Source organism: Pantoea brenneri, assembly GCF_038594305.1.
Classification (GTDB): domain Bacteria; phylum Pseudomonadota; class Gammaproteobacteria; order Enterobacterales; family Enterobacteriaceae; genus Pantoea; species Pantoea brenneri.
The window spans coordinates 1,042,846-1,270,907 of the sequence record NZ_JBCGBG010000001.1 but is presented as its reverse complement, the minus strand read 5'-3'; the positions used below and the strand labels follow the sequence as shown (position 1 = coordinate 1,270,907).

The window sequence follows — 228,062 nt, the reverse complement described above, 5'->3', positions numbered from 1 at the left end:
CAGGGTCAGGAACTCTACAAAGAGATGCAGAAACGCGGCTGGGATGCGAAAACCACCGGCGTAATGGCCATTACAGCGAATGAGCTGGACACCGCGCGTCGTCGCACCGGCGGCTCGATGGACGCGATCAAAGCAGCCGGCTTCCCGGCCGCGCAGATTTATCAGGTGCCGACCAAATCAAATGATATTCCGGGCGCGTTTGATGCCGGTAACTCACTGCTGGTCCAGCACCCTGAAATTAAACACTGGCTGATTGTCGGCATGAACGACAACACCGTGCTGGGCGGCGTGCGTGCCACAGAAGGACAGGGCTTTAAAGCGGCTGACGTCATCGGTATCGGCATCAACGGCGTCGATGCGATCAGCGAATTGTCGAAAGATAAAGCCACCGGCTTCTACGGTTCTCTGCTGCCGAGCCCGGATGTTCACGGCTATAAAAGCAGCCAGATGCTCTACAACTGGGTCAGCAAAGGCGAAGAGCCACCAAAATTCACCGAAGTCACCGACGTGGTGTTAATCACCCGCGACAACTTCAAAACCGAACTGGCGAAGAAAGGGCTGATGTAAAGCCTGCCCCTGCCGGTGTCTGAACACAACGGCGTCACGATATAGTCAGCCCGTGTATTTCGCGCCGCCACACTGCCGCCGGGCATTAACACCCGGTGCGGGTAAGCGGCGCGAAATAGTGAGGATAATCATGAACACTGATTCAGCATTTCTGTCGTTTCATGGCATCAGTAAAACCTTTCCTGGCGTGAAAGCGCTGCAGGATATCTCTTTCGACTGCCGCAGCGGTGAAGTCCACGCCTTAATGGGCGAGAACGGCGCAGGCAAATCGACGCTGCTGAAAATTCTCAGCGGCAGCTACCAGCCGAGCGGCGGCGAGATTCGGATCAAAGGCCAGCCGGTAAACTTCCAGCACACCACCGATGCGCTGGATGCCGGGGTGGCGATTATTTACCAGGAACTGCACCTGGTGCCGGAAATGAGCGTGGCGGAGAACATCTATCTCGGCCAGATTCCGCACAAGCATGGCCTGGTCAATCGTAAGCTGATGCGCTACGAGGCCGGTCTGCAACTGAAAAATCTCGGCATGGATATCGACCCGGATATGCCGCTGAAGTACCTGTCGCTCGGTCAGTGGCAGATGGTGGAGATTGCCAAAGCGCTGGCGCGTAACGCGCGCATTATCGCCTTTGATGAACCGACCAGTTCGCTGTCGGCGCGTGAAATCGACAACCTGTTCCGCGTCATCCGTCAGCTCCGTGAGGAGGGCCGGGTGGTGCTGTACGTGTCACACCGGATGGAAGAGATTTTTGCCCTCAGCGACGCCATCACGGTGTTCAAAGATGGCCGCTATGTCCGCACCTTTACCGACATGGCTAACACCCATCATGACGATCTGGTGCAGGCGATGGTGGGCCGCAACCTCGGTGATATCTACGGTTATTCGCCGCGTGAAAAAGGCGCGGTGCGCCTTGAGCTGGACCAGGTGGAAGCGAAGGGGGTGCGAACGCCGATTTCGCTCAAGGTCCACGCTGGCGAGATCGTTGGGTTGTTTGGCCTGGTCGGCGCCGGACGCAGCGAACTGCTGAAAGGGCTGTTCGGCGGCACGCGCCTGCGCGGCGGCCGGGTGTTGCTGGATGGCGAACCGCTGACGCTGCGCGAACCGATCGACGCTATCCGCGCCGGCATTATGCTGTGTCCGGAAGATCGTAAAGCTGAAGGCATCATTCCGGTGCACTCGGTGCGCGATAACATCAACATCAGCGCCCGGCGTCACAACCTTACCGCGGGTTGCCTGATCAAAAACGACTGGGAAAGCCGCAACGCCGACAGCCATATCCGCTCGCTTAACATCAAAACGCCTGGGGCAGAACAGCTGATCATGAACCTCTCCGGCGGTAACCAGCAGAAGGCGATTCTCGGCCGCTGGTTATCCGAAGAGATGAAGGTGATCCTGCTGGATGAGCCGACGCGCGGCATTGATGTCGGGGCGAAACACGAAATCTATAACCTGATTTACCAGCTGGCCAACGACGGTATCGCGGTACTGTTCGCCTCCAGCGACCTGCCGGAAGTGATGGGCCTTGCCGATCGCATCGTGGTGATGCGTGAAGGGGCGATTGCCGGTGAAGTGCTGCACGACGACGCCACGGAGCAGCAAACGCTGAGCCTGGCAATGCCAAAAACCACACAAGCGGCCGCCGTGGCCTGACAGGAGATCAACATGGCTTCATCCACGACCTCAAATACGCCGCCGCCAGCGTCACGCAGCGGCCTGCAGTTTGGTCGCATCTGGGACAATTTCGGCATGCTGGTGGTGTTTGCGCTGCTGTTTATTGCCTGTGCGGTATTTGTGCCGAACTTCGGCTCATTTATCAATATGAAAGGCCTCGGGCTGGCGATGTCGATGTCCGGCATGGTCGCCTGCGGCATGCTGTTCTGCCTGGCGTCCGGTGATTTTGACCTGTCGGTCGCCTCGGTCATCGCCTGTGCCGGCGTGGTCACGGCGGTAGTGATCAACATGACCGAAAGCCTGTGGATTGGCGTGGCAGCCGGTCTGGTGCTCGGTATGCTCACCGGCTTTATCAACGGCTTTGTCATCGCCCGGCTGAAGATCAATGCGTTGATCACCACCCTGGCGACCATGCAGATCGTGCGCGGTCTGGCCTACATCTTCTCCGACGGTAAAGCCGTTGGTATCGAAGATGAACGCTTCTTCGCGCTCGGGTTTGCCAACTGGCTGGGCGTCCCTGCGCCCATCTGGCTGACCATCGCCACCATGCTGATCTTCGGCTTTCTGCTGAACAAAACCACCTTTGGCCGTAATACGCTGGCGATTGGCGGTAATGAAGAAGCGGCACGACTGGCCGGGGTGCCGGTGGTGCGGACCCGGATCATTATCTTTATTCTGTCCGGCCTGGTCTCGGCCGCTGCGGGCATCATTCTGGCTTCACGCATGACCAGTGGTCAGCCGATGACCTCGCTGGGTTATGAGCTGGTGGTGATCTCCGCCTGCGTGCTGGGCGGCGTCTCACTGAAGGGCGGTATCGGTAAAATCTCCTATGTAGTTGCCGGGGTGCTGATTCTGGGAACCGTTGAGAATGCGATGAATTTATTGAATATCTCGCCATTCTCACAGTATGTGGTGCGCGGTCTGATACTGTTAGCAGCGGTGATATTTGACCGCTACAAACAAAAGCATAAAGCCTGATTTGGCGAGCAGTTAACCCGCGGACGCATCAGGCGTCCGCGGGTGATCCGATCAATGACAGACTGAGTGAGGACGCTATGTATCACCGTGAATTACCGGCCGAGCAGCAAAATCCCTTACTGCCGGGCTATTCGTTCAATGCCTGGCTGGTGGCGGGGCTGACGCCGATTACCGCCGACGGTCCGCTGGACTTTTTTATCGATCGTCCGCACGGCATGAAGGGTTACATTCTCAATCTCACCATTAAAGGCAAAGGGCGGGTATTCGATGGCGAGCGGGCCTTTGACTGCGAGCCGGGCGAAATGCTGCTGTTTCAGCCTAAAACCGCCCACTACTATGGCCGCGCGCCTGACAGCCCACAGTGGTTTCATCGCTGGGTCTATTTCCGGCCGCGCGCCTACTGGCACGACTGGCTGCGCTGGCAGGATGAGCAGGAGGGCGTCGGCCGTCTGCTGTTGCCGGAATCGCTGCGCGGCGAATTTGATCGGCTGTTTGCCAGTATCGAACAGACCCATAACTCCGGCCGCCGCTTTGCGGAAGAGCTGGCGATGAACCTGCTGGAGCGCTTGCTGCTGCGGGCAGTGGAAGAGGATCCGCGCAGTCATCAGCTGATCCGCGATCCGCGGGTGATTGAAGCCTGTCAGTACGTCACCAATCATCTGGCCAGCGAAGTGAAAATTGAAGAGGTGGCGCGTCATGTCTGCCTGTCACCGTCGCGGCTGGCACACCTGTTCCGCGAACAGATGGGCGTTAACCTGCTGCGCTGGCGCGAAGATCAGCGGGTGATTCGCGCTAAACTGCTGCTGCAAACCACTCAGGAACCGATTGCTACCGTCGGGCGCGAAGTCGGCTACGACGACCAGCTCTACTTTTCCCGGGTGTTCCGTAAGCGGGTCGGCGTCAGCCCGAGTGACTTCCGTCGCCGCAATCAGGACGCGCACGACAACCTGGCGGCACAAACCGCCTGGCCGATGACACAGAGTGCTATCTCTTAGTTTTTTCGGGAAATTCCTCCTTGTCCTGGCCTGGTTAATAGTCTTAAATCAATCAGGTTAGCAACTAAGAGCCTATCCCGGTAGGCTATTTTATTTGTCAGTCTGTACCTGAACAGGGCTCACAATCCTGACGAACCCGCTGTACGCTCCGGTTACTCCGCGCTGTCCGGGTCCAGACTGTCTGCAATAATTACGCCTAGCGGGATAGGCTCTAAGAGGGATTAAAATGAGCGATAAACTGCGTGTTGGCCTGATCGGTTACGGTTTTGCCAGCAAAACGTTTCACGCCCCGCTGATTGCGGGCACCCCGGACGTTGAACTGGCCGCTATTTCCAGTAGCGATGCCAGCAAAGTCCACGCCGACTGGCCTGCGGTTCAGGTAGTGGCTGATCCTCAGGCACTGCTGGACGACCCGTCTCTGCAATTGATTGTTATTCCTACCCCCAACGATACCCACTTTCCGCTGGCGAAAGCGGCGCTGAACGCCGGTAAACATGTGGTAGTCGATAAGCCGTTTACCGTGACGTTGTCACAGGCGCGCGAGCTGGATGCCTTAGCCAAAGCGAAAGGGCTGCTGTTATCGGTGTTCCATAACCGTCGCTGGGACAGTGATTTCCTGACGCTGAAATCGCTGATCGACGCCGGTACGCTGGGAGAAGTCCGCTACTTCGAGTCGCATTTCGACCGCTTCCGGCTGGAAGTGCGTCAGCGCTGGCGTGAAATGAAAGGCGCCGGCAGCGGTATCTGGTATGACCTGGGACCGCATCTGCTGGATCAGGCCCTGCAGCTGTTTGGCCCGCCGGTGGCGATTAACGTCGATCTGGCCGAGATGCGGCCTGGCGCGCAAACCACCGACTACTTCCACGCGACCCTGACCTATCCACAGCGCCGCGTGGTGCTGCACGCCAGCATGCTGGTGGCCGCCGAGTCGCCGCGTTACACCGTGCACGGCACCCGCGGCAGCTACGTTAAATATGGTCTCGATCCGCAGGAAGATCGCCTGAAGTCCGGTGATTTCCCGCCGCAGGAAGACTGGGGTTACGACATGCGTGACGGCACCCTGACGCTGGTCGACGGCGATTCACTGACCGAAACCAGCCAGCTGACGCAGCCAGGTAACTATCCGGCTTACTATGCGGGCATTCGTGATGCGATTGCCGGTCGCGGCAGTAACCCGGTGACGGCAGAAGAGGCGATTCAGGTGATGGAGCTGATTGAGCTCGGACTGCAATCGGCTGAGAAACGGCAGACGCTGTCGCTGAAGCGCGTCTGATCGGTGAGAGCAATATTGGCTGCTTAATATTGCTGTAAGAGAGCTGACAAGTTCAAGAACGGGTAAGTCCGGCAGCAATAAATTTGCTCAACGCTCAGGGAACAGGGGTCAGAAGAGGAAAGCGTCCCAGCCATGGACAACAACACCGGGAGCGTTTTTGAACAACGCAAAGCGTTGGCCTGCTACGGGCGCACCTCAGGGTTGAGGTGCGTAATGGCGTGAGCCGAGCGTGCCAGGGATGGCGGCTTTTGCGTCTTTCCGATCTGACCCTGTTCCCTGCGCAGGCTCGGTCTTAAAGCCACTTGTCCTTTCGCGCGTCACCATAAAAACGGGCCGGATAACCGGCCCGTTTTTTTGCTTTAAAGCTACCGTCTTACTGCACGCGGGCGCGGACCGCGGCTTTCTCGGCGTCGCTAAGAAACGCGATGGTCAGACCATTTTGCTGCGCCTGACGAATTTGCGCCGGGCTCAGGCCGGCTGCCGGTGCGGCATGGTGATACTCATGCGCCAGTTCAATGCCCTGAACCGCCGGGTCATCAGTATTCAGTGTTGCCAGAATGCCGTGCTCAAGGAAGGCCTTCAGCGGATGCTGCGCGAGTGACGCCACGGTGCTGGTCTGAATGTTGGAGGTCAGGCAGGATTCAATCCCGATGTGGTGCTCTGCGAGGAAATCCATCAGCGCCCGATCTTCAATCGCCTTGACGCCGTGGCCGATACGCTCGGCACCCAGCTCACGAATCGCCTGCCAGATGCTCTCCGGCCCGGCGGCTTCACCGGCATGCACCGTCACCCGGAAACCGGCATCGCGTGCCTGGGTAAAGTGGCTGAGGAACTCGCTGCCGGGGAAGCCCAGCTCATCGCCGGCCAGATCGACGGCGGTGATGTGATCGCGATGCGCCAGCAGGCCATCCAGCTCGGCCAGGCAGGCCTCTTCACCGAAGGTCCGGCTCATGATGCCAATCAGGCGCACGTCGATATTGTGCTGCTGGCAACCGGCTCTGACGCCATCAATCACCGCTTCGACCACGCCGGCAATCGGCAGATGATGGGTCATCGCCATATAGCCAGGTGAGAAGCGCAGTTCCGCATAGTGAATGCCAGCGCGGGCCGCATCTTCAACGTTTTCCAGCGCAATACGGCGGCAGGCATCGAGGTCGCCCAGCACCTTCACGCCCCAGTCGAGTTTTTGCAGGAAGCTCACCAGGTCAGGCTCATTGTCGCCGACCTGCACATGCGGACGCAGGGCCTCCAGCGTGGTGGCGGGCAGGGCAAGATTAAACTGGCGACCTAAATCAAGAATGGTTTGTGCACGGATGTTGCCGTCGAGATGGCGATGAATATCGGTAAGAGGAATGGTGGTATCGATCATGGTGCACTCGCTCAGTGGTGACTAAAGTGCATAACATTATAAAAATATCTTGCGCAACAGCGCCAGCTATTTGCGCAACAACCGGCCCGGATGCTGTTTAATTACCCATAACCGGCCGGTGATCGCCGACAAATGGCCTGGCTTCAGGCGGACGAGGCGTGAATCGCGGCAATCAGCCGGCTGACGCCATCTTCGACCTTACTGCGCGGACAGCCTACGTTGAGGCGCAGGAAACCCTGGCCAGCACTGCCGTAGGTTGAGCCGGGCATGATCGCCACGCGTTGCTGGATCAGCGCCTGCTGCAGCGTCTGTTCGGCGATGCCGAGCGGATTAAGATCGATCCAGGCGAGATAGGTCGCCTGAGGCGGCTGCCAGTTAAGCGACGGAAAGGCGGCGTTAAGGCGGTCGGCCACCAGGATCAGGTTACCTCTCAGATAGTCACGCAGCGCGTCAAGCCACGGCGCACCGTGCCGGTAAGCGGCAATGTGTGCGGCAACCGCGAGCACCGCCGGTGAGGAGAGTCCGTCGGCGTTTTTAAGCGCCTGAAACCAGGCCGCCCGATCGTCTGGCTGCGGAATAATGCCCCAGGCGCCGGTCAGCCCCGGCAGGTTGAAGCTTTTCGATGCTGAGGTAAACAGCGCCCAGTCGCCACGCGCCACGCGGGCCCACGGCGTATGTGGCCGATCGCCGACCATCATATCCATATGGATCTCATCACTGATCACCCTAACGTGGTGACGCTCGCAGAGTTCAGCCATCTGCTGCAGTTCGGCTGCCGTCCAGACTTTACCAGTGGGATTGTGCGGGCTGCACAGCAGCAGGATTTTGCAGCGCGGACGCGCCAGCTTCGCCGCCAGCGCCGTCATATCACAGTGCCACTCCGGGCCCACCCGCTGCAACGGCATTTCCAGCACCTGCCGCTGGTTGCCGTACACGGTTTTGTAAAACGCATCGTAGGCCGGCGTGTGGATCAGCACTTCATCGCCCACCTCGCTCCAGTGCCGGATCATCTGCGCCACCATGTAGATCACCGACGGCCCATATACCAGCGTATCGGGCGACGGCTGATAGCCGAACCGGCTGTCCATCCAGTGGCAGCAGGCCGACAGAAACGCATCATGCTGCCAGCGGCTGTAGCCGAATACGCCGTGATCGAGGCGCTGACGCAGCGCTTCAAGCACTACCGGCGCGGTTTTGAAATCCATATCGGAGATAGTGAACGGCAGCAGATCGGGCACGCCAAAGCGATCGGCCACAAAATCCCACTGGGTAGACCAGCTGCCACGGCGATCGATAACCTCATCAAAATTAAACATTGCGGCTCCCGGTTCGTTAAGCGGTGACGTTCATCAGCGTCGACAGTTCGTCTTTCACCGACTGCACCTGTGGCCCGATCACCACCTGCAGGCTGCTCTTATTAAGGTGCACCACGCCAATCGCGCCGTTGGCTTTCAGCGCCGCATCGTTGACCTTGCTCATATCGGCGATGGTCAGACGCAGACGCGTCAGGCAGTTATCCAGTGAGGTGATATTTTCCACCCCGCCCAGCGCCGCCAGAATGGCCGGTGAGTTGTAGCCCGACTTGCCTTTACCGGCATTGCTGACCTGCTGTGCCAGCGCGCTGGCACTTTCGACTTCACGGCCCGGCGTTTTGATATTGAAGTGCAGGATGGCAAAACGAAAGATCAGGTAGTAACCGGCAAACCAGATCGCAGCCACCACCGGTACCCAATACCATTTGGTCGACAGGCCGTGCAGCACGCCAAACACCACGAAGTCGATAACGTTACCGTCGGTGTTGCCGATGGTCACGCCCAGTATCGCCATCAGGCTAAAGCCGACGCCGGTTAACAGCGCATGGATCAGATAGAGGAACGGCGCGACGAATAAAAACAGGAACTCAATCGGTTCGGTGGTGCCGCCAACCACACAGGCCACCACACCGGAAATCAGTAATCCTTTAATTTTATGGCGGTTTTCCGGGCGGGCGCAGTGATAGATAGCCAGCGCAGCGCCAGGCAGGCCACCCAGGAAGGCCGGCATTTTGCCCTGCGACAGGAAGCGGGTGGCGCTTTCGGCAAAACCATGAGTCTCCGGACAGGCCAGCTGTGCCTGGAAGATGGTCAGGGCGCCGCTGACGCTTTTGCCGCACACCTCAAGCGTGCCGCCGGCATCGGTAAAGCGCATGATCGCCACCAGAATATGCTGCAGGCCAAACGGCAGCAGTAAACGCTCACCGGTGCCAAAGATCATCGGACCGAAATCGCCCGCGCTGTTGATCATCCAGCCGAGTCCGGTAATGCCGCGAGCAAAGAAAGGCCAGATCAACGGGACCACCAGTCCCAGCACGCCGATCACCAGCGTGGTAATGATCGGCACAAAGCGGGTACCACCAAAGAAAGCCAGCGCATCGGGCAGCCGGATGTTATGAAAGCGCTCATGCAGCCAGAACACCACAATGCCGACAATCACCGCACCCAGAATGCCGGTATCAATCGACGGGATACCGAGTATCGACTGGACGTTGTTGGCTTTCAGCACTGCGGCATCGGTGGTAGGCAGAATGCCATTGATATTGAGCCAGAAGTTGATGCTGAGGTTGAGCACTGCATAGCCAACAAAGCCGGCAAATGCCGCCACGCCTTTGTTTTCACGCGCCATGCCGAGCGGGATCGCCACGGCAAACATCACCGGTAAATAACTAAAGGCGAAGGAGCCGAGTTTCGCCATCCACAAAAACAGATACTGCAGCCACGGCTGATCCAGCATCGGTAACAGCGTCAGGACATCATGGCTGCTCAGCGAACTGCCGATACCCAGCATGATGCCGCAGAATGAGAGCAGGGCAACCGGCAGCATAAAGGTTTTCCCCAGGCTCTGGAAAAACTCCCAGACAGACATTTTTTGTTGAGGTGCGGGCATGATGGCTCCGGCGGCAGTTAGTCACAGTGATAAAGTGAGCAGATGATAAAACGTTTTATCAGATTGATGTGCGCGCTGAATCACACTCTTCCGGCCAGGGCTGATATTATTTTTCGGCTTTAAGGTGTAACGTTTTATCCTCTTCCGGCGTTTTTATTCGGGCAAGTAACGGCATGAGCAGAATTACCATCCATGATGTGGCCGCCGCTGCAGGCGTTTCGGTCACCACCGTCTCTCTGGTGCTCTCCGGCAAAGGGCGGATTTCTGCTGAAACCATGGCGCGGGTTAACCAGACCATTGAGCAACTGGGCTTTGTGCGCAACCGCTCGGCGACCATGCTGCGCGGCGGTGAAAGCGGAGTGATAGGACTGATCGTCCGCGATCTCAGCCAGCCGTTTTACGCGGAAATGACCGCCGGACTCAGTGACGCGCTGGAAAAGCAGGGCAAATTGTTGTTTCTCACCCAGAGCGGCCGCCAGGGCCAGCAGCTGGAGCGCTGCTTCGAGTCGCTGGTGGCGCAGGGGGTTGATGGCGTGGTGCTGGGCGGCGGGGCGGATAAGGCCGACAAAATAGTGGCCCGCGCCCGTGAGCTGAACATTGCGCTGGTCTGCGCCGCACGTGCCAGCAGCCTGGAAGAGGTGGATGCGATCCGACCGGATAACGCCCAGGCCGCGCGTCTAGCCACCGAATATCTGATCCGCCAGGGTCATCAGCGCATCGCCTGGCTGGGCGGCCATAGCGCATCGTTAACCCGGGCAGAACGTCTTGGCGGCTATTGCGCCACGCTGCTGCAATATGGTTTGCCGTTCCGGCCCGAGTGGATTATTGAGTGCGGCAATACGCAAAAAGAAGCAGCCGAGGCGGCGGTCCAGCTGCTGCAACAGCATCCCCGGCTGACGGCGATACTGGCCTACAATGCCAGCACGGCGCTGGGCTGCTATTTTGGTCTGCTGCGCACCGGCCGGACGTTCGCCCGCGGCGCGGTCGACAGCTACTATGGACAACAGCTGGCGCTGATGGGGTTTGGCGATGAACCGCAGGCTGAGCTGACCGATCCGCCGCTGACGGTTGTCACCAGTTCGGCGCGCGAGATTGGCCGCGTGGCGGCAGAACGCATCCTGCAACGTCTGGCGCAACCGGATGCCGCACGGCAGAATGTGATTATGCCGCCGCAGCTGATTATTCGCGGCTCAGCATAAAAAAAGGCGACGCCAGCATTAACCCTGGCGTCGCCTTGTTATCACCGCTCAGCCGTTACTGCGGCATGCCTTCGCTGGTCGGCATACCCAGCATGTAGCGTGACATAAACTGCTCCAGCGTCATCTTGTCGCCGTTCATATTCACCTGGCCGTTAGCGTACTGCAGGCTGGTGACGATGTTGTTATCCTGCTGCTGGGTCAGACGGAACATCTGTCCCATCGCCGCCAGACCTTTAACCTGCTGATCGGCCAGCTTCTGTGCATCATCTGCCTGATAACCTTCCGCCAGACCCACTTTGTGCATGGTTTCGGTCGCCATCGGCATGTTGATGATCAGTTTCGCATCCAGCGTTTTCAGCACCCGGTCAACCATGGCGTTCAGCGTTTGCGGTTCGCCGGTCACGGTAGCGGGATCGTTAAAATTCGCCGTCAGATTAAAGGTGCTTTCACCTTTATCATTCTTCCAGCTCAGCGGGGCGATGCTGATCGACGGCGATCCTTTCAGCAGAACCGGCAGGTTGCTCATCAGGATAGCGTTGACGCCCGCCTGGTAGCGAATCGGATCGTCCGCCAGGCCTTTCTGGCTGGTGAGATCCTGCATCTGGGCGTTGTAGCGATCGGAGAAGGCTTTTACCGCCTGCGCATCGAACTGCGACAGCTTCATCTTCAGTGCCGCCTGACCAAAGTCCTGTTTCTGCAGCTGAACGCTGTCGACTTTGTAATCAATGTTGCCGCCGATCTTACCGGCACTGTTATCGAACGAAGAGGAGCCCTTCATCTTGTGCAGCGTCAGGGCATCCTGACCGTTAATGCTGGCGTTGACCTTCTCAACATCGATCGACTGATCGCCGACCCGCACGCCTTCCGGACTCAGATGGGTATTGCCGTTGAGCTTCAGGCCATTGACGGTGAACAGCACCGGCTGACCCATCTCATTTTTGCTGGTTAGCGCCAGGCTATCAACGTCACTTTCCAGCGAGACTTTATCGCCTTTATTGTCGGCGCTGACGTTAAGCGTGCCGCCATTGGTCGCCAGACGCTCGCCGGTTTGTGCATTCTGATAGTCGATCGGCAGAATACGCAGCGCGGTATCGGTTGCGCCGCTGTAGCCAATGCGGGTATCGGCATTGATCAGCGATTTATTTTGCGTCAGTTCAAACAGCTTCTTCACCGCATCGGTGTTGGCCAGTTCGCTGTGCACCGAGGCCATGCTCGGGATCAGATTGAAGTGCTTCAGCTGCGCAAACGGGAACGGGCCGTGATCGATGGTTTCGTTCAGGATCACGCTCTGACCCGGCTTCAGCAGGGCGTTATCTTCCGTCTGCGAGCTGGCCTGAATCACCAGGTTGGCTTTGCTGCTGAAGACGCCGCGCTGATAGTCCTGGTAGCTGATCTTCAGTCGGCTGTTCGGGGCGTAAGCATTCAGCTGGGTATTGGCGTTCTGCACCAGCTGGTCCATGTGTTTTTCGAGCTGCTTGCCGGTGAACCATGCCGCGCCGGTCCAGATTACGCCCAGCGCGATAATCACGCCCACGGCAACGTTGGTCTTTTTCATTGCTGATTCGTCCTTATCCTTGAGTCCGCTTACGCCGCAGGTTTGACCCGACGACTGAAGAAAAAACGCCCGCAGGCGTTTTAAAAGCTAATAGGTTGAAATAATAGCAGTTAACCGCAGGTCCGTCAGCCGCATCACCCTAACTCGTTAAATACCCGCGCCAGCCGGCCGGTTCCGGCCACCGTAACCGGGGCTTCGCTGGCGGCAACAAAACAGGATTCGCCCGGTTGCAGCGTCAGCTGCTGCTGGTCTTTTGCCACCACCGCCTGTCCTTCGATGCAGAACAACAGCGCCGCGCTCTGCTGATCCAGCGCCTGCGGTTGCGCACTCAGGGTATGGATCGCAAAGGCGAAATCGTCGACCGGAATCGGAAAACGCAGGGTGCTGCCATGCTGCTCCGGCTGCGTCAGCAGCGCGCTGGCGGGCTTCTCGTCAAATTTGAGGTTGGCCATCAGTTCCGGGATATCGATATATTTCGGCGTTAAGCCGGCCCGCAGCACGTTATCGGAGTTCGCCATCACTTCCAGCGCCACGCCTTTCAGGTAGGCGTGCGGCGTTTCAGCATAGAGGAACATCGCTTCGCCCGGCTGCAGGGTAATCACGTTGAGCAGCAGCGGTGAAAACAGGCCGCTGTCGTCCGGGTAGTCGGCAGCGATTACGCTAATGGTCTGCCAGGGTTCGCCCTGCTGGTGACCGAGCACCGATTTCAGTACCCCAAGCGCCAGCGATTTGGCCTCGCCGTCGAGCGACAGCAGGGTAGAAAACAGGGTCGCCAGATTATCCCGATCGGGATGCTGCAGGAAATGGGCAATCTGCGGATGCGCACCGGCAACCGGCTCAAGCAGCGAAACCATTTCGGTCAGGGGGCGGAAACCGTTCATCGCCTGGAAGGGCGTCAGGGCATAGACCAGCTCGGGTTTATGGTTGGCATCTTTATAGTTGCGTTCGGCGGCGCCCAGCGGAATGCCGGCGGCATTCTCACGCGCAAAACCGGCTTCAGCGGCGCTTTTGCTGGGATGAACCTGAATCGACAGCGGCTGATCGGCGCACAGCACTTTGAACAGGAAAGGCAGTTCACCGAAGCGTTGTGCCACCGCATCGCCCAGGGTGGCGGTCGGGTTGGCGTCAATCACCTCGCGCAGCGAGCGCGAACTCCCCTGGTCGTCAACGGTAGACGGACTCTTCGGGTGCGCCCCCATCCACAGCTCGGCCATCGGTAACCCTTGCGGATTCGCAATGCCATACAGTTCGGTTAAGGCTGTTTTGCTACCCCACGCGTAATTCTGCAGCGAATTGTTCATTTTTTGCATTATATAACCCTTCATCACGGGATGTTATTGGCGCTATTAAAGCAGAAAGTGCCAGGGAAAATACATATCAAGTGCAAAAGGACGCTAAGCTCTCATAATGTTAAATTATTGTATGTCATTATCTTGCCCGCCCGAATGTCGCCCACAGGACGATGCGTTGGGCGGGCATTCACTTCAAACAGAGCGAAGGAGACGTATTCATGGCAGCCAACCGCATTGAGAAAGATTCAATGGGCCCCATTGATGTACCGGCTGATAAACTGTGGGGCGCGCAAACGCAGCGCTCGCTGGAACACTTCCGCATCTCAACCGAAAAAATGCCGACCGCGCTGGTTCACGCGCTGGCGCTGACCAAACGCGCCGCTGCCGCCGTTAACCGCGACCTGGGGCTGCTGCCGGCCGAGCGCGCCGAAGCGATCATTAACGCGGCGGACGAGGTGCTGGCCGATAAGCACAGCGACGAGTTCCCGTTAGCCATCTGGCAGACCGGGTCCGGCACCCAGACCAACATGAACATGAATGAAGTGCTGGCCAACCGCGCCAGCGAGATTCTGGGCGGAGAGCGTGGCATGTCGCGCCTGGTCCATCCGAATGATGATGTTAACAAGAGTCAGAGTTCGAATGACGTCTTCCCGACCGCGATGCACGTGGCCGCGGTCATCGCCCTGCGTGAGCAGCTGATCCCGCAGATTCAGGTATTAAAAAAGACCCTGAGCGAGAAGTCAGAGGCGTTCAAAGATATCGTCAAAATTGGCCGTACTCACCTGCAGGACGCCACGCCGCTGACGCTCGGCCAGGAGATTTCCGGCTGGGTGGCGATGCTCGAACATAACCTGAAGCACATCGAGCAGAGCATTCCGCACGTGGCGGAACTGGCGCTGGGCGGCACTGCCGTCGGCACCGGCCTGAACACCCATCCGGAGTATGCTGTCCGGGTGGCGAAAGCGCTGGCCGATCTGACTCAGCAACCGTTTGTCACCGCGCCGAATAAGTTTGAAGCGCTGGCAACCTGTGATGCGCTGGTTCATGCCCACGGTGCGCTGAAAGGGCTGGCGGCCTCGCTGATGAAAATCGCTAATGACGTGCGCTGGCTCTCCTCCGGTCCGCGCTGCGGCATTGGTGAAATCGCCATTCCGGAAAACGAACCAGGCAGCTCGATCATGCCAGGTAAAGTCAACCCGACCCAGTGCGAAGCGATGACCATGCTCTGCTGTCAGGTGATGGGCAATGACGTGGCAATCAATATGGGCGGCGCGTCCGGCAACTTTGAGCTGAACGTGTTCCGTCCGATGGTGATCCATAACTTCCTGCAGTCGATTCGTCTGCTGGCGGACGGTATGGATAGCTTCAATCATCACTGCGCGATTGGCATTGAGCCGGTTCGCGAGCGTATCGAACAGCTGCTGAATGAGTCACTGATGCTGGTGACGGCGCTGAATACCCATATCGGTTATGACAAAGCGGCCGAAATCGCCAAGAAAGCCCATAAAGAGGGGCTGACGCTGAAAGGCGCGGCGCTGAAGCTGGGCTATCTGACCGAAGAGCAGTTTGATGCCTGGGTGCGTCCGGAAGAGATGGTTGGCAGCATGAAGTCGTAAGCCGTCTGCTGTACATCTGCTGTAAAAAGGCCAGCGCGTGCTGGCCTTTTTTATGGCTTAAATCGGGCAGTCGACCCACAGATGCAGCCGCGGGATCAGCAGGTTAAGCGGCTCGGCGGCTGGCTTATGGCGATAGGTAATGTTATCGGCATCGTAATTCAGCAGTTCACCCAGCACCGGCACCTGGCTGCGATCGCGGCAGATCACCAGAATCGGCGATGGACAGGCCAGCTGCGTCTGCTTTTTCTGTTCGGCACGCCAGACCCGCGCCACCGGCTGGACTTTCACCGGTCGCTTAATTTTCAGCCGGGCCGAGGCGGGCAGGGCGCGCACGCTGGCTAACTCCTCCTGCACTTTTTCTGCCCACTGTTCGCGTGACCACGGCGCCTGCGCCCGTCCGGCCTTCAGGCTTTTTTCCAGCTGAGCGATCACCTCTTCACGCTGCATATTTTTGATGATGTGCTTATTCGCCCAGCCAAAACGCAGGCTGTCCGGTGCGCTGAGCAGGGTGATAGTGCGATAGGCATTCAGGGTGATCAGCCCGCGCAGATGCTGGTGGACAAATTCGAAGCGTGCCTCGCTTGGCAAGCCGGACTCAACCGTAATCAGCTGCTCCAGTCGCGCTTTAAGCTGATTGATGCTGTCGACCAGCGCGCTGATTTCCGCCTCACGCTGCTCATCGCATTCAATGCACAGCGCACCCGGCAGACGGACCGCCGCCTTGGTGCTGAGCTGCTCCGACTGATGCTGCATGAACAGACGGCAGTAGTGGTTCAGCGCCAGCGTTAAGGCATGCTGCCCCAGATGCTGCTCCACCGCGATTTGAGTAATCGCCTCATGCTCACGGCCTTTCACTATCGGCGGCAGGCTGAATACCCGGGCAATCAGCAACGGCTGGGCCTCAATCTGCTGGCGCAGCTCGCCCAGCGCCTGTTCTAAATCGTTTACGCATTGATGCATATCTGACACTAAGTCGTAGCGCGCCATGTTGAGCCTCCATAGTTACAACGTACATAATGTGGCAGAAGCGGTGACTGGGCGCAATAGCGACACTAGTTACAACATACTGTTAGTAATACCGTTAACAACCGTGCCGCCATCCGGGCGTAAGCAGGCGCAAAAGGCGGCATGCATTTTTCCTTATCTCAGAACATGTTATAAAAATGGTTTGCCCGCTAACGGATAGCTGATGTGAACCAGACCAACAAACCCGGCGTCGCCGCCATTATTACGCTCGGCGCGATACAGATACTGTCGTGGGGTGGATCGTTCTATCTGATGGCGGTGATGGCGAACCCGATCGCCATGGAAACCGGCTGGTCGCAGCAGTGGATTTATGGCGCACTGTCGACCGGCATTCTGGTGTCAGGACTGCTGGCGCCGCTCAGCGGCCGGATTATTGCCCGCACCGGTGGCCGCCTGCTGCTGGCGATGAGTGGGGCGGTGATGGCGCTGGGGCTGGTGATCATGGCTTTCAGCTATCATCTGCCGCTGTTGCTGTTCGCCTGGGTGATTATCGGCGTCGGGATGGCGATGGGGCTGTATGATGCGCTGTTTGCTACCCTCGGCACCTGTTATGGCGCTCAGGCGCGTGCAGCGATTACCGGCATTACCCTGATTTCCGGCTTCTGTACCACCCTGGTATGGCCGGGCACGGCGCTGTTGATTCACGTCCTCGGCTGGCGGGGCGCTTGTCTGGCGATTGCCGGGCTGTTAACGCTCTGCGTGCTGCCAGCGTATCTGTATGCTTTACCGGCAACGCGGGCGGTAAGGCCGGTTAACACCCGTAGCCCGCAATCGTCCTCCGCTGACATTGCCCCGGGCTTGTTCTGGCTGCTGTGCGCCATCTTCACCCTGGCATCGGTAATCATGACCGCCATTTCCGTGCAGCTGATTACCCTGTTGCAGGCCAGTGGCCACACGCTGACCTCGGCGCTGGCGATCAGCGCGGTGCTGGGTCCGTGTCAGGTGGGGGCGCGGATTGTCGATGTCGCCTTTAAGCGCAGCCATCCGATTCGCACCACTTTTTTCTCGGTCGGCCTGGTGGCGCTTGGCTTGCTGTTGCTGGCACTGGCACCGCAGATGGCGCTGCTGAGCATGGTGCTTTACGGCGCAGGGAATGGTTTACGTGCCATTGTGCGCGGAACTTTACCGCTGGCGATGGTCAAACCAGAGTCTTATGCGATTGTGGTGGGCCGGATGGCCCGCCCGGCGTTGATGGGACAGGCGCTGACGCCGTTGATCGGCGGCTATGTATTTGAAAGGATGGGGGGTTCAGCAACACTGTGGTTGCTTTGCGCGTTAGCAATCTTTAACGTGGTGTTGGTGATGATACTGAAACACCGGTTACCCGCCGCGCCAGCCGACATCGCGTAGCATGCTGACTGCGCGGAACGCCGATGACGCGGGCTGTTAGCAGGCTAAGCACCTTGTGCTATCAGGCTGCCGGCTTTGGTGAATACGTGCCTTGTCACCGCTGGCTTGCTTCTAAAAAGCAACAGTGTTTGTTATATTTATTGCTCATTGATTGTTCACTTATGCGGCAATAAAACAATAAGATGCACCGCAACTCAGGATAAAGAAATGCTTGATTACCGCTTCCCGACAGCTTTGCAAATGGTTCTGAGCGTAGCGATGGCGGAGCAAATGGGAAAACGCTCTACCAGCGCGATTCTGGCCTACGGGTTGGAAGCGAATCCCAGTTTCATTCGAAAATTAATGGTCCCGCTGACCCGTGACGGCATTATCGTCTCGACGCTGGGCCGTACCGGTTCGATCCATCTGGGTCGCCCCGCAGCAGAGATTACCCTGCGGGACATCTACGTCTCGGTCATTGAAGACAAAAAAATCTGGGCGGCGCGGCCCGATGTCGCGCCACGTTGCCTGGTCAGCGCCAATCTCTGCTGGTACTTCAAATCGATTGCCGATGAAGCCGAGCAGGCGTCGCTGGACGTGCTGGCGAAACGCACCGTCGCAGATGCGCTTAATGAGCTGAAGAAACGCGACACCAGCAACTGTACGGCGGTTCCGGAACCGGAGCCCGATGAGATTGATGATCTGTGTAAAAAAGGCCGCTGATGCGGCTTTTTTTATGCCTGCAAAATCATTTATTCCGGTCAGTTATGATTGAAAAACAGGCAAAATAAACATAAGTGTTGTGTAAGGCATCACTGTTGTTATGATGAGTGACGGCTGAACTGAAGCGAGGGATCGCGATGAAATACAGTGAATTTCGGCGCTGGCTGTTACAACAGGGCGCCATTTTAATAAAGCACCGCAGCGGAAGCAGCCATTTCAAAGTGTTTTTGGGCGCGAGGCAGTCTGTTTTTCCCGATCACGGTGCAAAGGAAATGCCCGAGGGAACCCGCAAAAAAATTTTAAAGGATCTGGGGCTGTAATCCTGAGATTGATGAGGTAAGGGTATGTTTAATTACGCAGTCAGATTAAACCATGATGCACAAAGTGGCTGTTATGAAGTGTCATGCCGGGATTTACCGTTAATGCATTCGGTAGGCGACACGATTGATGGCGCGCTGTTAGAAGCGGAAGATGGAATTGTCACCGCAATCTCGCTTGAAATGGATATGCGCCGTCCCATCCCGTCAGCCAGCGAACCGCAGCCGGGCGAATATGTGGTTTATCTGCCGGTGTTGGTGGCGATGAAAGCCGCCTTATATAACGCCATGATCGAAACAGGAACCCGAAAAGCCGATCTGGCACGTCGACTGGGCGTGAATGGCCCTCAGGTTGATCGCCTGCTGGATGTTGAACACTCGTCAAAAGTCGAAAAAGTGGAACTGGCGCTGGCCCAACTGGGACGCAAAGCGCAAATCGAAATCCATACTTAACGCCGTTGTTGCCCGCAAAGCGCATGGCAGTGAACCGGTGTCTGAAGCCCGCCCTGGCGGGCTTTTTAGTGTCAATCTCCGGCTCAACGCGGCGATGAATAACGGCGAATTATCTTGCCTGCCATCTTCAGCAGCCGCGAGAGCAGATTCAGTGGCTCGCAACGACAGCCAAAAAAAGGGCGACCCCGCGGTCGCCCTTTTGCAGTTTATACCGTCTGTAACGCGGTTTTGCTCGCTTTCCGCGTCACCAGCTTACGTAAGGTGACGTAGAACACCGGCGTCAGGAACAGCCCGAACAGCGTAACGCCGAGCATGCCGGAGAACACCGTAATACCGGTCACGCCGCGGACTTCCGCACCTGCACCTTCGCCAAGAATCAGCGGAATTGTTCCGGCGATAAAGGCAATGGAGGTCATCACGATCGGACGCAGACGCAGGCGACAGGCTTCCAGCGCCGCCTCGACAATCCCTTTGCCCTGCATTTCCAGCTCGCGGGCGAACTCAACGATCAGAATCGCGTTCTTACAGGCCAGCCCCATCAGCACCACCAGTCCGACCTGCACAAACACATTGTTATCGCCGCCGGTCAGCCAGACGCCTACCAGCGCAGAGAGCATGGTCATTGGCACAATCAGGATCACCGCCAGCGGCAGGGTCCAGCTCTCATACAGCGCGGCCAGCACCAGGAAAGCCAGCAACACCGCCATCGGGAACACAATCAGCGCTGTATTGCCCTGGGTCGATTGCTGATAACTCAGATCGGTCCATTCGATGTTCATGCCGTTGGGTAACAGCTGACCGGACATCGTTTCCAGCTGAGCCATCGCCTGGGCTGATGAGAGCACCCGGGGATCGGCATCGCCAATCAGGTCGGCGGCCGGATAGCCATTGTAGCGAATCACCGGGTCGGGACCGTAGGTGGTCGAAATGGTCACCATGCTGCCAATCGGCACCATCTCGCCGCGATCGTTACGGGTCCGCAGGTTGGCGATATCTTCCACGCTGTCGCGGAAATCACCGTCAGCCTGGGCCATTACGCGCCAGGTGCGGCCAAAACGGTTGAAGTCATTGACGTAAGACGAACCGAGATAGGTCTGCAAAGTGCTGAACAGATCGGTCAGCGACACGCCCTGGGCTTTGGCTTTATCCCGGTCAACCTGCACATCCAGCTGCGGAACGTTCGCCTGATACGAGGAGATAGGGAAGTGCATACCCGGCGTCTGCATAATGGCACCCGACATGGTGTTGATGGCGGTCTGCAGCGCACCATAACCGAGGCCCGCGCGGTCCTGCACATAGAGCGAATAGCCCGAACCCTGGCCCAGCCCCAGAATCGGCGGCGGCATAATCGAGAAGCCGAAGCCCTGCTGAATCCGGGCGATTTTGGCGTTAATCTCGGCGTTGATCTCCGCCGCGGTGTGGGTGCGTTGATTGAACGGTTTCAGGCCGAAGAACACCGTGCCGCTATTCGGGGTATTGGTAAACTGCAACGCATTCAGGCCAGGAAACGCCACCGCATACGCCACGCCTTCGGTCTGCATGCCGATTTCGCTCATCTTACGAATCACTTCATCGGTGCGCGCCAGTGACGAGCCTTCCGGCATCTTAACGCCGCCGATCAGGTAGAGCTTATCCTGGGTCGGAATAAAGCCGCCCGGCACGCTGTGGAACATGAAACCGGCACCCGCCAGCAGCAGCACATAGACGCCAAATACCGCACCACGCCGACGCAGAGTTTTACCAACCATGGTTTCATAGCCGTGGGCGCTGCGCTGGAAGAAGCGGTTAAACGGCCGGAACAGCCAGCCAAACAGCCGGTCGATAATCCGGGTCGGCATATCTTTGGCCGCATGATGATCTTTCAGCAGCATCGCCGCCAGCGCCGGAGAGAGCGTCAGCGAGTTAATCGCTGAGATCACCGTTGAAATGGCGATGGTCGTGGCGAACTGCTTGTAGAACTGACCGGTCACGCCTGACAAAAACGCCATCGGCACAAACACCGCACACAGCACCAGCGCGATGGCGATGATCGGTCCGGAGACCTCTCGCATCGCCTGATGCGCCGCCGCCCGCGGCGTCAGCCCCATCTCAATGTTACGCTCGACGTTTTCCACCACCACGATGGCGTCATCCACCACAATCCCGATGGCCAGCACCAGGCCAAACAGGCTCAGGGTATTCAGCGAGAAGCCGAGCAGATAGAGCACGCTAAAGGTGCCAACCACCGAAACCGGCACTGCCAGCAACGGGATAATCGAGGCGCGCCAGGTTTGCAGGAACAGGATCACCACCAGTACGACCAGCACCACCGCTTCCAGCAGGGTCTGCACCACCGCTTTAATCGAATCACGCACGAAGACGGTCGGATCGTAAGGCGCGGCCCATTTCACGTCATTGGGGAAGCGGGTCGCCAGCTCATCCATTTTGGCGCGCACCGCATTGGAGAGGTCAATGGCGTTAGCGCCGGGCGCCTGGAAGATGCCGATACCGACCGCATCTTTGTTATTCAGCTGCGAGCGCAGGGCATAGCTGCCGGAGCCCATTTCGATACGTGCCACGTCGCGCAGCCGCACCAGCGAACCATCTTCAGAAGTCTTTAAGATGATGTCGCCAAACTGCTGTTCGCTCTCCAGCCGCCCCTGCGTATTGATCGACAGCAGAAAATCGCTCTGCTTTTTCAGCGGCTCGGCACCCAGCTGACCGGCAGAAACCTGCACGTTCTGCTCCTGCATCGCGGTGACGACATCAGAGGCGGTCAGGCCACGCGCCGCCACTTTATTCGGATCGAGCCAGACGCGCATCGCATACTCACCGGCACCGAAAATCTGAATCTGGCCGACACCCGGCAGACGCGCCAGCTCATCTTTCACCTTCAACGTGGCGTAGTTACGCAGATAGAGCGAATCGTAAGTGTTGTTGGGCGAGAACATGTGCACCACCAGCGTCAGGGTCGGTGACATCTTCTGGGTAGTGATACCCAGCCGACGCACATCTTCCGGCAGCCGCGCTTCCGCCTGCGCCACGCGGTTCTGCACCTGAACCTGAGCCTGGTCGGGATCGGTGCCAGGACGGAAGGTGACGGTGGTCACCAGCACGCCGTCAGAACCGGCCACCGATTTCATGTACATCATGTTTTCGACCCCGTTGATCGCCTCTTCCAGTGGCGTCGCCACCGAATCAGCAATCACTTTCGGGTTCGCGCCCGGATATTCGGCACGCACCTGCACGCTGGGCGGCACCACATCGGGATATTCACTGATCGGCAGCAGCGGAATAGAGATTAGCCCGGTGACAAAGATCAGTATCGATAACACCGCCGCAAAGATCGGCCGGTCGATAAAAAAGCGGGAAAAGTCCATAACGGCCTCAGATTATTGAGCGGTTGCCGCACGCATGGCGACCTGCTGAGCAGTGACCGGCATGCCGGGCATAAACACTTTTTGCAGACCGGCGATGATCACCCGATCGCCCGATTTCAGGCCCGACTTGACGATGCGCAGACCGTCCACCATCGCGCCAGGATCGATATCACGGCGCTGAGCTTTGCCTGCGCTGTCTACCACGTAGACATACTTACGGTCCTGGTCGGTTAACACCGCTTTGTCATCAATCAGCACCGCCTCAAACTGCGCGCTGCCGGGCAGACGGACCCGGGCGAACAGGCCTGGCGTAAACTGACGCTGCTGATTGTCGAGCAGGGCGCGCATACGAATGGTGCCGGTGCTGGCGGTCAGCTGGTTATCCAGGAAGTCCACTTTGCCCTGATGCGGATAGCCCTGTTCGCCGACCAGCGCGATTTCAACCGGCAACGCATGGCGCTGCTGGCCCTGACGCGCCATCGCCTGATAGTGCAGGAAGGTGTTTTCATCGATGTCGAAATAGACATACATGCTCTGCTGCGAGACCAGCGTGGTCAGTACGCTGGCGCTATCGCCGGCGGTCACCAGATTGCCGGCGGTGATCATCGCCCGGCTGGCGCGGCCATCAATCGGCGCGGTAACGCGGGTAAAATCGAGATTCAGCTGCGCCATATCGACGGCGGCTTCAGCGGCCAGTACATCCGCCTGCGCCTGGCTGGCGGCCGAACGGCGCTGCTCCCACGCTTCACGCGAAATCGCCTGGCTGCCAATCAGCTTTTCGCTGCGTCCCGACTCGCTGCGGGCCAGGCTTGCCTGGCTGCGGGCGCGGGCTAATTCCGCTTTGGCCTGCTCCAGCGCCGCGCGATAGCTGCGGTCGTCGATGGTAAACAGCACCTGACCTTTCTTCACCTCATCGCCTTCGCGATAATTAACCGACTCAATGTAGCCTGAGACGCGCGGACGCAGTTGCACGCTCTGCACCGCCTCAACCCGGCCATTGAAACTGTCCCACTGGCTGACCGGCTTGATCAGCACCGGTGCGGCACTGACCTCGGGCGGCGGCGGCGGGGCGTTTTGTGCCACACCGTCATCGCAACCGCTTAGCTGGCTGATGAGCAGTACCATCCCTAAAAGGGTAAAACCCTGACGAACCCAGTTGGTAATCATTGTTGTTATTCCGCGATAAGTGAAAACGACCCGCAGGCCAATATTTGCAACTTTTAAGATTGCAATTAATCGCGAGGAGTGTAGGCTTGCGTCGCTGGCAACTGCAAGAATAACAGATACACTTTATGTGCGGTTTGTTGTCGCCAGGTTAAAAGCTAAGCGGCTGGCAAAAGACCCTAAGAAATGTGCGGCATTTAATGTACTAATAAAACTTGCATTAAATGACATAGTCAGTCACCCTTTAAGTGTAACTGCAACTGATACTAATACTAATACTGTTCGCCACGGCGACGGGAGAGACTGGAATGATGAGTGACGCCTTTATTCACGATTTAATCGACTGGATTGATAACAACATCGAAGCACGGCTGGATCTGGACACCGTCTCAGAGCGCGCGGGCTATTCTAAATGGCACCTGCAACGGATGTTCAAAGAGCACACCGGCTATCCATTGGGTGAATATATCCGGGTGAAGAAGCTGAAAAAATCAGCCGATCGCCTGACCAGTACCGATGAACCGATCCTTAACGTGGCGATTTCATTAGGTTTCGATTCGCAGCAGTCGTTTAATCGCAGCTTCAAACGTCAGTACGGCGTCGCACCGGGTGCATGGCGTCGACACAGCGGTGACTCGCACGCTGCATAACCTCGCCAGGGCCAGCCTGTCTGGCCCGCGCTTTTTTCGGCGCGCAAAACTGGTATCATCTGCATCCTGTCGTCACGGATGCCATCATGTCAAAAAAACTCTGGATTGGACTTTTCCTGGTCCTCGCGGCCGCTTTCTACGGCCTTAAACCTTATCTGAACTCCTCTGTGGCACCTGCTCAGGCAGACATCGCCACGCTGACCGACGCCCATACGGTGGCGCGCTGGGTGCTGCAACATCAGCAGCTGCCGGACTACTACCTGACCAAAAGCGAAGCCCGCAAGCGCGGCTGGAATCCGGCCAAAGGCAATCTGTGCGAGGTGCTGCCCGGCAAAGCCATCGGCGGCGATCGCTTCGCCAACCGTGAGAAACGCCTGCCACAACGGGCGGGCCGCCAGTGGTATGAAGCGGACGTCAACTATCGCTGCGGACGCCGCGACGCCGACCGGCTGGTCTACTCTTCCGACGGGCTGGTGCTGCTCTCCACCGATCACTATCGCAGCTTCCGACAGGTACCCTGATAATGCTGATCCTGCAATTTGATCTGCGCCAGCTGACCAGCCGCGCGGCATTCTACCAGCAGTTTGCCGCACAGAGCGGCGGTACGCCTGCTTATTTTGGCAACAACCTGGATGCGCTGTGGGACTGGCTGACCGGCGGTATTGCCTTGCCGGCGGAAGTGCGGCTGCAGCATTACGCCGAACATCATGCCGATCTGGCTCCGGTGCTGGCGTTACTGGAAGAGGCGGCGCAGTCGCTGAACGGCGAACTGCGCCTGGTGAAGGATTAAACGCGCAGCGGTTTAAGCAGGGCGATCAGCGCCTCGCGCGCCGCCAGCGGTAAATCGCCGCCGCCGGTATAGCCGTTGTTTTCGATAATCACCTGATTCAGGCCCACCAGCCAGTCGTAGATGTAATAGGCGGTGTGGTTGGCCGGGGCCGCTGACAGTTTAGTCAGCCGCTGACCGGCGCTGAAGTTGACGCTCGGGGCCGGCGGACGGGTAAAGATCGCCTGACCGCGATTAACGCGGCTGGCCGGACGCTCCGCCTCCGGACGCTGCAAAAACCCGAGCCAGGCAACAAAGTCACCCAGCACCGTCATGGCCCGGGTTACCTGACGATCGGCACGCGACTCATGTGTGATGCTGTGGCTGTCAGGCTCATGCAGCGCCTGCTGCAGTTTTTGCGTCATGTCGGTGCGGAAACTGGCGGTAATCAGCTCTTCCACCAGCCACTCCATGGTCGCCTTATCAATATTCAGCAACGCCAGCAGGCTGCGATTTTCCGGCAGCTGACGCAGGTGGTCGAGCCACAACAGCAGCACCTGGCGCGGAAAATGTTGTGCGCCGTGCCCGCTCTGACGTGGCTGAACCGGCACCTCCGGCTCTGACTGGCTGAACAGATCAAATTCAAAACCAATGCCGAACTGATTTTCCGGTGCCTGCGGATGCGGCGTGCTGCTGCTCAGGCTCGACTGATTGAGCCACAGCTGGCGCAGCGCTTCACGCGGCGGCTGCAGACGTTCCAGCAGTTCGCCATGCAGGCCGGTACGGTGCTGTAAACATTTCAGCAGGATATCGGCGATATTCTGTTTGCGCGCTGCCTGCTCCGGGCTGGCACCCGCCTCGGTCCACGGCAGTAAACGCCGCTCAACCACGGTGTGCTGAATCTGTACCAGCTGGCTCAGCAACAGATCGCGACGGGCTTCCGGCTGCATCTCATCCTGTAACCAGCTCGCCATGCGATCGACGCCCGCCCGATCCAGCGCCAGCATCGATCCCCAGTGTCGTCCCGGTTGTCCCATCTGACGTTGCACCGCTTCATCGACGTTAATCTGCTGATGACGGGCGTCATGCGGCGTGATAGCCCAGATCAGCCGGGGTTTTTCCACCGCTTCCAGCGTCGGTTGCAGACGCTGCCATTCACGCAGCGACTGGCTGACGCGATCGGCATCCTGACGCTGGCTGGCGGCGGTACAGACCAGCAGCAGGTCGATGGCCTGACGCGCGGCATACAGGCCGGGCAGCAGGGCGCGTTTCTGTTCCAGCAGCGCTGCGCGCAGCGGATCGCGCTGTTGCAGGCGCAGGCGATCTTCCGCAGCGGCCTCATCATTCGGCTGGCCCGGTGCGGGCAGCTCCAGCATATCGGCCTCATCATACAGCGCGGTGCGCGGCGTCGAGCTCAGCGGGATCACCACCTCCAGCGTCAGCAACGCCAGTAACCCCAGCGCCACGCTTTGCGGCTTGCCGATGCGGTTGCCGTTGGTCGGGCAGACGTCGATTGGCTGCTGCAGATCCTGCTCGCTGGCTGGCACAATCAGCTGCTCGGCCGGCAGCAGAGCGGCGTCAGTCAGCAGGCTGAGCGGAGCCAGCACCCGGCTGCTGTTGCGCAGCTGGTGGCGTAAATGCAGCAGGCTGCGCAGGGTATCGTTGAGCGCCGGTTGATTCGGCCACAGCAGCGAAAACAGCTGTACCCGATCGTCGACGCTCAGCCACGGTGCCAGTTCAACCGCCTGCGGCCAGAAGTGACGATCGAGGCGCGCGTCATAGTGCTGACGGCGGCGGCACCATGACCACAGCGTCACCAGCGCATCGCTCTCCAGACCGGGCAGCGGGCTGGTCAGGCAGTGGCGTTGCAAACGCTGTAAGCCACTGTCTATCAGCGCCACATCCGGCGGCACGCTATCGGGTGCGCTGGCGATCACCAGCCGGATGATTTCCGCTTCCGTCAGCAGCGTCAGTTCGACCGGCCATTCGCCCGACAGCGGCTCACGCTGATGACAGAAGCGGGTCGCGGTCGCAAAATCGAGGTTGCCGGGGTTAATGTGCTGAAAATAGTTGAGCGATTTGTCGCCCAGCCGGGTTACCAGCTGGCCCTGCGCATCGGCCACCATCTCGTTCAGCAGCCAGGCTTTACCGGCCTGCGACTGACCAAACAGCGCCAGCGTCACCGGCCGCACCACCTGCTGTGCCAGCGCCTGGGTCTGCACCCGCGCCTGACGCAGTTGCAGGGACAGGGTTTCCGCTTCCAGCGCCAGTCGTGGCGACTGTTCGCGGGTGGTTTCAATCCAGGCCAGACTGTTGCTCAGGGCGTCCTGCAGCAGGTTAAGGCGTTTAGCCAGCGTCTGCGGCTGGCGGGGTTTCAGGACTTTCATCGTTTACATACGCTCCCGCTGTCAATCCAGTACTGCGCATTAGCGTTGCCGGTGGCTGACAGGGTATTCAGTTTCAGACTCAGCTGCTCCAGCGGCACGCGGGTGCCATCATCCAGCCGCGCATCGCTCAGCACCAGCGTTTCCGGACCGGGCGCATCCGGGCCATCTTTCACCGCCAGCTTGATGCGCAACACGCTTTCACCGGCCACTTTACGCGCCAGAGTCGCATCGTTCAGCGTCAGGCTGTAGAGCGGTGAGGCAGGCCAGCGATCGTTATCCAGCTGGCGGAAGCCGAGACAGACGTTGCCGCGAATACGGAAGCTGCTTTTCTTATCCAGCGCAAAGCCGGCGTCGTCGAGGTCGATCTCGCTGTAACAGATGTTTTCGTCGGTCAGGGCCTGGTTTTCATCCAGCATACCGAGGTAGCGGATGGTGGAATAGGGTTCAAAATCACCGGCGCGGAACCAGAAACTGCTGAGGCGCAGGTCCAGTGCCAGCAGGCAGAGCATCGCGCCAACGGCGGCGGTCGATTTCGGATTATCAATGCGGCCATGCTTGTTAAACGGATACCAGTCGCTGGTGTGATAGCCTTCCAGCGACAGAATACGGCTGCCCGGCAGCGGTTGTAGATGGCGGACCAGCGCCTGAATGCCGGGGAAGCGCGACGGCCGGCCGGTCAGCAGCAGCACATCGCACTGATAGAGCGACACCACTTCGCACATTGAGCGCAGCGCCGGAATAATCGCCATCCGGTGCTGCATGAACTCGCCGTGCAGCTGCGTCAGGCTGACCACCAGCGGCACCTGCAACAGGTCGAAGCGGCTGTTGACGCCCAGTTCACGCTGAATTTCACCGTTAACGAACGCCAGCACCGCCTCGCCAGGGGACTGCTCTACCAGTTCGCCAAACAGCGCGTTGATCTCGGCGTGACTCTCCAGCGGATCCCAGTTTTCGTAGCGCTCCAGCACCGCCTGCGCCAGGGGAATAAACAGCTGCAGCGTAACCTGCTGGCGTAAGGTGGCCTGACCGTCCATCCGGCTGTCGTGACCGAAAAGCTTGTTCATCAGCGGCTCAGCCAGCGTTAGTCCGGCTTTATGCAGATGCTGTTGCAGCGCTGGCAGGATCCACAGCTGGATCACATCCAGCAGGATATCGTCACCGGCCACTTTGAAGCCTTCACGGAACAGCAGACGCGGGGTGATTTTCACGTTATTGCCGAGCCCATCATCCAGCCGGTACTGGGTGATAGCCAGATCGGTGGTGCCGCCACCGATATCAATTGAGGCGATACGCAGACTTTTACCCGGCAGCTCATCCACTTCACGCGGGCGATCCGGTCGGGCCATGCTGCTGAAAAAGTCTTCGGCGCGACCGGCAAAGTTCACCTGGGTTTCATTAAACAGCCAGACCATCTGACCACAGGTTGCCTCATCCCACTCCATCTGCACATCCGGCAGCGGTTTCGGGCTGTGGCGCGGGCCTGCCGGGGCGACATCTTCGTCGTCGCTCAGCCAGCCTTCGGCTTTCCACACCAGCGCAATCGCCTCCTGCATCCGGCGGCGGAAAATTTCACGTTCCGGTTTTGGCATCGCTGAAGGCAGCGTCAGGATCACATGCCGCAGCTGACGCGGCGCGTGGCTTTGCGGCATCCGCTGACGCTGGGCAGCGCTGTTCATCTGCATCAGGGCCTGGGCCAGCAGCTCGCACAGCATAAAGGTCATCAGTGAACTGCGGCTGTAGTGCGGTGAAAACACCGGCAGACGATCGTCCAGCGGCAGCGTATAGAGCGGCTGGCCTTCATCGTTCAGCAGGGTGGTAAAGGGCGCGGCACAGGCCAGCGGTTCAGACTGCGCACCAGGATTATTAAAGCGCCAGCCTGGCTGGTAGCGCGCTTCGTCCCATAAATAGCGGCGTGGGCTGGAGAGGCCGGTACTGCCTTCCAGGCCGACGCGCTGCAGGGCCAGACGGCTCGCTTCGCGACCAACGCGGGTCAGCGACGGCCACATAAAGGCCTGTTCGCGGCCGCTTTCCAGCGAGAAGTTCTCTTTGCCGAAACGGGTTTCGGCAAACTCCAGCCGGCTGTCAAACAGTTCGTTATAGACCTGATGCGGCTGAGATAAATCACGCAGCTGCAGCTCATAGGTCTGCTTCAGTCCGTTGCTCTCTTCCGGATGATCTTCCACCAGAATGCCGCAGGTATGCGAATTTCCGACGTCCAGAATGATATCGACGTTAACCGCGGGGGTTTGCAGCGTGGCGGCCTGAATGTGGATCTCGCTGAGGTTCAGCTGTTCGCCCAGCAGCTCCAGCAGATTGAGGTAGTGTGCCTGATATTCAAACTCACGCAGCGCCTGGTTTATCGCCTGCTCACGGCGGTCAGAGACCCGATCGGTAAAGGTTTCACGCAGCCAGCCATCGACCCAGGTGTGGTCGAGAAACTCACCCAGCTCGTAGTTGTGCCAGGCCAGCGTAAAGGTCACGCCATTCTGCGCATCGGCTGCCGACAGGCCCAGCTTCTCTCCGCCATCCTGTTCCGCCACGCAGCGGGTATCAAAGGCCAGGCTGACGCGATGGGTATTGCCCGCCGCGTCAGGCGTCTCCAGCGCCACCAGACGCATCCGCGCCCAGTTTTCCGGTCCGCCAATAAACCGCCGTCCGCTGGCGCAACGCAGCATCGGCAGCGGCAGCCAGCAGGCGGAGAGCAGGGTCAGCGAATCAGCCAGCGCGATGTCCGACTCCGGACGCACCACTTCCGGTGCGCCACCATCTTCCGGGTAGAGCAGAAACTTACCGCTGTTGCCATCAACATTCAGCCGCAGCAGCGGGCCGTTGGCAGTCTGGCGCACGAACTGACGGCGCGCCTGGGTCGCAGAGAGTTGCAGACCAAAATCCAGAAATTGCACACCGCTGTTTTCAATCAGCGAGATTTTTTGTTTGTCATCGATCAGGGGAGCCAGCATGTTTATTTACTCTCACGCTTAATCGTCATCGGGAAGACCCGGTCGTCAGCATATTGCGCTTCGCACACCGCCGCACCGATGCTGGCATGGCAAATCAGCAGCGGCATGCGATAGCGGGATTTATTCTCGCATTTAGCGGTGTAGCGGCTTTCGATCACCAGATTGCCGGCGCTGGTCATCGCCGCGCTGACGTCCGCCTTACAGCGGGTATGGTCCTGGGCGATCTGTACGCTGCCTTTGCCATTTTTAAACTGAAAATGCATCACTGCCGGCTTGCCGGTTGCGGTCGGCATTGAACCGAGCGTGACGCGCCAGCGGCCATCAATCACCTCAACCTGGCCGTCGCGCACCGCATCCGGGGTAACAATCAGATCGTCTGGCCGGGCCGGCACTGCCGGGGTCACCACACTGGCAAGGGTAGCAGACGCGGCGGCAGGTGCAGCGGCGGCGGCGTTAACCGTGGCCGGTTTTTGCGGCAGTGTGGCCGCCAGTTTCTCAGCGGCGTTGACCACGGCTGGCGGTCTGACGGCCGGCACGGCAGCCAGCGTCGCCGACGGCGCGGCCGGAATGCTGACGGGTTGCGGACGGTGCAGCAGTACCGCCACTACCACGGCGGCGGCAATCGCCAGCGGCGGCACAATCATCCAGACGCGAAAACGACCAGCCGCAGCGGGCGCGGCGGGCGTAACGGCAGCCGGTGCAGCAGGCACGATAACCGGTTCGGCTTCCGGTTCCGGCTCGACCGGCAGCGGCTCGGCCGGCACCGGTTCGATGCTGACCGGCTCGGCGACCGGCGCAGGCGGTGGCTCGACCAGCAGGGGCGGCAGGCTCTCTTCCAGCGTATCGCGCAGGCAGGCCAGGGCGTCATCGCGGCTGCGTGCCTGCGCATCGACAAAGCCCCAGAAGGTAATCACCGGTTTGCCATCGACCAGGTAAACATACTGCTGATCGGGAAACTGCAGGCTTTTGCTGAGCAGCGCGCCGAACAGGCGCATGGACGGATTCTCTGCCGCGCGCGCGCGCGTACTGAGCGCCTGCATATCCTGCTGGCAGGCGGTGAGATGTTGCAGCGCGGCACGACGCTCATGATCGCTGGCCGCCAGCCAGGATTTCATCCGGCCGCTGAAGGGCGCATACCAGTCGAGGCGATCGCCCCGGTCATTGGCCTGCGGAATGGCCAGACAATCTGCCAGTGCGCCCTGACGGCGCAGACGCAGGGTCTCGCGAATTTGTAACGCTGAGGCATAGACCGGCTGGCCATTTTCACCTAACGCCAGAACCGCATCTAAATTACCGCTGCGCAGAAAAGTTTTTGCCACCTGTTGGGCCCTTATCGGTCGTTGTCTGAGGCAGAAAATCGCGTGTTATCGACGATTGGGTTGATTTTACGCGGGACAATGACAAATCAAACGGCGGAAAAGGGGGCAAATGCAGCGGTTTTTTCACCGGCTGCTGCAAAAACAACCGCACTGAGTGCTAACTGGCGCGCTTACGCACCAGCAGCAGGTGGGCGATAACGCCGCCGACCAGTCCCCAGAAGGCCGGTCCGATGCCGAGCAGCGAGACGCCGGAGGCGGTCATCAGAAAGGTGATTAACGCACTGTCGCGCTCGGCCGGCTGCTCCAGCGCACGCTGCAGGCTGCCGCCCAGCGTGGCCAGCAACGCCAGCCCGGCCAGCGCCTGGATCAGTACCGCAGGCAGCGCACTGAATAACACCGCGATCAGCGCGCCAGACGCGCCCGCCAGCAGATAAAACAGGCCGGCCAGCGCCGCCGCCCGCCAGCGTCGCTGCGGATCGGCATCCACCTCGTCACTCATGCAGATCGCTGCGGTTATCGCGGCGACACAGACCGAAAAACCGCCAAAAGGCGCCAGTAACAGCGCGATAAAACCGGTCCAGCCAATCAGCGCTGAAACCGGCGGACGATAACCGTGCGCCTGCAGCGTGGCGATGCCGGGCGCATTCTGCGACGCCATGGTGACCAGAAAATAGGGCAGCCCGATGCCGATCAGCGTGGTCAGGGTAAAGTGCGGCATCACCGGCTGCGGCAGCACCAGCATAATCGGCTGCGGCGGAAAGTGGATCGCCCGCTGTGCCAGCGCCACCGCCACGCCGATCAGCAGGGTCAGCAGGATGGCGTAACGCGCCAGCCAGCGACGGGCCAGCAGCCAGGTCAGACACATGCTGCCGCACAGAACAAAGTTGGTCTGTAAATCGGCAAAGGTCTGCAGGCCAAAGCGCAGCAAAATACCGGCCAGCATTGCCGCCGCCAGCGAGGCGGGAATGTAATTCATCAGGCGGGCAAACAGGCCGGTCACGCCAGAGAGCACAATCAGCAGGTTAGCGAAAACGAATACCCCGACCGCTTCATTGATGGAGATGCCATGAAAGCTGGTCGCCAGCAGCGCCGCGCCCGGCGTTGACCATGCGGCCAGCACCGGCATGCGATAGCGCAGCGACAGCCCCAGCGAGGCAATGCCCAGCGCAATTCCCAGTACCGCCAGCCAGCCGCCAATTTGACCGGGCGACGCGCCAGCTGCCTGAAAAGCCTGGTAAACAATTGCACCGGTGCTGCTGTATCCCACCAGCACGGCGACAAAGCCCGACACCAGCATCGGCAGGGTAAACCGGGGTTGTACGGCGACTTCAGACATCTGATTATCCACAATTGTGCGTTATAACGCACATGGTCGCATGATGCGCTATAACGCACAAGTGCTACACTGCCGCCATCAGGTCAGCGAACAGGCTGACGACAGCATCGGGAGTAGCAATGGGGAATCTTCAACACCATCTGAGCAGCGCACTCAGACAGTTACGTCAGGCCAACGGCTGGAGCCTGACGCTGACCGCCGAACGCACCGGCGTCAGTAAAGCGATGCTCGGCCAGATCGAGCGCGGCGAATCCAGCCCGACGGTGGCGACACTGTGGAAAATCGCCACCGGCTTTAACGTGCCGTTTTCGTTTTTCATTGAGGGCGGGCCCGCACCAGGCAGTCCCGCCGCCTTCAGCCAGCCCAACGCCGAGATGTCGGTCCAGCCGCTGTTACCCTACGATCCGCAGCTGCGCTTCGACCTGCTGGCGGTTGAGCTGGCCGCCGGTGCGCAGAGCATCTCTTCGCCGCATGAGGCGGGCTGCATCGAGCAGGTGGTGGTGATTGAGGGGGAGTTGCTGCTCGGGGTCGGCGATCTGTGGCGGCGTCTGCCGCGCGGCGCGGCGTTTCAGTTTCGCGCCGATGTCACGCACAGCTACCGCAACCCGCTCAGCACGCCGCTGCGCTTTCACAGCCTGATCCACTATCTGCAACGGCCGGAAATTACAAATTGATACCAGGACAAACTACACAGTTTACCTTCGTATCTCTATACTGACCGTCAAACCTGAGGAGAGGGCGATGTGCGATTTAAGCGAACCTGCTGCCAAGCTGCGTATGCTGGTGGGCAAGCTGGGCCGCAAACTGCGTGAGTCTGCGCCACCGGGTGAACTTACCTGGTCGCAGGTGGCGGTGCTGGGCTACCTGGTGCGCGACGGAGCGATGACGGTAACCGAACTGGCGGCGGCGGAAGGTGTGCGCAGCCAGTCGATGGGGGCCACCGTGGCGACCCTGCTGGAGGCTGGCATGGTGACCGGTGAACCCGATCCGCATGACGGACGCAAAACCCGTTACCGTCCCACGGACGCTTGCCTGGCGGTGATCGCCGCCAGCCGTGCCCGGCGTGACGACTGGCTGATTGAGGCATTTGAGGCGCGACTTACCCCGGCCGAGCGACAGCAGCTGATTGACGCCATCCCTTTACTTCAACGACTGACTGAACATGAACCCTGAGAGGACTAAAGATGGCTGTAACCACACTTGATGCGAAAACGGCGCTGATTGTCATCGACCTGCAGCATGGCATCGTTGCGCTGCCGCTGGTCCATCAGCCGCAGCCGGTGATTGAGCAGTGCGCGCGCCTGGCACAGGCGTTTCGTGCCAGCGATCTGCCAGTGGTACTGGTTAACGTGGCGGGCGGTGCGCCGGGACGTACTGAACAGGCACGGCATGGCGGCGAACTGCCGGCCGACTGGGCCACCCTGGTGCCGGAAATGACGCCGCAGCAGGACGACCTGACCATCACTAAAAAGACCTGGGGTGCTTTTCACGCTACGCCACTGCACCAGCAGCTGCAGCAGCGCGGCATTACTCAGGTGGTGATTTGCGGCATCGCCACCAGCATTGGGGTCGAATCGACCGCACGCCAGGCGTATGAATTAGGTTACAATGTCACGCTGGCCACTGACGCAATGACCGATTTAGACATCAATACTCACCACAACAGCGTCAACCTGATCTTCCCACGGTTAGGCGAAACCGGCAGCAGTGAGGATATTCTGGCGCAGCTGAGTTCACGCGCCTGATTAGCGTGTGATCTTAACAGTCGGGCCACCGCGATGGTGGCCCGACTTGTTTTAGCGGAAGGCATAGCCGAGGGTTAACCCGACGCTGTAATTGCGGCCGGGTGCTGATTCAAAGTAGCGACCACTGCTCTCATTGACGATCACCGATCCGACGTACTCGCGGTCAAACAGGTTGTCGACCCGCCCAAACAGATCCAGCGTCCAGTCGCTGACCTGCCACTTATAACCACTGTTCAGGCCAACCACGGTGTAGGACGGCGTTTTGACATCATTCTGATCGTCAGCGGCGATCTGACTCAGATAACGCATTTCAGCCCCGGCATAGAATCCCTGTTCCGGCACATAGCCCAGTCCGGCGTACAGCATATTGCGGGCGATGCCCGGAATGCGGTTGCCGTCACAGCTGTCGCTGCCACAGGCGTTGCTGCGATAGCGCGCATCCAGCAGGGTGTAGGCCATTTTAAGCTGCCAGTCCCAGCCAAACTGCTGATCTAACGCCAGCTCCAGTCCGCGGCGGCGGGTCTCCCCGGCATTTTTATAGGAGGCGCGTCCGTAATTGTTGGTATCAGAGACAATTTCATCCTGGGTATCGGTCTGGAACAGCGCCGCACTGACCAGCCCATTGCCAATTCGTTTTTTGCTGCCGATCTCCAGCGTGTCGCTGGTGGCCGGTTTCAGGCCGAGATTCAGGCCGAAATTTTGCTGGCCAGACGGACCATCAGAACGGTAAGAAAGCTCATTGATGGTCGGGGTTTCAAAGCCGCGACCGGCCGAAAGATAGGCGTTCCAGCTCGGATCAAACGCATATTTCAGCGACGCCGCTGGCAGCCATTTGTGATAACGGGCATTGCCGCTGTCGTCACCGTTGCCGTTGACAACGTAGAAGTCATTGGAGTCGAAGTTGACGGTGCTGAAGCGCACGCCCGCATCCAGCGACAGCTTATCGGTCAGCTGCCAGGCCGTCTGCAGATAGGGGTCGAGGTTCCACATCAGATTACGCTCATTGCGGCGCAGGTTGCCCTGATCGCCGTAATGCGGCACGCCGTTGCTGACGGTGAAGTTCTCATAGCCTTTACGCCGTTCGGTCATGGTCTCGTAGTCGAGACCGCCGGTCAGGGTCACCGGAATCGACAGCAGCGTGTCGCGGTGCGTCCAGCGGGTATCGATCCCCTGATAATGGCGGGTCAGGTCGATCACCCCGCCGGGATGGCTGGGATTGGTCTGTACGCTGGCGGGAATCGACTGAAACTGGGTGGTTTCCCGTACCCCGGCGTAGACCATCACGCTGAGATCGTCGTTGTCGCTCATCTGGCGCTGGTAGTGCAGGCCGCCCTGGGTCTGATCGACAGTTTTACGGGTATTGTAGAGCGAAACGTTGCTTACTACCTGACGCGGATTGTCGCGCCACTGGGACGGCGTCAGCCCGCCCGGGTCCTGCGCATCAATATGCACGCTGTTAAACAGCAGGGTTAAGGTACTGACATCATCAATGCGCACCCCGAGCCGCGCATTGCCGAGGTTTTTCTGCGCCGAACTGTGATCACGATAGCCGTGAGTGGTAAAGCGTGAGGCGGAAACGGTGTAGTTCACATCCCCGGCGTGGCTGCCATCACCGGTCGCGCCGCTGGCTTTGACGCTGTTGCGCCAGCTACCATAGCTGCCGTACCAGCTGCTGGCCTCCAGCGTGGGCGGCTGTTGCCCGGCCTGAGTAGTGACATTCACCACCCCGCCAGAGGAATTGCCGTACAGCGCGGAAAACGGCCCGCGCAGGACTTCAACGTGATCGATTGAACCGATATCGATATTTGAGGTTTGCGCCTGGCCGTCCGGCATGGTGGCCGGAATGCCGTCGACGTAGATGCGTAAACCGCGCACGCCATAGGTCGAGCGTGAGCCAAAGCCACGGATCGACAGCTGCAGGTCCTGAGCGTAGTTTTGCCGGTTCTGGATTTGTAAGCCCGGCACGCTGCTGAGATTTTCCGACAGATTGACGCGTGGTGCGGCCTGACGCATCTCATCACCGCTGACCACACTGACCGCGGCGGGCGTGTCGAGCACATTCAGGCCGCTCTCGGACGGGGTCGCGCTGACCACCAGGGTGTTGTCATTCTCTTCTGCCAGCAGCGACAGCGGAAACAGGGTGGGCAGGATCAACAGCGGCAGCGTCGCCTGACGCAGTAACGTTATTTTCATTTTTAGCGGCCTGAAAAAGATGAATAATGAACCAGCTGGAACAATTGGCGCGTATGGTAATGCTTTGCCGGGTTCTGGTATAGATCTTTACGTGTCGTCAGGCTTATTCCTTTCACCCGACGCCGCGCAGTCGCAGTCTCTGTTTTATCGGTTCTGCGGCCGACAGCGGTTATTTTATTTTCTGTTCGTCTGCCGTGCGCAAATAACCACCGTCAGCAGGCTGCGGAATTAATCGCCGGCTGCGGCTTTATTCGCGGCACGCTTACGCGCTTTTTTGCCGCGCCAGTACTCTTCCAGATAGGGCAGCATCTCCAGCAGGAAAATAGCCGACAGAACAAAAATGATATAACCGGTCGGCAGGGGATCGGCGCGCCACATCAGCTCAAAACGGGGCGGCTCATCGCCGAAACCAAATAACGCCTGGAACTGCGGCCAGTGCCGTGAAATAACCAGCAGCAGCGCCATCAGCGGCACCATCTCAAGAAAACTGTGAACATGCTGCTCGATCGGCTTGACCTCACGCGCCGTCACCGCGTAGCTGACATCCCACAGTGCGGTGGCTTCGTGACAGAAAAAAAGCACAATCATAAAGGCGATCACCAGCGCATTCACCTCTAAAAACAGGGCCGACAATAACGGCAGTCCCATCTCTAAAAACATCAGAATATGAATCCAGGTTTCTTTCAGGCCGGTGGTGTTTTCAATATCGGTCGCCCGATGACAGATCCAGTCAGCGAAACCAGCAATAAGCCAGACCGGTAAAACGAAATAAAGTAACAGCAGCATTTGCGGATCAAATTGATGCATTACACAGCCTCTGGGGAATGAAAGTGAATAAAGCATAGACCTGGCAGGAAGAGACGCAAAATGCGGCAGCGGCAGGCGTACTGTTTATTGTTGGATCAGGCAGAGAGGCGATTAGCGCCGCAGGATCGCTAACAGGCGCGGGCGGCCGGAATATTAGCGCGCCGACAGCGAGCGCGCCGGGACAGGACATTGCCGGCTGCCTCATCGCGTTGGGCTGGATTTTTTGGCCGTTTGCCGTCAGGCTGAAGAGAGCCTTTTTTAAGCCTTATGCGTCGGGGCCAGTCGGGTCGCGGCGCATCATTTCCACATTGATCAAAGGGAGTCAGCATGAGTCAACAACCTGAAGTGGCGGTTCTGGGATTGGGTGCAATGGGCCACGCGTTTGCCGCTAACCTGCTGAAGAAAGGCTTTAAGGTCCACGGCTGGAACCGGACCCGCGCACGCGGCGAGGATCTGCTGGATGCCGGTTTGCAACTGGCCGATTCGCCCGCCGAGGCGGTGCGTCAGGCAGATGTGGTGATTGCGATGCTGTCGGACGGCGAGACCACTGAGCAGGTGCTGCAGCAGAGTCAGGAGGCATTTAAACCGGGCGCCATTTTATGTCAGATGGGCACCATCGGCGTGGAAAAAACCGACACGCTGATCGCCCTGTTCGCCGGCGCGCGCAGCGACGTGCTGTTTATTGACGCGCCGGTCTCCGGCACCAAAGCGCCAGCAGAAAATGGCCAGATTCTGGTATTAGCCAGCGGCGATCGCAGCCGCGCCGCCGCGGCCGAAACGGTATTTGCCGCGATTGGCAAGGGCACGCAGTGGCTGGGCGAGGCGGGCAAAAGTTCACGCATGAAGCTGGTGATCAACAGCTGGCTGATTGGCATGATGCAGAGCCTGGCGGAGAGCACCCAGCTGGCGGCGCAGTTTGGTTTTTCGACCGACGATCTCTGGCAGGTGCTGGAGGGCGGCCCACTGGCGGCCCCGTACGCAAAAATGAAGCTGGGGATGATCGCCAGCGACGACTACACCCCGCAGATGAATCTGGTCTGGGCGCTGAAAGATGCCCGACTGGCCCTTGAGGCGTCTGATATTCCGCTGCCGGCGCTGGCAAATATTGCTGATTTCTGGCAGCAGGCGGTTGATGACGGCCTGGGTGAACAGGATCTGGCAGTGGTCTACCGCTATCTGAACGCGCAATGAGTTGTCCGGCCGGCTTTGACTTCAGCCAACGGCCGCTGGTGCCGCTGGCGCATGATTACGCCCACGGTGCCAGCGAGCCGTGGCATCAGCATGACTGCGCGCAGCTGATCCACACGCTGAGTGGCGTGGTGCGGGTGGAGACCGAATTTGGCAGCTGGACGGTGCCGCCGAGTCGCGGTGTCTGGTTACCGGCGTTTACCCGGCATGCGCTACAGATCACCGGCACGGTGGCGGCACGAACGCTGTTTATCCATCCGCTGGCGCGCGCCGATCTGCCAGCCAGTTGTCAGGTGGTGCAGATTACGCCGCTGCTGCGTGAGCTGATTGTCAGCGCGCTGACGTTGCCGGCCGCCTATCTGGCTGACAGCCGTGCCGAACGGATCGTGGAACTGATTCTGGATGAAATCCGCGGCATGGACGTGTTGCCGTTTGCGCTGCCCGCACCGCACAGCGCCCGGTTACAGGCGCTGTGCCAGCGTATTCAGCAGACGCCGGGCGAAAGCTGGACCCTGCTGCGTGCCAGCGCCAGCCTCAACGTCTCGGGGCGCACGCTGGCGCGTCACTTCAGCCGTGAAACCGGCTTACAATTCAGCGACTGGGTCCGTCGCGCCCGCCTCGCCATCGCCCTGACGCGACTGGCGCAGGGCGATTCGGTGCTGCGGGTAGCGCTGGATCTCGGCTATGAAAGTCCCAGCGCCTTCAGCGCGATGTTTCGTCGTCTGCTGGGCGTGGCGCCGACGGACTATTTTCCCGCGCAGGAAAGCGACTCGCCGCGTTAAACAGCGCCTGCAGCGCGGCGCGCGCCGTATCATTATCGATGCTCACGCCCCAGTAGCGGTTGCCACTGGCATCCAGACAGCTGATATAGGCGACCGAGCGACTCTCACTGCGTTTCCCCAGCGTGTGTTCATGGTAATCCTCAATGGTCAGCGCCAGGTCGAACGCGTGGCGCAGGGCATTTACCCCGGCCGACAACCAGCCGTTGCCGCTGCCCTGTAAGCTGAGGGTGCACGACTGATAGCTGACGCTGGCGTTAAGCGTGGTCTGGCCGTGGTTATCGCTCTGGCTGCTGGCCGTCAGCAACTGCAGCGTTGGCTGGTCCACGCCATACTGACGACAAAACAGCTGCCACAGCGCGTAATGGGTCATCTCGCCGCCATGATGGTCAGTGTGCTGCTGTACGCAGCGGCTGAAATCCTGCTGCAGCGCGCGCGGCAGCTGCAAGCCGTGGTTTTGCTCCAGCAGCCATGCGGCACCGCTTTTGCCTGACTGGCTGTTCACCCGAATCACCGCTTCATAGCTGCAGCCAATATCGGCCGGATCGAGCGGCAGATAGGGCATCTGCCAGAGCGTTTCCTGCTGGCTGGCGCGCCAGGCAAAACCCTTGCGAATCGCATCCTGATGCGAGCCGGAGAAGGCGGTAAACACCAGCTCACCGGCATAAGGATGGCGCGGGTGGACCGGCAGTTGATTACAACGGGTCACCACCTCAAGCACTTCGCTCATCTGGCTGAAATCCAGCTGCGGGGCGACGCCCTGAGTGTAGAGATTCAGCGCCAGGGTCACCAGGTCGACATTGCCGGTGCGCTCGCCGTTGCCAAACAGACAGCCTTCGACCCGATCCGCCCCCGCCAGCAGCGCCAGTTCAGCGCAGGCGACACCGGTGCCGCGATCGTTATGTGGATGGACGCTGATGCAGACTGCCTGCCGGCGGCTGAACTGGCGGCAGAACAGCTCAATCTGATCGGCATAGACGTTGGGCGTGTTGACCTCCACCGTGGCGGGCAGGTTGATGATCATCGGACGGCTGGCGTCAGGCTGCCAGACGTCGGCGACCGCTTCACAAATCTCCAGCACAAACGCCATTTCGGTAAAACAGAAGGTTTCCGGCGAGTACTCAAAGGTCCACGCCGTTTCGGGCTGCGCCTCACAGGCGGTGCGGATCTGCTGCGCAGCGGCCGTTGCCAGCGCCACGATCTCCGCTTTGCTCTGTTTGAAAACCCGCTCGCGGAACAGCGGGGCGGTGGCGTTATACAGATGCACAATCGCCCGCGGTGCGCCCTGCAAGGCGACGAAGGTGCGCTCAATCAGATCGTGGCGCGCCTGGGTCAGCACCTGCAGCGTCACGTCATCAGGAATGCGGTGCTGCTCTATCAGATCGCGCACAAAGTCGAAGTCGGTCTGCGAGGCGGAGGGAAAGGCGACCTCAATTTCTTTAAAGCCGCAGCGCAGCAACAGCGCCCAGAATTCCATTTTGCGATCGCGATCCATCGGTTCGGCCAGCGCCTGATTACCGTCACGCAGATCGGTTGACAGCCAGCGCGGGGCGTGGCTGATCTGGCGCGCAGGCCACTGGCGATCGGGCAGGGTAATCAGCGGGGATGGGCGGTATTTCTCAGCGGGATCGGTCAGCATCATCATTCTCTCCAGGTGGTTTTTTTCCAGTCTGGCGGCAGCGGGCCAGCGGCGCGCGCGCAATGCTGACAACCTGATGCGCAAAAGTGACAACCGGCGGGCTGACGGGCGTTGAGCCGCGCCGCGCACTGAACCCTGGGTGCGCTGCGGTTTGATGAATCCGCCGGGCAGGGGTAGCATGGTCGCCTGTTTATTCGGGTGGACGCTTATGTTGATTTTTGATGGTCACAACGATCTGCTGCTTAATCTGTGGCTGCATCATCGCGATGCGCCCGCGCAGGCGTTTTATCAGGGTATTGAACGAGGCCACCTCGATTTTCCTCGCATTCAGCAGGGCGGACTCGGCGGCGGGTTGTTTGCGATCTTTGTGCCCCCACAGGAGTACATTGCCCGCACCGTTCCGGCACGCGCCGAGGAGCCATATGAGCCACTGCAGATTATGTGGCAACAGCTCGAAATTCTGCAGCAGTTGGCCGATGCGTCAGGTGGACGGGCGCGCATCTGCCGCAGCCATGACGAGATTGCGGCCTGCCGCGCCGCAAGCGTGCTGGCGATGGTGGCACATATCGAGGGCGCCGATGCGCTGGACGGCGACGGCGAGGCATTACAGGCGTTCTGGCAGGCCGGGGTGCGCAGCATCGGGCCCTTCTGGAATCTGCCTAACCGGTTTGGTCAGGGGGTCAGCGGCAGCTTTCCCGGCTCGCCCGATACCGGTCCGGGGCTGACGGCGGCGGGCGAGGCGCTGATTAAGCAGGCTAATGCGCTGCGAATGATGATCGACGTATCGCACATGAATGAAAAAGCGTTCCGGGATACCGCGCGACTCTCTGATGCGCCGCTGGTCGCCAGCCATTCCAATGCGCATGCGCTCTGTCCCCAGCCGCGTAACCTGACCGATGCCCAACTGGTGGCGATCCGCGACAGCGGCGGACTGGTCGGGATTAATTTCGGCAACGCCTTTTTGCGCGCCGATGGTCAGCGCGACAGTAACACTCCGTTGACAGAAATTGTTAAGCATTGTGATCATCTGTTGAGGATAATGGGCAGCGACCATGTGGCGTTTGGCTCCGATTTCGACGGTATAACCCCGCCGGAGGCGCTGGGCGATGTCAGCGGATTACCGCGTCTGCTCGCCGCTTTGCGGGAAGCGGGCTATGATCAAACACTGACAGAGAAGCTGGCGTGGGGAAACTGGCAGCGGGTTTTAGCGCAAACCGGTCTGTGATAACAATTTCCTTACTTCTTTCGGGTTGATCTCGACGCGCCATTGGCGCAACATCTGTCGGCAAATTTGTGACTGGGATCGCGTTTCACACCCGGTCGCCAGATTTTCTGGCCGCTAATTTACTGTTACTCAAGAGGAAATAAATCATGTGGAAAAAGCCAACTTTCGTTGATCTGCGTCTCGGCCTGGAAGTGACTCTGTACATCTCCAACCGTTAATAATTCTGCCCGCCATCTGCGCGGGCATTTTGTTTCAACTTCTGGTTTTCCTTCATGTTTATTAAAGTCCTCGGCTCAGCCGCTGGTGGCGGATTTCCGCAGTGGAACTGTAACTGCGCTAACTGTCATGGCGTGCGTACCGGCACCATTCAGGCCAGTGCACGTACCCAATCGTCGATCATCCTCAGCGATAATGGCGAAGACTGGGTGTTATGTAACGCCTCGCCCGACATCAGTCAGCAGATTCTGCATACGCCTGAATTAACCCGTCACGGGGTGCTGCGCGGCACGGCGATCGGCGCGATTATTCTGACCGACAGCCAGATCGACCACACCACCGGGCTGCTCAGCCTGCGTGAAGGCTGCCCACATCAGGTGTGGTGTACGCCGGAAGTGCATCACGACCTCAGCAGCGGCTTCCCGATCTTTCCGATGCTGACCCACTGGAACGGCGGTTTGCAGCACCGGCCGATCGCTCCGCTGACGCCGTTCAGCGTCGATGTCTGCCGCGATCTGCAGTTCACCGCGATTCCGATTCTCAGCAACGCGCCGCCCTATTCGCCTTACCGCGATCGGCCACTGCCGGGCCACAACGTGGCGCTGTTTATCGAAAATCGCACCAGCGGCAAGACGCTGCTGTATGCGCCGGGCCTCGGCGAACCGGATGCGGTGATCCTGCCGTGGCTGCAAAAAGCCGACTGCCTGCTGATCGACGGCACGGTCTGGCAGGATGATGAACTGCTGACCACCGGCGTCGGTAAAAATACCGGCAAAGCGATGGGTCACCTGGCGCTGGCCGAAGAGCAGGGGCTGATGGCGCTGCTGGCCTCGCTGCCGGCAAAACGCAAAATTCTGATTCACATTAACAACACCAATCCGATTCTCAACGAGCAGTCCCCTCAGCGTCAGTTCCTGACGCAGCAAGGGATTGAGGTGAGCTGGGACGGAATGGCGATCCACCTTCAGGACTAAATCATGCAGATCACTGACACGCTGTCGCCGCAGGCTTTTGAACAGGCCCTGCGCGACAAAGGCGCTTACTACCATATTCATCATCCGTATCACATCGCGATGCATAACGGTCAGGCGACGCGCGAGCAGATTCAGGGATGGGTGGCGAATCGCTTTTACTACCAGACCACCATTCCGCTGAAAGATGCTGCCATTATGGCTAACTGTCCCGATCCGGCGACCCGGCGTAAATGGGTGCAGCGAATCCTCGATCACGACGGCAGCAATGGCGCAGAAGGCGGAATTGAAGCCTGGCTGCAGCTCGGCGAAGCGGTCGGGCTAACGCGTGAAGAACTGATCTCCGAGCGGCACGTGCTGCCAGGCGTGCGTTTTGCGGTTGACGCCTACGTCAACTTTGCCCGTCGCGCCAACTGGCAGGAAGCAGCCTGCAGCTCGCTGACCGAGCTGTTTGCGCCGCAGATCCATCAGTCGCGCCTCGACAGCTGGCCACAGCACTATCCGTGGATCAAAGAAGAGGGCTATTTCTACTTCCGCAGCCGCCTGAGCCAGGCGAACCGCGATGTGGAACATGGCCTGGCGCTGGCGCTGGAATTCTGCACCACCGCTGAAAAGCAGAACCGGATGCTGGAAATTTTGCAGTTTAAGCTCGATATTTTGTGGAGCATGCTCGACGCGATGACCATGGCCTATGAGCTTAAGCGTCCGCCTTACCACACCGTCACCGACAAGGCGGCGTGGCACACCACCCGACTGGTATAACAGATGAATGAAAACTTGATTGCCGCGTTCCGTCGCGGCTACCGCATGCAGTGGGAAGCCGCGCAGGATAGCCACGTGGTGCTCTATCCGGAAGGGATGGCGAAGCTCAACGAAACCGCCGCGGCCATCCTTGCGCTGGTGGACGGCAAACAGGATATCGCCGCCATTATTGCCACGCTCGACAGCCGCTTCCCGGAAGCCGGCGGCGTCGGCGACGATGTGAAAGAGTTCCTGCAATCAGCCTATGAACAGAAGTGGATACAGTTCCGTGACCCCGAGTAAACCTGGCGTAAATCCGCCGCTCTGGCTGCTGGCGGAGCTGACCTATCGCTGCCCGCTGCAGTGCCCGTACTGCTCAAATCCGCTCGATTTTGCCCAGCAGGAAAAAGAGCTGACCACTGAGCAGTGGATCGAGGTGTTTCGCCAGGCGCGCGCCATGGGCAGCGTACAGCTCGGTTTTTCCGGCGGTGAGCCGCTGGTGCGTAAGGATCTGCCGGAGCTGATCAAAGCGGCGCGTGACCTCGGCTTCTACACCAATCTGATCACCTCCGGCATTGGCCTGACCGAGAAAAAGCTGGATGCGTTCAGCGAAGCCGGGCTGGATCATATTCAGATCAGTTTTCAGGCCAGTGATGAAACCCTGAACGCCGCGCTGGCCGGATCGAAAAAAGCCTTCCAGCAGAAGCTGGAAATGGCGAAGGCGGTTAAGGCGCACGGCTATCCGATGGTGCTGAACTTCGTGCTGCACCGCCATAACATCGACCAGATCGATAAAATCATCGATCTCTGCATCGAGCTGGAAGCGGATGATGTGGAGCTGGCGACCTGCCAGTTTTATGGCTGGGCGCAGCTCAACCGTGAAGGGCTGCTGCCGACCCGCGAACAGATTGCCCGCGCCGAAGCGGTGGTCAGCCGTTACCGTGAGCGGATGAGCGCCAGCGGTAACCTGACCAACCTGCTGTTCGTCACGCCTGACTATTATGAAGAGCGTCCGAAAGGCTGCATGGGCGGCTGGGGCGCGATTTTCCTCAGCGTCACGCCGGAAGGCACCGCGCTGCCGTGCCACAGTGCGCGCCAGCTGCCGGTGGAGTTTCCATCGGTGCTGGATCAGCGGCTGGATGACATCTGGTATCACTCGTTTGGTTTTAACCGTTATCGCGGTTACGACTGGATGCCGGAGCCGTGCCGCTCCTGCGACGAGAAAGAGAAGGACTTTGGCGGCTGTCGCTGTCAGGCTTACATGCTGACCGGCAATGCCGACAACGCCGATCCGGTCTGCAGCAAATCGCCGCATCACGACACGATCCTCGCCGCACGCCGCGAAGCCGATTGCAGCGACATCAAAATTGGACAGCTGCAGTTCCGCAATCGCAGCAATTCTCAGCTGATCTACAAGACCCGGAACCTGTAACCGTGCGCCGCCTGGAGATTAACGGCTTGCGGGTGGAACTGGTGCATCAGCCTGATGCGCGCCAGGCCGCAGCGTTAATTCAGGTCGGCGCCGGCAGCCATGATGAGCCGGACCGCTGGCCGGGGCTGGCGCACCTGCTGGAGCATCTGCTGTTCACCGGCAGCGCTGGCTGGCCGGACGACGGGCGACTGATGAGCTGGATTGCCGCGCAGGGTGGTCGGGTCAACGCCACCACGCTGGCCCGGCGCAGCGCCTGGTTTTTTGAGGTTGCGCCGCCGCAGCTGGCTGACGGACTGGCGCGCCTGCAGGATATGCTGTGCCATCCGCTGCTCGACCATCAGGCAATCCGTCAGGAAATCGCGGTGATTGAGGCTGAATATCAGCTGATCCAGCAGCATCAACCCTCCCGTACCGAAGCCGCGCTACTGCATGCCGCCACCTCACCACCGGCGTTTCGGCGCTTTCAGATTGGCAGTCGCGCCAGCTTTGGCGAAGAGATGACCGCGCTGCAACAGGCGCTGCGTCAGTTCCATCAGCGCCATTTTTATGCCGCTAATATGCAGCTCTGGCTACAGGGACCGCAGTCGCTGGACCAGCTGGAGCAGCTGGCGCGCACCTTTGCCGCCGCGCTGCCGGACGGGCAGTGGCAGCAGGAGACGCCGCGGCCCACGCTGTCGGTCAGTGCCGGATTGCGGCTTGCCAACAGCACACCGGCTGCGCTGTGGCGCAGCTGGCTGCTGGACAGCAGTGACGGCGTCACGTTATGGCGCGAATTTCTGCTGGATGAAGCGCCGGGCTCGCTGCTGGCCACACTGCGCCAGCAGCGACTGGCCGATCGGCTGAGCCTGAAGTGGCTCTACCAGGCGGATAATGCGGTGTGGCTGGCGCTGAGCATCGACACCGATCAGCCTGAAGCGGTTAACGCACTGTTCGGGCGCTGGTTAGCCGCACTGAAGCAGACCCGTCAGCCGCAGCAACAGCATTATCTTCAGCTGGCGCAACAGCGTTTTGCGGCGCTGACGCCGCTCGACCAGCTGCGTGAGCGCGCCTTTGGCTTTGCCCCGCAAGCCGGGGTCGGCGCGTTTGCGTCATGGCTGGCCACGCTGGCAGATGCGCCCGGCACCACGCTGGTGTGCAGCCCGCAGGCGGCTGAGGAAAATTGCCACACCCAGGGCTTCAGTCTGGCATTGCACCCGTGGCAGCCGGTGCTGCCTGCCGCCAGCAGTGCGGCAGAATTCGCTTTCTATCCGCTGGCGGCACCGCTGACCCATCAGCCGCTGCCGTCGCAGGCGGTGCCGTTGCCGCATTATTCTGCTGCGGAACCGACCGGCCACGGCGAGGCTGACAGTCCGACCGCTGAGGCGGGCCCCGACGCCGACCCGGCCAGCAATAAAACCGCCACGCTCCTGCTGCGGCCGGAGTTTTTTTCAACCTTCAGCGCGGCCGTGGGTCACGCTTATGGTCGCCGGCTGCGTCCGTTGTTCGCCGCCTTGCGTCACTCAGGTGGCCAGGGCGAATGGCAGGAAGTGGAGGGCGTGTGGCAACTGACGCTGCAACTGCCCCACGACCTGGCGGTGGCGGACTGGGCGCTGCATCAGCTGGTGCAGGCGCTGACGCCGCCGGTCGACGACGAACCGCTACCGCCGCCCGACACAATTGCCATCCGCGCACTGTTGCAGCAGTTGCCTTATCAGCTGACATCAACCTTTTCACCAGCCTGCTGGCGGGCGCTGCTCACCGGCGGCAGCCCGGCGCTGCAGACGCTGATTGCCCGCCGACTGAGCGCGCTGCCGCTGCCGGTCAATCCGGCAGCACCGCCGATGCGGATGACCGCACCGAGCGGCATGATCGCGCTACCGCACGCCAGCCGCGATAACGCCTTGCTGCTGTTTATTCCGCTGCACCAGGCGTCACGCGCTTCGCCCCAGCAGGCGCAACAACTGGCTGCGCTGCGGGCGCTGGCGCTGCTGTATGAGCCGCGTTTCTTCCAGCGTTACCGGGTAGAACAGCAGATAGGGTATGTGGTCAGCAGCCGCTATCTGCGCTGCGCCGATCAGGATGGCGTGCTGTTCGTGCTGCAGTCGCCCGATTACAGCGCGCTGTCGCTGCTGCGCTACTGCCGTAATTTTCTGCGTTCACTGAATGAGGCGCTGGCAGGCTGCGATCTGGTGGCACTGAAGGCCAGTCTGCATCGCGAACGGCTTGATACACCGCTGGCCCGGTTACGCCAGTTAAATGGCCTGACCGACCCGGATGCGGCGGCGATAGAGGCGCTGGACGTTGTCAGCTTGCAGCAACTGCACCACGACCTGATTCAGGCGCGGCGTCGCTGGCGGGTATTATTTACCACCGGTGGTGCGACCTGAGTTGCAGCAGCAAGGTTGCTGAATTTATTTGAAAATTACCGACAAATCTCTTCACTGTTTATTCCGGTCGAATTGCACCACACTCAGTTTACATTTTTGAGTTGTACAAGGAATTTATCGTGAAGAACCTCAAGCGTATTGCGCTGCCCCTGTTAGCCGTTGCCAGCCTGTATGTTCCTGTCTCTCAGGCAGAAGCGATGCACTACCAGCTCAATCCTGAGCACACCTCGGTGGTGGTCAGCTGGAATCATTTCGGTTTCTCACACCCGACCGCCGATATCCCGGATGCCAGCGGCACGCTGGTGTTCGATAAAGATCATCCTGAGCAGTCACGTGTTGATGTAACGCTGCCGGTCAGCAAAATCGACAGCCACGTTGCGGCGCTGACCAAAGAATTTAACGGTGCAGACTATTTCGTCACCGCAAAATACCCGACCGCGACCTTCCACAGCACCAAAGTGGTGGCGAAGGGCGATAACCGTTTTGACGTTGAAGGTAACCTGACGCTAAAAGGCATCACCAAACCGGTGACGCTGCACGCCACGCTGAACAAGCAGGGTGAGCATCCGATGGTGAAGAAGCAGGCGATTGGTTTTGATGCCACCGGCACCATCAAGCGCTCCGACTTTAAGCTGGATAAATATGTTCCGGCGGTAGGTGATGAGGTTGCGCTGACCCTGTCGACTGAAGCCTACGCTAAATAACTGCGGGCCACGCAATAAGGGCCGCCGCCCTTATTGCGTATCGCTTACTGCGCCCAGAATTTCTTCTTACTGGTTTTACCGATCCCCGGATTAAAACTGTTGCTCGGGTCCAGCATCCGCCAGTGCGCTGCGTGTTCGTCTGACGCGCGATAGAGATGGCCGACATTGTGTTCCGCCGGATACTTCGCACCGCGCTGCTCCAGCACCGCAATCACCGCCTGCTTAAACGCCTTCGCATCCACGCCCGGTTTCAGCACATAATCCTGATGATTGACGTAACAGAAAAAATGGCCACAGCAGGAGTCGACCTGCACCTGTTCCGCCAGCTCGGGCGGCAGTTCAATGCGCCACGCCCGATCGTTACGCCGTAACGCCACGTCAAATGCCACCAGCCGCTGATCGGGGTCGTAGCCGAGATAATCACAGTAAGAGATGGTGCAGCCGCCAACGCCGAAGCGCACCAGAAACGCATCGCGCGCTTCCCGCTGGTTACACAGGAAAAAATCGCCCTGACCCTGACTGAAGAAGCGGGTCAGCAGGCCCTCCAGCTCTGCGGTCTGCTGTGCTTCCACTTTGATCATCAGATGATGCTCAAACCGGTCGCGGTAGGCCATAATGCGCGGCGCCACTCCGCGCGGAGTGATCTGATTAAAGAACTGCAGCAGTCGATCGACACTGTTACGCGGTAAAAACGGCAGATGGCTAACCCGCACATCCCAGCGGGCTTTCTTCGCCATCAGTCCAGGCAGCGCCTGCGGACCGAGTTTGCCAATCGCCAGCATCATATGTTTGCTGTAGCGCACCGTGAGATCAAAGGCGTTACGATGGATATATTCAGCCTGAATCGGCAGCGCCTGCATCTCTGCCAGCAGCACCCGCCGCAGCGCCACCAGCTGCTGCTCATCGTCGCTGCCAATATAGAAGGTCCGGGTCTGCGGACTGGCTTCAAAAGTCGGCAGACGCACCGCAAACACCACCACCTTACCGGCGCTGCCAGCGCTTTCATGCAGATAACGCCGATCGCCATTAAAGCGCGACGGGCTGTCCGCCGCCGTGTCCCGCAGCTGGCTGGCGTAGTCGTCAGCCCAGATCTTCCCCGCCCAGTCAGGCCGGTCGCCGGTGGTGTAGTTCTGTTGCTCCAGCCGCTGTAACATCTCTTCCGGGCTCTCTCCCAGATCGATACCCAGATGATTCACCATCTCCAGCCGCCCATCGTCATGCAAACGGGCAAACAGCGACTTTTCGGTAAAGGCCGGACCGCGCCGGATCAGCGATCCGCCGGAGTTATTACAGATACCGCCAATCACCGATGCGCCGATACAGGAGGAGCCGATCACCGAATGGGGTTCCCGGCCCAGCGGGGCGAGAATGTTCTCCAGCTCGGTCAGGGTGGCACCCGGAAAGGCGATCACCTGACGCGCCTGGTCGATCACCTGTACGCCTTTCAACCGACGGGTACTGACAATCACCACCTCGCGATCGTAATCATTGCCATCCGGCGTCGAGCCACCGGTCACTCCGGTATTGGCTGCCTGCATCAGCACAATGGCGTTGCTGGCGCAGCAGATTTGCAGGACCTGCCACAGCTGCAGCAGCGTCTGCGGCAGCACCACGGCCAGCGCTTCACCCCGACCGACCCGAAATCCTTTGGTGTACCAGGCTTTATCATCCCGTTCGGTGAGCAGATTTTTCACACCGACCCGTTCGCCAAGCTGGCGGAGCATGAGCTGCGAGGAGGTCATTTCATCTCATTATTTTGGTTAACAAGGGGCCTCATTGGACAGCTAGCGACATTCCACTGTCAATCATTGATCGCCATCGAAATAACAAAAATAGCGGCGGTTGCGGCGTTTTTAATCGGTTATTCACCCCGTAGACCCGACGGAAATAGCCGCCGAACCGTAAAAAATGAGGTGAAAATCACAGATTTGTTATGACAGATCGCCAGTCGATCGGCAGATCGATTGCCGACCACAATATTCCCCGGCTCCGTTAGCTAACCCGCTGATATATCAGGATTCACGTCGAGCCTGCCAGCGATGTTAATTGTGATAACGATCACAAATAAGCTCAGTAATAAAGCGCTGTCAATCATCACACCTGGAAAATACCGCTCGTAACTGTGATCTCCGTTGCAAATAACAACGCCTTATCCCGGAACAATGAAATCCGGCACCAATTAAGCCAGCGGGGGGAATTAATGCGAATCGGAATAGTGATCAGCGGTGGCGATGTCAGCGGCATTAATAATTTTGTTTTTCAGGTCGGCCGACTGACCCAGGCAGAGATCGTGATATTTGACGGCGGCATACCCGGTTTATTAAACCATTGCCATCGGGATATTAGTCAGCGTGATCTGCTCGACTTTTCTATCGCCCCGATCCCGGTGATGCAATCGGGACGGACGCAAAAAAAATTGCTGCGCAGTGAATATGAAATGATTGCCCGCCAGCTAAAGAGCGCACGGATTGAAGTATTAATCATGGCGGGCGGTGACGGGTCGCTGCAATTTCTGCATACCCTGTCGGAATCTGGCGTCAATTGTTTTGGCGTCGGCATGACGATTGATAACGATGTATTTGGCAGTGATTATACGCTCGGTTTTTCCACCGCCTGCGAGCAGGTATTAAAAGAGGTGGCGAAGCTGCGTAATACCGGCCGGGCATTACCCGGACGGGTCTTTATGCTGGAGTTGCTCGGTGGCTATTGCGGCGAGTTAACCCTGCAGTCGGCGTTAAAATCCAATGCCGATTTTGCGCTGATCCCGGAGTGTCAGATCCCACTGCCGCAGCTGGCACAACGCATCACTCAGCGGCTGGCGCAGCAGAACAGCGTGGTGATCCTCTGCTCAGAGGGCTACACCCGTGAATATTCACCCGGTTTTCAGGGGGCGATCGATACCTTAATTAAACAGCTTGAACCGTTAATTGGCGTCCGCATCCGCAAAACCATTCTCGGTTACGGGCTGCGTAATGGTGAACCCACCTGCGAGGAAATTTATCAGGGCACCATTATGGCCAGTGAAGTGGTGCGTTGTATTCAGTCAGGAATGCGCAATAAAGCGGTGATTATTAATGGCAGTAATAAACCGATTCCGATTGATTTAATAAGCATGCAAAAACGCCTGGTCGATACCGACGGGCATCATTACAAGCTCGCTAAACAACTGCAAATTCTGTGAGGAGAGAACCATGCTGAAAATTTTATGTGTCTGTGGCTGCGGATTAGGATCCAGTTTTGCGATTGAGATGAGCGCAAAAGCGGTATTAAAGAAACTGGAAATTGACGCGGATATTGACCACACCACCATTTCTGAAGCCAACGCGTTTAAATCAGACATGATCCTGACGCAAAAAGCGTTTGCCGATGTATTAAATGCCGATGCCAGTCCGGAACAGATTAAACGGGTCATTATTCTCAACAAGCTTACCGATAAAGCGGAAATTGAGCAAAAGATCGTGGCCTTTTTAAAAGAACGCAACATGAAGGTCGCTGCCCATGAATAGTGTGATCGACTTCCTGGTAAAAGACTTATTAGGGCAGGCGTCGATTCTGATCGCCTTTATTGCCCTGATTGGTCTGCTGCTGCAGAAAAAATCGGCCGGCAAGGTGGTGGAAGGCACCTTTAAAACCCTGCTGGGCTTTTTAATTATGATGGCCGGTATCAATATTATTGTCGGCACGCTGACCTTCCTTAACACCATATTTACCCACGGCTTCGGGATGCAGGGCTATATCACCGATGTGGCGGCGATTGCCGGGCTGGCCAATCGTGAACTGGGATCGGAGGTGGCGTTGACCCTGCTGGTGATTTTTATCGTCAACATCATCATCGCTCGCCTGACGCCGTTTAAGTACATCTTCCTCACCGGCCAGGCGCTGCTGTGGATGGCAACGATTGGTGCGGTGATTGGCTACAAGGCGGGGCTGAGCGGTCTGCCGCTGATCCTGACCGGCGGCATTTTCGGCGGGATCATGGCGGTGGTGATGCCTGCACTGGCGCAGCCGGTGGTGCGGCGGATTACCGACTCTGATGACGTCGCGCTGGGCCACTTCTGCACCATCGGGTATCTGGTGACGGCAGCGGTGGCGAAGGTGGTCGGTAAAGGGTCGCGCTCAACCGAAGACCTGAAGCTGCCGGATAACTTCAAGTTCCTGCAGGACACCTATCTGTCGATGGCGCTGGTGATGGTACCGATGTACCTGATCCCGGCGCTGGCGGCCGGCCCGGCGTTTATTGCCCAGTACAGCAACGGCATGAACTACCTGATGTACGCCTTTATGCAGGCGATTCAGTTCGTCGCCGGGGTGTTCGTGCTCTACAGCGGGGTGCGTCTGCTGCTTAACGAGCTGGTGCCGGCTTTCCGTGGGATTGCGATGCGGGTGGTACCGGACGCTAAACCGGCGCTCGACTGCCCGGTGATGTTTCCCTACGCGCCAAACGCGGTGATTGTCGGCTTCCTTGCCACCACGCTCGGCTCCATCGTCGGCATGCTGGTCTTCCCGATGTTTGGCCTGGCGATGATCCTGCCCGGGCTGCTGACCAACTTCTTCGCGGGCGGCACCGCCGGGGTGTTTGGTAACGCCATCGGCGGACGGCGCGGGGCGATGATTGGCGGCTTTGTCCACGGCCTGTTCATCACGCTGCTGCCGGCAATTCTGGTTCCGATGCTGGAGAGCTACGGCTTCACTGGCGTGACCTTCAGCGATTCCGACGTGATCAGCACCGGTCTGGTACTCGGCCACGCCTTCCAGAACAACTGGCTGTTTGTCGCCCTGTTTATCGCTTTCGTTACTGCACTCGCCTGGTTTGTTAACGGGAAATCCACTAAGCCACAAGAGGAAAAAATCCATGAAACTTTATAATTTCGCCGATCTGTTACAGCTGGCTAAGCAACGCGATTTTAAAGCGGTCGGCTCGTTTAACCTGCACTGCCTGGAGATGCTGCCGGCCTATTTTAAAGCGGCGGAAAAAACCAACAGCCCGTTAATGATTCAGATCTCCACCGGTACGGCGAAATACCTGGGTCATAAACTGCTGGTCGATGCGATTAAATCATTGTCAGAAAGCACCGGCGTCCCGACCTGTCTGCACCTTGATCACTGTTCCGACCTGGCGGCGATTCAGACCGCCATCGACGCCGGTTTTAGCTCGGTGATGTATGACGGATCGCATCTGCCGATTGAGGAGAATATCGCCAACACCCGTCGGGTCATCGACATGGCGCGGCCGCACAACGTCTCGGTAGAGGCGGAGCTTGGGGCGATTGGCGGTTCAGAAGATGGCAAATGCGTCGAAATGGAGGCAATTGCCTTCACCCCGGTAGAGGATGCCAGACGCTTCGTGGAGGAGACCGGCGTCGATATGCTGGCGATTTCGATCGGCACGGTGCATGGCCTGTATACCGGTAAAGCGCATATTCAGCATCAGCGGCTGGCGGACATTACCGCCGCCACCCACACGCCGCTGGTACTGCACGGCGGGACCGGCGTCAGTGACGAAGATATGCGTTTAGCGGTGCGCAGCGGCATTGAAAAGGTCAACGTCGGCACGGAAATGAATGTGCAGTGGGTCGCACAATGCAAAACCAGCTTTGAAAAAGGCAAGGTCAACGACAGCGTGCGTAATTTTCTGGTACCGGCCAATGATGCGGTGACCAGCGTGCTGGTTGAGAAGATGCAGTTGTTCCGTTAATCGCCCGGTCTGAGGGCGCGGCCGACCTGAATCAGCGGTCAGTCGATCTGTTGAATCTGGTTCTTTATTAAGTATTAACCTGAGGTGCCCCGGCGCCGGTCGGGGCAGGAGACGCTATGTTTGGATTCTTAAAAAAGTCGCCGCCAGCTGAACAGCCGGATGCGGAACAGCAGGACCAGCAGGCGCAAGCCAGCCGCGAGAAAATTACCGAACTGGAAAATAAACTGGCTGCCAATCCGCGTGATGGCGAGACGCAGAAGCAATTAATGCTGGAATATAACCGGGCATTAAGCTTATTTGCCAAAAGCCGTCGCTACCGAAATGAAATTGATGCGCTGTTTGTCAAAATCGATGAATTACGCAATGTGGTTCGCCAGTCGATTTAAGGAGAGTGGATGAGCATTAAGCAGCTATTGCAACAAGCTAACGCGATTCAGGTCGGAATTGATGCCACGGACTGGCGTCAGGTGATCGCGCTGGCCGCCGAACCGCTGGTCAGCGGCGGCTACCTTGAGGCGCGCTATCCGGCAGAGGTGATCGCCAATACGCTAACCCACGGCGCGTATTACGTGTTTGACGAAGGCATCGCCATGCCGCATGCCCGGCCGGAAGCCGGTGTGATCCGCGACTGCTTCAGCCTGATTGTACTGGCGCAGCCGATCTCGTTTGCCGGCAGTGAAAAAGCGGACATCGTGATTATGTTCGGCGCGCGCGACAGTAATGCGCATATCGAAGAGGGCATCCGCGCCATTGTCTCGCTGCTGGAAGATGAAGAGACGCTGGTCAGATTACGTCAGGCCCGCAGCGCCGCGGAGGTCATTGATATCTTATGACGACAACAACCCCGTTAAAACGCGTGGTGCTGGTGAACGGAATCCCGGCCTCGGGAAAAAGTACCCTGACACGTGCGCTGTCGCACCGCTTCGGCTGGCCGGTGCTGACGCTCGACAGCCTGAAGGAACCCTTTATGGCCTGCTTTGCGCCGGTCGACCGGCAGCGTAACCGGCAGCTCGGCTGCGCTGCCTATCAGGCGATCTGGAACATTGTCGGTCAGGCACCGGCCAGTCAGATCTGGCTGATTGACGCCTGGTTTGGCTTTCAGTCACGCGCGGTGCTGGAACAGGGCCTGCAGCAGGCTGGCGTCGGCGCGGTGCTGGAGCTGTGGATGCAGATCGCCCCGGAGGCGGCAGTGGCGCGTTATCAGGCACGGCTATCGCAGCGGCTGCCCGGCCATCCCGGCGCGGAATATCTGCCCGAACTGCGCCAGCTGGCGCAACAGGCAGAGCCAATGGCGCTGGGGCCGGTGCTGCGGGTCAACGCCAGCGCGCAGGATGAGCTGGCGGTGGCCCGCTGGTTACAGCAACAGCTGGAGAGAAACAGCTACACTTCACCTCAATGTCCGACGAGTGAGGAGTTGCAGCATGTCATCACCCCCTTATCTGCAAACCGGTGAGAGCGCCGTGCTGTATGACGGCGTCTGTAAGCTGTGCAATGGCTGGGTCCGGTTCCTGCTGCGCCATCGACTGGCGCGGCAGGTTCGTTTTGCGGCGGTACAGAGCGAGCAGGGCAAGGCGCTGCTGCGCTGGGCCGGATTACCGCAGGAGAACGTCAGCACCATTGTCTATATCGCCGATAATCAGCACTGGCTGCGGGCGCAGGCGGTATTCCGCGTGATGCAGCATATGCCGGCACCGTGGCGCGGCCTCAGCGTGTTGCGCCATTTTCCGGATGCCATCAGTAATTTTGCCTACGATCGTATCGCCCTGAATCGCTACAAGCTGTTTGGCCGTTACGACAGTCAGCAGGCAATTACCCCCGATTATCCAGAGCGCTTTTTGCATCCGCTGGACCCGTCGCGCTGAAGCGGCCAGGCACATTACAGGGTAAACACCGTCCGGCAGCGGCTGTCGTCTTCATCCCACGCCTGCGCAACCTCGCTTAACGGACGCGCCCGGAAGGGCACCGAAAAGTGGTGAGGCCCGGCGGCCTGCAGCATTTCGCCGATTGAGGCGATCAGCTCGCTGTCGGCGACGCTGCCAAGGCCGCTGCCCATCAGCGTCAGCCCGGAGGCGCGCAGCAATTTGCTGTGCAGCGGAATCTCCTGACCGCTCAGCGACCCAATCTGCACAAAACGCACCACCTTGTCGCCGCCGCTGACTGCGGCCGTCATGATCGCCAGCGCGCTCTCTCCCCACAGGTAATCCAGCACCACATCAATGCCTTCTGCCATCAGGGCGGGCAGGTCGGTCGCCAGCGCCGCCAGCGTCAGGGTGATATCGGCTCCTTCCTGCTGCAGCTGTTGCAGCGTTTCACTGTTGCGGCCGGTGGCAATGATTTTTCCCGCGCCCAGACTGCGGGCAATGCGGATCGCCAGCCGGCCAGAGGTGCCGGTCGCGCCGTTAATCAGCACCGTTTCACCGGGCCGCAGCGCCGCCCGACGGGTCAGTGCGGTCCAGGATGACATCCCCGGATTGGCGATAGCCGCAGCGACCACCGGATCAAGCGTTGGCGGCAGCGCAATCAGGCACTCGCTTCGCACCAGGGTGCGCTGCGCCATGCTGCCCCAGCCTGGGTCGAACGCCAGAAAATAGACCGCATCGCCGTTATCGAGGTAGCCGGTGCCATCAATACCGGGAATCAACGGATAGCCTGCCGCGCCACTGTAATGGGTGCCAGCCGCGCGTGATTTTGCCAGCTGGCTGATGGCGGCGGCTTTCACCGTCACCCGCTGCTGGCCTGCTGCTGCCTGCGGTTCGGGAAAATCACCGTAGTAGGGTGTTGCGCCTGCCCGATCGATTATTGCTGCTTTCATGGATTGCGGCCTTCTGTCTGCGGTTAAATAGGTGTAGAGTACACACATTATTCCTGCCTCTGGATGGCGTCAATGAAAAAAGTGCAAAATACACATAATTCATCGTTCGATGCGCTGCATAACAGCTTACTCACTATTGTGGCTGCCTTTAACCGGCCACAGCGCGATCTGGCGATGATCAGAGGCGCGGGTATTGAGCTTGATCGCGCCCTGTTCCCGCTGCTGGTGCAGGTTGGCCGGTTCGGACCGATCGGGGTCGGGGAGCTCGCCGATCGGGTCGGGCGTGATTACACCACCGTCAGCCGACAGGTGGCGAAGCTGGAAGAGACTGGCCTGGTGCAGCGACAAAAAAATGCCGCGGATAAGCGGATCAACGAGGCGGCAATTACCCAGGCCGGTAAAGCGATGACCGATAAAATCGATGCGCAACGGGCGCAGATCTACCAGCGGGTGTTCGACCACTGGCCGCAGAGCGACCGTGCCACACTGGAACAGTTGTTGCAGCAATTTGTGAGCGACTTTAGCGCTTTGCAGGGCGATGAGAGGGACGACGCGTGATGCAGGTGACAGGAGGACGCAACCATGCCGGTTAATATCGATCTCAACGATCTCTATGCGTTTCGCGCGCTGGTGGAGTATGGCAATTTTCGTCTCGCGGCGGACTCAATCTGCCTGTCACAGTCGGCGCTGAGCCGCAGAATAGACAAGCTGGAGACGGCGCTGGGGATCCGTTTGTTTGAGCGCACCACCCGCCGGGTCACCCTGACGCTAAAAGGCCACGCCTTTGCCGAACGGTCAGACAAGCTGCTGGTAGATTTTGAAGAGGTGATGGCCGATCTGAGTGAGGTCAGTCTGGCGCGGACCGGGCTGATCACCGTCGCCTGTGTGCCCTCCGCCGCCTATTATTTTATGCCCAACATCATCCGGCTGTTTCAGGCGCGCTATCCACGGGTGCGGGTCAAGTTAATCGACAGCAGCGCCGCCAATGTCTATGACGCGGTGATTGGCGGTCAGGCCGATTTCGGCCTTAGCTTTTCCGGCCGGGCGCAGCCCGATGTCCATTTTCTGCCGCTGATCGACGATCCCTACGTGGCGGCCTGTCGGCATGAACATCCGATCGCGGCAAAACAGAGCCTGAGCTGGCGGGAGTTTTATCAGCAGGAGTGGGTGGGGCTGGACAAGACCTCCGGCAACCGCAATCTGCTCGATCAGGCGCTGGAGCATATCGTGCCGGAGAAAGCCTGCATCTGTGAAACCCGGCATGTCACCACGATGCTCGGCATGGTTGAAGCGGGCCTCGGCATTGCTGCCGTGCCCGCTATGTCGATGCCGACCGCCGGTCACTCCGCGCTGACGGCAGTGCCGCTGACCGACCCGGCGGTGAAACGCACGGTGGGTCTGCTGCGAAAAAACGGCCGCACGCTGTCACACGTCGCCGGTGAGCTGGAAGCGCTGATTATTGAACAGTATCAGGCTGTCTGATTGGCTGTGACGCGCCAGCCGGTTGAGGCTGGCCGATCGGGTGCAGCCCGGTTTGACGTACCACCTGTTGGACCTCGGACGAGGCGAGCCAGCGCAGTAGCCGGCGCGCTTCATCGGGCTGCGCTGACTGCCGTACCACCGCGCCGGCAAAGCGGGTGGTGTATTGCAGGCTGTCAGGTAACTCGCCAACAAAGGTAACGCCGGGCACCGGCAACAGTTCACTGACCTGCTGGAACCCGATCGCATATTTGCCGGCCGCGACTTGTGAGGCGACCGGAATCCGCTCTACTTTAAACGCCTTTGCGTTGACCCGATCCGCGATGCCCAGCCGGGTGAACAACTGGCTGCTGATGTACTGACCGCTGGCACTGTCGGAGTAGGCTATCGAGCGGGCGCTGAGCAGGGTGGCGCGCAGGGCACTTTCGCTGTCGATGGCGACCGGCGTTGCGCCTTGTTTGATCACCGCTCCGATGCGTGAATCGGCCAGTTCAACCCGCGAACCCGGCAGCGTGCGGCCCTGTTGTTCCAGATTGCCCAGCGCATCGCCCACCATAATCAGCAGATCGGCGCGTTCGCCCCGCGCCAGCCGGGCCGGGATCGCCTGCGGCGTTTTGCCCATCGACGGACCGGCCACCGTATTGATGCGGATCCCTTCCCGCGCCGCATAGCGAGGAGATAACTGGTCCCACGCCGCTTTAAAGCCGCCCGAGATCATCACGGTCAGCTCCCGGGTCTGGGCGCTGGCACTGCCCGCCACGCTGATAAGCAGAGCGACCAACAGAGAATAGCGTTTCATATCAATCTCCTTAGCTCACGGCATTATTGGCGACAGGCAACGGATTGCCGATCCGGCGGTAGAGGTAGAGCGTCGCCAGCAGGGCGCAGACGGCAGCAAAACTCATCCAGTAACCGGGCGACGCTTTATCGCCGGTCAGTTCAATCAGTCCGGTCGACATCACCGGCGTGAAACCGCCGAACAGCGCGGTGGCCAGGCTGTAGGCCAGCGAGAAGCCGGCAACCCGCACTTCACCCGGCATAATTTCGGTCAGCGCCGGGATCATCGCGCCGTTATACAGGCCGTAAATCAGTGACAGCCACAGCAGGACCCCGAGCATCATCGAAAAGCTGGGGGCCGCCGCCAGCAGGCTCAGCGCCGGGTAGCTGGTGGTCAGCGCCAGCAGCGTCATGGCGATCAGCAGCGGCTTGCGGCCGAAGCGATCCGACAGTGCGCCGCCAATCGGCAGCCAGATGAAATTCGACACCGCCACCAGCAGGGTCACCAGCAGGCTGTCAGAGGCGCTGAGCATCAGCACTTTTTTGCCAAAGGTCGGGGCATAAACGGTGATCAGGTAGAAGGCGGTCGTGGTCATCGCCACCATCAGCATTCCGGCTATCACCACCTGCCAGTTAGCCAGCAAAATTTTAAATACCTGTTTCAGCGCGGGTGGGTTGCGTCGGGCGCTGAATTCCGCCGTCTCTTCCAGTTTGCGGCGCAGCACGAAGATAAACGGCACGATCATGCAGCCGAACAGGAACGGAATCCGCCAGCCCCATTCGCGGATAGCGCTCTCGGCCAGCAGCGCATTCAGGATAAAGCCCATCGCTGCGGCCACCATGATCGCCACCTGTTGGCTACCTGACTGCCAGCTGGTATAAAAACCTTTGCGGCCTGGGGTGGCGATTTCGGCCAGATAAACCGACACGCCGCCCAGTTCGGCTCCCGCCGAAAAGCCCTGCAGCAAGCGTCCGGTCAGCACCAGCAGCGGTGCCCACAGGCCAATGCTCTGATAAGAAGGGATCAGCACAATCATGAAGGTGCCTGCCGCCATGATCGACAGCGTCACAATTAAGCCTTTGCGGCGGCCCACTTTGTCAATGTAAGCGCCGAGCACCACCGCGCCGATCGGGCGCATCAGGAAACCGGCACCGAATACCGCAAAGGTCATCATCAGCGAGGCAAACTCGCTGCTGGCCGGAAAGAAGGTGTGAGCGATGTAGGTGGCATAAAATCCAAACAGGAAAAAATCAAACTGCTCGAGAAAATTGCCTGAGGTCACACGGAATATCGCGCCGATCCGGGCGCGGGTGGAAAGCGTAGTAGGTGAGGGGGTCTGCATCAGTGAGCTCCAGTCGGTGATTGACGCTTTTTGCCGCGCCTGTGACTGAAGAGTGGATCAGCGACCGGCGGTTAATAAGTGCAAAAAGGGCATGGATTGATGCGTGGCCTGCATGACTCGGCGAAGCTTGTGGGTTAAGTCGATTAATATCAGCGCGTTAGCGTAAAGGTGCGGGCGGCGGCGTTGCGGCTAACCCGCGCCACGAGTTTGCGGAAATGTGACAGAATTCATAACTGTGTAACAGCGCCGCTGCGGCGCTGGCCGGCAGGTCAGGAGCGCGTCACGCCAAACGTCTGTTGCAGCCGCTGTAAACCGGCCGCGCTGAACTGCACTTCACGGTAGCCGGGGTTGCGCGTAAGCCAGCCCTGCTGTTCGAAGGCGCTCAGCAGCGCCGCACCGGCATACCCGCCGAGGTGAAAGCGGCGCTCGCTCCAGTCCAGACAGCCGCAGCAGGCTTTGCGCCGTCCCGGCTGAGAGAGATCGATCTGTAACGCCGCAAACTGCTGCTGGCCAGAACGGGTGATGGCGCTGCCGTCCGCCGTTAACCATCCCTGCAGCTGCATTGCGGCATAGATCTGCACTGCAATTTCGCCCGCCAGATGATCGTAACAGGTGCGGGCGGTACGCAGCGCTGCCGGCGTGCGACTGTCCGGGGCAGCAACCCGCCGCCACGACACGCCCATCATGCTTTCAATCAGATCGGCGATGTCACTGCCGGTCAGCCGGTAATAACGGTGGCGGCCCTGCGCCAGGCAGACGATCAGCCCGCTGTTAATTAAACGATTGAGGTGCGCGCTGGCAGTCGAAGGCGCAACGTCGGTGACGGCGCTGAGTTCCGTGGCGGTCCAGGCGCGGCCATCCATCAGCGCTGACAGCATCCTCACGCGCGAGGTGTCGGCCATGGCGGCGGCGACCGCGACAATCGCCGCCTCAAGGGCGACGCTGTCGTCGGGGCATTCATGCGGTTGTGATTTTGCCATCTGCCGGGACTGCCCATGCGGTTGTCAGCCTCGCGGCTGAGTGATTGTCGTCGGTGATCAGGATCAGCTGGTTAGCGTGGTCGCTGTATTGCACCAGAATATTAATGCCGGCGCTGGCCAGCCGCGCCGTTATCTCAGCCAGTTCACCGGGGCGCTGCTGGGGTAATTTGCGGATCAGCGGAGCGGTCACCGCCTGTACTGCGATTCCTTCCGCCTCCAGCACGGCCCGCGCCCGCTCGCCCTCCACCACCAGAAAATGCGCGTGGCTCTGCGCGCCAGCCGAGAACAGGCCGCCGCCTTCCAGTCCAATGCCGTGCTGGCCCAGCAGGCCGGTGAGACGGGAAAGGGTGCCAGCACTATTTTGCAGGATCACATGAATATCGAACATCTTAATTTGTCTCCGGTTTCGATGCATACTCTCTGACCAGCGTCGCAATGCGCAGCGAGTAACCGGCGAAAAGGGTCTCACGGCCTTCGCGTTGGGCAGCCTGATGCTGTGGATTGTTTTTCCAGGCCAGCACTGCCGCTTCATCGCGCCACCAGGACAGCGAGAGGATCTTTTTCTCATCGGTCAGGCTTTGAAAGCGCTCAATCGCGATAAAACCGTCGACCTGCGCCAGCAGCGGTTTGAGTTCTGCGGCCAGATGCAGGTAGCGAGCCTGGTGTTCGGGTCGGGCCTGGGCTTCAAACAGTACAGCGATCATCGGTTGTCTCCTTAGGGTGTCAGCAGCACAGTAGCGGGCGGGGCGGCGTGATGCTTCGGCCTGCTACGAAATATGCCTGTACGGCTAATCAACCAGACCATCATTTCACTATCATGGAGCAGGTAATATGTTCACCGGACTGAGTGCGTTTCCCCTTACCCCGTTTACGGCTGACAAGCCGGATGAAGCGGCATTTTTACGGCTGTTGCAGCGGCTGACTGAGGCCGGAGTGGACTCGCTTGGCGTGCTGGGCTCTACCGGCAGTTACGCTTACCTGACCCGCACGCAGCGCAGGCGTATCGCCGAACTGGCGGTCGCCCATGCTGGCGCTGTCCCGATGATGATCGGTATCGGTGCGGTCAGCAGTGCTGAGGTGCTGCATCTGGCGGAAGATGCCCAGCAGGCGGGCGCATCGGCGCTGCTATTGCCGCCGCTTGGCTATCAGGCGCTGCGGGATGAAGAGGTGTTCACCCTCTACCAGACGGTTGCGCGTCACGCTTCGGTGCCGATCTGCGTCTACGACAATCCGGGCACCACCCATTTTACCTTTTCAGATGCGCTGATCGGCCGCATCGCCGCGCTGCCTGGCATCGCCTCAATAAAAATTCCCGGTGTACCGGCAGAATTGCCGGCGGCTGTTCAGCGCATCGCCCAACTGCGGGCCTTGCTGCCTGAAACTGTCTCAATCGGCGTCAGCGGCGATGCGTTTGCCGCAACCGGCCTGCTGGCGGGCTGTGATGGCTGGTACTCGGTCTGTGGCGGGCTGTTTCCGCGGGTAGCGAAGGCGATCGCTGAGGCGGCGCAGGCGGGCGATGATCGGCGCGTCACGATGCTGGATGCGCAACTGCAACCCTTGTGGGCGCTGTTCCGTCAGCATGGCGGCAGCCTGCGGGTGATGGCGGCGGCGGCCGCCATCCTGGGCCTGACAGCAGCAGACAATCTGCCGCGCCCGCTGTTATCGCTCTCCGGGGCCGATTATCAGCAGATCGCTGAGGTTGTGACCGCGCTGGAGCTAGCGTAGCCGGCGCGGGCAGGCGGGTCATAACCTGCCTGCTGCAACGCCGGTGGCCTGCTGCGGTGGCCATCGGCTCCGCCCGGCATTGACCCCCGTGCCGTGCCGGCGTTTCTCTGCCGTCAACAGCCTCAGCGGTGGTAGACCAGGTTAAAGCCTTCGCTTGCCTGCGGTGGCTCAAAGTAGCGGGTAATTAAATCGAACTGTTGTTCGGTGGCGGCGAAGAGGTGTTCACCCGACTGATTGCGGGCATGCAGGCGGGCTTTACAGCAATCATCCGGCAGGTCGAGATAATGCAGCTGATGCTGTGCCGCCGAGCGTGTGATCAACGACATCATCCAGCCGCGATTCGCCTGGGTATTGGCAGGAAAATCGAGCACCACCGAAACGCCCGCCGTGAGCAGCGCCAGCAGGTGCGGAGTGACGGCATTTTTCAGCAGCGCGGCACAGCGCACATAGTCGGCGACCGAGTGCAGCTGATCCGGATAGAGTGCCGCCAGCCACTGATCTTCACTCAGGATGATGCAGCCCGGTTCGGCGCCCAGCCGGGCAGCAAGGGTGGATTTGCCGGAGGCGATTTTACCGCACAGCAGATGCAGGGTAGCAGGGGTAACGGTGTGATGATGCATAGGCGTCCTTAACGATTTAACACCGGTAAGGCCCGCCTTACCGGCGGGAAAAGAGACAGCTTATCCCACCGCGAAACAGAAGGTGTTAATAATCATCTCTGGCTGGCAAGCTGCGTATCGGTTCATCCGGTGAGACTAGCAAAGTGGGCGGGATTATCCAGCAGAATATTGTCGTGCTATCCGCCAATCTGTGGCTGGGCTGGCGGCGAAATAAGCCCGGGTGCAGCACAATGCGGGATGTGCGGGCGCGGTGGTGTCAGTTGTCAGTAAGCTGCCAGCTCACCGGACCACCACCTCGCCGCAGGGTGTCGCCATTATGCCTGTTTCGCCATCAGTAACGTCAGCAGTTCCCGGCAGCACGCCTCTTCTTCAGCACTGTCTGCGGCCGCCAGATGACGCAGCAACGCCATGCAACTGTGCTCTTTGCCCGCTTCCATCAGCTCCTCAACCAGAAAATTCATTTTTTCCCGCTCGGTGGCGTGAAACGCCGGATTGATCAGGTGGACATTTTCCTTCACGGCCAGGGTGGCGCTCTCTGAGTGATTCATAGAATTATCCTGTGTTGGGTTAAAAAATGACCTGGTAGATGGTTTAAACTTATACAAGAAAGTGGATTTTGTACAGTTTTGGCGGGCTTCTTTTTTCGCTGAGTCGGGCGTAAGGGGATGAGTGAACAAATTAAGAATAGTTGAGCCAGGCCCGGTTGGCGCGGGTTGCAGCGCGGTGCCAGCCAGTTAACAGGTAGCCGCTATTGACTAAAAGCCTGCTAATCATTTGGTTAGCGAACTACCGGCAGGTGAAAATTTTTTGAAAAAATAGCCGGCCTGCCAGCCAGCGATAGCCAGAGTGGTGCTGAGGTCGGCTATTTCTGGCTGACGTGCGCGGCGATCGAACGGCCGCCGTGCTGATCGGCAACACGGCGGCGTCAGGATCGGGGGTTAGCGGGCAGGCAGGAAATCTTCGCGCTGCGGGGTGAAGGTATCCAGCAGCATACCGGCTTCAAGGCAGACGCAGCCGTGTACCACATCGGGCGCTTTATAGAGGGTATCGCCAGCGCCGACCTCACGCGTCTCGTCTCCGATGGTGAAGGCGAAACGGCCGCTTAGCACGTAGGTTAACTGTTCATGTGGATGGTGATGTAACGGGCCGATGGCGCCTTTTTCGAAGCTGACTTCGACCGCCATCATCGTGCCGCCGTAAGCCAGAACCCGACGGGTGACACCCTGACCTAAATCCTCCAGTGGACGCTCTTTTTTATAGATAAACATCTCATCTCCGGTGTGTGGTTGGACGCCAGGGTAGTCGTTTTGTGACGCTACTCACAGCGTAAAGGTGAATTAGTCCATGCACTTTAGTGGTTTTTCATTAAAATGAAACGGTGTTTCAATTAAATTCTAAGGGCAGATCATGAAAATCGCGTTAATGATGGAAAACAGCCAGGCGGCTAAAAACGCTATCGTATTGAAAGAACTGGAAGGCGTGGCGCAGCCGCTGGGCCATCAGGTCTTCAACGTCGGAATGAGCGACGAACAGGATCACCATCTGACCTATATTCACCTCGGTATTCAGGCCAGCCTGCTGCTGAACAGCAAGGCGGTTGATTTCGTGGTGGCCGGTTGTGGCACCGGGCAGGGCGCGCTGATGTCGCTCAACATTCATCCCGGCGTCAACTGCGGTTACTGTATCGATCCCGCCGATGCTTACCTGTTCGCCCAGATCAACAACGGTAATGCCCTGGCGCTGCCGTTTGCTAAAGGCTTCGGCTGGGGTGCTGAACTCAACCTGCGCTTTATCTTTGAAAAAGCCTTTACCGGCGAAAAAGGCATGGGCTATCCGCCAGAGCGTAAAGAGCCGCAGGTGCGTAATGCCGGCCTGCTGAATCAGGTTAAAGCCGCCGTGATTAAAGAGAACTATCTCGACACGCTGCGCGCCATCGATCCTGAGCTGGTGCAGACCGCGGTCAGCGGCCCGCGCTTCCAGCAATGTTTGTTTGAGCACGGGCAGAATCAGGAGATCGTCTCTTTTGTACGTCAGCTGACGCAGTAATCACGCAAGCGTGACGCGAGGCCGGGGAAACCTGGCCTTTATATTGCCCGTGCTACGCAGAATTACTTCCCCGAAATAACAGCCCCGAAAATAACAACCCCGAAAATAACAACCCGCTGCGCGGGTAATGCCGGACTCACGATCCTCTTTACATCGCGTAGGTGAGGAGAATTAATAACCCCGCGCAAATTATCCCCGGCTTAGCGTTAGCCTTGCCTATGTTGCCTCTGTTGCCTCTGTTGCCTCTGTTGCCTCTGTCTGGCCCTGACTGCGCCCGTTATCCCACCAATGCTTCACTGCCTGTTTCCCCGCTGATCGCGGCTTTTTACCGCAACCGATATAAAAAAATCTCAAAAGAGTGTTAACCGGTTTCGGCTAACGGTGATTGCGGCGTTATGGCTGTGATGCCCGCCAGCACCGGGCTGAGAGTTTTTAGTGAGCAGTAACTGATTGATAAATGGGAAAAGCTCTCATGTGGCATACCTCTTTAGAGGTATTAAGCGATCGCGGTTCCGACCGATTATATTATTTAATATACTAAACAAAGGGATAACCCATATGTGCTTGTTATATCGGACCTCGCTTAAACAGAAGTTGCTGCTGTTATTATTACCGCTGGTCGTCACGACAATATGGCTGAGTTACAGCAGTGTTTATGGGAAATATCAACTAAAAAAGCAGATGTGGGCGGTTGAACAACAGGTACAGCTAGCACAGGCGGTCGGCGGATTAATTAATGAATTGCAAAAAGAGCGGGGATTAACCTCGGGATTTCTGGTGAGTAAAGGAAAAGAGTTTTCCGCCGACCTGGAGGAGCAAAAAAAGCGCACGGACCTGGCCCGGCAAAAACTTGCGTTACTTGATTATAATGAGCAACGATCGCAGCAGCTGAAAACGGTGCGTGAGGATGTGCTTAATTTCCGCGTCTCCGCTGCCGCCGGCATAAAATTTTACAATGAGTCTATCAGCACGCTGCTTGACGTTATTGGTAAAAGCGACAGGCTGGTTCAGAACGGCGGAATTGCCCGCCAGCTTGGCGCTTATTACGCTCTGCTGAATTTAAAAAATCTGATGGGCAGCGAGCGGGCTTTTATGTCCGGCGTCTTTGTGCTGAACCGCTTTCAGCCCGGGGAATTAGCCGCGCTGAACGCGCTGGTAGCGGGCCAGGCGGTCTGGCAGCACTATTTTCTGATGAAAGCCACCCCGGAACAGGCAGCACTGTTTAACCAGACCTCGCTTTCCCCGAATTTCACCCAGGCGTTATCGCTGCGCAACACCGCGCTGAATCAGGCGGAGAGTGGCGATTGGCAGATTAGCCCAAGAGAGTGGTACGAGGCGCAATCACAGCGTATTGAAGCACTGCACGATATTGAAAAAAGCATTAACAGGGATATTAAATACGCGGCGCGCGACAACTATAAACAGGCCAGTCGTGAGGAGATGGTATTTTTATTTATCTGCCTGACGGCTTTTATCACGTCGGCGCTGGTGGCATGGCTGGTTATTCGGACCATCAACTCACAACTGCGCTCTGCCATTAATATTATTGAGAATATGGACGGCGATTTGACCCAGCGTCTGGCAGTCCGGGGAACCGATGAAATATCGCTATTAAATAAGTTTTATAATCATTCGATTGAAAATATCCAGTCGATGGTGCTGGAAATTAAAAACAATGCAGCGGTTGTGCGCCAGGTCAGTTCAGAAATAGCCTCAGGAAATGATGAGCTGGCCAAGCGAACCGAAGAGCAGGCGGCTTCTCTGACAGAGACGGCGGCCAGCATCGAGCAGATTTCTACCGCCATAGAGCAAAAGTCGGATAACGCCCGACGTGTAGAAACGTTAGCCAGGAATATGGTCGACCATGTTGAGTCGGCCAGTAAGAGTGTAGGCGAGGCTAACCTTTCTATGCAGGAGATTCGGACCTTCAGTGAGCAGATTGCCGGGATTGTATCGTCCATCAACAACATCTCTTCCCAGACCAACCTGCTGGCGTTAAACGCCGCCGTCGAAGCAGCCCGGGCGGGTGACTTAGGGAAGGGGTTTACCGTGGTTGCCGCCGAAGTCCGCAACTTATCGCGGCTGTGCGCAAATGAAGCCGATATGATTCAGAAACTGATCGCTCAGAATATCAATAAGATTGAAGAGGGCGCGGAAAGGGTACTTTCCTCTGAGCAGATTCTGCGTAGCGTGGTGGGAAATGCGGAGCAGATGAAGCAATTTATTGATGATATTGCGAATGCCTCGGCTGAACAGTCGTCTGGCATTGCGCAAATTCATCTGGCGCTAAACCAGATGGGCCAGGTGACCGATCAGAATGTGAGTATGGTTGCCGAGGCAGCGACCAGCAGTCATCGGCTGCATGACCAATCCGAAGCGATGAGCAGTCTGGTGGACAAGTTTATCGTTGAATAAGCGGCGGAATAGCGTCTGGCCCGGATAAATGTCCCGGCCTCTGTCCGGGCAAGGCGCGTTAAGTGGTGCAGGCATAATTACTGCCCGCGATCGTCCCGGCAACGCGCCTCAGGCGCAGGGACTGCCCGCCACATCGTCCGCTTAACGCAACGCGGCGCATCGTGTTAATTTTGCCGCGCTAGCGTTTAGGTCGTGATCGGTTGTGCGATCTGGAAACGCTGCGGCGTATCCGGCGTTAACCCCCATTTAGTGCGTCTGCACCCGCGCTGGCGCTGCGTGTCGGCTGGCCTCCACCAGCATCCGGGTATAGGCCACGCTCGCCTGATTGCCCACCAGCGTTGGCACATCCAGCGTCTCCAGCACTTTTCCCTGTTGCATCACCGCAACGCGATGGCATAGATGTGCCACCACGCCCAGGTCGTGCGTCACCATCAGATAGGTCAGGTTGTCCTGCTGCTGCAGATCGCTCAGCAGGTTGAGGATCTCCGCCTGCACCGAAACGTCGAGCGCCGAGGTCGGTTCATCCAGCAGCAGCACCGTCGGCTGCAGTATCAGCGCCCTGGCGATCGCCACCCGCTGACGCTGTCCGCCCGACAGCTGGTGGGGATAGCGGGTCAGCCAGGCACGGTTCAGGCCAACCTTTTCCAGCATGGCAATCACCCGCTGCTGGCGCTGACCGATGCCCTGAATCTGTAACGGTTCTTCCAGGATGTCGCCGATGGTGTGACGCGGATGCAGCGAACCGTAAGGGTCCTGAAAGACCATCTGCACCCGTCGGCAGCGCGCCCGGTTGATGCGATGCGCCAGCGGCTCGCCATCAATCGACAGCGTACCCTGCCAGTGATTAAACAGGCCGGCCAGGCACTTCAGCACCGTGGTTTTACCCGAACCTGACTCGCCGACCAGGCCAAAAATTTCGCCCGGGTTGACCCGCAGATTAACGTCGAACAGCACCTGATTACGGGCGTTCTCGTCGCCAAAACTGAGGTTAAGGTTGTTCACTTCAATCATCGTCACTCCTTATTCGGTTAACCAGCTTGCGTGACGTTGTAACACCGGCAGGCGACTGCGACGGTGATCGATGTCGGGCAGCGCGGCCATCAGGCCCTGGGTGTAGGGATGCTGCGCACGATCCAGTTCACTGGCGGCCAGCGACTCCACCACCCGACCGGCATACATCACCAGCACCCGGTCGCAAAAACTGCGCACCAGGTTGATATCGTGGCTGATAAAAATCAGCCCCAGCCCGCGCGCCTTCACCAGCTCATCCAGCAGCGTCAGCACCTGCAGCCGCACCGAAACATCCAGTGCCGAGGTCGGTTCATCGGCTATCACCAGTTCCGGCTCGGTAATCAGCATCATGGCAATCATCACGCGCTGCCCCTGACCACCGGAAATTTCATGCGGATAGAGCTGATAAATCCGCTCAGGATCGCGGATCTGCACCTCCTCCAGCATCGCCAGCGTCCGCTGACGGGCGGCGGCATGCTGGCCGCGATGGTGGCTGCGCCACGCCTCGGCGATCTGTTCACCGACCCGCACCACCGGATTAAGCGAATATTTCGGGTCCTGCATGATCATCGAGATCCGTTTGCCGCGGATTTCACGCATCCGGGCCGGGCTGGCGTGTAACAAATCGACAGTGCCAAACTGCATCCGGCTGGCTTCAACCCGCGCCTTCGACGGCAGTAACTGCAGCAGCGCCCGACCGACGGTAGATTTACCGGAGCCGGATTCACCGACTATCGCCAGCTTCTCCTGACCAAGCTGAAACGAGACGCCGCGTACCGCCGGGGTGCTCTGGCGTCCGTTAACAAAATTTACGTGCAAATCGCGCACGTCGAGCAACGGCGTGGCGTTACTCACTGCGGGGATCGAGCAGGTCACGTAGGCCATCTCCTAAAAAGTTGAATGCCAGACTGTTAATCAGAATCGCCAGACCAGGTACGGTAACCACCCACCAGCACTCCAGCATGTAGGTGCGGCCGCTGGCGATCATCGCGCCCCATTCCGGATCGGGCGGCTGCGCGCCCAGCCCGAGAAAGCCGAGTCCGGCGGCGGTGAGGATAATGCCCGCCATGTTCATGGTGATGCGGATAATCACCGACGGCAGGCAGAGCGGGATGATGTGCTTCCACAGCACCCGCAACGGCGAGGCACCCTGTAAACGCACCGCAGAGATAAAGTCAGCCTGACGCAGCGACAGGGTTTCTGCCCGCGCCAGACGGGCAATCGGCGGCCAGGCGGTGAGGGTAATGGCGATCACCACATGTTCCAGTCCCGGCCCCAGCGCGGCGACAAACGCCAGCGCCAGTACCAGGCTGGGAAACGAGATAAAAATGTCGGTGACCCGCATCAGCACGCTGTCGACCCAGCCGCCAAAATAGCCGGCGGTGACGCCGAGCAGCAGGCCGAGCGGTCCGACGGTCACCGACACCAGCAGCACGATATACAGAGTGATGCGAGCGCCCCACACCAGACGGCTGAAGATGTCGCGGCCAAACTCATCGGTACCGAACCAGTGGGCGGCACCCGGCGGCGAGAGCGCATTATTCAGATCCTGAATCAGCGGATGATACGGTGCGATCCACGGGGCAAACAGCGCCACAATGCAGAGCAGCAACACAATGCCGCCGCCGATGGCGGTCAGCGGATTACGGGCCATGCGCCAGATAAAGTGACCGCTGCGGGCAGCGAAACGGCGACAGCGCGCCAGTCGCTCACGGGTGGGGCTGGCAGCCGGTGCATCAAAGGAAAGGGTCATACTTTGGTCCTCGGATCGAACACCTGATAGAGCAGGTCGGAGAGCAGGTTAAGCAGCACGAAAATCAGGCCAACCACCAGTACGCAGCCCATCACCGCGTTCATATCGCCCAGCATCAGGCTGCCGGTCAGATAGGAACCAAAGCCCGGCCACGAGAAGACGGTTTCAATCAGCACCGCGCCCTCCAGCAGCGAACCGTAGGCCAGCGCCACCACGGTCAGTAGCTGCACCAGAATATTGCGGAAGGCGTGCTGCCAGATCACCTGCCACTCGGTTAAACCTTTTACCCGGGCGGTGAGGATGAACTCCTGTGACAGCTGCGCCAGCATAAAGCTGCGCGTCATGCGGCTGATGTAGGCCAGCGAATGAAAGCCCAGCAGGGAAGCGGGCAACACCAGGTGATTCAGCGCATTCCAGAACACCTGACTGTTACCGGCCAGCAGCGCGTCGATCAGCATAAAGCCGCTGCGGCGTGGCACGATGCCATCAAGGCTGAAATCCACCCGGCCCGCGCCGCCGACCCAGCCGAGATGGGCATAAAACAGCAGCAGACCCATCATCCCGACCCAGAAAATCGGCGTTGAATAACCGGCCAGGCTGATCATCCGCACCAGATAATCGATCACGCTGTTGCGGCGGGCAGCAGCCAGCACCCCGAGCGGCACGCCGAGACCGGCTCCGATCACAATTGCCAGCGTTGCCAGTTCCACCGTCGCCGGGAAGACGCGCAGGATATCGTTGACCACCGGCTGGCCGGTCAGCAGTGCATGGCCGAGATCGCCGTGCAGCAGCGCATTAAGGTAGAGGCCAAACTGCACCCACAGCGGCTTATCAAAACCGAGCTGGTGGTAAACCTGCTGATAGGTGGCCTGATCGGCATCTGGCCCGACAATCGCCAGCACCGGATCGAGCGGCATAACCCGCCCGATAAAGAAGGTCAGCATCAGCAGACCTGCGAGGGTGATCAGCACCTGCAGACCGCGTTTGCTGATGCGGCGACAGTGGCTGCGGGTAAACGTCAGGGTCATTGGGGTCCTCCTGCCAGGCTATCCGGCGTTTTCCAGACGTCGCGCAGAAAGGTGGTTGCCGAAGGGTGTGGCTGATAATCCTGCACCCGGTTGTTAACCACCACCGAATCAAGCATCTGGGAGATCGGCATCAGCGCCGGTACCAGCTGGTCGTAGCGTTGCTGAATAGCGAAGTAAGCCTGCTGTTGTCTGGCGCTGTCGCGTTCCACCAGCGCGCGATCGATCATGCTGTTGAGCTGCGCATCGTAAAAACCGGTGCGCCAGCCCTGGAAATTAGTCAGACGGGCGCTGTCGGCATTGTTCGGGTTATAGACCAGCGAGCGCAGGCTGGAATGAGGATGGGGCTCCACGCCGCTACCGCCGCGTCCGACCAGCAGGCTGAACTGACGGTCACGCATCGCACCGTAGATCTGGTTACCGGTGCCGGTGATGATGCGGGCGCGAATGCCGGCCTGCAGCAGCGTCGACTGAATGGCGATGGCGATATTCAGGAACGGCTGATCGGCCAGCACCCGCAGCGAGGTGTCGAAGCCGTCCGGATAGCCCGCCTCGGCCAGCAGCGCCCGGGCGCGTGGCACGTCCAGCCGGTAACCGGGATCAGGCAGCGTGGCGGGCATCCCCGCCTGAATTGGCCGCTGATGCAGTTCGCCATAGCCGGTCATCAGGCTCTTATTGATCCCCTGATAATCGACCAGATAGCGCACCGCTTCACGTACCCGGCTGTCGTTAAAATGCGGGTCCTTCATGCTCATCGCCAGGTAGTAGATCGTGCCTCGCCGCACTGCATCAATGGTGAGGTCGGGATCGTGGCGCAGCGCGCGCACGTCGGGAATCGACATGTTGCTGGCGATATCGAGGTCGCCTTTCTCCATCATCAGGCGCAGGGTCTGCGACTCCTGCAGATGGCGGAACACCACCCGCGACATTTTCGCTTCACCGCGCCAGTAGCCGGCCGAGCGGCTCATGCGCAGCACATCTTTGGCCTGCCAGATATCCAGCCGGAACGGGCCGGAACCGGCTTCGTGGGTGCTGAGCCAGCGGTTGCCCCAGTCACCGTTGACCTCATGCTGCTGCACCGTTTTGCGATCCAGCACCACCATGCTGCCAAGCGCCGCCAGCGAGTAGATCACCAGCTGTGGATCGTTGGGTTTTGGCAGAGTGATCACGACAGTGCGGGCGTCGGGAGCGGTGATCATCCGGTCAACGTTGTCGCGGCTGAAACCGTAGGATTTCCACACCGAGGCCTGCGCCAGGTTGAGGTGCAGCACCCGCCGCATTGACCAGATCACATCCTCGCTGGTCAGCGGATTGCCGGAATGGAAGGTGACATTGTCACGCAGATGAAAGGTCAGGGTGCTGTTATCCGCACTGACTGCCCAGCGTTCAGCCAGCGCCGGACGTACCTCGGTCAGCTTTTTCGGGTTGAGTTCAACCAGTCCGTCATACAGGTTGACCACGATGCCCACTACCTCATTGCCGGTCATGGCGGCCGGATCAAGGGTGAGCAGATTATTCATGTTCATACCGACGATCAGCTGATCGTCAGGGGTTTGTGCCTGCAGCGCGGGGCTGCCCGTCAGCAGCAGCAGCGCGATCAGCCAGCTGCCACACGATTGAAACAGTTTCATAAGTCGGGTCCGGCAGGTCAGAGGTTGCCCGATCGTCTTTCAGCCTGTCTGCCCGCTGACCGCAGGGCGGTCAGGGTGGCGTTAAGCCGGTGGCGATTCGGAATTATTATCGTTTGCTGTAGGGGACGATCGCGACTTACCAGCGATTCAGCGTATGGGTCTCGATCCAGCTAAAGTTAATGTCCTCGCCAAGTCCGGCGCGGGTCGGCAGGGTGACAAAACCCTGTGGGTCCATTGGGTCGACCAGGCTGTTGAGATAGGCTGGCGGCGTGTCGTAATCGAGGAACGGATGCAGCAGACCGCGCTCATACCAGCGGCAGTTACGGATCGCCCCGACCACCGCCAGGCTGGCAGCGCCGTTGCCGTGAACTTCACAGTCCATGCCGAACGCCTCGGCGAGGTTAGCCACTTTGAGGGTGGCTGAGATGCCGCCGACGCCGTTGGCCCCGGCACGCAGAATGTCGCAGGCTCCGGCTCGCACCCAGTCAGCGCGGCTGTGATGCTTGCCGCCGAGACTCTCCGGGCCGAGCACGTCAATCGACAGGTTGTCCGCCAGCCAGGCGTAAGAGGCCATGCTTTCCTCCTCCATCGGCTCTTCAAACCAGGCGAAGTTGAGCTTCTCCAGCGCCTTGCCAATGGTCAGCGCATCGCTGCGGCTGTACCAGTGATAGCCATCCAGCATCAGCGCGATATCCGGACCCACCGCTTCGCGCACTGCGGCGCAGGCTTTGATATCCATCGCCGGGCTGGGCGCAAACGACACGGGCGGCATCCAGGTGTGCAGCTTTATCGCCTGATAACCGCGCGCCACCAGTTTTTCAGCGAACTGCGCATATTCATCCGGGGTTGAGAGTCCGCCATGCAGCTCATCGCCGCACATGGTGCTGCCGTAGGCCGGGATCTTTTCGCGATAGCCGCCCAGCAGCTTATGTACCGGCTGGTTAAGTTTGCGGCCAATCAGGTCCCACAGCGCCTGTTCCACCGCTGAGAGCGCCCGTTCGGTAAGCTGATGGGCGCTGCCGCGCTGCCAGTGCACCAGATCCTGCCATAAACGCTCACGATCAAAGGCGTTCTGGCCGATCAGCACTTTACGGAAGAAGGCATTAACCACGTGCGAACGGATGACTTCGGGCGGGGCAAAGGCGTAACCGCAGTCACCGTCCTCGCTGGTCAGGGTGAGCAGCGCCATCTGCGCCTCATTTTCCGGACCGGGATGGGAATGCCCGGCGCTGTCGCTACAGCGTTGGGTCGGATAGGTAAAGAGAGTGACATCAATCGCGCTAATCTTCACGGCTAAGCTCCTGTGGCTGACTATCCTGACAAAATATTAAAACGTCGTTTCATTTTTCAATCTAGCCGTAACATTTTATTAACGCATTAGCCAAAGGGCGCATCTTGCTGGCTAATATGTGTGCAATCGCCCAGGGCGTTGTGAGCATATTCACGAATGTTGACCATTTTGTGAGCAGTAACACAGCCGCTTGCCGCAGGTCGTAGCGTGCTTGTCGATAGCTCTGTGCGAAGCTCAAATCCCAAACCCAAACCTCAAACCCAAACCCAAACCTCAAACCCAAACCCAAACCCAAACCCAAACCCAAACCTCAAACCCAAACCCCAAACCCAAACCCAAACCCCAAACTTCAAACCCAAACCCAAACCCAAACCCAAACCCAAACCCCAAACTTCAAACCCCGGCGATTGCGCAGGCTCTGCTGCGCTGCGACCCAGCGCAAAAACATTTCGTGCCATCACTTCCCCCGATTCTGTTTTTAGGTGATAGTAACGCCGCTTTATATTAATAATTCTCATTATCATTACTGTGGACTCTGACTATGAAAAAATGGCTTTTAGCGCTGGGGCTAATCACGCTGACAGGGATGGCTTCGGCCAAAACCATTACCGATGTGGCCGGACGCCAGGTCGAGGTGCCGCAGGAGGCAAAACGCATCATTCTGGGTGAGGGACGGCAGATTTACCTGCTGGCAGCGTTTGATACCGATGCGCCGTTTAAGCGGGTGATCGGCTGGCGCGATGATTTTCCTAAAGCGGACTGGGACGGTTACCAGGCTTATGAGCAGCGCTATCCGCAGATTAAACAGCTGCCGACTTTTGGCGGCGCAAAAGATGGCACTTTCAACGTTGAGCAGGCGCTCACCCTGAAGCCCGATCTGGTGCTGATGAACCTCGAATCGAAAGCGGCAACTGACGAAGGCAAGCTGATCGAGAAGCTTCAGGCTGTTGGCGTCCCGGTGGTGTTTATCGATTTCCGTGAATCGCCGTTTGTTAACGCAGAGAAAAGCATCCACATCATGGGCGAACTGCTGAACAAGCCGGAGCGGGCGCAGGCGATTATTCGTTTTCGTCAGCAGCAGATTGACCGGGTGACCTCGAAGCTGGCGAACTTTAGCGGCTACCGGCCAAAAGTGATGATTGATCGGGCCGGCGGCTACAGCGATGAGTGCTGCATGTCCTTTGGTAATGAAAACTTTGGTCAGATGGTGGAGATGGCCGGCGGACGCAACATCGCGAAGGATCTGATCCCCGGCACGTTTGGCACGGTTAACCCGGAGCAGATCATTGCCAGCCAGCCGGATGTGGTGGTGGTGACCGGTGCCAACTGGAAGAACTACAACACCGTCGGTAAGTGGGTCGGCGTCGGTCCGGGTGCCAACCTGACAGACGCCAGCGCACGGCTGAAAGCCCTGATGATGCGGGACGCGTTCAAAACCCTGCCGGTGGCGCACAACGGCAACGCGCACGCCATCTGGCATCAGTTCTATGACAGCCCGTATCAGTTTGTTGCGATTCAGGCGCTGGCCAAATGGCTGCATCCCGATCTGTTTGCCGATCTCGATCCGGACGCGACCTTCCGTGAGTTTCATCAGCAGTTCCTGCCGCTGCCGTATCAGCCCGGCTACTGGGTGACGCTGCCCGCCGATAAGTCCTGATCCCCAGGCGGTGACCCGGCGGTCACCGCCCTGATTTTCACTTCATGCCGAATTAACCCTTCGCTTTTCTTCATGTTTACTAATCTTTTACAGGCGCGAGATCGGTTGCTACTGGCAGCCTGACGTCTGGCCTGATCCACATTCATCGTTGAAATGGAGAGAAACATGCGCAATACCTCGGGAAGATCGGCATTCGCCGTGACGCTGTACGCTCTGCTGGAGCCGGTGCCGCTGGGCTTTTTTGTCGCGGCCTGGCTGTTCGATATCCTCTATAGCCAGACCTTTGTCCAGTTCTGGACCGACGCCGCCGGCTGGCTGATCGCGCTGGGGCTGGTGCTGGCTATTGTGCCGCGACTCATCGCGCTGGTTTATCTGTTCCGCGGCAGCGACAGTGCAGAAAAGAGCCATTTCTGGCTGTGGCTGGTGGCGATTGTCATCGCTATCGTCAATGCGTTTATCCACAGTCGCGACGCTGCCGCTGTGATCCCGCTTGGCGTAACGCTTTCCACGCTGGTGGTGGCGCTGCTGCTGCTGGCGAATGTGCAACTTGCGTTACGTCAGCGTAGCGCTTAAGGAGGAGCCACCATGAAAATGCAGCATAAATCTATCCTGGCGCTCACCCTGACAGCCCTGCTGGTGGGCTGTGATGATGGCGCGCTGGTCGATCCGCAGAAGCAGATTGGACCCAACCCGGAACTGCCGCAGGCGCAGAACTTCTTTATGCCGCCAATGCAGGTGCCGGAAGGCACGCCGTGGAAAGCGGGCGAAATGCCAAAAGTGGCGCAGGGGCTGAAAATCGAGAAAATCGCCGAGAATCTGCAGCATCCGCGCCAGGTCTATGTGTTACCGAATAACGATGTGCTGGTAGCGGAATCAAACGGGCCGGCAAAGCCAACCACCCGACCTAAACAGCTGATTATGGGCATCGTGCAGAAAGCCTCAGGCAAAGGCGGTGCCGGTGGCAACCGCATCACGCTGCTGCGTAACGTCAACGGTAAATGGGAGCAGCATCGCTTTATCGAAAACCTGCATTCGCCGTTTGGTATGCAGCTGATTGGTAACACGCTCTACGTCGCCAATGCTGATAGCCTGGTGAAATTCCCGTATCGCGAAGGGGAAACCGAAATCCGCACCGCGCCGGAAGAGGTGACCGAACTGCCGGGCGGGCCGATTAACCACCACTGGACTAAATCGCTGTTAGCCAGCCCGGACGGCAGCAAACTGTACGTCGGCGTCGGCTCCAACAGTAACGTTACTGAAAACGGCATCGGGGCCGAATACCGGCGGGCAGCGGTGCTGGAAGTGGACGCTGCCAGCGGTGCCAGTCGTATCTACGCCAGCGGGCTGCGCAATCCGACCGGCTTACAGTGGGAGCCGCAAAGCGGCAAACTGTGGGCCATTGTCAACGAACGTGACGAAATCGGTTCCGATCTGGTGCCGGACTATCTGACCTCGGTGCAGGACAAAGGCTTCTACGGCTGGCCCTACAGCTACTATGGTCAGCATGTCGATACCCGTGCCGAACCGCAGCGTCCTGACCTGGTTGAGCAGGCGATAAAACCGGATTACGCGCTCAGCTCGCACGTCGCGCCGCTCGGACTGCTGTTTTACAGCGCCGATAACATGCCGCAGTACCGCGGGGGTGCCTTTATCAGTGAGCACGGCAGCTGGAACCGCACGCCGCTCAACGGCTACAAAGTGGTGTGGGTGAAGTTTGAAAACGGCAAGCCGGTCGGGCAGCCGCAGACGGTGGTATCAGGTTTTCTGACGGAGGATGAGAAGCAGGTGCGGGGTCTGCCGGTTGGCCTGGCCAGCGATCAGCAGGGCGGCGTATTAATCGCCGATGATGCCGGCAATACCGTCTGGCGGATCAGCGCCGCCAACTAACCGGTTTATGACGGGCATAAAAAAAGGATTTGGCGTAATGCCAAATCCTTTATTTTTTTGTTCGCTACCCGGCTGGTAACCGCGCTGCGAACGAGGTGCTCAGCACTCTCCACACAGCAGATTGTAAAATGTGCGGCTAAGGATTTCAAGTTTCGCCAAAATACTGTATGTTTATACATGTGTTGGGTGTTGAGCGAAGCCTCATTGTCGACTGGCCGCTCCCAGGGGCACGGTTTCCAAAATCCCGGCAGGCATCAGGTGGTGCTGGCCTGTGGCTTTAACCATGAGTGCCGCTCAGCCCTCTCCACAAAGATGTGCTTAGGCGCCCGGCGGGTAGAGTCAAAGCCTCGGTTGCCGAACAGCGCGCTCCTGTTAAAGGAGAAGGAAAGTGATGGAACTGACTAAGCTGATTCTGGATCTCATCCGGGTCATCTTGCAGATCATCGTTGCCCTTATGCAACTGACCGGTCACGCAGGTTAACCGGAACTTGAATCAAGGCGGAGCTAACCACTCCGCCTTTTTTCGCTGTCAATTGCCTGTCATGCTGGCCGGGTAGAGTGGCGCGACAGCGTGACGCCAGCCTGGCGTTACCTTTCGCGATTGGGAGTGTTATGTCAGTTGCCACCCTTATGCCCGCCAGACTCCAGCACACCCGGATTGATGAGAGTGTGCGCCTGCGTGAAACCCGCATCGGCCAGCAGTGTGAAATTCTGGCCCACAGCACGCTGGAATATTGCGAGCTGGGGGACTTCTCATACGTCGGAGAACATTGCAGCATCGCCGATAGCCAGATTGGCCGCTTCTGCGCCATCGCTAATCAGGTGCGCATCGGCGCGCCCAATCATCCGATGGATCGCGCTTCTCAGCATCGCTTCACCTACTGCCCGGAGTATTACCACCCTGACGCCCAGCGCGATGGCGGTTTCTTTGCCGCGCGGCGTGCCGATCGGGTGACCATCGGTCACGATGTCTGGATTGGCCACGGGGTTATCGTGCTGCCCGGTGTCACCATTGGCGATGGGGCGGTATTGGCGGCAGGTGCGGTGGTGACCAGGGATGTGGCGGCTTACAGCGTGGTCGGCGGCGTACCGGCCAGGCCGCTGCGGCTGCGGTTTACCCCGGCGATTGCCGCCCGGCTGCAGCGTATTGCCTGGTGGAACTGGCCACTGGAGAAACTGCTGGCTAACCTGGCGGATTTTCAGCAGGGCGATATTGAACTGTTCTGCGATCGTCACGATTTGCGGAGCGCATAACGATCGCCCCGGCGCGAACCGGGGCGACGACGATCACGCCACCGACGTCTCCGCCACCTCAGACGACGCGGTATCAGCGACCAGCGGTTTTTCCGGTTGCAGCAGAGTCATCGCCAGCATACTGCCAAACGCAATCAGCGCGGTGACGGTAAACATCGCGTTGTAGCCGTAATATTCCGCCAGCCAGCCGCATAACATCGGCGAGATAATCGCGGCCAGATTGGCAATCGCCAGCGTCATGCCGCTGTAGGTGCCGACCGAGGCTTTCGGGGTGACGTCAATCACCACTGACCAGTAGACGTTATTCACCAGCGCGTTGAGCGCATTACCCAGCGTCATCAGGGCAATAATCCCGGCGGCTGATGACACGTAAGGGATCGCCATAAAGCAACAGGCGGTGCCGCACAGCGTGACCGCGGCGAACAGGTTGCGCGCCAGCCGCAGGTTATTGAAACGGGCCAGCAGGGTATCGGCGATGCGCCCGCCCAGCAGCACGGTCAGGCAGGCACCACTCCACGGGATCATCGCCACGTACCACAGCGAATGCAGGTCGTAATGGAAATTATCCTGCAGGTATTTTGGCATCCACGTCACCAGGGTAAAGGTGATGTAGAGGAAGGAGAAGTAGCCCAGCGCGTTGCATACCAGAGTGCGGCTGGTGAAGAAGCGCCACCACGGCAGCGCCACGCCATCGGCCGCACGCTGACGCTGGCCGTCAAGGATCAGCTTGCGTTCTGCGGCGCTGGTGGCGGGACTGCTCTCCGGACCGTCGCTGAAGGTGCGGGCAAACAGCGCCATCGCCAGCAGCGAAAACACGCCCAGCAGAATAAACATCATCCGCCAGTCACCGGTCAGCAGCAGCAGCCCGACCGCAATTGGCGCGGTCAGCAGCGCGCCAACCTGGGTAGAGAGCAGGCCAATGCCGAGCGCAAAGCCGCGTTCGTTATCCGGCGCCCAGTGCGCAATCGCCTTGTTCATCAGCGCGTAGGCGGGACCTTCCGAGAAGCCAAACAGGATGCGCAGGGCGGCAAAGCCCATAATGGCGGAACCGCCAAACAGCGCCATACCCAGTTCACCGGCCCAGGCGGTAGCGATTTCCAGCAGCGACCAGAGTACGCCCGCCAGTAACCAGACCTTTTTGGTGCCGATACGATCGGCAAGAAAGCCGCCGCACAGTGAACCAAACAGATAGCCGAAGCCAAAGTAGCCCAGCACAGCACCCAGCTGAACTTTACTGAAGTGGTACTCGGTGGCAATCGCGTTGGCGGCAAACGACAGCGCGCCGCGGTCGATGTAGTTGATCAGGGCGATCAGGAACAACAGTGAAAATATGGTGTAACGGTAACGGCTGGCCTTCATCTCACTTCTCCTGAATGGGGTTAACAGGATCGATGAAGCAAAATGAGTGCCGGAAACGCGGACAGGGCTGAAAAGGCGGAGGGAGCCGCGGGAGCAGGCGCTGCGGCCCGCCTGACTGGCGAGCCGTGATGAAGAATTACCCGGCTAATTATTCGCCTGCGCATCAATCCGGTGCAGTGAATGCCTGATAACAGGGAGCGCTCTGGCTCAGGCCGCGTTGTGCTGCGCCCGACTGGCGTGAGGCAGCGGCATTTGCGGCGGCTCGGCCAGTTCGCCGACATGTTGCAGTACCTGTAGCTGATAACCGGCATCGGCCACCGCACTCTGTTCGCTCAACAGCACGCCAGCTTCATTAACGTTTTTGCCCGCCACTTTAATTTTATCGGTGGCACTGGCCAGCATCCATTCATATTCAATATCAACGTGACCACTATCAATACAGCGAATGCCCTGCTGGCTGAGATCGTAAGCCAGTACCGTTGCGGTTGGACCGAGTGAAATTAAGACCAGATCAAAATCAGCCGCATGGGATAAAACGGCGGCATACAGGCGGTCATAAATTGAAAAGGCGTTACGGTTTAACGTGGTGATCCGTTTAACCTCACGCGCGCCCGCCAGTAAATCATTGCCTAATCCCAGCCGCGTTCCGCTGCCCTCGACAATTAATACCCGCCGGTCTTTATACAGCAGTTTAAATTTATCAAAAATGGTGCGGGATAACTGCTTGGTTTTATAATCGTGATAAGGTCGGGTTACCGAGGTATTACCGTACTGGTACTGCTTATTCAGCAGAGAGTGATAATATTTAAAATAAAACGACTTGTGAAAGAACCAGAACAGGGCCGATCCATTGCGCATATTTCGCGTAGTGCGAAAGGCGTCCGGCAGGCAGAGCAGGCAGTGCGGATTGGCCTGCGGGCCCTGCTGCAATAGCGCCTTAAGCCTGGCCGAGAGGCGCGGATCAAAGGGCTGAAAACCGATGTTCTTATAATAGGTCATCTCCAGCTCACCATCGCCGTAGCGGGCCAGCGATAACTGCGGATCGCTTAATAGCCGATCAATAGTCTCTTCTATCGACATGACTGAATAAGATTTAACTCTGGCCTGGGCGGCCGGATAGCGAAGCGCTGCATTGATAAATTTAAAGGGAAAACGAATCTTACGATAAATCGCATTTACTGCCGACATGGTTAGCCTGCCTGTTTTATTTTGCCGGCGATAAATGAGCTGCGCCCGCATTAACGGAATTAAAGCTGTGCCTGATCTATATCACATCGCCTAAAAGTTGCCAGGATGAGGAATATCTTAAAGCTATTTAGCGCGATGAGTTAACAGCATTGTTAATATTTAATCAGGTTTATCGGGTGCGGGATAAACAAACGTTTTAAACAGAAAAATGGCGTTCAATTAAAGGTTGGCGGGTCGGGCAGCGTTAACCTGTTGTTCAGAGGCTCTATTTCAGACCGTGTGAGCTAAATATGAAAATAAGCGCTGCTTATTCTGTGGCTGGGTTAAGATTTATTGCAGTCAGCCCCGTGATTTCTGATTACGATATTTTGTCAGTTGAAAAAGGCTTAAGCGACTTTGCCGCGCCGTATTGCTGAAGCGTAACTTGTCTATTAAATCCACAGCTTTGAACAAAAGGTGCGATTCATTCAGCCGATTGGTTAATTTTTTGTGATGAATGTCGCGGTTTTACCGCTTCGGAAAGTAAAAAAACCGGCGATTAGGCTATTGAGGGGAGGGATATTAATAAGTCCGACTAATGTCTTACCTTTCGACATGTTTTTACATATTTCTTACGTTAGTTAAAATCCCGTTGATTTTATGTTTTCTAATTTGATTTTCTACCGCCGCTAATGACCCGAGGATGGATCATGATTAACAAAATTACCAGTGTAATCATGGCGATATTTGCTATCGCCCTGATTTACATGGGAGGACAACTCCTGCTGGTGGGAGGCAGTGCATTCTATGCGCTAATCGGCGTGGGCGTTCTGCTCAGCGCTATCCTGCTGTTTATGAACAAGCGCAGCGCGCTGACGCTCTATGCGCTGCTGATGTGGATCACCCTGTTCTGGATTATCTGGGAAGTGGGCTTCGATAAGTGGCAGTGGATCCCGCGCGGCGACCTGTTTGGCGTGCTGGGCGTCTGGCTGGCACTGCCGTGGGTGGTCCGTTCGCTCTATCAGGGACAGCGTCGTTTCCATCCGTTTTTGGGTGGTACGGTTATCCTGATGGTGCTGCTGGTGATCGGTCTGTGCTTCTACGATCCGGTTCCGCAGCACGGCACTATCAGCAACGCACGCACGCCATCAGCCATTAACGGTGCTGCCGATGAGTGGAGTGCCTACGGCGGGACCACTGACGGCCAGCGCTTCTCGGCGCTGAATCAGATCACCAAAGACAACGTGAAAGATCTGGAAGTCGCGTGGACCTATCATACCGGCGATCTGCGTCAGGGTGATGATGCCACCGAGTACACTTTTGAAGCGACGCCGCTGAAAGCCAACGGCATGCTTTACTTCTGTACGCCGCATAACGAAGTCCATGCGCTCGACCCGGAAACCGGTGCGGTGAAGTGGAAGACTGCGCCGGATAAAAACCGCTCTTATCTGCAGCAGCACCAGACCTGTCGCGGCGTCAGCTACTTCGACGCGGGCCAGTCAGCGCAGTCGCAGAGCAGCGCACAGCCGGCCCTGTGCCGCAAGCGTATCTTCAACGCCACCACCGATGCCCGCCTGATTGCGCTGGATGCCGATACCGGTAAAGCCTGCGCCGACTTCGGTGATAACGGTGTGGTGAACCTGCGCGCTAACATGGGCGATGTACGTCCTCATGCGCTGATGCAGACCGCTGCGCCACTGGTTGCTGGCAATCTGGTGATTGTCGGTGGCTCCGTGATGGATAACGGTTTCAACACCGGTAACCCGTCTGGCGTGATCCGTGCTTACGATGCGATCACCGGTCGTCTGGTGTGGAACTTCGATCCGGCCAATCCGGAGAAGACCGCGCCGGTAGAAGCCGCCGCCACCTATCCGCAGGATACCCCGGTTGCCTGGGCGACCCTGAGCGCTGACCTGAAAAATGGCCTGGTGTACGTGCCGTTTGGCAACGCCTCGCCGGATGAAGTTGGCATTGAGCGTGACCCAAACAGCAACACCGAGAAGTTCCGCGATGCGCTGGTGGCACTGGATCTGAAAACCGGTGCCTTCAAATGGCGTTATCAGAGTTCAAACCACGATCTGTGGGACCGTGACAATCCGTCACAGCCTTCGCTGATTGATATCGACTATCAGGGCAAGTCACAACCGGCGGTGATCCTGCCGACCAAAACCGGCAACCTGTTTGTGCTGAACCGTCTGACCGGCGAACCGGTGTATCCGGTGGAGCAGGTTAAGGTCTCGACTGATGGCATCAAAGGCGAACAGTATGCCGCCACTCAGCCGGTTTCCAGCCTTAACTTCATTCCACAGCCGCTGACTGAAAAGTCGATGTGGGGCATCACGCCGTTTGACCAGATGAGCTGCCGGGCCGATTTCCGTGAGCTGCGTTACGACGGTAACCCGTGGACGCCGCCAACCGAGAAAGGCTCGCTGATCTTCCCGGGCAACATCGGGGTGTTCAACTGGGGCTCGGTGGCCGTTGACCCGCAGCGTCAGATGCTGATTGCTGCGCCAGTCCGTCTGGCCTACAAATACAATCTAATCAAGCGCACGCCGGAAACCGAAACCCAGCGTACCTTCACCAAAGATGGTGCGCCGTACTGGAATGAAAACTTCCACGGCGACTATGCGATTCACATCCAGCAGCTGGCCTCTGGCCTCGGCATTCCGTGCATCGCGCCACCGTGGGGACGTATGGTCGGTGTCGATCTGAAAACCGGCAAAACCGAATGGCTGCGTCGGGTTGGTAACACCAAAAACCTGAAAACCAGCTTCCTGCCGGGCCGTTTCCCAATCGGCTTCCCGATGGGGATGGTGGCACACGGTGGTCCGTTACTGACCGCTGGCGATCTGGTGTTCCACGGTGCGACGGCGGATAACTTCTTCCGTGCCTATGACAGCACCACCGGCGAGCTGCTGTGGCAGACCGAACTGAGCGCTGGCGCGCAGGCCACGCCATCCACCTTTATGGGTAAAGATGGTAAGCAGTACGTGGTCATTGCAGCCGGCGGACACGGTTCGCTCGGCACCACGGCGGGCGACAGCGTCGTCGCTTTCCGCCTGAAGTAACCTGACAGGCTGGGCGCCGCTGGCTGGCGCTCAGCTTTTTTCCTTCCTGATCCCGCACCGTTTTTTTCATCTTCATCCCGTCAGCCCCTTTCCAGATGTAAGCCCTTGTTGTGGCTGTTTTTTCCGCTACCTGTTCCGGCGCGTTATCTAATCACCCTGTGAAACTATTTCGTGATGGCTCTCTCAGTTCAGAGATTCAGCACCGCAGTGACGCTTGCGCAGCCGGGCACAGAGAGTAGATTAATGCATAACTTCACAAATAACCGTGAATATGGAAAGTACATCACAAGTCGCTATCTGAAGGATTGATCCCCATGTCCGAACTGAAATTCGCCACCCGTCTTAACTCCTTCGCCTCGGGCGCTCATCTCTACTGGCCCGATTTACCGGGCAAGCCGTCGGTGCTGCAGATGATTGCCCGTGCGGGTAAGGTGAAGGGCTTAACCCATCTCGATCTCAATTACCCACAGCACCTCACCAGTGACATCCCGACGCTGCGTCAGGCGATTGCCGACGCCGGTCTGGCCGTTAACGGCATGCAGATGCGCTGGGATGCGCCGCAGTTCAAAATCGGCGCCTTTACCCATCCGGATGCGAAGATACGCCGTGAAGCGATTGAGCTGACCAAGCGCGGCATTGATACCGGGCGGGAATTTGGCTCACGGCTGATGACGCTGTGGATGGGGCAGGATGGTTTCGATTACTGCTTCCAGGCGGATTACAAGAAGATCTGGGAAGACGCGGTCAGCGCGGTACGTGAAGTGGCGGAATATGCGCCGGACGTTGACGTCAGCATTGAATACAAACCCAACGAGCCTCGGGCGTACAGCATTTTCCCTAACGCCACCACCTGCCTGCTGGCGGTGGAAGAGGCGGGCTGCCCGAACCTTGGCATTACGCTCGATTTCGCCCACGTGCTGTTTGCCAATGAGATCCCGGCTTACGCTGCGGCAATGGTGGCACGCCGTTCCCGCCTGCTGGGGCTCGACCTGAACGACGGCTGGGGCAAACGCGATGACGGACTGATGGTGGGTTCGGTCAATCCACGCGCCACGCTGGAATTTCTCTGGCAGATGCAGCGTGACGGATACAGCGGAGCCTACTACTTCGATACCTTCCCGGATGCCAGCGGCCTTGACCCGATTCGTGAAGCGGAAAGCAATATCGCCACCGTCACCCGCTTACTGAGATTGTGTCAGCAGCTGGATGATAACGCGGCATTACAGGCGGCAATCGATCGCCAGGATGCAGTCGCGTCACAGCAGATCGTCAATGACATCATGCTGGCGCGCTAACGGCTTCAGCGCCGATAAAACAAAAAACCTCTACCCAACACCCGAGAAGAAAAGGCCATTGTATGAAGAAACTCCTGCTCGCCGTCATCGCTTCCTCACTGATGTGCAGCACCGTCTATGCGGCGGAACTGGCTCCGCTGCAGTCCGACACTGAACCGGATCGCACTGACTGGACCCAGCTCGATACCAAATATGGCGCTCTGCCCAAAGCGGACAAATCGCTGAAAATTGGTGGGGTATCGAAAACCCTGACCAATGAATACTGGCGCTCGCTCGGCCAGGGTTATCAGAACGTAGCGAAAAAATATGGCTTCACCGTTGCCTATCAGGCGGCAGCTAATGAAGACGATCAGCTCGGCCAGCTGTCGATCGCCGAAACCCTGATCTCGCAGGGTTTTAACGGCCTGCTGGTCTCGCCGCAGACCGACATCAACCTCGAACCGGCACTGGAGACCGCCAACAGCAAACATATCCCGGTGGTTAACGTTAACGATGCGGTGATGCCCAATGCGCAGTATTACGTGGGTAACGTGCAGAAAGACAACGGCGTGCGGGTAGCCAAATGGTTTATTGAGCATCATCCGCAGGGCGGCAAAGTGGCGGTGATTGAAGGGCAGCCGGGCGTCTACGCCGCCGGACAGCGTACCCGTGGTTTCAAGGAGACGTTGCAGGCCAACGGCAAATTCACCCTTGCCGCCAGCGTACCGGCCAACTGGAGTCGCGAGCAGGCGTTTAACGCCGCCTCGACCATTCTGCAACAGCACCCGGATCTGATCGGGTTCTACGCCAACAACGACACCATGGCGCTTGGCGTGGTGGAAGCGGTACGGGCGCAGAACAAAGCGGCGCAGGTAGCGATTTTTGGTACCGACGGTATCTCTGACGCCTACGCCTCGATCAAGCGCGGCGAACTGACCGGCACGGTGGACAGTTTCCCGGTGCTGACCGGCGAAGTGGCGATGGATGTGATGATTCGCCTGATCAACGGCCAGAAACTTTCACGGGTGATTTCAACTCCGCAGGCGCTGATCACTAAAGAGAACGTCGAGGCCTTTTCGACCAAAGACAACACCCGGTTACGTCAGCTGCTGACTCAGCAGTAAGCCAGGCGGAGCGCCCATGGAACAGAATCGTTTAATGATGCGTGGCATCAGTAAAACCTACGGCAACGCCGCCGCACTGCAGAACGTTGATTTTTCAGTGCGGCCCGGCGAAGTGCATGCCCTGATTGGTGAGAACGGGGCCGGCAAATCAACGCTGCTCAACATTCTCTCCGGCGTGCGGGCGGCGGACAGTGGCGAAATCAGCGTCAACGGGCAGGCGGTGCAGATGAAGAATCCGCTCAGCGCCCGCCACGCCGGTATCGCGATGATTCATCAGGAGCTGCAGCACGTTCCGGAACTTTCGGTGGCGCAGAATATGTTTCTCGGTCGTCCGCTGACCCGAGCCGGCGGCTGCTGGGTGGATAAAAGCGCCCAGCTGGCACGAGCGACGCTGATCCTGAAAACGCTGGACCCGAGCATCGATCCCAGCACGCCGATTAAGAATCTCAAGGTGTCGCAGCAGCAGATCGTTGAAATTGCCCGCGCGCTGCTCGATGACGCCAAAATCATCGCCATGGATGAGCCGACCTCCAGCCTGACGCCGACCGAGTTTGACCGGCTGGCCGAGCTGATTGCCGACCTCAAGTCGACCGGCGTCTCCCTGATCTACGTGTCACACAAGATGAATGAGATTTTCCGGGTCTGCGATCGGGCCACCATCATGCGTGATGGCAGGCAGGTTGGGGTGGTCAATATCTGTGATGAGGATGAAGAGAGCATCGTTGCCAAAATGGTCGGGCGTAAGATCGACAAGCTCGATCACCAGGCGTTCGTCAGCGACCGCGAAGTGCTGCGGGTGGAGAACCTCGGACGCGGCAATCAGGTGGTGGCGGCGAACTTCAGCGTGCGGGCCGGTGAAGTACTGGGCATTGCCGGGCTGGTCGGCGCTGGCCGTACTGAGCTGCTGAAGCTGATTGCCGGCATCGACAAACGCACCAGCGGTACGGTGAGCGTGAACGGCAATCCGGTAAAGAACCATAACGTGCGTGCCGCCATCAAAGCCGGCATCGGTCTGGTGCCGGAAGACCGCAAAAAAGAGGGCATCATTAAAGAGCGGGCGGTGAAGATGAATATGGCGCTGCCCTCGATGCACCATTTCACCGTCGGCGGCTTGCTCAGCCAGGCGCGGCTGAACCGCAAAGCGCAGACGGTGATGGGCGATCTGAAACTGCGACCGCTGGATATCGGGAAAAGCATCGGCACGCTGAGCGGCGGTAATCAGCAAAAAGTGATTATTGGTCGCTGGGTGGCGGCGGATGCCAGCGTGTTTTTATTTGATGAACCGACCCGCGGTATTGATATCGGTGCCAAGTCCGAAATTTACCATTTAATTGAAAAACTGGCTCAGGCGGGCAAAGCCATTGTGGTGGTCTCGTCTGAAATGACCGAAATCATGCGGATCGCCGACCGGGTGCTGGTGATGCGTGAAGGGCGGATTACCCAGCAATTAACCGGCAGCGCGATCACCGAAGAGAATATTGCCCGCTTTGCCATTAAACAGATTTAACCGACTGCCTGACCTCTTATCGGACCCTATTGAAGGTTATAACTATGATGACTCAGACGACCCCCCAGGCGGGTGTGCGCATGCCCGCACTGCTGAAATTTAATCTGCGTGACGCCGGTACCTTAATTGGATTATTAATTATCGTGGTGACATTTTCCTTTCTGTCGCCGGTATTTTTTACCCTGCCTAACCTGCTGAATATTTTGCAGCAGTCCTCGATTAACGCCTTAATCGCGCTGGGGATGACGCTGGTGATTATCTCCGGCGGTATCGACCTCTCGGTCGGTCCGACCGCGGCGCTGTCGGCGGTGCTGGGCGCGACCCTGATGGTGGCGGGTGTGCCGGTGCCGCTGGCGATCCTCGCTACGCTGGGCGTCGGGGCGCTGTGTGGCCTGTTCAGCGGCACGCTGATTGCCTATGCCGGTCTGCAACCCTTTATCGTCACGCTTGGCGGACTGTCGCTGTTCCGGGCCATCGCGCTGATTTACACCGGCGGCAATCCGATCTTCGGGATTCCACTGTCGTTTCGCAGCGTGGTTAACAGCACCCTGTTCGGGGTTCCGATGCCGATTGTGGTGGTGGCGGTGATTGCGCTGCTGCTGTGGACGGTGATGAACAAAACTCCGCTGGGCGAATACATTCTGGCCATCGGTGGCAACGAAGAGGCGGCGCGGGTCGCCGGGGTACCGGTGAAGCGCACCAAAGTCACGGTCTATATCTTCTCTGGTCTGCTGGCCTCACTGGCTTCGCTGATCCTGATTGGCCGACTGGGCGCGGCGGAGCCCACCATCGGTAACCTGTGGGAGCTGGATGCTATCGCGGCGGCGGCGATTGGCGGTGCCTCGCTAATGGGCGGTAAAGGCAGCGTGTTTGGTACCCTGATTGGCGTGATTATCCTCGGCGTGTTACGTAATGGCTTGACCTTACTGAACATTCAGGCCTTTTATCAATTGCTCGCTACCGGCCTTATTATTATCATAGCGATGTTGATTGACCGGGCGACCCGAGGCAAGTAATGAAGCAAGATCCGCGAGCCATTGGTGCTCAGATTCGTATGCGTTTGCCCCAGCTGACGCCGTTAGAACGCCGTGTTGCTGAAGCGATTATCGCCAGAACTGATATTACCGAGCAGTCGTCATTAAAAGAGATTGCCGGTGAGAATAATGTCTCTGAGGCGATGATCGTTAAGATCACTAAAAAGCTTAACTTCACCGGCTTCCGGCATTTCAGAAGCAGCCTGATTTATTACAATCAGTCTGAGGTGGCGGGACTGCATGCGGAAATTGAGCCGGATGACTCGTCGGAACAATTGCTGGCAAAAGTATTCAGAACCTCTATTCAGGCAATCGAAGAAACGCTGTCGATTCTGGATGTCTCTGAATTTAATCGCGCGGCAGACATTATCTTTAAAGCGCGTCATATCGATCTGTATGCGGTGGGAGGATCGGCGGCGGTTGCGCGCGATCTCTCACACAAGATGCTGAAGATAGGCATTAAGTCGACCGCCTATGATGACGCCCACATTATGCTGATGTCCGCCGCGGTGTTATCTGATGACGATGTGGTTATCGCCATCAGTCATTCGGGTGCCACGCGTGCCGTGAACGATCCGGTGAAACTGGCGGGACGGAATGGCGCGAAGGTGATCGCCATTACCAATTATGCCGAATCACCGATTGCCCGCAGCGCGCACGTGGTCCTCAATTCAACGTCTCAGGGATCGCATCTGTTAGGTGAAAACGCCGCGTCACGCATCGCCCAGCTGAATATTCTGGATGCGCTGTTTGTCGCTATCGCGAAAAAAGATTTAAAACGGGCGGAGAAAAACCTGATGAAAACCCAGCATGCGGTTCAGGATCTGCGGGAATTCTAGCTATGAGCAAAATTGCAGTCACCGGCAGTCTTCATTACGACATTATGCTGGACGCGCCACATCGTCCGGAGAAAGGCGAAACGGTGATGGGCAGCGCCTGTCACTATAAGTTTGGCGGCAAGGGCGGGAATCAGGCGGTAGCGGCAGCCCGCGCTGGCGCCGCGGTGCGCTTTGCCGGAGCGGTAGGCAGCGATCCGCAGGGCCGCTTTCTGCTTGAGCAGCTGCTTCAGGCGGGCGTGGATTGCGCCGCGGTTACCATCCTCGATCATCTGCCGTCGGGCATGAGCGTGGCGATTACCGATGCCGAAGGTGACTATGGCGCGGTGGTGGTCTCTAACGCCAATCAGCACATTGCGCTGTCGGCGTTTGACCAGCCGGACTTCTGGCAGGATGTGACGATGCTGGTGCTGCAAAATGAAGTGCCGGAGTCGGTCAATCTGCGGGCGGCGCAGGCGGCCCGATCGCGTGGCATTGCGGTGTGCGTCAATGCTGCGCCGGCCAGAACGCTGTCGGCGGAGTTTGAACGCTGTATCGATCTGCTGGTGGTGAATGCGATTGAAGCGCGCGATATGTGTCAGATCGGCGTGCAGGATCTGGCTTCGGCGCGGGCCGCAGCCGAGGCGCTGGGCAGACGTTTTGCGCGGGTGGTGGTCACCGCTGGTGAACATGGCGTGGCGTATAGCGAGGCGGGCCACAGCGCGAGTCTGGCGGCGCAGAAAGTGACGCTGGTCAGCACGCATGGCGCGGGCGATTGCTTTGTCGGGGTGTTGTGTCAGCGCTTAAGCGACGGGGCAACGCTGTCGGCGGCGGTTCATGAGGCGAACCAGGCGGCGGCAGAGCACGTTTCGCGACTGCCGCACTGATTAGCCAGCGTGCAACGTCAGTGACGCTGCACGCTTTACCTTACGACGCGACTTTTACCACCGTTTTACCGAAGTTTTTGCCGTTCAGCATATCGATAAACGCCTGTGGCGCCTTCTCCAGTCCCTCAATCAGATGCTCGCGATAGTGGATTTTTTTGCTTTCCACCAGCGGACGCATCGCCTCAAGGAATTCCGGATAACGATCGCCGTAATCCTGGAAGATGATAAAGCCCTGCATGCGGATCCGGCGTTTAAGAATGCCCGCCATGATCAGCGAAGTGCGGTCCGGGCCGGGCGGCAGCTCACGCTGGCTGTAGGCAGAGACCAGACCACAGACCGGCACGCGCGCCGCCGTATTCAGCAGCGGGAACACCGCATCGAACACTTTGCCACCCACGTTCTCAAAGTAGATATCAATGCCGTCCGGACAGGCATTTTTCAGCTGCTGTTCAAAATCGGCGCTGTGGTGATCGAGACAGGCGTCAAAGCCCAGCGTTTCCACGGCGTAACGGCACTTCTCTTCGCCACCGGCAACCCCAACTACCCGGCAGCCTTGCTGTTTGCCTAACTGGCCAACCGTCGCCCCGACCGGTCCGGTCGCCGCTGCGACGACCAGGGTTTCACCGGCTTTTGGCTGACCGATATCCATCAGGCCCATGTAGGCGGTGAAGCCTGGCATCCCGAGAATGCCCAGCGCCCATGACGGGTGCGGCAGATCGTTGCCCAGCTTCGCAATCTCTTTGCCATCCGAGACCGCATATTCCTGCCAGCCGCTTTGTGCCAGCACCCAGTCACCGGTCTGGAAATCACTGTTTTTTGATTCGGCGACCTGACAAACGGTCCCGCCAACCATCGGCTGATCCAGCTCGGCCGGCGCGGCGTAGGATTTACCGTCATCCATGCGGCCACGCATGTAAGGGTCGAGCGACAGGTAAACGGTGCGCAGCAGCACTTCACCGTCTTTCAGCTGCGGGATTGGCTGCGTCACATAGCGGAAATTCTCTTTGGTCGGCTCGCCGTGGGGGCGAGAAGCCAGTAACCAGGCGTGATTCTGATTCGCGTGTTCAGTCATGCTGTCATCCTTTTATGGCTGGGCAATGCGCGTTGCATTGCCGGGTGAACGTCGACCAAGTGTAGATGACATCTGACGGGCTGCGTTTAGCGCTGTGGGCGGTAAGGGCGCTGGCTTCGGCAGCAGAATGCCCGCTGATGCTTGCCCGGCGCGGCGCGAACGGCGGCGGACCGATTGCATTAGCGACGGCAAAATGGTGTGATGAATCATCGTGACAGAGACAGCCGCTGGCAAAAAAGGGACGGCAGAATGGCGCTACATTCCTCAGCGTGGTTCAGTTTTAACGGCATTGAATGCTCGCAGGTCAGCGCCCGCGACGCGGTTTTTCCACGTCATCTGCATGATGAGTATGTGATCAGCGCCAACCTGACCGGCGTTGAACAGATCTGGCTGGCAGGCAAAACCGCCGAGGTGAAGGCCGGGCAGGTCACCGTATACAATCCGGCCACGCTGCAGGCCTCGCGCTTTGATCGCCACGGAGTGAGCTTCATCAGTGTGCATCTGCCACAGTCGCTGCTTCAGAGCCTTGCCCGCGCGCACAACCTCAACAGTCACCAGCAGGCTCCGGCGTTACGTGAAGGGGTGCTGGATGAACCGCGTCTGTTTAACGCCTTATGTGCCTTCGCCGGGGCGAGCCGGGAAGATGACCTGGCGGATCAGCAACAGCGGCTGCTGTCGCTGTGTGGTGAACTGCTGCAACCCGAACAGCCCGCTGATCCGGCGGAGCATCGGCTGGTGGCCGCGGTCAAAGCGCAACTGAATGCGGCGCTTGATAGCAAACCTTCGCTCGACCATCTGGCCCGCCAGGCGGGTGTGAGCAAGTATCACCTGGTACGCTGCTTTAGCCGCCATACCGGTCTGCCGCCGTTGCAATATCATATGCAGCTACGTCTGCACCGGGCCCGTCAGCTGCTGCGTAACCGGGTCCATCCGCTGGAGGCGGCGCTGGCGCTGGGCTTTTACGATCAGAGCCATTTCATCAATGCCTTCCGGAAAGTGATGGGCGTGACGCCGCACGACTACGCCCGGCACACCGCTTACGGCAGCATAAATTCCCGATAGCCAGAGACGATCACGTAGACAGCGAAATAGCTGAAGATGATGGCCGAGGCGATGGCGCAATATTTCAGTAAGCGCTGACCCAGTGCCCGGCCGCCCAGATGCCCGACCAGGCACAACGCGCAGGTCCAGAGTACGCCAGCGATGAAGAAGCCGCCGAGAAAAGCGGATGAGGTGGCCGCGCTCTGCTGACCGATGCGGGAAATCAGCGCACCGCCAACGGTGGCGAACCACAGAATTGCACTCGGCGAGGAGAGCGCCAGCAGCACGCCACGGGAAAATTCACGCTTCAGCGGACGCGGCGGCGCGGCTGTCTCCAGACCGACTGGCGCTGCGGGACGTGCGGCGGCAATCGCCATTTTGACCGCGAACCACAGCAGCATAGCGCTGCCGCCAATCCACAACACCCAGCGTACCGCACTGAACTGCAACAGCACCGCCATGCCGGAGAGCGCCAGCAGCGCGTACACCAGATCGCCGACGCAGGTCCCGATGCCCAGCCAGAAACCCTGGAAATAGCCGCGCTGCATCGCCAGGGTAATCATCGCGATGTTCGCGATACCGATATCGAGGCACAGCGACAGGCTCAGCAGAAAGCCATTAGAAAACGGCATCATGCGGCACCGCCCGGCAGGGTGAATAGGGTGAGGAGTAAGGCTGGCATCAGGCTTCCTGTTAGCAGTAAAAAGGAAACCCGATTTCATCACCGGCGGGCGAGAGGCATATTGGAAAAAATTGCGGAAAAAATGGCGGATTCACTCCGGCCGGGCCAGCCACGCTGCGCGCGACAGCGCATAAAGCTGGCTCGGTGCAGCATTGGCGACGTCCTGAATCTCACTGATATAGCGCAGTCCGGCTTTCTCCAGCACCTTAATCGACGCCTGATGGTGTTTTCTGACCCGCGCTTCAATGGTACTTAACGCCAGCGCCGTAAAGCCATAACCGACGGTGAAGCAGGCGAATTCCGTGGCGTATCCCTGGCCCCAGGCGGCGGTTTCAAAGCGGTATCCGAGATTATTCATCCGCCGTTCATCCTGCAGGTGCACGCTCAGGCCGCCAAAACCAATCGGCTTATCGGGATGCGCCTGACGGGCAATCGCCCAGCGGCCGAAGCCGTCATCCTGCCAGCCCTGTAGCCATGCCTGTAGTACGTCATGGGCCTGCTGGCGATCGCGCAACGGACCGGCCGGATTAAAGGTGTTGGTGGCCGGATCGCCATAGATTCGCCACAGGTCGGCTTCATCTTCTGGCCGGACCGGCCGTAGCAGTAAACGTTCAGTGTGCAGCATGTTATCAGCCTCGGCGGGATGCGGTTGCGCACCCGGCGTAACGGGGAGATCAGGATGCTGTGATAAATAACAGTAAACCCGAAGGAGAGAAAGCGATGAATATTCAACAACTGCGTATCGCGCGGCCGGTGGCCGATCTGAACCGAAGCAGCAGGATGTATTGTCACGGCCTGGCGCTCAGCCCGATTGGCGCGTTTGAACAGCATCAGGGATTCAGCGGCGTGATGCTGGGTCGGGTCGATTTAAACTGGCATCTGGAATTTACCCGCTGTTATGCGCATCCGCTGACGCCGCAGGTTTCCGACGACGACCTGCTGGTGCTCTATATTCCGGCCCGAGAACAGTGGCTGACCCACTGTCAGCGGATGGATCAGGCGGGATTCCAGCGGCGGCCGGCCTTTAATCCGTACTGGGATCGGCAGGGAGTAACCTTCCTGGATGCCGATGGCTATCGGGTGGTGTTGCAGCACGCCGCCTGGCAACCCTGACTACTCTGGCTGGCGCGTCTCGTGCAGGTGCCGCCACAGCAGCCGCTCACCCTGGAGCGTAAACAGCACGCTGGACCAGCGGACAATGGGCGTCTGGCCCGGCTGGTGGTGATGCTCACGGTATAACACCACCGCGCCCTGCGGCCATTCCGCCAGTAAGGTCAGCCGATCGAGCGTAATCTGCAAGCCTGGCCGGGCGCCGCGCTGGCTGCTGAACATCGCGCTCAGCGCGGCGTAATCAATGGCGGTGCCGCCGAGGGTAATCATAGAGAATTCAGCATCAAAACGGCTCAGCAACGCGTCGCCGCTGCCTTCACTCAGCCAGGCTTCAATCGCCTGATGCGCGTCGATGACTTCACGAAAATAACGGTTCATACAGACTCCTTGTGGGGGGATAAACGCCGGACGATGGCACGGTTATCAAGGCCAAAGCTGGCTAGAATTGGCAACAGGCTGATCAGCGCGGCGCTGTAAAAGGTCAGCTGGTAAGCCAGAGATAACGCCAGATGGGCGGAGAGCAAATCAAGCAACAGGCTCAGCAGCGCCACGCCAAAGCAAAAGCTCAGCTGGCGGTTAACCGTCCACAGGGCGCTGGCGTGCGGCAGCGCGTCGTCGTCGGTCTCAAGAAATGCGCTGCTCTGAGCGGTGCTGCTGCACAGGCTGCCGCCAGCCCCCATCAGGGCAAAGGCCAGCATCAGTCCGGGCAGCGGAACCGGGGCGGTGACCTGCGCCAGTACGCCTATTCCCAGCGCCTGAAGCAGACAGCCGGTGACGATCAGCGGGCGCGGGCCGATGTGATTGAATCGTTTACCGGTCAGCACGATCGCCAGTCCCGACGCCAGTGACCACGGTAGCATCAGCATGCCGCACGCCACCGGCGTCAACCCGAGCTGCGCCTGCAGATAGAACATGGCGATCAGGCTGATACCGATAAACATGCCCGGAACGCACTGATAGACCGTCATGGCGAAGCGCATCAGCTGACCGGGATGCATCGGCAGCAGCGGATGGGCATGGCGACGGCTACTGCGGATAAACAGGGCAGCCAGCAGCCCGCCGGTCAGCAGCAGCGCCACTGCCTGCGGCCGTCGGGCCGGCTCGCTGATCCAGGTTAATCCCAGTAACAGTGCGGCCAGCGCGCCACAGCCGCTGAGCAGGCCAGTCACATGCAGCGGCGGCCGGATGGCGGGCAGTGGCTCGCGTTTGATCCAGCAGGCGGCCAGTAACAGCGTCAGCAGTGAGACGGGCAGGCTGACCATGAAGATGCCGCGCCAGCTAAGCGTTGTCACCAGCAGGCCGCCCAGCGAGGGTGATAACGCCGGCGCTAACAGGCCGACCAGCATCACCGCCGCTGACAGTCTGGCGCGTTGCTGTGGCGGATAGAGACGCCAGGTCAGCGCCTGGCCGACCGGGATAATCAGGCCGCCGCCGATGCCCTGAACGACCCGCCAGCCGATCAATGTCGCCAGGCTGGGTGCCAGTCCTGCGCCAGCGGTTGCTACGCTGAACAACAGTAAGGAGATCAGAAATACCCGTCGCGCGCCGATACACTGGCTTAACCAGGCGCTAACAGGGATGACTAAGGTCAGGCCAAGAATATAGCCGTTGCTCACCCAGGCCAGCTCTGCCACCGAGGCATGCAGGCTGTGACCGATAGTCGGATAGGCGACGCTGCCGATAAACAGGGTGATCAGGTCGATAAAAAAGCCGAGCAGGAATACCGTGGCGACTTTACTGCGATAGGTCATAAGTGGGCTCTCCGGAACGATGAGCACACTTTAGGCGCGGCAGAATGTCAGATAAACCCCGGATTCAGCGATATACTGTCAACGCTTTTTTGACAATAAGGATGATGCCGATGCTCAATTTACAGCGGGTGGCGATGTTTGTGGCGGTGGTGGAGAGCGGCAGTTTTACCGCCGCCGCGGCCTCGCTTGGCCAGACTAAAGCGGCAGTAAGTTTTAGCCTGCGGCAGCTTGAAGCAGAACTGGGCGTGAGCCTGCTGCTGCGTACCACCCGGCGGCTGGCGCTGACCGCGGCAGGCGACACCTTTTACCGGCGCAGCGTAACGCTGTTGCAGGATGCGCAGGGAATGCTTGACGACGTGCAGCGCGATCACCGTGGATTAACCGGCGAGCTGCATATCACCAGTACGCCGGAATATGGGGTGCAGATGATTATTCCGGCGCTCACTGCCTTTCAGCGGCGACATCCCGATTTGCGTATCCGGCACGTCGCTTCGACCGCGACCGACGATCTGATTTCCGGCCGTTTTGATGTGGCTATCCGGTTGGGCCGGTTAGCGGATTCCACTCATCGGGCGGCGCTGCTGGATCGATTTGCGATACTGCCGGTGGCCTCACCTGAATGGCTGAACCACCATCCGGTTGACTCGCTGAGCGCGCTGGCGCAGGCCGACTGGATTGTGCATAACCGGCTTACCGACCCGCTGCGCTGGCAGCTTAGCGGTCCGGACGGTCAGCGGGTACCGTTTGAGATAACCCGGCCGGTCAGGTTTTCAGCGGACAGCGCGGCGGCACTGATGGCATTTGCGCTGCAGGGTAATGGGGTCGCGCTGCTGCCGGCGTGGCTGGTGAGTGAGGCGATTGAACGCGGCAGTCTGTGTCATCTGCTGCCGGATTACGCTTTTCCGATGCAGGGCATTTATGCCGTCTATCCGGATACCCGACACGTTGCGGAAAAGGTGCGCGGCTTTATCGACTTTTTACGTCAGCGGATCGCCTTAAGCGCTGGACAGGGCAGCTAAACGGGTAAAGTCTGTTAGCTGCTCACTCATCTCACATCACCCAGCCCGGAGAGAACCATGAATCTGCTCTGCCTTCATACTGCGGCCAGTAATATCGCCATTTTTGACGACGCTGCCGCCTCGCTGTCTACCACTACACCGCCGCTTAACCACCTGGTGATGCCCGACTGGCTGGCAGAGGCGGAGCGCAGTGGCGGCATGACGGCGGAATTACGCGCCCGGATCGCCCGGCTGATTGATGCCTTGCTGCCGCAGATGGATGCGATTGTGATTACCTGCTCAACCCTGGCTCCGGTCGCCGATGATTTTGTCGCTGCCGGTCAGCATGGCTGGGTGCTGCGTAGCGATAAAATGCTGGCCGAAGCGCTGCAGCGTCATCAGGGACCCTCGGTCGCGCTTTGTGCTGCGGAATCAACGCTGGAAGCGACCCGATCATTGTTTTGCCGGGCAGGGAGCGAGGTTGAGGTCCGGCTGGTGGAGGACGCCTGGGCAGCCTTTAAAGCCGGTGATAGTGCGGGTTATTTTGCCCTGATTGCAGAAGCGGCACAGCAGGCTTATCAGCAGGGCGCAGGTCAGGTGGCACTGGCGCAAAGCTCGATGACGCCGGTGGCGCAGCAGTTTGCTGTCAGCCAGCGGCCGCTGACCGCGCCGCATCTGGCTTTACAGGCCTGTTACGCCCTCAGATAAGGGTGACGCCGTGGGCGGTCAGAGCCTGACGCAGCGGCTCGCCCGGCGGCGTATCGATCACCAGCGTACTGGCCAGCGAGAGATCGCCAATCGCAAAGGCTGAAGCGGAATTGAGTTTCTCGGCTGAGGCCATAACCACGGTTTCCGCCGCCCGACCGGCCAGCGCGCGTTTTACCGTAGCCTCTTCAAAATTACCGGTGGTAAAGCCTGCGGCCGGATGCACACCGGTAACCCCCATGAAAAACAGATCGGCATTGATGCGGTTGATCGATTCCAGCATCGCCGCGCCGACCGCCACTACTGAGTGTTTATAAAGCTGGCCGCCAATCAGGATCACCTCGACGCGCGGATGCTCGGCCAGCGCCAGCGCCACGCTCGGACTGTGAGTTACTGCGGTAAAATCCAGCGTCGCGGGCAGCAGTCGCACCAGTTCAGCGCTGGTGGTCCCGCCATCGATCAGAACGATCTGTCCGGGCTGAATCAGCGCAACGGCTTTTTGCGCAATTGCCCGTTTTGAGTCGGTTTGCACGCTTTTGCGTGTTTCAAATCCCGCCAGCGCAGCGGAAACCGGCAGGGCACCCCCATGGACCCGCTGCAACAGTCCTTCGGCCGCCATCTCACGCAAATCCCGTCGTACAGAGTCCTCTGAGACACCAAATCGCTGGCTCAGGTCGCGCGACTGCACCTGCTTTTCGCTGGCGAGCAGGGCGAGGATCGCCTGTTTACGTTGTCCTGATAACATCAGTTTTTCTGCCTGTTTTTTCTTGATATTGCGCGATTGTGCATGATAGCGTGACCGCTGTCCACTCATTGAGGAGATCACTATGCAGCAGAACCGTGACCGTGTGCGCATCATCAGCGAGCAGTTGCTGTCGGATAACTGGTACACCCTGAAGAAATACACCTTTTCGCTGTTACGGCGTGATGGGCAATGGCAGGAGCAGAGCCGGGAAGCCTATGACCGCGGCAACGGTGCGGTGGTCCTGCTGTATAACCGTGACAAAAAAAGCGTGGTGCTGACGCGCCAGTTCCGTTTTCCAATCTACCTTAACGGGCACGACGGCTTCCTGATTGAAGCGGCGGCGGGACTACTGGATAACGCCTCGCCGGAGACGCGCATTGTTGCCGAAGCCGAAGAGGAGACCGGTTTTCGCGTCACGCGGGTCGAGAAGGTGTTTGAAGCCTTTATGAGTCCCGGATCGGTTACCGAAAAGCTCTACTTCTTTATCGCTGAATATGCCGATCAGCAGCGCAACGGTGAGGGCGGCGGTATCGCTGAGGAGGGGGAAGATATCGAGGTACTGGAGATGGATTTTGACCAGGCGCTGCAGGCGATTACGGACGGTGACATCATGGATGCGAAAACCATCATGCTGCTGCAACATCTGCGTCTGAAGGGCATTCTTTAGTAATCTGGCTGGCAGGCCGCCTCACGACGGCCTGCCAGTGTGCTTATTCGTCGCGGGTCAGGATGCCTTTGACGTCGTGCGGTTCTGATCGCAGATACTGCGGCGGAACCCGGACTTTACCGTCCAGCGCGGCCGCTGCGTGCCACGGCCAGCGCGGATCGTAGAGAATACCGCGTGCCAGTGCCACCAGATCGGCTTCACCCTGCTGCAACAGATCTTCTGCCTGCTGTGGCTCGGTGATCAGACCAACCGCAATCACCGGAATGGATACCTGCTCACGAATATCGCGGGCAAACGGTACCTGGTAATTCGGGCCGACGCTGATTTTTTGCTTGTCAGACAAACCACCGCTGGAGACGTGAATATAGGCGCAGTTGCGCGCTTCCAGCTCGCGGGAGAAGGCGATCGACTGATTCACTTCCCAGCCACCCTCAACCCAATCCGTTGCCGAAATGCGCACGCCAACCGGTACTGACGCTGGCACCGCATCACGCACCGCCTGGAACACCTCCAGCGGGAAGCGCATCCGGTTTTCCAGCGAGCCACCGTACTCATCGCTGCGCTGGTTCGACAGCGGCGAGAGGAACTGGTGCAGCAGATAGCCGTGTGCGGCGTGCACCTCAATCAGCTCAATGCCAAGCTTTACTGCCCGGCGGGCGCTGTCGACAAACGCCTGTTTTACCCGCGCCAGCGCGTCGGCGTCCATCGCCAGCGGTTTGGCTTCATCTTCGCTGTAGCTCAGTGCCGAAGGTGCCACGGTTTGCCAGCCCTCTGCTGCATCAGGCGCAATCTGTTTGCCGCCTTCCCACGGCACTGCGCATGACGCTTTGCGTCCGGCGTGTCCCAGCTGAATGCCAATCGGAATCGACGAGTAGCGACGGACATCCTCCAGCACTGACTTCAGCGCTGCTTCATTGTCATCATTCCACAGCCCTAAATCACCGGGAGAGATACGGCCGATATCTTCGACGGCGGTGGCTTCAATAATCAGCAAACCGGCGCCGGAAAAAGCCAGCTGGCCAAGGTGGATTCGGTGCCAGGCGGAGGCATTGCCGGCTTCGGCTGAATACTGGCACATCGGCGCAATCACAATGCGGTTTTCCAGCGCAAGTTCGCCCAGTGAGACAGGTGAAAAAAGTTGGCTCATGTTATCTCCATGGTTTTATGACTAACGTGACAGGGAATAACTATAGCGGGGGATTAGGCGGATTGGGGGCGGCGCAACGTGACATTTTATGACAGCGGGCAGGGTTGCTGCGGATTGCCGCCGCGCTTAAGGGGCTTGCCAGGGAGTCAGACGCTGAGTGTATCTATCCGGTGTGGCGATGATTTTCCGCACCGGTTATCCGCAAAGAGAACGGCCTGACTGCACCGTTCTTGCTGATCTGTCGCGGGATGAAAGTCAGACCTGCGCCATGCCGCCATCAACAAACAGTTCGGTGCCGTTGATAAAGCTGGCTGCATCCGAGGCGAGAAACGCCACCGTTTTGGCAACCTCTTCGGGTTTGCCCAGCCGACCGAGCGGGATCTGAGCCGCCAGCGCATCAAACAGTCCCTGTTGCTGATCTTCACTCACCAACCCGCCAAGGCCAGGCGTGCGGACCGGGCCGGGGCTGACGACGTTGACGCGAATGCCACGCTCTTTCAGATCCAGTGCCCACGAACGGGCGAAGTTACGCACGGCGGCTTTGCTGGCGCTGTAAACGCTAAAGGCCGCGGTGCCCTGAATCGAGGTGGTGGAGCCGGTCAGAATAATAGATGCGCCATCGACCAGCAGTGGCAAAGCTTTCTGCACGGTAAACAGCACGCCACGCACGTTGGTGCCGAAGATGCGATCAACATGCTCTTCGGTGATTGCCCCCAATGGCATCATGTCACCGCCGCCGGCGTTGGCGAACAGAATATCAAGCCGTCCAGCCTGACTGGCGATGCGGGCGTAAATCGTATCAAGGTCATGCAATTGCGAAGCATCGGCGCGGATGCCGGTGGCGGCGCTGCCGATTTCCGCGACGGCGGCATCCAGTTCAGCCTGGCGTCGGCCGGTGATAAAGACCTGCGCGCCCTGTGATGCCAGTTCGATAGCCGTCGCCAGACCAATTCCGGTGGTGCCGCCGGTGATCAGTGCAATCTTTCCTGCCAGTGATGGGTTCATCTGTTGCTCTCCGGATAAGGTAGGTTATAAAGCCGAGGTGTCCCGGGCCGTTACGTTGCCCGACTGATGGCTACTGTAGAGCGGCAGGATTGGCAGATAAATCGGGTAAAATGAAAATAACTATCCACGGGGATGGATAATAAGGGGGAGAAAATGGATCAGTTACTGGCTATCAAAGCCTTCGCTCGGGTGGTGGAGAGCGGCAGTTTTACCCGTGCGGCTGACTTGCTGAATATGCCGAAAGCGACCCTCAGCAAGCTGGTCCAGCAGCTGGAAACCCATCTGTCGGTCAGGCTGCTCCAGCGCACCACCCGGCGGGTAACGGTGACCTCAGAAGGGCGGGAATATTATGAAAAATCGCTGCGTATCCTGCACGATCTCGACGATATCGATGCTTCGTTTAACGTGCTGCGCAGTAAACCGCGCGGGCATTTACGCATCGATATCGGCGGTTCCACCGCCCGGGAGGTACTGATCCCGCTGCTGCCTGATTTCTTTGCCCGTTATCCCGACATCACGCTGGATCTCGGGGTGGCCGATCGACCGATCGACCTGGTCAGCGATAACGTTGACTGTGTGATACGCGGCGGACCGCTGGTCGATTCTTCACTTATTGCCCGTAATATGGGGCACGCCACGCTGATTACCTGCGCCACGCCTGCCTATCTGAAAGCCTTTGGCGTGCCGGCGTATCCGGATGAATTGCGCAATGGTCACCGGCTGGTCAGCTATCTGTCACCGCAGAGCGGCAGGCCGTTTCCACTGCGTTTTGAACGCAACGGCGAGAAAATCGAGATCAAGAGTGCGCATCGGATTGGCGTAAATGAAAGTAATGCGCATCTGGCGGCGGGACTGGCCGGGCTGGGGATTATCCAGACCTTCAGCTACAGCCTTGGGGCACTTCTGCAACAGAGGGAACTGGTGGAAATACTGCGCGACTGGCGGCCAGCGGGCTATCCGTTTCATCTGGTCTATCCGCAGAATCGTCACGTTACGCATCGGTTGCGGGTGTTTATCGACTGGCTGGCGGAGTGTTTTCCGGCGCGGGTGGCGGGAGAGGGTTAATCCGGCACAGTCAGCGTGCCGGATGCGTTCAACAGGCTTAGTTACCGCGATAGGTTGAGTAACCGAACGGGCTCAGCAACAGCGGAATGTGGTAATGCTCGCCACTGGCCTCCATGTTGAACTCAACCGGGATTTCCGGGAAGAAGGTTTTCTGGTTGTTCTTTTTATAGAAGTCACCGGTTTTGAACACTACGCGATAGCTGCCCGCGCTGGCGGTTTTATCCTGCGGGAACAGGGCGCTGATACGGCCATTATTGTCGGTCACGCCTGAAGCCAGCTTCACCCAGTTGTCCTGCTGTTTCTGATCCAGTTCAACTTCAATACCGGCGGTCGGCTGGCCGGTTTGCAGGTTGAGGACGTGGACGCTTAACGGATTTTTTGCCGCAGCCGGTTGTGCAGCAACAGCAGAAGCAGAAACGCCAGTGGCCAGAAGTACAGTTGCGATCAAAGCATGTGAGGTTTTCATCAATGTTTCCTTTATTGACGGGGTTTATTTGCAGCAATAGTAGAGCGGTTGGCGACAGAGCGACAATTTGCGGCGGAAAATGTGAAATTTCCGAGGCGCAGCCGTCGGAAGCCATGAGCCAGAACTCCACTTAGTTACATCATACAGTTACTCTTTCAACTGACAGTCATCAGGCAGTGTGCGGATTGTAATGGCTGAACAGTCAGAAAAGCAGGGTCTTTACCTAAGTTTTGATTTTTTTAAACTTCTCAGAAAGGGTGCTTAGTGGCAGATAATTGATGCAGATAGCCGCAAGGTTGGCTGTTAAAGGCGAAGAATGCATGACAGGGCGAATGCATCATTTAAATAGCGCACTATTTGATAGTTTACAATTCAGTTCTGGCGTGTCATTGTCTTGTCAACCAGATAGCACACTACTTAATAGCAAATTAATGGAAATCCTGTGATGAAAATGAAACTGACCGCCAGTGCATTATTGTTAGCCAGCCAGATGAGTACCGCGTTTGCTGCACCGACTGAAAACAGCCCACAACCGACCGCCGGCGTTGCCGCTTTTCTGACAGCGCTGAACAGCGGCGATGGCAAACCGATTGAGCAGCTGTCGGTTAAAGACGCCCGAGCGGTGTTGACTGGCGCGCAGAAGGGCGCAGAACTGCCGCCGGCACAGGTTTCACAAAAGACCATTACTGTACTGGGCCAGCCACTGACGCTGACCATCGTTAAGCCTGAGCACGCCAGCGGTACATTGCCGGTGTTCATGTTCTTTCACGGCGGCGGCTGGGTGCTGGGTGATTTTCCGACCCATGAGCGGCTGGTACGTGACATAGTGAATGCTTCCGGCGCAGCTGCGGTATTTGTCAATTATCAGCCGTCGCCAGAAGCGCATTTCCCGGTGGCGATTACTCAGGCTTATGAAGCCACTAAATGGGTTGCCGAACACGGCGCTGAAATTGGCGTTGACGGTAAACGTCTGGCGCTGGTTGGCAACAGCGTTGGCGGTAACATGGTGGCTGCGGTTGCTTTGCAGGCGAAACAGTTTAAAACCCCAGCCATTCGTTATGACGTGATGCTTTGGCCGGTTACCGATGCGCGGTTTGATACCGCGTCCTATGATCGGTTTGCTGACGGACATTTCCTGACGAAGAACATGATGAAGTGGTTCTGGGATAACTACACCACATCAGAAAAAGATCGTAATAACATCCTGGCGTCTCCGTTGCGGGCAACGACCGCACAGCTGAAAGGGTTGCCACCGACGCTGATTCAGACCGCAGAACTGGACGTGTTACGTGATGAAGGTGAAGCGTTTGGTCGTAAGCTGGATGCAGCGGGCGTACCGGTTACCGTGACGCGTTACAACGGCATGATTCATGATTACGGTTTGCTGAACGCATTAAGCCAGGAACCAACGGTCAGAACGGCGATCAGCCAGGCCGGTGAAGAGCTGCGGTCACATCTGAAATAAGCAGGCCGGGCGGTATCATGATGCCGCCCGAATTGTGTTACACCAATACGGCATTTTCACCGCATCAGTGCTGCAGCAACCGTTAACATCGCAACACTAACCTTATACCGGTGGACTTCAGGCCAGCGCAAGCTGTTGAGATAATGTTTCCCGGAGGTTTCTGCGAGCAAATGAAGCCGAGAGGAAAGGGTGGTTACTTATTGATTTACAATGATAAAATCTCAATCAGATTAATTGATTTTCATTTTTGAAATTACATCGGCAGTTTGTCAGTGTAGTCATCTTCTCTGTTTAAGCATCATGGGCTGGCCGAGGCTAAATCAGCCGGCAGACGAGTTTTGTCGTTCGAAACACTGGAATGGTCAGACGAAAGGGTATAAATTTGTAGTATTGTTTACTGAAAGGTAATGTGGTTTCTTAAAATGACTCCGTCTGAAATCAAAGAAGCACAACACAAGCGTTATGATGAAAAAGCGGCAGCCATTGTCCGGGGTGAAGACGGATATAAACCTGCCGAGAAATCGCGCTACAGTAAATCCTGTAAACTTTCATCTAAGCATATCGTCAGCTTTTCCTGATGCTGTCTGATAAGGCAAAGCAAAATGAACCATCTTCCAGCAGATGGTTTTTTTATGTCACCTGATCCTGTCATCCCGCCTTTTGAACAAGCCTATATTCTCAATAAGAAATTGATTGATAAGGCTAATACTTTATCTGATCCCGTAATAACCGTGGGCGGACAAGCCATTCAGTACTGGGTTGCTTATTACCGGGAGCTTTACAGAGATGCTCTGCCAGATGCCCGTCTTGTTACCTCCGTAGATGTCGATTACGCCGCCCGACGCCATGATGTCGCTGCAATAGCTGCAGCTCTCGGTGTGGATCCGAATATGAATGAACAAGGACAGCCACCATCACTGGCACGATTTGCCCTGGTTGACCTTAAAACACAACAGATTAAAAACGTTGATGGCCGATTCTTTGCAGACCCGGATAGTCCTGAACGTCCAAACACGGTGGATGTTATCGATTTTCCATCAGGATTCAGCTACAAAGACTTTTCCGGCGATAGACTGCAGTTAAACACTGAGAGGTTTATGATTGAGCAAGATAGCGCCACATCTGCAGAATCACACGAACTTATCAGGGTCATCAATCCGATCGCTTGTATCCGTGCAAGGTTAAGCAATCTTAGCGATTTGAAACGTAATCCGGCAATAGAAGGTATTGAGCCAGTCAGGATCATGGGTCGAACGAGAGTAAACGGCAGAATCAAGCGATGTCCGGCCATCATAATTAGGCGGTTATCTAAAGGCGCATAATGTATATTATGTTAAATAAGGTATTAACACGGCAATATTTGACTCAGCCACAGCGATCATATTATCCCCTTTCCTCTGCCTTCCCGATTTTATCCCTCGTCTATGGGGTCCGCATCTGTGCCGTCGACAGTAAGCCATTTCAACGCTCCTCGTTACGCGTTTCACTTCTTATTGCCACGCCTCTCTTTTTGCCGTTGTTGTTCAGCACGGCGCTGCTTATCCCGACCAATTCTGGCTACATTATGTTTCAGCGCGGCGACTTTGATCGGCAACTCTTTAGTCCAGAAAGCTTGCGGCACGTAGTAACTTTCTGGCTCAGCTTCAAATACCGCAGCAAGCTGCTCCAGAATTAGATGCAGGCTTATGTTGTGCTCGACCTGAACACGTATATTTGTTTCCTGCATGGATATCCGGAAGAACTCGTCGAGGTAGGCTTTCATCTCACGAAACCTGACTGGACACCTTTCCGCTTCATCAGCGGGATCGGTGACTGCATCAAATTTCTCCAGTAAAAAGTAGACAACAGGAAGCATCATCGCTTTGATACGAGCGACTTCTTTACTCTCAGACCAACCTATAGATCATTCCCCGGATTCTCTTTCTGCGTTCGCTGGCATAACCGCTTTCCTCTGTGTCAGGAACGCCGGAACTCCAGCGATCATTCTGCAATCCTCTTTGCGACAACTTTCCCGTGCGACATCGTTCTCGCTCAACATGCTTTGCGGCCTCATCCTTTGATCATCACGTCTTGCTTCCGTATGCTTTGCGGCAACCGTACTTCTGCAACGGCACGTTCGGTTGGCCACACCAGACGCAGCGGCAAACAATCTCCTGCACCATTGTTATTAAACGGCTCGACGTCGTTACTGATTGTCGCGCTGCCAGATAAACCGCACTGTACCGGGCTTTGTCGTTGCTGTCTTCCTGCCAGCTAATGCCTACTGAATCGGCCTTTGCTACTGCAAACACGCTAAGTCACTGGCATTGCCCGATGAAGATTGTCTGCTTCCTTTACCGGCCAATCGGGATAAAACGGCTGAAACAACCCGCGATTTTGACAACGCTACGTGAATTCTGCGCCTGCCGCATGACTACTGGGCCGCAGAATTTATCACAGCGCGTCATTTTATCGCTGGCTGAATTACCGTCCGATGATAAAAGCCGAAATCCGCCCGGCTGACATGACAATGGCTTTCAGGCAGGTTAAAGTTGCCGGCTTCGGCTGTGATCCTGATGAGGAAAAATGAAACGCTTATTTGTTTATGGCACGCTTTGCCCTGGCCGTGAGAATGCCCACATCCTGGAACAGATTGGCGGTGAATGGCTGCCCGGTTCGGTGACCGGCATTTTCTACCCGCGTGGCTGGGGTGCGGCGGCTGATTTCCCCGGCATCATTCTGGATGACCAGGCGTCACCCGTGCCGGGTTACCTGTTTATCTCCGATCGGCTCGACGAGCACTGGCCGATGCTGGATGAATTTGAAGATGGCTACGATCGGGTTGAAGTGACGGTTAACACCGGCAACAATCAGCAGTTAACCGCCTGGATTTACCAGCTGCAGCCGCCATTATCAGCCTGACGGCGCAGCCATCCCCAGCCGGTTTTCCCTGCGCACGCCCTGCTCTTTTAGCGTTTTTATCGCCGGTATTGATGCCGATCCTGTGGATAATGCCGGTCGTGTATCGGGGCAGCGTGCAGCGCGGTAATGCCAGCCGCTTTGATTAATCGGTTACCCCGAAGCCCCTTTATATCGATTTTTGATGCTGATTCGCAAAAACCAACAGGCACAATGTTTGATGAGTTATTAACGGAATAACTAATGTATGATGTAACTAATACCCGTTATCGATCCGACTTTTTTCTGCTTTAACAACAGCCAGATGACCGGTTTGACGATTTCGTCATCTGACTGCCGATGTTCACTTCGCGACGGGTGGCGTACCGTGCGTGTGGAAGGTTTCAATCGTCTTAAGGCCCCACGCCTGGCCTTTTTTGCGCTCCGCTTCGGTCCAGATAATTGGCTGCCAGTCTGGTGCCAGAATCAGCCGCGCGCCTGAGTTAGCCAGCTCAACTCGATTGCCGGCCGGCTCCCAGACATAGAGGAAAAAAGTGCCCTGAATCGCATGTTTATGCGGGCCGGTTTCGATGTGTACCCCGTTTTCCAGAAAAATATCGGCGGCGCGCAGGATATCTTCCCGGGTGTCGGTGGCATAGGTGATGTGATGCAAACGGCCCCTGCCGCCTCCCTGCTCTTCAGTGCAGGCCAGATCGTAGGTTTTGTTATTGATGGTGAACCAGCAGCCGCCAATCCGGCCATTATCCAGCGCGATCATCTCGGTGACCCGTGAACCGAGGCAGACTTCCATGAAGCGTTTGAACTCTCTGACATCCTCCGCCAGCAGATTAAGGTGATCGAGACGACGGGGAGACGCGCCACGTCCGTGATAGCGTTGAGCCATATTTTTTAACGAAGGCCGCTCATTGGCTTCAGCCTGATAGCGAACGGTATCGTAGTAAATCTCAAACACATGTCCAAAGGGATCGGCAAAACGGAATGCGCGCCCGTGCCCCTGATCGTCCTCTCTCCAGCCAATCACTTCATATCCACTTGCCTCAATGGCCGCGACGCGCCGCATCAATGCCGCCTGCGAACTGGCCCGGTAAGCGATATGTCCGACTCCGGTGGTGGAATGACGCGTCAGTTTTAAGGTGTGAAATTCATAATCGTCCCAGGCACGTAACCACGCGTGATCATGGTCCCTGGCCGAGACCGTAAGACCATAAACGTCGACGAAAAAGGCAAGACTCTCCTCGAATTTGTCGGTATAAATCTCAACATGTGCAAGATGTGCAATATCATGACAGGGCTCAGAATGCGCTGTGGTCATGAAGACCTCCTTATTGGTGTAGGCGTACTAATTTTTTTATTTAAGGGTCAGACGTTACCGATCTTTCTGGCTGAAAATCAGGGAGTTTTAGCCGCTAAGCGATGAGTTTCCTTGTTTGTGTGATGACGTTACCAGCCGGTTGCGGCCAGCAAATCTGAGCCGGTGAGCCGGAAAACGTTATCTCAATCGTTGCAGTGCCTCCTGCCAGATAAAGGGACTGAGATCGCGGTAAGCAATCCCCAGCGCCGCCATCCGGGCCGGTAAATCGGCCTGTACCTGCTGAGTCGCCTGGCTCATGACGCCCGCCACAGCCACATCATGCAAGGTTTTGACCACTTCAGCCATCTCCTCTGCCCGCCGGACGCCATGCTCGGCCACCCGACTGATCAGATAATGCGGCAAGTGGTGGTTCCAACCCAGCGCAGGAAAACTGGCGTGCAGCGAGGCGAGTACCGCCTCTTCCACCCCGTATTGCTGCGCCGCGCTGAGGCATTCAGTGGTCAGCGCTTCCAGTCCTTTAATCATTACGCTGCGACACATTTTAATGGCTGAGACATCGCCAATACGATCGCTGGCCGCCGTGGCGTTAATGCCCAGATGATTCAACCGGGCCGCGACGTTGTCTGCTGCCGGTCCGCCGATTAACAGCGGTGTGCCCAGCCGTTTGGGCGGCACCGGTGCCATGACCGCCACATCCAGATACGTCCCCGCGCCGCCAGCGATTGCTTGCGAGGCGGCACGTTTTGTCTCGGGTGAAACCGAATTAAAGTCCAGCAGTTGCTGGCCGTTCGCCAGCAGCGGAGCAACCTCGCGCGCAACGCAGAGTGCGTTTGATGCGGTAACCAGCGATATCACCCAGTCTGCGCCATCCAGTGCTTCAGCAACGGAATCCGCCGGCTGCACGCCAGACTGCTGAGCCACATCCCGCAGGCCAGAAGCCTGCTGCCCGCAGAATTTTTTATCCCAGACCCGCACCTGCGCCACACTCGCCAGATCGTGAGCATAAATTTGTCCCGCCTCGCCAAATCCGATAATGGCTATCTGCATAACTGTCTTATCCCTCCTGCCGTGACCAGACTGAACCCGGAATGGCCACGCGCCCGTCAAACAGCAGGCGCGCAGTGCGGATCAATCCACTGTTAATCACATGTCCCGCCGCATCACGCGTCAGCATCACGCTAAACTCGCCGCTGGGATGTTCGACAATCAGACGTTGTTCAGCAGCCGCGCTGATTTTTGCCAGCCCTTCCGCCACCGAACCGGCAACCAGACAGGCCGTGGCGACACTGACCGCGCCTAACACGCCAATCGCGGCGTGACAGCGGTGAGGAATAAAGGTCCGGGTGGTGATCGAACCGTTGTCGACCGGTGCGGAGATCAGCGTCATTTTCGGCACGCTGCGCTGCGCTACGTCGCCCAGATGCATCAACCGTCCCGCCTGTAAGCGAATCGACTCCAGCCGTGCTTTCAGCACCTCATCTTTATTCAGCTGATCCGGCGTTTCGCGTCCGCTGCGCTGCAAATCGGCGGCACGGATTACCACAACCGGCATACCATTATCGATGCAGGTCACCTCAATGCCGTCAATGCTGTCGCGCGCATTACCGGTCGGCAGCAGTGCGCCGCAGCTTGATCCGGCGATGTCCTGGAAATTCAGGATTTGTTGCGCGGCGTAACCCGGCACGCCGTCAATGCGGGTATCGCCCTGATACTCAACGCAGCCCTCCGGCGTAGCGATGGCCGCTTCAGCAAGCTGGCCGGTATTGACCATATAAATGCGCACTGTTGTCAGCGCACCGGTTACCGTTACCAGCCCTTTTTCAATCGCAAACGGCCCGACTGCGGCAAGAATATTTCCGCAGTTCTGTCCGTAATCAACCACGGCTTGTTCCACGCTAACCTGAGCGAACAGGTAGTCTACGTCGGCATCCGGACGCGATGAAGGAGAGATAATCGCCACTTTACTGGTCAGTGAATCGGCACCACCGATACCGTCAATCTGTCGGGCATCAGGCGAACCCATCGCCGCCAGCAGGACGCGATCGCGCGTGGCGCTGTCCGCCGGCAGATCCGTGGCCAGAAAGCAGGCGGCTTTTGACGTTCCGCCGCGCATCAGCATGCAGGGAATCAGGGTCTGTTTCATACGCCGCTCTGCTGCAGTTGATCAAGTGAGTCAACGTAGCGCAGCCCCTTTTCAGCCAGCTGCGAACGCATCTGATAAATATCGAGGCCATACTCACCGGCAGCCAGCCGCTGACGTTTGCTCTGTTCCAGTGCTTCACGTTTCTGTGCAGCGACCGCGACCGATTCGGCCTGCAGACGCGGCACAATCACCACGCCATCATCATCCGCGACCACGATGTCTCCCGGATGGATCAGCTGCCCGGCACAGATGACCGGCACGTTAACTGAACCCAGCGTCTCTTTCACCGTGCCCTGCGCGTAAACCGCCCGTGACCAGACCGGAAACTGCATATCTCTCAGCGTCTGGCTGTCACGAATCCCGATATCCCCCACCAGCGCCACCACGCCGTGCACCTGTAAAGAGGTCGCCAGCAAATCGCCAAAATAACCATCGTGACAGGCTGAAGTCGGGGCCACCAGCAGGATGTCACCGGGCTGGCACTGCTCAACCGCCACATGAAACATCCAGTTATCGCCGGGCGAAACCAGCACGGTCACTGCGCTGCCGGCTACCGCGCAGTTCTGCTGGATGGGACGAATACCAGCGTCGAGCAGACCACTGCGTCCCTGAGCTTCATGGGTGGTCGCCACGCCGTAACGGGCAAAACCGGCCACCAGCGCGGCATCAGCACGCGCAATGTTGCGCACAACGATACCTTTTTTATTCACCAGACTCATGACAGATCCTCCGTCACCCGTGGCAACAGGCTCTGATAACCTTCAGCGTGGCTGATCACTTTCGATGAGCCGATCCCGACGTTACGTTTGGCCTGAACGCCCCGCTGCAAAGCCACCCGCGTATAGTATTCCCACAGGTGTTCCTGACCCGCCATGCACTGAATAGCCGCATATTTCTTGTCCCAGACCGCGCTGATATCAAGCAGCACGTCAGGTTTCCAGTTGCACTGCTCAGGCTGATGCGGCTCAAAGCTATAGACCGGCGGCGCGCCGATAATGGTTTCACCAGGACGATAGCCTTCGGCCTGCGCAATGATTCGCGCTTCCTGCGTCAGATGCGCAGCCAGCGGATGATCGTAGTTATAGGGATCGTTAACCGAATGCGTCAGGACGAAGTGCGGCTGCACCTGACGGAATATGTCCGCCAGCCGGAATAGCGTCTCTTTATCAGCGCGCAGCGGATAATCACCCAGATCCATAAAGCTAATAGTTGCCCCGAGAATGCGGGCAGCCGCCTCCGCCTCTTCCTGACGACTCTGCTTTACCTTCGCCTCGGTCATGTTGCCGCTGCGCCACAGCTTCGCCGATTCGCCCCGCTCGCCATAAGAGAGGCATACCACATGCACCTCATAACCCCGCGATGCATGCAGCGCAATGGCCCCCCCCGCACGCCAGACAAAATCAGCTGAATGGGCGCTGACAACTAACGCACTCTTTTTACTCATCTTTTCCATTATCTCATCCTGCCTTTGCCGTTTTTTTCATCCTGGCATGCAGCACTGCGGCTGGATAATGTCTTTCATTGCATGCGTTATGACTTTTATTTATGTTGTGATTCAGGGCTCATCGCTGGCGTAAGAAAAATGGAAAACGGCAGACAGGAATTTGACATTAAAATCATGCAAATACGCGCTTTTTGTATGATTGCGGACTGCGGCACGATTTCCGAAGCGTCGATAAATTTATTTCGTACCCAGTCGGCGATCACCCGTTCGCTGCGTGATCTGGAACACAGTTTACAGACGCCGCTGTTTGAACGGCATGCCAGCGGGATGCTGCTGACCGAGATGGGCAAATGTGCCCTGCCGCGCGCCCGGCGAGCCATTACCGAACTGCACGCGATCCCGCCGATCCTCAGCAAAATGCGGCGGCGGGATAACGGCCGTGAAGAGGCGGAACCGATCTGGTTATTTAACCTGCGACGGCTGCAAATTTTTTTAGCGCTGGACCGGCTTCATCACACTCAAAGCGTGGCGACGTTGCTGGGTATCAGTCAGCCAGCGGTGAGCGCGGCGTTGAAGGTGCTGGAAAAAGGGGCCGGGCTGCCGCTGTTTCAGCGCACGCCAAAAGGCATGATGCCAACGTCAGCGGGACAGGAGATCGCCCCGTTTATCAGCCGTGCCCTCAATGAGATACGGCATATCCCGGAAGACCTCGCCGCACAGCGCGGCATTCTGACCGGGACGGTGCATGTCGGTGCGCTCCCGCTGTGCCGCAGTAGCCTGTTACCGCTGGCGATCACCCGTCTGGTGGCGCGCTATCCCGGAATAAAAGTGGTGACCAACGAGAGCGCCTTTGATGCGCTGATTAAAGAACTGCGCGCCGGAGATATTGATTTTATTCTCGGTGCGCTGCGTCAGCATCACAGCGCGTCCGATATCCAGAACCAGCTGCTGTTCGATGAAGAACTGATTCTGCTGACGCGTCCGCAGCACCCACTGAGCGGGCGTGCCGTCAAACCGGAAGATCTGCAGCAGGTGCAATGGATCCTGCCGCGTGAGAACTCTCCTGCCCGTCATCTGCTGGACCGCGCGTTTCAGGCCGCAGCGCTGACTGCGCCTCAGCCGGTGGTAGAAAGTGGCGATCTGGCGATAGTGCGCGGACTGCTGCTGAATTCGGATATGGTGGCGGTGGTCTCTTCGCATCAGCTTGAATATGAGTTGCAGGCCGGAATCCTGACGCCGCTGGCGCTGAACCTGCCCGATACCCGCCGTGAGATAGGACTGACCTTTCGTCTGGGGGCGCTGCATTCGCCTGCTACTCAGGCGCTGCTGCGCTGCATTGATGAGACGCTGACCCGGACAGCCTAAATGAAACTCATAGCGATAAGGATGTCACCCGTTACCCGTGCAGGCCCGGCCTGCCTTACCACAGCCGTTTGGTCCCGCAATGACAATGCCAGACGCATCACACTATAAAGCTAACTCATATCGCTAAAAGCCTTTTTTGACAGACACCGTCAGGTGCCCCGCTTACCGTGTTATCGGATTGTTACCTTTCTCTCACCACAACGACGGCTGCCGCTGGTAGCAAAGCAGAGAGCGTACCCGATGACAGCGAATAACCTGATTAATGTAAAACAGTGGATTGATGCACGCCCGGTCTCTTCTTTCCAATGGCGCGTACTGGTGCTGTGTCTGATCATCATTATGTTTGATGGTTACGATGCAGCCGTAATGGGCTTTATCGCGCCGGCGCTGATCGAACACTGGGGCATCAGCCGCTCAGCGATGGGCCCGATCCTCGGCGCGGCCATGGCGGGCGTGGCGCTCGGCGCGCTGATCGCCGGTCCGATGTCCGATCGGATTGGCCGCAAGCGGGTCATTCTGGTGTCAGTACTGATCTTCTCAGCCTTCAGCCTCGCCTGTGCTTTCGCCGCTTCGCCGACACAAATGGCATTATTACGCTTTATCGCCGGTCTGGGGCTGGGCGCGGTAATGCCAAACTGCGTGACGCTGCTGTCTGAATACATGCCCGAGCGCCGCAAAGGCATCATGATTACCCTGATGTTCAGCGGATTTAATATCGGCTCGGGACTGGGTGGATTCATTGCCGCCGGGCTGCTGGCACGCTTTAACTGGTCTGCGGTCCTGGTGTTTGGTGGCGCGCTTCCCCTGCTGCTGCTGCCGGTGATTGCCTGGCTGTTACCGGAATCGGTGCTTAACCTGGTGGTGCGTAAAGCGCCACGCGCAATCATCGCCTCGCTGCTGAATAAAATGGGCGGTGATTTTAGCCCGGATACGGCGTTTATCCTGAGTTCGCCTGGCGTAAAGCGCAACAGCACCATTGCAGAGCTGTTTCGCCACGGCTTCGCCCGCGGTACCGTAATCCTCTGGCTGACCTATTTCATGGGGCTGTTCGTTATTTATCTGCTGAACGGCTGGCTGCCTACCATTATGCGTTCAGGCGGCATTTCTCTTGAGCAGGCGGCGATTGTCGCCGGACTGTTCCAGCTGGGCGGACCGGTCGGCGGCATCATCGTTGGCGGCTTAATGGATAAGCTGCACGCCAGATGGGTGATTGGCGTGGTCTATTTAATCGGCTGTGCCTGTTTGATCACCCAGGGTTTGCTTGGGCTGAGCGGCGTGTGGTTGGGTGTGATTATTTTTATCACCGGCATGTGCATCAACGGTGCGCAGAACGGACTTCAGGTCTATTCGCCGGCCTACTATCCGACCGAGATCCGCGCAACCGGCGTCAGCTGGATGCATGGCATCGGCCGGATGGGCGCCATTCTGAGTTCGTCTTTAGGTGGCGTGCTGATGGGCGTGTTCCCGGCACAGTCGGCTATTTTCTACATTCTTGCCCTGCCGGCGCTACTGGCGGCGGTCAGTATTATTTTACACCGCAATGTCGAACTTACCCTGAAGGTTAAAGGAGCGGAACTCGGCGATATTCCTGCCTTATCGCAAAATCTGAACAACCGATAGCGGCGTAAGCAGGCTGACATCGGTTTTTCTCCCCCTGAAATAGCGCGGCAACCTTTATAGCACACTCAGCCCGGCCAGCGCTGTTGCGGGAACAGCGAGACGCGAATGTTAAACAGGTGAACCAGCGGAGCTACCGCCGCACTCTCCTGCAGCGCAATCTTCTCCAGCCGGAGCAGCAGCTGATCCAGCTCCTCCAGCAGATCCTGATGCGGCAGCAGCTGAAGCGACTTCATTTTACGCTTCAGATAGAGACCCAGTTCGTGGAACATCTGGCCGCTGTCGATGCGGTGCGCCTCCAGCACCTCCCGATAGCGGGCATAAAAGTCATAGCAGTTAGCGCCGAGCCAGGTTTCACTGATCAGATAGCCACCGACCACGATATCCGGCACCGGATCGAGCCGTTTACGCGGCAGAATAATGTTCACCCGGTCCAGCATGCGCGCAATAAACTGCTGGCGTGATAACAGCGTGGCGGAATTGCGTTCGACCTTTTTAATAAAGCTCAGCAGGTCGCGCAGCCCCCGCAGCACCGCCCTGCGGGCAATCCACGAGGGACGCTTATTGCGGATCAGCGCCGTCAGCACCACCGCAAACATGATCCCCACCAGCGACGAGATTGCGGCGTTCAGGGTGACGATCAGATCGGGCACATAGTGGTGACTCAGCCCGATAAAGCCTGGAATCTGGATCGCCACACTCAGACCTATCAGATTGGTGGTCGGATTGGCAATCACCAGGCTCAGCAGCATCAGCCCCGGCAGCAGGCAGATCATTAACGCCTGCAGGGTGTTGGCCTGCGGGATCAGAAACGCGATATAAAACAGGCTGACCACCAGCGCAATCATCACCCCTTTAACGAACAGCTTCATCGGCGTAACCGGCGAATCCACCCCGGCAAAAAACGAACTGATAATCGCCGCCATCAGCGGTGCATTGGCCCCATCGGCCCAGCCGCTGCCAATCCAGAACAGACTGGAAAGAAAGGTCGCCAGAAAGGCCGTCAGCACCGACAGGCTCAGCAGTCCGTTATCAATGTGGCGATGCTCGCGGATGTTCCTGATCGCCGCCCCGTCGCCATGACTGTAGAGATCGCCGGCTCGGGCGCTGACGTTCTGATACGCATCGGCGATACGGACAAAGTTAGCCAGCCGCTCCAGTAAGCCAATCAGCAGCAGGCTCTCTTCAGTAGCCAGCTTTCCCGCCTGCCAGTCCGCTTCCAGCGTCGCCTGACCCGCAGCGATGGCGTTACGCAATCCTTCGATATCGTTAACCCGATCATGATTGAGCCACAGCAGAAATTGCTGGAACACCGAGGTGACACACAGCGGAAAGCGTATATTCAGTTCTGCCAGCACCCCAAGCCGCGATTCAATCGCCGTCAGCGTCGGCAGCAGGTAGGTCAGATGCTGATACTGCACGCTGACCAGACGGATCACATTGCGCGCCGCTTCCCCTTCATAAACACAGTGCGTCAGCAGCGTTTCGACATTCAGCGGATAGCCCGCCATCTGGATCAGAATATCTTCCCGCTCGAGGGACTTGTTGTTCGCCATGCCGCTGACCAGCTCATTACACAATTTACGCGCATTCTGAAACCAGCGGTCGACGCTCTGCCCGAGCAGATGGTGCATCGATACCGGAAAAACCAGCCGGTGTACCAGCGTGCTGCACAAAATGCCAAGGGTGATCTCCTCGATACGCGAAATCACCGTATTAGTAATCGCCGACGGCGTGTTCACCTCCGGAAAACCCATGATCGCCGCGCTATAGCCTGCCAGCATGAAGACGTAGCTTTTGGGCGTGCGGTCATGCAGCGACAGATAGAGGCAAAACGTCACCCACAGCGAGACGCACAGGCTGAACAGCAGTGGCGACTGCACCGTTTCCGGATAGATCAGCAGGATAAACACCCCTCCCAGCACGGTTCCTATCAGACGGAACAGCGATTTCGAGACGGTTGAGGCGGCATAAAGCTGGGATGTGACAAAAACGGTGGTCAGCGCCCAGGCAGGTTTTTCAAAGTTAAGGATCAGAGCAACTGATAACGCGATAAACGCGGCCAGGGAGGTTTTGCAGGCAAACAAAACCGCGTTTTTGGTAAACCATTTCATCGAATGAGAGGACCGAAATACTTCTGTGGCGCGTATCCTGACAGAAGCGTCAGCGTTTTACTCTCAGTTAAATTATACAAATTATTACCGGCCATCCCTGACCGGTTCAGGCTGCGGCTGACCGGGCCGGCAGCGTCAGATTTGGCTCAGCGACGGGTCAGCGCCAGACGGATCCCCAGGCCGATAAAGGTGGCGCCGACCAGCCGATCCAGCACTTTCTGTAACCTCTTATTGTTCGCCACCGCGCCTGCGGCCCCACCCGCCAGCAGCGCAAACATCACGTCGGTCATCAGGCCGATCAGCGCATAGGTCATCCCCAGCAGCAGGAAGGCGCTGGCGTGATACTGACTGCCGATCACCACAAACTGCGGGAAGAAGGCGATAAAAAACAGCAGCACTTTGGGATTGGTGATTGAGGTGATGAAACCGCGCAGCAGCAGTAAGCGGGTGCCGGTCAGTGCGCGCGGCGGCGGCGCGGTCTCCGCTGCTGCGGATGCGATAAAGGTTGACCCGATCATTCTGGCTCCAAGGTAGATCAGGTATGCCGCCCCGAGATACTTAATCAGCGTGAACAGCAGCGGCGAGGCGGCAATCAGCCCGAGCGCACTGGCAACGGCATGGGTACAACTGCCCAGCGCAACCCCGGCGGCTGACAGGATACCGGCACGTCGTCCCCTGGCAACGCTTTGTCCCACCACATAGGCCAGATCGGGACCCGGCGTAATACAAAGCAGCACAACGGAAGCAACAAACAGCGGGAAATGCACGATATCGGACATCACGGCTCCTGACCTTTATTCGGGGTTAATGAGTGATTAACCTAACAGCCGACCGCGTTTTTTTAAACCCCGTCGCTCAGCGGTTGCCGCACCAGTGCCCGCTGTTGATCCAGTAAAAACGGACGCAGATAGCCTACGGTGTTCGACAGCAGGATCACCTCATCGGCCAGTTTCAGCCGCAGGACGTCGCTCAGCCAGGCTTTGCGCTCGGTCATCCGCTGCCAGACCGCCGGGAATTCAGCCGCCAGTTGGGCACGCAACGCCGCATCCGCCAGACCGACGGTGTCCTCAATACTGCATCCGCCGTAGCCGGCTACCGAAGGAATAATGTCGATCTGCAACAGCATGCCGCTTTTCAGGGGGATGGCTGAATCGGGCCAGATCGGCGAACTTAGCCACTCTTCGTCAGCCACCAGATGCCCCGGATTAAGGTGCCAGCCATACTGCGCTTTGGGTAATACCGTCTCGATTAACGCATACAGTTCGCCACCGGTGATGCCGATGCGTAACTGCTCCAGCCAGCTGACCACCGCGTGATAATACGGGATCGCCAGCCGGGGCAGCCAGTCTGAAACGTGACAGGGTAACTCAGACGCCTGACTGACTACATAAGCAGCGCGGCTGCTTAACCCGCCTTTATAGCCAACGGTTAATGACAGCTTATCGCCGACCTTAATCGTTTTGTCGCTGGGATAAAGCTGTGCCTTAGCAAAGCGATCGCCGGTGGCGGCAATGGTCATCACGCTATTTGGCTGGCCGGCGGCATTAAGACGTGCGCCCATGTGCTTCTCGCTTACGCCTGCCGTCACGCTGTTCAGCGCCGCCAGCATGGCGGTTGAGGCACGATTCGCTCCCGCCTCGTAAAATGCCACCTCATCGGCGCTGTTAATGCAGCGAGCTCCCTCATCGGGTGAGATAAACAGCCCGGTGGCATTCACCAGCTGCGAGACGCCACCTGCCGCATCGGCCGCCGCCGCGCAGATAAACTGCGGCAGATCAAACAGGGTCTGCTGTGCGCGGCTGAACAACTTCCAGCCCACCAGCCCGGTGCGCGTCCCCGCGACGATCCCCGCCTGGCTCAGCAGCCGGGACAGCGATGTCTCACCACTCATCGGCTGATTAGGCAGCGAAAAGAGTGCCGCGTGCAGACATCTGCCGGGATTACGGGCAAAGGGCACCAGCTTGAGGTTTTCGTTGCCCATGATGTAGGCCAGTTCGCCCTGCTGATTAACCACCAGCAGCGCCTCTTCGAAGCGCGGAATAAAGCCCGCCAGATACTCAAAGTTACTGCCGTGCTCTTTATCCGCATAGATGATCAGCTGCGCAATCTGATGCTGTTTCATGCGCTGAACAATCGCCGCCAGCCGGTGATGCAGGGTTTCATCCGCCATCACGTGACTGGCCACGCCGGGAAAAGTGGGTGGCGACGGGATCGATTCCAGTGCGTAGCGAGCGCGATTCATAACAGACTCCGGTTAAACAGGAAAACAGCAGTCTGGCCGTTGCCGGGCCAGTCTGTTGCTGCCTGCCTCAATCTTTCTGCCGTAACCGCTCCAGCATAATCAGTGAATGACTGAAAATGGCATCGGCAATGTGCTGCGGAAATCCAGCGGGCAACGCATCACGCACCGCGATAACCGCTGGTGGAAAAGCGCGGATAAAGAAGTCGAAGATCTGTTGCAGGCTACCGCTATCAAAATTGACGCTTTTTGCAGTGGCGAAGAAATGACGCGGGAATATCTTATCGATTTCGGTTTTTTTGCCTTTACTGGCCCGCAGCCCCATCGCCAGCTTCAGCGCCCGCTTATTCAGGCCGGTGCCGCCCAGTACCGGATAGGCGGAAATCACATCGTAGAAGGGGGTCAGCCGGAAGCTGCCGCCGCGCTCAATAAACAGCGAGAAGTTCTTGGCGTGGCCGTCAGTCGCCCCAATCAGCCACTGAAACACCTGGAACATCATGAAGTGATAACGATCCTCTATTGCGTTACTCGATCCCATCAGCAACTGCATAATCTCCGCAATGCCCGGCCCGCCGTCAGACTCATATTTCGTCGATGACGGCAGCCCCAGCGCCTGACAGAAATCCTCCTGTGGCAGACGAATAAGCCGGCTTCTGTCGCGTGACCAGCGCCGGTCGAAGCGCTCGACGGCCAGCGCACGCATCGCGCCGGCGCGGATAAGGGTTGCTTCAGGCACCTTCATTCCCAGCGCTCTGGCCAGCGCCAGACAGAGATACTCATTTTCAACGCTTTCCCGCATGTCCAGCGTCGCCGTCGGCTGCTTAATTTCCCCGATCGGCAGTTTGATAATGTGTGATGTTGGCGTGGCTCCCGCAGGAATGCTCCAGCCCTGTTCAGTGTGCAGCAGCGCCGTTTTCTCCTGCGCGCCCGCCACCGAAATACGAAAGTCGGTCTCTTCACGCAGCATCCCGAGCGGAATGTCGGACTGATAGGCTGACAGCACGCTTTCCAGACGCGCCTCGTCCAGCAGCTCATAGCGCACCTGTAACGGCGGCAGCGGCATCTCAGGCGGCAACAGCATGGTCGCACCGACGCTGTCACGTCCCACTTCCTGCAACAGATCAAACGGCTGACGGGATTTTATCTGGTAGCGCGCCACAATCCGGTCACGAATCAACGGGCTATCCGGCAACAGATTATCGAAAAAGTTAATTACCGCGTGGGAGGTGATGGCCGGAACCTGCAACGGCATCGAGAGTGACAGCGGCCTGGCGAGCGGATTGCTCAGCCACGCTTTGTCGTACTGAAATTCGTGCGCACCGTTGCGCTGACGGGTCAGCACGCCGACCCGCTCGCCGTTCATCCACGCAATCAGCTTCTGCATTACCAGTCATCCTCGTCATTGATCGGTGGCGGTGCGGCGGCCGTTTTCTCCTGCACCTCAAGACTCAGCTCCAGCGACTGTAACAGCTTAAACAGCGTCGCCAGCGAGGTGTTGTCCGGCGCATTTTCAAAATGCGAAATGGTCGCCTGTTTCAGGCCAACCTTTTTGGCCAGCTCGCTCTGGGTCCAGCCATTACGCTGACGGATAAGTTTCAGCCGGTTAGCCAGCTGCAGCGGACTGTATATCATGGTCTCTGTTCCTCCGGGGTCGGCAGACGATCAGCATAGCGCATTCCGATTATCCCCGAAAGAGGATAATCGATGCATTATACCCTGCCGGGGATAAATAACTATTTATACCTTTCAAGGGATAAATGATCTATTATCCCTTTACGCGGATATTCAACCTTGTGGCGTCGCATAACAGGAGAAAAATCATGAGATTAAGCGCGGGTTTTACCGTGACGGAGCAGCCAGAGGACAAAGACCGGGAGGCGTTATTTGCCGGGCTCGGCAGTTACAACCGGCAGTTTATCGGCAGTGAAAACCGGGGACCGCTGGCGGTATTTGATCATGACGCAGACGGTAAGTTGCGGGGTGGCGTAATGGCCTCGCGTAAGGGGAACTGGCTCTGTATCGATTATCTGTGGGTGGACGGTACGCTGCGCGGCACCGGTCTGGGCAGTGCCTTACTGCTGGCAGCAGAACAGCAGGCGATAGCTTACGGCTGTCAGCAGGCGCTGGTGGATACCTTCAGTTTTCAGGCGCTGCCGTTTTATCTGAAACAGGGTTATCAACAGCAGATGTCCCTGCCCGACTTTCCGCAAACCGGTATGCAGCGTTACTACCTGACCAAAACGCTGAAGGGCTAAAGGTCACGACGCTGAGGTGGCTGTACGGACCTGCGCGTCGTGACAGGGTCACAGACCGGCGATGCGACGCAAATCTGCTTCGGCACCAGGAGCCACCGCCAGCACCTGCGCCCCTTTGGTGATGCGATCGCCGTCGGTGTTAAACGGATGTACCCAACCGCCCGCCTCCTTCACCAGACAGTAACCGGCCAGACAATCCCAGGCGTGCATATAAGGTTCGTAGTAACCGACGACCCGGCCGGCCGCCACCCACGCCAGCATCAGTGCGCCTGAGCCGATGCGGATAAAGTTACCGCCGGCTGCCAGCAAGGCCGCCACAATCTCGCCAACCTGCTGCGGACTGACGTAGCTGTTGGCACCAAAGCCGGTCACGTGATTCTGCAGGGTGCGCGCCGGATCGACCTGCAAGCGTCGGCCATTAAGGGTAGCGCCCTCACCCAGCGCTGCCACATAGCACTCCTCAAAGGTTGGCGCAAAAATTACCCCGATGACCGGCACGTCGCCGCGCAGTACGGCAACCGATACGCACCAGTTTGGCATGCCGTTGAGAAACGGACTGGTGCCATCAATCGGATCGACCACCCAGGTGTAGGCGCTCCGGCCCGGCTGCAGGCCGCTCTCCTCACCGAGAAAGCCATCATCAGGGAACGCTTCACGGATGCGGTCGGCGATCGTCTGTTCTACTTCGCGATCGGCAATCGACACCACATCCTGCAGATCATATTTGGTTTCCACCACCAGCGTGTCGCGGCGGGAAAAGTAAGATAAGGCCGTGGCACCGCCAGCGCGGGCGACAGCTTCAGCCAGCGCCAGACGCGACATCATTTCATCGTGCAGTTCCATTGAGACTCCTTGCGGTTAAGCAGTTTAGCGGGCAATCAGGGCCAGACCCTGCGGCTTGAAGTTAACGCCGACCCGGGCGGCCAGCGGCAGACGCTGTTCCATGTGGGGATCGATGATGAACAGCGATCCCAGTTCGGTAGTCACTTCATATTCGATATGGTCACCCAGCCAGGTGCTGTGAATAATCTCACCCTGCAGGGCACCCTGACCGTCGCCAGACAGGGTGATAAACTGCGGCCGCACCGCCAGCTGTCCGCTGCCGGTTTTCGCTCCATCGCCACGCACCCGGAAGCGCTGGTTACCGACGCGGATCAGCGCCTCACCGCCTTCGGCCTGCTCAACGTCGCACGGCAGAATATTGGCTTCGCCCATAAAGTCGGCGATAAACACCGAATTGGGCGAATGGTAAAGCGTTTCCGGCGCGCCCTGCTGCGCAATATCCCCCTCTTTCATGACAATAATTTTATCGGAGACCGCCAGCGCCTCTTCCTGGTCGTGCGTCACATAGACTGCGGTAAAACCCAGCCGCTGTTGCAGATCGCGAATATCCGTCCGCACCCGTCGCCGTAAACGTTCGTCCAGATTCGACAACGGCTCATCCAGCAGCAACACCTGTGGTTCCAGCACCAGCGCGCGAGCGACCGCAATACGCTGCTGCTGTCCACCGGAAAGTTCAGACGGCAGCCGCTCGCCCTGGCTTTCCAGCCCGACCAGCCTCAACCCTTCCCGCGCCCGATCCAGCGCCTCCCGTTTGTTCATCCCCGACGACAGCAGCCCATACAGGATATTGTCGAGAGCATTCATATGGGGAAACAGCGCGTATGACTGAAACACCATCGCCACGTCGCGCTCATTGGCCGGCAGATGAGTGACATCTTTACCGCCGATCAGAATGCGGCCAGCAGTAGGATGCTCCAGCCCGGCCAGCAGGCGCAGCGTGGTGGTTTTGCCGCAGCCGGAGGGACCGAGCAGCGTCACCAGCGTGCCAGGCTCGACGGTTAACGACAGATCCGGCAGCGCCGTAAAACCGGCAAAGCGTTTAGCAACATGTTCAAACACGACCGATCCCGCGTTGATGGGGGTCATACGGCTCTCTCCTGAGTCAGAGTGGCGACAGCAGCGGCCGCGGCCGCTGGTTGAGTAACACGGCGCAGGCGGCGTTCACCCACCAGCAGCTGGAACAGACCGATAATGGCTAACATCACCACGATCAGTACCGACGAGTAGGCAATCGCGACGCCATACTCACCGTTCTCCACCAGCCCGACGATGTAAGACGTCGCCATGTTGTATTGCGCGCTGACCAGAAAAATCACCGCACTGATTGAGGTAATAGCGCGCACAAAGGCGTAGACCAGCGCGGCGCTGATCGCCGGTTTGAGCAGCGGCAGCACCACTTTACGTAAGGTGCGGAAACTGTTGGCACCGAGGGTCAGTGAAGCTTCATCCAGACTCTTATCAAGCTGGCTCATCGCCGCAATACCGCCACGCACTCCGACCGGCATATTGCGGAACACAAAGCAGGCGATCAGGATCATCGCGGTGCCGGTGATCTCCAGCGGCGGCAGGTTATACGCCATCACGTAGCTCACGCCGATCACGGTGCCCGGAATGGCGAAACTCAGCATCAGCATGAACTCAAAGGTCTGCCGTCCGGCAAATTTCTGCCGCACAATCAGCCAGGCGGTCAGCAGGCCAACCACCGCAGTCAGCGGCGCGGCAATCAGGGCGATCTCCAGCGTGGTCCAGAAAGAGTTCCAGGCGACGCCGCTCCACACCAGCTGTCCCTGATTCAGGCTGACGCTAAAGGCGCGGATATAGTGGTCGAGCGTCAGCGCGTTATTCAGCCCCCACGACTGCACAAAGCCGCCAATCATGATCATGCCGTAGATCACCAGGGTAAACAGTCCCCACGGGATCACCAGGCCATAAACGCTGTAGCGCACCGGACGCGGCAGCTGCACGTGACGACCGCCGTCGCCTTTGCCGGTTACCGTGGCGAAGCTTTTGCCCGACAGCCAGACCCGCTGCAGCAGAAACGCCGCCAGCGTGAAGCCCAGCAGGATCATCGCCAGCACCGCCGCACGGCTTGGATCGTTCTGCGCGCCGACCACCGAGAAGAAGATTTCGGTCGACAGCACGCCGTGACTGCCGCCCAGCACCATCGGGTTGCCGAAGTCCGCCATGCTTTCGATAAAGCTGATCAGAAAGGCGTTAGCCAGTCCGGGTGCCATCAGCGGCAGGGAGATACGCGAGAAAGTACGCCAGCGGCTGGCGCGCAGGGTCTGAGACGCCTCTTCCAGCGACGGGCTGACGCCTTCAACCACCCCAATCAGCACCAGAAACGCAATCGGCGTAAAAGAGAGCACCTGGGCGATCCAGATGCCGGTCAGGCCATACAGCCAGCGGCCCGGCTCGACGCCAAACAGCGTCGCCAGCGAGGTGGTGATCACGCCAGAACGGCCAAACAGCAGAATCAGCGCCAGCCCGATAACAAACGGCGGCGTAATGATTGGCAGGATAGTCAGCATCCGCAGCGCTTTTTTGCACGGCAGCGAGGTGCGGGTCGCCGCCAGCGCAAACGCCAGTCCCAGCAGCGTCGAGCCGCTGGCGGTCATCAGCGCCAGTCCCAGCGTGCGCCACGCCGTCCCGCAGGTGCCGCCGGTCACACAGGCGACGCTCCAGATAGCCGGGTCCTGCAGATTGGCGATCAGGCCATCCGGCTTAAAGCTGCCATCGATGTCCTGCACCGAGGCGACAAACAGGCTCAGTACCGGATAGAGCACAAAAGTGGTCACCAGCGCTACCAGCAGTACGATCGCCGACACCACAAACGCATCGCCTTTCAGCACGCCGCGTTCGGCCAGCGCAAAGGAAAAAATCAGCAGGAAAACCGTCAGCAGCAGTAACGCGCCCGCGCCCATCGCCGGCTGGCCCAGCGCGAGCGGGCCGGCCAGGTTCTCCAGCCACCGCCAGTTCCAGCCGCTAAACCCGATGGCATGCCCTTCCAGCACCAGGAACAGAGTGCCGCAGACGCTGAGCAGCAGCAGCAGGCCGCTACGGATACGCCCCGGCGGCAGGAAGAGGCAGGCGGCAGAAGCGAGCCACAGCGCTACGGCGACAGTCAGCCAGCCATGCTGCATCAGTTGCCACAGTGCTGGCGCGCTATTCTCATCCTGCCATAAGCTGATCAGCCAGTGGCCAGAGAAGAACCCCTGCTCCAGGCTGTACCAGGGCAACACCATCAGGGCCAGCGCGCCGGCAACTAACGCGCCGGTTAAGCGGCGATTGTGCGCATTCATGAATCACCTCGATCTGCTGCGGACACCAGGCTTGCGCCACCGCGTTTCAGCATAGACCCGGCATCACTGCGCCGGACGGAAATCAGTTTTATTGTGCGCTGGCGCCGATCTCTTTATCCCAGCGTCCGAGCAGCGCTTTGCGTTTCGCCGCGTCACCGTAGGTTTTGAAGTCGTAATCGATCAGCTTGATATTCTCAAAGCGTGGCGCGTATTCGGAGATCTCCGCCTTGCGGTTCGACGGCAGCTGGAACGATTTCGCCTCTTTCATGTGCGACTGCGCGTCGGCACTCAGCGCCCAGTCGTACCAGCTTTTGGCATTCGCCAGGTTACGCGCCCCTTTAATGATCGACATGGAACCAATCTCATAGCCGGTGCCTTCACAGGGGGCGACCGGTTTGATCGGGAAGCCATCGACCTCCATCGCAACCGCATCGTGCATAAAGACGATGCCGAGGGTGGTTTCGCCGCGGGCAGCGGCTTTCACCGGCGCTGAACCCGACTTGGTGTATTGCGAAACGTTGGCGTTGAGTTTTTTCAGGTAATCAAAAGCCTGGTCTTCACCCATGATCTGCACCAGCGTCGCCAGGGTGTTATAGGCGGTGCCGGAGGAGTTCGGATTGGCAATCTGGATTTCACCTTTAAAGCCCGGATCGAGCAGATCGGTCCAGCAGGCCGGTACCTTCAGCTTTTTCTCCGCCAGCAGTCGGGTGTTGTAACCCCAGCCCAGCGCACCGGCATAAACGCCCACGGTACGGTAACCGGAGATCTCCGCCACTTTTTGCGACCACGGCTGCTGCTGGTCGAGCAGCGGCGATTTATATACCTGAGTTAAGCCCTCTTCGGCGGCCTGCATATGCGGATCACCGGTGCCGGCCCACCAGATATCGGTCCGCGGATTGCGCGCCTCGCTGCGGATACGTGCATAGGCCTCCCCGGCTGACAGCCGCACCATGCTGAGATTGATGTCGGGATGAGACGTGCTGAACTGGCGGGTCATCTGTTCACAGACCACCACATCCGCAGAGCAGATCATGTTGAGATTACCGGCCGCAGCCGCCGCAAACGGTAAGGCCGGACAACTGACGATAACCGCAGCGAGCAGAGATGAGTAACGCATGGTGTTCTCCTTGAAGGCGGGGATTGCGCCTGATCGCGCTTTTTTGCACTGCTGTGCAAAGTAGTAAGGCGACCCTCAGGACGTGTCAATCAGCATGTTAAGCAATTGTAAGGTGCTGTCACAAATTTGGTACATTTTATCGCCAATACCTTTTGCACAGCCTTGCAACTTCAGGCAGACTCAAAGCGGATAACGGCAGCAGCGGAGAAAACCATGCATCAACTTAAGGCAGTCGTCAGTGCGCAGGATGTCGCTGACCGGGCGGGCGTCTCCCGCTCTGCGGTGTCGCGCACCTTTACGCCGGGTGCCAGCGTGTCGGATGCCACGCGGGCGCGGGTGATGAAAGCCGCCGAAGAGCTGGGCTATCACGTTAATCATCTGGCGCGCGGGCTGGTACGCAACCGCAGCGGCATTGTCTGCCTGATCGCCTCTGAAGTGGATACGCCTTACCGCGCCAGCCTGGTTCGCTGGATGACACAGTATCTGCAGGAAGCGGGAAAAGTAGCGATGCTGATTAATACCGACCGCTCAGATGAACGGGTCTCTGCCGCCTTACAGCAGGCGATTAACTTCCGCGCCGATGCGTCAATCATCCTCTCCGGTATGCCTGACAGCGCGATAACCCGGCTCTGTTACAAACACGGCCAGCATCTGGTGCTGATTAACCGTGATGAGTCCCTGCCCGGCTCCCTCAGCATTAACCTCGACTCGCGTCCGGCAGCCGAGATGGCGGTCAATGCCTTTGTCCGTGCCGGCTGTCAGCGCATCGCGTTTGTTAATTCACTGGCCGGCACCCCGAGCCTGCTGAAACGCGAGCGGGATTTTCTGGCGGCGGCGGAGAGAGCCGGAGTCAGCGTTCAGGTTGAGCACTTTGGCTCGACCTCCTATGAAAGCGGTCAGATCCTGGCGCAGCGGCTGCTGACCCGCAAAATCCGGCCTGACGCGGTGTTCTGCGCCACCGATTTACTGGCGTGTGGCTTTATGGATGAGGCACGCCACCGCTTTGCGCTGCGCATTCCGGAGGATCTGTGCATCGTCGGCCACGACAATATTCCGCAATCGGGCTGGTCCTCCTACAACCTCACCACTTTTGCCCAGCCGGTGGAACAGTTTGCCCGTGACGCGATACGCTGGCTGACCGAAACCGAGGCGCAGCAGGATGAATTACAGCCCGCCGCCGAACAGCAAAGCGATCGGCGGATATATCAGGCTGATGTGGTCTGGCGGGGTTCAGTACGCGGCGGGTAAACCGCCCGATTTAATTTTATCGCCGCTGCGTTTGTGCCACTAAAATAGACCTTTCCCTGCTTTACGCTTCGCTTTAAATAAGCCGACTGATTGCCGCAAATTATCACCCTGCGGCGGCGCAGCATCCCGATTTTCTGTCTATCCTTGATCAGCATTATTAATTTGTCCGGCGCTTCACTGCTCAATGAATAAGCAGTCAGATGTGACAAATATCACATTTGTGCCAGGCTTAATCACTCAGATAATGACGTTCAAGGAGCTTACAATGACGACACCAACGAACAAGACGCTCGATCTCGATCAATTTCCTAAGCCTCCTTTTGAGGAACAACCGCAACAGGCACCTGGCTTAGCCAGCAAAATGATCCCGGTTCCCGATCACGGTGAAACCAGCTACCGCGGTACCGGCCGGCTGACCGGACGTAAAGCGCTGATTACCGGCGGCGATTCCGGTATTGGCCGTGCGGTGGCCATCGCTTATGCCCGCGAAGGTGCGGATGTAGTGATCAACTATCTGCCAGAAGAACAGCCCGACGCCGATGAAGTGATTAAATTAATCGAAGCGGAAGGCCGTAAAGTCTTCGCTATTCCGGGTGATATTCGTTCTGAAGAATTTTGTCAGCAGCTGGTGAAACAGGCGGTGGATAAATTAGGCGGCCTGGATATTCTGGTTAATAACGCCGGACGCCAGCAGTTTAATGAGTCCATCCGTACCCTGAGTACCGAAGATTTTGACGCGACGTTTAAAACCAACGTTTATGCCATGTTCTGGATCACCAAAGCGGCGCTGGAATATCTGCCACGCGGCGCGTCGATTATTAATACCTCGTCGGTGCAGGCCTTTAAACCCAGCGATATTCTGCTGGATTATGCCCAGACCAAAGCGGCGATTGTTGCCTTTACCAAGTCACTGGCGAAACAGCTGGGCGGCGAAGGCATCCGGGTTAACGCGGTCGCGCCTGGCCCATACTGGACCGTGCTGCAATCCAGCGGCGGCCAGCCACAGGAAAAAGTGAAGCAGTTTGGTGCCGATTCACCGATGGGCCGCCCTGGCCAGCCGGTCGAAATCGCTCCGCTCTACGTCACGCTGGCCTCGACGGAGAGCAGTTACTCCTCCGGTCAGGTCTGGTGCTCCGATGGCGGCACCGGCACCCTGTAATCACCTTCCCCGGTGGCCGCATAATGCGGCCACTTTTTTGTCCTGCCTGCGCCCGATTTGTCAGTCGCCACAGTGAAACAAGGAAGAAAACCATGGAAAACCAGATCTTCCATCAGCCTGCCCGAGACAATGGCTTTGCGGGTCTGGGTGATTATGCCGCCATTGGCGAGGGGCGTTCAGTGGCGCTGATTGCGCCGGATGGCGCGATCGACTGGTGGTGCGCCCCGAACCTGGATGCTAAACCGCTGTTTGACCGCCTGCTGGATGCCGGTATCGGCGGCTTCTTTCAAATCGTGCCGTGCGATCCCTATCGGGTGACGCGGCGTTATCGCGATAACAGCAACGTGCTGGAAACCCGTTTTGACACCGACAGCGGCAGCGTGCTGCTGACCGAATCGATCAACAGTACGCTGGCGGGAAGATTGCCGTGGGGCGAACTGGCGCGCCGGATTGAAGGAGTCAGCGGCGAAGTGGAGTTGCAGATTATCCTGCGATTCGGCACCGCCGCTGAAACCCGTTCGCCGTGGATTGCCGACACCGAAAAAGGCAAGGTGTTCCACATTGCCGACGTGATGGCGATGTTCCGTACCAGCGACGATATCCACATCACGCTGCTGGATGATGAGCAGGTCTGCGCCACGCTGCGGACTTCGGCCGGTTCGCGCTCACTCTGCGCACTGCTGATCACCGAGAACGAGCCGCTGGCTGTCCCTGAGCTGTCCGCCATCGATCAGCGAATCGAAACCAGCCACACCGGCTGGACCAGCTGGGTGGAGAGCCTGAGCTATGACGGCAGCTATCCGGCGCTGGTAAAGCGCTCTGCCCTGTCACTGAAGTTTCTCTGGTACTCACCGACCGGTGCGCTGGCGGCCGCAGCCACCACCTCGCTGCCGGAAGGGATCGGCGGCGAGAAGAATTATGATTATCGCTACGCCTGGGTGCGGGACGCCTGCCTGATCATTAAAGCCTTCGTCTATCTCGGGGCACTGGAAGATTGTAAAGCGGCCTTTTCGTGGTTGTCGCAGACCATCCTGCGGCACGGCGTCAGGCTGCGCGCCTGCTATGCGCTGAATGGCGATGAAGTGCCGGAAGAACGTTTTCCGCCGTTAAGCGGCTATCAGGATTCCCAGCCGGTGCGGGTCGGCAATAATGCCCGTGATCAGATACAGCTCAGCATGTATGGCGATATGCTGGCCACCGCGCAGCTGTTTATCGAGGCCGGCCACGTGCTGGATATCACCACCTCGCGCATGCTGGGTGAGCTGGCTAACTGCTGTGCCGATCACTGGCGGCAAAAGGATTGCGGTATCTGGGAGTTGCCGGACCTGCAGCACTATACCCATTCTAAAATGGCCTGCTGGGTGGCACTGGACCGGGCGGTCGCGCTGGCCGAAAACCAGCACATCGAACCTACCTGGCTCGGCCGCTGGCAACGGGAACGTGACCGCATTCGTGACTGGATTGAGACGCACTGCTGGTCCGAACAGAAACAGGCTTATCTGTTTTATGTCGGCAGTGAGGACCGTCTCGACGCCTCGCTGGCGCTGGTCCACAGCTACGGCAACGCGGTCAATCCACAGCGGATGCTGTCAACCTATCGCGCTATTCATCAGGCGCTGGGCAACGGCAGCGCCATGCTCTATCGCTACAGTGGCGTCGAGGTTGAAGAGAGTACCTTCCTCGCCTGCGCGTTCTGGCTGGCAGAAGCCTGGGCGGAAATGGGCGACGTCGACCAGGCGGAACAGACGATGCAGCAGATCCTCGCGACGCTCGATCAGCACGGCAACGTGGATATTTTTAACGAAATGTTTGATGTCCGCAGTCAGAGCTGGCGCGGCAATATGCCGCAGGGCCTCAGTCATCTGGCACTGATTTGTGCGGCACAGGCTATTTCAGAATCGAAGGCTGCCGGCTGACCTGGGCCGCTGTCGGGCCAGCAGCTATTGCAGCCTGAAGCGTGGATCAAAGAAAAAAGGTTCGACCACCACGTTGCTGATAATCGCAGCGGCGGCCGGATGCGCAGGATTAAATAGCGCGTTCCACTCTCCGGTCAGGGTACTCGGAACCTTGAGGATCAGGCCGTGATCGGCGCTGGCGAGCCAGCCATCCCCAATCTCCCGGGTCGATGGCGGTGCGGGATCGGTCTGCCAGTCGGCGGGGAGCGCCGCCAGCGACAGCTCGGTGATCAGCGTTTCAGGTACGCTGATCGACAGCATCGAATAGTCGTGCGCCAGATCCTGAATGCTGAGATGCACCAGCGCCTCCAGCACGCACAGCGCCCGGCTTGATCCGAGATAGACACAGCCGATACCGACTGAATTCCAGCGGCCGCCGTAGGTGCGGGCACCAAAACCGTCAAAGGCGGTCATCGCATATTCGCTTTTCACCAGCCGGAAAAAGCGCACCGCCGCCATCAGGTAATCACGCCATGTTCAAGCTGACCAATCAGGTTGAGCACCGCTTCCGCCCCGGCAACGGTGGTGGTCATCTCTGCCGGTTTCCTGCCACCCAGCGCCTTGGCTGGGGTCTCCAGCCACTGCACCAGCCGCGCCGGATCGTCACGCAGCAGCGTGCTGGCAGCGGACAGGACGCGGATCAGCATGTAAATCCGTCCGCTCTGATCGGGCGAAAAGGTCTGCTGAGGATCTTTGACTTTGCGGTTGTAGGTACTGCGATCGATGCCTGCCAGGCGGCAGAGCCAGATTTCATCGAAGGCGGATAACGACGCGGTGCGTTTCAGCACCCCGCTGCTGAAGCCGACGGCAATCCGCTGATGCGCATCCGGCAGGGTTTCCGGCAGGTTCAGCGCATGCAACAGCGAGCTGTTGCGGCGACTGCTGGCGGGCGTATAAATGGCAATTGACATAGCACGGCCCTCTGTTCATTTGATTTTTATTTTAGCGCAAATGAACATGGTGCGCCAGCTTTACCCCTGGCGATTGCGCGCTGGCGTCAGCCCGGTGAGGCGATCAAAGAGCAACAGCCCGACTTTGCGCCGCTCAACGGCTGCGAGGTGATCCGCCCTTTCCGCTGACCCTGAGATGGCAAGGCCAGCGGGCGGTGGCGTCCCGGATTACTGCAACGTTTCCAGGATTTTCCAGGCGGTTTTTATCCGTAGCGGATTGGGGTAGTTCTTGTTCGCAAGCATCACAATGCCGGTGTTCTGCTCGGGAATAAATGCAACGTAGGCACCAAAGCCGTTGGTGGCGCCGGTTTTATGCACCCAGCTGGCGCGTTGCGATGGCACGGCGGGATTCAGTAGCGTCGCCGGCTGAGGTTTAAGCGCGACGCTGCTTTCGCTGTCAGCGATTATCGCGGCGGCACTGGCCGGCCAGTCGTAAATCTCCCAGCCCAGCCCCTGATAGAAATCACGCACTTTGAAATAGCGTGACTGGGCGGTACGAATCGCATTGCGCAGCACGGTATTGCCTGACGATAAGCGGTTAGGATCGGCATTGGCCTGCATAAAGGTCAGCATATCGCGGGCGGTAGATTTCACCCCATACGCTTCCGCATCCAGCATGCCGGGCGACACCCGCACCGGCTGCCCGTTTTTATAACCCCAGGCGTAGTCCAGCATCATTGAGGGCGGCACGGTGATGTAAGTGCGCGTCAGACGCAGCGGCTGAAACACGTTTTTCTCCATCGCCTGCTGGTAATCGCCCTTCACCATCAGCGCGCCAAACAGACCGATACTGGCATTGGAGTACTGACGCAGCGTGCCCGGCGCAGCCTGCGGTTGCCACTGCTGATAATAGTTGAGCAGCGAAGCCTGATCGGTCACCTCAACCGGCAACTGCAGCGGCAGGCCACCTGCGGTGTAGGTCGCCAGATGCAGCATCCGGATGTGATGCCACTGCGTGCCGGTCAGCTGCGGCCAGTACTTCTGCACCGGATCGTTGAGGGCGATGTCACCGTTGCGGATCATCACCCCGGCCAGCACGCCGGTGAAGGTTTTACTGACCGAGCCGAGTTCAAACAGGGTGTTTTCGGTGACGCGGCGGCCGGACGCCAGATCAGCCACACCGGCGTTAATGAACTGGGCCCGGCCTTTATAGAGTATCGCCACCGACATACCGGGAATTTCCTGCTGCTCCATCAGCGGTTCGATAGCGGCTTTAACCAGAGAAGTGACCTGCTGTGAGCTAAGATCGGCGGCAACACAGCTGGCAGAAAGGGACCACAAAACAAGGTAAGACAAAGACTTTTTCATTGGCAATTAACGGTTTCTTCACTGAATCGATTTATTTGCACTGATCGGCGCAGGCTTGCACACAGATCTGCGCTTGTGAGCTGCACGCCCCGGTATCACGGGTATTACAATGGGATCGTTCGACATAACAGTTGGTCTGACAGGCGGAGACGTCGCATCGCGCGGCGGCAGGCGTCAGCTGAGGCAGCGGCGCACGCGCCGGAAACTGGGGTGCCGGTTGAGCGAAGGCGCTGCTGCCCAACAGTCCGGACAGCAGCAGGCTGATGAGTATTTTCATGATTGATCTCCAGATGAACGCTGTCCTAAGTATGACTACTCTGGCACGCGTCGTCTGAGAAATCTTATCAAATTGGCAGGACAGGTGGGTGTTGAGTGACGTTGATCACGCCGCGGCGATAAATATCATGCAGACGGACAATATAGCGCTGCGGATCGTGCTGATCTTTAATGCGCAGGATCGCCGCCTCCCCTTTCTCATGCAGCATTTCTGGCCGTTCGAAGATGGCGAGCAGCGTCTGCTTCAGCCCGTCCACCAGCGCCTGGCGCAGCTGCGCTTTCTGCTGTGGCGTAGTGATGCTGTATTCACGATCGCCATTCAACGTACCGCCAATCACCCAGCCAGCGCTGGCCGGATTAATTTCCGGTAAGGCGCGCACGTTGCTGGTAATCACCGGGCAGCCGCTGGCCTGCATTTCCAGTACTGAAAAGCCGTACGTCTCCTGCCAGGTCGGCAGTAAGCCGACATCGCTGCGGCGGAACAGCTGCAGCAGCGCCGCGTTTTCCAGCCGCGCCAGATGCGTGAAGCAGCGATAGCGGCCAATGCGGCTCTCAATTGACCGATAGAACGCCTCGTCATCCTGATGTTGCCGGTGTGCCACGTTGTGACGTTTGGTGAGATCGCCAATTAACTGCACCTCCAGCTGCGACTCATCCAGCTTTCGTTCTTCAATCAGCTCGCTCACTGCCAGCACCACTTCGGCGCCGCCTTTACGGTAGAACTCATTGCCGGCGAACACCAGGCGGAACACGCCCGGCTGACGTGGCGCTTTATGCGCTGTGAACAGGGTTTGTGGCGGATGCAATACCACCGTTTTACGTCTGATTTGCTGCGCAACGCCGCCCCCGGAGGGGAACAGTTTCATCTGAATATTCAGCGTCGCGTCTGAAATGGCAATCAGCCCCAGGCAGTTATCTTTCAGCAGATGGGGGATCAGCCGCTGCAGTTCGGGATTATCCTGCTTCGCCACGCCCGGCACCGGCAACACCCGGGGTAATTCAGTTTCAAACGAGGCAACCCATTTCTGACGGGTTATGGCGACTTCATTAAACAGATGCAGGATGTCGGGCCGCGATGCGGGTGAAAATGGCACGGGCAGAAAAACAAAAGCTTTATTTTTTTTGAGTAAGCGCGTCCGTAATGGGTTAATAAAGTAAAACAGATTGTACTTTTTGAGATTAATATATTCGTTTTCCGGATTAACCAAAATATTGCGCTGCTCCGGATAGTGGTTATTAGTGATTCCGATTTTCATGATCGTATTCCAGAGTCCTTGAGTCCCGGATAATCTATATCATGCAATCTGACAAGCTGCGCCTGCGTAATATCCTAAAAACCGTTTTCACCGCCCGCTGGCAGAAATATTTATCATTGCCCAGGGCGGTTTATTCCTGGTTTGCCCGGCCAGCTAAAAAATTAATGCAGATTATTTACATCCGTGTCTTTTCTTCCGGCGGTAACTCACTGATTCCCTATGAAGAATGATCTGACAACAACCGGCGCGCCAATAATTATGTGTAAGTTTAAATATTTGTTAAAAATAAACCATGCCAGCCTGTCAGCAATTAGTTGATAACAATTCAACTAATCAGTTTTATTACACTGACCTGAAGGCTGACGTACTGAGAAGCGTGCAGATAATCTTAATCCGGGCGGTCAACAGCTAGGCCTGATGGTGAAACTAATGATACAGCGGCGGATTTTTAGCGCCGGTAATGCACTGTTTTAGCGCGCCAGTCTGCAACATAACCGTGCGTCTACGCCGTCTCCCGTTCGCCCCGCCGCGCCTGTTAGCTTCATAACTATCTGATTCTACTGTAAACAGCAACGCATCACCCGCTGAACTGCGCACTGGTACAAAAGTTGCAACAACAGCATCAGGCAGACAGGAGATAAACATGAAAGCGATCGTTATTGGTGGCGGCATTGGCGGGATGAGCAGCGCCATTGCGCTGGAAAAAGCGGGTATTGAGGTTGAGGTGTTCGAAGCGGTGAAGGAGATTAAGCCGGTCGGAGCGGCGATTTCAATCTGGCCGAACGGCGTTAAATGCCTGAATGCCCTCGGCATGAAGGCAGCGCTGCGTGCACTGGGTGGCAACATGGCCTATATGGCTTATCACGATGCAGTGACCGGTGCCGCGCTAACCCGTTTCAGTATGGCGCCGCTGGTGCAGCAGGTCGGTGAGTTTCCCTATCCGGTGGCGCGCGCCGAACTGCAGGCGATGCTGATTGATACTTTTGGCCGCCAGCGGGTCAATTTCGGTAAGCGGGTCATTCAGGTTGAACAGAGTGATAACGGCGTGATTGCCACCTTTGCCGATAACAGCCAGGCGAGCGGTGACTTTCTGGTTGCGGCTGACGGCACCCATTCGGTGATCCGTGAATATGTGCTGGAACAGGCGCTGGAGCGGCGTTATGCCGGTTACGTCAACTGGAACGGTCTGGTGGAGATTGATGAGAGCATCGCGCCCGCCGATCAGTGGACCACGTTCGTTGGTGACGGCAAGCGCGTATCGCTGATGCCGGTAAGCGACAACCGCTTCTACTTCTTCTTCGACGTGCCGCTGCCGAAAGGATTGCCGCAGGATCGCACCACGGTCAAAGCCGATCTGAGCGGCTATTTTGCTGGCTGGGCCGCACCGGTGCAGCAGCTGATTGCGGCGATCAATCCCGAGACCACCAATCGGGTTGAGATACACGATATTGAACCCTTCAGCCGCTTTGTTAAAGGACGCGTTGCGCTGCTCGGTGATGCGGCCCACAGCACCACACCGGATATCGGCCAGGGCGGCTGTGCGGCAATGGAAGACGCTATTGTGCTGGCTTCGACGCTGGCATCGCATTCGCTGGGTATTGAGGATGCCCTGCTGCGCTATCAGGCGCGCCGGGTTGAGCGGGTCAGGGATCTGGTGCTGAAAGCGCGTAAGCGTTGTGACGTCACCCACGCCAAAGATCCGGCGGTGACCGAGGAATGGTATCGTTCACTGAAAAGCGAAACCGGCGAGCGGGTGCTGGCCGGAATGTGTGAAACCATTGAAGGCGGCCCGCTGGGTTAGTCCGGCCGCCTCCTCTTCATCCAGCGGGCGACATGGCCGCCCGCTGAGTGCATTACTCCGCCAGCCCGCGATTCTTCAGCATCGGCTCCAGCTGCGGCGGACCGCCGCGCCAGCTTTCATACAGGGTTTTCAGATCGCTGCTGTTACCGCGCGACAGAATTTTCTGACGGAAAATATCGCCATTCTCCCGCGTCAGGCCGCCCTGTTCGACAAACCACTGGTAGCCATCATCGGCCAGCATCTGGGTCCAGATATAGGCGTAGTAACCGGCGGCATAGCCTCCGCCCCAGATGTGCTGGAAATAGCTGGAGCGATAGCGCGGCGGCACCGCCGCTAACGCCAGCTTGTCGCTCTGCAGGGCCTGCTGTTCAAAGCCGTCGACGCTTTGCGGAGCCTGATCGCCGGTCAGGCTGTGCCAGTGCAGATCCAGTAACGCCGCAGCCAGCAGCTCACTCATCTCATAGCCTTTGTTGAATTTACCGGCGCGGACAATCTTTTCATGCAGCGTGGCGGGCATCGGCTCTCCGCTCTGATAATGGCGGGCGAACTGGCGGAACACCTGCGGCTCACTGGCCCAGTGCTCGTTGATCTGCGACGGAAACTCCACAAAATCACGCGGAGTTTCGGTGCCTGACAGGCTCGGATAGCGCTGGCTGGCAAACAGGCCGTGCAGTGCGTGACCAAACTCGTGAAACACGGTGATGACCTCATCCCAGCTCAGCAAGGCAGGCTCACCGGCCGGCGGTTTGGTGAAGTTGCAGACGTTATAGATCACCGGCTTACTCTCAAGCAGCGTCGACTGGTTGACGAAGTTGCTCATCCACGCCCCACCGCCTTTACTGTCACGCTTGAAGAAGTCGGTGTAGAACAGCGCCAGCGGCGTCTGGTCGGCATCAAAAATCTCATATACCTGCACGTCGGGATGGTAAACCGGTAGATCCTGGCGTGGCGTAAACTGAATGCCGTAGAGCTGAGTCGCCGCCCAGAACACCCCATTCTGCAGCACGCTGTTCAGTTCAAAGTAAGGTTTGATCTGACTCTCATCCAGATCGTACTGCGCATGGCGCACCTGTTCGGCATAGAAGTTCCAGTCCCAGGCGCGCAGGGTGAAATTGCCCTGCTGGCGATCGATGGTCTGCTGGATGGCCGCCGCTTCCCGTTCAGCCCGCGCCCGTGCAGCAGGCACGATATTGCGCATAAAAGCAAAAGCAGCATCCGGCGTTTTTGCCATCTGATCCTGCAGCTTCCAGTCGGCATAACTCGTAAAGCCCAGCAGCCGGGCCTGCTCCGCCCGCACCTGCGCCAGACGCAGCACCAGCTCGCGGGTGTCATTCTCATCGCCTTTTTCGGTGCGGGTCATGCCAGCATGGAACAGCGCTTCGCGGGTCTGGCGATCGCTCAGACTCTGCAGCGCCGGTTGCTGAGTGGTGTTTTGCAGCACCAGCAGCCAGGCATTTTCCAGTCCGCGCGCGCGGGCTTCTGCCTGAGCGACCGCTAAATCGGCCGCCGCGAGGCCCGCCAGTTTCTGAGCCTCATCCACCACCAGACCGCCCGCCTTGGTGGCCGCCAGCAGCTTATTGGTGAAGCGGGTGCTGAGGCGCGCCGCCTCCTGATTCAGAGCTTTGAGCTGGTGTTTCTGCGTTTCCGGCAGATTGGCACCCGCCAGCTGAAAGCGCTGCCAGATCACCTCGACCAGCCGTTTTGATTCAGCGTCGAGTTGGGCGCGCTGCAGATACACCGCATCCAGCCGCGAGAACAGCGGCCGGTTGAGCATAATATCGTCGTTGAGTGCGGTAAGCTGCGGGGCGATCTCTTCATCGACCTGCTGCAGATACGGGCTGGTGTGCGCCGACGTCATAGCGCTGAACACCAGATTCACCCGGTTCAGCAACTGCCCACTCTTCTCCAGCGCCTCATAGGTATTCAGAAAGGTTGGCGCATCGCTGCTGGTGGCAATCGCCTCGACTTCGCGGCGTTTCTCTTCAATGCCCGCCTGTAACGCGGGCAGGAAATCCTGCTCCTCGATCTGATCGAACGGCGGTGCCTGATAAGGCAAGGTGCTGACGCTAAAGAAAGGATTCTGACGGGCGTTCATGATTCGCTCCTGATGGGCATCGCAAAGTCTTATCCTGGCAGGTTGCCGGCGGTTGAACAACTCAGGTCAGATGCTGCTGATAAACGCTGATTATTTCACCGGCAATCGCCACCGCAATCTCTGCCGGCAGCTTGCCTTTTACATCCGGCAGGCCGATCGGACAACGCAGCCGCGCCAGCCGATCGGCCTGCGCCCCCTTGCCCGCCAGCCGGTAGCGGAAACGCTGGCTTTTGGTCTGCGAGCCAATCACGCCTGCATAGCGAAAATCTCCGCGCTTCAGCACCGCCTCGCACAGGTCGAAATCGAGCGGATGATGATGGGTCATTATGATGAAATAGCTGTCCGGTGCAGCCTGCGCCACACAGTCCAGCGGGTCCTCCGGTTGCAGAGTGACCACGCCGGGCGGGACCTGCGTAAACTGATCCGGGCGACTGTCGATCCAGCGAATGTGACAGGGTAACGTTGACAGCAGGTTAACCAGCGCCTGGCCAACGTGACCGGCACCGAATAGCAGAATTTCCGGCTGGTTCTGCAACAGCGGCTCAAACAGCAGCGTGGTTTTACCGCCGCAGCACTGTCCCAGCCGCGCGCCGAGACTGTAATCCTCGGTATGCGGCGCGCTGGCCCCGCTCTGTAACATGGCGCGTGCCTGAGCAATGCACTGAAATTCCAGCTGGCCACCGCCGATGGTCAGATAGCTCTGCTGCGGTGTTACCACCATTTTACTGCCGCTGTCGCGTGGCACCGAACCGTCTTCACTGAGCACGGTAATTAATACGCAGCTCTGGCGCTTTTCACGCAGCTGGTGCAGCACGGTTATCCAGTCATGGTAGATCATCACAGGCTCCTGCCAGTTGCAGCACACCATTCAATACCCGCTCTGGCGTGGCGGGCGCATCCAGCTGCGGATGCCGGGCATAACCGCCAACGCTGGCCACCGCATCCTGCAGCGCGCACCAGGCGGCGATGCCCAACATAAACGGCGGCTCCCCGACGGCTTTCGAGTGAAAGACCGTATCCTGCGGATTTTTACGGTTCTCCACCAGCGTCACCCGCAGATCGGCTGGAACGTCACTGATGGCCGGGATTTTGTAGCTGGCCGGGCCGTCGGTCAGCAATTGCCCTTTTTCGCTCCACACCAGTTCTTCACAGGTCAGCCAGCCAACGCCCTGGACAAATCCGCCCTCAACCTGGCCGATGTCGATTGCCGGATTCAGCGAGGCACCCACGTCGTGCAGAATGTCTGCGCGCAGCAGGCGATACTCACCGGTTAAGGTATCGATCACCACTTCACAGCAGGCCGCGCCGTAGGCGAAGTAGTAAAAAGGCTGGCCGCGCCCCGCCAGCCGGTCGTAATGAATGCCCGGCACGCGGTAGTAACCGTTGGCAGACAGCGGCACCTGGTTAAGCCACGCCAGCTGGGCCACGTCCGCGAAGGTGTAATGTTTTTCACCGGCGCGCACGATGCCGTTGCGAAAACTGACCTCGGAGGCATCGCACTGATGGAGCTGACACAGCATCTGCGTCATGCGATCGCGCAGGATCTCCGCTGCGTTCTGCGCCGCCTTGCCGTTCAGATCGGCCCCGCTGGAAGCCGCCGTCGGCGAGGTGTTCGGTACTTTGCCGGTATCAGTGGCGGTGATCTGAATCTTATCAACTTCAATCTGCAGCACTTCGGCAACGATCTGGATGATTTTGGTATTGAGTCCCTGGCCCATCTCGGTGCCGCCGTGATTGAGTTGCACCGTGCCGTCGGTGTAAATCAGAATCAGTGCGCCCGCCTGGTTGAGAAAGCTGGAGGTAAACGAGATGCCGAATTTAACCGGCGTCAGCGCCAGACCGCGCTTCAGCAGCGGGCTGCGGGCATTAAACGCGCGGATCTCCGCCCGGCGGGCCTGATAATCGCTGCTCTGCTCCAGCTGTTCGGTGATCTCGTCCAGCAGATTATCTTCAACCTGCTGATGATAATGGGTAATGTTGCGATCCTGCTTGCCGTAATAGTTGCGTTTACGCAGCGCCAGCGGATCAAGGCCGCGTTCACGCGCGATGTGGTCCATGATCTGCTCAATCGCCACCATGCCCTGCGGGCCGCCAAAGCCGCGATAAGCGGTATTTGAGGCCGTATTGGTGCGACAGCGGTAACCGGTAATGCGCGCATCGCCAAGGTAATAGGCGTTATCCGCATGGAACATCGCCCGATCGACGATAGACCCGCTGAGATCCAGTGAATAACCGCAGTTGCCTGCCAGATCGATCTTTACCCCGCACAGCAGCCCATCATCCTCAACGCCAACCTCGTAGCGGACAAAGAACGGATGCCGTTTGCCGGTAATGCGCATGTCGTCACGGCGTGAAAGCCGCATCTTCGCTGCCCGGCCGGTCTGACGGGCGACGATGGCGCACAGGCAGGCGACGCCCGCAGCCTGGGTCTCTTTGCCGCCAAATCCGCCGCCCATACGCCGCATATCAATGGTGACCTGATTCATGCTGATGCCCATCACCTCGGCCACCAGTTTCTGTACTTCGGTGGGATTCTGGGTCGAGGAAAAGACCTGTAGCTGCTGATCTTCGCCGGGGATCACCAGCGCGGTCTGGGTTTCCAGATAAAAGTGCTCCTGTCCGCCAATGTGAAAGGAACCGGTGATGCGGTGTGGTGCCCGTGCCAGCGCAGCCTCGACGTCGCCGCGCTGATGAACATGCGGCTCCTGAACAAAACTGTTCTGCGCCAGTGCCTGTTCGACGTCGAGTAACGGCTCCAGCACCTCATATTCAATTACGGCAGCAGCAGCGCCGGCTCGCGCAGCATCCGGTGACCCGGCCGCCACCACAATCACAATCTGACCGAGATACTCCACCTTGTCGTGCGCCAGCAGCGGATCGCCTGGCTCCAGCGGACCGACATCATTGATACCGGGCACATCCTGCCAGGTCAGCACGCTGACCACGCCGGGAATGGCGTAACACGGCCCGACATCAATCCGGGTGATGCGTGCATGGGCGTGCTCACTCAGCCGCGGGCAGAGGTGCAGTAAACCGGGCTGTTCAGGCTTATCGTCGATAAAGCGCGCCTCACCGGAAACGTGCTTTTCCGCGCTTTCGTGTTTGTTGCTGCGGCCAACGCCGCTCTGTATCGCGGCAGCATGCTGCGCCTTGATTACCTGTTCATTTAATTCAGGACGGTTATGAGACATAGCGGGCCACCTCAACACAGGGTAATTCGCCGTTGTAGCGATGGTAATAACGCCGCAGCAGGTTACGCGCGACCTGCAAACGGTAGCTGGCGCTGGCGCGGAAGTCGGACAGCGGCTGGAAATCTTCCGCCAGCGCGGCGGCAGCACGTGACACCGTCACGGCGTTAAATGGTTGATCCAGCAGGGCCTGTTCGCAGTGTGTGGCCCTTTTCGGCGTTGCGGCCATCCCGCCAAACGCGATGCGTACTGCGCGGACATGGCCCTGCTCAATCTCAAGATTAAAGGCGGCGAAGACCGCAGAAATGTCATCATCAAGCCGCTTAGAGACTTTCCACGCGACAAAATCTGGTGACACCGTCACTTTATCGATGCGGATAGCGCGGATAAACTCGCCCGGCTGTAAACAGGTCTGTCGATAGCCGGTGAAAAACCGATCGAGCGGCAGGCTGCGCTGCTGCTCGCCGTGCTGCAACAGCAGGCTGGCATTCAGCGCCAGCAGCATCGGTGACGCATCACCAATCGGCGAGGCATTGGCGATATTGCCGCCCAGCGTGCCCTGCAGGCGGATTTGAAGCGAGGCAAAACGGTGCAGCATCTCACTGACGCCCGGAATACGGTCGGCGAGGAAATCGGTAATCTGCTGTAGCGAGGCGGCGGCACCCAGCAGATAGTGATCGTCAAATTCACTGCATACCCTGAGCGCAGTAACCTGCTCCAGCGCGATCAGCAGCGGTATTCGCTTATGCTGCTGGGTGATCGTCAGGCTCAGATCGGTGCCACCGGCAATCAGCGTGGCCTCTGGATGGGCCAGATAGATTTGCGCCAGCTGGGCCGGAGTTTTGGGCAGATAACAGCGCCGCCCATCTCCGCTCAGCTGCTGCATCTGATTATTCGCCAGCGCTTCCAGCCGCTGCACCACGCTGGCAGCATGGTGATCGAACTGGTCGCTGACCGGCTGTGAACAGAGCTGCTGCGCGGCCGCCATGATCGGCCGGTAGCCGGTGCAGCGACACAGATTGCCCGCCAGCGCACTCTCCGCCTGATGGCGATCCCAGCCGCTGGCCGATTTTTGCAGGCTGAACAGCGACATCACAAAGCCCGGCGTACAAAAACCACATTGTGAACCGTGGCAGTCAACCATCGCCTGCTGTGCCGGATGCAGAGCACGGCCGTGACGCAGATCCTCAACGGTAATCAGCTGCTTACCCTGCAGCGTCGATACCAGCGTCAGACAGCTGTTGACCGTTTCATACTGCATTTCCCCATCGACCGCTTTACCCAGCGTGACGCTACAGGCGCCGCAGTCTCCCGAGGCGCAGCCCTCTTTGGTGCCGGTGCGGTGCTGATGGCCACGCAGATAGTTGAGCACCGTCAGATTAGGATCTAACGCCTCTTCGGTAATCAGTTGGTTATTTAACAGGAACTGGATCATGCGGCTTGCTCTCCCGCGTCGCGCTGCCATACCGGACGGCCGTTTACCCAGGTCTGGGCAATATTGCGGTCATCGCCCAGCGTCATTAAGACAAACAATTTTTCCCAGATATCTTTGCTGTTTCCGATGCGTAAGGTCTGTAAGGCCGAGACGGCCGGATCGAGCACCACAAAATCCGCCTCTTTGCCCGGATTAAAATTGCCGATGGCGTGATCGAGATCCAGCGCCCGCGCGCCGCCCAGCGTGGCGTGGTAAAAGGCTTCGGCGGCGCTCAGCTTATACTGCTGCAGCTGACCCACTTTGTAGGCTTCGCCCAGCGTTTGCAGCATGCTGAAGGTGGTACCGGCCCCGACATCGGTGCCAATGCCGACTTTGACGCCCTGCTGCCAGCTGCGTTTCAGGTTAAACAGTCCGCTGCCGAGAAACAGGTTTGAGGTCGGACAGAAGGCGATAGTCGAATCGGTGTCGTGCAGGCATTGCCATTCGCTGTCGTCGAGATGCACGCAGTGCGCAAACACGCTGCGACGCCCGGTCAGCTGATAGTGGTGGTAAACGTCAAGATAGCCGGCGCGCTCAGGAAACAGCTGTTTCACCCAGGCGACCTCCTGCGGATTTTCGCTCAGGTGAGTATGCAGCCAGGTATCGGGAAACTCCTGACGCAGCTGCTGCACCTTTGCCAGCAGCTGCGGTGACGAGGTTGGCGCGAAACGCGGCGTCAGCGCGTAGCTCAGCCGTCCGCGCTGGTGCCAGCGTTCAATCAGTGCGCGGGTCTGCTGGTAACTCTGTTCCGGCGTTTCGATCAGGTTGTCTGGCGCATTACGATCCATCATCACTTTGCCGGCAATCAGTCGCATATTCAGCGCTTCCGCCGCGCTGAACAGCGCCTCGACCGACTGCGGATGCACGGTGCCAAACACCAGCGCGCTGGTGGTGCCGTTCGACAGCAGCTGATGCAGGAAGAAAGCTGACATACGCGCAGCGTGGTCCGGGCAGTGATATTGCGCCTCGACCGGGAAGGTATAGTGATTCAGCCATTCCAGCAGTTGCTCGCCGAACGCGCCGATCATTTCGGTCTGTGGATAGTGAATGTGGGTATCGATGAAGCCCGGTACGATCAGTTTTCCGCGCAGATCAACCACCGGCTGACCAGCCAGTTCGGCGCTGCACTCCTCCCACGGCGCTAAGCCGATCACCCGTCCGTCGCGAAGCCGTAGCACCCCATCTTCCAGATAGCGCGCCGCAGAGAGCAGCGCGTCGGGCTGGTCTGCCACCGATTTGAAGTCAAAAAAACTGGCGCGTATCGCCGTATCTGTCGCTGATGACATGGCTTTTCCTTTCTGAAAGCACTGCGGCCTTCTTTTAATTATGCAGATGATTGCCTTAATGCCACGTTGCAACTGCCGTGCCAGATCGGTAATGACTATTTTTCTATAATTATCAGCTAATTAAATTAAATTCCGGCTGTTGCGCAACTTTCTGCAGGCAGCGTTGCTCCGCAACCGTTTGCCTGCCGTTAGCAATCGGTTGCTTGTGGCGCTGCTTTGAAATTGGATAATTTTTGCCGGCTGAATCCGCAGCTACGCTGCCCCGTTAGCGTGCATCACGCCCCAAAACAGCGCAGCCGCCGGGGCGGTAAAATCCCCTTACAGCCCAATCGCTTTTTCGGCGGGCGCAAGCGGAAATGAAATGCTATGGTGAAGCCATCGATTGTGAAAATGGCATAAGGAACAGTGAGATGATTATTTTTGTCACCGGCGCGACCGCCGGTTTTGGTGAAAGCATCACCCGTCGCTTTATCGCAACCGGCCATAAAGTGATCGCCAGCGGACGCCGGGCCGAGCGCCTGAAAGCGCTGAAAGATGAGCTGGGCGATAACCTGTATACCGTGCAGCTTGATGTGCGTAACCGGGCAGCCATTGAAGAGGCGGTAAATCAGTTGCCGGCGGAGTGGCGCGAAATCGATGTGCTGGTCAATAACGCCGGTCTGGCGCTGGGGATTGAGCCAGCCCACCGCGCCAACGTTGAAGACTGGGAGAATATGATCGACACCAACACCAAGGGTCTGGTCTATATGACGCGCGCCCTGCTGCCGCAGATGGTGGAGCGTAACGTCGGGCACGTGATAAATATCGGGTCGATCGCCGGCAGCTGGCCCTATGCGGGCGGCAACGTCTATGGCGCGACCAAAGCCTTTGTCCGTCAGTTCAGCCTTAATCTGCGAACCGATCTGCACGGCACCGCGCTGCGCGTTACCGACATCGAACCAGGCCTGGTGGGCGGTACCGAGTTCTCCAACGTCCGTTTCAAAGGCGACGATGATAAAGCGGGTCAGGTTTATGAAGGCGCCACCGCACTAACCCCGGACGATGTGACTGAAGCGGTCTACTGGGTCGCCACGCTGCCTAAGCATGTCAACATCAACACGCTTGAGATGATGCCTGTCAGCCAGACAGTGGCCGGTCTGAAGGTGCACAAGCCGTAAGCCTCAGAGCCAGCCTTTCCGGCTGGCTCTAGCCCCGTCCCCAGCCCAGCACGATGATCAACATGCCGCTAAAGGCGACAATCGCCCCGCTCCAGTCCCAGGCGCTGAGCTTCACGCCGTCGACCACCCGCAACCACAGCAGTGCGGTCAGCACATAGACTCCGCCATAAGCGGCATACACCCGTCCGCTGGCGGCAGGATGCAGCGTCAGCAGCCAGACAAACAGCGCCAGGCTGGCAGCTGCCGGCAACAGTAGCCAGACGGAGCCGCCTTTTTTCAGCCACAGCCACGGCAAAAAGCAGCCGATAATTTCCGCCAGCGCGGTGATAAAAAACAGCAAGGCGGTTTTAATCAGCATCCTTTTCTCTCACAAACGTAAACAAACGACTCACCACTGGTGAGCAAAGAAACGGCGATGATATACTAAGCCTACCCGCGGCAACAGCCGTTACCATTGGCGATGTCTGCGTTAACTGAAGGAAAGCGCAATGAAAAAATTGATCCCGGTCCTGCTGGTCAGCCTGCTGTCAGCGGCAGCCTTTAATGCCAGTGCTACCACTAATCGCCTGATTATTGAAGATGGCAGCAGCGCCGCCAGTAACGAAGCAGCGCGTCAGGATAAAGAGCAGTGGAATGACACGCGGATGCTGCGTAATAAGGTGAACAGCCGCGTTGAGAAAGAGTTTGATAAGACCGACCGCGCGTTTGATACCCGCGACAAGTGTGAGCAGAGCCTGAACCTTAATGCTTACTGGGAGCCGAATACCCTGCGTTGTCTGGATCGCCGCTCCGGCCGGCCTGTTACGCCCTGATTTTCAGCTATAGTAATGACGGACGACTAACATAAGGAATACGTGATGAAGCTACAGAGGGTTTTGTTAACGGCGACGTTGTTCGCGCTGCCCGTGCTGGCACAGGCATCCTGTGAATCGGTCAAAACCGAGATCAGCCAGAAAATTATTCAGAACGGTGTGCCCGAATCGGGTTTTAGTCTCGACATCGTCGCTAACGATCAGGTTGATCAGGCCGGCGGTCAGGTGGTGGGACATTGTGAGAACGACACACAAAAGATTGTTTACAAGCGCACGGGGCGTGACGATGACGCCAGCGTGCCAGACAGTGCCGGCAGTTCACAAGACGCGCCCGCACAGTAAATAACAGCAGGGCGACGTCCTGTCGCCCTGCTCGCTACTCCGCATGCTCCGGCCGTTGACGCGGCATCATCCATGCCACTCCCAGCGCAAACAGCGCAATCACCAGTGCCACCACAAATACCCAATGCAGTGAAGCAGCAATCGCCTGCACCATCTGCTGTAGCGTCTCCGGCGTCAGCTGACGGCGACTCTCATCGGCCATAATCTGCTGCACCGGGTCCTGCGCCTGTGGCAACCGCCAGTGTAAATTAAGGTTCAGCACGGCGCCCATGATGGCGGTGCCAATCGCTGAGCCGATCATCCGGCTGAACATGATCGAGGCGGTACAGATGCCGCGAATTTCGTAATCCGCCTGATTCTGCACCGAAACCAGAAACGTGGTGCTGGTCATTCCCATTCCGGTCCCGATGACAAAGGCGGTAAAACCAGCCTGATACAGCGAACTGTCGGGCCGCAACAGCAGCAATAAGGCGCTGCCGCTAATCAGCAACAGCGCCCCTGACTGGGCGGTAAAGCGATAAGAGGTGTGCAGCATCAGCCTTCCGCTCAGGGTACTGGCCAGCGGCCAGCCAATCGACATCATTGCCAGAGCGCTGCCCGCCTGCAGCGGCGAGCCGCCACCAATGCCCTGAATCCAGGTCGGCAGGAAAGCGCTGATCCCCATCATGGCGGCCCCGATAATCAGGTTTCCGGCGTTACCGGCAATAATCAGTCGGCTGCGCCAGATAATCAGCGGAAACAACGGCGCGTCGGCCCGCTGCTCATGACGTTTCAGCATCCAGCCGGCAAACAGCGAAAACAGCAGGAACGGGATTAGCCATAAGCCGAGCTGTTCTGCCTGCAGCAGCGCAACCAGCAATGCGCTGACGCACAGCATCAGCCAGCCACTGCCGGCCAGGTTCAGCGACTGTCGCTGCTGTTCCTGCTGATGAGCCGGCAACCAGCGCGCCAGCATCAGCATGCTGATCAGCCCTATTGGCAGATTGACCCAGAAAATTACCGACCAGCTAAAGTGCTGCACCAGCCAGGCACCGGTCAGCGGACCGACGATGGCCGCAACGCCCCAGACGCTGGAGAGCCAGCCCTGTACGCTGGCGCGCTCGCGCGGTGAGTAGATGTCCGCCACGATAGTCGAGCTGAGCGGCATGATGGCACCGGCCCCCAATCCCTGAAAGGCGCGGAACAGGATCAGCCAGGTCATGCTGTGGGCGAAACCGCACAGCACTGAGCCAATAAGAAAAATCGCGGTGCCGATAAAAAACATCATCTTACGGCCGTACAGATCCGCCAGACGTCCATAGAGCGGCACGCTGACCGCCTGGGTCAGCAGATAGATGGAAAATACCCAGCCAAACTGCGAAAAACCGCCCAGTTCGGCAATGATGGTGGGCATAGCGGTGGCAACGATGGTGACTTCAATTGCCGCCATAAACATCGCCAGCATACAGGCAATTAAAATCCAGTGTCGGTGTCCGGTCTGGAGTTGTGCGCTTTCAGTCATAGGGTTCCTTTTTTAGCTGCAAGCGTAGCTGAAAATCCGCCAGTGCAGTTTCCCGTCAGTGCGCATCATTGGTCGCTTCTGTGACGTTGTCACCCAAAGTCGATGAAAATTTTTCATTGATGCATCAGCCCAATCACCACGCGGCTTTAACACTATTTTAACCAGTTTTTAATCCCCTGATTTAAGGCTAAAAAGCTAGCGCGCTTCGCTTCAGGCTGCTATAGCAATAAGGCTTCTTTCTCAGTATTCACTGAAAAAGCGTAGATAAACAGTCATTTTATCTACATTTTATCGCAGTTTCGGTATTGGGAGCCGTGGCCGTTTTTGCTGCTTCTGTCGGGCTGTTATTGGTTGTTATAACAATTGAGATCGTTATCAGGGAGACTCCCTTATGCAAAATGCTTCACTGGTCCGCCGTGCCGGTCTGGCACTGCTGGCGGTGGCTGCGGTGATCGGCGCGCTAATCTGGGGCCTCGGCTGGGACCAGCTGGTCGCCAGAAAGGTCGATCTGCTCTATCTCGGACAACAACATCTGTTTTTAGTCTTCTGGTCGATGCTGTTCGCCCTGCTGGTCGGTATTCCCAGCGGCATCATCCTCAGCCGCCCTTTTGCCCGTCGCTGGGCTGAATATGTGATGCAGATTTTTAACGTCGGCAATACCCTGCCACCGCTGGCGGTGCTGGCATTAGCGATGGTGATTATCGGCATCGGCGACCGTCCGGCGCTGATCGCGCTGTTTCTCGCTTCTCTGCTGCCTATCGTGCGTAACACCTTCTCCGGTCTGAGCGCAGTGCCCGCCTCGCTGATCGAAGCCGCCAACGGCATCGGCATGACCAAAATGCAGCGTCTGCGCCAGGTCGAAATCCCGAATGCACTGCCGGTTATCCTGACCGGCGTGCGCATCGCCACTGCCATCAATGTCGGCACCGCGCCGCTGGCGTTTCTGATTGGTGCCAGCAGCTTCGGCGAGCTGATCTTTCCCGGTATCTACCTCAATGACTTCCCGACGCTGATTCTCGGCGCGGTGGCAACGGCACTGGTGGCACTGGTGCTGGATATGCTGCTGGCCGCACTGGGCCGCTTTCTCAGTCCGCACGCTGCGGCATAACGATAAGGAACTTTGCGATGCTAACGCGCTGGATTAAACAGAGTGCACTTGCCCTGATGGCGACGCTGGCCCTGAGCCAGACTGTACAGGCCGCCGCCCCGCTGGTGATGGCGACCAAGAGCTTTACCGAGCAGCATATCCTGTCGGCAATGACGGTGATGTGGTTAGAGAAAAAGGGCTTTGAGGTGATCCCGAAGCGCAATATCGCCACCACCATCGGCCGTAATGCGCTGCTGAACAAGCAGATCGACATGACCTGGGAATATACCGGTACGTCGTTGATCATCTTTAACCATATCAGCCAGCCGATGTCTTCTGAGCAGGCGTATGAAACGGTGAAGAAACTTGATGCGAAGCTGGGGCTGGTATGGCTGAACCCGGCTCCGATGAACAATACCTACGCCTTTGCCATGACCCGGCAGCGGGCGGAAAAAGAGGGGATCACCACCCTGTCGCAGCTGGTGACGAAGCTGGAGCAGGTGCGTAAACAGGACCCGGAACACAACTGGCGACTGGGGCTGGATCTGGAATTCTCCGGCCGCTCAGACGGCATGAAGCCGTTGCAGAAGACCTACAATATGGCGCTGGATCGACCGCAGATCCGTCAGATGGACCCCGGACTGGTCTATAACGCTATTCGTGATGGCTTCGTCGATGCCGGTCTGATCTATACCACCGACGGTCGGGTGAAAGGCTTCGACCTGAAAGTGCTGGAGGATGATAAGCACTTCTTCCCGAGCTATAACGTCACGCCGGTGGTGCGCAAAGATGTGCTGGAGAGCCATCCGGGACTGGAAGCGGCGCTGAATGAGCTTTCACCGCTGATTACCGATGAGTCGATCACCGAAATGAATAAGCGGGTCGATATCGATCACCAGTCACCGGAACAGGTGGCGCGTGATTTCCTTAAATCCAAAAACATGCTGTAAGGAGGCACTGTGGATACCCTTCACTACATCATGGATAACTGGAACAGCCTGCTGACGCTTAGCTGGCAGCACACCTGGCTGGTGCTGGTCGCGGTTGGGCTGGCGATTGTGATTGGCGTGCCGCTTGGCATTCTGATTGTCCGGGTCCGCTGGCTGGCGACGCCGATCCTCGGTATCGCCACCGTGGTGCTGACCATTCCGACCATCGCGCTGTTTGGCCTGATGATCCCGCTGTTTTCAATCATCGGTCAGGGCATTGGCGCCCTGCCGGCGATTACCGCGGTGTTTCTCTACTCGCTGCTGCCGATTGTGCGTAATACCCATACCGCGCTGGAGAACCTGCCCGACGGCCTGCGCGATGCCGGTCGCGGCATCGGCATGACCTTCTGGCAGCGATTACGCTGGGTGGAAATTCCGATGGCCCTGCCGGTGATTTTCGGCGGTATCCGCACCGCGGTAGTGATGAACGTCGGCGTCATGGCGATTGCCGCGGTGATTGGTGCCGGTGGCCTGGGTCAGCTGTTGCTCGACGGCATCAGCGGCAGTGATATTCGTATGTTGATAGCCGGGGCGTTAATGATTTGCCTGCTGGCGATTGTTCTTGACTGGCTGCTGCACCGTTTGCAGCAGGCGCTGACTCCTAAGGGAATTCGATAATGATTACACTGGAAAACCTGACGAAAACCTTTACCCAGAAAAACGGCACCACCATGAAAGCGGTGGATAACGTTAGCCTGGAAGTGCCAGCCGGTGAGATGTGCGTGCTGCTGGGGCCATCGGGCTGCGGCAAAACCACGACCCTGAAGATGATTAACCGCCTGATCCCCGCCACCAGCGGCCGCATCCTGATCAATGGCGAAGATACCAGCACTCAGGACACCACCACGCTGCGCCGTAACATCGGCTATGTGATCCAGCAGATTGGCCTGTTTCCCAACATGACCATCGAAGAGAACATTACCGTGGTGCCGCGCATGCTGGGCTGGGATAAGAAACGCTGCCGGGAGCGCGCCACCGAGTTGATGAGTATGGTGGCGCTCGACCCGAGCAAGTTCCTGCATCGCTACCCGCGTGAAATGTCGGGTGGCCAGCAGCAGCGTATTGGGGTGATCCGCGCGCTGGCGGCTGATCCTCCGGTGCTGCTGATGGATGAGCCTTTTGGTGCGGTCGACCCGATCAACCGTGAAGTCATCCAGAACGAATTTCTTGATATGCAGCGTCAGCTGAAGAAAACCGTGATGCTGGTGAGTCATGACATCGATGAAGCACTGAAGCTCGGTGACCGAATCGCGGTGTTTGGTCAGGGTAAAATTGTGCAGTGCGCCAGCCCGGACGAGCTGCTGGCAACGCCAGCCAACGACTTTGTCGGATCGTTTGTCGGTCAGGACCGGACGCTGAAACGCCTGCTGCTGGTGCAGGCGGGTGACGTCACCGATCAGCAGCCCACCATCACCGTACAGCGATCAACCTCACTGGAAGAAGCCTTCGGCACCATGGATGACTATGATATGCGCTCAATTACCGTGGTGGATGAAGATGGCAAGCCGCTCGGCTTTGTGAAACGGCGTGAGGCGCGTAACGCCAGCGGCCGCTGTGAAGAGCGCCTGCACACCTTTAAGGTGACCGGCAAAGCGGAAGAGAACCTGCGCGTCGTGCTGTCAAAACTGTATGAGCACAACACCGTCTGGATGCCGATTGTCGATGAAGAGGGTCGCTACAGCGGTGAGATCTCACAGGATTACATCGCCGATTACCTCAGCTCAGGCCGCACCCGCCGCCGCCTGAACCCGTAATCGCTCTCACCGCTAAGTGAAAAAGGGCCGTAATGGCCCTTTTTTTATGCCTGCTCTTCGCTGCCGCTCAGCGCTTTGGCCGGTACGACAGAGACGGCGCGCGCTTCCTCAGGCAATACCATATTCAGCAGAATGGCCAGCAAACCGCCGGTAGTGACCGCATGACCAAACAGGGTGTTGATCAGCGGTGGTAACTGTTTCAGCACTTCCGGCACCGCTTCAACGCCCAGGCCGACGCCGAAAGAAACCGCGACGATCAGCATCTCACGGCGTCCTAAAGGCGTTTGCGTCATCACCCGGATGCCGGCGGCAACTACGCTGCCGAACATCACGATGGTGGCCCCGCCCAGCACCGGCGGCGGAATTTGCTGTAACAGAGAGCCGACCGCCGGGAACAGACCAAGCAGCACCAGCATCAACCCCAGCACCATCCCGACATAGCGGCTGGCCACGCCGGTCATCTGGATCACCCCATTGTTTTGCGCAAAGGTGGTGTTCGGGAATGCCGAGAAAATGGCTGCCAGCAGACAGCTGACGCCGTCAGCCATAATGCCGCCCTGCAGACGCTGCTGGAACGCGGTGCCGCCGATCGGCTGTTGTGATATCAGGCAATTGGCGGTGAGATCGCCCACCGCTTCAATCACCGCGATCACCGACACCAGCGCAATTGGCAAGAAAATGGTCCAGTCAAAGGCAAAGCCGAACTTAAACAGCGCAGGCAGCACCAGCGCCGCGCTGTGGTCCGGCGCTTTCAGTTGCAGATGGCCGGTTAACGCTGCCGCGATGCAGCCCACTACAATTCCGGCCACGACCGCCACCAGTCTGGTCCAGCGGTTACGCGCACGATTGAGCGCCACGATTACCAGCAGCGTCAGCGCGCCCAGCGCCAGATTGCCGGGAGCACCAAAATCACGGGCGTTGTGACCGCCAGCCCAGTCGGTGATGCTGACTTTGATCAGGCTGATACCAATCAGGGTAATGACCGTGCCGGTCACTACCGGGGTCAGCACTTTGCGTAACGGACCGACGCAGCGGCTAATCAGAATTGGGATCAGCGCTGCCACCAGATTGCAGCCGAACAGCATCGCCATGATCTCTTCTGGCGATCCGCCGCGCGCCTTCACCATCAGGCCGCCTGACAGCAGCACCCCCAGAAAGGCGAAGCTGGTTCCCTGCAGGCAGATCATCCCGGCTCCGACGCCGAAAAAGCGCCGGGCCTGTAAAAACGTGCCAAGGCCCGAGACCAACAGTGACATGCTGATCAGGTAGGGAATATAGGCCTGTAGCCCCAATACCGAACCGATAATCAGCGGCGGAGTGATGATGCCAACCACGCTGGCCAGCAGATGCTGCAGGGCGGCGAAAAACGCCGGGACGGGACCAATACGGGCATCCAGCCCATATAACAAACCTTGCTCGTGTGATTGCGACATGACGGTGCTCCGGCAACAGTGATTAGCCGGATTAATGCATTTTTTGCGCCATTACCTCAACGTCACCTCGCCTCTCAGGCCAGGTGACTGAAAAATCGGGATAAAATTTCCTGATGTGGCCGGTGGCGAACCTGCAACTTTACGCTCACCACCGGGGAAGATGACTTGTTTTGTTTCATGATCAGGCGATCTTTGCACTCACATGATGCAGACTGGGCCGATCCAGCAGTGAGATATCGATGTAGGCGGTCAGATCGCGTTGTTCGGCACGCGGCAGGTAGGGTAGTTCACCCAGCAGCGGTGCCGGGATTTTTTCACGCAGCACTTCGATGATATCGCTGTATTGCGCCAGGCCCGGATTGATGCGGTTGGCAACCCATCCAACCAGCGGCAATCCATCCTGTCGGATAGCTTCAGCCGTGAGCAACGCATGGCTGATACAGCCAGACTGAATCCCCACTACCAGCACTACCGGTAACTGCTGCTCAATCACCCAGCCAGAGAGTGGACGCGCATCATTCATCAGGCTGCGCCAGCCGCCGGTGCCCTCCACTACCACCCGATCTGCCTGCTCCGTCAGGCTATTCAGCCCCTGCGTCAGTAATTCGTAGTGGATCACCTGACCGCTATGGGTAGCGATCTCCTGTTCCTCAAACAGCAGTGGATTGATGGCCTGATACGGCAGCGCAACAGAAGAGGCACTTTGCAGCACCTGCGCATCTTTATTGCGCAGGCCGTCAGCGGTTTTTACTGCGCAGCGCGCCACGGGTTTGTATCCGACTGCGCTGAGGTTTGCTTTGATAAAACTTTGTAGCAGCGCACGCGATACCACGGTTTTACCGACTGCGGTGTCGGTGCCGGTAACAAATAGTCTCTTCACTCTACTTCTCCTCTCAAACCGGTTACGGCTAATCGGCGATTAACCCTACTAATAATCCGCATTTTAAGGAATGGAAGATGAGAACAGATTGCGTTAGCGCAAGATTAGTCAGGCTTAACCTTGCAATAGCTTCACTAACAGGTAACCGCTATAGAGTGCATCTTTGATCAGCGCCGCGCCGCCCAGCGTTCCCGGCTCGTTAAACGCAGTGGGTGCCAGCTGAATACTGGCACTGTAAGCGGGCAGCGACTGTTGCAGAATGGTGTTGCTGACCGCCGGAAACAGCACGTCTGCCGCGGCATTGAGCGGTGAACCGATAAGAATATGTTGCGGATTAAAGATATTCACCATCATCGCCAGGATGCGGCCCACATGATGACCAACGCTGGCAATGGTGTCGCGCGCCAGTCGATCGCCGGACTGCGCCGCCGCACAGAGTGATGCCAGCGTCAGCGGCTGATTGTGCAGCAGGCTGTCAGGCTGGGTCGGCAGACGCTGAGCGGCCAGCGCCAGCAGACTGCCGATGCTGGCCACCGTCTCGAGGCAGCCGTGGTTGCCGCAATAGCACTGCTGGCCGTAGGGATCGATCTGGGTATGGCCGATTTCCACCAGCGCCCGGCCGCGTTTATGCAGCAGTTGCCCGCCGCTGATCACGCCAGCCCCGACCGTTTCATCAATCACAATCTGAATCACATCTTCTGCGCCGCGTGAGGCACCAAACAGCGATTCTGCCAGCGTCCAGGCGGAAATATCATGCTGAACAAATACCGGTACCCCGGTGCGGGCCGCCAGCGCATCGCCGAGCGGCATGTCGCGTACCTGATATCCGGGCAAACGGTGCACCACGCCAGAAGCGGCATTAATCAATCCTGGCAGGGTCACGGCGATGGCGGTCAGGCGTTCCAGCTGCTGCTGGTGACGAATAAAGAAGGCGTCAACCTGGTCGATTAGCGCGGTCAGCAGCGGCTGAGCCGATTCATCCGGCAGCGGCAGGCTATCCTCCACCAGTTCCCGGCTGCTAAGGTCGCGCAGGGTAAAGGTCATGGCGCCACGGTGCAGGCGAATCGCCAGATAGTGCCAGGCGTCAGTGTCGAGGATCAGCCCAATCGCCGGACGGCCGCGGCTGCCTGGCTCCTGAAACTCCGTCTCCTGCACCAGATGGGCATCCAGCATTTCACGCACGATTTTAGTGATGCTGGCTGGCGCGAGCTGGGCGCGTCGGGAAAGTTCGATACGCGAAATAGGACCGAATTGATCAATTAATCGATAAACGACGCCTGCATTGGTTTGCTTAATTTGGTCAATATGGCCAGGTTGACTGTCCAGATTCACAACCCTGCTCCCGGTTATTTTCGCGCTTCTAAATAAACATGCGTCATGGTGAGGCAGATCAGGCGGCAGCGTCAAATATTTGATTAGAAATGTGATTTATCGCACACATTGTCGTCGGGACCGGCCAGAGTTACGCCTTTTTTTGCTGCAGTAACGTCATCATATGGCGCATCTGCTCATTTATTTCGCGCTCTGCGGACCAGACTAACCACAGTTCAGAAATAGCATCACTTTCTGCCAGCGGCAGCCAGATGACATCAGCCAGCTGCGCCCGGCGAAATGAGGCGGGCAAAATTGACACGCCCAGCCCGGTCGCCACCAGACCGAGAATGGTCATCGCCTCACCCACTTCCTGGGTGATGTAGGGCTTAATCTGGTAGCGGTGAAGCAGCGCCAGGATGTCGCTGTAGAGTGCGGTCCCGACCTGCGGATCGAAAAACACAAACGGCTCAGCCGCCAGCGCACTGACCGAAATCCTGTCTGCCGTGGCCAGCGGATGCGCCCAGTGCACCACCGCATACAGCGGTTCACTCAACAGCAGCTGGTGGCGCAAATCTGCCGGCAGCGGCGTGTTGCGCATCACGCCGAGATCGAGCCGCCCGTCATGCAGCGGGGCCAGCTGCTGGCGGGTGTTGATCTCCTGCATCTGAATATGCACCTGCGGCCAGCGCTGGCGAAACTGGTACAGCGCATCGGACACCACCACGGTAAACGGCGCTGAGGAGGTAAAGCCAATACGCAGCTCTCCCTCTTCGCCACGATGCAGCCGCGCCGCCCGGTCAGCCGCCTGTTCCACCTGCAACAGAATGGCGCGCGCATCCTGCAGTAACTGCTGACCGGCGGCCGTGAGCTGCACGCTGCGGTTGGTACGATTAAACAGCCGGGCACCGGTTTCAGTCTCAAGCTGAATAATCTGTTGACTGAGCGGCGGCTGAGAAATATTCAGCCGCAGCGCCGCCCGGCCAAAATGCAATTCTTCGGCGACCGCAATGAAATAGCGCAGATGGCGCAGCTCGATATTCATATCTTTAACGTCTTATTTGAGATTATTAATATATTAGACATCATAATCAGCCTTTTCTAAGCTGACGACAGGTTTTTAATCACTAAGGAAAGATTGTGGGTCGCACTACTCAGGCAGGAACCGTTGCGGATGACGCAGGATGCAGATCGCCAGAATCGCTGGCTGCATCGGGCTGGATTACCCGCGGAACGCCGCAGTTTATGCGCGTCACGCTGGCCCTGTTTTCAGCCGGTCTCGCCACCTTTGCCCTGCTCTACTGTGTCCAGCCAATATTGCCGGTGCTGTCGCAGCAGTTTGGCGTGTCGCCCGCGACCAGCAGCCTGTCGCTCTCCATCTCCACCGGACTGATGGCGCTGGGCCTGCTGGTGACCGGCCCGCTGTCTGATGCGGTCGGACGCAAGTCTGTAATGGTCACCGCGCTGATGCTGGCCGCCCTCTGTACCCTGATCTCCGCCACCATGACCAGCTGGCACGGCATTCTGATCATGCGCGCATTGATGGGCCTGGCGCTGAGCGGGGTCGCCGCAGTCGGCATGACCTATCTGAGTGAAGAGATGGACCCGCGCGTGGTGGCGTTCTCAATGGGGCTGTACATCAGCGGTAATTCCATCGGCGGCATGAGTGGCCGCCTGCTGAGCGGGGTGCTGACCGACTTTTTCTCATGGCGGGTGGCGATTGCGGTTATCGGCTGCTTTTCCCTGGCTTCAGCGGTGATGTTCTGGAAAATCCTGCCGGCGTCGCGCCATTTCCGCGCCACCTCTCTGCGCCCCCGTAACTTGCTGATTAATTTTCGTCTGCACTGGCGCGATGAAGGGCTGCCGTGGCTGTTTGCAGAAGGCTTTCTGCTGATGGGAGCCTTTGTCACGTTGTTTAACTACATCGGCTACCGTTTACTGGATGCGCCCTGGCATCTCAGCCAGGCAGTGGTGGGTCTGCTGTCGGTGGTCTACCTCACCGGCTCATGGAGTTCGCCGAAAGCGGGTGCGTTAACCAGCCGGCTGGGACGGGGGCCGGTGATGCTCGGCGCTACCGCGATTATGCTGGCTGGCCTGTTGTTCACTGCCTTTAATTCGCTGTGGCTGATTTTGCCCGGCATGATGCTGTTCACCGCCGGTTTTTTTGCCGCCCATGCGGTTGCCAGCAGCTGGATTGGCCCACGAGCCCGCCGTGCGCGCGGTCAGGCTTCTTCACTCTATCTGTTCAGCTATTACGTCGGGTCCAGCGTGGCCGGGACGCTGGGCGGGGTGTTCTGGCATAACTATGGCTGGATGGGTATCACGCTGTTTATCAGCGCCCTGCTGCTGCTGGCTCTGCTGGTGGCCTGGCGGTTGCAGTGTAAAAAGCTTTGATCCCCTGTTCCCTCTGAATTGCTGGCCCGGCCACTGCGTCGGGCGATTTTATCTGCGCTGTTGAGACAACTTTCAGGGCCAGCCGGAACATAATGTGCTTTTCCCGCTATAATCGGTCTGATTGTGACATTTGCTTACTTCTGTCGCTTAACACAGCAAAAAGGACCGCCTGTGGCTCTCTACTATTACGTGAACAAACAATCAGGTTACAACCATAACCATGTGGTGCATGCTGCGGGCTGCCCCTTCCTGCCCGCGCCAGCTGACCGGCTGTTTCTCGGCAGTTTTTACCACGTCAATGCGGCTATACTGCAGGCCAAAAAGTATTATTCTGGCGCGATGGGCTGTGAAACCTGCTGCCCACCCCCTCGCCATTCCGATACCGATCCACAGCCTGGTATGGCCCTGAAACATACCCTGACCTCACGTTAGCCTGACCGCGATTGAGCAAGGCTCGCGCTGCGCTAATTTGTTAAGATTTTCCGCCATTTTCCGTTATGTTAGAACTCCTGATTCTCTTTGACGGGTTTTACCATGCGGGAAAAGTTTGCGGGCTCTCAGATCGCCCTTCACTGGCTGACCTTTTTACTGGTGGCGACGGCCTACGCCACCATTGAACTGCGCGGTTTTGCTCAGCGCGGTTCATGGCAGGGTTATGCGATGATCATCACCCATTTCAGCGCGGGCGCGTCGGTGCTGGTGTTGATGATTGCTCGTCTGGTGCTGCGCACCCGGCATCGTTCTCCGCCGATTGTTCCTGCCGCCCGACGCTGGCAGACCGGGCTGGCACATCTGACTCACACCCTTATCTATGCGCTGTTTATTACTCTGCCGATACTCGGTCTGACATCACGCTATCTGAAAGGCCGTGAATGGTGGCTGTTTGGTATCAGCATGCCGGTGGCGGCGGAACCCAATTTTGATCTGGCGGATATGCTGATTGACTGGCATGAGACGCTGGCTCCGCTTGGATACTGGTTAATCGGACTGCACGCGGCGGCGGCGCTGTTTCATCATTATCTGCTGAAAGACAACACCCTGATGCGCATGATGCCGGCACGGCGACGCGGTCAATAACCTCAGGCTATCGCCCTGTCACAGGGCGATAAAAAATATTCAGGATTAAAAACGGTTTATAAGGTTCCTCTTCCCGGTTTATTCACTACAATAGTCAGTAATTTGTGACGCAGGTCACTTTCGCTGGATGTTTCTGCCACATCCGAATTCGCTGTTCTGACTGATTTGACTCCTCATGCAATCAACGACTGTTTCACGTAAAACTGCCTGGCTTCGCGTGGTGTTGCTGGCTATTGCCGCTTTTGTTTTCAACACCACCGAATTTGTGCCGGTTGGCCTGCTATCGGATATCGCAGCTGATTTCTCGATGCAGACCGCTGATGTCGGCATTATGCTCACCATCTATGCCTGGGTGGTGGCGCTGCTCTCGCTGCCGCTGATGCTGCTGACCCGCAATATTGAGCGACGAATGCTGCTCGGCGTGCTGTTCCTGATTTTTATCATCAGCCATGTGCTGTCAACCGTGGCGTGGGACTTCCGTTCGCTGATCGTCTCGCGTATCGGTATCGCGCTGTCGCACGCGGTGTTCTGGTCGATCACCGCATCGCTGGCGATCCGCGTCGCCCCGGCGGGCAAGAAAACCCAGGCGCTGAGCATGCTGGCAACCGGTACGGCGCTTGCGATGGTGCTGGGCGTGCCGATTGGCCGCGTGGTGGGTCAGTATCTCGGCTGGCGTACCACCTTTGGTGCCATTGGCCTCTCGGCGCTGGTGCTGATGATTATGCTGGTGCGGATCCTGCCGCGTCTGCCGAGTGAACATACCGGTTCACTGAGCAGCGTGCCGATGCTGTTCCGTCGCCCGGCGTTAGTCAGTATGTATCTGCTGGTGACGCTGGTGGTGACCGCGCACTACACCGCTTATAGCTATATCGAACCCTTTATGCAGGCGGTGGCCCACTCGGGTGAGAACTTCACCACCCTATTGCTGCTGCTGTTCGGATCGGCCGGCATTATCGGCAGCGTACTGTTCAGTTCGCTGGGTAATAAATTCCCCTCTGGTCTGCTGATCGCCGCCATCGCGCTGATTACACTTTGCATGGGACTGCTGATTTTTGCTGCGGTCCGTCCTGCTGCAATCTCCACCCTGTGTGTGATCTGGGGAATGGCGATGATGATGATTGGCCTGGGCATGCAGGTACGGGTGCTATCACTGGCGCCTGATGCCACAGACGTTGCGATGTCGCTGATGTCGGGTATTTATAATATCGGCATTGGCGCAGGTGCGCTGTTGGGTAATCAGGTCAGTCTGCATCTGCAAATGGCGGATGTGGGCAATGTCGGTGGGATGATCGGTCTGGTCGCGCTGTTGTGGTGTGTCTATATCTTCCGCCGCTACCCGCAATTACGCAGTAACGGCTAGAAAAAAGGCTTCAGATAAGTGGTTACCTGAAGCCTGTTTCATCTTATTTATAAATGACTGCGGTTTACTTATAGATGACTGCGGTGCCATGCAGGTTGTTGTTGCCAGAGGTCGAAGTGATGCGGAAAGACTTTGCACCGACATCGCTGGCCCGGTCTGACAGTTGCTGTTCCAGCGAGGTCAGGTTGGTGCTACCTGTCGCGCTGATCACGCCAATTTTTTGCTGATCGAGCGGCGATTGAGTGACCTGCTGAGCCGCCACGCTGGCAAAGGAGAGGCTGCCGAGTAGCGCAGCCACCACCATCATACTGATACTTTTCATAACGAACCCCTTCTCAACAGTTAATTACTGATAAATCACGGCGGTGCCGTGCAATTTGTTCTGACCACTGGTTGAGGTGATACGGAATGATTTGGCACCCGCTTCATCCGCTTTGGCATTTAACTGCGCTTCAAGCGAATTGAGGTTGCTGCCGCCCTGGACAGAAATGGTGCCAACCGGCTGCTGGTTGATTGGGTCGCTGCTGACCTGATCAGCGGCGAATGCGCCAAATGTCAGGGTAGAAAGTGCCAGCGCGGCCAGACTCAGTTTGATGCTTTTCATAGGTTGCTCTCTCAATATTCGGTAGTGGAAAAATGTGTGTCGTTATTTAATTAACGATCATTAACTAAATGATAGGCCCGATTGTGGTCAGCCGTCAATATTTATTTAATGAGCGTTATTTTATTCGCGAAGTGGCGTGATTATGGGCTTCAGCTCCCTTTTTCACTTAACCTTAGGGGCGATATCCGCGCGCCGTCGCACAAAATGGCAACCGCCTTCAGCGCAGAATGCGCCAGCCCTTGCACAATTTATTAATGATCGGTAATTTAATAGGGTGTTTCACAACCCGTGAGGATATATGAGCCAGGTTCAGGATTGCGATGTGAAGAAGTGCCGCGGTCGGCCAAAAGTTTTCGACCGTGAAACTGCGCTCGATAAAGCGCTTACCCTGTTCTGGACCCACGGTTATGAGGGGACCTCGCTGGCCGATCTGGTAGCGGCAACCGGGGCGAAAGCGCCCACGCTCTACGCCGAGTTTGTCAATAAAGAGGGGTTGTTCCGGGCCGCGATGGAGCGCTACGTGGAGAAATTCAGTGCCTGGCGTGACGCGGCGCTCGGCAATGATGCGTTGCCGGTCGATCAGGCGATCGAGGGTTATTTCCGTGCAACCGCCGCCTGCTTTACCGATCGCGATTCGCCCGGCGGCTGTTTCTTTATCTGCACCTCCACCACCCTGTCAGCGGCTTCTGCCGAGATCGCCAGCATGTTGCAGCAGCAGCATCAGTCGCAGGAGAGTACGCTTAGCGACTTTCTGCTGACCCGCCAGCAGCGTGGTGAACTGAGCGAATCAGTGAATATCGCGGCGCTCGCGCGCTATCTGGGCTGTATGCTGCAGGGCATGTCGGTGCGGGCGCGTGAAGGGGTGCAGCGGGACGATCTCGACAGCATCATTGATACACTGATGGCGATGTGGCCGACGCTGACCGGACTCTGTCAGCATAAAGCGTAAATAAAATCAGGGCGGCGATTGCCGCCCTTGTTGCTTTTCAGGCCGTCCTCATTCGAGGAAGAAAACCGGCTTTAACGGCTGACTTATCGGACTGTTGTCCTGATTTGACGGCATCAGGTCTTTCATTGATGCCCACCAGCGCTGACACACTTCGGTGCGGGCAACCGCCTCCCAGCGCGCTTCCGACTCAATCTCAACGCTGGCAAACAGCAGATTACGCTCCGCATCCAGCCAGATAGCATAGTTGTGCGCCCCGTGTGCCTTCAGCGTTTCTGCCAGCTCCGGCCAGATCGGCGAGTGGCGTCGCTGATATTCGGCGTGGCAATCCGCATTCACCTGCATCACAAAGGCTCTACGAAGCATTGGCAGGCCCCACATCCAGCGCAGCCTGCCACGGATTGACCCCGAAGCGTTCACCCAGCGCCACCAGTTGTTCGGTAGTGATACTCTGGCGGATGCCACCCATAGACAGCACCTTTACGATCACTTCAGAGGATTTTTCGGCGGTATCGATCAGGCCAAAGGTTTCATCCAGGGTCGGCCCGCTGCCAAAGATGCCGTGGAACGGCCACATTACCAGGCTATGCGACTGCATCTGCTCCGCCGTGGCGGCCCCGATACCGTCAGTGCCGGGCACCATCCACGGCAGAATGCCGACGCCATCCGGGAATACCACCAGACATTCCGTGCTGCCTTCCCACAGCAAGCGGGTAAAGCGCGCCGAATCCAGTTCAACCACATAACTTAACGCCATAAAATGGGTGGCGTGGCAATGCATGATCACCCGATCAGCGCCGTTGCTGACCGCTTTACGCACGCCGTGCGACTGGAAGTGTGAGGCGAGTTCAGAGGTTGGCAGGCCGCCATTCGACAGCCCCCAGTGAATTTTGAATGAGAGTCCTTTGTCATCGACCTGCAGCAGCGCCAGGCAATCGGCGGGATCGAGTTGCACGTTGCGGAAGAACTTGCCCGATCCGGTCACCAGGAACCAGCAGTTTGCCAGCGCAGGCGCCGGCTGTGTCAGTTCAATGCAGCGCGGCTCCGGATAGAAATCGGCCGCAAAAGGTTTCACCTCCTCCTCCAGCAGACGCAGACTGACGTTCCCACCGTTACGCTCATCCCAGCCCTTCAGCCACATATCACTGGTGGCTTTGACCATTCCCTTAACAAACCAGGAAGAAAGAATGCTTTGCATAGTGAAATCCTTAACGTTGGCTCAAGATGTGTTGTTCGTAGTGACGGACATCGCTCAGCCAGCTGGCATCGGCTGGCACGTCGTGGCGCAGGCACCACGCTTCCCAGATCGCCTGCCACGGCAGTGATTTCTGCTCTTCCAGCAGCGCCAGTCGGGCGGTGTAATCGCCTGCCGCTTCGACCTGGCGCAGGCGATCGGTCGGTTCCAGCAGGGCGCGCAGCAGCGCTTTTTTGGCGTTGCGGGTGCCGATGACCCAGGCTGCAATGCGGTTGATCGAGGCATCAAAGAAGTCGAGCCCGATGTGCACTTTGTCAAACAGCTGATGGCGAACAATCTCACTGGCGATCGCCTGGGTCTCATCATCGAGCAGCACCACGTGATCGCTGTCCCAGCGCACCGGCCGGCTGACGTGCAGCAACAGACGCGGCACGTAGAGCATGGCGGCGGAGATTTTATCGGAGATCACTTCAGTCGGATGGAAGTGGCCGGCATCCAGCGTCAGCGCGGTCTGACGGCTGGCCGCGTAACCGAGGAAAAACTCGTTGGAGCCCACGGTGTAGCTTTCAGCGCCGATACCAAACAGCTTGCTCTCCACCGCATCGATGTGATGCTGTGGATTCAGTTTTTCGGCGATGATTTCATCCAGCGCGCTCATCAGTCGCTGGCGCGGTGCCAGCCGATCGATGGTGATATCTTTCATTCCGTCGGGCACCCAGATATTCATCACCGACGGGGTGCCCAGCTGCTCACCAAACGAGGCGGAAACCCGGCGGCTGGCTTTACAGTGATCGATCCAGAACTGACGAATGGTTTTATCAGCATGTGACAGGGTGAAACCGTCGGCACTCAGCGGATGTGAAAAGCAACTGGGATTGAAGTCGAGTCCCAGCTTATGCTCTTTGGCCCAGCTGACCCAGTTGGCAAAGTGTTCCGGCTCAATCTCATCACGCGCCACCGGTTTGTCACTTTCCAGATAGATGGCGTGCAGATTGAGTCGTTTCGCGCCGGGGATCAGCGACATCGCTTTGTCGATATCGTTACGCAGTTCACCGGCATTACGGGCGCGTCCCGGATAGTTGCCGGTCGCCTGAATACCGCCGGTTAATGCGCCCTGCGGGTTTTCGAAGCCCCGCACATCATCCCCCTGCCAGCAGTGCATTGAGACCGGAATCGCATCCAGCTGACGGATGGCCTGTTCAACATCCACCCCAATGTCGGCGTAGCGTTGTTTAGCCAGTTCAAAAGCCTGTTCAATCTGCTTAGTCATAAGCGAGTTCCTTAGCGGGTTGGCTCAGCGCCGTGAAACGTGCCTGACTGGCACCAAAGGCGCTATTTGTTTGCGGTTCAAAGGTTGTGAGCGGAAAATTGTTGACCACGCAGCAGCGGAAATCGGCCACATCGGTCAGTTCGCCGAGCGCGATCAGCTGACATCCCACGTTGCCCAAGGTTGAGGCTTCAATCGGTCCGGCCAGCACCGGAATCTGACAGGCATCGGCGCACAGTTGATTGAGAAAGTGGTTCTGGCTGCCGCCGCCGACCACATGCAGTTGCCGGAAAGGTTTACCGCGCAGCTGCGCCAGTTCGGCGATCACTTCACGGTAGAGCAGCGCCAGGCTGTCAAAAATGCAGCGTGCCAGCGCGGCGGCGGATTGCGGCACCGGCATGCCCTGCTCTGCGCAGGCGTTCTGGATTTCATTGACCATGCTGTCCGGATTGATGAAGCGCGCATCGTTCGGGCTGATCAGCGACACGCAGGCCGGTTGCCGTTCGGTTTGGTCGATCAGCTGGCTGAGATCGTCGATATGTAGCTCATCACAGACGCGCTGCAGCAACCATAATCCCATGATGTTCTTCAGCACGCGGTAGCCTTCAGCGCCGCCTTCATTGGTAATGTTGGCCCGTAACGCCGCCTCCGACGCGTAAGGTTGCAGGCTTTCAAAGCCCATTAACGACCAGGTGCCGGAACTGAGATAGGCGGCATCTTCCTGCATCAGCGGCGTCGCCACCACCGCGCTGGCGGTGTCGTGGGTGGCGACGGCAATCACCGGAATCGCCGCGCCGTGGGCGTTATGCCAGTGGCCGACCGTGTTGCCGGGTGCCCGTGGCTGGCCGAACCAGGCCGCATCAACACCGGCCCAGCCCAGCAGCTCGCGATCCCATTCGCCGCTGTCGATATTCAGCATCTGCGTGGTAGTGGCGTTGGTATATTCCCAGTTGAGATTACCGGTCAGGCGATAGTGCAGATAGTCCGGGATCATCAGTGCGTGTGCGACGCGGGCCTGCCAGTCGGGCTGCTGCTGATGCAGTGCGCGCATCTGATACAGCGTATTAAACGGCAGGAACTGAATGCCGGTGCGGGCATAGATCGCGCTGTGGCTCAGATCGCGCTGCGCCTGCTCCATCAGGCCGTGGGTACGGGCATCACGGTAGCTGACGGCTTCGCCGACCTGCTCGCCACAGGCATCCAGCAGCACCATATCCACGCCCCAGGTATCAATCCCGATGCTGTCCGGCACCACGCCTTCTGCATCCAGCTGCGCCAGACCGGCACGGATTTCCTGCTCCAGCAGCGCCACATCCCAGCAGTCATAGCCGGCACGGCGCTGACGGGTATTTGCGAAACGCCGGACCTGCCGCAGACTGAGGTGGCGCTGTGCGGCATCCCAGTGTGCGAGCATTACCCGTCCGCTGGATGCGCCGAGATCGATAGCAACAATATTTCGCGTGGTCATGGCAGCATTTTTTCCTGTGATTTGATGGTCACAGAGTAGAAATCCTGGCGGGCTGCCACCTTCCCGACAGTGCCAGCAGCCCCCCTCCGCTGGCAGACTTGCAAAGAACTTAGTGAGAGAGATCACAGAGACGGCAGCCGGGGCGATGTGACCCCTGCCGCAAATTTATTAACTGCTGAGGATTTCTTGAATAATCAGCAGGATTCCTGCTGAGATGAGCGGAAAATTCAAGGTAAGGTAGCCACGTCCTGTTTAGACTCCGTTACAGCTTTGTTAACAGTAGCGAGAGGCGACGATGACCATTTTGCACAGTGCGGATTTTTTCCCTGAAGGCGATTACGCGATAGCCATTGAGCCGCGCGTTCCGCAGCAGGCCTTCCCGGAGCATCATCATGATTTTCATGAAATTGTGCTGGTTGAGCACGGGTCGGGCATACATGTGTTTAACGGTCAGCCGCAAACACTGTGCGCCGGCTGCGTCTGTTTTGTCCGCGACCACGACCGTCATCTGTATGAGCAGACCGAGAATCTCTGCCTGACTAACGTGCTGTACCGCAGCCCCGGCGCTTTCCGTTTTCTTTCCGGACTACAGGCGCTGCTGCCCTGTGACAAGGATGGACAGTATGCGTCGCACTGGCGCATCAATCATAAAGTGATGAGTCAGGCGCTGAGCGTGGCAAGCCAGATGCGCCAGGATGATACCTGGTCGCTGGAGAAGCAGGCACGCCAGGAGCAGCTGTTTTTACAACTGCTGGTGCTGTTACGTGAAGCGTGTCGTGACGAGCAGAGCCAGGATCAGGAAGCGCGACTGCATCGCTTGCTTGACTGGCTGAACGATCATTACAGTGATGAGATCGTCTGGGATCAGCTGGCCGACCGTTTTTCCCTGTCGCTGCGCACGCTGCATCGGCAGATGAAGCAACAAACCGGCAGCACACCGCAGCGTTATCTGAATCGGTTGCGGTTGTTGCAGGCGCGGCATTTACTGCGTCACAGTGATATACGCATTACGGATATCGCCTTTCAATGTGGATTTGGTGACAGCAACCACTTCTCCACCCTGTTCAGGCGCGAATTTGGTTGCGCGCCGCGAGCGGAGCGCCAGCAGATGGGGTAAAGGAGCACAGTATGGCGTTGATACTCAGCCGGGATGATTATTTTCCTGCCACCAGCTTACCGGTGGCGGTAGCCGAACGGATGCCCCAACCTTCTTTCCCGCCGCACCGACACGAATTCAGCGAAATCGTGATTGTCTGGCGCGGCAACGGCCTGCACGTCCTCAACGATCGCCCGTGGCTGATTACCTGTGGCGACGTTTTTTATATCCGCGACAGTGACTGCCACAGCTATGACAGCGTCAACGATCTGGTGCTGGATAATATCCTCTACTGCCGTGACCGCTTTAGCCTCGGGCTCGACTGGAATCAGCTGTTGCCGCCGCAAGGCGCTGATGCACCCGGCTGCTGGCGTCTGACCACGCGCGGCATGGCGCTGGCGCGCGGGGTGATTGGTCAGCTGGAGCGTGAAAGCCGCAAAAGCGATCCGCTGTCGGTGCAGCTATCAGAAGCACTGTTTTTGCAGCTGGCGCTGATCCTGCGCCGTCATGGCTATGCCGCCGATCGCCCGTGGGCGTTGCCGGAAGGTGAACAGTTAGATTTGCTGATGTCGGCATTACAGGGCGCGATTGCCCGTCCGTTTGATCTGGCCGAATTTTGCCAGCATAACCAGCTGAACGAGCGGGCGCTCAGGCAGCTATTTCGTCAGCAGACCGGCATGACGATCGGACATTATCTGCGTCAGCTCCAGCTCTGTCAGGCGAAGTATTTGCTGCGCACCCAGGATTGTCTGATTGGTGAAGTGGCCGCCCGCTGCGGCTTTGATGACAGTAACTATTTTTCGGTGGTGTTTACCCGCGATACCGGCCTGACCCCCAGCGCCTGGCGTCAGCGTTTTATCTCATCCGGGCAGACGCTGAAAAATACCGACACCGAATCGCAATAATGCGAGCCTGGGATGCAGGCTCGCATTGCGCAGTTTTCCGCTGATCCGATCAGGCGGCCATGCCGAGCCCAACGATGTTGGCTGCGATAATGATCACCACACAACCAATCGATAACACCCCGACCGGCCGACGCCCCACTGACTTCCACTCTTTCATCAGTAAGCCGACCAGCCCGCCGCACAGCACGTAAAGACTCATGTGCAGCATCCAGCTGACGTAATCATACTGCGCCGGAATACGCGCATGGCCCCAGGCGTAGAAGAAGAATTGCAGATACCACATGGTGCCGCCGAGCACGGCAAAGGCGACGTTCGCCAGCAGCAGCGGTTTCGCCACCGAGAGATCCTTGCGCACTGACAGCTCTGGCCGGGTTGCCAGCCGGTAGAAACAGAAGGCCAGGTTGACCAGCGCCCCGCCGCCCATAATCACCACGTAGCTCGGTAGCGCGACATACAGCGGATCGATACCCAGCTGCGCCGCCGCCTGGTGCATCGGTTTCGCCGCATCCATAGCGAATGACATCCCGGCAGAGAAAATACCGCACATCACCGCCAGCACCAGCCCTTTCTTCAGATTAAATTCCTGCGCGTTAATCCCCAGCGCCCGCTCTTTCAGCAGGCCAGCACGCGAGACGATCGCCACGCCAACCAGCGCCACCAGCACGCCCAGCAGAGTTAAGCGTCCACCGGCAGAGGCAAACAGCTCACCAAAGCGGCCCTGCAGCAGCGGCGTCATCAGGGTGCCGACCACCAGCGTGATGCCAATGGCGATGCCAATCCCCATCGACATGCCGAGATAGCGCATGGTCAGGCCGTAGTTGATGTTGCCCACGCCCCACATGGCGCCGAACAGAAACACCGGCAGCAGCTGCGCCAGACTAAAGCTGCTGTAATAAGCGCGGAAGTCGGGCAGCAAAATCGCACTCACCACCCACGGCAGGATCAGCCACGACATCAGGCCACCGACCGACCACATGGTTTCCCATGACCATCTTTTCACCTGTTTAAACGGCGCGTAGAAACACGCGGCACTGGCAGCTCCGACAAAATGCCAGAAGATGCCGGCAATAATGGCACTGTTCATTGTTTTTTCCTGGTTAGGTTGAGGCCTGACGGAAACCCAACGATTTCCGCTTAGCAGGCAGTCTACGGTTTGCAGGAATTCCTCAGCCTTTGAATGAATGCCGGATGCCGCCGCCTGTTGGCAAAATCTCCGCGTTATTCCCGTTAAGGATCACAAATTCATCTTTGTCAGAGTGCCGGATGGCTTTCCGCTTAAGTGGTTTATTATTCTATGTTTTTTGTTTTTTTGCTGTGTGGCGCAGCACATTATCGATCTGGCTGCCATGCGCACGATCATTTTGGCAAAACAACAAAGAAGCCTTTCCTTACGGCGGCCAGGGTCGTATAAACTGGGGAAAATTGATCGAATTCAGGGATTGGGATGACGACTAAGTGGTTAACACTGTTTCTTTCACGTTCAGTCAGTCAGGTGATGCTGGATGACCTGCGGGCGATTCTGCCGGCCGAGGCGATAAAGGTATTTGTGAATGGGCTGGAGGATGCGCAGTACGCGACCCTTGAATGTATTCAGGCGGAACAGCACTGCGCGTTGATCGCCTCAGCGATTGTGGTGTGGCGTCAGCTGGGTCACATTCACCACATCGTGTTCAACAAGGGTGAACTGCTGCGTGAGGTGAATGACGCGACCCAGTTCCAGCTCTTTACCCTGCTGAAAACCCACCGCGCAGTCTTGCACCTGTCGTGATAAGATCGCCCGCCTTACACTCCCCTCTGTTTGCAGCAGGAAAATCATGAGAATTGGAATCCTCTTTCCTATCGCCATCATCGTGGCGGGCGTCGGCTTTCTGGCGTGGTTTATTGGCAGCGGTCTGGCGATGCCAGGGTCCTGACATCTAACGTAACTGGCTATCTTTACTGCCACGACGGTTATATAAACTGCTGTTCTGCTGCTGTTTGTCGATTTTCTCCTGACAGGAAACGCAGTAGCGCACGCCTTTCAGCGCCTTACGGCGCGCCTCGGGAATCGGTTCGCCACAGAGTTCACATTCGGTGGCGCTTTCGCCGTGGCCGATTGATTGCCGGACACGTTCGATGCCGTCGTTAACGGTGCTGTCGATCTGCTCCTGCACGGCGCCTTCAGACGCCCATCCGTTTGCCATGATGTCCCCCTCTTTTTACCTCTTCGCTCTGTTAAATCTACAACAATTTGCCGTTTTTGCCGTAAAACGCGCCGATATCTGTGATTGGTTGCCAGCCGCCTTACGCTGCTGGCAATCAGCTAAAGGTCGCTCCGCCGGATCTGCCTCACTCTTTAATTACATTATTGCAACGCACCGATAGCGGAGAGACCTGCGAATGACAACACATCATCAACATTACATCAATGGCGAGTTTGTCGCCGATCACAACGATAAGTGGATTGAGGTGATTAATCCGGCCACCGAAGCGCTGCTGTCGCGTATTCCGCAGGGCAGCGCCGCAGATGCACAACGCGCGATCCTCGCCGCCGAAGCGGCGCAGCCGCAGTGGGAAGCGTTGCCTGCGGTTGCACGTGGCGTCTGGCTGCACAAAATCGCCACGGCGATCCGCGCACGTGAACCGCAACTGACGGCCACCATTGTGGCTGAAGGTGGCAAAACCCAGGGGCTGGCGCAGACCGAAGTGCTGTTTACCGCGGATTACCTCGACTATATGGCTGAGTGGGCGCGACGCTATGAGGGTGAAATCATCAACAGCGATCGGCCAAACGAAAATATCTTCCTGTTTAAAAAGGCCATCGGCGTCACCACCGGCATTTTACCGTGGAACTTCCCGTTCTTCCTGATTGCACGCAAAGCGGCACCGGCACTGATTACCGGCAATACTATTGTGATCAAACCCAGCGAACTGACGCCAAATAACGCCGCGATATTCGCCGATATTTTACACACCCTGGGCCTGCCAGCCGGGGTGATCAATTTCGTTTATGGCTACGGTCCGGAAGTCGGACAGGAGCTGGCGGCGAATCCTAAGGTCGGCCTGGTCAGCCTGACCGGCAGCGTCGGTGCTGGCGTTGCCACCATGCAGGCTGCGGCGAAAAATGTGACCAAAGTGTCGCTGGAGCTGGGAGGGAAAGCCCCGGCGATTGTGATGGATGATGCTGATATCGACCTGGCGGTGCGGGCAATCGTCAGCTCAAGGATGATCAACAGTGGCCAGGTGTGTAACTGTGCGGAGCGCGTCTATGTGCAGGACGGCATTTACGATCGCTTTATCGCCGCGCTGACCGCCGCCTTCCGGCAGGTGAAACTGGGCGATCCGGCTCAGCACAGCGATATTGATATGGGACCGCTGATTAACGCCGCGGCCCTGCAGCGTGTCGAACAGAAAGTGGCCAATGCGGTTGCGGCTGGCGCAACGGTGGTACTGGGCGGCAAACGGGTCGGCGATCAGGGCTTCTTTTTTGAGCCGACGCTGATCACCGGGGTACGTCAGGAGATGGAGATCATGCAGGAGGAGATTTTTGGTCCGGTGTTGCCGGTGATGCGCTTCAAAACGCTGGACGAGGCGATCGCGCTGGCTAACGACTGCCAGTATGGCCTGACCTCTTCGCTCTATACCCGGGATATCAACACCACCATGAAGGCGCTGCGTCAGCTGAAGTTTGGCGAAACCTACGTTAACCGCGAAAACTTCGAGGCGATGCAGGGCTTTCATGCTGGCTGGCGTAAATCAGGCGTTGGCGGGGCCGACGGCAAACATGGGCTGGAAGAGTTCCTGCAGACCCACGTTGCCTATCTGCAGTTCAGCTAAGCCGGTAAAACGGGCCGCAGTGACGGCCCGTTTTGTTATCCCAGCCGCTTACTGCTGCGTAACAGCGCAATTCCACTCAGCACCGCGACGGCCATAAGGTAATAGCCCGGTGCCAGGCTGCTGCCAGTGACCTGGATCAGCAGGCTACAAATCAACGGTGCAAAGCCGCCGAATACCGTCACCGCCACGTTATAACTGATCGCCATGCCGCTGGCCCGGGTGGTGGCAGGAAACAGATCGGCCATCACCGACGGCACCGTCGAGAAGTAAACCGACTTCAGCAGCGCCATCCACGCCACCAGCAAAATCAGCGTGGTCGGTGTGGTGTGATCGATCATCGCTTTAAACGCCGGATAGATGGTGACCATCAGCAGTAACAGCGATCCCCCCATCAGGGGCAATCGCCCTACACGCTCGGCCCACAATCCCATTATCGGGGTGACGACCGTCAGGATGATCCCGGCCACCAGGGTTGCGGTAAACGCCACCGAGCCCGATAAATGCAGCGTTTTGGTGGCATAGGTCGGGATGTAGTTCAGCATGTAGTTGATGGCGGTCGAAATGACCATCAGCCCAATCGCCAGGGTGATCAGCGCCTTCTGGCGGCCAAACAGAGTCTTCAGCGGCGCGGCATGTTTTTCCTGTGCGACGAAACTGGCGGGCTCGTGCACGTGGCGGCGAATATAGACCCCCAGCGGACCAATCAACAAGCCAAAGGCGAACGGAATGCGCCAGCCCCACGCCTGAATTTCACTTTCGCTGAGCCACTGCGTCAGGCCGAGGCCAAACGCCGACGCCATCAGCGTGCTGGCTCCCTGCGTGGCGAACTGCCAGCTGGCAATAAACGCCTTACGCTCCGGGAAATGCTCCACCAGAAAAGCGGTGGAACTGCCAAATTCGCCGCCGGCGGAGAAACCCTGAATCAGCCGCGCCAGGATGATCAGTAGCGGCGCGGCCAGTCCGATCGTGGCGTAACCCGGCATAAAGGTAATGATCGCCCCACCCAGCATCATCAGATTGATCGACAGCAGCAGCGCCTTTTTACGGCCATGACGGTCGGCGTAGTTTCCTAACACCAGCGCTCCCAGCGGACGGATGAGAAAGGCGATGCCGAAGCTGCCAAAGGTCAGCAGCAGTGAAACCGACGGATCGCTGACCGGAAAGAATGCGTGGGCGATGTAACTGGCGAAAAAGCCATAGACGGCGATATCAAACCACTCCAGCGCGTTACCGATACAGGTGGCAAACAGCGTTTTATGCAGGCTCGGCCTGAGCTGTGGACGGCTTTGCGCGATGCTGCTCATTGACCACTCTCCTGCCAGTTGCGGTGGCGGGCGAGCAGTTGCTGGCCCTCTTCACCCAGCTGCCAGAACAGCCGGGTCATGATCGCCAGTCCTTCGCGGGCAATCGAGGTCAGCATGTGTTCATTGACGCCGTGCTGGCCACAGGCCGGATAGGAGTGCGGCACCCACAGGGTTGGCAGACCAAGGATATCGGCAAACACCTCATTGGGCAGCGATCCGCCGAGGTTAGGCAGCAGCGCCGGTTTTTTGCCACTGCTGTGGGCCAGACTGTTGAGCGCCCACTCCACCAGCGGATCCTGCGGATTGAGCCGGGTGGCCGGCGAGCCACGCAGAAACTCTACGCTGACATTGTCGAAACCGTGCTGGCGCAGATGCTGTTCAACGTGCTGCACCAGGTTCTGCCAGTCGGTGCCGACCACAAAGCGCAGCTGACAGACCGCCGTGGCGCGGCCGGGAATCGCATTCATCGGCTGCGCCGGATTCCCGGTTTCAAACGCCAGGACTTCCAGCGTGTTCCAGCCATACAACCGTTCAGCCGCGGTTAAACCGGGTTCACCCCAGTTTTCAGCCAGCGCCGGATCGCCAGGCATGCCGCCGACGTCGATATCGCTGAGGATGTCGCGCACTGCCGGGGTCAGGGAGTCGGGTTTCAGCGCCGCCACCTGCAACACGCCCTGCGCATTTACCAGACATGCCAGCGCATTCGCCAGCTGGGTGCCGGGGTTGCTTAACAGCCCGCCCCAGTTACCTGAGTGGTAGGCGTTATCGCGCGCGGTAATGGTCAGGCGAAAGTTGGCCGCGCCGCGTGAACCGAGGAACAGTGTCGGCCGCACGGCGTTGAGCCGCGGGCCGTCTGAAGCGATAAACAGATCGGCCGCCAGCAGCGCCTGCTGCTGCTGACAAATCTGCGCCAGCCCCGGCGAGCTGATCTCTTCACCCATCTCAAACAGAATTTTGCAGTTAAAGCCCAGCCTGCCGCCCCGCGCCGCCATCACCTGTTCCAGCGCCGCCAGGTTGATACAGTGCTGGCCTTTGTTGTCTGCGCTGCCACGGCCATACCAGCGATCGCCTTCCGCAGTCAGCTGCCACGGTGACAGTCCGGGACGCCAGTTCTCCTCATCGCCATACACTACATCGCCATGCCCGTAACAGAGCAGCGTCGGCTGCGTCGGGTCCTCGATACGCACCGCAATCAGAAACGGCGGACTGCCCGGCTGGGGATTATCGAAAGGATGCAGCGTAAAACCCAGCGCCTCAAGCTGCGGTCCAATCTCAGCCTGCAGATAGTGTTGCAGCCCGGCCTGACGCTGCGGATGCTGACTCTCCGTTACACAGGCGATGCGTCGGGCCAGCAGCTGCTGAAACGCCCCGCTGTCGAAATAGTTCATCGCCTGGTCTACCGCCTGTTGCTCTGTCATGTTTGCCCTGTTTGTTTTTTTTAATCGTCAGTTATCTTTGACAAACTTCGGCCTTTGCCACAATTATCAATTTATCGAGTTAGCTTTGCTTTTAAAGCAACAAAGTTCTGCCCGATCCTGAGGCATGCCCCTTTTTAATGCGTCCCTGTGGCGGAGGAGTCTCCATGTTGAGCAGTGAAATCCGCTATTTTCTGGCGGTGGTGAATTGCGGATCGCTCAGCGCCGCCAGTGAACAGCTGTTTGTCGCGGTATCGGCCATCAGCCGTCAGATTCAGCGGCTGGAGGCGCAGGTGGGCGTGCCGCTGTTTGAGCGGCATGCGCGCGGAATGGTGCTGAATGAAGCTGGTGAAATTTTTGCGCATCATGTGCGCAAGAGTCAGCTGGATATGGAATATGCGCTGGCGGAGATTAAGGGACTGAAAGCGGTGCGCCGCACCCGGATCCGTATCGCCTGTACCGATGGCATGGCGTTCAGCCTGCTGCCGGGCCTGCTGTCCGATTTTCGGCAGGCGAATCCTGGCGTGCTGTTTGCCCTGAATGTGACCCACTCGCAGGGCGTGGCCGAAGCGGTGCGGGCTGGTGAATGCGACGTTGCGTTGCAGTTCAGCCTGCATCCGGAGCGCAGTGTTGAAGTGCTCGGCTCATGGCCCGCGCCGGTGCTGCTGGCGATGCATCAGAGTCACCCGCTGGCGTCACGCCAGGTTACGCTGGCCGATCTGCCACGCTGGCCGCTGGCACTGCCGGGCCAGCACACCACGGTGCGGCAACTGTTTGATCTCTCCTGTCAGATGAGCGGTTGCGTGGTCGAGCCGGTGCTGACCTGCGATTACTTCGCCACGCTGTATCATTTTTTGCTGCGCACGCCGCAGGCGGTGACGATTTGTAGCGCCTTTACCCTGCTGTTTGAACACCAGGCACAGAACCTGGTGCTGCGGTCGATGGGCGTCGATCAGCTCAGCCAGCGGACGCTGCAACTGCAGACGGTGTCGGGTCGTCAGCGCACCGCTGCGCTGACGCTGTTTGTGGAGTTTTTACAGCAGCGGTTAACTGAAATCGATCAGCAACTGCGTGGGATCGGCGGCTGAGGCCGTAACGCCCCCACTGGCGGGCGTTACGTTGCAGAGCCGGGCCGTAGCTTCTTACTGTTTGATATCGACCTGGTAGAAAATGTGTTTGCCAAACGGATCAACCTGATAGCCGCTGACCGATTTGCGCACCGGCTCAAAAATGGTCGAGTGGGCAATCATCACTGCCGGCATTTGATCGTGCATTATCTGCTGCGCCTGCAGATACATCGCGGTGCGCTTGCCCTGATCCGGTTCGGCGCGGGCGGCGGTGATTAACTTCTCAAACGGCTGATAGCACCATTTTGACGAGTTCGATCCGCCCTGCGCCGAGGTGCAGCTGTAGAGCGGGCCAAAGAAGTTGTCCGGGTCGCCGGTGGCGGTGGTCCAGCCCATTAATGCCGCCTGATGCTCACCGCTGCGGACCCGTTTCAGGTATTCGCCCCACTCATAGCTGATAATATTGGCTTTAATACCGACTTTCGCCCAGTCTGACTGGATCATCTCGGCCATGCGGCGGGCATTGGGATTGTAGGGCCGCTGCACCGGCATCGCCCACAGCGCAATCTCGGTACCCGGTTTGACCCCGGCCTGTTGCAGTAACGCTTTGGCTTTTTCCGGATCGTAGTCGTAATCTTTCAGATCTTTGTCGGCGCTCCAGACGCCCGGCGGCAGAATGTTTTTTGCTACCGTGCCGGTGCCTTTAAAAATCGCCTCGATGATCGCTGGTTTGTTGATCGCCATCGCCAGTGCCTGACGGACTTCCACCTTGTCGGTTGGCGCTTTGGTGGTATTAAACGCCAGGAAACCGGTATTCAGCCCGGCTTTCTGTTCCAGGGTGATATCCGGGTTGGCGCGCATTTTTTCCAGATCGGCCGGATTGGGGAACGGCATCACCTGGCATTCGTTCTTCTCCAGCTTGGCATAACGCACCGAGGCATCCGGAGTGATGCTGAACACCAGCCGATCCAGCTTTGCCTTGCCCTGCCAGTATTGTGGGAAGGCCTTGTAGAGAATGCGTGAGTCCTTCTGGTACTGCACCAGCTCAAACGGCCCGGTGCCGATAGGGTTCATGTCGACCTTCTCCGGCGTACCGGCTTTCAGCATGCTATCGGCATATTCAGCCGAATGAATCGAGGCAAAGTACCAGCCAAGATCGGCCAGAAACGGCGCTTCCGGGTGCGACAGCGTGAAGCGCACCGTATGGTCATCCACCCGTTCAATCTGTTTAATCAGTGTCGACAGCTCCAGGCTTTCGAAGTTGGAATAGGTGCCGCCCGAGACGTTGTGGTAGGGATTTTTCGGGTCCATCTGGCGCATAAAAGAGAAGATGACATCGTCTGCGTTGAAGTCGCGCGTCGGTTTAAACTGTTTGTTGCTCTGGAATTTGACGTTTTTACGCAGATGGAAGGTATAAACCGTGCCGTCGGGGCTGATCTCCCAGCTTTCCGCCAGGCTGGGGACCAGTTCAGTAGTACCGGCCTTAAAGTCCACCAGGCGGTTAAATACCGGCACCGCGCTGGCGTCTACGCTGGTGCCCGAGGTATAGAGTTGCGGGTTGAAATTCTCTGGCGATCCTTCTGAGCAGTAGACCAGCGTTTTGGCGTTCACGCTGGCCGCCAGCGTCATCCCAGCCGTAACAAGCGCTAAGGTGGCTATCTTCATTTTCATTATCATCCTCGCTTTGTATTGACTTCCGGTGATCAGAATACCTAAATGAATCATTCAGATGCTTCATTGATAGCACGATTCGGCACCATAGCGAACCCTGCCCGTGGCTGACTAATAAGGAATAGTGATGACCGACAAACTTGAGACGCAACTTACCGAGCGCTTTTTCCGTTACCTCGCCGTCAGCAGTCAGAGTGATGCGAAATCGACCACTCTGCCCAGTACCCCGAGCCAGCACGCGATGGCGGAACTGCTGGCGGCCGAGCTGCGTGCGCTGGGGCTGGAACAGGTGGTGATTGACCAACATGCGACGGTAACGGCGGTGAAACCGGGTAATCGTCCCGCTGCGCCGCGTATCGGCTTTATCACCCATATCGATACCGTTGACGTCGGTCTGTCACCCGATATCAAACCGCAGATTCTGCGCTGGGAGGATCAGGATCTCTGCCTGAATGCCGACCAGGATATCTGGCTACGCCGCGATCAGCATCCGGAGATCGCTCCCTATATCGGTCAGCAGGTGATTTTCAGCGACGGTACCAGCGTACTGGGCGCTGATAACAAAGCGGCAGTGACGGTGGTGATGACGCTGATGGAGAACCTTAACGGCGACCACGGCGATATCGTGGTGGCGTTTGTGCCCGATGAAGAGATTGGCCTGCGCGGAGCCAAAGCGCTCGATCTGGAAACGCGATTTAATGTGGACTTCGCCTGGACCATCGACTGCTGCGAACTGGGCGAAGTGGTGTATGAGAACTTCAATGGTGCCGCCGCCGAAATCCGCTTTACCGGCGTACCGGCGCATCCGATGTCGGGTAAAGGGGTGCTGGTTAACCCGCTGCTGATGGCGCATGACTACATCAGCCAGTTTGATCGTCAGCAGACCCCGGAACAGACCGAGGGCCGTGAAGGCTATATCTGGTTCAATGAGATCCAGGCCAACGCCAGCCAGGCGATCCTGAAAGCTTCTATCCGTGATTTTGATCTGGCCAGTTTTGCCGAGCGTAAGCAGCAACTACAGCAGCAGGCGCAGGCAATTGCTTCCCGCTACCCGACCGGCAAGGTTGAGATCACCATTACCGATATCTACAGCAATATCAGCAATGCGCTGGGCGAGGATCGTCGGGCGATCGACCTGATTTTCAAAGCGTTCCGCGCGCTGGATATCGAACCAAAGGTGATTCCGATGCGGGGCGGCACTGACGGTGCAGCGCTGTCGGCTAAGGGCTTACTGACGCCGAACTTTTTCACCGGCGCGCATAACTTCCATTCGCGCTTTGAGTTCTTACCGCTGCCGTCGTTTGTGAAATCCTATCAGGTGGCGGAAAAACTCTGCTACCTGGCAGCGGAATAACGATTAAATCGGGCGCAGCACGCGCCCGATTGTCAGTTATGGCTTCACGCTGACATCAATGCCCGGGAAATATTTCTCAGCCAGCTTCTTCACGGTGCCATCGGTCTGCACTTTGGCGATCGCCGTATCCAGCGACTGTTTGAGCTGCGTATCATCTTTACGCAGGCCAAAGCCGATACCCGACCCGAGAATCGCATCATCCTCGACCGGCTTACCGATAAAGCCGAAGCCTTTACCCTGTGGTTTGTCGAGGAAGCCCGACTGACCGGCGGCTGACATCACCAATGTACCGTCCAGACGCCCGGCGACCATGTCGTTATAGACCTGGTTCTGATCCTGATACGAGGTCACGGTAACGCCCTGTGACTCCCAGTGTTTTTTGGCGTAGGTTTCCTGAATCGATCCCTGCAATACCCCGATATTTTTGCCCTTCAGCGCGTCGGCCGTGGGTGCCAGCTTCTGGCCGGTTTTCGCCACCAGCATGGTCGGAATACGGTAGATCGGCTGGGTGAAGCCGATACTTTTCGCCCGCGCTTCGGTGATGTTCATCGCCGAGTTGATCGCATCAAACTTCTTCGCCTGCAGCGCCGGGATCAGCGCGTCGAAGCTGCTCTCCACCCAGTGGCAGTTAAACTTACCGGCCTGGCAGATCGCGTTACCCAGTTCGATATCAAAACCTTCCAGTTCCCCCTGAGCGTTGCGGCTTTCAAACGGCGGATACTGTGACTCCAGGCCATAACGTAAATCCTGCGCCAGCGCCGATACCGACGTCATCATGCCGAGTGCCAGAAACAGTGCGTTGCGTTTTTTCATCATTTACCCCGAAATTATTGTTTTTAACCGATCGCTGCCCTGCTTTACCGTGCGTCAGTCGGGCAACCTTGCGTCCGCCAGTCGCTTACTGCCGGAACGCCGACAGCGAAGCGGCGCCAGCCTCTAATGTTGCCTCGTCTTTGGCAAAGGAAAGACGGATCAGTTTGTTGTCGGTGCCATCCATATAAAACGCCGACAGCGGGATGGTCGCCACCCCGTGATCGACGATAAGACGTTTTACCATCTCGCTGTCCGGTTCGTCACTGAAATGTCCGTAGCTGGCCAGCATAAAGAACGAGCCGGCGCACGGCAGCAGCTTAAACGGTGAATCCTGCATCAGCGCAATCAGCCGATCGCGCTTTTGCTGGTAGAAAGATGACAGTGACAGATAGTGTTGCGGCGTCTGCAGATAATGGGCGAATCCCACCTGCATCGGCGTATCTGCGGCGTACATCATAAACTGATGCACTTTCACCAGCTCGGTCATCAGTTCCGCCGGTGCCAGGCAGTAACCCACCCGCCAGCCGGTGACGTGGAAGGTTTTGCCAAACGAAGAGACGATGACGCTGCGCGCCGCCAGCTCCGGATGGGTCGCCATGCCGCAGTGCGGCCGACCATCAAACAGAATATGTTCATACACCTCGTCGGATAACACCACGATGTCAGTGTTGCGGGTCAGGGCCGCCAGCTGATTGAGATCGTCCGGCGTCAGCACCTGGGCACTGGGGTTATGCGGCGTATTGATGATGATCATCCGGGTACGCGGCGTAATGGCGGCGCGCAACTGCTGCCAGTCGATGGCGAAAGCCGGCACCTGCAGCTTCAGGCCAATCGGCTTGCCGCCCTGTAACCGGACCACCGGTGCGTAGCTGTCGAATGCCGGTTCAAAGAAAATGACCTCATCCCCCGGATGCACCAGCGCGGAAATTGCCATGTAAATGCCCTGACTGGCGCTGCCGGTGATCAGCACTTCACTGGCCGGATCGTATTTCTGGCCGTAGAGCGATTCGACCTTACTGGCTAAAACTTCCCGTAGTGCCGGCAAGCCGGTCATCGACGCGTACTGGTTATGGCCGTCGCGCATCGCCTGGCTGACACTTTCAACCAGCAACGGATCGCAGGGGAAATTCGGTGCGCCCTGCGACAGATTGATCGCCTGATGCTGCGCCGAAAGCTGGCCAATAACGCTGAAAATGGTGGTGCCGACATCGGGCAACTTCGAGGTGACTGCGACAGGCGTTTTCAGGGACATGTTCTCTCCGTCAGTGACATAGCGTGCTGAATGCAATTAAGGGCTATTCAACGGGCTGTGACTTGAGTCGGCAAGCGAAATGTCGTCATAATAGCCATGATTAAAATGCATAGCTGAGGTGCTCTGTGTCACGTACAACCCTGCCGCTCAATGCGATTCACGCTTTTCTGGTGACGGCCCGTCACCTTAATCTGACCCATGCGGCCCGGGAACTGTGCATTACCCAGGGCGCTGTCAGCCGCAAAATTGCTGCGCTGGAGCACTGGCTCGGCCTGACGTTGTTTGATCGACACGCCCGTGGTTTGCGTCTGACACCGCAGGGCGCGGCGCTACTGCCAGAAATGCGTCAGGGCTATGAACTGATGGCGCAGGCCAGCGAAAAAGCGCGTCGCACTCAGGCCAGTATCCGCCTGAAAGCGCCGACCTGTGCGATGCGCTGGCTGGTGCCGCGCCTGGTGGCACTAGAGCAGCTGCGGCCAGAACTGCACGTGGCGCTCACCACCACGCTGGATCACGCCTCACAGCTCGACAATTTTGATGCTGCCATCGTCTATGGCAAACCGCGTACTGACGCACTGACGCTGTTTGAAGAGTCGCTGACGCCGGTAATCGCTACCGGGCAGCCGATCCCCGCGTCGCCGCAAAAGCTGGCGGGCATGACTTTTCTGCATCCCACCGACGATATGCGCGACTGGCAATGCTGGCTGAAAGGGCAAGGCGTGGCGGTTACGATGCAACGCAACCAGCACTTTGCCACCATGGACCTGGCGATTAGCGCAGCGATTCAGGGATTTGGCGTGGCGATTGCTGACAGCAATCTGGTGGAGAGTGATATTGCCAGCGGCAGGCTGATTAAACCGTTCGCTGGCGAGGTAAAAACCGGGGCGACCTACAGCTTACTGCAGCGATCGCCCGCCGATGGGCCACCGTTGCTGGCGGCGCTGGTGGCGTGGCTGAGTCAGGGTCAGAACGTCACCCAGTCACCGTTGTCAGCTGGCGTAGCCTGACCACCCGCCCGGCCTGGTGCTTTTGGCGCGTTCGGCTTGACAGGTGCAGCCGGCGAGATTGCTGTCCCCTTGCCGGAGAGGCGGAACTTCGCCACTGAGGCCTGTAACGCTTCGGTCTGCAACGCCAGCGCGTTGGCGGCGGCAGAGACTTCTTCGACCAGTGAGGCGTTTTGCTGGGTCACGCTATCCATTTCGGTCACCGCTGCGCCGACCTGGGAGATGCCTTTACTCTGCTCTTCCGATGCGGCAGCAATCTGCTTCATGATCGCGTCGACATCCTGCACCGATTTCAGAATATTATTCATGGTGCCGCCGGTGGTGCCCACCAGCTCCGCTCCTTTTCCGACCCGCTGAACGGAATCTTCAATCAGGGTGGCAATCTCTTTGGCGGCGTTGGCGCTGCGCTGGGCCAGATTACGCACTTCAGAGGCCACCACAGCAAAACCGCGTCCCTGTTCACCGGCGCGAGCGGCTTCAACCGCCGCGTTCAGCGCCAGGATGTTGGTCTGGAAGGCGATACCATTAATCACATTAGTGATCTCAGCAATTTTCTTCGAACTGCCGGAAATCCCGTTCATGGTGCTGACCACTTCACTCACCAGCTGGCCGCCCTGTTGCGCGGTGGTGGTGGCGGTTTCAGCCAGCAGGCTGGCCTGACGCGCATTGTCGGCGTTGAATTTCACCGTGGCGGTCAGCTGCTCCATACTGGCAGCGGTCTGCTCCAGCGCGGCCGCCTGCTCTTCAGTACGCGAAGAGAGATCGTTGTTACCGGCCGAAATCTCTGCGGCACCGCGCGAGATATTCTCGGTTCCGCTGCGGATCGCGCTCACCGCTTCACGCAAACTCTCCTGCATCGCGCTCAGCAACGGTACCAGTTTACCGACGCAGTTGCGGCCAAAGTCCGCCACCGGCTGACTCAGATCGCCGGTAGCGATAGTGGCGAAATGGTTGCGGATGGTTTCCAGCGGCCGCACCAGCATCGCCACCAGGTAGCGATCGGTAAACAGCAGAATAAGCAGGCCGATAATTACCGTCACGGTGATAATCATCCTGGTCAGTGCGGTTAAGCGGTCAACTTCAACCCGGGTATGATCGAGGATCAGCGCGGCCCCCTGATTGAATTTTTCGGCGCTGGCACCAAATGCCCGACTGAGCTGCGGCGTCACATTGTTGGCCTGCTGACGATAGGCGTCCGCTGAATCCTGTCGGGCCAGCCGCAGCTGCGGCGTCACGCCTTCATCCAGCAATTTCTGCCAGCTCTGAATCACGCTGTCGACCATGTCCGGATTCATCGGACCCGGAGCCAGCTGTTTAAAAGCCGCCAGCTGCTGGGTCATGTTATCCAGCGCCTGCTGAACCGGCGCATAAGCGTCGTCAGTTAGCGTTTTGCCACCGGCTTTGCTGTCCATCACACGCGACAGCCGGGTAATAACCCGGAAATATTGGTCGTTGCCTTTACTCAGCACCGTCATTTGCTCTACCAGATGGCGGTCAACATCATTTCCTTCGCTCAGCGCGCCAAGAGAATGAATGCTGAATAGCCCGACTCCGCTCCAGAGTAAGCAGAACAGGCCCAGAATAGTGAGCATCACAGCGCGAATGGTGAAATTTTTGAGCATTCCCATACAAAAATCCTATACACGTTGACCCGTAAGTATCGGGCATAGGAGATCTATCGGCAGCGAATAGTGAAGATGTAACACTTTTGTTAGCTATAGTTTTACAGCGTCATTAGTGGGAGCCGGTGGGAATTAGTTGTATATTCAATGGAGTATGCGCGAATGGCTCCAGTAATTCCATTCGCGCAATTTGATGATTAGCGGACTAATTAAAGACGCACCATTTTACTCATCAGCAGGCGGAACAGGCGCATTCGGGCGCGCATAAAGTTCCGTTTCAGGACTAAACCACTCTGGCGATGATCACCGAGTGACATTGTCACATCGTCGCCTGGATGCCACGCGGGCCATACCACTTCGCCTTCCAGCTGCTGCTTGTATTCGCTGGCATCGCAGGCGAATCTGAACCAGTAGTCGCTGACGCGCGAGGCAAATGCCCGATCGGCGTCGCTGAAAGGCCGGTTTTCATTCGGATCCGGCATCTGGCTCAGGGTGTTAAGGACATATGGCACTTCATTGCCATGCCAGGTCCCGTCAGGATAGAGATCGCGCGCATTCTCAGAGACATAATCAAACCAGTAGCGCCAGCCCGGCATGCCAACATTATGCTGGGCGCGCATCACCAGCCACGGCACCACGCTGAACGCCATGTCGCGCGCCACCGCACGACCGAGGCGCTGATCGTCATGGATGTCATACATCCATTTCAGCATCCGATAGATCACCCGATTTTTATCGCGCAACTGATGCAGCACCGCGGTGGCATCAACGCCAAAGTAGTCCAGCACGCTGGCTTCATCACTGTTGCTGCCCGCCATTAGCGGCAGACGGTGCTGTCGGGCCGCGAGGAAGGTTTTCAGCATCGGTTCCGGCAGCACCGCATCGCCGGAAATCGGCACCGGCTGGATCGCCAGCGGGCCATCCAGCGACCAGAAGGCGTCGGCGGGTAAAGCACGCAACGCATCGGCACTGGCGTCGGGCGGCAGCCCCAGATGCTGTGCAACCGCCATGCCCTGCTGACGCGCTTTTTTCAGCGGCGTATCCGGTAAGCTGTAGGCGCTCTGCACAATCCCCTTGTGAAACAGCCCTTCGGCCAGCGGCGAACAGCAGAGCGACAGCACGCTGCGCGCGCCGGATGATTCGCCAAACAGGGTGACATTGCGGCGGTCTCCGCCAAAGGCCGGGATGTTGCGCTGTACCCACTGCAGGGCCGCAATTTGATCGAGCAGGCCAAAATTATTTATGGTGCTGGCAACAGGATATTGCGCATCTAAAGCCGGATGGGAGAAGAAACCGAGATGGCCGAGTCGGTAGTTGATGGTGACCACCACCGCGCCACGCGAGGCCAGCGGTTTACCGCTGTAGGGTGCCAGACCGCCCGCGCCGATGGTGTAGCCGCCGCCGTGTAACCAGACCATCACCGGCAGCGGTTTTGTCGGTTCGACATCCGGGGTCCAGACATTAAGGTAAAGGCAATCTTCACTAAATTCGCCGGGATCGCCACCGCCAACTGCCCGGCAATAATCGCGGTTTTGCCAGGCTGATGCTGAAAATTGTGTGGCATCACGCAGATCGTTCCACGGCGTGACCGGCTGCGGCGGACGCCAGCGTAGTGCCCCTTCCGGGGCGGCGGCATAAGGTATGCCTTTGAATACGAAAAGGTCATCATCCATGCATCCACGTAACTCACCCTCTGCAGTCATAATCCGCAGACCTGTTTCGTTTTTCATTCCTGTATCCCTGTTCTAACGACACTCCATTATTTGCAGGCCTTGAGACAATGTCTATGTCTGAGGCGGATTTGCAGATTATGCCGAAGGTTGTAGCAAAGGACTGAACAACTTCATCAAAAGGTTTGAATAGGCAACAGAAGGGTTTTTGATTATATTTGCTTACGATTTCCAGCCTGCACCGGCACCTGCCGGCTCGGTTATCCTGCGGGAAGACAGCAAAAAAGAAGACTGCACACAGATAATTACAACAAATCATAACGGCGTAGCGCAGATCCTCTTCTGCTGTTCATCGACCGTATCGTTAATATTATTTTATTAGTTTCGCACCAGCATCAGGGAACACCTCTCCGATTACTGCGCGCCGGCCCGGCTCAGCTTATTAAGCCCGGCGCGCACCTAATTCTATCCCGTTTCGCACTAACCCCCTTCAGCGGCGATAATATAATCGCCGCTGAAGGGGGCTGCTATCCTGGCGGGATAATAGCCCTGTTGCGACGGCATTGGCTATAAAGTCACCACACCACAGCGTGCCAGCGAGCGTTGCTGACGCTCCGCATACAGTGCCATCTCGTCCACCACCGCACTGCCCAGCGCCGTTTCAAACGCTTCCCGGCTGGCCTGGCCTGCCGACCGGACCTGTGCATGATCGCCAAGGTTTGACTGAAAGATGCCCGCGGCGCTGACCGGCAAAAAATCCTCATAGATAATCGGTTCTGCAATGATTCGTCCCTCAGCAATCAGGCTGTCGAGCGTCTCACCACGTGCTGGCGGGCTCGCCATCCCCTTTTCGCTGAGCCGGTAATGGAACCACGCCAGCTCCTGCTGACGCAGCGTCTGCTCATCGTCTGGAAAATCCCGGAACACATCGGTCAGATGCTGCTGATGCTGCTGGTTATCCTGACCGCTGCCCGCCTGATGCAGCAAACGGTCATACAGCGCCCGGCCCTTCGGCGTCAGCGCCGCACCGCGCTGCTCGATTTCACCAAAGCGCGCGGTGTGGGTGCCCTTATGACCATCCCGAAAGGTGATCGCTTCCTCCAGCGCCTTGAAACTGGTCTGGCGTAACAGAATTGGCACCTGACGACGCGGTGGTCCTTCAATCAGAGTTTTCGGTTCGATTCCGCGCGACGGCATCAGTTGCTGCACCCGATCGATATCCAGCGTGCGGGGAGTGAGATGGTTAATGTGACAGCCGGGGAAACAGACCACGTCAGCAATCAGCCGGTGCTGCTGATTCAATGCCTGATAGGTCTGGCTATCGACGCTGCTGTGGGCGTGCCAGCGGAAAGTTTCCAGTGCTTCGGTGACAAACTCCGCCGCCTGCGGGGCGGTGAATCCACCCTGCTGCTGATGTAGCTGCAGCAGTTGCCGACAGCGCGGCGTGAAGATATCGCGCGCCGCCAGAATCGCCGCCGCCCTTTCACGCAGCTCAGGCTCTTCTATCAGCTCCAGTCGTAACAGTGAGGTAAAGACGCGGAAAGGATTACGCCGCAGGGCAGCTTCGTCGACCGGCCGGAACGCGGTGGAATGCACCGGCACGCCGGCCTGGGAGAGATCGTAATAGCCGACCGGATACATCCCCATCACCGCAAACATCTGCCGCAGCGTGGCGAGTTCGCTGGCGCTGCCGACCCGGATGGCACCGTGACGTTCAATATTGAGCCGGCTGAGTTCATCTGCCGCTGCCAGACGATCTTTCAGTGCGGGTTCGGATTCCAGCGTGCGGTCGTTAACCGCCATCACCAACTGCATCAGCGTGCCGTATTGCGGCACTTCCTGCTGATACATGGCGGACATCGCCTGAGAGAAGCGGGTGCGGATTGCATCCGCAGTGAGAAAGTTGTCCATCTGTTCCACCTGACACCGTGAGCGTTGCTGCTAATGTAATGCAACGGAATGGCGCCAGCGGAAAAAATCACGAATTTGTGATCGGCTTAAAGCCGTAGCGGTTTTTTAGCAGCAGCATCAGGGTAGTAATCACCGCCGGAATGGCCAGCAGCAGAAAAATAAAGCTGAACGACCAGCCGAGTGACAGCATTTCTGCTCCGACAAATGCGCTAAGAATTGCGCCGACGCGGCCGACGCCATGCATCCAGCTGGAGCCGGTGGCGCGGGCATGCGTCGGATAATAGCTGGCCGACAGCGCATTCATCCCGGTATTGGCACCGTTGAAACAGAAGCCGCTACAGAAGGCGATGCCGCTCATGATGCCCACTTCCGCCGGAGAGTACCCCAGCGCGACGATAAACAGCCCGCCACAAAAGTAGATCGCCGCCAGTGCCAGGTTGGCATTAAAGCGATCCATCAGCCAGCCGGCAAACAGCGAACCCAGCGTCCCGCCAGCCTGATACATCGCGGTGATAATCGCGGCTTCAGTAACCGACATCCCCAGCGTATTGACCAGCGACGGCAGCCAGCTGCCAATCAGGTAGACCAGAAACAGCCCCATGAAGTAGCCGCCCCACAGCATAGTGCTGCCAAACAGGTAGCTACGCGACAGCACGGTCGCGATCGCCCCGCGCGTGGCAACGCTGGCTTCAGGCGCATGAAACGCGCTATCCGGCTGCGTGACGCCCGGCATCATCCGGTCAACGATAGCGTGAATTCGTGCCGCAGGCGCGCCGCGGCTAATCAGGAAGCGCACCGATTCCGGCAGCCCGCGGATCAAACACGGCAGGACCAGCAGCGGCAGGATCCCGCCGAGCAGCAGCACTGAGTGCCAGTTGTAACGCGGTAACAGCCACGAGGCAGCAAATCCCCCGCTGGCCGCGCCAAAGGTAAAGCCGCAAAATACCACGGTGATGATGAACGCCCGACGTCGTTCTGGCGCGTATTCAGCCACCAGCGTACCGACGTTTGGCATCGCTGCGCCCAGCCCCAGCCCGGTGAGGAAGCGGAACAGCATCATCTGTTCGATGTTTTGCGACAGCGCGGTTGCCAGCGTCCAGAGGCCAAAAAAGAAGACGCTAAGAATAATCATCATCCGCCGGCCGTAGCGGTCGGCTAGCGGGCCGGCTACCATCGCGCCGAGCGCCAGGCCAATCAGTGCGGCACTGATCACCATCCCCAGCTGATGGTTGCTGACGCCCCACGCGGTTTTGAGGGTCGGCGCAATAAAGCCCATAATAGCGATGTCCATGCCATCAAGCGCCACCACAATAAAGCAGAGCGCGATTAACCGCTTTTGCCAGCGACTCAGCGCCTGCTGGTTAATGAGCTGGCGTACATCTACCGCCTCTACGCTGGTCAATGAAAACTCCTCTCGGGCACCCGCCATCGGACATCAGATTTAGTAAAAAAAACGGCGCCAATGATAGCCGATCGTTAACGTTAAGACGTCAGATTTTTATATGATATTGAGAATTATTCAACTTTTAATCGCTAACCCGTTGATCTGCGGTTGCCCTGCTCGCTGGCCTGCTGGCCGCATTCCCATATGACACGTTTCTTTTCAGCGGCTTACCTGGCGAGATGGTTGCACCGCGATATTTGTTAATATAATTTTGCAGCTAAGTTAACAAAATCCATTTTAAATGGTTGCCTGTTACCGGTGATCCTCATTAAGTTTAAGGGATGGAAAAAAATATCCTTTTCAATCAGCGCATTCGCTTGCGCCATTTACATACCTTTGTTGCGGTCGCGCAGCAAGGCACGCTGGGCCGGGCGGCCGAAACGCTTAGCCTGAGCCAGCCTGCCCTGTCAAAAACCCTTAATGAACTGGAAGAGCTGACCGGCGTCAGGCTGTTTGAGCGTGGCCGGCTCGGCGCGCAACTCACCACAATGGGTGAACAGTTCCTGACGCATGCGGTGCGGGTACTTGACGCGCTCAACCACGCCGGACAAAGCTTTAATGAGCAGCCTGCCGATCAGCCGGCCATTATCCGGCTGGGCGCGCTGACCACCGCCGCAATGGGCATGTTGCCGCAGATCCTGGACCGGTTTCATCAGCTGCAACCCAATACCACCATTCAGGTGGCGACCTTACATAATAATGTGCTGCTGGCAGGATTACGGGCCGGTGAGTTCGATATTGGCGTTGGCCGGATGGCCGACAGTGAAATGATGACCGGGCTGACCTATGAACTGCTGTTTCTTGAATCGCTCAAACTGGTGGTCCGTCCGGAACATCCGCTCTTAAGTGACAACGTCACCCTGTCGCGCGCCATGCAGTGGCCGGTGGTGATTTCGCCTGAAGGCACCGCACCGCGCCGTATAGCGCAGCAGATGCTCGACGAACAGGGTTGTTCGCTGCCGCCCCACTGTATTGAGACCTCTTCGACCTCGCTGGCGCGGCAACTGGCGTTGCGTTACGACTACATCTGGTTTGTGCCTTCCGGCGCAATTAAAGAAGACCTTAGCCACAATGCGGTCTGCGCTCTGCCGATTAACTCATCCGGTCCGGGCGAGCCGGTAGGGATTATTACCCGCACCGGCAGTCAGCTCAGCCTGAGCGCCGAAGTGCTGATGTCAACCATGCGCAAATTCCACAGCTAGCGGCTGCGTTTAGCATGCCGCTCACGGTTATCCAGCCGCGCTTTATCGGTTTTACGCAGGCCAACATACAGCGCCCCCGCGCCGCCATGTTGCGCCTGGGCAGCGCAGAAGGTCTGTACATCGTCAAACTGAGTCAGCCAGCGCGCCAGATAGCTGCGCACAATATTGGCATGCGACTCATCGTCGCGGCCTTTGCCGTGAATGATCAGCAGATTGCGCAATCCCTGCTTGTGCGCCTGCACCATAAAATTGAACAGCGCCTGGCGGCATGTTTCCACCGGCTGCCGCAGCAGATTCAGGCTGGCATCCAGCCGGTACTCCCCTTTGCGCAGTTTATCCAGCACGCCCTGCTGTATGCCATCAGCCTTGTATTCCAGCGGCGTGTTCAGCGGCACGATATCCAGATAGCCACGGGTCAGGAAATTCTCCTGTTCAGGATCGCGCGGTGGATGGCGCGGCGCTTTGGTTGAGGGCGATTTGAGCCATAAGGTGCTGGTAGTGTCTTTTAACGGAGTGACATCTCCCATGGCGTCTCGAAAAAGATCGTTATCATCAAGGTTCATGGTTTTCTCACACCTGATTAAAATTGATGGAGGGCAAAACAGGCTTAGGGTGAAAGCGTAGCAAAAGCTAACGGCACTGCGCTAACCCTGTTTTTGGTGATTTTTTGTATCAGACAATTCAGGTTTTAGATCAAAAAGCGGCAACTTTTCGTGACAGTAGCCATTTTGGCATTCTGAGAAGCCCGTCACAGCTATGTTTGGTGCCCGGTCTGACGTCCATACTTTTTGTGCGCCTAAAACTGCTCGGATGAGTTCCCTTCAGCACAAAAAATGTTAAAATTGACACCAGTCAATTATCGTCGAGCAAACCATTATGATCCCTGAAAAACGCAGCATTCGTCGTATTCAGTCGGGCGGTTGTGCCATTCACTGCCAGGATTGCAGCATCAGTCAGCTCTGCATCCCGTTTACGCTAAATGAACATGAGCTGGACCAGCTCGACAATATCATTGAGCGTAAAAAACCTATTCAGAAAGGGCAAACCCTTTTCAAAGCGGGTGACGAGCTTAAGTCACTTTATGCCATCCGTTCCGGTACCATTAAAAGCTATACCATCACCGAACAGGGCGATGAGCAGATTACCGGTTTCCATCTGGCCGGCGACCTGGTCGGCTTTGATGCGATCATGGGTGCCAGCCATCCAAGCTTTGCTCAGGCGCTGGAAACCGCAATGGTCTGTGAAATTCCGTTCGAAACGCTGGACGATCTGTCAGGCAAAATGCCGGCCCTGCGTCAGCAGATGATGCGTCTGATGAGTGGTGAGATCAAAGGCGATCAGGACATGATTTTACTGCTGTCGAAGAAAAATGCCGAAGAGCGTCTGGCCGCCTTTATCTGGAATCTGTCACGCCGCTTTGGTCAGCGTGGATTCTCTCAGCGCGAATTCCGTCTCACCATGACCCGTGGCGATATCGGTAATTATCTCGGCTTAACGGTCGAAACTATCAGCCGTCTGCTGGGCCGGTTCCAGAAATCGGGCATGCTGGCAGTGAAGGGTAAATATATTACTATCGAGAACCACGCCTTACTGGAAGAGTTAGCGGGTCAGAGCCATCAGGCTGCCTGATCGCCGGCCGGATTAATAATTGTTATTTTATTGATCCGGCAGCAACTTTTTCACTTCTTCCGCTGTGCAACATAGGCTATCTTTAATCCAGTCGCTTTGGTTTAAGGAGAGTTCCTCATGTCCCAGTACCAAAATATTCTGGTCGCGATCGATGCCCAGCAAGACGACCAGCCTGCGCTGCGGCGTGCGGTCTATCTCAATCAATTCATCGGCGGCAAAATCAAAGCTTTTCTGCCTATCTATGATTTCTCCTATGAGATGACCACCCTGCTGTCGCCTGATGAACGCGCCTCAATGCGTCAGGGCGTAATCAGCCAGCGCACCGAGTGGATTCGCGAACAGGCACACGCTTACCTGGATGCCGGTGTCGAGATCGAAATCAAGGTCATCTGGCACAACCGTCCCTATGAAGCCATCATTCAGGAAGTGTTAGCCCACCAGCATGATTTAGTGCTGAAAATGGCGCACCAGCACGATCGGCTGGAGTCGGTGATTTTTACCCCGACAGACTGGCATCTGCTGCGTAAATGCCCGTGCCCGGTGTGGATGGTGAAAGATCAGCCGTGGCCGGAAGGCGGTAAAGCGATTGTGGCGGTGAACCTCGCCAGTGAAGAGCCGCATCATGATGGCCTGAATCAGAAGCTGATCCGTGAAACGGTCAAGCTGGCCGAAACCGTGAATCATACTGAAGTCCATCTGGTTGGCGCCTACCCTATCACCCCAATCAATATTGCTATCGAGCTGCCCGATTTTGATCCGAGCGTCTACAACGACGCCATTCGCGGCCAGCATCTGGTGGCGATGAAAGCACTGCGACAGAAATTTTCCATTGGTGAAGAGTTCACCCATGTTGCTAAGGGTTTGCCTGAAGAGGTGATTCCTGACCTGGCGGTGCACCTCGGCGCGGGTGTGGTAGTGCTGGGAACGATCGGACGTACCGGTTTGTCGGCCGCGTTTCTCGGCAATACGGCAGAACAGGTGATTGATCATCTGCGTTGCGATCTGCTGGCAATTAAACCTGATGATTTTAAATCGCCGATCGATCTGGATGATGAAGAGGATGAGGAGGAGTAATCCTGCTCAGTAATAAGGGCGGCTAATCAGCCGCCCTTTTTTATTACAGCGCTTTCAGAATCGCTTCCACACTGGCTTTGGCATCGCCAAACAGCATCTGGGTATTCTCCTTAAAGAACAGCGGGTTCTGCACTCCGGCATAGCCGGTATTCATTGAGCGTTTAAACACGATGACGTTGTGCGCTTTCCACACTTCCAGTACCGGCATTCCGGCAATCGGACTGCGCGGATCTTCCTGCGCCGCCGGGTTGACGGTATCGTTAGCGCCAATCACCAGCACCGTATCGGTTTCGCTGAAGTCATCGTTGATTTCATCCATCTCCAGCACCACGTCATACGGCACTTTAGCTTCGGCCAGTAGTACGTTCATGTGGCCGGGCAAGCGACCGGCCACCGGATGAATGCCAAAACGTACTTTGATACCGAGTGCACGCAGCCTGGCGGTGATTTCCGCCACCGGGTATTGTGCCTGGGCCACCGCCATACCGTAGCCAGGGGTGATAATGACCGAAGAAGAGGCTTTCAGCATCTCTGCGGTCTCTTCCGCGCTGATTTCACGGTGTTCACCCGCGGCGTCGCTGTCATCACCGCTGCTGGTCTCACTGCCAAAACCGCCGGCAATCACGCTGATAAACGAACGGTTCATCGCCTTACACATAATGTAAGAGAGGATCGCACCGGAGGAGCCGACCAGCGCACCGGTGACAATCAGCAGGTCATTGCTCAGCATAAAGCCGGCTGCAGCAGCTGCCCAGCCGGAGTAAGAGTTGAGCATTGACACCACCACCGGCATATCTGCCCCGCCGATGGACGCCACCAGATGCCAGCCAAACGCCAGCGCAATCAAGGTCATCAACAGCAGTGCAAATACCTGCGCCGCGCTACTGCTGGTGTTAACGAACCACAGCAGCAGCAGGAACGAGACCACCAGCGCCAGCAGATTGAGCTTATGACGATGCGGCAACGCCAGCGGCCGCGAGGAGATCTTGCCGCACAGCTTGCCAAACGCCACCAGCGAACCGGTAAAGGTCACCGCGCCAATAAAGATACCGATAAACACTTCGCTCAGATGGATATTCTCCATCACCGCCGGCAGGCCAGGCGCATGATCGATATAGCTGTTGATGCCCACCAGCACCGCCGCCAGGCCGACAAAGCTGTGCAGAATTGCCACCAGCTCCGGCATTTCGGTCATTTCGACCTTCTTCGCCAGACGCACGCCAACTGCCCCGCCGATCACCATCGCCACCAGGATCCACACCACGTTGCCGCTGTCGGGCCCAAAAATGGTGGCCACCAGTGCGATCGCCATGCCGCTGATACCAAAAATATTGCCCTGCTTAGAGGTCTCATGTCGCGAGAGACCGGCGAGGCTACAAATAAACAGAATGGCAGCGACGATATAGGCTGCAGTTACTAATCCGCCAGACATGAATTACCCCTTACGAAACATTTTCAGCATGCGCTGGGTGACGGTAAAGCCACCAAAGATATTGATGCTGGCAATCAGCACGGCAATAAAGGAGATAAACGTCACCCAGCCACCGTGCCCCATCTGCAACACCGCGCCGATGACGATAATGCCGGAGATGGCATTGGTGACCGACATCAGCGGCGTATGCAGCGCATGGCTGACGTTCCACACCACGTAGTAGCCCACCACGCAGGAGAGCGCGAAGACGGTAAAGTGTGACAGGAAATCACTCGGCGCGACGTTGGCCAGGCAGGCAAACAGCACTATCGCCAGCGCGATCAGCAGATATTTACGCCAGGCAGCAACCGGTTTTTTCTCGACCGTCGATACCACTTTTGCCGCAGCCGGTGCGGCCTGCGGAGCAGCGGAGACCTGAATCGGCGGTGCTGGCCAGGTCACTTCGCCTTCACGGATCACCGTAACGCCGCGCACCACCACATCATCGAAATCAAGAGTGATTTCGCCGTTTTTCTCTTTGCATAACAGCTTCATCAGGTTGACCAGGTTGGTACCGTAGAGCTGCGATGACTGGGTCGGTAAGCGGCTGGGCAAATCGGTATAACCGATAATCTTCACGCCATTCGGGGTAACGGTAACCTGATCGGCGACCGTCAGAGCGCAGTTGCCGCCGTTTTGCGCCGCCAGATCGACGATGACGCTGCCCGGCTTCATGCTGGCAACCATCTCTTCGGTAATCAGCGTCGGAGCCGGTTTACCGGGGATCAGCGCGGTGGTAACGATAATGTCCACTTCCTGCGCCTGGCTGGCGAACAGCGCCATTTCGGCTTTGATGAAGGCTTCAGACATCACTTTGGCGTAGCCATCGCCGCTGCCCGCTTCCTCTTCAAAATCGAGTTCGAGGAATTCGGCGCCCATACTCTGCACCTGCTCTTTCACTTCCGGCCGGGTATCAAATGCCCGGACAATCGCGCCGAGGCTGCCCGCCGCGCCGATCGCTGCCAGTCCGGCTACGCCGGCACCAATCACCATCACTTTGGCCGGTGGCACTTTACCGGCTGCGGTAATCTGACCGGTAAAGAAACGGCCAAACTGGTGGGCCGCTTCCACAATCGCGCGATAACCGGCAATGTTAGCCATCGAACTCAGGGCATCCAGCGACTGCGCCCGCGAGATACGCGGCACGGAATCCATCGCCATCACCGTCACCTGACGCGCCGCCAGTTTCTCCAGCAGCGCAGGATTCTGTGCCGGCCAGATGAAACTCACCAGGGTGCTGCCCGCCCGGGTCAGCGCAATCTCATCATCGAGCGGTGCATTCACTTTCAGCACGATATCGGACTGCCAGACCTGCTGGGTGTCACTGAGAGTGGCGCCTGCCGCTAGGTAGCTGTCGTCATCGAAACTGGCGCTGAGGCCCGCGTCATGTTCCAGCGTGACGCTAAACCCCAGCTTGATCAGTTGCCCAACGGTCTGCGGCGTGGCGGCCACACGTGACTCGCCCGGCAATCGTTCTTTGGGTATTCCAATTAACATAGTGTTTCCTTTCATCGGTTAAAGGATGATGGCAAGAAGTCTGCACGACAACAGCGCAACTGAAACACTGTTTCAGCTGCTTATGAACGAAATGCACTTATTTCAAAGTGTTTATAACCTACTGAAAATGTGACGGGCGATCCAGTTCGGCCTGGCGGAGTAGAGACATTCACCCAATTATTCAGTGTTAAAGATAAAAACCCGTGTTATCCCACTACTAAAACCAGTCATCAGCAGATAATCTGCTATGCCTAATCGTGTCAGGGCGCAGATCCGGTTAATAAAAACCTTTATTTAACAATACATTAACTGTTGTAGCACTAAGGCTTACCGGCTTTAACGGTAACCCGCACCAAAAAGGGGCTATAAACGCGGTTCATGACAATCAGATGAAGAATGTCCGGTTGAATAACGCGAGTTGACGCAAAAAATCGCTGCGACAGTCTGTTTATAACATGCAATAATCAGCGGCTAATCTGTTATACATCAAGAGTCCAGCACGTTTTCGTACTCATTTTTGCGTAAGGCGAAGGATTATTTTTATGAAGCTGAAGAACACTATTCTGGCGTCCACCTTGTTATCCCTGCTGGCAGCTAACGCATTCGCTGCGCAGGAGTTGACGCCAGAAAAAGCGGCCGCGTTGAAGCCATTCGAACGTATTAATATCACCGGCCGTTTCAACGCAATTGGCGATGCCGCCGATGCGGTGTCTAAGCGTGCTGATGAAATGGGCGCCGCTTCTTACTACATCCAGGGCATTAACGACACCAACGGCAACAGCGGCAACTGGCGCGTCACCGCGGACCTTTATAAAGCCGATGCGCCTGAAGCGGCCTCTTCCACCAGCTACCGTCGCTTCAACGGCATCAACGAGTTACCTAAAGCTGAAGCCTATAAACTCGAACCTTTCGATACGGTATCAGTGAGCGGCTTCTTCGCCAGCCAGCCAGACGTTAACGATGCGATCTCTAAAGCGGCAAAAGAGAAAGGCGCAGCCTCCTTCTTTATTGTTCGCCAGATTGATGCCAACAACGGCGGCAATCAGTACGTGACGGCTTACGTCTATAAGGCTGACGCAAAAGAGCGTAAGGTGCAGACGCCAAACGCCATTCCGGCTGATTCAGAAGCGGGTAAAGCGGCCCTCGCCGCAGGCGGTGCAGCCGCAGCCAACGTTGAAATTCCGGGCGTGGCCTCTTCTGAGACCCCAAGTAAAAGCGTAGGCCGTTTCTATGAAACGCAAAGCTCAACCGGCAAACGTTATACGGTCAATCTGCCAAACGGCAAATCAGTGCAGGAAGTTAACGCGATAACTGCCGCACAGATGCAGCCGTTCGACACCGTGACCTTCACCGGACACTTCGGTACTCCGACCGAAATCTCTGAAGAAGTGGCTAAGCGTGCCGCGGATAAAGGGGCTAAGTACTACCACGTGACCCGTCAGTGGCAGAACCAGAGCGGCGGTAACCTGACCGTAACCGCAGACATCTTTAAGTAATCCTCTCAGGGCGGCGCCCGCCGCCCTGCTGTTTGCATAATTCCTGTGCTGTTTTGCATATTCACGCATTGCCATCCCCCGCCGCACTCCGTAAAATCTGGCGCCTGTTTCACCGGACATTCTCACCGTTATTTGCCTGATGGCTACCATATACCTGTGATGAAATCCGGTTTACCCAGCCATATATGCTAGCGGGAAGGTTGTTTTGGAGAAAAAATTAGGTCTCGGCGCCCTGACAGCGCTGGTGTTGAGCTCAATGCTCGGCGCAGGTGTCTTCAGCTTGCCGCAAAATATGGCCGCCGTGGCCGGACCGGCCGCATTGCTGATTGGCTGGCTGATTACCGGCGTAGGGATTATCTTTCTGTCGCTGGCAATGCTACTGCTGACCCGTCTCAAACCCGATCTGGACGGCGGCATCTTTACCTACGCGCGCGCTGGCTTCGGCGAGCTGATGGGCTTCTGTTCCGCGTGGGGCTACTGGCTGTGCGCGGTGATCGCTAATGTCTCCTATCTGGTGATCGTCTTCTCCGCACTCAGTTTTTTCACTGACAGCCCGGGCCACGTCGTTTTTGGCGACGGCAACACCTGGCAGGCGATGCTTGGCGCATCGGTACTGCTGTGGCTGGTGCACTGGCTGGTGCTGCGAGGCGTGCAAACCGCCGCCAGCATTAACCTGATGGCGACGCTGGGCAAACTGGTGCCGCTTTTGCTGTTTGTGGTGCTGGCAGTGCTGGCGTTTAATTACGATCGGTTCCGCTTCGATTTCTCCGGCGTCACGCTGGGACAGCCGCTGTGGGAGCAGATTAAGCAGACCATGCTGATCACCCTGTGGGTGTTTATCGGGGTCGAAGGCGCAGTGGTGGTGTCAGCGCGCGCCCGGCAGAAAAAGGATGTCGGTCGCGCCACGCTGCTGGCGGTGCTGGCGGCGCTGCTGGTCTATCTGCTGGTGACGCTGCTGTCGCTGGGTGTGGTACCGCGTGCTGAACTGGCAGAGATGCGCAATCCGTCAATGGCCGGCTTAATGACCCGTCTGATGGGTCACTGGGGCGATGCGGTGATCGCCGTTGGCCTGATCATTTCGGTCTGTGGGGCCTATCTCAGCTGGACCATTATGGCGGCTGAAGTGCCGCTGATCGCCGCGCAGCTGGGTGCCTTCCCGCGCAGTATTGCCCGGCAGAACGTGCACAACGCGCCAGCCGCCTCACTGTGGCTGACCAACGGCAGCATTCAGCTCTGTCTGATCCTGATTGCGCTTACCGGAGCCAACTACAACAACCTGCTGACTATCGCCTCAGAGATGATTCTGGTGCCCTATCTGCTGGTCGGTCTCTATCTGATCAAAGTGGTTCGCGGACAGCGCAAACCGCTGGCGATGGCGGTAGGCATTGGTGCCAGCCTGTACGGTATCTGGCTGCTTTACGCGTCAGGTCCGTTACACCTGATGACCTCAGTGGTGCTGTACGCGCCGGGGCTGCTGCTGTTTATGTTTGCCCGACGCGGCGGCCGCGCGGATATAGCGCTGACCTCACTGGAGCGGATTGCGATGGGAATGCTGATTGCGGCGACGCTGCCTGCGGTATGGCAGTTGACGACTTAATGTGACTGCAGCGGGATGGAGACGCACAGCAGGTCATCCTGCTGTGTCAGATTCAGCGGCTTGCGGTATTCCTGATGAATGGCGTCCAGCTGCTCCGGCGAAAGCGGATAAGGCAGCTGGATATCAAAGCGACTGATCTGCTGCTGTTCAGCAAGCGTAATCAGACGGGCGATGTTAATTTCGTCGCTGACCTGGGTAGAAATGATTTGTAATGCTAATTCTTTAAGCGGGTCGCCACTGGCCTGTAAGCTGTGCGCAGATTTGCGTGTCACCATGCCAAAAATCGGCATCACACCATAAATTGCATCGACGAAGCTCCAGCGTTTTTTACAGGAAGCGGAAAGAAAAGCACTGTAATTGAAGCAGATGCGGTCACTGTATATGGCTGATGCCAGCTCTTTATCAGACACACTCACGCTCCTCATAGTAATCATTACGGTTCCGAACCTGGCGCAAAAAGGCCGCGGTTATGATGGCACATTTTGCCGGTTATATACCAGTGAGATAAGGATATTTCGTGCGATAGCGTAGAGCTCAGGACCAGGAAAAGATATGCTTTCGTTCATCCTTATTCTGCGCAGTGAACTATGAACAAAATCGTTTATGTGGAAGACGAACCGGAAGTGGGCGAGCTGATTGCCGCCTATCTGGGACGTCACGATATTGAAGTGATTGTCGAGACGCGCGGTGACCGTGCCGAAGCGGTAATTGCTGAACAACAGCCGGACCTGGTAATGCTGGATATCATGTTGCCGGGCAAAGATGGCATGACGATTTGCCGTGACCTGCGGGCCAACTGGCAGGGTCCGATTGTGTTGCTGACCTCACTCGACAGCGACATGAACCATATTCTGGCGCTGGAGATGGGCGCGCAGGATTATATCCTGAAAACCACACCGCCGGCGGTGCTGCTGGCGCGTCTGCGCCTGCATCTGCGCCAGTCGCAGCAGGGACAGCCGGAAGATGCTGCGCCCGCAGCGGCGGCCAACCGGATGCTGCGTTTCGGCTCGCTGACCATCGATGCGCTCAACCGTCAGGTCACGCTGTTTGACGAGCAGATCGCCCTCTCCACCGCCGATTTCGATCTGCTGTGGGTGCTGGCCAGCCACGCCGGACAGATCCTTAACCGCGATGCGCTGCTCAAAACGCTGCGCGGCGTCAGCTATGACGGCCTCGACCGCAGCATTGACGTGGCGATTTCCCGCCTGCGCAAAAAACTGCACGACAGCGCGACCGAGCCGTTCCGTATCAAAACGATTCGTAACAAAGGCTATCTGTTTGCGCCACAGGCCTGGGACACCCGCGTGTTATGAGAAAGCTTTTTATACAGTTCTACCTGCTGCTGTTTGTCTGCTTTCTGGTGATGACGCTGCTGGTCGGTCTGGTCTACAAGTTCACCGCTGAACGGGCCGGCCGCCAGTCGATGAATGACCTGATGGCCAGTTCGCTCTATCTGATTCGCAGTGAACTGCGCGAGATCCCACCGCGCGACTGGAATAAAACCATCAAGAGCCTCGATCTCGGGCTGTCGTTTGATCTGCACATCGAGCCAATGAGCAAGTATCAGCTCGATGACGGCAATATGCGCCGGTTACGCGCCGGTGAAATCGTGGCGCTCGACGATCAATACACCTTTTTGCAGCATATTCCGCGCAGTCATTATGTGCTGTCGGTCGGACCGATCCCCTACCTGTTCTACCTGCATCAGATGCGGCTGCTGGATATTGCGCTGCTGGTATTTATTGGCATGTCGCTGGCGCTGCCGGTGTTTATCTGGATGCGCCCGCACTGGAAAGAGATGCAGCGGCTGGAAAAAGCGGCGCAGCGCTTTGGCCGTGGCGAACTCGACGTGCGTACCCACTTTGACAGCACCTCCAGCCTGTTCCGGCTCGGCATCGCCTTTAACCAGATGGCAGAGAATATCAACACGCTGGTTGCCAGCAAGAAGCAGTTAATTGATGGCATCGCCCATGAGTTACGTACGCCGCTGGTTCGCCTGCGTTACCGGCTGGAGATGAGCGATAACCTGACCGATGGCGAACGGGTGGCGCTCAACCGCGATATCGGCCAGCTGGAGAGCCTGATTGAAGAGCTGCTGACCTATGCCCGGCTCGATCGGCCGCGCGTTGACCTTAATCTGCGCTCGCTCGACCTGGCGAACTGGCTGCGTGAGCGGCTCGACGACTTTCGCGCCATCAACCCGCAGGTTCAGCTCGATCTTGACCTGCCGCAGCGGGAAAACACCGGCGTTTCGGATACCCGGCTGATGGAGCGGGTGCTGGATAATCTGGTGAATAACGCGCTGCGCTACGCGAATCAGCGGCTGCGTATCAGCCTGTGGTTTGATGGCCCAATCGGCTGCCTGCAGGTTGAAGATGACGGTCCGGGTATTCCGGCGGAAGAGCGGCAGCGGGTATTTGAACCGTTTGTCCGGCTCGATCCCAGCCGCGATCGGGCAACCGGCGGATGCGGACTGGGGCTGGCCATTGTCCACTCTATTGCCCAGGCGCTCAGCGGTCAGGTGACGATTGAGTCCAGCCCGCTCGGCGGGGCCAGCGTTCGCTTTTGCTGGCCGGTTGATCTACCCTTGCGGGAAATTCCGCTACGTTAACTATTACAAGGAGTCTTGCGTGACCTCAGCGTATCAACAACTTAGCGCGACTTTCCAGCGCTTGTCGCGTTTTAATCACGTCACCGCCATCGCCGGCTGCGATATGCAAACCACCATGCCGCCAGGCGGCAGCCGCGCACGCGGTGAGGCGCTGGCTGAGATGAGCGTATTGCAGCACCAGATTCTGACCGCACCGCAGATCGGCGAACTGCTGCAACAGGCAGAACAGCAGGACCTGAACGATGTCGAGCGCGCCAACCTCAATGAAATGAAGCGCGCTTATCAACAGGCCAGCCTGCTGCCTGACGCCTTCGTTGAGGCAAAATCGCTGGCCGGTTCGGTGTGTGAACATGCCTGGCGCAGCCAGCGTCCGGCCAATGACTGGCAGGGCTTTGCCACCAATCTGAAAGAGGTAGTGCGCCTGAGTCGTGAAGAAGCGCAACTGCGCGCTGAGGCAACCGGCAGCTCCCGCTACGATGCGTTGCTGGACCTGTATGAGCCAGGCATGACCCGCGCCCGACTGGATAAAACCTTTGGCGATCTGAAAAGCTGGCTGCCACAGCTGTTGCAGCAGGTGGTCGAAAAGCAGGCGCAGCAGCCGGTTGCGCTGCCGCAGGGACCCTTTGCCCTGCCCGCACAGCGCCAGCTTGGCCTCAGCATTATGGAAACGCTGGGTTTCGATTTTAACCACGGCCGGCTGGATGTCAGTGCGCATCCGTTCTGCGGCGGCGTGCCGGAAGATGTGCGGATCACCACGCGCTACAATGAGCAAGAGTTTCTCAGCGCCATGATGGGTGTGATCCACGAAACCGGCCATGCGCGCTATGAGCAAAATCTGCCGCAACAGTGGCGGGGACAGCCGGTGGCGCTGGCCCGTTCAACGGCGATTCACGAGTCGCAGAGCCTGTTTATGGAGATGCAGCTGGGACGCAGCCGCGAATTCCTGCAGCGTATTCTGCCGCAAATCATCGCCCGCTTTGGCGACCAGCCCGCGCTGAAGGCGGATAACTTTGTCCGGCTGGCGCAGCAGGTTAAACCGGGACTGATTCGGGTCGATGCAGATGAACTGAGCTACCCGGCGCATGTGATTCTGCGTTATGAGATTGAACAGGCGCTGATCGAAGGCGAGATTGAGGTAGACGATATTCCGGCGCTGTGGGATGAGAAGATGCAGCAGTCGCTGGGTCTCGATACGCGTGGCAACTACCGTGACGGCTGTATGCAGGATATTCACTGGACCGACGGTGCCTTCGGCTACTTCCCGACCTACACCCTCGGTGCCATGTACGCGGCTCAGCTGTTCCAGGCGGTGAAGAAGGCGATTCCGCAGCTCAGCGATCTGATCCAGCATGGCGAACTGCAACCGGTGTTTGACTGGCTGCAACAGAATATCTGGCAGCATGGCAGCCGCTTCTCTACCGACCAGTTGCTGATCAATGCCACCGGCGAATCGCTGAATCCGGCCTTTTTCCGTCAGCATCTTGAACAACGCTATCTGAATAACTAAACTGCGCGGCGGTCATCTGACCGCCCTTTTCCCGCGTTGTACAATCGGTTACACGCCGATACCAAACACCCACGGACACCCTGCAGCGATTTCCCTATAGTCTCTTCACCGGCCCCGCAGTGGGCTACACATGAAAAAAATGTCCGAGGAATTTGCAATGAAAAAATTATTTGCACTGGTTGTCGCCGCTGCTATGGGTATGTCTTCTGTTGCCTTCGCTGCTGATACCACAGCTGCTCCTGCCGCTGCGCCGGCTGCGACTTCAACTACCGCAGCAGCACCAGCGAAAACTGCACACAAAACTGAACACAAGAAACACAAAAAAGCAGTGAAGAAAGACGCAGCACAGAAAGCGCAGGCGGCTAAGAAAGTTCACCACAAGAAAGCAGTAAAACCGGCTGCGCAGAAAGCGCAGGCTGCTAAGAAAGTGCACCACAAGAAAGCAACCAAGCCAGCGGCACAGAAAGCCCAGGCAGCTAAAAAAGTTCACCACAAAAAAGCAACCAAGCCAGCAGCACAGAAAGCCCAGGCAGCTAAAAAAGTTCATCACAAAAAAGCAGTAAAACCCGCGCAGAAAGCGCAGGCCGCTAAAAAAGTTCACCACAAAAAAGTCGTTAAACCAGCGGCTAAGAACTAAGGTCGCCGTAGCGCGCCCGACCACGCGTTAATGATTAAAAACACCCGGTTATGCCGGGTGTTTCTTTACTGGAGTGGATGAAATGGTGCGTCGCTATCGCTTCGAAATTATTCTGCTGATTATGATCCTGTGTGGCATTGTGGCAGCCAGTTTTTTTATTTAACAGTTGTAGCGTACTGATTAACCAATAAAACTCCCTTTTTTAGCGCTCACAGACTATAGTTATCGCAGTTGCTTGATAACAATAACGTCACTTTTTCTCGCCATTGAGAGTTCTATGCGCCTGGCTATCTTGTTAATGGTTGGACTTTTCAGCTTTACCTCCTTTGCTCATGCCGATGATGATGACGACACGCCAACGCCTGACGAAATCAAAATGCTGTTTTTCGGTAAAGATCATCGCAAAGCCATCACCGATATTACCGCGGCCCCCTGGGATGCTATTGGACAGCTGGAAACCGAAAGCGGTAACCTCTGCACCGCCACGCTGATCTCACCGCATCTGGCCCTGACGGCCGGACACTGTTTACTCGCGCCACCGGGCAATTTCGATAAGCCGGTTGCGCTGCGCTTTATGGCGAGCGATAAAGGCTGGCGATATGAAATCCACGACATTGATGCCCGCGTCGAACCGTCGCTGGCCTCAAAGCTGAAAGCGGACGGTGAAGGCTGGATCGTGCCGAGCAACGCCGCGCCGTTTGACTACGGCATCGTGATTTTGCGCAATCCCCCTTCCGCCATTACGCCGATTCCACTGTTTGATGGCTCACGCAGTGAGTTAACTGCGGCGCTGAAGCAGACCGGTCGCAAAGTGACCCAGGCGGGTTATCCGGCCGATCATCTCGATACGCTTTATTCTCACAGTGACTGTTTGATTACCGGCTGGGCGCAACGCGCCGTGCTGTCACATCAGTGTGATACGCTGCCCGGCGACAGTGGTTCACCGCTGCTGCTGAACAGCGATAAAGGCTGGCAGTTGATTGCGGTGCAAAGCTCAGCGCCCGCCGCGAAAGATCGTTATCTGGCCGACAACCGTGCGATTGCCGTTACCTCGTTCAGAGACGAGCTGGAAGCGTTAGCGCAGTAATCGGCTATGTGCCGCAAAGAGAAGCCGGGGCGCGTCATCACTGACGCGCCCCGGTTTTTTATCAGCCTGCAATCTGCTCCATGGTCTGCAGAATGCGCTTATCAGAGATGGGATAAGGCGTGCCGAGCTGCTGGGCAAAGTAGCTAATCCGCAGCTCTTCAATCATCCAGCGGATCGCCTGCACTTCTTCATCATCCTGACGCTGCGGCGGCAATTTATTGCGCCACGCCTGATACGCCTGCTCCACCGCCTGCACTTTCAGCATCCGCGCCCGATCGCTGTGCGGATCGGCTGGCAGTTTTTCCAGCCGCCGTTCGATGCCATGCAGATAGCGCAGACTGTCGCCGAGCCGCTGCCAGCCGTTGCCGGTGACAAAACCGCGATAGACCAGGCCACTGAGCTGCGCTTTGATATCGGATAACGCCAGCGCCATCGTCATGTCGACCCGTCCTTTCAGGCGCTTATTGATGTTGAACACTGCCGTCAGGATCTGCTCGACCTGCTTAGCAATGGTCACCACGGTCTCGTTCAGTTCAGCGCGCACCTTGTCCCGCAGCGCCTCAAACCCGGCCTGATCCCAGGCCGGTCCGCCCGCTTCGGCAATCAGCTTATCAATACCACAGGCGATACAGTCATCGATCAACTCCAGCACTTTGCCATACGGGTTGAAGTAGAGCCCGAGTTTGGCTTTGTTCGGCAGTTTTTCGTGCAGGTACTTCACTGGCGACGGCACGTTGAGCAGCAGCAGACGGCGCTGTCCGCGCCACATCATCTTCTGCTGCTCCTGCTCGCTGTCGAACAGCCGGATAGCGACGCTCTCTTTCTCATCAACCAGTGCCGGCCAGGCTTTCACCTGATAGCTGCCGCGCTTCTGCTCGTAGCTGCGCGGCAGGTCGCCGAAGCTCCAGATATGCAAGCCACTCTGTTCCAGCCCGTCGTCCGCCACTTTTGACAGGGTTTCCTGCACTTTGCCTTTCAGCTGCGCCTTGAGGGCGGTCAGATCTTTGCCTTCCAGCAGTTTGCGGTTGTGTTCATCCACCACCCGGAAGGTCATTTTCAGATGATCGGGCACCTGATCCCACTGCCAGTTTTCCCGCTCCAGCGTGACGCCGGTCATGCGGCGAAACTCCCGTGACAGCGCATCCAGCAGCGGCATCTCCATTGCCGTGACCCGACCCAGAAACGCTTCGGCGTAGTTCGGTGCCGGCACCAGATTGCGCCGCAGCGGCTTAGGCAGCGACTTAATCAGCGCAATAATCAGTTCGCGCCGCACGCCCGGAATCTGCCACTCAAAGCCACTCTCTTCCACCTGGTTAAGCAGTGGCAGCGGGATATGCACCGTCACACCGTCGGCATCAGCACCCGGTTCAAACTGGTAGCTGAGCTTCAGCTTGAGGTTGCCCTGATGCCAGAAGTTGGGATAGTCGAGCTGGCTGACCTTGTCCGCACCCTCCTTGATCAGCATCTGCTTATCAAAGTTAAGCAATTCCGGGTTGTCGCGGCTGGCCTGCTTCCACCAGCTATCAAAGTGCTTCGCCGACACCACCTCTTTACCGATACGCTGATCGTAAAAGGCGAACAGGGTTTCGTCATCGACCAGAATGTCGCGACGACGCGATTTATGCTCCAGATCTTCGACTTCGCTGCGCAGCTTCTGATTGTTGCGGAAGAAGGCGTGACGCGTCTGCCAGTCGCCCTCTACCAGCGCATGACGGATAAACAGCTCACGGCACAGGGTCGGATCAATGCGGCCATAATTGACTTTGCGCGCCGCCACTATCGGCAGGCCATACAGCGTCACTTTCTCGGTGGCCATCACAGCACCCTGCGATTTCTCCCAGTGCGGTTCGCTGTAGCTGCGCTTGATCAGGTGCTGGGCCAGCGGCTCAATCCACTCCGGCTCGATGCGCCCGGCGGTGCGGCCCCACAGCCGGCTGGTCTCCACCAGTTCCGCCACCATGGTCCATTTCGGCGGCTTCTTAAACAGCCCGGAGCCGGGGAAGATGGCGAAGCGGGTATTACGCGCGCCGGTGAACTCCTGCTTATCGGCATCTTTCTGGCCGATATGCGACAGCAGGCCGCTTAACAGTGCGCAGTGAACTTCGCGCATGCCTGCCGGCTCGCTATTGACCGGAATGCCCAGTTCGCGCACCACCTGCCGCAGCTGGGTGTAGATATCCTGCCATTCACGCACCCGCAAATAGTTGAGGAAATCGCTTTTGCACTGGCGGCGGAACAGGTTACCCGACAGCGCCTTTTGCTGCTCAGCCAGGTAATTCCACAGGTTAACGAAGGCGAGGAAGTCGGAATCTTTATCAGCAAATCGCCGATGTTTTTCGTCAGACGCCTGCTTTTTCTCGGCGGGACGCTCGCGTGGGTCCTGAATCGATAAGCCGGCGGTGATGATCATCACTTCACGTACGCAGCCAAATTTCTGCGCTTCCAGCACCATCCGCGCCAGTCTTGGATCGACCGGCAACTGCGCCAGCTGACGGCCGGAACCAGTCAACTGGTAATGGCCGTCCTCTTCGTTCAGGGTCAGCGCGCCCAGCTCTTCCAGCAGGCGTACCCCATCCTGAATATTGCGCTTATCCGGCGCTTCAACAAACGGGAAGGCGGCGATATCGCCCAGTCCCAGCGCGGTCATCTGCAGAATAACCGACGCCAGATTGGTGCGCAGGATTTCAGGATCGGTAAACGCCGGGCGGCTGAGAAAGTCATCTTCGGAATAGAGCCGGATACAGATCCCTTCTGACACACGACCACAGCGCCCTTTACGCTGATTGGCCGACGCCTGTGAAATCGGCTCAATCGGCAGTCGCTGCACTTTGGTGCGGAAGCTGTAGCGGCTGATGCGCGCGGTTCCGGGATCGATAACATATTTGATGCCGGGCACCGTTAGCGAGGTTTCCGCCACGTTGGTGGCCAGCACAATCCGCCGGCCGCTGTGTGACTGGAATACCCGATTCTGCTCGGCATTCGACAGCCGGGCGTAGAGAGGCAGAATCTCGGTATGCGGCAAATCACGTTTAATCAGCGCGTCTGCGGTATCACGGATCTCACGTTCACCACTCATGAATATCAGGATATCGCCGCGGCTCTCATGGCTCAGTTCATCTACCGCATCAAAGATCGCCTGCAGCTGATCGCGATCGCCGTCATCTGCCTCTTCCACTACCGGCCGGTAGCGCACTTCCACCGGATAGGTGCGGCCAGAGACTTCAATCACCGGCGCATTATTGAAATGCCGCGAAAAACGCTGCGGATCGATGGTCGCTGAGGTGATGATCACTTTCAGATCGGGCCGACGCGGCAGCAGTTCACGCAGGTAACCCAGCAGGAAGTCGATGTTCAGGCTGCGCTCATGCGCTTCATCGATGATGATGGTGTCGTACTGCATCAGCAGACGGTCCTGCTGAATTTCCGCCAGCAAAATCCCGTCGGTCATCAATTTGATCTGGGTCAGATCGCTGACCTGATCGTTGAATCGCACTTTGTAACCGACGCAGCCGCCGAGCGAGGTATCCAGCTCGTCGGCGATGCGGTTCGCCACGGTGCGCGCCGCCAGGCGACGCGGCTGGGTATGGCCAATCAGCCCGGTCACGCCACGCCCCAGCGCCAGACAGATCTTCGGCAGCTGGGTGGTTTTACCGGAGCCGGTTTCGCCAGCCACAATCACCACCTGATGATCGCGTATCGCCGCGGCAATATCCTGCTGCTTCTGGCTGACCGGCAGATTTTCCGGGAAGGTGATGGCCGGGGTGGCCGCGCGACGCTGGGCCACCTTCTGCTCGGCGGCGCTAAAATCCTGCTCCAGCTCGCTGGCGATGCCCTGTTGAGCCGCCGGATTTTTAACTTTCCTGGCACCCTGTAAGCGACGCTGCAGGCGCTGGCGGTCGCGCAGCATTAACCCGTCAAGCCGTGACCAGAGTGAAGCCAGTGGGGAGGTATCGGGAGATGACATAATAATGACGTACCTTACTCAGACGCTGTCGCTGCCGATAGCAGCGCGCTGCAAGCCGGGATAACCGGCTGATTCAATAAAATAATTGCGCGCATCATAGCACATTTCGACCTGTGCCGGAGGGCGGCGCACGTTACGCTTATTCAATAAATTCGAACATTGACCTCGAAATATTGCGCTTTCACCGCGCCATTGATAACCGTAGAGTGTAAACCATTGAGCGGAAAGCCTTCCGCGTTACAGACAGGAAATCACCATGAGCAAAGTTTTAGTTCTGAAATCAAGCATCCTCGCAGGCTACTCACAATCCAGCCAACTGGCTGACTTCTACGTTGAACAGGCAAAGTCTCAGGGCAAAGAAGTGACCGTACGCGATCTGGCAGCAAACCCGATTCCGGTACTGGATGGTGAGCTGGTTGGTGCGCTGCGTCCGTCTGATGCGCCACTGTCACCACGTCAGCAGGAGGCGCTGGCGCTGTCTGATGAGCTGATTGCAGAACTGCAGGCGCATGATGAAATCGTGATCGCTGCACCAATGTACAACTTCAACATCCCGACTCAGCTGAAGAACTACTTCGACCTGATCGCTCGTGCTGGTGTGACTTTCCGCTACACCGAAGCAGGCCCGGAAGGTCTGGTGAAAGGCAAGCGTGCGGTGGTGATTTCCAGCCGTGGCGGCATTCACAAAGACACCGCGTCCGATCTGCTGACGCCATACGTGAAGCTGTTCCTGGGCTTCATCGGTATTACCGACGTTGAGTTCGTATTCGCTGAAGGTATCGCTTACGGTCCGGAAGTGGCTAACAAAGCGACCGCTGAAGCTAAAGATACTATCCAGCAGATCGTCACTGCATAATCTTTTGATGCCGTTGTACTTGCCGGGCCCTGTGCCCGGCTTTTTTTCGCCTGGCGTTACTCTTTCTTCAGCCACTGACCGTTGATGCCGCGAACATATTCGCCCGCCGCGGCGCGGCTGACCAGTTTCTGGCCGGCGATGCTGGCAACCTCGGCGGTGGTTAAATTGTTCTGCTCTGCCACCCGCTGATACTGCTGCTGTCGTCCCGCGTTAATGCGTTCTGTCAGCGCCCGGGTTTCGCTGTCCTGCGCCCGGGCGGCCAGATAGCCCGACAGGGTTTCGCCCACCCGTCCCGACTGGCGGGCCTCGTCCAGCGTCAGCGCCCAGGCAGGCTGGGCCATCACCAGGGCGAGCAACAGGGCTACGCTGATGCGTTTCATACTCGCTCTCCTCAGAACAGATCGCTCTGGTTTTTCAATAACGCTTCCACGTCTTTATCTACTTTGATGTGAATCTCATGCTCGATTTTCACGTTCATATTGATGGTGATCGGATCTTTGGGTGCCGTCACTTCAATGCGTGGCACACAGCCGATCAGCGGCAGCCCGGCTGCCAGAACCAGTAATGCCCTGAGGCTCATGGTGAGGTGTCCTTGTTCGATGGCAGAGTGGCATGTTGCTCCACCCAGGATTGCAAATTATCGCCAAAGCGCAGACTGCGCCACAGCTGAAACAAATTTTCCTGATGATGATAGTTGAGGTTGACGGTCTGCCGACGGTTGCTGAAGCGGCTGACGCCCTGCACCTGCGCTTCCATGGTGAGATCGCCGAGATTATTCAGGTTGATGGTGGCCCACGAGCGGGAAATCTCCATGTAGCGCAGCCAGTCCAGCGCCGCGCCGGTCGCCACGTTATTGCGGGTGATCGCATCCGCCATATCTTTATCGAGCCGGAAGGTCAGCGGACCACTGTTGGCGATCCACCCTTTCTCGATCAGCCAGCGCGGATTATTCAGCCACAGCGGCAGCTCGCCGTTTACCCGTCCGGACATGGCAAACTGTTTTGGTTTGATCGCCGTCACCAGCTCGCTCAGGCTGATATTGCGCAGTGATACCCGCGCCGGCTGATGCTGCGGCATCTGAAGCGCCGGTAAGCTGATCTGCCCGCCCAGCAGATCGAGACTGACATCCTGCAGGGTCAGCGGTGCCTGTTCGCTCCACGGCCAGGCTCCCTGCAGATCGGCACGAATGTTCTGCATCGCAAACTGATTTTTTACCTCGGCGATGCGCAGCGAAACCGGACCGTGCTGACCAAACTGCCACTGCTGATCTTTCAGCCGGAACGGCAGCGAGAAATCGACGCCGTTAATCTGGCTGTCCGGAGTCCAGAGACTGCCCGCTTTGACCGTCCAGTGCCCACCGGCCTGAAATCCCTGATCGCGCGCCGCAGAAAATGCCACCTGCGCCTGCAGTTCGCCGCTGCGGATCTGCATTTTCAGATCCGGACTGAGTAACGGCTGGAATACGGTTAACGATTGCTTTGGCCACCAGGCTTCGCCACGCAGCCGTTCACCATCCCAGCGACCGTGGACCCGCAGCGGCCCCACCTCACCGGCGTTGAGCGCACCACGCCAGATGAAATTCCCCGGGTCGCGGCCCGTGGCCTCAAAGTCGAGCGTCGCGTCCGCCAGCCTGCCGCCATAACTGAAACGGGTTGGCCCCGCCTGCAGCCTGAAGCCGCCGTTAAACGCCGGATGCGCCTCAGCGCGCTGCCAGTTGACCGGCGCGGTCAACGTCAGACGGGGCTTTTCAACCTGGACGCTGCCATAAGCGAGGTGATTGAAGCCGGTGGAGAGCGTATCGAGATGAATCAGCGTATCCCGCCAGCCGCCGGTGCCTTTAACATCCCAGCGCGCCTGCAGCGGCCGCATCTCGCCCCCGCCCCAGTAGCGCCAGTTCCATTCGCCTTTATCCGGCCAGAAATCATTGGCCCGACCGTCCAGGTGCAGCCGGAAACGGCCAAAACTGGCGTCGTGCGCATTGAGGATCGCCTGCAGCCGGCCATCAATCCCCTGCGTGGAGAGCCGGACGCCCGCCAGCGGCCAGCGCGCCTCATCCACCTCCAGCGTCGAGAGCAGACGACCGCGCAGTCGCAGCAGCGATTTAGGTTGCAGCAAAAGTTGTGGATCGAGCAGTGAGCCGCTGAGCAGACCCGGAATCGAGCCGTAAAGCTGCAGGTCAGAGAGCTTGCTTTCGCCCGTCAGCTGAAACGGCAGGTGGCTGTCGGTCAGGCTCAGATGACCCGGACCGATACCCAGCACCACGTTGCCTTTGCCGCCGCGTCCCTGCGTCAACAGGTTAATCCGGCCGCTAATCTGGCTGGCGTCGAGGCCCGCCTGCCAGTTGTCCAGCGTCAGATTAATGAAACCTGACAGCGGCTGACCCGCCAGCGGCCAGAAATACTGACCCTGCTGGATGCGAATCTGATCGTGGCTCGCCTGCCACGGCAGTTGCAGCAGCGGCTGCGGGGTATCCGGCATCGCCACGCTCAGTACGCCCTGCTGCTGCTGCCAGTTAAGGGTCAGTTGCAGCGGATGCGGCAGCGCGGTCAGCGCCAGCTGTCCGGCCACTTCACCGTTGACCGGCAGCCCGCTGGCGAAAGTCGGAAGTTCGAGGTGGCCGCTCAGGGTGATCGGCTCAGGTAAAGCGGCATGATTAAGCGTCAGGCGACTGATGGCGAGCTGCTGGCCGGTCAGCGTCGCCGCCAGCTGCAGGTTCTCACCCTGATAACGGAGTTGCTGACGCTGTTTTTCCAGCGTCAGATCCAGCACGCCGGCGTAGGTCTGCCACGGCGTGACGACCAGCTTCGCCAGATGAATGTCAGCCCCCGGCAGCATCGCCTGCCACTCGGCCAGTGTTTTGGGCGCTGGCGACGGGCCGTCACTGGCGGGTAATTTTTGCAGGCATTCGCTGTTCAGCGTCAGCTGTACGGCATTGAGCTTCCAGCGTGAATCGTGCCAGCCGAGCGAGGCCGACTGGATCTCCGCCAGCAGGCAATCCTGGGCCAGATAACGAATGCCGGGAAACCACAGGCCGCCATCCCGCCAGCGCGGCGATCCGGAGAGCGCAATGCGGGTCTCTGCCGGCAGCCAGATGCCGACTAACCGTGGCAGCCATTGAGTGATCGTCAGCAGTAAGCCCAGCAACAGCAGAATCAGCGCCAGAATGGCCGCCAGCCGTCGCCGGAAAATCCGTGGCATCACAGCCATAATCCTTTTCCTTACAGTATCCTGACAACGATGATGGCATGTAACGCCCCGAAGGTGAAGGTCTGGCCAGCGCGCAAATCAGCGGTTAGAGCAAAGTCAGTCAGAAAACGTTATCCTTGATCCACACCCGTATGCAGGAGCACAACGATGAAGATCGCGGTTTACAGCACCAAACATTACGATCAGAAGTACTTCGAACAGGTTAATCAGCAATTCGGATTTGAGCTGGTTTTTTTTGACTTTTTGCTGACCGAGAGCACGGCGAAAAACGCCGTCGGTTGTGATGCCGTCTGTATCTTTGTCAATGATGATGGCAGCCGCCCGGTACTGGAGGAGCTGGCGTCGCTGGGCGTCAAGTACATCGCTCTGCGCTGTGCCGGTTTCAACAATGTCGATCTGGACGCGGCGGCGGAACTGGGTCTGCCGGTCGTCAGGGTACCGGCCTATTCGCCGGAAGCGGTGGCGGAACATACGGTCGGTCTGATGCTTACCCTGAACCGCCGCATTCATCGCGCCTATCAACGTACCCGTGACGCCAACTTCTCACTCGACGGCCTGACCGGATTTAATATGCACGGTAAAACCGCGGGCGTCATTGGCACCGGTAAAATTGGCATCGCGACAGTGCGGATCCTCAAGGGATTAGGCATGCGCCTGCTGGCGTTTGATCCCTATCCCAGCGATGAGGCGCTGGCGTTGGGGGCCGAATATGTCGATCTGAAAACGCTGTTCGCAGAATCGCACGTGATTACGCTGCACTGCCCGCTGACGCCGGAAAACTATCATCTGCTTAACGCCGACGCGTTCAGCCAGATGCGTGATGGCGTGATGATCATCAACACCAGCCGCGGTAGTCTGATTGATTCACAGGCAGCGATTGATGCGCTGAAACAGCAGAAGATTGGGTCGCTTGGCATGGACGTGTATGAGAATGAACGCGATCTGTTCTTTGAAGATAAGTCGAATGATGTGATTCAGGACGATGTGTTCCGCCGGCTTTCTGCCTGCCACAACGTGCTGTTTACCGGTCATCAGGCGTTCTTAACCGCCGAAGCGCTGACCGCCATCTCTGAAACTACCCTGAATAATCTCAGCCAGCTCGATCGCGGCGAAAATTGCCCGAATCTTATCTCTGCCTGAACATGCGGGCCGGAACTCTCCGGCCTGTCCCTTAACGGGCGCAGCGTCCGCCAATGAATGCCTGTTCATCACAGCGACGACCATTCACTAACTGACACATGCCGACCCGGGAACCGTCCAGCTGATGGGAAAAAGCCAGCGTGCCGCCTGCATTGGAACAGGTACTTTCAGCCAGCGAGGACATCATCACCCTGGGCTGGATATGGGCGGCTGTCGCCTGTTGCGGTGGCTCGTTGTCATCACTGTTGCTGCTACAGGCAGAGAGGATCAGCGCGGCACCGGCCAGCAAAAAGGTGGCTGCTTTCATCAGTCAGACTCCGGGGGTTGGGGTTAAAGGCTGAGCCAGCATATGTCAGGCAGCGCAAGGGGTCGAGGGGTGAAACAGCTTTTTACAAAATTCTCCAGCGACATTTGCAAGCAGAATTATCTTGTTTACCTGCTATCAGGGAATCGTCAGACTTTCCCGGCGTTTATTAAATCGGAGTAATGCCATGTTAATTGACATGTTAATTCGCATCGCGCTGGCGGGGGTGCTGGGCGGTCTGATCGGAATGGAACGTCAGATGCGGGCCAAAGAGGCGGGACTGCGCACCCACATTCTGGTGGGGATTGGCAGTGCGATGTTTATGCTGGTGTCGAAATATGGCTTTGCCGATATGCTGAGTAATGAGCACGTCGCGCTGGACCCGAGCCGCGTGGCGGCCCAGGTGGTCAGCGGCATGGGCTTCCTCGGCGCGGGCACTATCATGATTCAGAAACAGGTGGTGAAAGGGTTAACTACCGCCGCGGGTCTGTGGGTCACCGCAGCGATTGGCCTGGTGATCGGCAGCGGGATGTACGAGATTGGCATTTACGGCACGGTACTGGCGCTGGTGGTGCTGGAAGTGTTTCGCCGCCTCAGCCATTTTCTGATTGGCAAACACCATACGCTGCTGGTATTTCTTAAACCCAAAAGCGTCCCGCTGGTGCTGCTGGTGATGCAGCGGGAAGGCATACGCTACGGCAACGTGACGGTGATCAATCGCGATGAAGAGAGTGGCCTGTGCGAACTCAGCGTTCAGGTGACGTTGTCACGCAAATCAAACGATGCGCATCTGTACGATAAGGTGATGGAAATCAAAGGTGTGCAGTCGCTGGAGATGATGTAATCAGCTTTACTGCGGGCACGCCGGTTTTTGCCCCTGCCCGCCGCCAATTGGCACTGGTATTTCAGCGCACATTAAGTACCATACGCAGCAAAAGTTATTTCTATCGTCAGCCATGACGCTGACGTCTCTGTTTACAGGCCAGGAATCACGTGACCAGTTCAAAAGAACAGTATAATTTCAACAAATTACAGAAACGCCTGCGTCGCCATGTCGGCGAAGCAATTGCTGATTTTAATATGATCGAAGAAGGCGACCGCATCATGGTCTGCCTGTCAGGCGGTAAAGACAGCTACACCATGCTGGAAATTCTGCGCAGCCTGCAAAAGAGTGCGCCGGTCAATTTCAGCCTGATTGCGGTTAACCTCGATCAGAAGCAGCCGGGTTTCCCGGAGCACATCCTGCCGGAATATCTGGCTTCGCAGGGTGTCGAATACCGGATAATCGAAGAAGATACCTATTCGATCGTTAAAGATAAGATCCCGGAAGGCAAAACCACCTGCTCGCTCTGCTCTCGTCTGCGCCGCGGTATTCTTTATCGTGCCGCCAGCGATCTGGGTTGCACCAAAATTGCGCTGGGCCACCATCGTGATGACATCCTGCAAACCCTGTTCCTGAACATGTTCTACGGCGGCAAGATGAAAGGCATGCCACCCAAGCTGATGAGCGATGATGGCAAACACATTGTGATTCGCCCGCTGGCCTACTGCCGCGAGAAAGATATCATCCGCTTCTCTGAAGCTCGTCAGTTCCCGATTATCCCGTGCAACCTGTGTGGCTCTCAGCCGAACCTGCAGCGTCAGGTGGTGGCCGATATGCTACGTGACTGGGACAAGCGTTATCCGGGCCGTATCGAAACCATGTTCAGCGCAATGCAGAATGTAGTTCCTTCGCACATGGCGGACATCAACCTGTTCGATTTTAAAGGGATTAAGCACGGCGATGCCGTAGTGGATGGCGGCGATCTGGCGTTTGACCGTGAGACCCTGCCACTGCAACCCGCAGGCTGGCGGGCGGAAGAAGAGGATGCGCCGGATGTCAGCGCGCGTCTGGACGTGGTGCAGATTAAATAAGCCACTCCGCCACGATTAAGGGCGTGCTGTTAACAGCACGCCCTTTTTTATATGTTTCGGTGCGGTGGCGGATCCATTACCGGCGGAAACTCCGGGTCCGGTGGCGGATCGGGTTGCGGTTGTGGCTGGGGAATCGGGTCAGGAATCGGGGTCGGATCCGTGGGGATCGGCTCGCTGTTAAGAATCGCGTTCATGCCGTGCTCCTTTTCTTGCGAATGAAGTTTAAGCATAGGAAAGGAAACGCATCACAGCCAGGCGGCAAAAAAAAGCCGGCACAGTGGCCGGCGTGTTTCGAATTAAATGTGCTATGCATTAATTCTAAATCAGGAAGTAAGACAATATGGAGCGCAACGCCCATCGCTTGACGTTGCATTCACCTGCGGGAGAGAGTTTGCGTCAGTCGCCCTTAAGGGTTATTGATATCGATCAGCTTTTTTTCGCTTAGCGCTGCCAGCGTTGGTTGAGTGGCGTTTTTCAGGCCGGTCAGCGCAATCCGCCGGTGATACCGCTACAGCCAGCGCCGCTTGCGCAGGTAGCCGGCCACGCTGAGCGCCAGCACCACCAGCAGCAGGCAGAAGATCGAAAAGCCGTAACGCCACTCCCCACCCGGAATGCCACCCAGATTGACGCCGAACAAACCGGTGAGAAAGGTGGCGGGCAGGAAAATCATCGCCATCAGCGACATAGTGTAAGTGCGGCGATTCATCGACTCCGCCATCTGCGAGGCGACTTCATCGGCCAGAATAGCGGTCCGCGCCACGCCAGCGTCGAGGTCATCCAGTCCGCGTCCGAGGCGATCGGCAATCTCCTGCATCCGCCGCCGTTCACTGTCGTCCATCCACGCCAGCTTCTCGCTGGCCAGCCGGGCATACACGTCGCGCTGCGGTGCCATATAACGCCGCATCACAATCAGCTGCTTGCGCAGTAAGCCCAGTTCGCCGCGCGCCGGCATCCGCTGGTCCAGCAGCGCATCTTCCATTTCGATGATTTTGTCGTGCAGCTCTTCGATAAATTCGCTGGTGTGATCGGTCAGCGCATCGCAAACGTCCACCAGCCAGCTGCCACAGTCGATGGGCCCGTTACCGTTTTGCAGATCGGTCAGTACCTCATCCACCGCGAACACTTTGCGCCGCCGGGTCGAAACAATCAGTTTATCGTTGATAAACACCCGCATCGCCACCAGCTGGTCGGGACGCGCATCGCTGTTATGGTTGACGCTTCGCAGCACTATCATAAACCCGTCGCCCAGCCGGCTGACGCGCGGCCGCATGCTATCGCCGGCTAACGCGTCACGCACCGCATCGGGGATTTGCGGCGTCGATTGCAGCCATTCCGCGCTCTGACGATGGGTATAATTCAGATGCAGCCAGCAGGGCCGCTCGCAGTGGATCACTTCATCTTCTGCAATCGGGATCAGCCCGCCCTTTCCATCCAGCTGGCAGGAAATAATGGCGTCTGAAACCTGCAATGCTTTTCCGTCAATTACATCCACAACCTTGCCTCACTACTAAAATCAATACGATACAGTCTAGCGTGGCGGCGTTGAGTTGCAATCACCGGGCTGTGTAGAAAGATGTCAGTCTGCGGCCTGACTACAGGCCGCAAACGGCTAGTGCTTTTCAATCCACAGTTCGCGGCTGTAGGCCACATCTTCCGGGTTAGTGATCGGGTAGCCTTTGACCCAGGGTTTAATCAGGCGGCCGTTGGTGTACTGGTAGATCGGCGCGATCGGCGCCTGAGCAGCCAGAATCTGCTCGGCACGGTTGTAATCACTGTTGCGTGCCTGGTCGCTGGTCTCTTTGCTGGCCCTGGCGAGTACCGCGTCGTATTCCGCATTGCTGAAGCGCGCGATATTACTGCTGTTGCCCGAGGTCAGCAGATTGAGGAAGGTGGAGGGCTCATTGTAATCGCCAACCCATGAGGCGCGGATAACGTCGAAATTGCCGCTGTTGCGGCTGTCGATGTAGGTTTTCCACTCCTGATTCTCCAGCGTGACATCCACGCCAAGGTTCTTTTTCCACATCGAGGCCACCGCAATCGCGATTTTCTGATGGCTTTCAGAGGTGTTGTACAGCAGCTTGAGGCGCAGCGGCTTGTCCGGTCCATAACCAGCTGAGGCCAGCAGGGCTTTGGCCTGGGCATTGAGGCTGTTTTGATCGTGCTGCTGCTGGAATGACGGCAACGGCTTAAAGCCGGCGGTGACGTCCGGCGTAAAGTGCCACGCGGGCTTTTCGCCGGTTCCCAGCACCTTGTCGGCAATAACCTGGCGATCAATCGACCATGACAGCGCCTTACGCACCCGGACATCCGCGGTCGGGCCTTTTTGGGTATTAAACGCGTAATAATAGGTACCGAGCTGGTCCGGCGTATACACCTGCCCCGGCAGCGTTTTCTTCAGCAGTGCATACATGTTTTTAGGAAAGGATTCAGTAATGTCGATATCGTCTGAGCGGTAGCGTTTGGTGGCGCTCGACTCTTCGTTGATCGGTACGAAGGTCACTTTGGCCAGCACCGAATGGGCATCATCCCAGTAGTGCGGGTTACGCGTCAGCACAATTTTCTCATTCACCACCCGCTCGCTCAGCTGATAGGCGCCGTTACCCACCAGCTTGCCTGGCGCAGTCCAGCTGTCGCCCTGCCGGGCAATCACCTGCTGCGGAACCGGAAACAGCGCCACGTTGGCGACCAGCGCCGGGAACCACGGCACCGGACGGTCGAGCGTAACTTTCAGCCGGTTGTTGTCCTGAGCCACCACGCCCAGCTTGTCGGGCGTCATTTCGCCTTTGGTGATCGCTGCTGCATTCTCAATACCGCTTAAGCCGGCAAACCAGGCAAAGGCCGAACTGTTTTTAGGATCGACCAGACGTTGCCAGCTGTAGACGAAATCCTGAGCGGTGACCGGCTCGCCGTTGGACCAGCGGGCGTTATTGCGCAGGGTAAAGATCCAGGTTTTGTTATCGCTGCTGCTCCAGCTTTGTGCCACGCCAGGAACGATTTTGCCGTGCGCATCCTGATTGGTCAGCCCTTCAAACAGATCGCGGATAACCTGAATTTCCGGCAGCCCCACCGCTTTGAGCGGATCGAGCGAGGCGGGCTCATCTTTGATATGACGGACAATCTGTTGCTGGTCAGCGAGTTGTGCGCCGGCGGGTAGCGTCGCCGCCATGGCGGGTGTGAGTACGCTGCTCAGGCTGAGCGCCGCCAGCGTCATGCAAAAGGTCTTAACCATCATCACTCCTTTACCCCAAAGAAGCGCTGCCCCGGTCCGATGCCGACGCAGCTTGTCTTGCGGCACTTTATCGCAAATTGCTGATTGATAAATAGCTATTTTCCGCGCGCCGCTTTTCCGCTACTTTTAGGAAAACCCTTTCAGAGGAAATCACCATGTCGTCATTACACCCACGACCGCTGCGCGGCAAACTGGACGTTCCGTACCAGCAATATGGCCGCTCAGTGCTGGGCGCGCCGCTGCTGTGGTTCCCGGCTCCGCTGGGCGATGCCGACAGCGGACTGATCCTGGCGGGCACCCACGGCGACGAAAATGCGGCGATCGCCACGCTCTCTGCTGCGCTTCGCACGCTGCCGGACGCGCTGCGCCGTCACCACGTGGTGCTGGCGGTCAACCCGGATGGCTGTCAACTGGGATTGCGCGCTAATGCTAACGGCGTCGATCTTAACCGCAATTTCCCGGCGGCGAACTGGCAATCAGGCGACACGGTCTATCGCTGGAACAGCGTGGCGGACGCGCGTGACGTCGCCTTATCCACCGGCAGCCATCCGGCATCTGAACCGGAAACTCAGGCGCTGTGTGCCCTGATTCATCAGCTCAAGCCGCGCTGGATTGTCTCCTGGCACGAGCCACTCGGCTGCATAGACGATCCGCATCAGGCGGAGATCGGCGGCTGGCTGGCGCAACAGACCGGCCTGCCGCGCGTCAGTAGCGTGGGTTATGACACGCCAGGCTCGTTTGGTAGCTGGTGCAAGGATCTCAGTCTGACGTGCGTCACGGCAGAAATGCCGGTGATTTCAGTGGATGAAGCCACAGAAATCTATCTGGAGATGATGGTTAATCTGCTGCGCTGGCAGCAATAATCAACTGACCGTTCTGCACTTTAATGGCTGGTTCTGCGTCGACCGCCAGCCAGGTCGGCCCGTCTAAGTCGGCAAAGCGGGTTTGCGGCACCAGCGGCAATGCGGCGCGAATGGCGCGTGAGGTACAGAGCATGCAGCCAAGCATCAGCGCAAAGCCTTGCTGCTGTGCCGTCGCCGCCAGCGCCAGCGCCTCGGTCAGTCCACCGGCTTTATCCAGCTTGATGTTGACCATCTCATAACGACCGCGCAGCGCGGCCAGGCTGTCACGGGTGTGGCAGCTTTCATCGGCGCAGATCGGCAACGGATGAATAAAGTTCTCCAGCGCCGCATCTTCTCCCGCTGGCAACGGCTGCTCCAGCATCGCCACCCCGATATCGGCCAGCAGCTGACAGCGCGCCGCCAGTCCCTCCGCATGCCACGATTCGTTAGCGTCGACGATTAACGTCGCCTGTGGCACTGCGGCGCGGATCGCCATCAGTCGTTCGGTAATAAAATTGTTATCCAGCTTAATTTTCAGCAGTGTCGCCCCGTGCTGCCACAGCGCCTGGGCGCTGCTGGCCATCGCTTCCGGCGTATCAATGCTGACGGTCTGGGCAGTGACCACACCCTCGGGTGCCGCCACGCCGCTGAGCTGCCACAGGCTGCTCTGTTGCTGGCGGGCCGCCAGATCCCATAACGCGCTATCGATAGCGTTGCGCGCCGCGCCGGCGGGCAGTGCCTGTTGCAGCGCTTCGCGCGTCATTCCCTGCTGTAAGGCAGGCAGCAGCGAGGCGATTTGTGCCAGTACCGAGGCTTCGGTTTCACCGTAGCGTGCATAAGGCGTCGCTTCACCGACCCCTTTCACGCCCGCTTCTTCAATTTCAACTACCACCACTTTTACTTCAGTGCGTGTTCCACGGGCAATGACAAACGGCGTATGTAGCGGCCAGGCTTCGGGATAACTTTTTACCGTTCTCATTTACTCTCCAGAATCTGCAACGCAATGGCAGGCTGCCTGCGCTAAACTCAATAATTGAACTCGTAAACCCTTAAATTTTATGTCATAAACAACGACTATAGCGCGTTTTTAGCCGTTTATAAGTCAGATCTCTTCACCATCAAAAAGGAATCAGTATGTCTCAGACTGTTCATTTTCAGGGTAACGCAGTACCGGTTGCGGGTCAGTTTCCTCAGGCTGGCGATAAAGCCAAAGCATTCACGCTGGTGGCAAAAAACCTGGTCAACGTTGCGCTCTCTGAGTATGCAGGAAAACGTAAAATTCTGAACATTTTCCCCAGCATTGATACCGGCGTCTGTGCCTCTTCAGTACGCAAGTTTAATCAGGCGGCGGGTGAACTGAATAACACGGTTGTGCTGTGCATCTCTGCTGATTTGCCGTTTGCCCAGTCACGCTTTTGTGGCGCAGAGAACCTCAGCAACGTAGTAACGCTGTCGACCCTGCGCGGTTCAGAGTTTAAGTATGACTACGGTGTGGAAATTGCCGATGGTGCGCTGGAAGGCCTGACGGCACGCGCGGTCATTGTGCTGGATGAAGACGACAAGGTGATTTATAGCCAGCTGGTGGATGAAATTACCACTGAGCCGGACTATGACGCGGCGCTGGCAGCGCTGAAGTAAAAAAAAAGCGGATAACCCGGTTATCCGCTTTTTTATCACCCTCGCAGGTCACCTACTCACTTTCAGTTCGCTTCTGCCCCAATCCATATTCACGCAGCTTATTGGCAATCGCGGTGTGCGATACGCCGAGCCGTTTAGCCAGCTTGCGGGTGCTGGGATAGGAGAGATAGAGCCGGGTCAGAATCGAACGCTCAAAACGGCTGGTAATCTGATCGAGCGTGCCTTCCAGTGCCTCATCCCCCAACGACACATCCAGCGCCTGCTCCGGTAACACGATATCCTGAGGACGCAGTTCATAGCCTTCGAGTTGGGTCAGCGCGCGGTAAAGCGCATTTTTCAACTGACGCACGTTACCTGGCCAGGCATAGCGGGTTAAAAAGGCATTAAGCTGCGGCGACAGGCGCGGACGAGGCATCCCCTGTTCGTCGGCGAAGCGGGCGACAAACATCTCGGTCAGCGGCAGGATATCCTGCGGACGGTCGCGTAGCGGTGGCAGATGCAGGGTCAGGACGTTCAGCCGGTAAAACAGATCCTCACGGAATTCGCCGCGCTGCACCAGCTCAATCAGGTTCTTCTGGGTGGCGCAGATGACGCGCACATTGACATGCACTTCATGCTCTTCGCCGACCCGGCGGAAAGTCCCATCATTGAGGAAACGCAGCAGCTTGGTCTGCATTCTTGGCGACATCTCGCCGATCTCATCCAGCAAGACAGAGCCGCCATTAGCCTGTTCAAAGAAGCCTTTCTTACCCTCCAGCGCATTCGGGTAAGCCCCGGCGGCATGACCAAACAGTTCGCTCTCGGCAACATCATCCGGCAGCGAGGCGCAGTTAAGCGCCAGGAACGGCTTTTTACCGCGCGCGCTGCGCAGATGACAGGCGCGCGCCAGCATATCTTTACCGGTGCCAGTGTCACCAATGATCAGCAACGGCGCATCGTGCATCGCCAGCTTGCGCGCCTGGTCCACAACCTGACGCATTTTTGGCGTCACCGCGACAATATGGTCAAACTCCGATTCGTCGGTTACCACCAGGTTCTGTAACTGCTGGCCCATGCGCGCGGTGGATTTCAGCATCACCATGGCACCAACCGGCTGATCGTTCTGGCCCTCTTCACCGGAAAGATAGATCGGTCGCGCTTCCATCAGGAAATCCCGTCCTTCAATCACCACATGCTGGGCCTGCGCTTCCACCCGCTCGCTTTCCAGCCAGCGCATGAAATTAAAACCGTTAATCAGGTTACCGGCACTGAAATTACGCATCTTCTGTTCGTCGAGATTGAACAGGTTCTGCGCCGCTGGGTTCGCCAGTTCCACTTTACTTTTCAGATCGATGGAGAAGACCGGTTCCGGCATCGCCACCAGCAGCGCACTCAACGCACGATGCTCACGTTCCGAAGGCATGTACGCCACGGTACGCACATCTGTTACGCCCGGTGTACGCCGGATTTCTGCCATCAGACTGCTGAAAGCATCAAATTCCAGCGCGGAGAAGTTGAGATAGATGCGGCCTAATGCCGCGATTTCGATACCGCGCAGATCGATATTGCGCGCAACCAACAGGTCGAGCAGTTCGCGCGTCAGACCGATTCGGTCCTGACAGAACACTTCCAGACGCATTGCGATGGCCTTAATCAGGTTCAGATGGGGCGATGATACGCTAAGAGATGCGCCAGCAGAAAGGGCTCTGTCAGGAAAAGTTGACAGCCACGCGGCGTTTGGCTGCCTTTTGTACTGTCTGCTTCTGATGGGGCTGGCGGGCTTGATTGTCAGTCTTTGTCAGTACGAAACTGTTGATCGGTGCGGACTTACTGTATATTTCACTCAACCCATTAATAATGATTATAAAATGCTTACTTTCTTTGCTAAATATCTGACCGTTGGCGTAGTGAATACTCTGATCCATTGGGTCACATTTTTTATCTGCATCAGTCAGGGTTTACTGCAATCCACTGCGAATGTTATTGCCTTTGGTCTGGCGGTAACCTTCTCATTCTTTGTTAATGCACGCTGGACCTTTAATCAGCAAGCCACACCCTTTCGCTATATTTTGTACGTGATATTTATGGGCGCGATGGCCTTTGGTGTTGGCTATCTGGCGGACCGGATCGGCCTTTACCCGCTCGTTACGCTGATAACGTCTTCGGCCCTGAGCCTGGCCTGTGGCTTTATCTTTTCCCACTTTATCGTGTTTAAAGGAAATAAATGAAGATTTCTCTGGTGGTGCCGGTTTTCAATGAGGAAGAGGTGATTCCTCTTTTTTACGATGCCGTCAGGAAATATGCCGCATTTGCCGAGTGGCAGGTCGAGATCGTTTTTATTGACGATGGCAGTACGGATGCCACCCGGGCGTTGATTGCCCAGCTTAGCCAGTGCGATCCGCTGGTGCGTACCCTCTCCTTTATCCGCAATTTTGGCAAAGAGGCGGCGCTGTTCGCCGGCCTGGAAGCTGCTACGGGTGATGCCATCATTCCGATTGACGTTGATTTGCAGGACCCGATTTCGCTGATCCCACAAATGGTCAGCAAGTGGCAGGCGGGTGCTGATATCGTCTTAGCCAAGCGAATTGACAGAAGCGCCGATGGCCATCTGAAACGTAAAACCGCGCACTGGTTTTATAAGCTGCATAATTGCATCAGCCATCCTCAGATAGAAGAGAATGTGGGTGATTTCCGGCTGATGTCACGGGAAGTGGTGGAAAATATTAAGCTGCTGCCTGAAAAAAATTTATTCATGAAAGGTATTCTTAGCTGGGTTGGCGGGCAGACAGAGATTGTCGAATATATCCGTACAGAACGGATAGCGGGCAACAGTAAATTCAGCGGATGGAAGCTCTGGAATCTGGCGCTGGAGGGACTGACTTCCTTCTCGACCTTCCCGCTTCGTATCTGGTCGTACATTGGTTTTCTGGTCGCCTCATTAGCCTTTCTTTATGGCCTGTGGCTGATTGTCGACAAACTGCTGTTTGGCAATCCGGTGCCGGGCTATCCCTCGATCCTGGTTTCAGTGCTGTTTCTGGGCGGCGTTCAGCTTATCGGCATTGGCGTGCTCGGCGAATATATCGGTCGCATCTATATGGAGACCAAAAACCGGCCACGTTATATTTTACGAAACAGCGATAAGTTAAAAAAAACCAGTACTGAAAGATGATGAATTATGCCACCGCGTGGCAACAGCAGCGTGCCAATAACAAAGGATGAAAGATGATGATCGGTAAACAGGGCCTGAGCCGTGGCAACGTGTTTGTGCTCTTTATAGTGGTGTTTCTTTTTGCATACTATCCGGCTTATTTAACCCATTATGCCTATACCGATGACTGGACCAACCTCTACTGGGCCAACTTCGATCAGCGGAGTATTTTAAACTGGGATACGTTATCAGGCCGGCCGGTGTACGGAATCATCCAGTATGCCGCCTCTTTTATTGTCGATAGCGTAGAAAAACTGGCGCTGCTACGTGCAGTGGCAATTATTCTGCTTATTTTTACCGGCTATTATCTTTATACCCTGACTCAGAAATACGCGCTGATGGAAAGCCAGGCGCAGCGCATAACCTTTTCACTGTTGCTCTGCCTGCTGCCTTCTTTCCAGGTTTATATCGCCTGGGCATCCTGCTTTCCCTATATCGCCGCGATTCTGCTGGCTGGCGCGAGTTATCGATGGTCCGTGAAGCCAGGCGTAGCTGGGCCACTATTGGCGATCTTTCTGCTGGCCATCGCCTTCTGTATTTATCAGCCAGCTGCGATGAGCTTTACCTTTTTTGCCATGCTGGATTTGTGCCTCTCAGCACGCAGGATCGATAAAAAACG

At 57.8% G+C, this 228,062-nt stretch carries 213 protein-coding genes (2 of these 213 only partly in view); 109 read left to right on the top strand and 104 right to left on the bottom strand.

The annotated features are described in order from the left end of the window. From AABB92_RS05875 to AABB92_RS05855, 5 genes are all read left to right on the top strand, one after another. A protein-coding gene (locus AABB92_RS05875; RefSeq protein ID WP_031377611.1) for an arabinose ABC transporter substrate-binding protein crosses the window boundary here: on the top strand, positions 1-567 show its 3' portion. 417 nt of this gene lie to the left of the window's left edge; only the last 567 of its 984 coding nucleotides appear in the window; the start codon falls outside the window, past its left edge; the stop codon is at positions 565-567. A gap of 130 nt (positions 568-697) precedes the next feature. After that, positions 698-2,218, top strand: a complete 1,521-nt coding sequence (gene araG / locus AABB92_RS05870) for an L-arabinose ABC transporter ATP-binding protein AraG (RefSeq protein ID WP_031377612.1) — start codon at positions 698-700, stop codon at positions 2,216-2,218. A gap of 12 nt (positions 2,219-2,230) precedes the next feature. Next, a complete protein-coding gene (gene araH / locus AABB92_RS05865) occupies positions 2,231-3,217 on the top strand; it encodes an L-arabinose ABC transporter permease AraH (protein ID WP_031377613.1) in 987 nt (328 codons plus the stop codon). Between the two features lie 77 nt (positions 3,218-3,294). Beyond that, the gene (gene araC / locus AABB92_RS05860) at positions 3,295-4,212 is read left to right on the top strand and encodes an arabinose operon transcriptional regulator AraC (RefSeq protein ID WP_046288339.1); all 918 of its coding nucleotides are present in this window, start codon (positions 3,295-3,297) and stop codon (positions 4,210-4,212) included. Positions 4,213-4,438: 226 nt separating this feature from the next. After that, complete coding sequence (locus AABB92_RS05855) at positions 4,439-5,485, top strand: oxidoreductase (protein WP_031377614.1); 1,047 nt, start codon at positions 4,439-4,441, stop codon at positions 5,483-5,485. Between the two features lie 373 nt (positions 5,486-5,858). Here AABB92_RS05855 and add read toward each other — a convergent pair whose 3' ends face one another. From add to malX, 3 genes are all read right to left on the bottom strand, one after another. Then, positions 5,859-6,854: an adenosine deaminase gene (gene add, locus AABB92_RS05850; protein WP_031377615.1), complete on the bottom strand. Its 996-nt coding sequence runs from the start codon at positions 6,852-6,854 to the stop codon at positions 5,859-5,861. A gap of 143 nt (positions 6,855-6,997) precedes the next feature. Then, on the bottom strand, positions 6,998-8,170 hold the full coding sequence (locus AABB92_RS05845; RefSeq protein WP_046288338.1) for a MalY/PatB family protein: 1,173 nt from the start codon (positions 8,168-8,170) through the stop codon (positions 6,998-7,000). 16 nt (positions 8,171-8,186) lie between these two features. Then, positions 8,187-9,776 (bottom strand): maltose/glucose-specific PTS transporter subunit IIBC, encoded by a 1,590-nt coding sequence (gene malX, locus AABB92_RS05840; RefSeq protein WP_031377616.1) that lies wholly within the window; start codon positions 9,774-9,776, stop codon positions 8,187-8,189. Positions 9,777-9,949: 173 nt separating this feature from the next. On the opposite strand from malX, the gene malI reads away from it, so the two are divergent. Further along, positions 9,950-10,975, top strand: a complete 1,026-nt coding sequence (gene malI / locus AABB92_RS05835) for a Mal regulon transcriptional regulator MalI (protein ID WP_031377617.1) — start codon at positions 9,950-9,952, stop codon at positions 10,973-10,975. Between the two features lie 55 nt (positions 10,976-11,030). Here malI and AABB92_RS05830 read toward each other — a convergent pair whose 3' ends face one another. Beyond that, on the bottom strand, positions 11,031-12,530 hold the full coding sequence (locus tag AABB92_RS05830; protein WP_031377618.1) for a YdgA family protein: 1,500 nt from the start codon (positions 12,528-12,530) through the stop codon (positions 11,031-11,033). A 134-nt stretch (positions 12,531-12,664) separates the two neighbouring features. Beyond that, entirely contained in the window at positions 12,665-13,840 is a 1,176-nt protein-coding gene (gene manA, locus AABB92_RS05825) for a mannose-6-phosphate isomerase (protein WP_031377619.1), read from the bottom strand. Positions 13,841-14,040: 200 nt separating this feature from the next. Here manA and fumC point away from each other — a divergent pair, with 200 nt between their 5' ends. Further along, positions 14,041-15,438, top strand: coding sequence for a class II fumarate hydratase (gene fumC / locus AABB92_RS05820; protein WP_046288337.1), 1,398 nt, complete (start codon positions 14,041-14,043; stop codon positions 15,436-15,438). A gap of 57 nt (positions 15,439-15,495) precedes the next feature. Here the strand turns inward: fumC and tus are convergent, their stop codons facing one another. Next, complete coding sequence (tus, locus tag AABB92_RS05815; RefSeq protein ID WP_046288336.1) at positions 15,496-16,425, bottom strand: DNA replication terminus site-binding protein; 930 nt, start codon at positions 16,423-16,425, stop codon at positions 15,496-15,498. Positions 16,426-16,629: 204 nt separating this feature from the next. On the opposite strand from tus, the gene AABB92_RS05810 reads away from it, so the two are divergent. The 4 genes from AABB92_RS05810 (at position 16,630) to AABB92_RS05795 (ending at position 19,286) form a co-directional block, all read left to right on the top strand. Next, positions 16,630-17,814, top strand: coding sequence for an MFS transporter (locus AABB92_RS05810; RefSeq protein ID WP_031377620.1), 1,185 nt, complete (start codon positions 16,630-16,632; stop codon positions 17,812-17,814). A gap of 207 nt (positions 17,815-18,021) precedes the next feature. Further along, positions 18,022-18,516, top strand: a complete 495-nt coding sequence (locus AABB92_RS05805; RefSeq protein WP_031377621.1) for an RrF2 family transcriptional regulator — start codon at positions 18,022-18,024, stop codon at positions 18,514-18,516. Positions 18,517-18,653: 137 nt separating this feature from the next. Continuing rightward, positions 18,654-18,836 carry a type II toxin-antitoxin system HicA family toxin gene (locus AABB92_RS05800; RefSeq protein WP_031377622.1) on the top strand — a complete coding sequence of 61 codons (183 nt, stop codon included), beginning with the start codon at positions 18,654-18,656 and terminating at the stop codon, positions 18,834-18,836. A gap of 24 nt (positions 18,837-18,860) precedes the next feature. Further along, positions 18,861-19,286, top strand: a complete 426-nt coding sequence (locus AABB92_RS05795; RefSeq protein ID WP_031377623.1) for a type II toxin-antitoxin system HicB family antitoxin — start codon at positions 18,861-18,863, stop codon at positions 19,284-19,286. 206 nt (positions 19,287-19,492) lie between these two features. Here the strand turns inward: AABB92_RS05795 and oqxB are convergent, their stop codons facing one another. Both oqxB and AABB92_RS05785 read right to left on the bottom strand, forming a co-directional pair. Next, positions 19,493-22,645 carry a multidrug efflux RND transporter permease subunit OqxB gene (gene oqxB, locus AABB92_RS05790; protein WP_031377624.1) on the bottom strand — a complete coding sequence of 1,051 codons (3,153 nt, stop codon included), beginning with the start codon at positions 22,643-22,645 and terminating at the stop codon, positions 19,493-19,495. 12 nt (positions 22,646-22,657) lie between these two features. Next, positions 22,658-23,812: an efflux RND transporter periplasmic adaptor subunit gene (locus tag AABB92_RS05785; protein ID WP_046288335.1), complete on the bottom strand. Its 1,155-nt coding sequence runs from the start codon at positions 23,810-23,812 to the stop codon at positions 22,658-22,660. Between the two features lie 305 nt (positions 23,813-24,117). Here AABB92_RS05785 and AABB92_RS05780 point away from each other — a divergent pair, with 305 nt between their 5' ends. From AABB92_RS05780 to AABB92_RS05770, 3 genes are all read left to right on the top strand, one after another. Next, positions 24,118-24,459 (top strand): helix-turn-helix domain-containing protein, encoded by a 342-nt coding sequence (locus AABB92_RS05780; protein WP_009090299.1) that lies wholly within the window; start codon positions 24,118-24,120, stop codon positions 24,457-24,459. An 86-nt stretch (positions 24,460-24,545) separates the two neighbouring features. Continuing rightward, on the top strand, positions 24,546-24,980 hold the full coding sequence (locus AABB92_RS05775; protein WP_031377980.1) for a ribonuclease domain-containing protein: 435 nt from the start codon (positions 24,546-24,548) through the stop codon (positions 24,978-24,980). A gap of 2 nt (positions 24,981-24,982) precedes the next feature. Next, entirely contained in the window at positions 24,983-25,249 is a 267-nt protein-coding gene (locus AABB92_RS05770) for a barstar family protein (protein ID WP_031377981.1), read from the top strand. On the opposite strand, the gene AABB92_RS05765 is transcribed toward AABB92_RS05770, so the two are convergent. From AABB92_RS05765 to AABB92_RS05750, 4 genes are all read right to left on the bottom strand, one after another. Next, the gene (locus AABB92_RS05765) at positions 25,246-27,612 is read right to left on the bottom strand and encodes a virulence factor SrfC family protein (protein ID WP_046288334.1); all 2,367 of its coding nucleotides are present in this window, start codon (positions 27,610-27,612) and stop codon (positions 25,246-25,248) included. The genes AABB92_RS05770 and AABB92_RS05765 overlap by 4 nt on opposite strands. Then, entirely contained in the window at positions 27,609-30,572 is a 2,964-nt protein-coding gene (locus AABB92_RS05760) for a virulence factor SrfB (protein WP_046288333.1), read from the bottom strand. The genes AABB92_RS05765 and AABB92_RS05760 overlap by 4 nt, the downstream gene beginning before the upstream one ends. Before the next feature lie 2 nt (positions 30,573-30,574). Beyond that, the gene (locus AABB92_RS05755; RefSeq protein ID WP_046288332.1) at positions 30,575-31,891 is read right to left on the bottom strand and encodes an SrfA family protein; all 1,317 of its coding nucleotides are present in this window, start codon (positions 31,889-31,891) and stop codon (positions 30,575-30,577) included. Between the two features lie 157 nt (positions 31,892-32,048). Further along, a complete protein-coding gene (locus AABB92_RS05750; RefSeq protein WP_152659087.1) occupies positions 32,049-33,227 on the bottom strand; it encodes a benzoate/H(+) symporter BenE family transporter in 1,179 nt (392 codons plus the stop codon). Between the two features lie 119 nt (positions 33,228-33,346). Here AABB92_RS05750 and AABB92_RS05745 point away from each other — a divergent pair, with 119 nt between their 5' ends. The 3 genes from AABB92_RS05745 (at position 33,347) to AABB92_RS05735 (ending at position 34,972) form a co-directional block, all read left to right on the top strand. After that, complete coding sequence (locus AABB92_RS05745) at positions 33,347-33,901, top strand: helix-turn-helix domain-containing protein (RefSeq protein ID WP_031377885.1); 555 nt, start codon at positions 33,347-33,349, stop codon at positions 33,899-33,901. A 67-nt stretch (positions 33,902-33,968) separates the two neighbouring features. Next, the gene (locus tag AABB92_RS05740) at positions 33,969-34,400 is read left to right on the top strand and encodes a MarR family winged helix-turn-helix transcriptional regulator (RefSeq protein WP_031377886.1); all 432 of its coding nucleotides are present in this window, start codon (positions 33,969-33,971) and stop codon (positions 34,398-34,400) included. Positions 34,401-34,411: 11 nt separating this feature from the next. Next, entirely contained in the window at positions 34,412-34,972 is a 561-nt protein-coding gene (locus AABB92_RS05735; RefSeq protein ID WP_031377887.1) for an isochorismatase family protein, read from the top strand. Positions 34,973-35,023: 51 nt separating this feature from the next. Here AABB92_RS05735 and pqqU read toward each other — a convergent pair whose 3' ends face one another. After that, complete coding sequence (pqqU, locus tag AABB92_RS05730; protein WP_082097577.1) at positions 35,024-37,165, bottom strand: TonB-dependent receptor PqqU; 2,142 nt, start codon at positions 37,163-37,165, stop codon at positions 35,024-35,026. Between the two features lie 228 nt (positions 37,166-37,393). Then, positions 37,394-37,972 (bottom strand): diguanylate cyclase, encoded by a 579-nt coding sequence (locus tag AABB92_RS05725; RefSeq protein WP_069728274.1) that lies wholly within the window; start codon positions 37,970-37,972, stop codon positions 37,394-37,396. Between the two features lie 327 nt (positions 37,973-38,299). Here AABB92_RS05725 and AABB92_RS05720 point away from each other — a divergent pair, with 327 nt between their 5' ends. Further along, positions 38,300-39,163, top strand: coding sequence for an NAD(P)-dependent oxidoreductase (locus AABB92_RS05720; RefSeq protein ID WP_031377889.1), 864 nt, complete (start codon positions 38,300-38,302; stop codon positions 39,161-39,163). Beyond that, positions 39,160-39,942, top strand: coding sequence for an AraC family transcriptional regulator (locus tag AABB92_RS05715; RefSeq protein WP_031377890.1), 783 nt, complete (start codon positions 39,160-39,162; stop codon positions 39,940-39,942). Before AABB92_RS05720 ends, AABB92_RS05715 begins: the two co-directional genes overlap by 4 nt. On the opposite strand, the gene leuA is transcribed toward AABB92_RS05715, so the two are convergent. Then, complete coding sequence (leuA, locus tag AABB92_RS05710) at positions 39,863-41,578, bottom strand: 2-isopropylmalate synthase (protein WP_031377891.1); 1,716 nt, start codon at positions 41,576-41,578, stop codon at positions 39,863-39,865. The two genes, AABB92_RS05715 and leuA, sit on opposite strands and share 80 nt — an antisense overlap. Before the next feature lie 208 nt (positions 41,579-41,786). Between leuA and AABB92_RS05705 the strand changes: the two genes are divergently transcribed. The 8 genes from AABB92_RS05705 to AABB92_RS05670 all read left to right on the top strand — a co-directional run bounded on the left by AABB92_RS05705 (position 41,787) and on the right by AABB92_RS05670 (position 49,233). After that, positions 41,787-42,803 carry a dipeptidase gene (locus tag AABB92_RS05705; RefSeq protein WP_031377892.1) on the top strand — a complete coding sequence of 339 codons (1,017 nt, stop codon included), beginning with the start codon at positions 41,787-41,789 and terminating at the stop codon, positions 42,801-42,803. A 146-nt stretch (positions 42,804-42,949) separates the two neighbouring features. Beyond that, entirely contained in the window at positions 42,950-43,021 is a 72-nt protein-coding gene (gene pqqA, locus AABB92_RS05700) for a pyrroloquinoline quinone precursor peptide PqqA (protein ID WP_009090272.1), read from the top strand. 54 nt (positions 43,022-43,075) lie between these two features. After that, a complete protein-coding gene (gene pqqB, locus AABB92_RS05695) occupies positions 43,076-43,993 on the top strand; it encodes a pyrroloquinoline quinone biosynthesis protein PqqB (RefSeq protein ID WP_046288331.1) in 918 nt (305 codons plus the stop codon). Positions 43,994-43,996: 3 nt separating this feature from the next. Then, positions 43,997-44,752 (top strand): pyrroloquinoline-quinone synthase PqqC, encoded by a 756-nt coding sequence (gene pqqC, locus AABB92_RS05690; protein ID WP_031377893.1) that lies wholly within the window; start codon positions 43,997-43,999, stop codon positions 44,750-44,752. Positions 44,753-44,755: 3 nt separating this feature from the next. Next, on the top strand, positions 44,756-45,034 hold the full coding sequence (gene pqqD / locus AABB92_RS05685) for a pyrroloquinoline quinone biosynthesis peptide chaperone PqqD (protein WP_031377894.1): 279 nt from the start codon (positions 44,756-44,758) through the stop codon (positions 45,032-45,034). After that, on the top strand, positions 45,021-46,163 hold the full coding sequence (gene pqqE, locus AABB92_RS05680; protein ID WP_031377895.1) for a pyrroloquinoline quinone biosynthesis protein PqqE: 1,143 nt from the start codon (positions 45,021-45,023) through the stop codon (positions 46,161-46,163). Before pqqD ends, pqqE begins: the two co-directional genes overlap by 14 nt. A 2-nt stretch (positions 46,164-46,165) precedes the next feature. Then, complete coding sequence (pqqF, locus tag AABB92_RS05675; RefSeq protein WP_046288330.1) at positions 46,166-48,529, top strand: pyrroloquinoline quinone biosynthesis protein PqqF; 2,364 nt, start codon at positions 46,166-46,168, stop codon at positions 48,527-48,529. Positions 48,530-48,648: 119 nt separating this feature from the next. Then, the gene (locus tag AABB92_RS05670) at positions 48,649-49,233 is read left to right on the top strand and encodes a YceI family protein (protein WP_031377536.1); all 585 of its coding nucleotides are present in this window, start codon (positions 48,649-48,651) and stop codon (positions 49,231-49,233) included. A gap of 44 nt (positions 49,234-49,277) precedes the next feature. Here AABB92_RS05670 and dld read toward each other — a convergent pair whose 3' ends face one another. Then, positions 49,278-50,975 (bottom strand): D-lactate dehydrogenase, encoded by a 1,698-nt coding sequence (dld, locus tag AABB92_RS05665; RefSeq protein WP_046288329.1) that lies wholly within the window; start codon positions 50,973-50,975, stop codon positions 49,278-49,280. A 458-nt stretch (positions 50,976-51,433) separates the two neighbouring features. On the opposite strand from dld, the gene AABB92_RS05660 reads away from it, so the two are divergent. From AABB92_RS05660 to AABB92_RS05625, 8 genes are all read left to right on the top strand, one after another. Then, a complete protein-coding gene (locus AABB92_RS05660; protein WP_069728280.1) occupies positions 51,434-52,414 on the top strand; it encodes a 6-phosphofructokinase in 981 nt (326 codons plus the stop codon). Positions 52,415-52,424: 10 nt separating this feature from the next. Then, positions 52,425-52,739 carry a PTS sugar transporter subunit IIB gene (locus AABB92_RS05655; RefSeq protein WP_031377537.1) on the top strand — a complete coding sequence of 105 codons (315 nt, stop codon included), beginning with the start codon at positions 52,425-52,427 and terminating at the stop codon, positions 52,737-52,739. Beyond that, positions 52,732-54,099, top strand: a complete 1,368-nt coding sequence (locus AABB92_RS05650; protein ID WP_031377538.1) for a PTS sugar transporter subunit IIC — start codon at positions 52,732-52,734, stop codon at positions 54,097-54,099. Before AABB92_RS05655 ends, AABB92_RS05650 begins: the two co-directional genes overlap by 8 nt. Then, on the top strand, positions 54,086-54,928 hold the full coding sequence (locus AABB92_RS05645; RefSeq protein ID WP_031377539.1) for a class II fructose-bisphosphate aldolase: 843 nt from the start codon (positions 54,086-54,088) through the stop codon (positions 54,926-54,928). The genes AABB92_RS05650 and AABB92_RS05645 overlap by 14 nt, the downstream gene beginning before the upstream one ends. A gap of 116 nt (positions 54,929-55,044) precedes the next feature. Continuing rightward, entirely contained in the window at positions 55,045-55,314 is a 270-nt protein-coding gene (locus tag AABB92_RS05640) for a hypothetical protein (protein ID WP_031377540.1), read from the top strand. A gap of 9 nt (positions 55,315-55,323) precedes the next feature. Continuing rightward, entirely contained in the window at positions 55,324-55,761 is a 438-nt protein-coding gene (locus AABB92_RS05635; protein ID WP_031377541.1) for a PTS sugar transporter subunit IIA, read from the top strand. After that, complete coding sequence (locus AABB92_RS05630) at positions 55,758-56,381, top strand: P-loop nucleotide/nucleoside kinase family protein (RefSeq protein WP_046288328.1); 624 nt, start codon at positions 55,758-55,760, stop codon at positions 56,379-56,381. Before AABB92_RS05635 ends, AABB92_RS05630 begins: the two co-directional genes overlap by 4 nt. Then, positions 56,350-56,790, top strand: a complete 441-nt coding sequence (locus AABB92_RS05625) for a thiol-disulfide oxidoreductase DCC family protein (protein WP_031377542.1) — start codon at positions 56,350-56,352, stop codon at positions 56,788-56,790. The genes AABB92_RS05630 and AABB92_RS05625 overlap by 32 nt, the downstream gene beginning before the upstream one ends. Positions 56,791-56,804: 14 nt before the next feature. On the opposite strand, the gene AABB92_RS05620 is transcribed toward AABB92_RS05625, so the two are convergent. After that, positions 56,805-57,740 (bottom strand): quinone oxidoreductase family protein, encoded by a 936-nt coding sequence (locus AABB92_RS05620; protein WP_031377543.1) that lies wholly within the window; start codon positions 57,738-57,740, stop codon positions 56,805-56,807. 72 nt (positions 57,741-57,812) lie between these two features. Here AABB92_RS05620 and AABB92_RS05615 point away from each other — a divergent pair, with 72 nt between their 5' ends. Both AABB92_RS05615 and psrA read left to right on the top strand, forming a co-directional pair. Further along, positions 57,813-58,298 carry a MarR family winged helix-turn-helix transcriptional regulator gene (locus AABB92_RS05615; RefSeq protein ID WP_046288327.1) on the top strand — a complete coding sequence of 162 codons (486 nt, stop codon included), beginning with the start codon at positions 57,813-57,815 and terminating at the stop codon, positions 58,296-58,298. A 24-nt stretch (positions 58,299-58,322) separates the two neighbouring features. Then, positions 58,323-59,222 (top strand): L-proline-binding transcription factor PsrA, encoded by a 900-nt coding sequence (gene psrA, locus AABB92_RS05610; RefSeq protein WP_031377545.1) that lies wholly within the window; start codon positions 58,323-58,325, stop codon positions 59,220-59,222. Here psrA and AABB92_RS05605 read toward each other — a convergent pair. The 5 genes from AABB92_RS05605 to AABB92_RS05585 form a co-directional block, all read right to left on the bottom strand. Then, positions 59,197-60,018 carry a molybdate ABC transporter substrate-binding protein gene (locus tag AABB92_RS05605; protein WP_046288326.1) on the bottom strand — a complete coding sequence of 274 codons (822 nt, stop codon included), beginning with the start codon at positions 60,016-60,018 and terminating at the stop codon, positions 59,197-59,199. The two genes, psrA and AABB92_RS05605, sit on opposite strands and share 26 nt — an antisense overlap. Before the next feature lie 10 nt (positions 60,019-60,028). Continuing rightward, on the bottom strand, positions 60,029-61,339 hold the full coding sequence (tcuC, locus tag AABB92_RS05600; protein WP_031377546.1) for an MFS transporter: 1,311 nt from the start codon (positions 61,337-61,339) through the stop codon (positions 60,029-60,031). 269 nt (positions 61,340-61,608) lie between these two features. Next, positions 61,609-62,319, bottom strand: coding sequence for an ArsR/SmtB family transcription factor (locus AABB92_RS05595; RefSeq protein ID WP_046288325.1), 711 nt, complete (start codon positions 62,317-62,319; stop codon positions 61,609-61,611). Then, positions 62,297-62,707, bottom strand: a complete 411-nt coding sequence (locus AABB92_RS05590) for an amino acid-binding protein (RefSeq protein WP_031378239.1) — start codon at positions 62,705-62,707, stop codon at positions 62,297-62,299. The genes AABB92_RS05595 and AABB92_RS05590 overlap by 23 nt, the downstream gene beginning before the upstream one ends. 1 nt (position 62,708) lies before the next feature. Beyond that, positions 62,709-63,023 carry an antibiotic biosynthesis monooxygenase family protein gene (locus AABB92_RS05585; protein WP_031378238.1) on the bottom strand — a complete coding sequence of 105 codons (315 nt, stop codon included), beginning with the start codon at positions 63,021-63,023 and terminating at the stop codon, positions 62,709-62,711. A gap of 127 nt (positions 63,024-63,150) precedes the next feature. Between AABB92_RS05585 and AABB92_RS05580 the strand changes: the two genes are divergently transcribed. Further along, positions 63,151-64,044: a dihydrodipicolinate synthase family protein gene (locus tag AABB92_RS05580; protein WP_031378237.1), complete on the top strand. Its 894-nt coding sequence runs from the start codon at positions 63,151-63,153 to the stop codon at positions 64,042-64,044. A gap of 122 nt (positions 64,045-64,166) precedes the next feature. On the opposite strand, the gene AABB92_RS05575 is transcribed toward AABB92_RS05580, so the two are convergent. The 3 genes from AABB92_RS05575 to AABB92_RS05565 all read right to left on the bottom strand — a co-directional run bounded on the left by AABB92_RS05575 (position 64,167) and on the right by AABB92_RS05565 (position 65,932). Beyond that, positions 64,167-64,664: a P-loop nucleotide/nucleoside kinase family protein gene (locus tag AABB92_RS05575; protein ID WP_031377999.1), complete on the bottom strand. Its 498-nt coding sequence runs from the start codon at positions 64,662-64,664 to the stop codon at positions 64,167-64,169. Between the two features lie 314 nt (positions 64,665-64,978). Further along, the gene (locus tag AABB92_RS05570) at positions 64,979-65,212 is read right to left on the bottom strand and encodes a hypothetical protein (RefSeq protein ID WP_031377998.1); all 234 of its coding nucleotides are present in this window, start codon (positions 65,210-65,212) and stop codon (positions 64,979-64,981) included. A gap of 390 nt (positions 65,213-65,602) precedes the next feature. Next, positions 65,603-65,932: a cupin domain-containing protein gene (locus tag AABB92_RS05565; protein WP_031377997.1), complete on the bottom strand. Its 330-nt coding sequence runs from the start codon at positions 65,930-65,932 to the stop codon at positions 65,603-65,605. A 139-nt stretch (positions 65,933-66,071) separates the two neighbouring features. Here AABB92_RS05565 and AABB92_RS05560 point away from each other — a divergent pair, with 139 nt between their 5' ends. Both AABB92_RS05560 and AABB92_RS05555 read left to right on the top strand, forming a co-directional pair. Next, positions 66,072-66,710: an RpiB/LacA/LacB family sugar-phosphate isomerase gene (locus AABB92_RS05560; protein WP_031377996.1), complete on the top strand. Its 639-nt coding sequence runs from the start codon at positions 66,072-66,074 to the stop codon at positions 66,708-66,710. A gap of 474 nt (positions 66,711-67,184) precedes the next feature. Further along, on the top strand, positions 67,185-69,125 hold the full coding sequence (locus AABB92_RS05555; RefSeq protein ID WP_152659086.1) for a methyl-accepting chemotaxis protein: 1,941 nt from the start codon (positions 67,185-67,187) through the stop codon (positions 69,123-69,125). A 246-nt stretch (positions 69,126-69,371) separates the two neighbouring features. On the opposite strand, the gene AABB92_RS05550 is transcribed toward AABB92_RS05555, so the two are convergent. The 6 genes from AABB92_RS05550 to AABB92_RS05525 all read right to left on the bottom strand — a co-directional run bounded on the left by AABB92_RS05550 (position 69,372) and on the right by AABB92_RS05525 (position 75,836). Continuing rightward, positions 69,372-70,136 (bottom strand): ABC transporter ATP-binding protein, encoded by a 765-nt coding sequence (locus tag AABB92_RS05550; protein WP_031377994.1) that lies wholly within the window; start codon positions 70,134-70,136, stop codon positions 69,372-69,374. A 9-nt stretch (positions 70,137-70,145) separates the two neighbouring features. Beyond that, positions 70,146-71,012: an ABC transporter ATP-binding protein gene (locus AABB92_RS05545; protein ID WP_046288529.1), complete on the bottom strand. Its 867-nt coding sequence runs from the start codon at positions 71,010-71,012 to the stop codon at positions 70,146-70,148. Beyond that, positions 70,984-71,889: an ABC transporter permease gene (locus AABB92_RS05540; protein ID WP_046288324.1), complete on the bottom strand. Its 906-nt coding sequence runs from the start codon at positions 71,887-71,889 to the stop codon at positions 70,984-70,986. Before AABB92_RS05540 ends, AABB92_RS05545 begins: the two co-directional genes overlap by 29 nt. Further along, complete coding sequence (locus AABB92_RS05535; protein WP_031377993.1) at positions 71,886-72,917, bottom strand: ABC transporter permease; 1,032 nt, start codon at positions 72,915-72,917, stop codon at positions 71,886-71,888. The genes AABB92_RS05540 and AABB92_RS05535 overlap by 4 nt, the downstream gene beginning before the upstream one ends. Beyond that, on the bottom strand, positions 72,914-74,545 hold the full coding sequence (locus AABB92_RS05530; RefSeq protein ID WP_046288323.1) for an ABC transporter substrate-binding protein: 1,632 nt from the start codon (positions 74,543-74,545) through the stop codon (positions 72,914-72,916). Before AABB92_RS05530 ends, AABB92_RS05535 begins: the two co-directional genes overlap by 4 nt. Before the next feature lie 136 nt (positions 74,546-74,681). Next, complete coding sequence (locus AABB92_RS05525; protein WP_031377389.1) at positions 74,682-75,836, bottom strand: mandelate racemase family protein; 1,155 nt, start codon at positions 75,834-75,836, stop codon at positions 74,682-74,684. A 541-nt stretch (positions 75,837-76,377) separates the two neighbouring features. Between AABB92_RS05525 and AABB92_RS05520 the strand changes: the two genes are divergently transcribed. The 4 genes from AABB92_RS05520 (at position 76,378) to AABB92_RS05505 (ending at position 80,634) form a co-directional block, all read left to right on the top strand. Beyond that, a complete protein-coding gene (locus AABB92_RS05520; RefSeq protein WP_031377391.1) occupies positions 76,378-77,493 on the top strand; it encodes an ABC transporter substrate-binding protein in 1,116 nt (371 codons plus the stop codon). Between the two features lie 165 nt (positions 77,494-77,658). Further along, positions 77,659-78,066 (top strand): DUF2231 domain-containing protein, encoded by a 408-nt coding sequence (locus AABB92_RS05515; protein WP_031377392.1) that lies wholly within the window; start codon positions 77,659-77,661, stop codon positions 78,064-78,066. A gap of 12 nt (positions 78,067-78,078) precedes the next feature. Further along, positions 78,079-79,380 carry a PQQ-dependent sugar dehydrogenase gene (locus AABB92_RS05510; protein WP_031377393.1) on the top strand — a complete coding sequence of 434 codons (1,302 nt, stop codon included), beginning with the start codon at positions 78,079-78,081 and terminating at the stop codon, positions 79,378-79,380. A gap of 612 nt (positions 79,381-79,992) precedes the next feature. Beyond that, positions 79,993-80,634: a DapH/DapD/GlmU-related protein gene (locus tag AABB92_RS05505; protein WP_031377394.1), complete on the top strand. Its 642-nt coding sequence runs from the start codon at positions 79,993-79,995 to the stop codon at positions 80,632-80,634. Between the two features lie 33 nt (positions 80,635-80,667). Here AABB92_RS05505 and AABB92_RS05500 read toward each other — a convergent pair whose 3' ends face one another. Both AABB92_RS05500 and AABB92_RS05495 read right to left on the bottom strand, forming a co-directional pair. Then, positions 80,668-81,993, bottom strand: coding sequence for an MFS transporter (locus AABB92_RS05500; protein ID WP_031377395.1), 1,326 nt, complete (start codon positions 81,991-81,993; stop codon positions 80,668-80,670). A 207-nt stretch (positions 81,994-82,200) separates the two neighbouring features. Continuing rightward, positions 82,201-83,181, bottom strand: a complete 981-nt coding sequence (locus AABB92_RS05495) for a GT-D fold domain-containing glycosyltransferase (protein WP_031377396.1) — start codon at positions 83,179-83,181, stop codon at positions 82,201-82,203. A gap of 689 nt (positions 83,182-83,870) precedes the next feature. Here AABB92_RS05495 and AABB92_RS05490 point away from each other — a divergent pair. The 7 genes from AABB92_RS05490 (at position 83,871) to AABB92_RS05460 (ending at position 92,869) form a co-directional block, all read left to right on the top strand. Next, positions 83,871-86,228, top strand: a complete 2,358-nt coding sequence (locus AABB92_RS05490) for a membrane-bound PQQ-dependent dehydrogenase, glucose/quinate/shikimate family (protein WP_046288321.1) — start codon at positions 83,871-83,873, stop codon at positions 86,226-86,228. Positions 86,229-86,542: 314 nt separating this feature from the next. After that, positions 86,543-87,523 carry a TIM barrel protein gene (locus tag AABB92_RS05485; protein ID WP_046288320.1) on the top strand — a complete coding sequence of 327 codons (981 nt, stop codon included), beginning with the start codon at positions 86,543-86,545 and terminating at the stop codon, positions 87,521-87,523. Positions 87,524-87,585: 62 nt separating this feature from the next. Next, positions 87,586-88,626 carry a sugar ABC transporter substrate-binding protein gene (locus AABB92_RS05480; RefSeq protein ID WP_031377397.1) on the top strand — a complete coding sequence of 347 codons (1,041 nt, stop codon included), beginning with the start codon at positions 87,586-87,588 and terminating at the stop codon, positions 88,624-88,626. Between the two features lie 16 nt (positions 88,627-88,642). Then, a complete protein-coding gene (locus AABB92_RS05475) occupies positions 88,643-90,133 on the top strand; it encodes a sugar ABC transporter ATP-binding protein (protein WP_031377398.1) in 1,491 nt (496 codons plus the stop codon). 44 nt (positions 90,134-90,177) lie between these two features. After that, on the top strand, positions 90,178-91,149 hold the full coding sequence (locus AABB92_RS05470; RefSeq protein ID WP_046288319.1) for an ABC transporter permease: 972 nt from the start codon (positions 90,178-90,180) through the stop codon (positions 91,147-91,149). Beyond that, positions 91,149-92,006 carry a MurR/RpiR family transcriptional regulator gene (locus AABB92_RS05465; protein WP_031376910.1) on the top strand — a complete coding sequence of 286 codons (858 nt, stop codon included), beginning with the start codon at positions 91,149-91,151 and terminating at the stop codon, positions 92,004-92,006. The genes AABB92_RS05470 and AABB92_RS05465 overlap by 1 nt, the downstream gene beginning before the upstream one ends. 2 nt (positions 92,007-92,008) lie before the next feature. Further along, positions 92,009-92,869: a PfkB family carbohydrate kinase gene (locus AABB92_RS05460; protein WP_046288318.1), complete on the top strand. Its 861-nt coding sequence runs from the start codon at positions 92,009-92,011 to the stop codon at positions 92,867-92,869. Positions 92,870-92,909: 40 nt separating this feature from the next. Here AABB92_RS05460 and AABB92_RS05455 read toward each other — a convergent pair whose 3' ends face one another. Next, positions 92,910-93,941, bottom strand: coding sequence for an NADP-dependent oxidoreductase (locus AABB92_RS05455; protein ID WP_031376909.1), 1,032 nt, complete (start codon positions 93,939-93,941; stop codon positions 92,910-92,912). 249 nt (positions 93,942-94,190) lie between these two features. Here AABB92_RS05455 and AABB92_RS05450 point away from each other — a divergent pair, with 249 nt between their 5' ends. After that, positions 94,191-95,003, top strand: a complete 813-nt coding sequence (locus AABB92_RS05450) for an AraC family transcriptional regulator (protein ID WP_031376908.1) — start codon at positions 94,191-94,193, stop codon at positions 95,001-95,003. Here the strand turns inward: AABB92_RS05450 and AABB92_RS05445 are convergent. Beyond that, positions 94,979-95,617 (bottom strand): LysE family translocator, encoded by a 639-nt coding sequence (locus AABB92_RS05445; protein WP_031376907.1) that lies wholly within the window; start codon positions 95,615-95,617, stop codon positions 94,979-94,981. The two genes, AABB92_RS05450 and AABB92_RS05445, sit on opposite strands and share 25 nt — an antisense overlap. A 138-nt stretch (positions 95,618-95,755) precedes the next feature. Continuing rightward, positions 95,756-96,289 (bottom strand): GNAT family N-acetyltransferase, encoded by a 534-nt coding sequence (locus AABB92_RS05440; RefSeq protein WP_031376906.1) that lies wholly within the window; start codon positions 96,287-96,289, stop codon positions 95,756-95,758. Positions 96,290-96,384: 95 nt separating this feature from the next. Here AABB92_RS05440 and AABB92_RS05435 point away from each other — a divergent pair, with 95 nt between their 5' ends. Next, the gene (locus tag AABB92_RS05435) at positions 96,385-96,777 is read left to right on the top strand and encodes a VOC family protein (RefSeq protein ID WP_031376905.1); all 393 of its coding nucleotides are present in this window, start codon (positions 96,385-96,387) and stop codon (positions 96,775-96,777) included. On the opposite strand, the gene AABB92_RS05430 is transcribed toward AABB92_RS05435, so the two are convergent. Next, positions 96,778-97,152: a DUF4440 domain-containing protein gene (locus tag AABB92_RS05430; RefSeq protein WP_031376904.1), complete on the bottom strand. Its 375-nt coding sequence runs from the start codon at positions 97,150-97,152 to the stop codon at positions 96,778-96,780. Continuing rightward, entirely contained in the window at positions 97,149-98,525 is a 1,377-nt protein-coding gene (locus tag AABB92_RS05425; RefSeq protein WP_031376903.1) for an MFS transporter, read from the bottom strand. Before AABB92_RS05425 ends, AABB92_RS05430 begins: the two co-directional genes overlap by 4 nt. Before the next feature lie 110 nt (positions 98,526-98,635). On the opposite strand from AABB92_RS05425, the gene AABB92_RS05420 reads away from it, so the two are divergent. Together AABB92_RS05420 and AABB92_RS05415 are read left to right on the top strand one after the other, a co-directional pair. Beyond that, on the top strand, positions 98,636-99,544 hold the full coding sequence (locus AABB92_RS05420; protein ID WP_031376902.1) for a LysR family transcriptional regulator: 909 nt from the start codon (positions 98,636-98,638) through the stop codon (positions 99,542-99,544). A 57-nt stretch (positions 99,545-99,601) separates the two neighbouring features. Continuing rightward, complete coding sequence (locus AABB92_RS05415; RefSeq protein ID WP_410477741.1) at positions 99,602-100,231, top strand: glutamate racemase; 630 nt, start codon at positions 99,602-99,604, stop codon at positions 100,229-100,231. Here the strand turns inward: AABB92_RS05415 and AABB92_RS05410 are convergent. Further along, positions 100,224-100,973 (bottom strand): DeoR/GlpR family DNA-binding transcription regulator, encoded by a 750-nt coding sequence (locus AABB92_RS05410; protein WP_031376900.1) that lies wholly within the window; start codon positions 100,971-100,973, stop codon positions 100,224-100,226. The two genes, AABB92_RS05415 and AABB92_RS05410, sit on opposite strands and share 8 nt — an antisense overlap. 82 nt (positions 100,974-101,055) lie before the next feature. Here AABB92_RS05410 and AABB92_RS05405 point away from each other — a divergent pair, with 82 nt between their 5' ends. Then, the gene (locus AABB92_RS05405) at positions 101,056-101,640 is read left to right on the top strand and encodes an NUDIX domain-containing protein (protein ID WP_031376899.1); all 585 of its coding nucleotides are present in this window, start codon (positions 101,056-101,058) and stop codon (positions 101,638-101,640) included. A 43-nt stretch (positions 101,641-101,683) separates the two neighbouring features. Here the strand turns inward: AABB92_RS05405 and AABB92_RS05400 are convergent, their stop codons facing one another. Beyond that, a complete protein-coding gene (locus AABB92_RS05400; protein WP_046288317.1) occupies positions 101,684-102,787 on the bottom strand; it encodes an NADH:flavin oxidoreductase/NADH oxidase in 1,104 nt (367 codons plus the stop codon). Positions 102,788-103,042: 255 nt separating this feature from the next. Continuing rightward, a complete protein-coding gene (locus AABB92_RS05395; protein ID WP_031376898.1) occupies positions 103,043-103,792 on the bottom strand; it encodes a glucose 1-dehydrogenase in 750 nt (249 codons plus the stop codon). 153 nt (positions 103,793-103,945) lie between these two features. Between AABB92_RS05395 and AABB92_RS05390 the strand changes: the two genes are divergently transcribed. Next, on the top strand, positions 103,946-104,857 hold the full coding sequence (locus tag AABB92_RS05390) for a LysR family transcriptional regulator (protein WP_031376897.1): 912 nt from the start codon (positions 103,946-103,948) through the stop codon (positions 104,855-104,857). Positions 104,858-104,894: 37 nt separating this feature from the next. Here AABB92_RS05390 and uraH read toward each other — a convergent pair whose 3' ends face one another. After that, positions 104,895-105,323 carry a hydroxyisourate hydrolase gene (gene uraH, locus AABB92_RS05385; protein WP_031376896.1) on the bottom strand — a complete coding sequence of 143 codons (429 nt, stop codon included), beginning with the start codon at positions 105,321-105,323 and terminating at the stop codon, positions 104,895-104,897. A gap of 445 nt (positions 105,324-105,768) precedes the next feature. Between uraH and AABB92_RS05380 the strand changes: the two genes are divergently transcribed. The 3 genes from AABB92_RS05380 to AABB92_RS05370 all read left to right on the top strand — a co-directional run bounded on the left by AABB92_RS05380 (position 105,769) and on the right by AABB92_RS05370 (position 108,110). After that, positions 105,769-106,788, top strand: a complete 1,020-nt coding sequence (locus AABB92_RS05380) for an alpha/beta hydrolase (protein ID WP_046288316.1) — start codon at positions 105,769-105,771, stop codon at positions 106,786-106,788. Between the two features lie 407 nt (positions 106,789-107,195). Beyond that, positions 107,196-107,366 (top strand): hypothetical protein, encoded by a 171-nt coding sequence (locus tag AABB92_RS05375; protein WP_158087049.1) that lies wholly within the window; start codon positions 107,196-107,198, stop codon positions 107,364-107,366. A 24-nt stretch (positions 107,367-107,390) separates the two neighbouring features. Beyond that, entirely contained in the window at positions 107,391-108,110 is a 720-nt protein-coding gene (locus AABB92_RS05370; protein ID WP_052720603.1) for a hypothetical protein, read from the top strand. Between the two features lie 161 nt (positions 108,111-108,271). Here AABB92_RS05370 and AABB92_RS05365 read toward each other — a convergent pair whose 3' ends face one another. Continuing rightward, a complete protein-coding gene (locus AABB92_RS05365; protein ID WP_152659085.1) occupies positions 108,272-108,550 on the bottom strand; it encodes a hypothetical protein in 279 nt (92 codons plus the stop codon). A gap of 803 nt (positions 108,551-109,353) precedes the next feature. On the opposite strand from AABB92_RS05365, the gene AABB92_RS05360 reads away from it, so the two are divergent. Continuing rightward, the gene (locus AABB92_RS05360; RefSeq protein WP_031376892.1) at positions 109,354-109,689 is read left to right on the top strand and encodes a gamma-glutamylcyclotransferase family protein; all 336 of its coding nucleotides are present in this window, start codon (positions 109,354-109,356) and stop codon (positions 109,687-109,689) included. Positions 109,690-110,029: 340 nt separating this feature from the next. Here the strand turns inward: AABB92_RS05360 and AABB92_RS05355 are convergent, their stop codons facing one another. The 5 genes from AABB92_RS05355 to AABB92_RS05335 form a co-directional block, all read right to left on the bottom strand. Further along, positions 110,030-110,998, bottom strand: a complete 969-nt coding sequence (locus tag AABB92_RS05355; protein ID WP_031376891.1) for a VOC family protein — start codon at positions 110,996-110,998, stop codon at positions 110,030-110,032. Positions 110,999-111,175: 177 nt separating this feature from the next. Beyond that, positions 111,176-112,045, bottom strand: a complete 870-nt coding sequence (locus AABB92_RS05350; protein ID WP_046288315.1) for an NAD(P)-dependent oxidoreductase — start codon at positions 112,043-112,045, stop codon at positions 111,176-111,178. Positions 112,046-112,052: 7 nt separating this feature from the next. Then, positions 112,053-113,141, bottom strand: coding sequence for a 4-oxalomesaconate tautomerase (locus AABB92_RS05345; RefSeq protein WP_031376890.1), 1,089 nt, complete (start codon positions 113,139-113,141; stop codon positions 112,053-112,055). After that, complete coding sequence (locus AABB92_RS05340; protein ID WP_031376889.1) at positions 113,138-113,860, bottom strand: 4-carboxy-4-hydroxy-2-oxoadipate aldolase/oxaloacetate decarboxylase; 723 nt, start codon at positions 113,858-113,860, stop codon at positions 113,138-113,140. Before AABB92_RS05340 ends, AABB92_RS05345 begins: the two co-directional genes overlap by 4 nt. Next, the gene (locus tag AABB92_RS05335) at positions 113,857-114,594 is read right to left on the bottom strand and encodes a PIG-L deacetylase family protein (RefSeq protein WP_046288314.1); all 738 of its coding nucleotides are present in this window, start codon (positions 114,592-114,594) and stop codon (positions 113,857-113,859) included. The genes AABB92_RS05340 and AABB92_RS05335 overlap by 4 nt, the downstream gene beginning before the upstream one ends. 129 nt (positions 114,595-114,723) lie before the next feature. Between AABB92_RS05335 and AABB92_RS05330 the strand changes: the two genes are divergently transcribed. Both AABB92_RS05330 and AABB92_RS05325 read left to right on the top strand, forming a co-directional pair. Further along, the gene (locus tag AABB92_RS05330) at positions 114,724-115,950 is read left to right on the top strand and encodes a LysR family transcriptional regulator (protein ID WP_031376888.1); all 1,227 of its coding nucleotides are present in this window, start codon (positions 114,724-114,726) and stop codon (positions 115,948-115,950) included. A gap of 240 nt (positions 115,951-116,190) precedes the next feature. Next, positions 116,191-117,570 (top strand): MFS transporter, encoded by a 1,380-nt coding sequence (locus AABB92_RS05325; protein ID WP_031376887.1) that lies wholly within the window; start codon positions 116,191-116,193, stop codon positions 117,568-117,570. A gap of 65 nt (positions 117,571-117,635) precedes the next feature. Here AABB92_RS05325 and AABB92_RS05320 read toward each other — a convergent pair whose 3' ends face one another. From AABB92_RS05320 to hipB, 5 genes are all read right to left on the bottom strand, one after another. Further along, entirely contained in the window at positions 117,636-119,681 is a 2,046-nt protein-coding gene (locus AABB92_RS05320) for an FUSC family protein (protein WP_031376886.1), read from the bottom strand. Positions 119,682-119,827: 146 nt separating this feature from the next. After that, positions 119,828-120,460: a LysE family translocator gene (locus tag AABB92_RS05315; protein ID WP_031376885.1), complete on the bottom strand. Its 633-nt coding sequence runs from the start codon at positions 120,458-120,460 to the stop codon at positions 119,828-119,830. 62 nt (positions 120,461-120,522) lie between these two features. Beyond that, a complete protein-coding gene (locus AABB92_RS05310; protein ID WP_031376884.1) occupies positions 120,523-121,923 on the bottom strand; it encodes a M24 family metallopeptidase in 1,401 nt (466 codons plus the stop codon). A 67-nt stretch (positions 121,924-121,990) separates the two neighbouring features. Then, positions 121,991-123,304: a type II toxin-antitoxin system HipA family toxin gene (locus tag AABB92_RS05305; protein WP_031376883.1), complete on the bottom strand. Its 1,314-nt coding sequence runs from the start codon at positions 123,302-123,304 to the stop codon at positions 121,991-121,993. Next, positions 123,304-123,552, bottom strand: a complete 249-nt coding sequence (gene hipB / locus AABB92_RS05300; protein ID WP_031376882.1) for a type II toxin-antitoxin system antitoxin HipB — start codon at positions 123,550-123,552, stop codon at positions 123,304-123,306. Before hipB ends, AABB92_RS05305 begins: the two co-directional genes overlap by 1 nt. A 188-nt stretch (positions 123,553-123,740) precedes the next feature. Here hipB and AABB92_RS05295 point away from each other — a divergent pair, with 188 nt between their 5' ends. Then, positions 123,741-124,175: a GNAT family N-acetyltransferase gene (locus tag AABB92_RS05295; protein ID WP_046288313.1), complete on the top strand. Its 435-nt coding sequence runs from the start codon at positions 123,741-123,743 to the stop codon at positions 124,173-124,175. A 48-nt stretch (positions 124,176-124,223) separates the two neighbouring features. On the opposite strand, the gene AABB92_RS05290 is transcribed toward AABB92_RS05295, so the two are convergent. The 4 genes from AABB92_RS05290 to AABB92_RS05275 all read right to left on the bottom strand — a co-directional run bounded on the left by AABB92_RS05290 (position 124,224) and on the right by AABB92_RS05275 (position 129,437). After that, entirely contained in the window at positions 124,224-125,018 is a 795-nt protein-coding gene (locus tag AABB92_RS05290; RefSeq protein ID WP_031376880.1) for an inositol monophosphatase family protein, read from the bottom strand. A 24-nt stretch (positions 125,019-125,042) separates the two neighbouring features. Next, on the bottom strand, positions 125,043-126,104 hold the full coding sequence (locus AABB92_RS05285; protein WP_031376879.1) for an ABC transporter ATP-binding protein: 1,062 nt from the start codon (positions 126,102-126,104) through the stop codon (positions 125,043-125,045). Next, entirely contained in the window at positions 126,101-128,320 is a 2,220-nt protein-coding gene (locus AABB92_RS05280) for an ABC transporter permease (RefSeq protein ID WP_046288312.1), read from the bottom strand. The genes AABB92_RS05285 and AABB92_RS05280 overlap by 4 nt, the downstream gene beginning before the upstream one ends. A gap of 88 nt (positions 128,321-128,408) precedes the next feature. Beyond that, a complete protein-coding gene (locus AABB92_RS05275) occupies positions 128,409-129,437 on the bottom strand; it encodes an ABC transporter substrate-binding protein (protein WP_031376714.1) in 1,029 nt (342 codons plus the stop codon). Between the two features lie 213 nt (positions 129,438-129,650). On the opposite strand from AABB92_RS05275, the gene AABB92_RS05270 reads away from it, so the two are divergent. The 3 genes from AABB92_RS05270 (at position 129,651) to AABB92_RS05260 (ending at position 133,760) form a co-directional block, all read left to right on the top strand. Then, positions 129,651-130,685: a LacI family DNA-binding transcriptional regulator gene (locus tag AABB92_RS05270; RefSeq protein WP_046288311.1), complete on the top strand. Its 1,035-nt coding sequence runs from the start codon at positions 129,651-129,653 to the stop codon at positions 130,683-130,685. 265 nt (positions 130,686-130,950) lie between these two features. After that, positions 130,951-131,844: an SDR family oxidoreductase gene (locus tag AABB92_RS05265; protein WP_031376715.1), complete on the top strand. Its 894-nt coding sequence runs from the start codon at positions 130,951-130,953 to the stop codon at positions 131,842-131,844. A gap of 92 nt (positions 131,845-131,936) precedes the next feature. After that, entirely contained in the window at positions 131,937-133,760 is a 1,824-nt protein-coding gene (locus tag AABB92_RS05260; protein WP_031376716.1) for a glycoside hydrolase family 15 protein, read from the top strand. Between the two features lie 24 nt (positions 133,761-133,784). On the opposite strand, the gene AABB92_RS05255 is transcribed toward AABB92_RS05260, so the two are convergent. The 5 genes from AABB92_RS05255 to AABB92_RS05235 form a co-directional block, all read right to left on the bottom strand. Next, positions 133,785-134,258 carry an RES family NAD+ phosphorylase gene (locus AABB92_RS05255; protein ID WP_031376717.1) on the bottom strand — a complete coding sequence of 158 codons (474 nt, stop codon included), beginning with the start codon at positions 134,256-134,258 and terminating at the stop codon, positions 133,785-133,787. Beyond that, positions 134,258-134,710: a type II RES/Xre toxin-antitoxin system antitoxin gene (parS, locus tag AABB92_RS05250; RefSeq protein ID WP_031376718.1), complete on the bottom strand. Its 453-nt coding sequence runs from the start codon at positions 134,708-134,710 to the stop codon at positions 134,258-134,260. The genes AABB92_RS05255 and parS overlap by 1 nt, the downstream gene beginning before the upstream one ends. Positions 134,711-134,917: 207 nt before the next feature. Further along, complete coding sequence (ampC, locus tag AABB92_RS05245) at positions 134,918-136,057, bottom strand: class C beta-lactamase (RefSeq protein WP_031376719.1); 1,140 nt, start codon at positions 136,055-136,057, stop codon at positions 134,918-134,920. A 31-nt stretch (positions 136,058-136,088) separates the two neighbouring features. Further along, the gene (locus tag AABB92_RS05240) at positions 136,089-136,334 is read right to left on the bottom strand and encodes a hypothetical protein (RefSeq protein WP_031376720.1); all 246 of its coding nucleotides are present in this window, start codon (positions 136,332-136,334) and stop codon (positions 136,089-136,091) included. Between the two features lie 67 nt (positions 136,335-136,401). Beyond that, complete coding sequence (locus tag AABB92_RS05235) at positions 136,402-137,589, bottom strand: glycosyltransferase (RefSeq protein ID WP_031376721.1); 1,188 nt, start codon at positions 137,587-137,589, stop codon at positions 136,402-136,404. Positions 137,590-137,630: 41 nt separating this feature from the next. Here AABB92_RS05235 and AABB92_RS05230 point away from each other — a divergent pair, with 41 nt between their 5' ends. Both AABB92_RS05230 and hpxO read left to right on the top strand, forming a co-directional pair. After that, the gene (locus tag AABB92_RS05230) at positions 137,631-137,819 is read left to right on the top strand and encodes a hypothetical protein (RefSeq protein ID WP_031376722.1); all 189 of its coding nucleotides are present in this window, start codon (positions 137,631-137,633) and stop codon (positions 137,817-137,819) included. Positions 137,820-138,232: 413 nt separating this feature from the next. Continuing rightward, positions 138,233-139,390, top strand: a complete 1,158-nt coding sequence (hpxO, locus tag AABB92_RS05225; protein ID WP_031376723.1) for an FAD-dependent urate hydroxylase HpxO — start codon at positions 138,233-138,235, stop codon at positions 139,388-139,390. Positions 139,391-139,442: 52 nt separating this feature from the next. Here the strand turns inward: hpxO and dcp are convergent, their stop codons facing one another. The 5 genes from dcp to guaD all read right to left on the bottom strand — a co-directional run bounded on the left by dcp (position 139,443) and on the right by guaD (position 147,433). Next, positions 139,443-141,485: a peptidyl-dipeptidase Dcp gene (dcp, locus tag AABB92_RS05220; RefSeq protein WP_046288310.1), complete on the bottom strand. Its 2,043-nt coding sequence runs from the start codon at positions 141,483-141,485 to the stop codon at positions 139,443-139,445. A gap of 61 nt (positions 141,486-141,546) precedes the next feature. After that, positions 141,547-142,323, bottom strand: coding sequence for a xanthine dehydrogenase accessory protein XdhC (gene xdhC, locus AABB92_RS05215; RefSeq protein ID WP_031376724.1), 777 nt, complete (start codon positions 142,321-142,323; stop codon positions 141,547-141,549). Continuing rightward, positions 142,310-144,676, bottom strand: a complete 2,367-nt coding sequence (gene xdhB, locus AABB92_RS05210; protein ID WP_031376725.1) for a xanthine dehydrogenase molybdopterin binding subunit — start codon at positions 144,674-144,676, stop codon at positions 142,310-142,312. The genes xdhC and xdhB overlap by 14 nt, the downstream gene beginning before the upstream one ends. Further along, the gene (gene xdhA, locus AABB92_RS05205; protein ID WP_031376726.1) at positions 144,666-146,108 is read right to left on the bottom strand and encodes a xanthine dehydrogenase small subunit; all 1,443 of its coding nucleotides are present in this window, start codon (positions 146,106-146,108) and stop codon (positions 144,666-144,668) included. Before xdhA ends, xdhB begins: the two co-directional genes overlap by 11 nt. After that, positions 146,105-147,433 carry a guanine deaminase gene (guaD, locus tag AABB92_RS05200; protein WP_031376727.1) on the bottom strand — a complete coding sequence of 443 codons (1,329 nt, stop codon included), beginning with the start codon at positions 147,431-147,433 and terminating at the stop codon, positions 146,105-146,107. The genes xdhA and guaD overlap by 4 nt, the downstream gene beginning before the upstream one ends. Positions 147,434-147,843: 410 nt before the next feature. On the opposite strand from guaD, the gene ydfG reads away from it, so the two are divergent. Continuing rightward, complete coding sequence (gene ydfG, locus AABB92_RS05195; RefSeq protein ID WP_031376728.1) at positions 147,844-148,590, top strand: bifunctional NADP-dependent 3-hydroxy acid dehydrogenase/3-hydroxypropionate dehydrogenase YdfG; 747 nt, start codon at positions 147,844-147,846, stop codon at positions 148,588-148,590. Positions 148,591-148,618: 28 nt separating this feature from the next. On the opposite strand, the gene AABB92_RS05190 is transcribed toward ydfG, so the two are convergent. Continuing rightward, on the bottom strand, positions 148,619-148,945 hold the full coding sequence (locus tag AABB92_RS05190) for a YnfA family protein (protein ID WP_031376729.1): 327 nt from the start codon (positions 148,943-148,945) through the stop codon (positions 148,619-148,621). A gap of 133 nt (positions 148,946-149,078) precedes the next feature. On the opposite strand from AABB92_RS05190, the gene AABB92_RS05185 reads away from it, so the two are divergent. Next, a complete protein-coding gene (locus AABB92_RS05185; RefSeq protein ID WP_031376730.1) occupies positions 149,079-149,402 on the top strand; it encodes a DUF1283 family protein in 324 nt (107 codons plus the stop codon). 45 nt (positions 149,403-149,447) lie between these two features. After that, positions 149,448-149,744: a DUF1161 domain-containing protein gene (locus AABB92_RS05180; RefSeq protein ID WP_031376731.1), complete on the top strand. Its 297-nt coding sequence runs from the start codon at positions 149,448-149,450 to the stop codon at positions 149,742-149,744. A 34-nt stretch (positions 149,745-149,778) separates the two neighbouring features. Here AABB92_RS05180 and AABB92_RS05175 read toward each other — a convergent pair whose 3' ends face one another. Beyond that, positions 149,779-151,245, bottom strand: a complete 1,467-nt coding sequence (locus AABB92_RS05175; protein ID WP_046288309.1) for an MDR family MFS transporter — start codon at positions 151,243-151,245, stop codon at positions 149,779-149,781. 391 nt (positions 151,246-151,636) lie between these two features. Between AABB92_RS05175 and AABB92_RS05170 the strand changes: the two genes are divergently transcribed. From AABB92_RS05170 to osmV, 4 genes are read left to right on the top strand one after another with little or no spacing between them, the layout of a single operon-like run. After that, positions 151,637-152,353, top strand: coding sequence for an ABC transporter permease (locus AABB92_RS05170; RefSeq protein ID WP_031376732.1), 717 nt, complete (start codon positions 151,637-151,639; stop codon positions 152,351-152,353). Between the two features lie 17 nt (positions 152,354-152,370). Next, complete coding sequence (locus AABB92_RS05165) at positions 152,371-153,282, top strand: glycine betaine ABC transporter substrate-binding protein (RefSeq protein ID WP_031376733.1); 912 nt, start codon at positions 152,371-152,373, stop codon at positions 153,280-153,282. Between the two features lie 9 nt (positions 153,283-153,291). After that, a complete protein-coding gene (gene osmW, locus AABB92_RS05160) occupies positions 153,292-153,939 on the top strand; it encodes an osmoprotectant ABC transporter permease OsmW (RefSeq protein WP_031376734.1) in 648 nt (215 codons plus the stop codon). Continuing rightward, positions 153,939-155,075, top strand: coding sequence for an osmoprotectant ABC transporter ATP-binding protein OsmV (gene osmV / locus AABB92_RS05155; protein ID WP_031376735.1), 1,137 nt, complete (start codon positions 153,939-153,941; stop codon positions 155,073-155,075). The genes osmW and osmV overlap by 1 nt, the downstream gene beginning before the upstream one ends. A 44-nt stretch (positions 155,076-155,119) precedes the next feature. On the opposite strand, the gene AABB92_RS05150 is transcribed toward osmV, so the two are convergent. The 4 genes from AABB92_RS05150 to AABB92_RS05135 form a co-directional block, all read right to left on the bottom strand. Further along, the gene (locus AABB92_RS05150; protein WP_046288308.1) at positions 155,120-156,508 is read right to left on the bottom strand and encodes a nucleobase:cation symporter-2 family protein; all 1,389 of its coding nucleotides are present in this window, start codon (positions 156,506-156,508) and stop codon (positions 155,120-155,122) included. 181 nt (positions 156,509-156,689) lie between these two features. Then, positions 156,690-157,388 carry a dethiobiotin synthase gene (gene bioD / locus AABB92_RS05145; protein ID WP_031376736.1) on the bottom strand — a complete coding sequence of 233 codons (699 nt, stop codon included), beginning with the start codon at positions 157,386-157,388 and terminating at the stop codon, positions 156,690-156,692. Between the two features lie 114 nt (positions 157,389-157,502). Beyond that, complete coding sequence (gene mlc / locus AABB92_RS05140; protein ID WP_031376737.1) at positions 157,503-158,720, bottom strand: sugar metabolism global transcriptional regulator Mlc; 1,218 nt, start codon at positions 158,718-158,720, stop codon at positions 157,503-157,505. 130 nt (positions 158,721-158,850) lie between these two features. Next, a complete protein-coding gene (locus AABB92_RS05135) occupies positions 158,851-159,744 on the bottom strand; it encodes a LysR family transcriptional regulator (RefSeq protein WP_031376738.1) in 894 nt (297 codons plus the stop codon). Positions 159,745-159,839: 95 nt separating this feature from the next. On the opposite strand from AABB92_RS05135, the gene AABB92_RS05130 reads away from it, so the two are divergent. The 4 genes from AABB92_RS05130 to AABB92_RS05115 all read left to right on the top strand — a co-directional run bounded on the left by AABB92_RS05130 (position 159,840) and on the right by AABB92_RS05115 (position 163,530). Then, on the top strand, positions 159,840-161,093 hold the full coding sequence (locus AABB92_RS05130) for an MFS transporter (protein ID WP_031376739.1): 1,254 nt from the start codon (positions 159,840-159,842) through the stop codon (positions 161,091-161,093). Positions 161,094-161,264: 171 nt separating this feature from the next. Continuing rightward, a complete protein-coding gene (locus tag AABB92_RS05125; protein WP_072050983.1) occupies positions 161,265-161,525 on the top strand; it encodes a hypothetical protein in 261 nt (86 codons plus the stop codon). Positions 161,526-161,627: 102 nt separating this feature from the next. Continuing rightward, positions 161,628-162,170, top strand: a complete 543-nt coding sequence (cybB, locus tag AABB92_RS05120; RefSeq protein ID WP_031376741.1) for a cytochrome b561 — start codon at positions 161,628-161,630, stop codon at positions 162,168-162,170. Positions 162,171-162,345: 175 nt separating this feature from the next. Next, on the top strand, positions 162,346-163,530 hold the full coding sequence (locus tag AABB92_RS05115) for a sugar transporter (protein ID WP_031376742.1): 1,185 nt from the start codon (positions 162,346-162,348) through the stop codon (positions 163,528-163,530). Positions 163,531-163,594: 64 nt separating this feature from the next. Here AABB92_RS05115 and bhsA (AABB92_RS05110) read toward each other — a convergent pair whose 3' ends face one another. Further along, a complete protein-coding gene (bhsA, locus tag AABB92_RS05110) occupies positions 163,595-163,852 on the bottom strand; it encodes a multiple stress resistance protein BhsA (protein WP_031376743.1) in 258 nt (85 codons plus the stop codon). A gap of 24 nt (positions 163,853-163,876) precedes the next feature. Next, positions 163,877-164,134, bottom strand: coding sequence for a multiple stress resistance protein BhsA (gene bhsA / locus AABB92_RS05105; protein WP_031376744.1), 258 nt, complete (start codon positions 164,132-164,134; stop codon positions 163,877-163,879). Positions 164,135-164,432: 298 nt separating this feature from the next. Here bhsA (AABB92_RS05105) and AABB92_RS05100 point away from each other — a divergent pair, with 298 nt between their 5' ends. Then, positions 164,433-165,083 (top strand): TetR/AcrR family transcriptional regulator, encoded by a 651-nt coding sequence (locus AABB92_RS05100; RefSeq protein ID WP_031376745.1) that lies wholly within the window; start codon positions 164,433-164,435, stop codon positions 165,081-165,083. Between the two features lie 48 nt (positions 165,084-165,131). On the opposite strand, the gene rhaM is transcribed toward AABB92_RS05100, so the two are convergent. The 4 genes from rhaM to rhaB are packed head-to-tail and all read right to left on the bottom strand — an operon-like array spanning position 165,132 to position 169,010. Then, entirely contained in the window at positions 165,132-165,446 is a 315-nt protein-coding gene (gene rhaM, locus AABB92_RS05095; RefSeq protein WP_031376746.1) for an L-rhamnose mutarotase, read from the bottom strand. Further along, complete coding sequence (gene rhaD, locus AABB92_RS05090) at positions 165,436-166,278, bottom strand: rhamnulose-1-phosphate aldolase (protein WP_031376747.1); 843 nt, start codon at positions 166,276-166,278, stop codon at positions 165,436-165,438. The genes rhaM and rhaD overlap by 11 nt, the downstream gene beginning before the upstream one ends. 10 nt (positions 166,279-166,288) lie before the next feature. Next, on the bottom strand, positions 166,289-167,545 hold the full coding sequence (locus AABB92_RS05085; RefSeq protein WP_031376748.1) for an L-rhamnose isomerase: 1,257 nt from the start codon (positions 167,543-167,545) through the stop codon (positions 166,289-166,291). After that, positions 167,538-169,010: a rhamnulokinase gene (gene rhaB, locus AABB92_RS05080; RefSeq protein ID WP_031376749.1), complete on the bottom strand. Its 1,473-nt coding sequence runs from the start codon at positions 169,008-169,010 to the stop codon at positions 167,538-167,540. Before rhaB ends, AABB92_RS05085 begins: the two co-directional genes overlap by 8 nt. A gap of 295 nt (positions 169,011-169,305) precedes the next feature. Here rhaB and rhaS point away from each other — a divergent pair, with 295 nt between their 5' ends. Together rhaS and rhaR are read left to right on the top strand one after the other, a co-directional pair. After that, positions 169,306-170,127: an HTH-type transcriptional activator RhaS gene (gene rhaS / locus AABB92_RS05075; RefSeq protein WP_031376750.1), complete on the top strand. Its 822-nt coding sequence runs from the start codon at positions 169,306-169,308 to the stop codon at positions 170,125-170,127. 11 nt (positions 170,128-170,138) lie between these two features. Beyond that, entirely contained in the window at positions 170,139-171,011 is an 873-nt protein-coding gene (gene rhaR, locus AABB92_RS05070) for an HTH-type transcriptional activator RhaR (protein WP_031376751.1), read from the top strand. A gap of 49 nt (positions 171,012-171,060) precedes the next feature. On the opposite strand, the gene rhaT is transcribed toward rhaR, so the two are convergent. Continuing rightward, on the bottom strand, positions 171,061-172,095 hold the full coding sequence (gene rhaT, locus AABB92_RS05065; RefSeq protein ID WP_046288307.1) for an L-rhamnose/proton symporter RhaT: 1,035 nt from the start codon (positions 172,093-172,095) through the stop codon (positions 171,061-171,063). A gap of 360 nt (positions 172,096-172,455) precedes the next feature. Here rhaT and AABB92_RS05060 point away from each other — a divergent pair, with 360 nt between their 5' ends. Together AABB92_RS05060 and AABB92_RS05055 are read left to right on the top strand one after the other, a co-directional pair. Then, positions 172,456-172,779: a hypothetical protein gene (locus tag AABB92_RS05060; RefSeq protein ID WP_031376753.1), complete on the top strand. Its 324-nt coding sequence runs from the start codon at positions 172,456-172,458 to the stop codon at positions 172,777-172,779. A 46-nt stretch (positions 172,780-172,825) separates the two neighbouring features. Beyond that, a complete protein-coding gene (locus AABB92_RS05055; protein ID WP_008925225.1) occupies positions 172,826-172,924 on the top strand; it encodes a YoaK family small membrane protein in 99 nt (32 codons plus the stop codon). A gap of 3 nt (positions 172,925-172,927) precedes the next feature. On the opposite strand, the gene AABB92_RS05050 is transcribed toward AABB92_RS05055, so the two are convergent. Further along, complete coding sequence (locus tag AABB92_RS05050) at positions 172,928-173,194, bottom strand: DksA/TraR family C4-type zinc finger protein (RefSeq protein WP_031376754.1); 267 nt, start codon at positions 173,192-173,194, stop codon at positions 172,928-172,930. A gap of 196 nt (positions 173,195-173,390) precedes the next feature. On the opposite strand from AABB92_RS05050, the gene aldA reads away from it, so the two are divergent. Beyond that, positions 173,391-174,827, top strand: a complete 1,437-nt coding sequence (aldA, locus tag AABB92_RS05045; protein WP_031376755.1) for an aldehyde dehydrogenase — start codon at positions 173,391-173,393, stop codon at positions 174,825-174,827. A 35-nt stretch (positions 174,828-174,862) separates the two neighbouring features. On the opposite strand, the gene AABB92_RS05040 is transcribed toward aldA, so the two are convergent. Both AABB92_RS05040 and AABB92_RS05035 read right to left on the bottom strand, forming a co-directional pair. Then, the gene (locus AABB92_RS05040; RefSeq protein WP_031376756.1) at positions 174,863-176,131 is read right to left on the bottom strand and encodes an MFS transporter; all 1,269 of its coding nucleotides are present in this window, start codon (positions 176,129-176,131) and stop codon (positions 174,863-174,865) included. Then, positions 176,128-177,549: a M20 family metallopeptidase gene (locus AABB92_RS05035; protein ID WP_046288306.1), complete on the bottom strand. Its 1,422-nt coding sequence runs from the start codon at positions 177,547-177,549 to the stop codon at positions 176,128-176,130. Before AABB92_RS05035 ends, AABB92_RS05040 begins: the two co-directional genes overlap by 4 nt. Positions 177,550-177,713: 164 nt before the next feature. On the opposite strand from AABB92_RS05035, the gene AABB92_RS05030 reads away from it, so the two are divergent. Beyond that, complete coding sequence (locus AABB92_RS05030; RefSeq protein ID WP_046288305.1) at positions 177,714-178,634, top strand: LysR family transcriptional regulator; 921 nt, start codon at positions 177,714-177,716, stop codon at positions 178,632-178,634. Between the two features lie 54 nt (positions 178,635-178,688). Here the strand turns inward: AABB92_RS05030 and AABB92_RS05025 are convergent, their stop codons facing one another. After that, on the bottom strand, positions 178,689-180,284 hold the full coding sequence (locus tag AABB92_RS05025) for an ABC transporter substrate-binding protein (protein WP_046288304.1): 1,596 nt from the start codon (positions 180,282-180,284) through the stop codon (positions 178,689-178,691). A 127-nt stretch (positions 180,285-180,411) separates the two neighbouring features. Between AABB92_RS05025 and pepT the strand changes: the two genes are divergently transcribed. Then, complete coding sequence (pepT, locus tag AABB92_RS05020) at positions 180,412-181,638, top strand: peptidase T (RefSeq protein ID WP_031376757.1); 1,227 nt, start codon at positions 180,412-180,414, stop codon at positions 181,636-181,638. Positions 181,639-181,674: 36 nt separating this feature from the next. Here the strand turns inward: pepT and AABB92_RS05015 are convergent, their stop codons facing one another. Continuing rightward, positions 181,675-182,451 carry a transporter substrate-binding domain-containing protein gene (locus tag AABB92_RS05015; RefSeq protein WP_031376758.1) on the bottom strand — a complete coding sequence of 259 codons (777 nt, stop codon included), beginning with the start codon at positions 182,449-182,451 and terminating at the stop codon, positions 181,675-181,677. A gap of 85 nt (positions 182,452-182,536) precedes the next feature. After that, on the bottom strand, positions 182,537-183,703 hold the full coding sequence (locus tag AABB92_RS05010; RefSeq protein WP_031376759.1) for a methionine aminotransferase: 1,167 nt from the start codon (positions 183,701-183,703) through the stop codon (positions 182,537-182,539). Between the two features lie 125 nt (positions 183,704-183,828). On the opposite strand from AABB92_RS05010, the gene AABB92_RS05005 reads away from it, so the two are divergent. After that, on the top strand, positions 183,829-184,710 hold the full coding sequence (locus AABB92_RS05005) for a LysR substrate-binding domain-containing protein (RefSeq protein ID WP_031376760.1): 882 nt from the start codon (positions 183,829-183,831) through the stop codon (positions 184,708-184,710). Here the strand turns inward: AABB92_RS05005 and AABB92_RS05000 are convergent. The 4 genes from AABB92_RS05000 to AABB92_RS04985 all read right to left on the bottom strand — a co-directional run bounded on the left by AABB92_RS05000 (position 184,668) and on the right by AABB92_RS04985 (position 191,312). Beyond that, the gene (locus AABB92_RS05000; protein WP_031376761.1) at positions 184,668-186,335 is read right to left on the bottom strand and encodes a methyl-accepting chemotaxis protein; all 1,668 of its coding nucleotides are present in this window, start codon (positions 186,333-186,335) and stop codon (positions 184,668-184,670) included. The two genes, AABB92_RS05005 and AABB92_RS05000, sit on opposite strands and share 43 nt — an antisense overlap. 203 nt (positions 186,336-186,538) lie before the next feature. Then, positions 186,539-188,059: a carboxylesterase/lipase family protein gene (locus AABB92_RS04995; RefSeq protein WP_031376762.1), complete on the bottom strand. Its 1,521-nt coding sequence runs from the start codon at positions 188,057-188,059 to the stop codon at positions 186,539-186,541. A gap of 507 nt (positions 188,060-188,566) precedes the next feature. After that, a complete protein-coding gene (hglS, locus tag AABB92_RS04990; protein ID WP_031376763.1) occupies positions 188,567-189,910 on the bottom strand; it encodes a 2-oxoadipate dioxygenase/decarboxylase HglS in 1,344 nt (447 codons plus the stop codon). 67 nt (positions 189,911-189,977) lie between these two features. Further along, positions 189,978-191,312, bottom strand: a complete 1,335-nt coding sequence (locus AABB92_RS04985) for an MFS transporter (RefSeq protein ID WP_031376764.1) — start codon at positions 191,310-191,312, stop codon at positions 189,978-189,980. A 323-nt stretch (positions 191,313-191,635) separates the two neighbouring features. Between AABB92_RS04985 and AABB92_RS04980 the strand changes: the two genes are divergently transcribed. Continuing rightward, complete coding sequence (locus AABB92_RS04980) at positions 191,636-192,556, top strand: LysR substrate-binding domain-containing protein (RefSeq protein ID WP_031376765.1); 921 nt, start codon at positions 191,636-191,638, stop codon at positions 192,554-192,556. Here AABB92_RS04980 and smrA read toward each other — a convergent pair. Continuing rightward, a complete protein-coding gene (gene smrA / locus AABB92_RS04975; RefSeq protein WP_031376766.1) occupies positions 192,553-193,119 on the bottom strand; it encodes a DNA endonuclease SmrA in 567 nt (188 codons plus the stop codon). The two genes, AABB92_RS04980 and smrA, sit on opposite strands and share 4 nt — an antisense overlap. A 313-nt stretch (positions 193,120-193,432) precedes the next feature. Here smrA and AABB92_RS04970 point away from each other — a divergent pair, with 313 nt between their 5' ends. Both AABB92_RS04970 and uspE read left to right on the top strand, forming a co-directional pair. Continuing rightward, a complete protein-coding gene (locus AABB92_RS04970) occupies positions 193,433-194,185 on the top strand; it encodes a fumarate/nitrate reduction transcriptional regulator Fnr (protein WP_009090088.1) in 753 nt (250 codons plus the stop codon). A 117-nt stretch (positions 194,186-194,302) separates the two neighbouring features. Continuing rightward, positions 194,303-195,259: a universal stress protein UspE gene (uspE, locus tag AABB92_RS04965; RefSeq protein ID WP_031376767.1), complete on the top strand. Its 957-nt coding sequence runs from the start codon at positions 194,303-194,305 to the stop codon at positions 195,257-195,259. A gap of 43 nt (positions 195,260-195,302) precedes the next feature. Here the strand turns inward: uspE and pntB are convergent, their stop codons facing one another. Together pntB and pntA are read right to left on the bottom strand one after the other, a co-directional pair. After that, complete coding sequence (gene pntB, locus AABB92_RS04960) at positions 195,303-196,691, bottom strand: Re/Si-specific NAD(P)(+) transhydrogenase subunit beta (protein ID WP_046288303.1); 1,389 nt, start codon at positions 196,689-196,691, stop codon at positions 195,303-195,305. Positions 196,692-196,694: 3 nt separating this feature from the next. Further along, entirely contained in the window at positions 196,695-198,227 is a 1,533-nt protein-coding gene (gene pntA, locus AABB92_RS04955; RefSeq protein WP_031376769.1) for a Re/Si-specific NAD(P)(+) transhydrogenase subunit alpha, read from the bottom strand. A 542-nt stretch (positions 198,228-198,769) separates the two neighbouring features. Here pntA and ydgH point away from each other — a divergent pair. Both ydgH and AABB92_RS04945 read left to right on the top strand, forming a co-directional pair. Next, positions 198,770-199,723, top strand: a complete 954-nt coding sequence (gene ydgH / locus AABB92_RS04950) for a DUF1471 family protein YdgH (protein ID WP_031376770.1) — start codon at positions 198,770-198,772, stop codon at positions 199,721-199,723. A 205-nt stretch (positions 199,724-199,928) separates the two neighbouring features. Beyond that, complete coding sequence (locus tag AABB92_RS04945; RefSeq protein ID WP_031376771.1) at positions 199,929-201,320, top strand: basic amino acid/polyamine antiporter; 1,392 nt, start codon at positions 199,929-199,931, stop codon at positions 201,318-201,320. Here AABB92_RS04945 and AABB92_RS04940 read toward each other — a convergent pair. After that, a complete protein-coding gene (locus tag AABB92_RS04940) occupies positions 201,317-201,730 on the bottom strand; it encodes a hypothetical protein (RefSeq protein WP_031376772.1) in 414 nt (137 codons plus the stop codon). The genes AABB92_RS04945 and AABB92_RS04940 overlap by 4 nt on opposite strands. Before the next feature lie 177 nt (positions 201,731-201,907). On the opposite strand from AABB92_RS04940, the gene rstA reads away from it, so the two are divergent. From rstA to AABB92_RS04915, 6 genes are all read left to right on the top strand, one after another. Beyond that, positions 201,908-202,633: a two-component system response regulator RstA gene (gene rstA, locus AABB92_RS04935; RefSeq protein WP_031376773.1), complete on the top strand. Its 726-nt coding sequence runs from the start codon at positions 201,908-201,910 to the stop codon at positions 202,631-202,633. Further along, positions 202,630-203,931 (top strand): two-component system sensor histidine kinase RstB, encoded by a 1,302-nt coding sequence (rstB, locus tag AABB92_RS04930; protein ID WP_031376774.1) that lies wholly within the window; start codon positions 202,630-202,632, stop codon positions 203,929-203,931. The genes rstA and rstB overlap by 4 nt, the downstream gene beginning before the upstream one ends. Before the next feature lie 19 nt (positions 203,932-203,950). After that, a complete protein-coding gene (locus AABB92_RS04925; RefSeq protein ID WP_031376775.1) occupies positions 203,951-205,438 on the top strand; it encodes a carboxypeptidase M32 in 1,488 nt (495 codons plus the stop codon). A 157-nt stretch (positions 205,439-205,595) separates the two neighbouring features. After that, positions 205,596-206,075, top strand: coding sequence for an acid resistance repetitive basic protein Asr (gene asr, locus AABB92_RS04920; protein WP_031376776.1), 480 nt, complete (start codon positions 205,596-205,598; stop codon positions 206,073-206,075). A gap of 82 nt (positions 206,076-206,157) precedes the next feature. Continuing rightward, positions 206,158-206,238: a small membrane protein YdgU gene (gene ydgU, locus AABB92_RS23520; protein ID WP_456152378.1), complete on the top strand. Its 81-nt coding sequence runs from the start codon at positions 206,158-206,160 to the stop codon at positions 206,236-206,238. Positions 206,239-206,352: 114 nt separating this feature from the next. Next, complete coding sequence (locus AABB92_RS04915; protein ID WP_031376777.1) at positions 206,353-207,162, top strand: trypsin-like serine peptidase; 810 nt, start codon at positions 206,353-206,355, stop codon at positions 207,160-207,162. A 61-nt stretch (positions 207,163-207,223) separates the two neighbouring features. Here AABB92_RS04915 and hrpA read toward each other — a convergent pair whose 3' ends face one another. Further along, positions 207,224-211,126, bottom strand: a complete 3,903-nt coding sequence (gene hrpA / locus AABB92_RS04910; protein WP_046288302.1) for an ATP-dependent RNA helicase HrpA — start codon at positions 211,124-211,126, stop codon at positions 207,224-207,226. Between the two features lie 256 nt (positions 211,127-211,382). On the opposite strand from hrpA, the gene azoR reads away from it, so the two are divergent. Continuing rightward, a complete protein-coding gene (gene azoR, locus AABB92_RS04905) occupies positions 211,383-211,982 on the top strand; it encodes an FMN-dependent NADH-azoreductase (protein ID WP_031376778.1) in 600 nt (199 codons plus the stop codon). A gap of 56 nt (positions 211,983-212,038) precedes the next feature. Here azoR and AABB92_RS04900 read toward each other — a convergent pair whose 3' ends face one another. From AABB92_RS04900 to AABB92_RS04890, 3 genes are read right to left on the bottom strand one after another with little or no spacing between them, the layout of a single operon-like run. After that, on the bottom strand, positions 212,039-212,362 hold the full coding sequence (locus tag AABB92_RS04900) for a YdbL family probable chaperone protein (protein ID WP_031376779.1): 324 nt from the start codon (positions 212,360-212,362) through the stop codon (positions 212,039-212,041). An 11-nt stretch (positions 212,363-212,373) separates the two neighbouring features. Beyond that, positions 212,374-212,562 carry a YnbE family lipoprotein gene (locus AABB92_RS04895; RefSeq protein WP_031376780.1) on the bottom strand — a complete coding sequence of 63 codons (189 nt, stop codon included), beginning with the start codon at positions 212,560-212,562 and terminating at the stop codon, positions 212,374-212,376. Then, complete coding sequence (locus AABB92_RS04890) at positions 212,559-215,189, bottom strand: YdbH family protein (RefSeq protein ID WP_046288301.1); 2,631 nt, start codon at positions 215,187-215,189, stop codon at positions 212,559-212,561. The genes AABB92_RS04895 and AABB92_RS04890 overlap by 4 nt, the downstream gene beginning before the upstream one ends. Before the next feature lie 147 nt (positions 215,190-215,336). Between AABB92_RS04890 and AABB92_RS04885 the strand changes: the two genes are divergently transcribed. Next, a complete protein-coding gene (locus tag AABB92_RS04885; protein ID WP_031376782.1) occupies positions 215,337-216,329 on the top strand; it encodes a 2-hydroxyacid dehydrogenase in 993 nt (330 codons plus the stop codon). A gap of 31 nt (positions 216,330-216,360) precedes the next feature. On the opposite strand, the gene AABB92_RS04880 is transcribed toward AABB92_RS04885, so the two are convergent. Beyond that, complete coding sequence (locus AABB92_RS04880) at positions 216,361-216,636, bottom strand: putative hemolysin (protein WP_031376783.1); 276 nt, start codon at positions 216,634-216,636, stop codon at positions 216,361-216,363. Between the two features lie 184 nt (positions 216,637-216,820). Here AABB92_RS04880 and AABB92_RS04875 point away from each other — a divergent pair, with 184 nt between their 5' ends. Both AABB92_RS04875 and ttcA read left to right on the top strand, forming a co-directional pair. Then, positions 216,821-217,477 (top strand): MgtC/SapB family protein, encoded by a 657-nt coding sequence (locus tag AABB92_RS04875; RefSeq protein WP_031376784.1) that lies wholly within the window; start codon positions 216,821-216,823, stop codon positions 217,475-217,477. A 149-nt stretch (positions 217,478-217,626) separates the two neighbouring features. Further along, complete coding sequence (ttcA, locus tag AABB92_RS04870) at positions 217,627-218,547, top strand: tRNA 2-thiocytidine(32) synthetase TtcA (protein WP_031376785.1); 921 nt, start codon at positions 217,627-217,629, stop codon at positions 218,545-218,547. 47 nt (positions 218,548-218,594) lie between these two features. Here ttcA and ynaL read toward each other — a convergent pair whose 3' ends face one another. From ynaL to AABB92_RS04855, 3 genes are all read right to left on the bottom strand, one after another. Then, positions 218,595-218,741, bottom strand: coding sequence for a proline-rich small protein YnaL (ynaL, locus tag AABB92_RS04865; RefSeq protein ID WP_162836816.1), 147 nt, complete (start codon positions 218,739-218,741; stop codon positions 218,595-218,597). A 314-nt stretch (positions 218,742-219,055) separates the two neighbouring features. Continuing rightward, positions 219,056-220,039 (bottom strand): zinc transporter ZntB, encoded by a 984-nt coding sequence (gene zntB / locus AABB92_RS04860; protein ID WP_031376786.1) that lies wholly within the window; start codon positions 220,037-220,039, stop codon positions 219,056-219,058. 117 nt (positions 220,040-220,156) lie between these two features. Then, positions 220,157-221,776 (bottom strand): peptide ABC transporter substrate-binding protein, encoded by a 1,620-nt coding sequence (locus AABB92_RS04855; protein ID WP_031376787.1) that lies wholly within the window; start codon positions 221,774-221,776, stop codon positions 220,157-220,159. 155 nt (positions 221,777-221,931) lie between these two features. Between AABB92_RS04855 and mpaA the strand changes: the two genes are divergently transcribed. Continuing rightward, the gene (gene mpaA / locus AABB92_RS04850; protein WP_046288300.1) at positions 221,932-222,639 is read left to right on the top strand and encodes a murein tripeptide amidase MpaA; all 708 of its coding nucleotides are present in this window, start codon (positions 221,932-221,934) and stop codon (positions 222,637-222,639) included. On the opposite strand, the gene ycjG is transcribed toward mpaA, so the two are convergent. Then, positions 222,614-223,597 carry an L-Ala-D/L-Glu epimerase gene (gene ycjG, locus AABB92_RS04845; protein WP_046288299.1) on the bottom strand — a complete coding sequence of 328 codons (984 nt, stop codon included), beginning with the start codon at positions 223,595-223,597 and terminating at the stop codon, positions 222,614-222,616. The two genes, mpaA and ycjG, sit on opposite strands and share 26 nt — an antisense overlap. 155 nt (positions 223,598-223,752) lie before the next feature. Here ycjG and tpx point away from each other — a divergent pair, with 155 nt between their 5' ends. Next, positions 223,753-224,256 (top strand): thiol peroxidase, encoded by a 504-nt coding sequence (gene tpx, locus AABB92_RS04840; protein WP_031376975.1) that lies wholly within the window; start codon positions 223,753-223,755, stop codon positions 224,254-224,256. A 52-nt stretch (positions 224,257-224,308) separates the two neighbouring features. On the opposite strand, the gene tyrR is transcribed toward tpx, so the two are convergent. Beyond that, complete coding sequence (gene tyrR / locus AABB92_RS04835) at positions 224,309-225,874, bottom strand: transcriptional regulator TyrR (protein ID WP_031376976.1); 1,566 nt, start codon at positions 225,872-225,874, stop codon at positions 224,309-224,311. 229 nt (positions 225,875-226,103) lie between these two features. Between tyrR and AABB92_RS04830 the strand changes: the two genes are divergently transcribed. The 3 genes in view from AABB92_RS04830 to AABB92_RS04820 are tightly spaced (at most 53 nt apart) and all read left to right on the top strand, a layout consistent with a single transcriptional unit that may run on beyond the window. Beyond that, positions 226,104-226,463: a GtrA family protein gene (locus tag AABB92_RS04830; protein ID WP_031376977.1), complete on the top strand. Its 360-nt coding sequence runs from the start codon at positions 226,104-226,106 to the stop codon at positions 226,461-226,463. After that, complete coding sequence (locus tag AABB92_RS04825) at positions 226,460-227,404, top strand: glycosyltransferase family 2 protein (protein ID WP_031376978.1); 945 nt, start codon at positions 226,460-226,462, stop codon at positions 227,402-227,404. The genes AABB92_RS04830 and AABB92_RS04825 overlap by 4 nt, the downstream gene beginning before the upstream one ends. A 53-nt stretch (positions 227,405-227,457) precedes the next feature. Next, positions 227,458-228,062, top strand: the 5' end (the start) of a protein-coding gene (locus AABB92_RS04820; RefSeq protein WP_046288298.1) for a hypothetical protein. The gene runs 814 nt beyond the window's last position; 605 of the gene's 1,419 nt are visible here — the first part of the coding sequence; its start codon is at positions 227,458-227,460; its stop codon lies beyond the right edge, outside the window.

What these genes read in the sequence shown, in the direction of transcription:
- AABB92_RS05325 (WP_031376887.1), top strand. Translation starts at nt 116,191, where the DNA reads ATGACAGCGAATAACCTGATTAATGTAAAACAGTGGATTGATGCACGC.
- AABB92_RS05175 (WP_046288309.1), bottom strand. Translation starts at nt 151,245, where the DNA reads ATGACTGAAAGCGCACAACTCCAGACCGGACACCGACACTGGATTTTA.
- AABB92_RS04970 (WP_009090088.1), top strand. Translation starts at nt 193,433, where the DNA reads ATGATCCCTGAAAAACGCAGCATTCGTCGTATTCAGTCGGGCGGTTGT.
- AABB92_RS04890 (WP_046288301.1), bottom strand. Translation starts at nt 215,189, where the DNA reads ATGGCTGTGATGCCACGGATTTTCCGGCGACGGCTGGCGGCCATTCTG.
- AABB92_RS05740 (WP_031377886.1), top strand. Translation starts at nt 33,969, where the DNA reads ATGTGCGATTTAAGCGAACCTGCTGCCAAGCTGCGTATGCTGGTGGGC.
- malX (WP_031377616.1), bottom strand. Translation starts at nt 9,776, where the DNA reads ATGCCCGCACCTCAACAAAAAATGTCTGTCTGGGAGTTTTTCCAGAGC.
- AABB92_RS05780 (WP_009090299.1), top strand. Translation starts at nt 24,118, where the DNA reads ATGATGAGTGACGCCTTTATTCACGATTTAATCGACTGGATTGATAAC.
- AABB92_RS05765 (WP_046288334.1), bottom strand. Translation starts at nt 27,612, where the DNA reads ATGAAAGTCCTGAAACCCCGCCAGCCGCAGACGCTGGCTAAACGCCTT.
- AABB92_RS05585 (WP_031378238.1), bottom strand. Translation starts at nt 63,023, where the DNA reads ATGATCGCTGTACTGTTTGAAGCCCAGGCCCGACCCGAACACCAGGCT.
- guaD (WP_031376727.1), bottom strand. Translation starts at nt 147,433, where the DNA reads ATGTCATCAGCGACAGATACGGCGATACGCGCCAGTTTTTTTGACTTC.
- AABB92_RS05380 (WP_046288316.1), top strand. Translation starts at nt 105,769, where the DNA reads ATGAAAATGAAACTGACCGCCAGTGCATTATTGTTAGCCAGCCAGATG.
- AABB92_RS05510 (WP_031377393.1), top strand. Translation starts at nt 78,079, where the DNA reads ATGAAAATGCAGCATAAATCTATCCTGGCGCTCACCCTGACAGCCCTG.
- rstB (WP_031376774.1), top strand. Translation starts at nt 202,630, where the DNA reads ATGAGAAAGCTTTTTATACAGTTCTACCTGCTGCTGTTTGTCTGCTTT.
- AABB92_RS05035 (WP_046288306.1), bottom strand. Translation starts at nt 177,549, where the DNA reads ATGACAGAGCAACAGGCGGTAGACCAGGCGATGAACTATTTCGACAGC.
- AABB92_RS05255 (WP_031376717.1), bottom strand. Translation starts at nt 134,258, where the DNA reads ATGGCGGCGGTGCGCTTTTTCCGGCTGGTGAAAAGCGAATATGCGATG.
- AABB92_RS05360 (WP_031376892.1), top strand. Translation starts at nt 109,354, where the DNA reads ATGAAACGCTTATTTGTTTATGGCACGCTTTGCCCTGGCCGTGAGAAT.
- pntA (WP_031376769.1), bottom strand. Translation starts at nt 198,227, where the DNA reads ATGTTAATTGGAATACCCAAAGAACGATTGCCGGGCGAGTCACGTGTG.
- AABB92_RS05330 (WP_031376888.1), top strand. Translation starts at nt 114,724, where the DNA reads ATGGAAAACGGCAGACAGGAATTTGACATTAAAATCATGCAAATACGC.
- AABB92_RS05055 (WP_008925225.1), top strand. Translation starts at nt 172,826, where the DNA reads ATGAGAATTGGAATCCTCTTTCCTATCGCCATCATCGTGGCGGGCGTC.
- AABB92_RS05490 (WP_046288321.1), top strand. Translation starts at nt 83,871, where the DNA reads ATGATTAACAAAATTACCAGTGTAATCATGGCGATATTTGCTATCGCC.
- AABB92_RS05315 (WP_031376885.1), bottom strand. Translation starts at nt 120,460, where the DNA reads ATGTCCGATATCGTGCATTTCCCGCTGTTTGTTGCTTCCGTTGTGCTG.
- AABB92_RS05455 (WP_031376909.1), bottom strand. Translation starts at nt 93,941, where the DNA reads ATGACTGAACACGCGAATCAGAATCACGCCTGGTTACTGGCTTCTCGC.
- dld (WP_046288329.1), bottom strand. Translation starts at nt 50,975, where the DNA reads ATGACCTCCTCGCAGCTCATGCTCCGCCAGCTTGGCGAACGGGTCGGT.
- AABB92_RS05050 (WP_031376754.1), bottom strand. Translation starts at nt 173,194, where the DNA reads ATGGCAAACGGATGGGCGTCTGAAGGCGCCGTGCAGGAGCAGATCGAC.
- AABB92_RS05400 (WP_046288317.1), bottom strand. Translation starts at nt 102,787, where the DNA reads ATGAGCCAACTTTTTTCACCTGTCTCACTGGGCGAACTTGCGCTGGAA.
- AABB92_RS05030 (WP_046288305.1), top strand. Translation starts at nt 177,714, where the DNA reads ATGTTGAGCAGTGAAATCCGCTATTTTCTGGCGGTGGTGAATTGCGGA.
- rstA (WP_031376773.1), top strand. Translation starts at nt 201,908, where the DNA reads ATGAACAAAATCGTTTATGTGGAAGACGAACCGGAAGTGGGCGAGCTG.
- manA (WP_031377619.1), bottom strand. Translation starts at nt 13,840, where the DNA reads ATGCAAAAAATGAACAATTCGCTGCAGAATTACGCGTGGGGTAGCAAA.
- xdhB (WP_031376725.1), bottom strand. Translation starts at nt 144,676, where the DNA reads ATGTCTCATAACCGTCCTGAATTAAATGAACAGGTAATCAAGGCGCAG.
- AABB92_RS04880 (WP_031376783.1), bottom strand. Translation starts at nt 216,636, where the DNA reads ATGAAAGCAGCCACCTTTTTGCTGGCCGGTGCCGCGCTGATCCTCTCT.
- bhsA (WP_031376744.1), bottom strand. Translation starts at nt 164,134, where the DNA reads ATGAAAAGCATCAAACTGAGTCTGGCCGCGCTGGCACTTTCTACCCTG.
- hglS (WP_031376763.1), bottom strand. Translation starts at nt 189,910, where the DNA reads ATGGACAACTTTCTCACTGCGGATGCAATCCGCACCCGCTTCTCTCAG.
- AABB92_RS05025 (WP_046288304.1), bottom strand. Translation starts at nt 180,284, where the DNA reads ATGAAAATGAAGATAGCCACCTTAGCGCTTGTTACGGCTGGGATGACG.
- dcp (WP_046288310.1), bottom strand. Translation starts at nt 141,485, where the DNA reads ATGAACGCCCGTCAGAATCCTTTCTTTAGCGTCAGCACCTTGCCTTAT.
- AABB92_RS05165 (WP_031376733.1), top strand. Translation starts at nt 152,371, where the DNA reads ATGCTAACGCGCTGGATTAAACAGAGTGCACTTGCCCTGATGGCGACG.
- AABB92_RS05560 (WP_031377996.1), top strand. Translation starts at nt 66,072, where the DNA reads ATGAAAATCGCGTTAATGATGGAAAACAGCCAGGCGGCTAAAAACGCT.
- xdhA (WP_031376726.1), bottom strand. Translation starts at nt 146,108, where the DNA reads ATGATCCAGTTCCTGTTAAATAACCAACTGATTACCGAAGAGGCGTTA.
- rhaS (WP_031376750.1), top strand. Translation starts at nt 169,306, where the DNA reads ATGACCATTTTGCACAGTGCGGATTTTTTCCCTGAAGGCGATTACGCG.
- AABB92_RS05375 (WP_158087049.1), top strand. Translation starts at nt 107,196, where the DNA reads ATGTGGTTTCTTAAAATGACTCCGTCTGAAATCAAAGAAGCACAACAC.
- ydgH (WP_031376770.1), top strand. Translation starts at nt 198,770, where the DNA reads ATGAAGCTGAAGAACACTATTCTGGCGTCCACCTTGTTATCCCTGCTG.
- AABB92_RS05305 (WP_031376883.1), bottom strand. Translation starts at nt 123,304, where the DNA reads ATGCAGAAGCTGATTGCGTGGATGAACGGCGAGCGGGTCGGCGTGCTG.
- araG (WP_031377612.1), top strand. Translation starts at nt 698, where the DNA reads ATGAACACTGATTCAGCATTTCTGTCGTTTCATGGCATCAGTAAAACC.
- AABB92_RS05275 (WP_031376714.1), bottom strand. Translation starts at nt 129,437, where the DNA reads ATGCGTTACTCATCTCTGCTCGCTGCGGTTATCGTCAGTTGTCCGGCC.
- AABB92_RS05550 (WP_031377994.1), bottom strand. Translation starts at nt 70,136, where the DNA reads ATGATTGAAGTGAACAACCTTAACCTCAGTTTTGGCGACGAGAACGCC.
- AABB92_RS05265 (WP_031376715.1), top strand. Translation starts at nt 130,951, where the DNA reads ATGACGACACCAACGAACAAGACGCTCGATCTCGATCAATTTCCTAAG.
- AABB92_RS05435 (WP_031376905.1), top strand. Translation starts at nt 96,385, where the DNA reads ATGAATATTCAACAACTGCGTATCGCGCGGCCGGTGGCCGATCTGAAC.
- pqqB (WP_046288331.1), top strand. Translation starts at nt 43,076, where the DNA reads ATGTTTATTAAAGTCCTCGGCTCAGCCGCTGGTGGCGGATTTCCGCAG.
- add (WP_031377615.1), bottom strand. Translation starts at nt 6,854, where the DNA reads ATGATCGATACCACCATTCCTCTTACCGATATTCATCGCCATCTCGAC.
- AABB92_RS05605 (WP_046288326.1), bottom strand. Translation starts at nt 60,018, where the DNA reads ATGAAACGCTATTCTCTGTTGGTCGCTCTGCTTATCAGCGTGGCGGGC.
- AABB92_RS05460 (WP_046288318.1), top strand. Translation starts at nt 92,009, where the DNA reads ATGAGCAAAATTGCAGTCACCGGCAGTCTTCATTACGACATTATGCTG.
- AABB92_RS05760 (WP_046288333.1), bottom strand. Translation starts at nt 30,572, where the DNA reads ATGCTGGCTCCCCTGATCGATGACAAACAAAAAATCTCGCTGATTGAA.
- AABB92_RS04995 (WP_031376762.1), bottom strand. Translation starts at nt 188,059, where the DNA reads ATGAAAAACGAAACAGGTCTGCGGATTATGACTGCAGAGGGTGAGTTA.
- xdhC (WP_031376724.1), bottom strand. Translation starts at nt 142,323, where the DNA reads ATGATCTACCATGACTGGATAACCGTGCTGCACCAGCTGCGTGAAAAG.
- AABB92_RS05620 (WP_031377543.1), bottom strand. Translation starts at nt 57,740, where the DNA reads ATGAAAGCAGCAATAATCGATCGGGCAGGCGCAACACCCTACTACGGT.
- araC (WP_046288339.1), top strand. Translation starts at nt 3,295, where the DNA reads ATGTATCACCGTGAATTACCGGCCGAGCAGCAAAATCCCTTACTGCCG.
- AABB92_RS05660 (WP_069728280.1), top strand. Translation starts at nt 51,434, where the DNA reads ATGCGAATCGGAATAGTGATCAGCGGTGGCGATGTCAGCGGCATTAAT.
- AABB92_RS05415 (WP_410477741.1), top strand. Translation starts at nt 99,602, where the DNA reads ATGAATCTGCTCTGCCTTCATACTGCGGCCAGTAATATCGCCATTTTT.
- AABB92_RS05420 (WP_031376902.1), top strand. Translation starts at nt 98,636, where the DNA reads ATGCTCAATTTACAGCGGGTGGCGATGTTTGTGGCGGTGGTGGAGAGC.
- AABB92_RS05335 (WP_046288314.1), bottom strand. Translation starts at nt 114,594, where the DNA reads ATGGAAAAGATGAGTAAAAAGAGTGCGTTAGTTGTCAGCGCCCATTCA.
- AABB92_RS05570 (WP_031377998.1), bottom strand. Translation starts at nt 65,212, where the DNA reads ATGAATCACTCAGAGAGCGCCACCCTGGCCGTGAAGGAAAATGTCCAC.
- malI (WP_031377617.1), top strand. Translation starts at nt 9,950, where the DNA reads ATGAGCAGAATTACCATCCATGATGTGGCCGCCGCTGCAGGCGTTTCG.
- AABB92_RS05465 (WP_031376910.1), top strand. Translation starts at nt 91,149, where the DNA reads ATGAAGCAAGATCCGCGAGCCATTGGTGCTCAGATTCGTATGCGTTTG.
- hpxO (WP_031376723.1), top strand. Translation starts at nt 138,233, where the DNA reads ATGAAAGCGATCGTTATTGGTGGCGGCATTGGCGGGATGAGCAGCGCC.
- pntB (WP_046288303.1), bottom strand. Translation starts at nt 196,691, where the DNA reads ATGTCTGGCGGATTAGTAACTGCAGCCTATATCGTCGCTGCCATTCTG.
- AABB92_RS05530 (WP_046288323.1), bottom strand. Translation starts at nt 74,545, where the DNA reads ATGAAACTGTTTCAATCGTGTGGCAGCTGGCTGATCGCGCTGCTGCTG.
- AABB92_RS05735 (WP_031377887.1), top strand. Translation starts at nt 34,412, where the DNA reads ATGGCTGTAACCACACTTGATGCGAAAACGGCGCTGATTGTCATCGAC.
- azoR (WP_031376778.1), top strand. Translation starts at nt 211,383, where the DNA reads ATGAGCAAAGTTTTAGTTCTGAAATCAAGCATCCTCGCAGGCTACTCA.
- AABB92_RS05180 (WP_031376731.1), top strand. Translation starts at nt 149,448, where the DNA reads ATGAAGCTACAGAGGGTTTTGTTAACGGCGACGTTGTTCGCGCTGCCC.
- AABB92_RS05595 (WP_046288325.1), bottom strand. Translation starts at nt 62,319, where the DNA reads ATGGCAAAATCACAACCGCATGAATGCCCCGACGACAGCGTCGCCCTT.
- cybB (WP_031376741.1), top strand. Translation starts at nt 161,628, where the DNA reads ATGCGGGAAAAGTTTGCGGGCTCTCAGATCGCCCTTCACTGGCTGACC.
- AABB92_RS05170 (WP_031376732.1), top strand. Translation starts at nt 151,637, where the DNA reads ATGCAAAATGCTTCACTGGTCCGCCGTGCCGGTCTGGCACTGCTGGCG.
- fumC (WP_046288337.1), top strand. Translation starts at nt 14,041, where the DNA reads ATGGCAGCCAACCGCATTGAGAAAGATTCAATGGGCCCCATTGATGTA.
- AABB92_RS05715 (WP_031377890.1), top strand. Translation starts at nt 39,160, where the DNA reads ATGAGTTGTCCGGCCGGCTTTGACTTCAGCCAACGGCCGCTGGTGCCG.
- AABB92_RS05430 (WP_031376904.1), bottom strand. Translation starts at nt 97,152, where the DNA reads ATGAACCGTTATTTTCGTGAAGTCATCGACGCGCATCAGGCGATTGAA.
- AABB92_RS05805 (WP_031377621.1), top strand. Translation starts at nt 18,022, where the DNA reads ATGCTTGATTACCGCTTCCCGACAGCTTTGCAAATGGTTCTGAGCGTA.
- AABB92_RS05390 (WP_031376897.1), top strand. Translation starts at nt 103,946, where the DNA reads ATGGATCAGTTACTGGCTATCAAAGCCTTCGCTCGGGTGGTGGAGAGC.
- AABB92_RS05450 (WP_031376908.1), top strand. Translation starts at nt 94,191, where the DNA reads ATGGCGCTACATTCCTCAGCGTGGTTCAGTTTTAACGGCATTGAATGC.
- pqqC (WP_031377893.1), top strand. Translation starts at nt 43,997, where the DNA reads ATGCAGATCACTGACACGCTGTCGCCGCAGGCTTTTGAACAGGCCCTG.
- AABB92_RS04900 (WP_031376779.1), bottom strand. Translation starts at nt 212,362, where the DNA reads ATGAAACGCATCAGCGTAGCCCTGTTGCTCGCCCTGGTGATGGCCCAG.
- AABB92_RS05260 (WP_031376716.1), top strand. Translation starts at nt 131,937, where the DNA reads ATGGAAAACCAGATCTTCCATCAGCCTGCCCGAGACAATGGCTTTGCG.
- osmV (WP_031376735.1), top strand. Translation starts at nt 153,939, where the DNA reads ATGATTACACTGGAAAACCTGACGAAAACCTTTACCCAGAAAAACGGC.
- AABB92_RS05540 (WP_046288324.1), bottom strand. Translation starts at nt 71,889, where the DNA reads ATGACCCTTTCCTTTGATGCACCGGCTGCCAGCCCCACCCGTGAGCGA.
- asr (WP_031376776.1), top strand. Translation starts at nt 205,596, where the DNA reads ATGAAAAAATTATTTGCACTGGTTGTCGCCGCTGCTATGGGTATGTCT.
- pqqD (WP_031377894.1), top strand. Translation starts at nt 44,756, where the DNA reads ATGAATGAAAACTTGATTGCCGCGTTCCGTCGCGGCTACCGCATGCAG.
- AABB92_RS05785 (WP_046288335.1), bottom strand. Translation starts at nt 23,812, where the DNA reads ATGATTACCAACTGGGTTCGTCAGGGTTTTACCCTTTTAGGGATGGTA.
- AABB92_RS05705 (WP_031377892.1), top strand. Translation starts at nt 41,787, where the DNA reads ATGTTGATTTTTGATGGTCACAACGATCTGCTGCTTAATCTGTGGCTG.
- AABB92_RS05060 (WP_031376753.1), top strand. Translation starts at nt 172,456, where the DNA reads ATGACGACTAAGTGGTTAACACTGTTTCTTTCACGTTCAGTCAGTCAG.
- AABB92_RS05795 (WP_031377623.1), top strand. Translation starts at nt 18,861, where the DNA reads ATGTTTAATTACGCAGTCAGATTAAACCATGATGCACAAAGTGGCTGT.
- AABB92_RS05310 (WP_031376884.1), bottom strand. Translation starts at nt 121,923, where the DNA reads ATGAATCGCGCTCGCTACGCACTGGAATCGATCCCGTCGCCACCCACT.
- AABB92_RS05150 (WP_046288308.1), bottom strand. Translation starts at nt 156,508, where the DNA reads ATGTCGCAATCACACGAGCAAGGTTTGTTATATGGGCTGGATGCCCGT.
- AABB92_RS05485 (WP_046288320.1), top strand. Translation starts at nt 86,543, where the DNA reads ATGTCCGAACTGAAATTCGCCACCCGTCTTAACTCCTTCGCCTCGGGC.
- AABB92_RS05135 (WP_031376738.1), bottom strand. Translation starts at nt 159,744, where the DNA reads ATGAATATCGAGCTGCGCCATCTGCGCTATTTCATTGCGGTCGCCGAA.
- AABB92_RS05280 (WP_046288312.1), bottom strand. Translation starts at nt 128,320, where the DNA reads ATGAATGCGCACAATCGCCGCTTAACCGGCGCGTTAGTTGCCGGCGCG.
- parS (WP_031376718.1), bottom strand. Translation starts at nt 134,710, where the DNA reads ATGTCAATTGCCATTTATACGCCCGCCAGCAGTCGCCGCAACAGCTCG.
- ydgU (WP_456152378.1), top strand. Translation starts at nt 206,158, where the DNA reads ATGGTGCGTCGCTATCGCTTCGAAATTATTCTGCTGATTATGATCCTG.
- AABB92_RS05000 (WP_031376761.1), bottom strand. Translation starts at nt 186,335, where the DNA reads ATGGGAATGCTCAAAAATTTCACCATTCGCGCTGTGATGCTCACTATT.
- AABB92_RS04855 (WP_031376787.1), bottom strand. Translation starts at nt 221,776, where the DNA reads ATGGTTAAGACCTTTTGCATGACGCTGGCGGCGCTCAGCCTGAGCAGC.
- AABB92_RS05445 (WP_031376907.1), bottom strand. Translation starts at nt 95,617, where the DNA reads ATGATGCCGTTTTCTAATGGCTTTCTGCTGAGCCTGTCGCTGTGCCTC.
- AABB92_RS05500 (WP_031377395.1), bottom strand. Translation starts at nt 81,993, where the DNA reads ATGAAGGCCAGCCGTTACCGTTACACCATATTTTCACTGTTGTTCCTG.
- tpx (WP_031376975.1), top strand. Translation starts at nt 223,753, where the DNA reads ATGTCTCAGACTGTTCATTTTCAGGGTAACGCAGTACCGGTTGCGGGT.
- AABB92_RS05425 (WP_031376903.1), bottom strand. Translation starts at nt 98,525, where the DNA reads ATGACCTATCGCAGTAAAGTCGCCACGGTATTCCTGCTCGGCTTTTTT.
- AABB92_RS05645 (WP_031377539.1), top strand. Translation starts at nt 54,086, where the DNA reads ATGAAACTTTATAATTTCGCCGATCTGTTACAGCTGGCTAAGCAACGC.
- AABB92_RS05365 (WP_152659085.1), bottom strand. Translation starts at nt 108,550, where the DNA reads ATGAAAGCCTACCTCGACGAGTTCTTCCGGATATCCATGCAGGAAACA.
- pepT (WP_031376757.1), top strand. Translation starts at nt 180,412, where the DNA reads ATGACCGACAAACTTGAGACGCAACTTACCGAGCGCTTTTTCCGTTAC.
- leuA (WP_031377891.1), bottom strand. Translation starts at nt 41,578, where the DNA reads ATGCTGACCGATCCCGCTGAGAAATACCGCCCATCCCCGCTGATTACC.
- pqqU (WP_082097577.1), bottom strand. Translation starts at nt 37,165, where the DNA reads ATGAAAATAACGTTACTGCGTCAGGCGACGCTGCCGCTGTTGATCCTG.
- tcuC (WP_031377546.1), bottom strand. Translation starts at nt 61,339, where the DNA reads ATGCAGACCCCCTCACCTACTACGCTTTCCACCCGCGCCCGGATCGGC.
- AABB92_RS05625 (WP_031377542.1), top strand. Translation starts at nt 56,350, where the DNA reads ATGTCATCACCCCCTTATCTGCAAACCGGTGAGAGCGCCGTGCTGTAT.
- AABB92_RS05640 (WP_031377540.1), top strand. Translation starts at nt 55,045, where the DNA reads ATGTTTGGATTCTTAAAAAAGTCGCCGCCAGCTGAACAGCCGGATGCG.
- AABB92_RS05395 (WP_031376898.1), bottom strand. Translation starts at nt 103,792, where the DNA reads ATGAACCCATCACTGGCAGGAAAGATTGCACTGATCACCGGCGGCACC.
- rhaB (WP_031376749.1), bottom strand. Translation starts at nt 169,010, where the DNA reads ATGACCACGCGAAATATTGTTGCTATCGATCTCGGCGCATCCAGCGGA.
- AABB92_RS05040 (WP_031376756.1), bottom strand. Translation starts at nt 176,131, where the DNA reads ATGAGCAGCATCGCGCAAAGCCGTCCACAGCTCAGGCCGAGCCTGCAT.
- ynaL (WP_162836816.1), bottom strand. Translation starts at nt 218,741, where the DNA reads ATGAACGCGATTCTTAACAGCGAGCCGATCCCCACGGATCCGACCCCG.
- rhaM (WP_031376746.1), bottom strand. Translation starts at nt 165,446, where the DNA reads ATGCTTCGTAGAGCCTTTGTGATGCAGGTGAATGCGGATTGCCACGCC.
- AABB92_RS05580 (WP_031378237.1), top strand. Translation starts at nt 63,151, where the DNA reads ATGTTCACCGGACTGAGTGCGTTTCCCCTTACCCCGTTTACGGCTGAC.
- AABB92_RS05405 (WP_031376899.1), top strand. Translation starts at nt 101,056, where the DNA reads ATGCAGCAGAACCGTGACCGTGTGCGCATCATCAGCGAGCAGTTGCTG.
- AABB92_RS05635 (WP_031377541.1), top strand. Translation starts at nt 55,324, where the DNA reads ATGAGCATTAAGCAGCTATTGCAACAAGCTAACGCGATTCAGGTCGGA.
- bhsA (WP_031376743.1), bottom strand. Translation starts at nt 163,852, where the DNA reads ATGAAAAGTATCAGTATGATGGTGGTGGCTGCGCTACTCGGCAGCCTC.
- AABB92_RS05015 (WP_031376758.1), bottom strand. Translation starts at nt 182,451, where the DNA reads ATGAAAAAACGCAACGCACTGTTTCTGGCACTCGGCATGATGACGTCG.
- AABB92_RS05475 (WP_031377398.1), top strand. Translation starts at nt 88,643, where the DNA reads ATGGAACAGAATCGTTTAATGATGCGTGGCATCAGTAAAACCTACGGC.
- uspE (WP_031376767.1), top strand. Translation starts at nt 194,303, where the DNA reads ATGTCCCAGTACCAAAATATTCTGGTCGCGATCGATGCCCAGCAAGAC.
- psrA (WP_031377545.1), top strand. Translation starts at nt 58,323, where the DNA reads ATGCCGGTTAATATCGATCTCAACGATCTCTATGCGTTTCGCGCGCTG.
- AABB92_RS05370 (WP_052720603.1), top strand. Translation starts at nt 107,391, where the DNA reads ATGAACCATCTTCCAGCAGATGGTTTTTTTATGTCACCTGATCCTGTC.
- AABB92_RS05480 (WP_031377397.1), top strand. Translation starts at nt 87,586, where the DNA reads ATGAAGAAACTCCTGCTCGCCGTCATCGCTTCCTCACTGATGTGCAGC.
- AABB92_RS05745 (WP_031377885.1), top strand. Translation starts at nt 33,347, where the DNA reads ATGGGGAATCTTCAACACCATCTGAGCAGCGCACTCAGACAGTTACGT.
- AABB92_RS04895 (WP_031376780.1), bottom strand. Translation starts at nt 212,562, where the DNA reads ATGAGCCTCAGGGCATTACTGGTTCTGGCAGCCGGGCTGCCGCTGATC.
- AABB92_RS05115 (WP_031376742.1), top strand. Translation starts at nt 162,346, where the DNA reads ATGCAATCAACGACTGTTTCACGTAAAACTGCCTGGCTTCGCGTGGTG.
- hrpA (WP_046288302.1), bottom strand. Translation starts at nt 211,126, where the DNA reads ATGTCATCTCCCGATACCTCCCCACTGGCTTCACTCTGGTCACGGCTT.
- AABB92_RS05355 (WP_031376891.1), bottom strand. Translation starts at nt 110,998, where the DNA reads ATGACCACAGCGCATTCTGAGCCCTGTCATGATATTGCACATCTTGCA.
- oqxB (WP_031377624.1), bottom strand. Translation starts at nt 22,645, where the DNA reads ATGGACTTTTCCCGCTTTTTTATCGACCGGCCGATCTTTGCGGCGGTG.
- AABB92_RS05630 (WP_046288328.1), top strand. Translation starts at nt 55,758, where the DNA reads ATGACGACAACAACCCCGTTAAAACGCGTGGTGCTGGTGAACGGAATC.
- AABB92_RS05515 (WP_031377392.1), top strand. Translation starts at nt 77,659, where the DNA reads ATGCGCAATACCTCGGGAAGATCGGCATTCGCCGTGACGCTGTACGCT.
- rhaD (WP_031376747.1), bottom strand. Translation starts at nt 166,278, where the DNA reads ATGCAAAGCATTCTTTCTTCCTGGTTTGTTAAGGGAATGGTCAAAGCC.
- ampC (WP_031376719.1), bottom strand. Translation starts at nt 136,057, where the DNA reads ATGAAAAAGTCTTTGTCTTACCTTGTTTTGTGGTCCCTTTCTGCCAGC.
- AABB92_RS05845 (WP_046288338.1), bottom strand. Translation starts at nt 8,170, where the DNA reads ATGTTTAATTTTGATGAGGTTATCGATCGCCGTGGCAGCTGGTCTACC.
- ydfG (WP_031376728.1), top strand. Translation starts at nt 147,844, where the DNA reads ATGATTATTTTTGTCACCGGCGCGACCGCCGGTTTTGGTGAAAGCATC.
- AABB92_RS05800 (WP_031377622.1), top strand. Translation starts at nt 18,654, where the DNA reads ATGAAATACAGTGAATTTCGGCGCTGGCTGTTACAACAGGGCGCCATT.
- AABB92_RS05230 (WP_031376722.1), top strand. Translation starts at nt 137,631, where the DNA reads ATGCAATCTGACAAGCTGCGCCTGCGTAATATCCTAAAAACCGTTTTC.
- rhaR (WP_031376751.1), top strand. Translation starts at nt 170,139, where the DNA reads ATGGCGTTGATACTCAGCCGGGATGATTATTTTCCTGCCACCAGCTTA.
- AABB92_RS05085 (WP_031376748.1), bottom strand. Translation starts at nt 167,545, where the DNA reads ATGACTAAGCAGATTGAACAGGCTTTTGAACTGGCTAAACAACGCTAC.
- AABB92_RS04885 (WP_031376782.1), top strand. Translation starts at nt 215,337, where the DNA reads ATGAAGATCGCGGTTTACAGCACCAAACATTACGATCAGAAGTACTTC.
- AABB92_RS05285 (WP_031376879.1), bottom strand. Translation starts at nt 126,104, where the DNA reads ATGACCCCCATCAACGCGGGATCGGTCGTGTTTGAACATGTTGCTAAA.
- tyrR (WP_031376976.1), bottom strand. Translation starts at nt 225,874, where the DNA reads ATGCGTCTGGAAGTGTTCTGTCAGGACCGAATCGGTCTGACGCGCGAA.
- AABB92_RS05235 (WP_031376721.1), bottom strand. Translation starts at nt 137,589, where the DNA reads ATGAAAATCGGAATCACTAATAACCACTATCCGGAGCAGCGCAATATT.
- smrA (WP_031376766.1), bottom strand. Translation starts at nt 193,119, where the DNA reads ATGAACCTTGATGATAACGATCTTTTTCGAGACGCCATGGGAGATGTC.
- AABB92_RS05185 (WP_031376730.1), top strand. Translation starts at nt 149,079, where the DNA reads ATGAAAAAATTGATCCCGGTCCTGCTGGTCAGCCTGCTGTCAGCGGCA.
- ycjG (WP_046288299.1), bottom strand. Translation starts at nt 223,597, where the DNA reads ATGAGAACGGTAAAAAGTTATCCCGAAGCCTGGCCGCTACATACGCCG.
- AABB92_RS04980 (WP_031376765.1), top strand. Translation starts at nt 191,636, where the DNA reads ATGGAAAAAAATATCCTTTTCAATCAGCGCATTCGCTTGCGCCATTTA.
- AABB92_RS05520 (WP_031377391.1), top strand. Translation starts at nt 76,378, where the DNA reads ATGAAAAAATGGCTTTTAGCGCTGGGGCTAATCACGCTGACAGGGATG.
- rhaT (WP_046288307.1), bottom strand. Translation starts at nt 172,095, where the DNA reads ATGAACAGTGCCATTATTGCCGGCATCTTCTGGCATTTTGTCGGAGCT.
- AABB92_RS05470 (WP_046288319.1), top strand. Translation starts at nt 90,178, where the DNA reads ATGATGACTCAGACGACCCCCCAGGCGGGTGTGCGCATGCCCGCACTG.
- AABB92_RS05270 (WP_046288311.1), top strand. Translation starts at nt 129,651, where the DNA reads ATGCATCAACTTAAGGCAGTCGTCAGTGCGCAGGATGTCGCTGACCGG.
- AABB92_RS05575 (WP_031377999.1), bottom strand. Translation starts at nt 64,664, where the DNA reads ATGCATCATCACACCGTTACCCCTGCTACCCTGCATCTGCTGTGCGGT.
- AABB92_RS05010 (WP_031376759.1), bottom strand. Translation starts at nt 183,703, where the DNA reads ATGTCCCTGAAAACGCCTGTCGCAGTCACCTCGAAGTTGCCCGATGTC.
- AABB92_RS05615 (WP_046288327.1), top strand. Translation starts at nt 57,813, where the DNA reads ATGAAAAAAGTGCAAAATACACATAATTCATCGTTCGATGCGCTGCAT.
- AABB92_RS05775 (WP_031377980.1), top strand. Translation starts at nt 24,546, where the DNA reads ATGTCAAAAAAACTCTGGATTGGACTTTTCCTGGTCCTCGCGGCCGCT.
- AABB92_RS04830 (WP_031376977.1), top strand. Translation starts at nt 226,104, where the DNA reads ATGCTTACTTTCTTTGCTAAATATCTGACCGTTGGCGTAGTGAATACT.
- AABB92_RS05565 (WP_031377997.1), bottom strand. Translation starts at nt 65,932, where the DNA reads ATGTTTATCTATAAAAAAGAGCGTCCACTGGAGGATTTAGGTCAGGGT.
- AABB92_RS05320 (WP_031376886.1), bottom strand. Translation starts at nt 119,681, where the DNA reads ATGAAATGGTTTACCAAAAACGCGGTTTTGTTTGCCTGCAAAACCTCC.
- AABB92_RS05535 (WP_031377993.1), bottom strand. Translation starts at nt 72,917, where the DNA reads ATGACCCTGACGTTTACCCGCAGCCACTGTCGCCGCATCAGCAAACGC.
- AABB92_RS05295 (WP_046288313.1), top strand. Translation starts at nt 123,741, where the DNA reads ATGAGATTAAGCGCGGGTTTTACCGTGACGGAGCAGCCAGAGGACAAA.
- AABB92_RS04915 (WP_031376777.1), top strand. Translation starts at nt 206,353, where the DNA reads ATGCGCCTGGCTATCTTGTTAATGGTTGGACTTTTCAGCTTTACCTCC.
- AABB92_RS05100 (WP_031376745.1), top strand. Translation starts at nt 164,433, where the DNA reads ATGAGCCAGGTTCAGGATTGCGATGTGAAGAAGTGCCGCGGTCGGCCA.
- AABB92_RS05590 (WP_031378239.1), bottom strand. Translation starts at nt 62,707, where the DNA reads ATGTTCGATATTCATGTGATCCTGCAAAATAGTGCTGGCACCCTTTCC.
- AABB92_RS05855 (WP_031377614.1), top strand. Translation starts at nt 4,439, where the DNA reads ATGAGCGATAAACTGCGTGTTGGCCTGATCGGTTACGGTTTTGCCAGC.
- AABB92_RS05350 (WP_046288315.1), bottom strand. Translation starts at nt 112,045, where the DNA reads ATGCAGATAGCCATTATCGGATTTGGCGAGGCGGGACAAATTTATGCT.
- AABB92_RS05770 (WP_031377981.1), top strand. Translation starts at nt 24,983, where the DNA reads ATGCTGATCCTGCAATTTGATCTGCGCCAGCTGACCAGCCGCGCGGCA.
- AABB92_RS05340 (WP_031376889.1), bottom strand. Translation starts at nt 113,860, where the DNA reads ATGAGTCTGGTGAATAAAAAAGGTATCGTTGTGCGCAACATTGCGCGT.
- hipB (WP_031376882.1), bottom strand. Translation starts at nt 123,552, where the DNA reads ATGATATACAGTCCGCTGCAGCTGGCTAACCGGCTGAAACTTATCCGT.
- AABB92_RS05725 (WP_069728274.1), bottom strand. Translation starts at nt 37,972, where the DNA reads ATGCATCAATTTGATCCGCAAATGCTGCTGTTACTTTATTTCGTTTTA.
- AABB92_RS05290 (WP_031376880.1), bottom strand. Translation starts at nt 125,018, where the DNA reads ATGGAACTGCACGATGAAATGATGTCGCGTCTGGCGCTGGCTGAAGCT.
- AABB92_RS05495 (WP_031377396.1), bottom strand. Translation starts at nt 83,181, where the DNA reads ATGTCGGCAGTAAATGCGATTTATCGTAAGATTCGTTTTCCCTTTAAA.
- AABB92_RS04825 (WP_031376978.1), top strand. Translation starts at nt 226,460, where the DNA reads ATGAAGATTTCTCTGGTGGTGCCGGTTTTCAATGAGGAAGAGGTGATT.
- AABB92_RS05655 (WP_031377537.1), top strand. Translation starts at nt 52,425, where the DNA reads ATGCTGAAAATTTTATGTGTCTGTGGCTGCGGATTAGGATCCAGTTTT.
- uraH (WP_031376896.1), bottom strand. Translation starts at nt 105,323, where the DNA reads ATGAAAACCTCACATGCTTTGATCGCAACTGTACTTCTGGCCACTGGC.
- aldA (WP_031376755.1), top strand. Translation starts at nt 173,391, where the DNA reads ATGACAACACATCATCAACATTACATCAATGGCGAGTTTGTCGCCGAT.
- AABB92_RS05410 (WP_031376900.1), bottom strand. Translation starts at nt 100,973, where the DNA reads ATGTTATCAGGACAACGTAAACAGGCGATCCTCGCCCTGCTCGCCAGC.
- AABB92_RS05720 (WP_031377889.1), top strand. Translation starts at nt 38,300, where the DNA reads ATGAGTCAACAACCTGAAGTGGCGGTTCTGGGATTGGGTGCAATGGGC.
- AABB92_RS05240 (WP_031376720.1), bottom strand. Translation starts at nt 136,334, where the DNA reads ATGAAAATACTCATCAGCCTGCTGCTGTCCGGACTGTTGGGCAGCAGC.
- AABB92_RS05505 (WP_031377394.1), top strand. Translation starts at nt 79,993, where the DNA reads ATGTCAGTTGCCACCCTTATGCCCGCCAGACTCCAGCACACCCGGATT.
- AABB92_RS04875 (WP_031376784.1), top strand. Translation starts at nt 216,821, where the DNA reads ATGTTAATTGACATGTTAATTCGCATCGCGCTGGCGGGGGTGCTGGGC.
- araH (WP_031377613.1), top strand. Translation starts at nt 2,231, where the DNA reads ATGGCTTCATCCACGACCTCAAATACGCCGCCGCCAGCGTCACGCAGC.
- AABB92_RS05750 (WP_152659087.1), bottom strand. Translation starts at nt 33,227, where the DNA reads ATGTCTGAAGTCGCCGTACAACCCCGGTTTACCCTGCCGATGCTGGTG.
- mpaA (WP_046288300.1), top strand. Translation starts at nt 221,932, where the DNA reads ATGTCGTCATTACACCCACGACCGCTGCGCGGCAAACTGGACGTTCCG.
- AABB92_RS05650 (WP_031377538.1), top strand. Translation starts at nt 52,732, where the DNA reads ATGAATAGTGTGATCGACTTCCTGGTAAAAGACTTATTAGGGCAGGCG.
- AABB92_RS05440 (WP_031376906.1), bottom strand. Translation starts at nt 96,289, where the DNA reads ATGCTGCACACTGAACGTTTACTGCTACGGCCGGTCCGGCCAGAAGAT.
- tus (WP_046288336.1), bottom strand. Translation starts at nt 16,425, where the DNA reads ATGGCGCGCTACGACTTAGTGTCAGATATGCATCAATGCGTAAACGAT.
- AABB92_RS05345 (WP_031376890.1), bottom strand. Translation starts at nt 113,141, where the DNA reads ATGAAACAGACCCTGATTCCCTGCATGCTGATGCGCGGCGGAACGTCA.
- AABB92_RS05830 (WP_031377618.1), bottom strand. Translation starts at nt 12,530, where the DNA reads ATGAAAAAGACCAACGTTGCCGTGGGCGTGATTATCGCGCTGGGCGTA.